General features: G+C 50.9%; 201 protein-coding genes, 9 tRNA genes, 6 rRNA genes and 5 pseudogenes (2 of these 221 running past the window's edge). 100 read left to right on the top strand and 121 right to left on the bottom strand.

All coding sequences use genetic code 11. The features are described from left to right. Together glpX and fpr are read left to right on the top strand one after the other, a co-directional pair. Positions 1-871 carry the 3' portion of a class II fructose-bisphosphatase gene (glpX, locus tag QUE74_RS24440; protein ID WP_001250644.1) on the top strand. The gene continues 140 nt to the left of window position 1, outside the view, so the window shows 871 of its 1,011 coding nt (coding positions 141-1,011); the start codon falls outside the window, past its left edge; it ends in the stop codon at positions 869-871. 96 nt (positions 872-967) lie between these two features. Continuing rightward, entirely contained in the window at positions 968-1,714 is a 747-nt protein-coding gene (gene fpr, locus QUE74_RS24435) for a ferredoxin--NADP(+) reductase (protein WP_000796321.1), read from the top strand. 4 nt (positions 1,715-1,718) lie between these two features. Here fpr and uspD read toward each other — a convergent pair whose 3' ends face one another. The 3 genes from uspD to QUE74_RS24420 form a co-directional block, all read right to left on the bottom strand. After that, the gene (uspD, locus tag QUE74_RS24430; RefSeq protein WP_000323553.1) at positions 1,719-2,147 is read right to left on the bottom strand and encodes a universal stress protein UspD; all 429 of its coding nucleotides are present in this window, start codon (positions 2,145-2,147) and stop codon (positions 1,719-1,721) included. Positions 2,148-2,173: 26 nt separating this feature from the next. Beyond that, entirely contained in the window at positions 2,174-2,473 is a 300-nt protein-coding gene (locus QUE74_RS24425; protein WP_000655991.1) for a DUF406 domain-containing protein, read from the bottom strand. A gap of 211 nt (positions 2,474-2,684) precedes the next feature. Continuing rightward, positions 2,685-3,125, bottom strand: coding sequence for a DUF805 domain-containing protein (locus tag QUE74_RS24420; protein ID WP_000155263.1), 441 nt, complete (start codon positions 3,123-3,125; stop codon positions 2,685-2,687). A gap of 100 nt (positions 3,126-3,225) precedes the next feature. On the opposite strand from QUE74_RS24420, the gene QUE74_RS24415 reads away from it, so the two are divergent. Next, a complete protein-coding gene (locus tag QUE74_RS24415) occupies positions 3,226-3,825 on the top strand; it encodes a YiiQ family protein (protein WP_000802215.1) in 600 nt (199 codons plus the stop codon). A 107-nt stretch (positions 3,826-3,932) separates the two neighbouring features. Further along, a complete protein-coding gene (gene tpiA, locus QUE74_RS24410) occupies positions 3,933-4,700 on the top strand; it encodes a triose-phosphate isomerase (protein WP_001216325.1) in 768 nt (255 codons plus the stop codon). Between the two features lie 54 nt (positions 4,701-4,754). Here the strand turns inward: tpiA and cdh are convergent, their stop codons facing one another. The 5 genes from cdh to cpxP all read right to left on the bottom strand — a co-directional run bounded on the left by cdh (position 4,755) and on the right by cpxP (position 9,620). After that, complete coding sequence (gene cdh, locus QUE74_RS24405) at positions 4,755-5,510, bottom strand: CDP-diacylglycerol diphosphatase (protein WP_001355351.1); 756 nt, start codon at positions 5,508-5,510, stop codon at positions 4,755-4,757. A gap of 106 nt (positions 5,511-5,616) precedes the next feature. Next, on the bottom strand, positions 5,617-6,606 hold the full coding sequence (gene sbp / locus QUE74_RS24400; RefSeq protein ID WP_001045686.1) for a sulfate/thiosulfate ABC transporter substrate-binding protein Sbp: 990 nt from the start codon (positions 6,604-6,606) through the stop codon (positions 5,617-5,619). Positions 6,607-6,925: 319 nt separating this feature from the next. Further along, a complete protein-coding gene (gene pfkA / locus QUE74_RS24395; RefSeq protein ID WP_001355350.1) occupies positions 6,926-7,888 on the bottom strand; it encodes a 6-phosphofructokinase in 963 nt (320 codons plus the stop codon). Positions 7,889-8,068: 180 nt separating this feature from the next. Next, the gene (gene fieF / locus QUE74_RS24390) at positions 8,069-8,971 is read right to left on the bottom strand and encodes a CDF family cation-efflux transporter FieF (RefSeq protein ID WP_001076733.1); all 903 of its coding nucleotides are present in this window, start codon (positions 8,969-8,971) and stop codon (positions 8,069-8,071) included. A 148-nt stretch (positions 8,972-9,119) separates the two neighbouring features. After that, positions 9,120-9,620 carry a cell-envelope stress modulator CpxP gene (cpxP, locus tag QUE74_RS24385; RefSeq protein WP_001223800.1) on the bottom strand — a complete coding sequence of 167 codons (501 nt, stop codon included), beginning with the start codon at positions 9,618-9,620 and terminating at the stop codon, positions 9,120-9,122. Positions 9,621-9,769: 149 nt separating this feature from the next. Here cpxP and cpxR point away from each other — a divergent pair, with 149 nt between their 5' ends. Then, a complete protein-coding gene (cpxR, locus tag QUE74_RS24380) occupies positions 9,770-10,468 on the top strand; it encodes an envelope stress response regulator transcription factor CpxR (RefSeq protein WP_001033722.1) in 699 nt (232 codons plus the stop codon). Next, positions 10,465-11,838, top strand: coding sequence for an envelope stress sensor histidine kinase CpxA (gene cpxA, locus QUE74_RS24375; RefSeq protein ID WP_000580426.1), 1,374 nt, complete (start codon positions 10,465-10,467; stop codon positions 11,836-11,838). Before cpxR ends, cpxA begins: the two co-directional genes overlap by 4 nt. Positions 11,839-11,942: 104 nt before the next feature. Here the strand turns inward: cpxA and yiiM are convergent, their stop codons facing one another. The 3 genes from yiiM to sodA form a co-directional block, all read right to left on the bottom strand. Beyond that, on the bottom strand, positions 11,943-12,617 hold the full coding sequence (gene yiiM / locus QUE74_RS24370) for a 6-hydroxyaminopurine reductase (protein ID WP_001270280.1): 675 nt from the start codon (positions 12,615-12,617) through the stop codon (positions 11,943-11,945). A 148-nt stretch (positions 12,618-12,765) separates the two neighbouring features. After that, positions 12,766-13,749, bottom strand: coding sequence for a 2-keto-3-deoxygluconate transporter (gene kdgT / locus QUE74_RS24365; RefSeq protein ID WP_001166064.1), 984 nt, complete (start codon positions 13,747-13,749; stop codon positions 12,766-12,768). A gap of 259 nt (positions 13,750-14,008) precedes the next feature. Next, a complete protein-coding gene (gene sodA / locus QUE74_RS24360; protein ID WP_001355349.1) occupies positions 14,009-14,629 on the bottom strand; it encodes a superoxide dismutase [Mn] in 621 nt (206 codons plus the stop codon). Between the two features lie 284 nt (positions 14,630-14,913). Between sodA and rhaT the strand changes: the two genes are divergently transcribed. Beyond that, positions 14,914-15,948, top strand: a complete 1,035-nt coding sequence (gene rhaT / locus QUE74_RS24355) for an L-rhamnose/proton symporter RhaT (protein ID WP_000063508.1) — start codon at positions 14,914-14,916, stop codon at positions 15,946-15,948. On the opposite strand, the gene rhaR is transcribed toward rhaT, so the two are convergent. Both rhaR and rhaS read right to left on the bottom strand, forming a co-directional pair. Next, on the bottom strand, positions 15,945-16,793 hold the full coding sequence (gene rhaR / locus QUE74_RS24350) for an HTH-type transcriptional activator RhaR (protein WP_001361122.1): 849 nt from the start codon (positions 16,791-16,793) through the stop codon (positions 15,945-15,947). The two genes, rhaT and rhaR, sit on opposite strands and share 4 nt — an antisense overlap. Positions 16,794-16,866: 73 nt before the next feature. Then, positions 16,867-17,703: an HTH-type transcriptional activator RhaS gene (rhaS, locus tag QUE74_RS24345; RefSeq protein ID WP_000217153.1), complete on the bottom strand. Its 837-nt coding sequence runs from the start codon at positions 17,701-17,703 to the stop codon at positions 16,867-16,869. A 287-nt stretch (positions 17,704-17,990) separates the two neighbouring features. Between rhaS and rhaB the strand changes: the two genes are divergently transcribed. The 4 genes from rhaB (at position 17,991) to rhaM (ending at position 21,947) form a co-directional block, all read left to right on the top strand. After that, complete coding sequence (gene rhaB, locus QUE74_RS24340; protein WP_000144034.1) at positions 17,991-19,460, top strand: rhamnulokinase; 1,470 nt, start codon at positions 17,991-17,993, stop codon at positions 19,458-19,460. After that, positions 19,457-20,716 carry an L-rhamnose isomerase gene (gene rhaA, locus QUE74_RS24335; RefSeq protein ID WP_286331875.1) on the top strand — a complete coding sequence of 420 codons (1,260 nt, stop codon included), beginning with the start codon at positions 19,457-19,459 and terminating at the stop codon, positions 20,714-20,716. Before rhaB ends, rhaA begins: the two co-directional genes overlap by 4 nt. A gap of 82 nt (positions 20,717-20,798) precedes the next feature. After that, positions 20,799-21,623, top strand: a complete 825-nt coding sequence (rhaD, locus tag QUE74_RS24330) for a rhamnulose-1-phosphate aldolase (protein WP_001179714.1) — start codon at positions 20,799-20,801, stop codon at positions 21,621-21,623. Between the two features lie 9 nt (positions 21,624-21,632). Then, on the top strand, positions 21,633-21,947 hold the full coding sequence (gene rhaM / locus QUE74_RS24325) for an L-rhamnose mutarotase (RefSeq protein ID WP_000619503.1): 315 nt from the start codon (positions 21,633-21,635) through the stop codon (positions 21,945-21,947). Positions 21,948-21,987: 40 nt separating this feature from the next. On the opposite strand, the gene QUE74_RS24320 is transcribed toward rhaM, so the two are convergent. Continuing rightward, positions 21,988-23,382, bottom strand: a complete 1,395-nt coding sequence (locus tag QUE74_RS24320; RefSeq protein ID WP_000749927.1) for a carbohydrate porin — start codon at positions 23,380-23,382, stop codon at positions 21,988-21,990. A 476-nt stretch (positions 23,383-23,858) separates the two neighbouring features. Here QUE74_RS24320 and QUE74_RS24315 point away from each other — a divergent pair, with 476 nt between their 5' ends. Genes QUE74_RS24315 through QUE74_RS24300 form a run of 4 tightly spaced genes read left to right on the top strand, consistent with a single transcriptional unit; the run spans position 23,859 to position 28,575 of the window. Further along, entirely contained in the window at positions 23,859-24,305 is a 447-nt protein-coding gene (locus QUE74_RS24315; RefSeq protein WP_000729615.1) for a PTS fructose transporter subunit IIA, read from the top strand. Between the two features lie 10 nt (positions 24,306-24,315). Next, positions 24,316-25,767 carry a PTS fructose-like transporter subunit IIBC gene (locus QUE74_RS24310; protein ID WP_000446002.1) on the top strand — a complete coding sequence of 484 codons (1,452 nt, stop codon included), beginning with the start codon at positions 24,316-24,318 and terminating at the stop codon, positions 25,765-25,767. Beyond that, the gene (locus QUE74_RS24305; RefSeq protein ID WP_001019505.1) at positions 25,757-26,827 is read left to right on the top strand and encodes an aminopeptidase; all 1,071 of its coding nucleotides are present in this window, start codon (positions 25,757-25,759) and stop codon (positions 26,825-26,827) included. Before QUE74_RS24310 ends, QUE74_RS24305 begins: the two co-directional genes overlap by 11 nt. Next, on the top strand, positions 26,827-28,575 hold the full coding sequence (locus QUE74_RS24300) for a putative frv operon regulatory protein (RefSeq protein ID WP_000931328.1): 1,749 nt from the start codon (positions 26,827-26,829) through the stop codon (positions 28,573-28,575). Before QUE74_RS24305 ends, QUE74_RS24300 begins: the two co-directional genes overlap by 1 nt. 55 nt (positions 28,576-28,630) lie before the next feature. On the opposite strand, the gene QUE74_RS24295 is transcribed toward QUE74_RS24300, so the two are convergent. Both QUE74_RS24295 and fdhD read right to left on the bottom strand, forming a co-directional pair. After that, complete coding sequence (locus QUE74_RS24295; RefSeq protein ID WP_001361119.1) at positions 28,631-29,686, bottom strand: YiiG family protein; 1,056 nt, start codon at positions 29,684-29,686, stop codon at positions 28,631-28,633. 152 nt (positions 29,687-29,838) lie between these two features. Continuing rightward, positions 29,839-30,672 (bottom strand): formate dehydrogenase accessory sulfurtransferase FdhD, encoded by an 834-nt coding sequence (gene fdhD / locus QUE74_RS24290; protein WP_000753612.1) that lies wholly within the window; start codon positions 30,670-30,672, stop codon positions 29,839-29,841. Between the two features lie 193 nt (positions 30,673-30,865). Between fdhD and fdnG the strand changes: the two genes are divergently transcribed. From fdnG to fdhE, 4 genes are read left to right on the top strand one after another with little or no spacing between them, the layout of a single operon-like run. Continuing rightward, a complete protein-coding gene (fdnG, locus tag QUE74_RS24285) occupies positions 30,866-33,916 on the top strand; it encodes a formate dehydrogenase-N subunit alpha (RefSeq protein ID WP_015953878.1) in 3,051 nt (1,016 codons plus the stop codon). Positions 33,917-33,928: 12 nt separating this feature from the next. Further along, positions 33,929-34,831, top strand: a complete 903-nt coding sequence (fdoH, locus tag QUE74_RS24280) for a formate dehydrogenase O subunit beta (protein WP_000331377.1) — start codon at positions 33,929-33,931, stop codon at positions 34,829-34,831. Continuing rightward, positions 34,828-35,463, top strand: a complete 636-nt coding sequence (gene fdoI / locus QUE74_RS24275) for a formate dehydrogenase cytochrome b556 subunit (RefSeq protein ID WP_000829013.1) — start codon at positions 34,828-34,830, stop codon at positions 35,461-35,463. Before fdoH ends, fdoI begins: the two co-directional genes overlap by 4 nt. Next, positions 35,460-36,389: a formate dehydrogenase accessory protein FdhE gene (gene fdhE / locus QUE74_RS24270; protein WP_000027715.1), complete on the top strand. Its 930-nt coding sequence runs from the start codon at positions 35,460-35,462 to the stop codon at positions 36,387-36,389. Before fdoI ends, fdhE begins: the two co-directional genes overlap by 4 nt. A 330-nt stretch (positions 36,390-36,719) precedes the next feature. On the opposite strand, the gene yiiF is transcribed toward fdhE, so the two are convergent. The 10 genes and pseudogenes from yiiF to yihV all read right to left on the bottom strand — a co-directional run bounded on the left by yiiF (position 36,720) and on the right by yihV (position 45,020). Then, positions 36,720-36,962 (bottom strand): protein YiiF, encoded by a 243-nt coding sequence (yiiF, locus tag QUE74_RS24265; RefSeq protein WP_001086392.1) that lies wholly within the window; start codon positions 36,960-36,962, stop codon positions 36,720-36,722. A 216-nt stretch (positions 36,963-37,178) separates the two neighbouring features. Beyond that, positions 37,179-37,397: a ribbon-helix-helix domain-containing protein gene (locus QUE74_RS24260; RefSeq protein ID WP_000178566.1), complete on the bottom strand. Its 219-nt coding sequence runs from the start codon at positions 37,395-37,397 to the stop codon at positions 37,179-37,181. Between the two features lie 694 nt (positions 37,398-38,091). After that, positions 38,092-39,006 carry a transposase gene (locus tag QUE74_RS24255; RefSeq protein ID WP_241957442.1) on the bottom strand — a complete coding sequence of 305 codons (915 nt, stop codon included), beginning with the start codon at positions 39,004-39,006 and terminating at the stop codon, positions 38,092-38,094. Positions 39,007-39,018: 12 nt separating this feature from the next. Beyond that, a pseudogene (locus QUE74_RS24250) lies at positions 39,019-39,906 on the bottom strand (hypothetical protein); the annotation flags it as partial. A gap of 414 nt (positions 39,907-40,320) precedes the next feature. Further along, a complete protein-coding gene (gene fabY, locus QUE74_RS24245) occupies positions 40,321-41,262 on the bottom strand; it encodes a fatty acid biosynthesis protein FabY (protein WP_001297068.1) in 942 nt (313 codons plus the stop codon). A gap of 44 nt (positions 41,263-41,306) precedes the next feature. Further along, positions 41,307-41,744, bottom strand: coding sequence for a D-aminoacyl-tRNA deacylase (gene dtd / locus QUE74_RS24240; protein ID WP_000560983.1), 438 nt, complete (start codon positions 41,742-41,744; stop codon positions 41,307-41,309). Then, positions 41,741-42,613, bottom strand: coding sequence for a virulence factor BrkB family protein (locus QUE74_RS24235; protein WP_000920762.1), 873 nt, complete (start codon positions 42,611-42,613; stop codon positions 41,741-41,743). Before QUE74_RS24235 ends, dtd begins: the two co-directional genes overlap by 4 nt. Continuing rightward, positions 42,607-43,206, bottom strand: coding sequence for a glucose-1-phosphatase (gene yihX, locus QUE74_RS24230; RefSeq protein ID WP_001355343.1), 600 nt, complete (start codon positions 43,204-43,206; stop codon positions 42,607-42,609). Before yihX ends, QUE74_RS24235 begins: the two co-directional genes overlap by 7 nt. Positions 43,207-43,304: 98 nt before the next feature. Then, the gene (locus tag QUE74_RS24225) at positions 43,305-44,090 is read right to left on the bottom strand and encodes a DeoR/GlpR family DNA-binding transcription regulator (RefSeq protein WP_000059678.1); all 786 of its coding nucleotides are present in this window, start codon (positions 44,088-44,090) and stop codon (positions 43,305-43,307) included. Between the two features lie 33 nt (positions 44,091-44,123). Beyond that, on the bottom strand, positions 44,124-45,020 hold the full coding sequence (gene yihV, locus QUE74_RS24220) for a sulfofructose kinase (protein ID WP_000621629.1): 897 nt from the start codon (positions 45,018-45,020) through the stop codon (positions 44,124-44,126). 167 nt (positions 45,021-45,187) lie between these two features. On the opposite strand from yihV, the gene yihU reads away from it, so the two are divergent. The 9 genes from yihU to ompL all read left to right on the top strand — a co-directional run bounded on the left by yihU (position 45,188) and on the right by ompL (position 55,979). Beyond that, entirely contained in the window at positions 45,188-46,084 is an 897-nt protein-coding gene (gene yihU / locus QUE74_RS24215) for a sulfolactaldehyde 3-reductase (protein ID WP_000718881.1), read from the top strand. Positions 46,085-46,107: 23 nt separating this feature from the next. Next, a complete protein-coding gene (yihT, locus tag QUE74_RS24210) occupies positions 46,108-46,986 on the top strand; it encodes a sulfofructosephosphate aldolase (RefSeq protein WP_001046470.1) in 879 nt (292 codons plus the stop codon). A gap of 15 nt (positions 46,987-47,001) precedes the next feature. Further along, positions 47,002-48,243 carry a sulfoquinovose isomerase gene (yihS, locus tag QUE74_RS24205; RefSeq protein ID WP_000870911.1) on the top strand — a complete coding sequence of 414 codons (1,242 nt, stop codon included), beginning with the start codon at positions 47,002-47,004 and terminating at the stop codon, positions 48,241-48,243. A 118-nt stretch (positions 48,244-48,361) separates the two neighbouring features. Beyond that, positions 48,362-49,264, top strand: coding sequence for an aldose-1-epimerase (locus tag QUE74_RS24200; protein WP_001167554.1), 903 nt, complete (start codon positions 48,362-48,364; stop codon positions 49,262-49,264). A gap of 60 nt (positions 49,265-49,324) precedes the next feature. Next, positions 49,325-50,200, top strand: a complete 876-nt coding sequence (locus tag QUE74_RS24195) for a sulfite exporter TauE/SafE family protein (protein WP_000345432.1) — start codon at positions 49,325-49,327, stop codon at positions 50,198-50,200. 107 nt (positions 50,201-50,307) lie between these two features. Beyond that, positions 50,308-52,344 (top strand): sulfoquinovosidase, encoded by a 2,037-nt coding sequence (yihQ, locus tag QUE74_RS24190; protein WP_000380851.1) that lies wholly within the window; start codon positions 50,308-50,310, stop codon positions 52,342-52,344. A gap of 45 nt (positions 52,345-52,389) precedes the next feature. Further along, a complete protein-coding gene (locus QUE74_RS24185) occupies positions 52,390-53,775 on the top strand; it encodes an MFS transporter (protein ID WP_000018359.1) in 1,386 nt (461 codons plus the stop codon). A gap of 40 nt (positions 53,776-53,815) precedes the next feature. Continuing rightward, on the top strand, positions 53,816-55,219 hold the full coding sequence (locus QUE74_RS24180) for an MFS transporter (RefSeq protein ID WP_001279685.1): 1,404 nt from the start codon (positions 53,816-53,818) through the stop codon (positions 55,217-55,219). A gap of 67 nt (positions 55,220-55,286) precedes the next feature. Beyond that, positions 55,287-55,979: a porin OmpL gene (gene ompL, locus QUE74_RS24175; protein ID WP_000723464.1), complete on the top strand. Its 693-nt coding sequence runs from the start codon at positions 55,287-55,289 to the stop codon at positions 55,977-55,979. Between the two features lie 90 nt (positions 55,980-56,069). On the opposite strand, the gene QUE74_RS24170 is transcribed toward ompL, so the two are convergent. The 4 genes from QUE74_RS24170 to typA all read right to left on the bottom strand — a co-directional run bounded on the left by QUE74_RS24170 (position 56,070) and on the right by typA (position 61,176). Then, entirely contained in the window at positions 56,070-57,335 is a 1,266-nt protein-coding gene (locus QUE74_RS24170; RefSeq protein WP_000956331.1) for an MFS transporter, read from the bottom strand. Between the two features lie 102 nt (positions 57,336-57,437). Continuing rightward, positions 57,438-58,418: a sugar phosphate isomerase/epimerase family protein gene (locus QUE74_RS24165; RefSeq protein WP_000256385.1), complete on the bottom strand. Its 981-nt coding sequence runs from the start codon at positions 58,416-58,418 to the stop codon at positions 57,438-57,440. A 7-nt stretch (positions 58,419-58,425) separates the two neighbouring features. After that, entirely contained in the window at positions 58,426-59,136 is a 711-nt protein-coding gene (locus QUE74_RS24160; RefSeq protein WP_000829805.1) for a GntR family transcriptional regulator, read from the bottom strand. Positions 59,137-59,352: 216 nt separating this feature from the next. Further along, positions 59,353-61,176 (bottom strand): ribosome-dependent GTPase TypA, encoded by a 1,824-nt coding sequence (gene typA, locus QUE74_RS24155; RefSeq protein ID WP_000570668.1) that lies wholly within the window; start codon positions 61,174-61,176, stop codon positions 59,353-59,355. 372 nt (positions 61,177-61,548) lie between these two features. Between typA and glnA the strand changes: the two genes are divergently transcribed. From glnA to QUE74_RS24135, 4 genes are all read left to right on the top strand, one after another. Then, the gene (gene glnA, locus QUE74_RS24150; RefSeq protein ID WP_001271704.1) at positions 61,549-62,958 is read left to right on the top strand and encodes a glutamate--ammonia ligase; all 1,410 of its coding nucleotides are present in this window, start codon (positions 61,549-61,551) and stop codon (positions 62,956-62,958) included. A 174-nt stretch (positions 62,959-63,132) separates the two neighbouring features. Beyond that, entirely contained in the window at positions 63,133-64,182 is a 1,050-nt protein-coding gene (glnL, locus tag QUE74_RS24145) for a nitrogen regulation protein NR(II) (RefSeq protein ID WP_000190577.1), read from the top strand. Positions 64,183-64,193: 11 nt separating this feature from the next. After that, a complete protein-coding gene (glnG, locus tag QUE74_RS24140) occupies positions 64,194-65,603 on the top strand; it encodes a nitrogen regulation protein NR(I) (protein WP_001315107.1) in 1,410 nt (469 codons plus the stop codon). A gap of 111 nt (positions 65,604-65,714) precedes the next feature. Beyond that, complete coding sequence (locus QUE74_RS24135) at positions 65,715-65,825, top strand: YshB family small membrane protein (protein WP_000893994.1); 111 nt, start codon at positions 65,715-65,717, stop codon at positions 65,823-65,825. Positions 65,826-66,060: 235 nt separating this feature from the next. Here the strand turns inward: QUE74_RS24135 and hemN are convergent, their stop codons facing one another. The 3 genes and pseudogenes from hemN to QUE74_RS24120 all read right to left on the bottom strand — a co-directional run bounded on the left by hemN (position 66,061) and on the right by QUE74_RS24120 (position 68,417). Continuing rightward, positions 66,061-67,434, bottom strand: a complete 1,374-nt coding sequence (hemN, locus tag QUE74_RS24130; RefSeq protein ID WP_000116093.1) for an oxygen-independent coproporphyrinogen III oxidase — start codon at positions 67,432-67,434, stop codon at positions 66,061-66,063. Positions 67,435-67,622: 188 nt separating this feature from the next. Next, the gene (yihI, locus tag QUE74_RS24125; protein WP_001295266.1) at positions 67,623-68,132 is read right to left on the bottom strand and encodes a Der GTPase-activating protein YihI; all 510 of its coding nucleotides are present in this window, start codon (positions 68,130-68,132) and stop codon (positions 67,623-67,625) included. A 118-nt stretch (positions 68,133-68,250) separates the two neighbouring features. Beyond that, a pseudogene (locus QUE74_RS24120) lies at positions 68,251-68,417 on the bottom strand (hypothetical protein). 296 nt (positions 68,418-68,713) lie between these two features. On the opposite strand from QUE74_RS24120, the gene yihA reads away from it, so the two are divergent. After that, a complete protein-coding gene (gene yihA, locus QUE74_RS24115; RefSeq protein WP_000183349.1) occupies positions 68,714-69,346 on the top strand; it encodes a ribosome biogenesis GTP-binding protein YihA/YsxC in 633 nt (210 codons plus the stop codon). A gap of 168 nt (positions 69,347-69,514) precedes the next feature. Here the strand turns inward: yihA and spfP are convergent, their stop codons facing one another. Together spfP and polA are read right to left on the bottom strand one after the other, a co-directional pair. Beyond that, complete coding sequence (gene spfP, locus QUE74_RS29645; protein WP_071892919.1) at positions 69,515-69,562, bottom strand: small protein SpfP; 48 nt, start codon at positions 69,560-69,562, stop codon at positions 69,515-69,517. Positions 69,563-69,727: 165 nt separating this feature from the next. After that, a complete protein-coding gene (polA, locus tag QUE74_RS24110; RefSeq protein WP_000250033.1) occupies positions 69,728-72,514 on the bottom strand; it encodes a DNA polymerase I in 2,787 nt (928 codons plus the stop codon). A gap of 363 nt (positions 72,515-72,877) precedes the next feature. Between polA and yihG the strand changes: the two genes are divergently transcribed. After that, a complete protein-coding gene (gene yihG / locus QUE74_RS24105) occupies positions 72,878-73,810 on the top strand; it encodes a 1-acylglycerol-3-phosphate O-acyltransferase YihG (protein WP_001353708.1) in 933 nt (310 codons plus the stop codon). Positions 73,811-73,850: 40 nt separating this feature from the next. Here the strand turns inward: yihG and QUE74_RS24100 are convergent, their stop codons facing one another. From QUE74_RS24100 to QUE74_RS24085, 4 genes are all read right to left on the bottom strand, one after another. Then, positions 73,851-75,281: a YdgA family protein gene (locus tag QUE74_RS24100; RefSeq protein WP_001355342.1), complete on the bottom strand. Its 1,431-nt coding sequence runs from the start codon at positions 75,279-75,281 to the stop codon at positions 73,851-73,853. Positions 75,282-75,435: 154 nt separating this feature from the next. Further along, the gene (gene dsbA, locus QUE74_RS24095) at positions 75,436-76,062 is read right to left on the bottom strand and encodes a thiol:disulfide interchange protein DsbA (protein WP_000725337.1); all 627 of its coding nucleotides are present in this window, start codon (positions 76,060-76,062) and stop codon (positions 75,436-75,438) included. A gap of 16 nt (positions 76,063-76,078) precedes the next feature. Further along, positions 76,079-77,065 (bottom strand): stress response kinase SrkA, encoded by a 987-nt coding sequence (srkA, locus tag QUE74_RS24090; protein ID WP_001065492.1) that lies wholly within the window; start codon positions 77,063-77,065, stop codon positions 76,079-76,081. Between the two features lie 76 nt (positions 77,066-77,141). Then, complete coding sequence (locus tag QUE74_RS24085; RefSeq protein WP_001355341.1) at positions 77,142-77,411, bottom strand: YihD family protein; 270 nt, start codon at positions 77,409-77,411, stop codon at positions 77,142-77,144. A 69-nt stretch (positions 77,412-77,480) separates the two neighbouring features. Here QUE74_RS24085 and mobA point away from each other — a divergent pair, with 69 nt between their 5' ends. Continuing rightward, the gene (gene mobA, locus QUE74_RS24080; protein ID WP_001052167.1) at positions 77,481-78,065 is read left to right on the top strand and encodes a molybdenum cofactor guanylyltransferase MobA; all 585 of its coding nucleotides are present in this window, start codon (positions 77,481-77,483) and stop codon (positions 78,063-78,065) included. Continuing rightward, positions 78,047-78,574 (top strand): molybdopterin-guanine dinucleotide biosynthesis protein MobB, encoded by a 528-nt coding sequence (gene mobB, locus QUE74_RS24075; protein WP_000907615.1) that lies wholly within the window; start codon positions 78,047-78,049, stop codon positions 78,572-78,574. The genes mobA and mobB overlap by 19 nt, the downstream gene beginning before the upstream one ends. A gap of 103 nt (positions 78,575-78,677) precedes the next feature. On the opposite strand, the gene rrf (QUE74_RS24070) is transcribed toward mobB, so the two are convergent. From rrf (QUE74_RS24070) to pepQ, 9 genes are all read right to left on the bottom strand, one after another. Then, positions 78,678-78,793 (bottom strand): 5S ribosomal RNA (rrf, locus tag QUE74_RS24070). A gap of 95 nt (positions 78,794-78,888) precedes the next feature. Next, positions 78,889-81,793 (bottom strand): 23S ribosomal RNA (locus QUE74_RS24065). A gap of 183 nt (positions 81,794-81,976) precedes the next feature. Further along, a tRNA-Ala gene (locus tag QUE74_RS24060) sits at positions 81,977-82,052 on the bottom strand. Positions 82,053-82,094: 42 nt separating this feature from the next. Next, positions 82,095-82,171, bottom strand: a tRNA-Ile gene (locus QUE74_RS24055). Between the two features lie 68 nt (positions 82,172-82,239). Further along, a 16S ribosomal RNA gene (locus QUE74_RS24050) occupies positions 82,240-83,781 on the bottom strand. The 16S, 23S and 5S rRNA genes sit together here with 2 tRNA genes alongside, the layout of an rRNA operon. A 376-nt stretch (positions 83,782-84,157) precedes the next feature. Beyond that, positions 84,158-84,703 (bottom strand): menaquinone-dependent protoporphyrinogen IX dehydrogenase, encoded by a 546-nt coding sequence (hemG, locus tag QUE74_RS24045; RefSeq protein ID WP_000853950.1) that lies wholly within the window; start codon positions 84,701-84,703, stop codon positions 84,158-84,160. Between the two features lie 11 nt (positions 84,704-84,714). Beyond that, positions 84,715-86,166, bottom strand: a complete 1,452-nt coding sequence (gene trkH / locus QUE74_RS24040) for a Trk system potassium transporter TrkH (RefSeq protein WP_000545677.1) — start codon at positions 86,164-86,166, stop codon at positions 84,715-84,717. 38 nt (positions 86,167-86,204) lie between these two features. Beyond that, positions 86,205-86,819, bottom strand: coding sequence for an IMPACT family protein (locus QUE74_RS24035; protein ID WP_001353706.1), 615 nt, complete (start codon positions 86,817-86,819; stop codon positions 86,205-86,207). Next, positions 86,819-88,150: a Xaa-Pro dipeptidase gene (pepQ, locus tag QUE74_RS24030; protein ID WP_000444561.1), complete on the bottom strand. Its 1,332-nt coding sequence runs from the start codon at positions 88,148-88,150 to the stop codon at positions 86,819-86,821. The genes QUE74_RS24035 and pepQ overlap by 1 nt, the downstream gene beginning before the upstream one ends. A gap of 188 nt (positions 88,151-88,338) precedes the next feature. Between pepQ and fadB the strand changes: the two genes are divergently transcribed. Further along, entirely contained in the window at positions 88,339-90,528 is a 2,190-nt protein-coding gene (fadB, locus tag QUE74_RS24025; RefSeq protein ID WP_001361105.1) for a fatty acid oxidation complex subunit alpha FadB, read from the top strand. A 9-nt stretch (positions 90,529-90,537) separates the two neighbouring features. Continuing rightward, positions 90,538-91,701 carry an acetyl-CoA C-acyltransferase FadA gene (gene fadA / locus QUE74_RS24020; protein ID WP_000438751.1) on the top strand — a complete coding sequence of 388 codons (1,164 nt, stop codon included), beginning with the start codon at positions 90,538-90,540 and terminating at the stop codon, positions 91,699-91,701. A gap of 164 nt (positions 91,702-91,865) precedes the next feature. Here the strand turns inward: fadA and QUE74_RS24015 are convergent, their stop codons facing one another. The 3 genes from QUE74_RS24015 to ubiD form a co-directional block, all read right to left on the bottom strand. Then, positions 91,866-92,846 (bottom strand): IS110-like element IS621 family transposase, encoded by a 981-nt coding sequence (locus QUE74_RS24015; RefSeq protein ID WP_000399629.1) that lies wholly within the window; start codon positions 92,844-92,846, stop codon positions 91,866-91,868. A gap of 417 nt (positions 92,847-93,263) precedes the next feature. Then, positions 93,264-93,965 (bottom strand): NAD(P)H-flavin reductase, encoded by a 702-nt coding sequence (fre, locus tag QUE74_RS24010; protein WP_001353704.1) that lies wholly within the window; start codon positions 93,963-93,965, stop codon positions 93,264-93,266. Between the two features lie 45 nt (positions 93,966-94,010). Next, positions 94,011-95,504, bottom strand: a complete 1,494-nt coding sequence (gene ubiD / locus QUE74_RS24005) for a 4-hydroxy-3-polyprenylbenzoate decarboxylase (protein ID WP_000339804.1) — start codon at positions 95,502-95,504, stop codon at positions 94,011-94,013. 166 nt (positions 95,505-95,670) lie between these two features. Between ubiD and rfaH the strand changes: the two genes are divergently transcribed. Then, complete coding sequence (gene rfaH / locus QUE74_RS24000; RefSeq protein WP_001192396.1) at positions 95,671-96,159, top strand: transcription/translation regulatory transformer protein RfaH; 489 nt, start codon at positions 95,671-95,673, stop codon at positions 96,157-96,159. Here the strand turns inward: rfaH and tatD are convergent. The 8 genes and pseudogenes from tatD to rmuC all read right to left on the bottom strand — a co-directional run bounded on the left by tatD (position 96,156) and on the right by rmuC (position 103,160). Beyond that, positions 96,156-96,938: a 3'-5' ssDNA/RNA exonuclease TatD gene (gene tatD / locus QUE74_RS23995; protein ID WP_001361104.1), complete on the bottom strand. Its 783-nt coding sequence runs from the start codon at positions 96,936-96,938 to the stop codon at positions 96,156-96,158. The genes rfaH and tatD overlap by 4 nt on opposite strands. A 41-nt stretch (positions 96,939-96,979) precedes the next feature. Continuing rightward, the gene (tatC, locus tag QUE74_RS23990; RefSeq protein WP_000109943.1) at positions 96,980-97,756 is read right to left on the bottom strand and encodes a Sec-independent protein translocase subunit TatC; all 777 of its coding nucleotides are present in this window, start codon (positions 97,754-97,756) and stop codon (positions 96,980-96,982) included. A 2-nt stretch (positions 97,757-97,758) separates the two neighbouring features. Next, positions 97,759-98,275: pseudogene (gene tatB, locus QUE74_RS23985) on the bottom strand (Sec-independent protein translocase protein TatB). Positions 98,276-98,278: 3 nt separating this feature from the next. Next, positions 98,279-98,548, bottom strand: coding sequence for a Sec-independent protein translocase subunit TatA (tatA, locus tag QUE74_RS23980; protein WP_001295260.1), 270 nt, complete (start codon positions 98,546-98,548; stop codon positions 98,279-98,281). 78 nt (positions 98,549-98,626) lie between these two features. Continuing rightward, complete coding sequence (ubiB, locus tag QUE74_RS23975) at positions 98,627-100,267, bottom strand: ubiquinone biosynthesis regulatory protein kinase UbiB (protein ID WP_000187543.1); 1,641 nt, start codon at positions 100,265-100,267, stop codon at positions 98,627-98,629. Beyond that, positions 100,264-100,869, bottom strand: a complete 606-nt coding sequence (gene ubiJ / locus QUE74_RS23970) for a ubiquinone biosynthesis protein UbiJ (protein WP_001355388.1) — start codon at positions 100,867-100,869, stop codon at positions 100,264-100,266. The genes ubiB and ubiJ overlap by 4 nt, the downstream gene beginning before the upstream one ends. 13 nt (positions 100,870-100,882) lie before the next feature. Further along, entirely contained in the window at positions 100,883-101,638 is a 756-nt protein-coding gene (gene ubiE / locus QUE74_RS23965; protein ID WP_000227960.1) for a bifunctional demethylmenaquinone methyltransferase/2-methoxy-6-polyprenyl-1,4-benzoquinol methylase UbiE, read from the bottom strand. A gap of 94 nt (positions 101,639-101,732) precedes the next feature. Beyond that, positions 101,733-103,160 carry a DNA recombination protein RmuC gene (gene rmuC / locus QUE74_RS23960; RefSeq protein ID WP_286331874.1) on the bottom strand — a complete coding sequence of 476 codons (1,428 nt, stop codon included), beginning with the start codon at positions 103,158-103,160 and terminating at the stop codon, positions 101,733-101,735. A 215-nt stretch (positions 103,161-103,375) separates the two neighbouring features. On the opposite strand from rmuC, the gene QUE74_RS23955 reads away from it, so the two are divergent. The 6 genes from QUE74_RS23955 to QUE74_RS23930 are packed head-to-tail and all read left to right on the top strand — an operon-like array spanning position 103,376 to position 108,815. Beyond that, complete coding sequence (locus QUE74_RS23955; protein ID WP_001361103.1) at positions 103,376-104,143, top strand: IclR family transcriptional regulator; 768 nt, start codon at positions 103,376-103,378, stop codon at positions 104,141-104,143. Between the two features lie 23 nt (positions 104,144-104,166). Then, positions 104,167-105,171, top strand: a complete 1,005-nt coding sequence (locus QUE74_RS23950) for a 2-dehydro-3-deoxygalactonokinase (protein WP_000016457.1) — start codon at positions 104,167-104,169, stop codon at positions 105,169-105,171. After that, positions 105,161-105,790 carry a 2-dehydro-3-deoxy-6-phosphogalactonate aldolase gene (locus QUE74_RS23945; RefSeq protein WP_001116478.1) on the top strand — a complete coding sequence of 210 codons (630 nt, stop codon included), beginning with the start codon at positions 105,161-105,163 and terminating at the stop codon, positions 105,788-105,790. Before QUE74_RS23950 ends, QUE74_RS23945 begins: the two co-directional genes overlap by 11 nt. 24 nt (positions 105,791-105,814) lie before the next feature. Then, positions 105,815-106,789 (top strand): Bug family tripartite tricarboxylate transporter substrate binding protein, encoded by a 975-nt coding sequence (locus tag QUE74_RS23940; RefSeq protein ID WP_000589815.1) that lies wholly within the window; start codon positions 105,815-105,817, stop codon positions 106,787-106,789. Between the two features lie 16 nt (positions 106,790-106,805). Next, the gene (locus QUE74_RS23935; protein ID WP_001093398.1) at positions 106,806-107,312 is read left to right on the top strand and encodes a tripartite tricarboxylate transporter TctB family protein; all 507 of its coding nucleotides are present in this window, start codon (positions 106,806-106,808) and stop codon (positions 107,310-107,312) included. A 12-nt stretch (positions 107,313-107,324) separates the two neighbouring features. Continuing rightward, on the top strand, positions 107,325-108,815 hold the full coding sequence (locus QUE74_RS23930) for a tripartite tricarboxylate transporter permease (protein WP_000463035.1): 1,491 nt from the start codon (positions 107,325-107,327) through the stop codon (positions 108,813-108,815). A gap of 211 nt (positions 108,816-109,026) precedes the next feature. Here the strand turns inward: QUE74_RS23930 and udp are convergent, their stop codons facing one another. Then, on the bottom strand, positions 109,027-109,791 hold the full coding sequence (gene udp / locus QUE74_RS23925; RefSeq protein WP_000045178.1) for a uridine phosphorylase: 765 nt from the start codon (positions 109,789-109,791) through the stop codon (positions 109,027-109,029). A 261-nt stretch (positions 109,792-110,052) separates the two neighbouring features. Between udp and QUE74_RS23920 the strand changes: the two genes are divergently transcribed. The 3 genes and pseudogenes from QUE74_RS23920 to QUE74_RS23910 all read left to right on the top strand — a co-directional run bounded on the left by QUE74_RS23920 (position 110,053) and on the right by QUE74_RS23910 (position 112,640). Beyond that, entirely contained in the window at positions 110,053-110,865 is an 813-nt protein-coding gene (locus QUE74_RS23920) for a dienelactone hydrolase family protein (protein ID WP_001353701.1), read from the top strand. A gap of 391 nt (positions 110,866-111,256) precedes the next feature. Then, a pseudogene (tssD, locus tag QUE74_RS23915) lies at positions 111,257-112,405 on the top strand (type VI secretion system tube protein TssD). After that, positions 112,395-112,640: a hypothetical protein gene (locus QUE74_RS23910; protein WP_000627422.1), complete on the top strand. Its 246-nt coding sequence runs from the start codon at positions 112,395-112,397 to the stop codon at positions 112,638-112,640. Before tssD ends, QUE74_RS23910 begins: the two are co-directional and overlap by 11 nt. A 286-nt stretch (positions 112,641-112,926) precedes the next feature. On the opposite strand, the gene metE is transcribed toward QUE74_RS23910, so the two are convergent. After that, complete coding sequence (metE, locus tag QUE74_RS23905) at positions 112,927-115,188, bottom strand: 5-methyltetrahydropteroyltriglutamate--homocysteine S-methyltransferase (RefSeq protein ID WP_000153918.1); 2,262 nt, start codon at positions 115,186-115,188, stop codon at positions 112,927-112,929. 235 nt (positions 115,189-115,423) lie between these two features. On the opposite strand from metE, the gene metR reads away from it, so the two are divergent. After that, positions 115,424-116,377, top strand: a complete 954-nt coding sequence (gene metR, locus QUE74_RS23900) for an HTH-type transcriptional regulator MetR (RefSeq protein ID WP_000573618.1) — start codon at positions 115,424-115,426, stop codon at positions 116,375-116,377. Here the strand turns inward: metR and bioP are convergent. From bioP to pldB, 3 genes are all read right to left on the bottom strand, one after another. After that, positions 116,265-117,164, bottom strand: a complete 900-nt coding sequence (gene bioP, locus QUE74_RS23895) for a biotin transporter (RefSeq protein ID WP_001196237.1) — start codon at positions 117,162-117,164, stop codon at positions 116,265-116,267. The two genes, metR and bioP, sit on opposite strands and share 113 nt — an antisense overlap. Positions 117,165-117,239: 75 nt before the next feature. Then, positions 117,240-118,040: a sugar/pyridoxal phosphate phosphatase YigL gene (gene yigL / locus QUE74_RS23890; RefSeq protein ID WP_000285347.1), complete on the bottom strand. Its 801-nt coding sequence runs from the start codon at positions 118,038-118,040 to the stop codon at positions 117,240-117,242. 7 nt (positions 118,041-118,047) lie between these two features. Then, entirely contained in the window at positions 118,048-119,070 is a 1,023-nt protein-coding gene (gene pldB / locus QUE74_RS23885; RefSeq protein ID WP_000487644.1) for a lysophospholipase L2, read from the bottom strand. Between the two features lie 110 nt (positions 119,071-119,180). On the opposite strand from pldB, the gene rhtB reads away from it, so the two are divergent. Next, complete coding sequence (gene rhtB, locus QUE74_RS23880; protein ID WP_000171697.1) at positions 119,181-119,801, top strand: homoserine/homoserine lactone efflux protein; 621 nt, start codon at positions 119,181-119,183, stop codon at positions 119,799-119,801. 61 nt (positions 119,802-119,862) lie between these two features. On the opposite strand, the gene rhtC is transcribed toward rhtB, so the two are convergent. The 3 genes from rhtC to pldA all read right to left on the bottom strand — a co-directional run bounded on the left by rhtC (position 119,863) and on the right by pldA (position 123,377). Next, positions 119,863-120,483, bottom strand: a complete 621-nt coding sequence (rhtC, locus tag QUE74_RS23875) for a threonine export protein RhtC (protein WP_000928845.1) — start codon at positions 120,481-120,483, stop codon at positions 119,863-119,865. Positions 120,484-120,546: 63 nt separating this feature from the next. Beyond that, the gene (gene recQ, locus QUE74_RS23870) at positions 120,547-122,376 is read right to left on the bottom strand and encodes an ATP-dependent DNA helicase RecQ (RefSeq protein WP_000035580.1); all 1,830 of its coding nucleotides are present in this window, start codon (positions 122,374-122,376) and stop codon (positions 120,547-120,549) included. A 131-nt stretch (positions 122,377-122,507) separates the two neighbouring features. Continuing rightward, the gene (gene pldA, locus QUE74_RS23865) at positions 122,508-123,377 is read right to left on the bottom strand and encodes a phospholipase A (RefSeq protein ID WP_001259710.1); all 870 of its coding nucleotides are present in this window, start codon (positions 123,375-123,377) and stop codon (positions 122,508-122,510) included. Between the two features lie 164 nt (positions 123,378-123,541). Here pldA and yigI point away from each other — a divergent pair, with 164 nt between their 5' ends. The 4 genes from yigI to QUE74_RS23845 all read left to right on the top strand — a co-directional run bounded on the left by yigI (position 123,542) and on the right by QUE74_RS23845 (position 126,604). After that, a complete protein-coding gene (gene yigI / locus QUE74_RS23860; protein ID WP_001277142.1) occupies positions 123,542-124,009 on the top strand; it encodes an acyl-CoA thioesterase YigI in 468 nt (155 codons plus the stop codon). Positions 124,010-124,060: 51 nt separating this feature from the next. Then, complete coding sequence (gene rarD / locus QUE74_RS23855) at positions 124,061-124,951, top strand: EamA family transporter RarD (RefSeq protein ID WP_000339104.1); 891 nt, start codon at positions 124,061-124,063, stop codon at positions 124,949-124,951. A 310-nt stretch (positions 124,952-125,261) separates the two neighbouring features. Beyond that, complete coding sequence (locus tag QUE74_RS23850; protein WP_001059676.1) at positions 125,262-126,110, top strand: YPO3983 family protein; 849 nt, start codon at positions 125,262-125,264, stop codon at positions 126,108-126,110. Beyond that, on the top strand, positions 126,107-126,604 hold the full coding sequence (locus QUE74_RS23845; protein WP_000837572.1) for a DUF943 family protein: 498 nt from the start codon (positions 126,107-126,109) through the stop codon (positions 126,602-126,604). The genes QUE74_RS23850 and QUE74_RS23845 overlap by 4 nt, the downstream gene beginning before the upstream one ends. Positions 126,605-126,639: 35 nt before the next feature. Here QUE74_RS23845 and corA read toward each other — a convergent pair whose 3' ends face one another. Next, positions 126,640-127,590 (bottom strand): magnesium/cobalt transporter CorA, encoded by a 951-nt coding sequence (gene corA, locus QUE74_RS23840; RefSeq protein ID WP_000947159.1) that lies wholly within the window; start codon positions 127,588-127,590, stop codon positions 126,640-126,642. A gap of 151 nt (positions 127,591-127,741) precedes the next feature. Then, positions 127,742-127,798: a YsgD/CorL family protein gene (ysgD, locus tag QUE74_RS23835; RefSeq protein ID WP_212723238.1), complete on the bottom strand. Its 57-nt coding sequence runs from the start codon at positions 127,796-127,798 to the stop codon at positions 127,742-127,744. 161 nt (positions 127,799-127,959) lie between these two features. On the opposite strand from ysgD, the gene QUE74_RS23830 reads away from it, so the two are divergent. Beyond that, on the top strand, positions 127,960-128,724 hold the full coding sequence (locus QUE74_RS23830) for a phosphodiester glycosidase family protein (protein ID WP_000951158.1): 765 nt from the start codon (positions 127,960-127,962) through the stop codon (positions 128,722-128,724). A gap of 142 nt (positions 128,725-128,866) precedes the next feature. On the opposite strand, the gene uvrD is transcribed toward QUE74_RS23830, so the two are convergent. The 6 genes from uvrD to lptM all read right to left on the bottom strand — a co-directional run bounded on the left by uvrD (position 128,867) and on the right by lptM (position 134,490). Next, a complete protein-coding gene (gene uvrD / locus QUE74_RS23825) occupies positions 128,867-131,029 on the bottom strand; it encodes a DNA helicase II (RefSeq protein WP_000383396.1) in 2,163 nt (720 codons plus the stop codon). An 83-nt stretch (positions 131,030-131,112) separates the two neighbouring features. Continuing rightward, positions 131,113-131,829, bottom strand: a complete 717-nt coding sequence (gene yigB, locus QUE74_RS23820) for a 5-amino-6-(5-phospho-D-ribitylamino)uracil phosphatase YigB (protein ID WP_001213567.1) — start codon at positions 131,827-131,829, stop codon at positions 131,113-131,115. Continuing rightward, a complete protein-coding gene (gene xerC / locus QUE74_RS23815) occupies positions 131,829-132,725 on the bottom strand; it encodes a tyrosine recombinase XerC (protein ID WP_000130685.1) in 897 nt (298 codons plus the stop codon). Before xerC ends, yigB begins: the two co-directional genes overlap by 1 nt. Beyond that, positions 132,722-133,429: a DUF484 domain-containing protein gene (locus QUE74_RS23810; RefSeq protein ID WP_000812786.1), complete on the bottom strand. Its 708-nt coding sequence runs from the start codon at positions 133,427-133,429 to the stop codon at positions 132,722-132,724. The genes xerC and QUE74_RS23810 overlap by 4 nt, the downstream gene beginning before the upstream one ends. Further along, positions 133,426-134,250: a diaminopimelate epimerase gene (dapF, locus tag QUE74_RS23805; protein ID WP_001160647.1), complete on the bottom strand. Its 825-nt coding sequence runs from the start codon at positions 134,248-134,250 to the stop codon at positions 133,426-133,428. The genes QUE74_RS23810 and dapF overlap by 4 nt, the downstream gene beginning before the upstream one ends. A 36-nt stretch (positions 134,251-134,286) precedes the next feature. After that, entirely contained in the window at positions 134,287-134,490 is a 204-nt protein-coding gene (lptM, locus tag QUE74_RS23800) for an LPS translocon maturation chaperone LptM (RefSeq protein ID WP_000799889.1), read from the bottom strand. 188 nt (positions 134,491-134,678) lie between these two features. On the opposite strand from lptM, the gene QUE74_RS23795 reads away from it, so the two are divergent. Together QUE74_RS23795 and cyaY are read left to right on the top strand one after the other, a co-directional pair. Then, complete coding sequence (locus QUE74_RS23795; protein ID WP_001361096.1) at positions 134,679-136,706, top strand: hypothetical protein; 2,028 nt, start codon at positions 134,679-134,681, stop codon at positions 136,704-136,706. 47 nt (positions 136,707-136,753) lie between these two features. Next, positions 136,754-137,074, top strand: a complete 321-nt coding sequence (cyaY, locus tag QUE74_RS23790) for an iron donor protein CyaY (protein WP_000999947.1) — start codon at positions 136,754-136,756, stop codon at positions 137,072-137,074. Between the two features lie 39 nt (positions 137,075-137,113). Here cyaY and cyaA read toward each other — a convergent pair whose 3' ends face one another. Next, a complete protein-coding gene (gene cyaA / locus QUE74_RS23785; RefSeq protein ID WP_000281696.1) occupies positions 137,114-139,660 on the bottom strand; it encodes a class I adenylate cyclase in 2,547 nt (848 codons plus the stop codon). Positions 139,661-140,046: 386 nt separating this feature from the next. Between cyaA and hemC the strand changes: the two genes are divergently transcribed. The 5 genes from hemC to aslA all read left to right on the top strand — a co-directional run bounded on the left by hemC (position 140,047) and on the right by aslA (position 146,488). Then, positions 140,047-140,988 (top strand): hydroxymethylbilane synthase, encoded by a 942-nt coding sequence (gene hemC, locus QUE74_RS23780; RefSeq protein ID WP_001355383.1) that lies wholly within the window; start codon positions 140,047-140,049, stop codon positions 140,986-140,988. Then, positions 140,985-141,725, top strand: a complete 741-nt coding sequence (hemD, locus tag QUE74_RS23775; protein ID WP_000026080.1) for a uroporphyrinogen-III synthase — start codon at positions 140,985-140,987, stop codon at positions 141,723-141,725. Before hemC ends, hemD begins: the two co-directional genes overlap by 4 nt. 21 nt (positions 141,726-141,746) lie before the next feature. Further along, entirely contained in the window at positions 141,747-142,955 is a 1,209-nt protein-coding gene (gene hemX, locus QUE74_RS23770; RefSeq protein WP_000139076.1) for a uroporphyrinogen-III C-methyltransferase, read from the top strand. Positions 142,956-142,957: 2 nt separating this feature from the next. After that, on the top strand, positions 142,958-144,154 hold the full coding sequence (gene hemY, locus QUE74_RS23765) for a protoheme IX biogenesis protein HemY (protein ID WP_000921811.1): 1,197 nt from the start codon (positions 142,958-142,960) through the stop codon (positions 144,152-144,154). A 678-nt stretch (positions 144,155-144,832) separates the two neighbouring features. Continuing rightward, positions 144,833-146,488 (top strand): arylsulfatase AslA, encoded by a 1,656-nt coding sequence (gene aslA, locus QUE74_RS23760; protein ID WP_000395858.1) that lies wholly within the window; start codon positions 144,833-144,835, stop codon positions 146,486-146,488. A gap of 174 nt (positions 146,489-146,662) precedes the next feature. On the opposite strand, the gene QUE74_RS23755 is transcribed toward aslA, so the two are convergent. From QUE74_RS23755 to trxA, 21 genes are all read right to left on the bottom strand, one after another. Next, positions 146,663-147,898, bottom strand: a complete 1,236-nt coding sequence (locus QUE74_RS23755; RefSeq protein ID WP_000941504.1) for an anaerobic sulfatase maturase — start codon at positions 147,896-147,898, stop codon at positions 146,663-146,665. 146 nt (positions 147,899-148,044) lie between these two features. Beyond that, positions 148,045-148,121 (bottom strand) — tRNA-Pro (locus tag QUE74_RS23750). Between the two features lie 42 nt (positions 148,122-148,163). Further along, positions 148,164-148,250, bottom strand: a tRNA-Leu gene (locus tag QUE74_RS23745). 20 nt (positions 148,251-148,270) lie between these two features. After that, positions 148,271-148,346, bottom strand: a tRNA-His gene (locus tag QUE74_RS23740). 58 nt (positions 148,347-148,404) lie between these two features. Beyond that, positions 148,405-148,481, bottom strand: a tRNA-Arg gene (locus QUE74_RS23735). Between the two features lie 102 nt (positions 148,482-148,583). Continuing rightward, positions 148,584-149,969: a bifunctional threonine/serine APC transporter ThrP gene (gene thrP, locus QUE74_RS23730; protein WP_000774737.1), complete on the bottom strand. Its 1,386-nt coding sequence runs from the start codon at positions 149,967-149,969 to the stop codon at positions 148,584-148,586. 190 nt (positions 149,970-150,159) lie between these two features. Next, the gene (gene wecG / locus QUE74_RS23725) at positions 150,160-150,900 is read right to left on the bottom strand and encodes a lipopolysaccharide N-acetylmannosaminouronosyltransferase (RefSeq protein ID WP_001064039.1); all 741 of its coding nucleotides are present in this window, start codon (positions 150,898-150,900) and stop codon (positions 150,160-150,162) included. 2 nt (positions 150,901-150,902) lie between these two features. Then, the gene (wzyE, locus tag QUE74_RS23720; RefSeq protein WP_000055132.1) at positions 150,903-152,255 is read right to left on the bottom strand and encodes an ECA oligosaccharide polymerase; all 1,353 of its coding nucleotides are present in this window, start codon (positions 152,253-152,255) and stop codon (positions 150,903-150,905) included. Next, on the bottom strand, positions 152,252-153,331 hold the full coding sequence (gene rffT, locus QUE74_RS23715) for a TDP-N-acetylfucosamine:lipid II N-acetylfucosaminyltransferase (RefSeq protein WP_000217209.1): 1,080 nt from the start codon (positions 153,329-153,331) through the stop codon (positions 152,252-152,254). The genes wzyE and rffT overlap by 4 nt, the downstream gene beginning before the upstream one ends. Then, on the bottom strand, positions 153,328-154,578 hold the full coding sequence (gene wzxE, locus QUE74_RS23710; RefSeq protein ID WP_000050271.1) for a lipid III flippase WzxE: 1,251 nt from the start codon (positions 154,576-154,578) through the stop codon (positions 153,328-153,330). The genes rffT and wzxE overlap by 4 nt, the downstream gene beginning before the upstream one ends. Position 154,579: 1 nt before the next feature. Next, on the bottom strand, positions 154,580-155,710 hold the full coding sequence (rffA, locus tag QUE74_RS23705; protein ID WP_000612044.1) for a dTDP-4-amino-4,6-dideoxygalactose transaminase: 1,131 nt from the start codon (positions 155,708-155,710) through the stop codon (positions 154,580-154,582). A gap of 4 nt (positions 155,711-155,714) precedes the next feature. Then, positions 155,715-156,389, bottom strand: a complete 675-nt coding sequence (gene rffC, locus QUE74_RS23700) for a dTDP-4-amino-4,6-dideoxy-D-galactose acyltransferase (RefSeq protein WP_001145144.1) — start codon at positions 156,387-156,389, stop codon at positions 155,715-155,717. Then, positions 156,367-157,248, bottom strand: a complete 882-nt coding sequence (rfbA, locus tag QUE74_RS23695) for a glucose-1-phosphate thymidylyltransferase RfbA (RefSeq protein WP_000676063.1) — start codon at positions 157,246-157,248, stop codon at positions 156,367-156,369. Before rfbA ends, rffC begins: the two co-directional genes overlap by 23 nt. An 18-nt stretch (positions 157,249-157,266) precedes the next feature. Further along, positions 157,267-158,334 (bottom strand): dTDP-glucose 4,6-dehydratase, encoded by a 1,068-nt coding sequence (gene rffG, locus QUE74_RS23690; RefSeq protein WP_001226579.1) that lies wholly within the window; start codon positions 158,332-158,334, stop codon positions 157,267-157,269. Further along, positions 158,334-159,596 (bottom strand): UDP-N-acetyl-D-mannosamine dehydrogenase, encoded by a 1,263-nt coding sequence (gene wecC / locus QUE74_RS23685; protein ID WP_000006603.1) that lies wholly within the window; start codon positions 159,594-159,596, stop codon positions 158,334-158,336. Before wecC ends, rffG begins: the two co-directional genes overlap by 1 nt. Next, positions 159,593-160,723, bottom strand: a complete 1,131-nt coding sequence (wecB, locus tag QUE74_RS23680) for a non-hydrolyzing UDP-N-acetylglucosamine 2-epimerase (RefSeq protein WP_001364316.1) — start codon at positions 160,721-160,723, stop codon at positions 159,593-159,595. Before wecB ends, wecC begins: the two co-directional genes overlap by 4 nt. Before the next feature lie 55 nt (positions 160,724-160,778). Beyond that, positions 160,779-161,825 carry an ECA polysaccharide chain length modulation protein gene (gene wzzE / locus QUE74_RS23675; protein ID WP_001355381.1) on the bottom strand — a complete coding sequence of 349 codons (1,047 nt, stop codon included), beginning with the start codon at positions 161,823-161,825 and terminating at the stop codon, positions 160,779-160,781. 11 nt (positions 161,826-161,836) lie between these two features. After that, positions 161,837-162,940 (bottom strand): UDP-N-acetylglucosamine--undecaprenyl-phosphate N-acetylglucosaminephosphotransferase, encoded by a 1,104-nt coding sequence (gene wecA, locus QUE74_RS23670; protein WP_001050960.1) that lies wholly within the window; start codon positions 162,938-162,940, stop codon positions 161,837-161,839. 239 nt (positions 162,941-163,179) lie between these two features. Next, entirely contained in the window at positions 163,180-164,439 is a 1,260-nt protein-coding gene (gene rho, locus QUE74_RS23665; RefSeq protein WP_001054527.1) for a transcription termination factor Rho, read from the bottom strand. A gap of 84 nt (positions 164,440-164,523) precedes the next feature. After that, on the bottom strand, positions 164,524-164,625 hold the full coding sequence (rhoL, locus tag QUE74_RS23660; RefSeq protein ID WP_001295255.1) for a rho operon leader peptide RhoL: 102 nt from the start codon (positions 164,623-164,625) through the stop codon (positions 164,524-164,526). A 140-nt stretch (positions 164,626-164,765) separates the two neighbouring features. Continuing rightward, entirely contained in the window at positions 164,766-165,095 is a 330-nt protein-coding gene (gene trxA, locus QUE74_RS23655) for a thioredoxin TrxA (RefSeq protein WP_001280776.1), read from the bottom strand. A gap of 130 nt (positions 165,096-165,225) precedes the next feature. On the opposite strand from trxA, the gene rhlB reads away from it, so the two are divergent. Together rhlB and gppA are read left to right on the top strand one after the other, a co-directional pair. Then, positions 165,226-166,491: an ATP-dependent RNA helicase RhlB gene (rhlB, locus tag QUE74_RS23650; protein WP_000047508.1), complete on the top strand. Its 1,266-nt coding sequence runs from the start codon at positions 165,226-165,228 to the stop codon at positions 166,489-166,491. Positions 166,492-166,626: 135 nt separating this feature from the next. Continuing rightward, a complete protein-coding gene (gene gppA / locus QUE74_RS23645; RefSeq protein ID WP_001355380.1) occupies positions 166,627-168,111 on the top strand; it encodes a guanosine-5'-triphosphate,3'-diphosphate diphosphatase in 1,485 nt (494 codons plus the stop codon). Positions 168,112-168,158: 47 nt separating this feature from the next. Here gppA and rep read toward each other — a convergent pair whose 3' ends face one another. Next, the gene (gene rep, locus QUE74_RS23640) at positions 168,159-170,180 is read right to left on the bottom strand and encodes a DNA helicase Rep (protein WP_001238881.1); all 2,022 of its coding nucleotides are present in this window, start codon (positions 170,178-170,180) and stop codon (positions 168,159-168,161) included. A 216-nt stretch (positions 170,181-170,396) separates the two neighbouring features. Here rep and QUE74_RS23635 point away from each other — a divergent pair, with 216 nt between their 5' ends. Next, the gene (locus QUE74_RS23635) at positions 170,397-170,846 is read left to right on the top strand and encodes a type II toxin-antitoxin system PemK/MazF family toxin (protein WP_000996698.1); all 450 of its coding nucleotides are present in this window, start codon (positions 170,397-170,399) and stop codon (positions 170,844-170,846) included. 151 nt (positions 170,847-170,997) lie between these two features. Beyond that, positions 170,998-171,279, top strand: coding sequence for a peptidylprolyl isomerase PpiC (gene ppiC / locus QUE74_RS23630; RefSeq protein WP_001140258.1), 282 nt, complete (start codon positions 170,998-171,000; stop codon positions 171,277-171,279). Positions 171,280-171,324: 45 nt separating this feature from the next. Here ppiC and ilvC read toward each other — a convergent pair whose 3' ends face one another. After that, complete coding sequence (gene ilvC / locus QUE74_RS23625) at positions 171,325-172,800, bottom strand: ketol-acid reductoisomerase (RefSeq protein WP_000024950.1); 1,476 nt, start codon at positions 172,798-172,800, stop codon at positions 171,325-171,327. A gap of 149 nt (positions 172,801-172,949) precedes the next feature. Between ilvC and ilvY the strand changes: the two genes are divergently transcribed. Further along, positions 172,950-173,840 (top strand): HTH-type transcriptional activator IlvY, encoded by an 891-nt coding sequence (ilvY, locus tag QUE74_RS23620; RefSeq protein WP_000365790.1) that lies wholly within the window; start codon positions 172,950-172,952, stop codon positions 173,838-173,840. Here ilvY and ilvA read toward each other — a convergent pair. The 7 genes from ilvA to ilvL form a co-directional block, all read right to left on the bottom strand. Continuing rightward, positions 173,837-175,381 (bottom strand): threonine ammonia-lyase, biosynthetic, encoded by a 1,545-nt coding sequence (gene ilvA / locus QUE74_RS23615; protein ID WP_024262287.1) that lies wholly within the window; start codon positions 175,379-175,381, stop codon positions 173,837-173,839. The two genes, ilvY and ilvA, sit on opposite strands and share 4 nt — an antisense overlap. Positions 175,382-175,383: 2 nt before the next feature. Next, a complete protein-coding gene (ilvD, locus tag QUE74_RS23610) occupies positions 175,384-177,234 on the bottom strand; it encodes a dihydroxy-acid dehydratase (protein ID WP_001127377.1) in 1,851 nt (616 codons plus the stop codon). Between the two features lie 64 nt (positions 177,235-177,298). Further along, a complete protein-coding gene (ilvE, locus tag QUE74_RS23605) occupies positions 177,299-178,228 on the bottom strand; it encodes a branched-chain-amino-acid transaminase (RefSeq protein ID WP_000208520.1) in 930 nt (309 codons plus the stop codon). A gap of 19 nt (positions 178,229-178,247) precedes the next feature. Beyond that, positions 178,248-178,511, bottom strand: coding sequence for an acetolactate synthase 2 small subunit (gene ilvM / locus QUE74_RS23600; RefSeq protein ID WP_000983255.1), 264 nt, complete (start codon positions 178,509-178,511; stop codon positions 178,248-178,250). Next, the gene (gene ilvG / locus QUE74_RS23595; protein ID WP_001012646.1) at positions 178,508-180,154 is read right to left on the bottom strand and encodes an acetolactate synthase 2 catalytic subunit; all 1,647 of its coding nucleotides are present in this window, start codon (positions 180,152-180,154) and stop codon (positions 178,508-178,510) included. The genes ilvM and ilvG overlap by 4 nt, the downstream gene beginning before the upstream one ends. A gap of 2 nt (positions 180,155-180,156) precedes the next feature. Further along, positions 180,157-180,207 (bottom strand): peptide IlvX, encoded by a 51-nt coding sequence (gene ilvX / locus QUE74_RS23590; protein ID WP_001387183.1) that lies wholly within the window; start codon positions 180,205-180,207, stop codon positions 180,157-180,159. Between the two features lie 86 nt (positions 180,208-180,293). After that, entirely contained in the window at positions 180,294-180,392 is a 99-nt protein-coding gene (gene ilvL / locus QUE74_RS23585) for an ilv operon leader peptide (protein WP_001311244.1), read from the bottom strand. A gap of 351 nt (positions 180,393-180,743) precedes the next feature. On the opposite strand from ilvL, the gene QUE74_RS23580 reads away from it, so the two are divergent. Continuing rightward, complete coding sequence (locus QUE74_RS23580) at positions 180,744-182,264, top strand: YifB family Mg chelatase-like AAA ATPase (RefSeq protein ID WP_000059006.1); 1,521 nt, start codon at positions 180,744-180,746, stop codon at positions 182,262-182,264. A gap of 24 nt (positions 182,265-182,288) precedes the next feature. Here QUE74_RS23580 and maoP read toward each other — a convergent pair whose 3' ends face one another. Further along, complete coding sequence (gene maoP, locus QUE74_RS23575; RefSeq protein WP_000841001.1) at positions 182,289-182,627, bottom strand: macrodomain Ori organization protein MaoP; 339 nt, start codon at positions 182,625-182,627, stop codon at positions 182,289-182,291. A gap of 118 nt (positions 182,628-182,745) precedes the next feature. On the opposite strand from maoP, the gene hdfR reads away from it, so the two are divergent. Next, the gene (gene hdfR / locus QUE74_RS23570; RefSeq protein ID WP_000379245.1) at positions 182,746-183,585 is read left to right on the top strand and encodes an HTH-type transcriptional regulator HdfR; all 840 of its coding nucleotides are present in this window, start codon (positions 182,746-182,748) and stop codon (positions 183,583-183,585) included. A 95-nt stretch (positions 183,586-183,680) separates the two neighbouring features. Here hdfR and QUE74_RS23565 read toward each other — a convergent pair. The 6 genes from QUE74_RS23565 to QUE74_RS23540 form a co-directional block, all read right to left on the bottom strand. Then, positions 183,681-183,756: transfer RNA gene (locus QUE74_RS23565), tRNA-Trp, on the bottom strand. A gap of 8 nt (positions 183,757-183,764) precedes the next feature. Continuing rightward, a tRNA-Asp gene (locus QUE74_RS23560) sits at positions 183,765-183,841 on the bottom strand. A 54-nt stretch (positions 183,842-183,895) separates the two neighbouring features. Continuing rightward, positions 183,896-184,011 (bottom strand): 5S ribosomal RNA (gene rrf / locus QUE74_RS23555). 95 nt (positions 184,012-184,106) lie between these two features. Further along, positions 184,107-187,011, bottom strand: a 23S ribosomal RNA gene (locus tag QUE74_RS23550). A 193-nt stretch (positions 187,012-187,204) separates the two neighbouring features. Then, a tRNA-Glu gene (locus tag QUE74_RS23545) sits at positions 187,205-187,280 on the bottom strand. An 85-nt stretch (positions 187,281-187,365) separates the two neighbouring features. Then, positions 187,366-188,907, bottom strand: a 16S ribosomal RNA gene (locus QUE74_RS23540). A gap of 479 nt (positions 188,908-189,386) precedes the next feature. Here QUE74_RS23540 and QUE74_RS23535 point away from each other — a divergent pair. Together QUE74_RS23535 and mdtD are read left to right on the top strand one after the other, a co-directional pair. Further along, positions 189,387-190,079: a FadR/GntR family transcriptional regulator gene (locus QUE74_RS23535; RefSeq protein ID WP_001131177.1), complete on the top strand. Its 693-nt coding sequence runs from the start codon at positions 189,387-189,389 to the stop codon at positions 190,077-190,079. Positions 190,080-190,101: 22 nt separating this feature from the next. Then, positions 190,102-191,529, top strand: coding sequence for a multidrug transporter subunit MdtD (mdtD, locus tag QUE74_RS23530; RefSeq protein ID WP_001280834.1), 1,428 nt, complete (start codon positions 190,102-190,104; stop codon positions 191,527-191,529). Here mdtD and rbsR read toward each other — a convergent pair. The 7 genes from rbsR to kup all read right to left on the bottom strand — a co-directional run bounded on the left by rbsR (position 191,495) and on the right by kup (position 199,398). After that, on the bottom strand, positions 191,495-192,487 hold the full coding sequence (gene rbsR, locus QUE74_RS23525; RefSeq protein WP_000224470.1) for a ribose operon transcriptional repressor RbsR: 993 nt from the start codon (positions 192,485-192,487) through the stop codon (positions 191,495-191,497). The two genes, mdtD and rbsR, sit on opposite strands and share 35 nt — an antisense overlap. Before the next feature lie 3 nt (positions 192,488-192,490). Further along, positions 192,491-193,420, bottom strand: a complete 930-nt coding sequence (rbsK, locus tag QUE74_RS23520) for a ribokinase (RefSeq protein WP_001361088.1) — start codon at positions 193,418-193,420, stop codon at positions 192,491-192,493. A 125-nt stretch (positions 193,421-193,545) separates the two neighbouring features. Next, a complete protein-coding gene (gene rbsB / locus QUE74_RS23515) occupies positions 193,546-194,436 on the bottom strand; it encodes a ribose ABC transporter substrate-binding protein RbsB (RefSeq protein WP_001056273.1) in 891 nt (296 codons plus the stop codon). Positions 194,437-194,460: 24 nt separating this feature from the next. Beyond that, positions 194,461-195,426 (bottom strand): ribose ABC transporter permease, encoded by a 966-nt coding sequence (gene rbsC, locus QUE74_RS23510; protein WP_000211858.1) that lies wholly within the window; start codon positions 195,424-195,426, stop codon positions 194,461-194,463. 4 nt (positions 195,427-195,430) lie between these two features. After that, positions 195,431-196,936 carry a ribose ABC transporter ATP-binding protein RbsA gene (gene rbsA / locus QUE74_RS23505; RefSeq protein ID WP_000387771.1) on the bottom strand — a complete coding sequence of 502 codons (1,506 nt, stop codon included), beginning with the start codon at positions 196,934-196,936 and terminating at the stop codon, positions 195,431-195,433. A gap of 7 nt (positions 196,937-196,943) precedes the next feature. Continuing rightward, entirely contained in the window at positions 196,944-197,363 is a 420-nt protein-coding gene (gene rbsD, locus QUE74_RS23500) for a D-ribose pyranase (protein ID WP_001355071.1), read from the bottom strand. A 166-nt stretch (positions 197,364-197,529) separates the two neighbouring features. Further along, positions 197,530-199,398, bottom strand: coding sequence for a low affinity potassium transporter Kup (kup, locus tag QUE74_RS23495; protein WP_000102319.1), 1,869 nt, complete (start codon positions 199,396-199,398; stop codon positions 197,530-197,532). A 222-nt stretch (positions 199,399-199,620) separates the two neighbouring features. On the opposite strand from kup, the gene ravA reads away from it, so the two are divergent. Both ravA and viaA read left to right on the top strand, forming a co-directional pair. After that, positions 199,621-201,117, top strand: coding sequence for an ATPase RavA (gene ravA, locus QUE74_RS23490; protein ID WP_001355070.1), 1,497 nt, complete (start codon positions 199,621-199,623; stop codon positions 201,115-201,117). Continuing rightward, entirely contained in the window at positions 201,111-202,562 is a 1,452-nt protein-coding gene (gene viaA, locus QUE74_RS23485; RefSeq protein ID WP_000956610.1) for an ATPase RavA stimulator ViaA, read from the top strand. The genes ravA and viaA overlap by 7 nt, the downstream gene beginning before the upstream one ends. Positions 202,563-202,566: 4 nt before the next feature. On the opposite strand, the gene asnA is transcribed toward viaA, so the two are convergent. Continuing rightward, entirely contained in the window at positions 202,567-203,559 is a 993-nt protein-coding gene (asnA, locus tag QUE74_RS23480; RefSeq protein ID WP_000845090.1) for an aspartate--ammonia ligase, read from the bottom strand. Positions 203,560-203,710: 151 nt separating this feature from the next. On the opposite strand from asnA, the gene asnC reads away from it, so the two are divergent. The 27 genes and pseudogenes from asnC to QUE74_RS23345 form a co-directional block, all read left to right on the top strand. Then, positions 203,711-204,169: a transcriptional regulator AsnC gene (asnC, locus tag QUE74_RS23475; protein WP_000432970.1), complete on the top strand. Its 459-nt coding sequence runs from the start codon at positions 203,711-203,713 to the stop codon at positions 204,167-204,169. Positions 204,170-204,258: 89 nt separating this feature from the next. Continuing rightward, complete coding sequence (mioC, locus tag QUE74_RS23470) at positions 204,259-204,702, top strand: FMN-binding protein MioC (protein WP_000763742.1); 444 nt, start codon at positions 204,259-204,261, stop codon at positions 204,700-204,702. A 378-nt stretch (positions 204,703-205,080) separates the two neighbouring features. Then, on the top strand, positions 205,081-206,970 hold the full coding sequence (mnmG, locus tag QUE74_RS23465; protein ID WP_000499783.1) for a tRNA uridine-5-carboxymethylaminomethyl(34) synthesis enzyme MnmG: 1,890 nt from the start codon (positions 205,081-205,083) through the stop codon (positions 206,968-206,970). Between the two features lie 63 nt (positions 206,971-207,033). After that, complete coding sequence (gene rsmG / locus QUE74_RS23460) at positions 207,034-207,657, top strand: 16S rRNA (guanine(527)-N(7))-methyltransferase RsmG (RefSeq protein ID WP_000932851.1); 624 nt, start codon at positions 207,034-207,036, stop codon at positions 207,655-207,657. Between the two features lie 616 nt (positions 207,658-208,273). Next, positions 208,274-208,654 carry a F0F1 ATP synthase subunit I gene (gene atpI, locus QUE74_RS23455; RefSeq protein ID WP_000116699.1) on the top strand — a complete coding sequence of 127 codons (381 nt, stop codon included), beginning with the start codon at positions 208,274-208,276 and terminating at the stop codon, positions 208,652-208,654. A gap of 8 nt (positions 208,655-208,662) precedes the next feature. After that, positions 208,663-209,478, top strand: a complete 816-nt coding sequence (gene atpB, locus QUE74_RS23450) for a F0F1 ATP synthase subunit A (protein ID WP_000135618.1) — start codon at positions 208,663-208,665, stop codon at positions 209,476-209,478. Positions 209,479-209,524: 46 nt separating this feature from the next. After that, on the top strand, positions 209,525-209,764 hold the full coding sequence (atpE, locus tag QUE74_RS23445) for a F0F1 ATP synthase subunit C (RefSeq protein WP_000429386.1): 240 nt from the start codon (positions 209,525-209,527) through the stop codon (positions 209,762-209,764). 61 nt (positions 209,765-209,825) lie between these two features. Continuing rightward, positions 209,826-210,296 carry a F0F1 ATP synthase subunit B gene (gene atpF, locus QUE74_RS23440; RefSeq protein WP_001052219.1) on the top strand — a complete coding sequence of 157 codons (471 nt, stop codon included), beginning with the start codon at positions 209,826-209,828 and terminating at the stop codon, positions 210,294-210,296. 14 nt (positions 210,297-210,310) lie between these two features. Then, positions 210,311-210,844 (top strand): F0F1 ATP synthase subunit delta, encoded by a 534-nt coding sequence (atpH, locus tag QUE74_RS23435; protein WP_001288587.1) that lies wholly within the window; start codon positions 210,311-210,313, stop codon positions 210,842-210,844. 12 nt (positions 210,845-210,856) lie between these two features. Further along, on the top strand, positions 210,857-212,398 hold the full coding sequence (gene atpA / locus QUE74_RS23430; RefSeq protein ID WP_001176745.1) for a F0F1 ATP synthase subunit alpha: 1,542 nt from the start codon (positions 210,857-210,859) through the stop codon (positions 212,396-212,398). Between the two features lie 50 nt (positions 212,399-212,448). Beyond that, the gene (atpG, locus tag QUE74_RS23425) at positions 212,449-213,312 is read left to right on the top strand and encodes a F0F1 ATP synthase subunit gamma (RefSeq protein ID WP_000896498.1); all 864 of its coding nucleotides are present in this window, start codon (positions 212,449-212,451) and stop codon (positions 213,310-213,312) included. Positions 213,313-213,338: 26 nt separating this feature from the next. Beyond that, complete coding sequence (gene atpD, locus QUE74_RS23420) at positions 213,339-214,721, top strand: F0F1 ATP synthase subunit beta (RefSeq protein WP_000190506.1); 1,383 nt, start codon at positions 213,339-213,341, stop codon at positions 214,719-214,721. Between the two features lie 20 nt (positions 214,722-214,741). Further along, positions 214,742-215,161: a F0F1 ATP synthase subunit epsilon gene (locus tag QUE74_RS23415; RefSeq protein ID WP_001251965.1), complete on the top strand. Its 420-nt coding sequence runs from the start codon at positions 214,742-214,744 to the stop codon at positions 215,159-215,161. A gap of 196 nt (positions 215,162-215,357) precedes the next feature. Beyond that, positions 215,358-216,056 carry a Bax inhibitor-1/YccA family protein gene (locus tag QUE74_RS23410; protein ID WP_000008757.1) on the top strand — a complete coding sequence of 233 codons (699 nt, stop codon included), beginning with the start codon at positions 215,358-215,360 and terminating at the stop codon, positions 216,054-216,056. Positions 216,057-216,331: 275 nt separating this feature from the next. Then, entirely contained in the window at positions 216,332-217,702 is a 1,371-nt protein-coding gene (glmU, locus tag QUE74_RS23405; RefSeq protein WP_000933712.1) for a bifunctional UDP-N-acetylglucosamine diphosphorylase/glucosamine-1-phosphate N-acetyltransferase GlmU, read from the top strand. A gap of 161 nt (positions 217,703-217,863) precedes the next feature. After that, on the top strand, positions 217,864-219,693 hold the full coding sequence (glmS, locus tag QUE74_RS23400; protein WP_000334093.1) for a glutamine--fructose-6-phosphate transaminase (isomerizing): 1,830 nt from the start codon (positions 217,864-217,866) through the stop codon (positions 219,691-219,693). A 305-nt stretch (positions 219,694-219,998) separates the two neighbouring features. Next, entirely contained in the window at positions 219,999-220,571 is a 573-nt protein-coding gene (lpfA-O113, locus tag QUE74_RS23395; protein WP_000827820.1) for a long polar fimbria major subunit LpfA-O113, read from the top strand. A gap of 47 nt (positions 220,572-220,618) precedes the next feature. Beyond that, positions 220,619-221,350 (top strand): long polar fimbrial chaperone LpfB-O113, encoded by a 732-nt coding sequence (lpfB-O113, locus tag QUE74_RS23390; RefSeq protein WP_024166226.1) that lies wholly within the window; start codon positions 220,619-220,621, stop codon positions 221,348-221,350. 24 nt (positions 221,351-221,374) lie between these two features. Beyond that, positions 221,375-223,897 carry a long polar fimbrial usher protein LpfC-O113 gene (lpfC-O113, locus tag QUE74_RS23385; protein ID WP_000258936.1) on the top strand — a complete coding sequence of 841 codons (2,523 nt, stop codon included), beginning with the start codon at positions 221,375-221,377 and terminating at the stop codon, positions 223,895-223,897. A 9-nt stretch (positions 223,898-223,906) separates the two neighbouring features. Beyond that, the gene (locus tag QUE74_RS23380) at positions 223,907-224,980 is read left to right on the top strand and encodes a fimbrial protein (protein WP_000794369.1); all 1,074 of its coding nucleotides are present in this window, start codon (positions 223,907-223,909) and stop codon (positions 224,978-224,980) included. A 246-nt stretch (positions 224,981-225,226) separates the two neighbouring features. Beyond that, positions 225,227-226,267: a phosphate ABC transporter substrate-binding protein PstS gene (gene pstS, locus QUE74_RS23375; protein ID WP_000867149.1), complete on the top strand. Its 1,041-nt coding sequence runs from the start codon at positions 225,227-225,229 to the stop codon at positions 226,265-226,267. Between the two features lie 85 nt (positions 226,268-226,352). Beyond that, positions 226,353-227,312 (top strand): phosphate ABC transporter permease PstC, encoded by a 960-nt coding sequence (pstC, locus tag QUE74_RS23370; protein ID WP_000741620.1) that lies wholly within the window; start codon positions 226,353-226,355, stop codon positions 227,310-227,312. After that, complete coding sequence (gene pstA, locus QUE74_RS23365) at positions 227,312-228,202, top strand: phosphate ABC transporter permease PstA (RefSeq protein WP_001251991.1); 891 nt, start codon at positions 227,312-227,314, stop codon at positions 228,200-228,202. Before pstC ends, pstA begins: the two co-directional genes overlap by 1 nt. A gap of 90 nt (positions 228,203-228,292) precedes the next feature. After that, positions 228,293-229,066, top strand: a complete 774-nt coding sequence (pstB, locus tag QUE74_RS23360) for a phosphate ABC transporter ATP-binding protein PstB (protein ID WP_000063126.1) — start codon at positions 228,293-228,295, stop codon at positions 229,064-229,066. A 14-nt stretch (positions 229,067-229,080) separates the two neighbouring features. Then, positions 229,081-229,806, top strand: coding sequence for a phosphate signaling complex protein PhoU (gene phoU, locus QUE74_RS23355; RefSeq protein ID WP_000377789.1), 726 nt, complete (start codon positions 229,081-229,083; stop codon positions 229,804-229,806). A 427-nt stretch (positions 229,807-230,233) separates the two neighbouring features. Further along, positions 230,234-230,381 (top strand): annotated as a pseudogene (locus tag QUE74_RS23350) (hypothetical protein). After that, positions 230,348-230,686: the 5' end (the start) of a type III effector protein gene (locus QUE74_RS23345; RefSeq protein WP_136801669.1), read on the top strand. Its footprint extends 2,046 nt past the window's final position; the window shows 339 of its 2,385 coding nt (coding positions 1-339); the start codon lies at positions 230,348-230,350; its stop codon lies off the right edge, out of view. The pseudogene QUE74_RS23350 and the gene QUE74_RS23345 overlap by 34 nt, the downstream one beginning before the upstream one ends.

Below are 230,686 nucleotides of genomic sequence, written 5' to 3'. Positions count from 1 at the left end.
CAACATTGACGGCACCATCGTCATTGGTGAAGGTGAAATCGACGAAGCACCGATGCTCTACATTGGTGAAAAAGTCGGTACCGGTCGCGGTGATGCGGTAGATATTGCTGTTGATCCGATTGAAGGCACGCGCATGACGGCGATGGGCCAGGCTAACGCGCTGGCGGTGCTGGCAGTAGGCGATAAAGGCTGCTTCCTCAACGCGCCAGATATGTATATGGAGAAGCTGATCGTCGGACCGGGAGCCAAAGGCACCATTGATCTGAACCTGCCGCTGGCGGATAACCTGCGCAATGTTGCGGCGGCGCTCGGCAAACCGTTGAGCGAACTGACGGTAACGATTCTGGCAAAACCGCGCCACGATGCCGTTATCGCAGAAATGCAGCAACTCGGCGTGCGCGTATTTGCTATTCCGGATGGCGATGTGGCAGCCTCAATTCTCACCTGTATGCCAGACAGCGAAGTTGACGTGCTGTACGGTATTGGTGGCGCGCCGGAAGGCGTGGTTTCTGCGGCGGTGATCCGCGCATTAGATGGCGACATGAATGGTCGTCTGCTGGCACGTCATGACGTCAAAGGCGACAACGAAGAAAATCGCCGCATTGGCGAGCAGGAGCTGGCGCGCTGCAAAGCGATGGGCATCGAAGCGGGTAAAGTGTTGCGTCTGGGCGATATGGCGCGCAGCGACAACGTCATCTTTTCTGCCACTGGCATCACCAAAGGTGATCTGCTGGAAGGTATTAGCCGCAAAGGCAATATCGCCACCACCGAAACACTGCTGATCCGCGGTAAATCACGCACCATTCGTCGCATTCAATCCATCCACTATCTGGATCGTAAAGACCCGGAAATGCAGGTGCACATTCTCTGAGTGATTTGATCGATTGAGCCTTCCAGTCCTTCGGGACTGGAATTTTTTTGTTCGGAGAACGAAGATAAGGCAAGTCAATCAAAACAGGAGAAAAACATGGCTGATTGGGTAACAGGCAAAGTCACTAAAGTGCAGAACTGGACCGACGCCCTGTTTAGTCTCACCGTTCACGCTCCCGTGCTTCCATTTACTGCCGGGCAATTCACCAAACTAGGCCTTGAAATTGACGGCGAACGCGTCCAGCGTGCCTATTCCTACGTTAACTCTCCTGATAATCCCGATCTGGAGTTTTACCTGGTGACCGTGCCCGATGGAAAATTAAGCCCACGATTAGCGGCACTGAAACCGGGCGATGAAGTACAGGTGGTTAGCGAAGCAGCTGGCTTCTTTGTGCTGGATGAGGTCCCTGACTGCGAAACACTGTGGATGCTGGCAACCGGTACAGCGATTGGCCCTTATTTATCAATTCTGCAACTGGGCAAAGATTTAGATCGCTTCAAAAATCTGGTTCTGGTTCACGCCGCACGTTATGCCGCCGACTTAAGTTATCTGCCACTGATGCAAGAACTGGAAAAACGCTACGAAGGGAAACTGCGCATTCAGACGGTGGTCAGTCGGGAAACGGCGGCGGGTTCGCTCACCGGGCGAATACCGGCGTTAATTGAAAGTGGTGAACTGGAAAGTGCGGTGGGCTTGCCGATGGATAAAGAAACCAGCCATGTGATGCTGTGCGGCAATCCACAGATGGTTCGCGATACGCAACAGTTGCTAAAAGAAACCCGGCAGATGACGAAACATTTACGTCGTCGACCGGGCCATATGACAGCGGAGCATTACTGGTAAGCGGTTACTTATCGATAAACGGCACGATGAGCAGATCCGCTTTCAACTTATTGATCATCCCGCGGTATGCCGGCATCAAACGGTTGATAAATGAGTGGTGATGACCACAGACAAGGAGGTCGCACTGCTCTTGTTGCATAATATCCAGCAGTGTTTCCGGCATTTCCCCACGTTCAATACGCAGTTTTGTCTTCGGCCATTGAATATTTTTCGTCAGTTTATACAGCTTGTTATCCGACTTATTCTTCAACAATTGAAGAATATCCTCTGTTGCAGGGAAGTAGATACCCGGATACAACTCGCTTAAGCCATCATCAATATGAATTAACGTCAGGTGAGCGTCATTATGTCTGGCGAGCTCCAGGGCTTTATTCACCAGTAAGGCATCTTCTTCATTCCCGGAAATTGCCACGCCAATGTGTTTATAAGCCATGTTTAACTCCTTCTAAAGCAACTCCATCAAGCTAACGAACGCAGTGATAACTCAAAAATAATCATCTCGGCCTGGCATGAGAAGGTGAAGGCCGCATCAAGTTCAACTTGCCCCTCCAGATCCTTAATCTTATAGGCCACGCTGGCCCCTTCATCCGCAGAGGATGCAGCGGTGGCAAGCTCTTTCAGTTTAGTCATAAAGGACTCTGCTTCTTCGCGGGTGGCAAAAAAGCGCGAAAACTTACTGGTACAGTTGTCGTTATCAATCACCGTACCGATATCAATCGCACATCCTTTAGTACTGCATTTATCTACGACATCTTTCATAGGGCACCTCTGTATATTCGCCTCTCTGTCGATTACGACTTAAGAATAATGCGCCGTTAAGGGAAGAACAAACAAGTAATGATCTTATGGATTACCATTTTTTTTGATATTGCTTAAGGTGAAGAGCTCAGAAGGATTTTCCGGGCATTGTCATTTGCATGGTGGAAATAACAATCCCGGAAAAAAATAGCAGTAAGAGATATATTAAAGGTTAATTACTTGATTTATTGTCGGCTTTATACTTCACATCCTGAGTGTCTTTACCATATTTATTTTCGCCTTGTGTGCCAACAAACGCACCAAGATCGATAAGCATCATCACCAGAATCAACGTCGGGACAAAACGCCCCACCGCCCATTGCCAGACACCAGGTAAAATCGCCCAGTTACCCGCCAGCAGCATCCACGCCACAATCATCAGAAATGACCAGGCGCCGGAACGCCCGCGATCATGCAAGCGCTTAACGGTTACTGCCGCTGTTGGCCAAAGCAAGCACACAAGGCAAAACGCCGCGGTCTGAATATCGAGTAAATTTTTACCCGCCAGTGAGAAAAGCACCAGCATGCCTGCGAACCACAGGCCTATCCAAATCCAGAAATCACGGCGTCCAATACGCCCTTTAAATGAAAATAACCATTGCTGTATGGTCATGTAAGTTCCTTGATGGTTGTCTTTTCCAGGATTCTACCCTTTTGACAAGGGCGACAGATATCGTTTTAATCGGAGCCAGTCATAACAAAAGGTACTGTCAATGAAGCCAGGGTGTACGCTGTTTTTTCTCTTATGTTCTGCATTAACCGTTACAACAGCGGCGCATGCACAAACACCAGATACGGCAACGACCGCGCCTTATCTGCTGGCTGGAGCCCCTACTTTCGATCTCTCCATCAGCCAGTTTCGAGAAGACTTTAACAGCCAGAACCCCAGCCTGCCACTGAACGAATTTCGTGCCATCGACAGCAGTCCCGACAAAGCCAATCTCACTCGTGCTGCAAGTAAAATTAATGAGAACTTGTATGCTTCTACAGCGCTGGAGCGCGGTACCTTAAAAATCAAAAGCATTCAAATGACCTGGCTACCCATCCAGGGGCCAGAGCAAAAAGCCGCGAAAACGAAAGCTCAGGAATACATGGCAGCGGTGATCCGCACACTCACCCCATTAATGACCAAAACACAAAGCCAGAAAAAACTGCAGTCGCTACTAACGGCGGGGAAAAACAAACGTTATTACACCGAGACTGAAGGTGCACTACGCTATGTTGTCGCGGACAACGGCGAAAAGGGGCTGACCTTCGCTGTTGAACCGATTAAGCTGGCGCTATCTGAATCGCTTGAAGGTTTGAATAAATGACAAAAAGCAAAGCCTTTGTGCCGATGAATCTCTATACTGTTTCACAGACCTGCTGCCCTGCGGGGCGGCCATCTTCCTTTATTCGCTTATAAGCGTGGAGAATTAAAATGCGACATCCTTTAGTGATGGGTAACTGGAAACTGAACGGCAGCCGCCACATGGTTCACGAGCTGGTTTCTAACCTGCGTAAAGAGCTGGCAGGTGTTGCTGGCTGTGCGGTTGCAATCGCACCACCGGAAATGTACATCGATATGGCGAAGCGCGAAGCTGAAGGCAGCCACATCATGCTGGGTGCGCAAAACGTGGACCTGAACCTGTCCGGCGCATTCACCGGTGAAACCTCTGCTGCTATGCTGAAAGACATCGGCGCACAGTACATCATCATCGGCCACTCTGAACGTCGTACTTACCACAAAGAGTCTGACGAACTGATCGCGAAAAAATTCGCGGTGCTGAAAGAGCAGGGTCTGACTCCGGTTCTGTGCATCGGTGAAACCGAAGCTGAAAACGAAGCGGGCAAAACTGAAGAAGTTTGTGCACGTCAGATCGACGCGGTACTGAAAACTCAGGGTGCTGCAGCATTCGAAGGTGCGGTAATCGCTTACGAACCAGTATGGGCAATCGGTACTGGCAAATCGGCAACTCCGGCGCAGGCACAGGCTGTTCACAAATTCATCCGTGACCACATCGCTAAAGTTGACGCTAACATCGCTGAACAAGTGATCATCCAGTACGGCGGCTCTGTAAACGCGTCTAACGCTGCAGAACTGTTTGCTCAGCCAGACATCGACGGCGCGCTGGTTGGCGGTGCTTCTCTGAAAGCTGACGCTTTCGCAGTGATCGTTAAAGCTGCAGAAGCGGCTAAACAGGCTTAAGTCTGACAGGTGCCGGATTTCATATCCGGCACTTACTTTCCTTAACTCCTCGCCTTAACGCAAAATCTCACACTGATGATCCTGGATTTCCTCGGCTGAAGCACGGTTCAGCGTCAGTAGATTTCGTTGTGTCGCCAGCAACACAAACGAATTATCACTCTGCCGCACCATCGCCAGCCCGTAGCTTCCCATATGTTCCCGCGCCTCAGGCACTTCTTCTGCAAGCATCATAAATGGGCTGCGTTGTACCAGTTCGCTTTCCGTTACCCGACGCGCCAGGTATTCATGCCCGTGCAAACCACCTGGCAGTGGCAACCAGCGGCTGCTGATGTTCGCCAGATTGTTATCCAGCTGTTCGCGCACATCAGGACGAATACAAGAGATATGAATATGAAAATGGTTTTGCGTACGCCCGGTGCGAGAGTTGATCGCCAAAGAAACCGCGCGATCGGGAACCGGCTGGCCGTATTTTTTGCTCATAAAATCACGCGCCTGCCAGGCCAACCAAAAGAAGTTCGGCGTTGAAGGATCGGTCAACAAAGGACTTTCAGTACCGTTAATACGATACGTTGGCATCAACAGATATTGCAGTGGGCCATTAAGATCTTTTAAAACCACGTATCCGGCATTGGGTTTGACTTCCGCACATGGCGAAGGATTTTGATTTTGCTGCTGATTGGGTAAACATTCCTCAAGGACAATCTTACGTAATGTATCCGACTCTTCGCCGGTTAATTTCCAGTAACCAATACCAGCAGCCACAACGGCGATAACTATCATCACCAAAAAAAGAAGACCCGCTTTTTTCATCTTTTTTTCCCTGTACCTCAAAGAGATGCAAGGGTAACGCAAAATCGTGACAAATAAAAAACCCGGTCGCGAGAAACCACCGGGTTTGATAATTATCCTGGAGAAACTAGCGTTTGCTGATCTGATCGAACGTACCACCGTTAGCAAAATGCTCTTTTTGTGCTTTCGTCCAGCCGCCAAACTCTTCATCAATGGTAAATAACTTCAGCTTTGGAAACGCATTTTCGTACTTTTTCGCCACCTCCGCATCGCGCGGACGGTAGTAGTTTTTCGCGGCAATTTCCTGGCCTTCTGGCGAGTAGAGATATTTCAGGTAGGCTTCCGCCACCTCTTTGGTATCTTTTTTCTCAACCACTTTATCGACCACCGACACGGTTGGCTCTGCGAGGATAGACTCACTCGGCGTGACGATTTCGAATTTATCTTTCCCCAGTTCATTCGCTGCCAGCAGAGCTTCGTTTTCCCAGGCAATCAGAACATCGCCAATTCCGCGCTCGACAAAAGTGTTAGTGGAGCCGCGCGCGCCAGAATCCAGAACTTCGACGTTTTTATACAGTGCCCGAACAAAATCCTGCGCTTTTGCCTGATCGTTGTTGTTGTGGTGCAGCGCGTAGCCCCAGGCTGCCAGGTAGTTCCAGCGCGCGCCACCGGAGCTTTTCGGATTAGGCGTGATCACCGAAACACCCGGTTTAATCAGATCATTCCAGTCATGGATCTGCTTCGGATTGCCCTTACGTACCAGGAAAACAATGGTGGAAGTGTACGGTGCGGAGTTATCCGGCAGACGTTTGATCCACTCTTTATCAATCCGCCCGCGTTCCGCAATTGCGTCCACGTCATAGGCCAGAGCCAGAGTGACAACATCAGCTTCAATACCATTGATTACCGACGTCGCTTGTTTGCCTGAACCACCGTGTGACTGACGAATCACCACGTTATCGCCAGTTTGCTGTTTCCAGTGGGCGCTGAATGCCTTGTTGTACTGTTCGTACAATTCGCGCGTTGGATCATATGAAACGTTAAGAAGCTGAATATCCTTTGCCATAACGCTGGTTGCCGCCAGCAAAAATGTTAACCCTACGCCCCACTTGTTCATCGCCCGACTCTCTTATGTTGTGTTGTGATGAGCAAAGCGTGCCAGAAGGTTAACCAAACATTAAAGAATAAAAAAAGATTGGCTATAACTTGTGGGTATATGTTGGGGGATTAAAAAGGCGGAAGAAATCCGCCTCATATTGCTGACAAAGTGCGCTTTGTCCATGCCATATGCGGCGCGAACGCCTTATACGGCCTACAAAAGTTTGCAAATTCAATAAATTGCAGAATTCATGTAGGCCTGATAAGCGAAGCGCATCAGGCATTTTTGCTTCTGTCATCGGTTTCAGGCTAAAGGAATCTGCCTTTTTCCGAAATCATTAATACAGTTTTTTCGCGCAGTCCAGCCAGTCGCCTTTGAACGGACGCTTCATGTTTTCGATAGCGTCGATGATGTCGTGGTGAACCAGCTGTTCGTTCTGGATACCTACACAACGACCGCCGTAACCTGCCAGCAGCAGTTCAATGGCGTAAGCACCCATACGGGAAGCCAGAATACGGTCGTAAGGCACCGGAGAACCACCGCGCTGAATGTGGCCCAACACAGTTGCACGGGTTTCACGACCAGTTTCTTTCTCGATGAAATGCGCCAGTTCGTCAACATCACACATGTGTTCGGTAATTGCCACAATGGCGTGTTTCTTACCTTTCGCGATACCCGCTTTGATTTCATTTACCAGGTCATCACGGCTGAATTCAACTTCCGGAACCACGACGAATTCACAACCACCGGCGATGGCCGCAGCCAGCGTCAGATCGCCACAGTAACGCCCCATCACTTCCACCACGGAAATACGCTGGTGAGAAGAAGAGGTGTCACGCAGGCGGTCGATCGCTTCTACAACGGTGCTCAGCGCAGTGAAGAAACCGATAGTGTAGTCAGTGCCTTTGATGTCGTTGTCGATAGTGCCCGGCAGGCCGATGCACGGGAAGCCCATTTCGGTCAGACGCATTGCACCCATGTAGGAACCGTCACCGCCGATAACCACCAGCGCGTCGATACCACGTTTTTTCAGGTTTTCGATAGCCACGGCGCGGATGTTCTCGTCGCGGAATTCCGGGAAACGCGCAGAACCGAGGAACGTACCGCCACGGTTGATCATGTCAGACACGCTGTAACGGTCTAGCTGTACCATACGGTCTTCATACAGACCCAGATAGCCGTCATAAATACCCATTACTTCCAGACCTTCTGTCAGCGCAGAACGAACAACCCCGCGAATTGCGGCGTTCATGCCTGGCGCATCACCGCCGCTTGTCAACACACCGATTTTCTTAATCATGACTACCTCTGAACTTTGGAATGCAAAATGAAATCTGTTGCCGGAAGTCTTCTTGCACATCGAAGTGATCCAACGAATGTGCAAATAGTATAACAATCACTTCCTGCTGAATTGATTCAGGTCAGGCCAAATGGCGGTATTTTATACACAAAATGCGGGTCTGGCTCTCTTTTATACTGATTATGAAAGCATAGACCGTTTACCCTCCCTGGGTACGACGGAACAAGGATCCTGATGGATAATCACATCCGATCCCGGAAAACGCCGTAAAATAGCCTGCTCTACCTGATCCGCCACCATATGTGCCTGAACCAAAGGCAGAGAGTCTTCCATTTCCAAATGAATCTGAATAAAGCGGGTCGGCCCTGACTGCCGCGTGCGAAGATCGTGAGCGCCGCTAACACCCGGCCAGGAAGTCACGATATCAATAATTTCTTGCCGTTCCTCATCAGGTAATGCGCGATCCAGTAATGACTGTACCGCCTCATATCCCATGCGTAACGCGCTATATAAAATATAGATGCCGATTCCCAATGCAAACAGAGCATCGGCGCGATGCCAGCCGTACCAGGACAACCCCAGCGCCAGCAGAATTGCGCCGTTCATCATAACATCAGACTGGTAATGTAGCATATCAGCCCGCACCGCCTGGCTTTGCGTCCGGCGCACCACCCACCGCTGAAACGAGACAAGGATAATCGTACAAATTAGCGCCACAATTGTCACGATAACCCCGACGCCTGGATCTGTCATCGGTGTTGGAGATACCAGATGTTGAATACCCATCAAAAACAGGAATAGTGCCGAACCGGAGATAAACATACTTTGCGCCAGCGCCGCGAGGGACTCAGCTTTACCGTGACCAAACGAGTGATTATCGTCGGCAGGTTGCAGGGAATATCGCACCACCAGTAAATTCGTCAACGACGCGCCGATATCCACCAGCGAATCCACCAGCGCGGCGAGAATACTCACCGACCCGGTATACCACCATGCAAAAATTTTAATCAGCAATAGCAGCGAAGCCATCGCCGTTGCAGCAATCGCCGCCCGACTGACCAGCCGTCCATAAGATTGATTCATAAATACTCCCGCTATCAACTGACGGTAGTATAACGGAAGCAAATCATCTGCAATGCATTAAGCAGTAGGCAAATTGAGGATAAAAAAAACCCCCACATCATGTGGGGGAAGACAGGGATGGTGTCTATGGCAAGGAAAACAGGGTTTACTACTGGGAACGTGAGTTGCTACTACTCAATAGCTTCAACGATGAACTTTTTTGCCATTGCGTCACGTCGCGCAACTGCTCCATTCGTTGTTGATGTTTCTCGTTTAAAACCGCTTGCTGCTCCGGCGTTAACAGGCGATACATTTGGTTGCGGACTTTTGCCATCTCAACCTGGCGAGCAATTTGCTCATTCGCCATTTTTTCTGCCTGTGCGCGCACAGCGTTTTCATCAAAATTTTCTGCGGTGACAAGGCGATGCATTGTCTCCAGTTCGCTAACATTAACAGGAGGCTGTTCGTGCCGGGCCTGTTGCATAAGATCTCGCATCTGCTGACGCTGATGTTCGGTTAAACTTATGCCGTCAAACATATGGCTCTGCGTACTGCGCTGCGTAAGTTCTTCACCCGGATGCCAGTTATCGCCTGAACCGACTTCAGCAGCGTGGCTTAATGAACTGACTGCCAGCGTTGAGGCCATGACGGCAGCGGTAACTATGCGCATCATTTGCTCCCAAAATCTTTCTGTCGCGATTCAACGATAGAGAGTTTACGATTCAGGCTGCAAACATGCGTCAGGGGGTGTAAAACAACGTAAAGTCATGGATTAGCGACGTCTGATGACGTAATTTCTGCCTCGGAGGTATTTAAACAATGAATAAAATCCTGTTAGTTGATGATGACCGAGAGCTGACTTCCCTGTTAAAGGAGCTGCTCGAGATGGAAGGCTTCAACGTGATTGTTGCCCACGATGGGGAGCAGGCGCTTGATCTTCTGGACGACAGCATTGATTTACTTTTGCTTGATGTCATGATGCCGAAGAAAAATGGTATCGACACATTAAAAGCACTTCGCCAGACACACCAGACGCCTGTCATTATGTTGACGGCGCGCGGCAGTGAACTTGATCGCGTTCTCGGCCTTGAGCTGGGCGCAGATGACTATCTCCCGAAACCGTTTAATGATCGTGAGCTGGTGGCACGTATTCGCGCGATCCTGCGCCGTTCGCACTGGAGCGAGCAACAGCAAAACAACGACAACGGTTCACCGACACTGGAAGTTGATGCCTTGGTGCTGAATCCAGGCCGTCAGGAAGCCAGCTTCGACGGGCAAACGCTGGAGTTAACCGGCACTGAGTTTACCCTGCTTTATTTGCTGGCACAGCATCTGGGTCAGGTGGTTTCCCGTGAGCATTTAAGCCAGGAAGTGCTGGGCAAACGCCTGACGCCTTTCGACCGCGCTATCGATATGCACATTTCCAACCTGCGTCGTAAACTGCCGGATCGTAAAGATGGTCACCCGTGGTTTAAAACCTTGCGTGGTCGCGGCTATCTGATGGTTTCTGCTTCATGATAGGCAGCTTAACCGCGCGCATCTTCGCCATCTTCTGGCTGACGCTGGCGCTGGTGTTGATGTTGGTTTTGATGTTACCCAAGCTCGATTCACGCCAGATGACCGAGCTTCTGGATAGCGAACAGCGTCAGGGGCTGATGATTGAGCAGCATGTCGAAGCGGAACTGGCGAACGATCCGCCCAACGATTTAATGTGGTGGCGGCGTCTGTTCCGGGCGATTGATAAGTGGGCACCGCCAGGACAGCGTTTGTTATTGGTGACCACCGAGGGCCGCGTGATCGGCGCTGAACGCAGCGAAATGCAGATCATTCGCAACTTTATTGGCCAGGCTGATAACGCCGATCACCCGCAAAAGAAAAAGTATGGCCGCGTGGAACTGGTCGGTCCGTTCTCCGTGCGTGATGGCGAAGATAATTACCAACTGTATCTGATTCGTCCGGCCAGCAGTTCTCAATCCGATTTCATTAACTTACTGTTTGACCGCCCGCTATTACTGCTGATTGTGACTATGTTGGTCAGTACACCGTTGCTGTTGTGGTTGGCCTGGAGTCTGGCAAAACCGGCGCGTAAGCTGAAAAACGCGGCCGATGAAGTTGCCCAGGGGAACTTACGCCAGCATCCGGAACTGGAAGCGGGGCCACAGGAATTTCTTGCCGCTGGTGCCAGTTTTAACCAGATGGTGACCGCGCTGGAGCGCATGATGACCTCCCAGCAGCGCCTCCTTTCTGATATCTCTCACGAACTGCGCACGCCACTGACGCGCCTGCAACTGGGTACGGCGTTATTGCGCCGTCGTAGTGGTGAAAGCAAGGAACTGGAGCGTATTGAAACCGAAGCCCAGCGTCTGGACAGCATGATCAACGACCTGTTGGTGATGTCACGTAATCAGCAGAAAAACGCGCTGGTGAGCGAGACATTGAAAGCTAACCAGTTGTGGGGTGAAGTGCTGGATAACGCGGCGTTCGAAGCGGAACAAATGGGCAAGTCGTTTACGGTTAACTTCCCGCCTGGGCCGTGGCCGCTGTATGGCAACCCGAACGCTCTGGAAAGTGCGCTGGAAAACATTGTTCGTAATGCTCTGCGTTATTCCCATACGAAGATTGAGGTGGGCTTTGCGGTAGATAAAGATGGTATCACCATTACGGTGGACGACGATGGTCCTGGCGTTAGCCCGGAAGATCGCGAGCAGATTTTCCGTCCGTTCTATCGCACCGATGAAGCGCGCGATCGTGAATCTGGCGGTACGGGCTTAGGGCTGGCGATTGTCGAAACAGCTATCCAGCAGCACCGTGGTTGGGTGAAGGCAGAAGACAGCCCGCTGGGCGGTTTGCGGCTGGTGATTTGGCTGCCGCTGTATAAGCGGAGTTAAACTCCGCATTTGTAGGCCAGATAAGGCGTTACGCCGCATCCGGCGTTTGAGCAGAATGCCTGATGCGACGCTGATAGCGTCTTATCAGGCCTACTCTCCGGGGGTTATTTTCCCCACAACCGCCGTGAAAAATCTTCAATCTTGCCGCTAAGTCGGCGCTTCTGCATCGTTCGCGTCCAGCTTTTCGATAGTCCGGCTGCGGAAAGCAAACGGTGATACTGATCGTCATCAAACGGCATATGCCATGCGATGGCGGCAGCCTCCTGCACGGTCACATCACTGACACGGGAAACCAACTCCAGCGGCGCATCAGCAGATACCAACCCTGGCGCAATCACGCTATACAACCACCCCACTTTACCCGTGTTTTGCATCAACTGCGCTATATCGCTGATATCAAAATGGTAATTGAGTTTATAGCAAGGGGAGCGTGGCTGGCTGACCTGAATTAATGCCTCTCCCCAGCGGAAAATATCGCCAATATAAACATTACTTTCCGTCAGACCGTCGGTTGAGAGATTTTCGCCAAACGCAGGCGCAACAAACAACTCCGCCTGTTCCGGAAATTCCCGCGCCCAGTAGAGATAGTGCTCACGAGGATAATGACACAGCGCCCTGTCTGGCCCACCGTGAACGACTTTCTCTGCCTGCTCGTCACCTTCCAGCCCCAGCTCTGTAAGCATCAATTCGCCATCAACCTGGATTTTGGCAATTGCGCTGGGTTTGCCTTCGGGATAAGCCTGAATCTTGCCCGTGTATACATCAACCGGATATCGCATCTGTTCCCTCTCCACGAGAAATTTCCCCATTAGACCATATTTATTTTATGTCAGGCGTGCTGTTTTCGCGGTATGTATCCAGGCAGGAGCTCAATCGCAAACCGGACGAACGTTAGTTCATCCGGCTGTGGGGATTAAGGAAGCAGGTTTATTTTACCGTGCCTAAAATTTCGATTTTCGCCACTCTGGCTTTGACTTTACGTGACCAGATAGAGGTAAGAATTGGCACCAGAATCGAAGTCACAATGACCGCCGTCGCGACCAGCGAAGTTGCTGCCGGAGCCATCGGTTTAAACGCAGGCACCATTTCTGCAATCAGCACAGGTGTCGCTACCGCGGCCCCTGCGGAACTGGAAGCGGCAATTCCGGCAGTGCCATCGCCACCGCCAATCAATTTATCGGCGATAATCAACGGAATACCGGTCACGATAATTACTGCCACACCCAACAGGATCCCCAGCAAACCTGTCTGGGCAATTACAGTCAAATCAATGGTATTGCCCAGCGCGAAGGCAAAGAATGGAATCAGCGTCTGCACCGCTTTGCTGAAAAATTCTCGTAATTCAGGGTCAAGGTTCCCAAGGGCAAAGCCCACCAGGAACGGTAATACTGCGCCGACGAAAACATGCGGTTCAAACGAGGCAATCCCGGCAGTGCCCAGAATAATCATCGTCATGAGCGGCCCGGACTCCAATGACATCAACACAAATGCCCCAGCTTCTTCTTTCGTACCGTACTGCTGCATGATGGAAGCGTAAAGTCCACCGTTGGTCATATCCATCGCCGCCACCAGCGCCAGCGTTGAAAGTCCGGCAAAGAATCCAACTTCAACACCATGTTCCGGAATAATGCGCGAGGCAATTGCCGCAACCACCCACGCGACGGCAATTTTTGTTACCACCAGCGTACCGGATTTACGCAATACCGTTCCCGTCGCGCTTAATTTTATTGACGCCCCCATGCAAAAAAACCACACCGCCAGAATGGGCACCGTACCGGTAATCATCCCGTTGGTGAATGATCCAAAATATTTCCCCGCCCCCGGCGAGAAGGTGTGGCACAGTGCGCCAAGGAATAGCGGGACGAGCATCATCCCCCCCGGGATTTTTTCAATCGAGCGTTTTATCTGCATTTCCATCACCTGTCGGCATATTTTTAAGGGCTGATGCGTAATTCCTCAACGGAGCATCAGTGTTGATGAAAACGAAGATAGACATTCATTTAATCAATAAAAGTGATCAAAACCACATCAATTGAAACACTGTTTTATTTTTATCGGATAATTGTTTTTATTTTGAAATTGATCACAAAAAAACCACCGCCGTTGGCGATGGTTCATTTTTTAAGCTGATATGCGGCGTAAACGCCTCATTGCAGCAGGCGGCAAATGATTATTTTTTCGCCGCGAAACGTGCCGCTGCTTCGTCCCAGTTCACCACATTCCAGAACTCTTTGATGTAGTCCGGGCGGCGGTTCTGGAATTTCAGGTAGTAAGCGTGTTCCCACACATCCAGGCCCAGGATCGGGAAGCCGGAAGCGCCAGAAATAGTTTCGCCCATCAGCGGGGAGTCCTGGTTAGCAGTAGAAACCACCGCCAGTTTATCGCCTTTCAGCACCAGCCATGCCCAGCCGGAACCAAAGCGGGAAGCTGCCGCTTTCTCAAATTCTGCTTTGAAGTTATCAACGGAGCCGAAGTCACGTTCGATAGCCGCTTTCAGGTCACCCTGTAAGGTGGTGCCTTTTTTCAGACCTTTCCAGAACAGGCTGTGGTTAGCGTGACCGCCAGCGTTGTTGCGCAGTACGGTTTTCTTGTCTGCTGGCAGCTGGTCCAGTTTGGTGATCAGCTCTTCAACCGGCAGGTTGGCAAATTCTGGCAGGCTTTCCAGCGCCGCGTTGGCGTTGTTGACGTAGGTCTGATGGTGTTTGGTGTGGTGGATTTCCATGGTCTGCTTATCGAAGTGCGGTTCCAGGGCATCGTAAGCATACGGCAGGGATGGCAGGGTATAGCTCATATTCATCTCCAGTATTGTCGGGCGGCCGATTGTTAATGCCGCGTAAGCAGTTGGTTCATTATAGTTAATTAAATGATATTGAAAATGATTATCAATGCCGTACTTTTCGTAAGGGTATGGTTTTGCAGGAAAATGCCCGAGATGTGAAGCAAATCACCCACTTAATGCCGTGATTGCCAGTAAATCGACAACGGCGGCAACAGGCGAAAGGTTAATCGACAGCACGATTTTTACACTCATCTCGTCGGAGATGTGACGCGACGAAAAATGATGAGGATAAGAAGATGAGTAACGCGATTACGATGGGGATATTTTGGCATTTGATCGGCGCGGCCAGTGCAGCCTGTTTTTACGCGCCGTTCAAAAAAGTAAAAAAATGGTCATGGGAAACCATGTGGTCAGTCGGTGGGATTGTTTCGTGGATTATTCTGCCGTGGGCCATCAGCGCCCTGTTACTACCGAATTTCTGGGCGTATTACAGCTCGTTTAGTCTCTCTACACTGCTGCCTGTTTTTCTGTTCGGTGCTATGTGGGGGATCGGTAATATCAACTACGGCCTGACCATGCGTTATCTCGGCATGTCGATGGGAATTGGCATCGCCATTGGCATTACGTTGATTGTCGGTACGCTGATGACGCCAATTATCAACGGCAATTTCGATGTTCTGATTAATACCGAAGGCGGACGCATGACGTTGCTCGGCGTTCTGGTGGCGCTGATTGGCGTAGGGATTGTAACTCGCGCCGGGCAGTTGAAAGAGCGCAAGATGGGCATAAAAGCCGAAGAGTTCAACCTGAAAAAAGGGCTGGTGCTGGCGGTGATGTGCGGCATTTTCTCTGCCGGGATGTCCTTTGCGATGAACGCCGCAAAACCGATGCATGAAGCCGCTGCCGCACTAGGCGTCGATCCACTGTATGTCGCTCTGCCAAGCTATGTTGTCATCATGGGCGGTGGCGCAATTATCAACCTCGGTTTCTGTTTTATTCGTCTGGCAAAAGTGAAAGATTTGTCGCTAAAAGCCGACTTTTCACTGGCAAAACCGCTGATCATTCACAACGTGTTACTCTCGGCACTGGGCGGTTTGATGTGGTATCTGCAATTCTTTTTCTATGCCTGGGGCCACGCCCGCATTCCGGCGCAGTATGACTACATCAGCTGGATGCTGCATATGAGCTTCTATGTATTGTGCGGCGGTATAGTTGGGCTGGTGCTGAAAGAGTGGAACAATGCAGGTCGCCGTCCGGTAACGGTGTTGAGCCTCGGTTGTGTGGTGATTATTGTCGCCGCCAACATCGTCGGCATGGGCATGGCGAATTAATCTTTCTGCGAATTGAGATGACGCCACTGGCTGGGCGTCATCCCGGTTTCCCGGGTAAACACCACCGAAAAATAGTTACTATCTTCAAAGCCACATTCGGTTGAAATATCACTGATTAACAGGCGGCTATGCTGGAGAAGATATTGCGCATGACACACTCTGACCTGCCGCAGATATTGATTGATGGTCATTCCAGTCTGCTGGCGAAATTGCTGACGCAAAACGCGCTCACTGCACGATGCCTCATCACAAAATTCATCCAGCGCAAAGGGACTTTTCAGGCTGGCCGCCAGCCGGGTAATCAGCTTATCCAGCAACGTTTCGCTGGATGTTGGCGGCAACGAATCACTGGTGTAACGATGGCGATTCAGCAACATCACCAACTGCCCGAACAGCAACTCTGCCATTTCGTTAGCAAACGGCACATGCTGACTACTTTCATGCTCAAGCTGACCGATAACCTGCCGCGCCTGTGCCATCCCCATGCTACCTAAGCGCCAGTGTGGTTGCCCTGCGCTGGCGCTAAATCCCGGAATCGCCCCCTGCCAGTCAAGATTCAGCTTCAGCCGCTCCGGGCAATAAATAATATTCTGCAAAACCAGATCGTTAACGGAAGCGTAGGAGTGTTTATCGTCAGCATGAATGTAAAAGAGATCGCCACGGGTAATGCGATAAGGGCGATCGTTGAGTACATGCAGACCATTACCGCGCCAGACAATTACCAGCTCACAAAAATCATGTGTATGTTCAGCAAAGACATCTTGCGGATAACGGTCAGCCACAGCGACTGCCTGCTGGTCGCTGGCAAAAAAATCATCTTTGAGAAGTTTTAACTGATGCGCCACCGTGGCTACCTCGGCCAGAGAACGAAGTTGATTATTCGCAATATGGCGAACAAATACGTTGAGAAGATTCGCGTTATTGCAGAAAGCCATCCCGTCCCTGGCGAATATCACGCGGTGACCAGTTAAACTCTCGGCGAAAAAGCGTCGAAAAGTGGTTACTGTCACTAAATCCGCAGCGATAGGCGATGTCTGTAACGCTGGCCTCGCTGTGGCGTAGCAGATGTCGGGCTTTCATCAGTCGCAGGCGGTTCAGGTAACGCTGAGGCGTCAGTCCCGTTTTCTGCTTAAGCTGCCGATGTAGCGTACGCAGCGAAAGAGAAAATTGATCCGCCACGGCATCCCAATTTACCTCATCGGCAAAATGGTCCTCCAGCCAGGCCAGAAGCAAGTTGAGACGTGATGCGCTGTTTTCCAGGTTCTCCTGCAAACTGCTTTTACGCAGCAAGAGCAGTAATTGCATAAACAAGATCTCGCGACTGGCGGTCGAGGGTAAATCATTTTCCCCTTCCTGCTGTTCCATCTGTGCAACCAGCTGTCGCACCTGCTGCAACACGCTGTGGTTAACGCGCCAGTGAGACGGATACTGCCCATCCTGCTCTTGTGGCAGCAACTGATTCAGCCCGGCGAGAAACTGAAATCGATCCGGCGAGCGATACAGTACATTGGTCAGACACAGATTATCGGTATGTTCATACAGATGCCGATCATGATCGCGTACGAAACAGACAGTCCCACCGGTGATGGTATAGGGCTGCCCATTAAACACATGAATACCCGTGCCATGTTCGACAATCACAATTTCATGAAAATCATGATGATGTTCAGGAAAATCCGCCTGCGGGAGCCGGGGTTCTATCGCCACGGACGCGTTACCAGACGGAAAAAAATCCACACTATGTAATACGGTCATACTGGCCTCCTGATGTCGTCAACACGGCGAAATAGTAATCACGAGGTCAGGTTCTTACCTTAAATTTTCGACGGAAAACCACGTAAAAAACGTCGATTTTTCAAGATACAGCGTGAATTTTCAGGAAATGCGGTAAGCATCACATCACCACAATTCAGCAAATTGTGAACATCATCACGTTCATCTTTCCCTGGTTGCCAATGGCCCATTTTCCTGTCAGTAACGAGAAGGTCGCGAATTCAGGCGCTTTTTAGACTGGTCGTAATGAAATTCAGCAGGATCACATTATGACCTTTCGCAATTGTGTCGCCGTCGATCTCGGCGCATCCAGTGGGCGCGTGATGCTGGCGCGTTACGAGTGTGAATGCCGCAGCCTGACGCTGCGCGAAATCCATCGTTTTAACAATGGCCTGCATAGCCAGAACGGTTATGTCACCTGGGATGTGGATAGCCTGGAAAGTGCCATTCGCCTTGGATTAAACAAGGTGTGCGAGCAAGGGATTCGTATCGATAGCATTGGGATTGATACCTGGGGCGTGGACTTTGTGCTGCTCGACCTACAGGGTAAGCGTGTGGGTCTGCCCGTTGCTTATCGCGATAGCCGCACCCATGGTCTGATGACGCAGGCACAACAGCAACTCGGCAAACGCGATATTTATCAGCGTAGCGGCATACAATTTCTACCCTTCAATACGCTTTATCAGTTGCGTGCGCTGACGGAGCAACAACCTGAGCTTATTCCACACATTGCTCACGCTCTGCTGATGCCGGATTACTTCAGTTATCGCCTGACCGGCAAGATGAACTGGGAATATACCAACGCCACCACCACGCAACTGGTCAATATCAATAGCGACGACTGGGACGAAACGCTACTGGCGTGGAGCGGGGCCAACAAAGCCTGGTTTGGTCGCCCGACACATCCGGGTAATGTCATTGGTCACTGGATTTGCCCGCAAGGTAATGCAATTCCTGTCGTCGCCGTTGCCAGCCATGATACCGCCAGCGCGGTTATCGCCTCGCCGTTAAACGGTTCCCGCGCTGCGTATCTCTCTTCTGGCACCTGGTCATTGATGGGCTTCGAAAGCCAGACACCATTCACCAATGACACAGCGCTGGCAGCCAACATCACCAATGAAGGCGGGGCGGAAGGTCGCTATCGGGTGCTGAAAAATATTATGGGCTTATGGCTGCTTCAGCGGGTGCTTCAGGAGCGGAAAATCAACGATCTTCCGGCGCTTATCGCCGCGACACAGGCACTGCCGGCTTGCCGCTTCACCATCAATCCCAATGACGATCGCTTTATTAATCCTGACGAGATGTGCAGCGAAATTCAGGCTGCGTGTCGGGAAACGGCGCAACCAATCCCGGAAAGTGATGCTGAACTGGCGCGCTGTATTTTCGACAGTCTGGCGCTGCTGTATGCCGATGTGTTGCATGAGCTGGCGCAACTGCGCGGTGAAGATTTCTCACAACTGCATATTGTCGGCGGTGGCTGCCAGAACGCGCTGCTCAACCAGTTATGTGCTGATGCCTGCGGTATTCGGGTGATCGCCGGGCCTGTTGAAGCCTCGACGCTCGGCAATATCGGCATCCAGTTAATGACGTTGGATGAACTCAACAATGTGGATGATTTCCGTCAGGTCGTCAGCACCACCGCGAATCTGACCACCTTTACCCCTAATCCTGACAGTGAAATTGCCCACTATGTGGCGCAGATTCACTCTACACGACAGACAAAGGAGCTTTGCGCATGACCACTCAACTGGAACAGGCCTGGGAGCTGGCGAAACAGCGTTTCGCGGCGGTGGGGATTGATGTCGAGGAGGCGCTGCGCCAACTTGATCGTTTACCCGTTTCAATGCACTGCTGGCAGGGCGATGATGTTTCCGGTTTTGAAAACCCGGAAGGTTCGCTGACCGGTGGGATTCAGGCTACTGGCAATTATCCGGGCAAAGCGCGTAATGCCAGCGAGCTACGTGCCGATCTGGAACAAGCTATGCGGCTGATTCCGGGGCCGAAACGGCTTAATTTACATGCCATCTATCTGGAATCAGACACGCCAGTCGCGCGCGACCAAATTAAACCAGAGCACTTCAAAAACTGGGTTGTATGGGCGAAAGCCAATCAGCTCGGTCTGGATTTTAACCCCTCCTGTTTTTCGCATCCGCTAAGCGCCGATGGCTTTACGCTTTCCCATGCCGACGACAGCATTCGCCAGTTCTGGATTGATCACTGCAAAGCCAGCCGCCGTGTTTCAGCCTATTTTGGCGAGCAACTCGGCACACCGTCGGTGATGAACATCTGGATCCCGGATGGCATGAAAGATATCACCGTTGACCGTCTCGCCCCGCGCCAGCGTTTACTGGCAGCACTGGATGAGGTGATCAGCGAGAAGCTGGATCCGGCGCACCATATCGACGCCGTTGAGAGCAAATTGTTTGGTATTGGCGCGGAGAGCTACACGGTTGGCTCCAATGAGTTTTACATGGGGTATGCCACCAGCCGCCAGACGGCGCTGTGCCTGGATGCCGGACATTTCCACCCAACTGAAGTGATTTCCGACAAGATTTCCGCCGCCATGCTGTATGTGCCGCAGTTGCTGCTGCACGTCAGCCGTCCGGTTCGCTGGGACAGCGATCACGTAGTGCTACTGGATGATGAAACTCAGGCGATTGCCAGTGAGATTGTTCGTCACGATCTGTTCGACCGGGTACATATCGGTCTCGATTTCTTTGATGCCTCTATCAACCGCATTGCCGCGTGGGTCATTGGTACACGCAATATGAAAAAAGCCCTGCTGCGTGCGTTGCTGGAACCTACCGCTGAGCTGCGCAAGCTGGAAGCAGCTGGCGATTACACTGCGCGTCTGGCGCTACTGGAAGAGCAGAAATCGTTGCCGTGGCAGGCGGTGTGGGAAATGTATTGTCAGCGTCACGATACCCCAGCAGGTAGAGAATGGCTGGAGAGCGTGCGGGCTTATGAAAAAGAAATTTTGAGCCAGCGTGGGTAAACACTGCCGGATGCGGCGCGAGCGCCTTATCCGGCCTACGGGTCGTGCATCCGACAACACCGAATTTACAGGAACACAGAACATGCAAAACATTACTCAGTCCTGGTTTGCCCAGGGAATGATCAAAGCCACCACCGACGCCTGGCTGAAAGGCTGGGACGAGCGCAATGGTGGTAACCTGACGCTGCGCCTGGATGACGCCGATATCGCGCCTTATCACGACAACTTTCATGCACAACCGCGCTATATCCCGCTCAGCCAGCCCATGCCTTTACTGGCAAATACACCGTTTATTGTCACCGGCTCCGGCAAATTCTTTCGTAACGTCCAGCTTGATCCTGCGGCTAACTTAGGCGTCGTAAAAGTCGACAGCGACGGCGCGGGCTACCACATTCTCTGGGGGCTAACTCACGAAGCCGTTCCAACCTCTGAACTTCCGGCTCACTTCCTTTCCCACTGCGAGCGCATTAAAGCCACCAACGGTAAAGATCGGGTGATCATGCACTGCCACGCCACCAACCTGATCGCCCTTACCTACGTACTGGAAAACGACACCGCGCTCTTCACTCGCCAGCTTTGGGAAGGCAGCACCGAGTGTCTGGTAGTGTTCCCGGATGGCGTCGGCATTTTGCCGTGGATGGTGCCCGGCACGGACGAAATCGGCCAGGCGACCGCACAGGAAATGCAAAAACATTCGCTGGTGTTGTGGCCCTTCCACGGCGTCTTCGGCAGCGGTCCGACACTGGATGAAACATTCGGTTTAATCGACACCGCAGAAAAATCAGCACAAGTATTAGTGAAGGTTTATTCGATGGGCGGCATGAAACAGACCATCAGTCGTGAAGAGCTGATAGCACTCGGCCAGCGTTTCGGCGTTACACCACTAGCCAGTGCGCTGGCGCTGTAAGGAGCAAACATGATCCGCAAAGCCTTTGTCATGCAGGTTAACCCCGACGCCCACGAAGAGTATCAGCGTCGGCATAATCCAATCTGGCCGGAACTGGAAGCAGTGTTGAAATCTCACGGTGCGCATAACTACGCCATTTACCTCGACAAAGCGCGTAATCTGCTGTTTGCCACGGTAGAGATTGAATCTGAAGAACGGTGGAATGCGGTAGCCAGTACTGATGTTTGCCAACGTTGGTGGAAGTATATGACCGACGTTATGCCAGCTAACCCGGATAACAGCCCAGTCAGTAGCGAGCTGCAAGAAGTGTTTTACCTGCCTTAATGAGTTGCGGTGCCGGAAAATATCCAGCACCGCGCCTTCATCAGAAGAAGTATTTAAAGCGAACGCGTGCGCCGTAACGGTCATCAGTATCATCACCGTGTTTTTTATCACCGTCGCTATCCAGAATGGAGTAATAAGTACCAAGGTAAATATTAAAGTTCTCCATATCCATCACATTAGCGAACTGATAAGACGCATGAATGGTGTGAATGGTGTACGTCCCTTCATCATCAATCCAGCAGTCGTTATCACAAACTACACCGCTGAATTCATCAATCTTATTGTGCGCGTAGATATAACCCAGCTCGAAACGTTTCCACAGCGCGTTAATCCCGGCAGTGAAATCTTTTTCATTATTAGCATCTAAATAGGCGGTATTAAGATTAACCACGACGCCATTTTCCGGATCCGTTTTCAGGCCATTCCAGGTCATGCTCATACCATAGCCGGTACGATCGGACTGATCGACAAAATTACCCTTGCTATCGGTATAACCATAAGCATTATTTACTACGTTCGCTTCCATCGCTGCGGAAACGGTGAATTCTTCCGTCGGCGACCAGGCAATTACCGGACGCAGATAAGCAACATTTTTCTGCTGCTCCATATCGCGTCCATGATAATTACCGTCATTATATAAAGATGTTCCGTCTTCAAGTAACGTGTTTAATTCAAAATACCAGTTATCGAGTTGTTTGCTGACGAGGAAATTACCGCCAGCGTTAGAGCGCCCGCGGCCCTCTTTCATCATATAGATATAACCGCTGCCATCGTCATAAAGATCGTTCGCAGTATTACCGGAATGTTCAACAAAGGTATCCTGATTCAGCGGGAACATATCGTAGGCTTCAAAACGGCCTACTTTGACCTTCCAGTCGTTTTCTTTGCCAAAGAAGAATACCGCATCATCGATATTTACTGAACCGTGCATATCCCCCAGCGGTTGTGCGGAGAACCCGGCGAAATAACCATTATCCAGTTTTCGCATACCATCAAAACCTAACAGAATACGACCATTGAGATTCCACTGTTCATTAGTGGGATCACTATTCACATCAGCGTTGGTCATTGCCAGCAGGCCATGATTACTTTCTGCATCCATATTAAATTCTACGTCGCCGTAGATTTTTAAATCGCCATAACCTGAGAGCAAAAGATTAGGTGAGGTGGAATTTTTCTTTGCAGATTCCGCCGTTGTCTGTCCATTTACCGGCGTATTGCCCTGGGCAGCCTTAATTTCGCGGATCTCAGCGGCTTGTTGTGTCTGCAGCTGTTTTACCTGCCCCTCTGCTTTTGCTGCCCGCATTTCTGCCGCTTCCAGGCGTTCTTCCAGCAATGCCATGCGTTGTTCCAGCGTTAAATGCTGTGTTTTTGCCATTCCGGTACTACATGCCAATAATAAACCGATGGCTAAAGATAATGTCGATTTTTTCATTATTTACGTTCCCTGAAATAAAAGAGACCCTACGCTTTCCAAAAGGAATACGTATATAGAGAAATATAAGGTGTGCACTTTCGATTTTTTAATCCAACTTCAGCAGGCCGATGGATAGTATCCCGCTGCATAATATGAGTAAATCCGCTGATTTCCTGGAACGTGAGGAATATAACAATAGTGCCGTTTTTAACTAAATATCGTAAAAAATATTAGATATAATTCACGCTGACTCATAAACCACAAATATAAATAACCTTGCTGCAAAATATGTGCGGCAGTTAAACATTCACAACATCATTAAATAATGATTTTTTATTCACTGCATTTATTTTTCCCATCAATATGTGCCTTACACCGCAAAATTTATCCTTCACTCTGCCTTATATTGTCACGACTTCACGACATATCCGCGCTCATCACAAAACCGCCCCGCCGTTACAATTAACTATAATATTTTTTCATGGAGTCCAATAATGGCAGCACTTACTGCAAGCTGTATTGACCTGAATATTCAGGGCAATGGCACTTATTCCGTTCTGAAGCAGTTAGCGACAATAGCGTTACAAAACGGTTTTATCACCGACTCACATCAATTCCTGCAAACCCTGCTGCTGCGCGAAAAAATGCACTCCACGGGATTTGGTTCCGGTGTCGCCGTGCCGCACGGTAAAAGCGCCTGTGTTAAACAACCGTTCGTATTATTCGCTCGCAAAGCGCAGGCCATTGACTGGAAAGCCAGCGATGGCGAAGACGTCAATTGCTGGATCTGCCTCGGCGTGCCGCAAAGTGGCGAAGAGGATCAGGTCAAAATCATCGGCACACTGTGTCGCAAAATTATCCACCAGGATTTTATCAACCAACTGCGACAAGGCGACGCCGTCCAGGTGCTTGCTTTGTTAAATCAAACCCTCAGCTCATAAGGAAGTGGCGATGGAGTCATCCTTACGTATTGTCGCGATCACCAACTGCCCCGCCGGGATCGCTCACACCTACATGGTGGCGGAAGCCCTGGAACAGAAAGCCCGTTCTCTCGGCCATACCATTAAAGTGGAAACTCAAGGGTCAAGCGGCGTTGAAAACCGCTTATCCTGCGAAGAGATTGCCGCTGCCGATTATGTCATTCTCGCTACCGGGCGTGGCCTGAGCGGTGACGATCGCGCGCGGTTTGCCGGGAAAAAGGTGTATGAGATTGCCATCTCTCAGGCACTGAAAAATATCGACCATATTTTCAGTGAATTGCCGACAAACTCACAACTTTTTGCCGCAGATAGCGGCGTGAAGCTCGGCAAACAGGAAGTGCAAAGTGGCAGCGTAATGAGCCATCTGATGGCGGGCGTCTCTGCGGCGCTGCCGTTTGTCATCGGTGGCGGTATCCTGGTGGCGCTTGCCAACATGCTGGTGCAGTTCGGTTTGCCGTATACCGATATGTCGAAAGGTGCGCCGTCGTTTACCTGGGTGGTTGAATCCATCGGTTATCTCGGTTTCACCTTTATGATCCCCATCATGGGCGCTTATATTGCCTCGTCGATAGCCGATAAACCCGCTTTCGCTCCGGCGTTTCTGGTTTGCTATCTGGCGAACGACAAAGCCCTGCTCGGCACCCAGTCTGGCGCGGGCTTCCTCGGTGCGGTGGTGCTGGGGCTGGCGATTGGCTATTTCGTCTTCTGGTTCCGTAAAGTCCGTCTCGGCAAAGCGTTACAACCGCTGCTCGGTTCCATGCTTATCCCGTTCGTTACTCTGCTGGTTTTTGGCGTACTGACTTACTACGTTATCGGACCGGTGATGTCCGATCTCATGGGCGGGCTGCTGCACTTCCTGAACACCATCCCTCCATCAATGAAGTTTGCGGCGGCGTTTCTGGTCGGTGCGATGCTGGCGTTCGATATGGGCGGCCCCATCAACAAAACCGCCTGGTTCTTCTGCTTCTCACTGCTGGAAAAACACATTTACGACTGGTACGCCATCGTCGGCGTTGTCGCGCTAATGCCGCCTGTCGCGGCGGGTCTTGCGACGTTCATTGCGCCCAAACTGTTTACTCAACAGGAAAAAGAAGCCGCCAGTAGTGCCATTGTGGTCGGTGCCACAGTCGCAACCGAACCGGCTATTCCTTACGCTCTGGCCGCTCCGTTACCGATGATTACCGCCAACACGCTGGCGGGCGGTATTACCGGCGTGCTGGTGATCACTTTCGGAATCAAACGGCTGGCACCGGGTTTGGGTATCTTTGACCCGCTGATCGGCCTGATGTCGCCGGTAGGTTCATTTTATCTGGTGCTGGCGATTGGCCTCGCGCTGAACATTTCATTCATTATCGTCCTGAAAGGATTATGGTTACGCCGCAAAGCCAAAGCTGCGCAACAGGAGCTTGTCCATGAACATTGAGTTACTGCAACAGTTGTGCGAAGCCAGCGCCGTCAGCGGCGATGAACAGGAAGTTCGCGACATTCTGATGAACACGCTGGAACCCTGCGTGAATGAGATCACCTTCGATGGTCTGGGCAGCTTTGTTGCCCGTAAGGGGAATAAAGGGCCGAAAGTTGCCGTTGTCGGGCATATGGATGAAGTCGGCTTTATGGTCACCCACATCGACGAGAGCGGTTTTCTGCGTTTTACCACCATTGGCGGCTGGTGGAATCAGTCGATGCTCAACCACCGGGTAACCATACGCACACACAAGGGAGTGAAAATCCCTGGTGTAATTGGCTCCGTCGCGCCACATGCGTTAACCGAAAAGCAAAAGCAACAACCGCTGTCATTTGATGAGATGTTCATTGATATTGGCGCAAACAGTCGCGAAGAAGCGGAAAAACGTGGCGTGGAAATTGGCGATTTTATTAGCCCGGAAGCCAATTTTGCCTGCTGGGGCGAAGATAAAGTGGTCGGCAAGGCGTTGGATAACCGCATCGGCTGCGCAATGATGGCTGAGCTATTGCAGACGGTGAATAACCCCGAAATTACGCTGTATGGCGTTGGCAGTGTGGAAGAAGAAGTTGGGCTACGCGGGGCGCAAACCTCGGCTGAACACATTAAACCGGATGTGGTGATCGTGCTGGATACCGCTGTCGCGGGCGATGTTCCAGGCATTGATAACATTAAATATCCGCTGAAACTGGGCAACGGGCCGGGGCTGATGCTGTTTGACAAGCGCTACTTCCCCAACCAGAAACTGGTAGCAGCGTTAAAAAGCTGTGCCACGCAGAATGATTTACCGCTGCAATTTTCCACTATGAAAACCGGTGCGACGGATGGCGGGCGCTACAACGTGATGGGCGGCGGGCGTCCGGTTGTCGCGCTGTGCCTGCCAACGCGTTATCTGCACGCCAATAGCGGTATGATTTCAAAAGCCGATTACGATGCTCTGCTCACGTTGATAAGGGATTTTCTGACCACTTTAACCGCGGAGAAAGTCAACGCGTTTAGCCAGTTCCGTCAGGTGGATTAATGCTAAACGAACGCCAGTTAAAGATTGTCGATCTGCTGGAGCAACAGCCACGCACGCCTGGCGAGCTGGCGCAACAGACTGGCGTTTCTGGCAGGACCATCCTGCGTGATATTGACTATCTCAACTTTACCCTTAACGGCAAAGCCCGCATTTCCGCCAGTGGCAACGCGGGCTATCAGCTGGAAATCTTCGAGCGCCGCAGCTTTTTTCAGTTGCTGCAAAAGCACGATAACGACGATCGGCTGCTGGCGCTGTTATTACTGAATACCTTTACTCCCCGTGCGCAACTCGCCTCGGCGCTTAATTTGCCAGAAACGTGGGTAGCAGAGCGCCTGCCCCGCCTGAAACAGCGCTATGAACGCGGTTTTTGTCTCGCTAGTCGCCCTGGTTTGGGCCATTTCATTGATGAGACAGAAGAGAAACGCATTATTTTGCTGGCGAATCTTTTACGCAAAGATCCGTTTTTAATTCCGCTGTCGGGAGTAACACGAGACAATTTTCAACAATTAACCACCGCCTGCGAAAAGCAACGTCGCTGGCCGCTGATGCAAGGCGACTATCTCTCAAGCCTGATTCTGGCTATTTACGCGTTGCGTAATCAGCTTACTGACACATGGCCTGAATATCCCGGTAGCGAGATAAAACAGATTGTTGAATATAGCGGCCTGTTTCTTGGTGATAACGCTGTAAGAACGTTGACGGGGTTGATAGAAAAACAGCATCAACAGGCGCAGGTTATTTGTGTCGATAATGTGCTGGCATTGCTGCAAAGGGTGCCGGGCATTGCGTCATTGAATATTATTGATACGCAACTGGTTGAGAATATTACCGGGCATTTATTACGTTGCCTTGCCGCGCCGGTGTGGATTGGAGAGCACCGCCAAAGCAGCATGAATAACCTGAAAGCCGCCTGGCCTGCGGCCTTTGATATGAGTCTGCACTTTATTACGCTACTGCGTGAACAACTCGATATTCCCCTTTTCGACAGCGATCTGATTGGTTTGTATTTTGCCTGTGCGCTGGAACGGCATCAAAACGAACGCCAGCCGATCATTTTGCTCTCTGATCAGAACGCGATTGCCACTATTAATCAGCTCGCCATTGAGCGCGATGTCCTGAATTGTCGGGTGATTATTGCCCGCAGCGTAAGCGAACTGGTTGCCATTCGCGAAGAGATTGAGCCGTTATTGATCATTAATAACAGCCATTATTTACTGGATGACGCGGTCAATAATTGCATCATCGTAAAAAATATCATTACGGCTGCCGGTATCGAACAAATAAAACATTTTCTGGCGACGGCATTTATTCGCCAGCAACCGGAGCGTTTTTTTTCTGCCCCCGGAAGTTTTCATTATTCGAATGTACGTGGTGAAAGCTGGCAACATATTACCCGGCAAATATGTGCGCAATTAGTGACGCAACACCACATTACCGCCGATGAAGCACAACGGATCATCGCCCGCGAAAGCGAAGGCGAAAACCTGATTGTTAATCGTCTCGCCATCCCACATTGCTGGAGCGAACAGGAACGACGTTTTCGTGGATTTTTTATTACCCTCGCCCAACCGGTTGAGGTGAATAACGAAGTCATTAACCATGTGCTGATCGCCTGTGCCGCCGCCGATGCGCGTCATGAGCTAAAAATATTTAGCTATCTTGCCAGCGTATTGTGCCAGCATCCGGCAGAGGTTATTGCCGGGTTAACAGGATATGAGGCATTTATGGAGTTACTTCACAAGGGGTGAACTGTGTCGGATGCGCCGCATCCGACACTGCATTTATCACCAAAATCAAAAACATTTAACGCAGGCGATTATAATCATCGACCATTTCGTTGTACTCGCGTAACGCTCGCGGAAATGAGTCGTCGACCATCCAGCTTGTGTTTGCATCCTGAAGTTGCTCTTTATCCCAGTCAGAATACGGAACTTTATCTCTGACGCGGCGAACATATTTTTTAGCCTCGAGTTGATACTGGTCTGCCGAATTAATGAACGAGAAATTCATACCGCCTTTATCCGCTTCTTTGGCCTGCGCCACCAGCGTTTCCAGTTCAGAGACTTTCTTCATTGCCGCATCAACATCAAACTTCTCTTGCGAAATCAGGTTATTAATTTGTTTCGCTGAAATCATGACTGCCAGGGAGTAGTAGTGGAATGTTTTTCCTTCTGTTTCTTCAATATTTTTCAGTTCCGCAAGCTGACGCTTATCGTTAATTTCCTGAATCGCCGCATGATAAGATTCTGCTACAGGTTCAAAGGCTTCAAGATTTTTTAAGAATGTCTGGTGCAGCGTTTTCCCTTTCGCAAACGCATCGTCTTTATAATTTTCCTGGGTGTAATATTTATCCATTTCGTTAATGGTATTACCCAACGCCACGGCAGCATCAATATAACTCACCGCCACGCCATCAATAGGTTGCAGCGCAGGCGTTAACGCCACAGCACTTTTTACGCCTTTTTCACACTCAGCGAGGTTGGATTCACTAATACCGTAGATACCATAAACAGTACGCTCTTCACCGGTAGGGCCCTGTTTAAAATCTTTCAGCCAGTCAGCATAACGCGCCAGACTGCTCTGTACAGGAATCTGTAAGTTGTTGTAGCACTTGATATAGATATCCATTTTTTCGTCGAAAACCGCTTGTTCATCCACCACCGGTTGCGCAGGTGTTTCAGGTTTAGCTTCTGCTTTTGCAACGGGAGCTTCAGTAGGTTTCGCTTCAGGAGCTAGTGCGGCAGGTTGACTATTGGCAGGCGGGGGCGTTTCTGTTTCGGTTTTTTTATCATCACAACCCGTGATACCGAGAGCCATGATGGCGGCTATAATAGCGGAAGATAATAAATTCCTTTTCATTTAATTGCCTTATAAATATATAGATAAGAGAGTAAACATAATAAAGGAAAAAAGAAAATGCCACTACACGCGTTTTGTTTATAAATAAAACGATAAAATTCACGAAATGAATAAGTCCTGCAATTTAATATATATCGCAGGACTTATTTTAATTAATTACTCAAACGCTGCGGATGGGTATAAACCGTTGCCCGACCCGGCTTACAAAAGCCCACCAGCGTCAAATTACAGCGCTCAGCCACTTCTACGGCAAGCGTGGTCGCGGCAGACACCGCAAACAAAATTTCTACGCCGCACATCGCTGACTTTTGCACCATTTCATAACTGGCACGACTGGAAACCAGCACCGCACCTTGCTGCCAGCTTTCCCCTTCTTGTGACCGGCGGCCTAACAGTTTATCCAGCGCCACATGGCGACCCACGTCTTCATGCCCGCCTACTAGTTCGCCAGATGGCAACATCCAGGCAGCGGCGTGAGTACAACCAGTCAGTTGCCCCACTGGCTGGAAATCATTGAGATGGCGTAATGCATCATCCAGTTTGTTGAGATCAAATGTCTGAGTGAACGGCAGCGGCTGCACCGGTTTACCGATGTCATTAAGTTGCTCCACGCCGCACACGCCACATCCCGTACGTCCCGCCAGTGCCCGACGACGCTCCTTCAACCCCATAAAGCGGCGGCTGGAAAGCTCAATTTGCACTTCCAGACCATTACAGGAAGGAACGACATCCATACCGAAGATATCGCGCGGACTTTCGATAATCCCCTCGGAAAGCGAAAAACCGAGCGCAAAGTATTCAAGGTCTTTGGGCGACGCCATCATCACCACATGCGAAATGCCGTTGTAGACCAGCGCAACGGGAACCTCTTCCGCCACCTCATCTAACCGTGGGTGTTGTAAATCGTCACGCCGCCATAACTCAATTTGACGAACACCTGTGACATTTGTCACATTTTTGATTTCTTTTTGCTGTGTTTTTTTCACTTTCTATTAACCGGATAAGAACACACACACCAACATTATGGTATTCTGTTACAAACCCTTCCTGGATGGAGGGAAATTGAGCCAATTCTGGACCTTTGCGGCCCCTTCCGCAAAGAAAAATAACTCCCACTCCCTGCACAAGCAGCAAGCGAATGTAAATGGGACGTGACAATGTCGAAACAAGGAGCAATCCATGCAGGTCAGCAGAAGGCAGTTCTTTAAGATCTGCGCTGGCGGTATGGCAGGCACCACGGCAGCGGCACTGGGTTTTGCACCCAGCGTAGCACTCGCGGAAACCCGGCAGTATAAACTGCTGCGCACCCGCGAAACCCGTAATACCTGCACCTATTGTTCCGTAGGCTGTGGGCTGTTGATGTACAGCCTCGGTGACGGAGCAAAAAACGCCAAAGCATCTATCTTCCATATCGAAGGTGACCCGGATCACCCGGTCAACCGCGGTGCACTTTGTCCGAAAGGCGCTGGCCTGGTGGATTTCATCCACTCCGAAAGCCGTCTGAAGTTTCCGGAATACCGTGCGCCAGGTTCTGATAAATGGCAGCAAATCAGTTGGGAAGAGGCGTTTGATCGCATTGCCAAACTGATGAAAGAAGACCGCGATGCTAACTACATTGCGCAAAACGCCGAAGGCGTGACTGTTAACCGCTGGCTCTCCACCGGGATGCTGTGTGCTTCCGCGTCGAGTAACGAAACCGGCTATTTAACGCAAAAATTCTCCCGCGCGCTGGGTATGCTCGCGGTCGACAACCAGGCGCGTGTCTGACACGGACCAACGGTAGCAAGTCTTGCTCCAACATTTGGTCGCGGTGCGATGACCAACCACTGGGTCGACATCAAGAACGCCAACCTCGTCGTGGTGATGGGCGGTAACGCCGCTGAAGCTCACCCGGTCGGGTTCCGCTGGGCGATGGAAGCCAAAATTCACAACGGCGCGAAGCTGATTGTGATCGATCCTCGCTTTACGCGTACGGCGGCGGTGGCTGACTACTATGCCCCTATTCGTTCCGGTACTGACATTGCTTTCCTGTCAGGCGTATTGCTGTACCTGCTGAACAATGAAAAATTCAACCGCGAATACACCGAAGCCTATACCAACGCCAGCCTGATCGTGCGTGAGGATTACGGCTTTGAAGATGGCCTGTTCACCGGCTACGACGCGGAAAAACGCAAGTACGATAAATCCTCCTGGACTTACGAACTGGACGAAAACGGCTTCGCCAAACGCGATACCACGCTGCAACATCCGCGCTGCGTGTGGAACTTGCTGAAACAGCACGTTTCCCGTTATACGCCAGATGTGGTTGAAAACATCTGTGGCACGCCGAAAGACGCGTTCCTGAAAGTCTGCGAATACATCGCCGAAACCAGTGCTCACGATAAAACTGCCTCGTTCCTTTACGCGCTCGGCTGGACGCAACACTCCGTTGGTGCGCAGAACATTCGTACGATGGCGATGATCCAGCTGCTGCTCGGCAATATGGGGATGGCAGGCGGCGGCGTTAACGCCCTGCGCGGTCACTCCAACATTCAGGGGCTGACGGACCTGGGGCTGCTGTCGCAGAGCCTGCCAGGTTACATGACGCTGCCAAGCGAGAAGCAGACCGATCTGCAAACCTACCTTGCCGCCAACACGCCGAAACCGCTGCTGGAAGGCCAGGTTAACTACTGGGGCAATTACCCGAAATTCTTCGTCTCCATGATGAAGGCCTTCTTTGGTGATAAAGCGACGGCAGAAAACAGCTGGGGCTTTGACTGGTTGCCGAAGTGGGATAAAGGCTACGACGTCCTGCAATACTTCGAGATGATGAAAGAGGGCAAGGTCAATGGCTATATCTGCCAGGGCTTTAACCCTGTTGCCTCATTCCCGAACAAAAACAAAGTGATCGGTTGTCTGTCGAAACTGAAGTTCCTCGTCACTATCGACCCGCTGAACACTGAAACCTCTAACTTCTGGCAGAACCACGGTGAGCTGAACGAAGTGGACTCGTCGAAGATCCAGACCGAAGTGTTCCGTCTGCCATCGACCTGCTTCGCGGAAGAGAACGGTTCAATCGTTAACTCCGGTCGCTGGTTGCAGTGGCACTGGAAAGGTGCGGACGCCCCGGGGATTGCGCTGACTGATGGCGAGATCCTCTCCGGTATCTTCCTGCGCTTGCGCAAGATGTACGCCGAACAGGGTGGCGCGAACCCGGACCAGGTGCTGAACATGACCTGGAACTACGCCATTCCGCATGAGCCGAAGTCGGAAGAAGTAGCGATGGAGAGCAACGGTAAGGCGCTGGCCGATATTACCGATCCGGCAACCGGTGCGGTTATCGTCAAGAAAGGCCAACAACTTAGCTCGTTCGCACAACTGCGCGATGACGGTACCACCTCCTGTGGCTGCTGGATTTTCGCCGGTAGCTGGACGCCAGAGGGCAACCAGATGGCACGCCGTGATAACGCCGATCCGTCTGGCCTCGGTAACACGCTGGGCTGGGCATGGGCATGGCCGCTTAACCGCCGCATTCTGTATAACCGCGCCTCCGCAGATCCGCAGGGTAACCCGTGGGATCCGAAGCGTCAGTTGCTGAAATGGGACGGCACTAAGTGGACCGGCTGGGATATTCCGGACTACAGCGCAGCACCTCCGGGCAGTGGCGTCGGGCCGTTTATCATGCAGCAGGAAGGCATGGGGCGTCTGTTTGCCCTCGATAAGATGGCGGAAGGTCCGTTCCCGGAACACTACGAGCCGTTTGAAACGCCGCTGGGAACTAACCCGCTGCATCCAAACGTTATCTCGAACCCGGCTGCACGTATCTTTAAAGACGACGCCGAAGCATTGGGTAAAGCCGATAAGTTCCCGTATGTCGGAACCACCTATCGTCTGACCGAGCACTTCCACTACTGGACCAAACACGCGCTGTTGAACGCGATTTTGCAACCAGAGCAGTTTGTGGAAATCGGTGAGTCGCTGGCGAATAAACTTGGCATTGCCCAGGGCGATACCGTGAAAGTCTCCTCCAACCGTGGCTATATCAAAGCCAAAGCGGTGGTGACCAAACGTATTCGCACGCTGAAAGCGAATGGCAAAGATATCGATACCATCGGTATTCCGATTCACTGGGGCTATGAAGGTGTTGCGAAAAAAGGCTTTATTGCCAATACGTTAACGCCATTCGTTGGTGATGCGAACACGCAGACGCCGGAGTTTAAATCCTTCCTTGTGAATGTGGAAAAGGTGTAACGGAGACGACATATGGCTTATCAATCTCAAGATATCATTCGTCGTTCCGCGACTAACGGTCTGACCCCCGCGCCTCAGGCGCGGGACTTCCAGGAAGAAGTGGCGAAACTCATCGACGTCACCACCTGTATCGGCTGTAAAGCCTGTCAGGTGGCGTGTTCAGAGTGGAACGACATTCGCGATACCGTCGGCAATAACATTGGGGTGTACGACAACCCCAATGATTTAAGCGCCAAATCGTGGACGGTAATGCGCTTCTCGGAAGTGGAGCAGAACGACAAACTGGAATGGCTGATCCGCAAAGACGGCTGTATGCACTGTTCCGATCCAGGCTGCCTGAAAGCGTGCCCGGCGGAAGGAGCAATTATTCAGTATGCCAACGGTATCGTCGACTTCCAGTCCGAGCAGTGCATCGGCTGCGGTTATTGCATTGCGGGCTGTCCGTTCGACATTCCGCGCCTCAACCCGGAAGACAACCGCGTCTACAAATGTACACTGTGCGTTGACCGCGTGGTGGTTGGGCAAGAACCGGCCTGCGTGAAGACCTGCCCAACGGGCGCGATTCACTTCGGTACGAAAGAGTCGATGAAAACGCTGGCGAGCGAGCGCGTGGCGGAGCTGAAAACCCGTGGTTACGACAATGCGGGTCTGTACGATCCGGCAGGCGTGGGTGGTACACACGTTATGTACGTGCTGCACCATGCTGACAAGCCGAATCTGTATCATGGCTTGCCGGAGAACCCGGAAATCAGCGAAACCGTGAAATTCTGGAAAGGCATCTGGAAACCGCTCGCAGCTGTTGGCTTTGCGGCTACCTTCGCAGCCAGTATCTTCCACTACGTGGGTGTCGGTCCGAACCGTGCGGATGAGGAAGAGAATAATCTGCACGAAGAGAAAGACGAGGAGCGCAAATGAAACGACGTGACACCATCGTGCGCTACACCGCGCCGGAACGTATCAACCACTGGATCACCGCCTTCTGCTTCATCCTGGCGGCGGTGAGCGGGCTGGGCTTTTTGTTCCCGTCCTTCAACTGGTTGATGCAAATCATGGGCACACCGCAGCTGGCGCGAATTCTGCACCCGTTTGTCGGCGTGGTTATGTTTGCCTCGTTCATCATCATGTTTTTCCGTTACTGGCATCACAACCTAATCAATCGGGATGATATCTTTTGGGCGAAGAATATTCGTAAGATCGTCGTCAACGAGGAAGTAGGTGACACCGGGCGTTATAACTTCGGTCAGAAATGCGTTTTCTGGGCGGCGATTATTTTCCTGGTCCTGCTGCTGGTGAGCGGTGTGATTATCTGGCGTCCTTATTTTGCGCCTGCTTTCTCAATCCCGGTGATCCGATTCGCGTTAATGCTGCATTCATTTGCCGCAGTGGCGTTAATTGTGGTTATCATGGTGCATATCTACGCCGCCCTTTGGGTGAAAGGCACGATTACCGCCATGGTGGAAGGATGGGTTACCAGCGCATGGGCGAAGAAACATCACCCACGCTGGTACCGTGAGGTCCGCAAGACAACGGAAAAGAAAGCTGAATGAGTATTCGCATAATCCCGCAAGATGAGCTGGGTTCGAGCGAGAAACGTACGGCGGATATGATTCCGCCGTTATTGTTCCCTCGGCTCAAAAATTTATACAACCGCCGCGCTGAACGTCTGCGCGAGCTGGCAGAAAATAATCCGCTGGGTGATTACCTGCGTTTTGCTGCGCTTATCGCCCACGCCCAGGAAGTGGTGCTGTACGACCATCCGCTGGAGATGGATCTGACCGCGCGCATTAAAGAAGCCAGCGCACAAGGCAAGCCACCGCTGGATATTCACGTTTTGCCGCGTGATAAGCACTGGCAAAAGCTGCTGATGGCAATGATTGCTGAGCTGAAACCTGAAATGAGCGGCCCGGCGCTGGCAGTGATTGAGAATCTGGAGAAGGCATCAAGCCAGGAGCTGGAAGATATGGCCAGCGCACTGTTTGCCTCTGATTTCTCGTCCGTCAGCAGCGATAAAGCGCCGTTTATCTGGGCTGCACTGTCGCTCTACTGGGCGCAGATGGCCAATCTGATCCCTGGCAAAGCCCGCGCTGAATACGGCGAACAACGTCAATATTGCCCGGTTTGTGGTTCTATGCCGGTGTCCAGCATGGTGCAAATTGGCACTACTCAGGGTCTGCGTTACCTGCACTGCAACCTGTGTGAAACTGAATGGCACGTAGTGCGCGTAAAATGCAGCAACTGTGAACAGAGCGGCAAACTGCATTACTGGTCGCTGGATGACGAACAGGCCGCGATTAAAGCCGAAAGCTGCGATGACTGTGGCACTTACCTTAAGATTCTTTATCAGGAAAAAGAACCGAAAGTTGAAGCCGTGGCAGATGACCTCGCCTCTCTGGTACTGGATGCGCGAATGGAGCAAGAAGGCTACGCCCGCAGTTCCATTAACCCGTTCCTGTTTCCGGGTGAAGGGGAGTAATCTCTGACGTTTTCCGGGTGGCGCTGGTCGCCCGGATTACAGTTCATAGGGTATGACGACACCATCTCTCGTATTCCGCGTTACCCATTCAAGACTATGCTGTTAGTGCCTGTTTGGCCTCATTCTTCCCGCCAACACATCGATAAGGTTATTGGTATGTCACTGATGACAAGCGTAAGATTGCCTGATGCGCTGCGCTTATCAGGCCTACCAATAAACTGCAATATGTTGAATTTGCACGACTTTGTAGGCAGGATAAGGCGTTCACGCCGCATCCGGCATGAACAACTCGCACGTTGTCAGCAATCTGATTGATATCATTTTTTCCCATTACCATTCCTCGCGCAGCTTACGCTGGTATTCGACACCATCTTCCTCACATCCTTGCCAGATGCCAAAAGCACTGGTTCTTGCTGTTTGCGATTGATTTACCTGGTATTGATCTACCGCTTCCCGTAATAGCTCCGCACGAGGAAGATTACACTGCACCTCAAGATCATCAAGTTGCTTAATCACCTCATTCGATAAATCGAGTAAAATTCTGCCCATATCCATACCTGCCAGAGAGTTCATAAATATCTCGCCAATATCATTTTGAATCTATGGAGAGAAAAGTACCTTTGTCGAATGCTTAAAGAAAGTGCATTTACGTATCACTTTTATTTTTGCGAGGCGTTTTCCAGATATGATGTAACAGTTGCAGTTATTATAAGTTCAAGTAAAACAACCTTGTATTAATACCAGAATAAGGGCATCTGGTTTTTATATTCAAGAATAAAAAATTTTTTGTCATTCCTTATGCTCCTTACACTGATCATCGACCCCCACTGTCTCCCCCTTTTGCCTGCCTCCCTTTGCTTTACGCACCGGGAATTGCTGACGTTCCAGATATTGCTCTACCGCTTCGCGTAAAATTGCAGATCGTGAAACCTTACGCCAGCCCCTAAGCTTGTTCAGCCGTTTAATTGCCTCTTCTGATAAATGAAGAAAAACCGTATTCATCGTCATTGCCACCACCTAACATATATTACTCATTAATGTATGTGCGAAAATTACGCCGAAAAATCATTTAAAAAAAGCGGATTTTTGCATGCTGTTTTGTTTTTGCGAGACGTTTTCCAGAAATAATAAGAACGTTGCAGTTGTTTCATTTGTTAATCAAAAATGGTTTGGTTATCGCCCAGGATGAGATATGGGTGCTATAAATATATTATATTCAGGGATATTTATTTTTTGATTGGGTCTTCATTTGCATAATCTGAATGGTGTACCCGAAAAACGTCAGCATCCTAACAGCACCAGGATTTAAGGTGAAATTTAACATCCATCACAGACCGGTCAATGCTGCCACCAACCGGTCTTTACTTGCTCGTCGTTATAATTTTGTGGGTAACAGTTCGGGAAACAAGGAATTCCTTCCGGAACACCCCGGTATCATCCGATAGCATTGACGTCAATCATCAGCGCGACGGTGAGTTTTTTTAATCGAATCATAGGATGGTAACGTTAAGCACGATTACGGGTCATAGTAAAACTCCTGAGCTGGCGGCACTATGCCGCTTTCACAGGAGTTCTGAATGCTGGTGCTTTCTGTATGGCATAACCATGCCCCTCGCGGCTAAGTGCCTGCACACTTCTCTCTTTGTATGTCATTTTTGCAATGCATTGGCCGAATTCTGGTAATTCAAATGAGTTTTACTCTTCAGACTCCCATCCCTACGGTATACGAGTTAGATTCATGAATGAAATCGACATTTTTAAAAAACGAATCTTGTAAAACATCCGTGTTGATATTACCTTGCAAACCAACATTGAATTTGTTAGAGACATGAAGAATTCGAATATCAAACAGGTCTTTTAACATCATTAATTCTTCAGCTGTTAATGACTCGCAACTAAAATATCCCTGTTGATCAAAAAGGTTTTCAATTTCTCCACCATAGGCGAGGCGTTTTTCAATGAGTGTTTGCAACATCGAGTTGCCAAGGACAATGGATATCGTGCGATCTTTCGCAGATTTACACCCCATCACAACGGCAACATTCGTATCCCTCTCAGGAATTTCATTTATCGCCGTCGCTAAAATGGTGGTCAAACACGCAAACGGAACTGTATTTCTTTCGTGATTTAATTTATCTACCAGTTCATTCCATTTATCAAAAATCGGGCGATATTTGTTGCGCGCAGAAATATCCAACTGGTTAAACAATTCAGCCATGCGTTTTTTTATCATCTCGATATCCGGCGAGTCAGAAATACTTTTCGCATAATACGGGCCTGATGATGTTGCATACATTAAAGCAGCGCCCACACCTGTCACCATGATAGGTGCAACCACGGTTTTGGCAAAGGCGACGCTGCGATGGCTATGCGCTTCACAGTCTAAAGGAATATATTCCACTGGCTGCGGTAAATCCTGGCATGCCTCCCTCATCATTGCGGTATGTTTTACAAACAACGGTTTTTCATTGCCAAAAAAAACTTTCTGCTTAATTGCACTAAGAAAACGCAAATCAAAAATGATTGTTTTTGGTTTATTATTTTTGGGCACATTTCCTATTATCCCGCTAAGAACCTTCCTTGCTGCATGGAGATTTTTTTGCACAGCACATAACACAATTGACGAAGCCTTCTCTACTTCGTTATTGATTTTAATTTTAAAATCTGCATGATATACGTTGACGGGCAATGTAAGTATATCTGGACTTACATCTTTGGCTGAGTATTTATTGGTGATCGACGGTCGTGAATCCACGAGAAAACTTAGCTGCAAATTATGCTCTATATTACCAGCTGTTTTTGTAGTGTGATTAAACATAGAGATGCCACCTCTCATTCTTTCACACATATCCTCAACTTTTTCACTTCGTTCTTGAGGCAATTTGGCTTTAACGTTAATTTGATGATTTTTACCCGTGCATTCCTTAACTACAAGGGGAACGTTATCTAAAGCGCCATATAGGTTAATAACGTCACCAGGCTTTTTATCATGTAAGTAAGTTTGATTAATACTCGAGGCATTCACAAAGAGGTCAATATTATAACTGTTTATAACTTCACCTACATCAAATGTGTAGTGCTTACTCTGGAGGCTGCCATCCTTATTTAATTGTATATCAATCAATATATCCCCTGACTTTGTCACCATATCTTTGCCATAAACCATTTGCATAGCCATTTCGAGGAGGTTTTTATCTAACTGATTGCGGGCGTTGAGTAAGCGACTACCAAATAATTTATATACTGTTCCCGTCATTGCCAGCGCTGCGCTTTCTGTTACTTTGCGTTTCCACAGTGAGGTTTCTCTATTTTTGAACAGGCCATATTCATTATTACTCGACAACCCGAGTTTCAGTTCGTTAACACAATCGCACAGTTGCTCCTCACCTTCCATTTTAAGGCAAAGTGAAAAATGATTTAATAGCGTTTGCTTCGGTGATTCATTACTCGTTAGTTGTTTTTCTAAATTAACAATAGAATAACCTTCTTGTTTAATGAGATTAATATTGGCAACCATTACAGCCTCCTTCCCACGGTTTAAGAGCAAACATGCAACATAATTATTTATAACATCCAGAGCAGTAAATGAATGATACTGACAATGATACCAGTCCATTATCTTTGCATAATGTTTGTTAGCTATAGATTTTAAAAATATTTATGAGAAAAGTATGGTACCAGAGGGGGTTTTGGCTATCAAAAATCGCTCAAACCTGAAGTAAGATGATGAATTAAGCATTATCGGCGATAATTGCCACTCACCTCTACAAATAATATTTAAATGCTCCTGAACAGTGATGTAGCAAGACACGTATGGTGCCTACGAAGAACAAAAATTTATAGCGTTCTTATTCAATATAACCGGAATAGTCAGGGGCTGATGTAAATGACCTGAATGAGTGAGAGAGGCTACACCGCCCCTCTCCATCAGCTACTCTTCTTCGTTCCCGCCCTCTTCATACGGGCCAAATGGCTTCGCGGGCAGAACGATATACGTGCCTTCAAACACCGCCCCCGGCGTCTCGTCGCCAAAGATTTCGACCTGCATCTGCACCCGTGCTTTACGTCCGCGCGCCAGACGGTCGAGATCGCCGCTTAAGGCACCGAGGTCGGCTACCGCGTGTGGTTTACCGCTGATTGGTTTGCTGTAACGGATATGCGCATCAGCGAGAATAATGGTTCCGCCGAGGTGGCGTTCGCGCAGCATTAGCCAGATAAGCCCCCAACCGGTGAGCGTAGCCAGCGAGAATAAACTCCCGGCAAACAACGTATGATGCGGATTCTGATTGCCGGTTTCCGGCATGGTGGTGATAAATTTTTGCCCGGTATATTGCTGAATGCGCACGCCCATTTTTTCGCTTAGCGGGATATGTTCGTACCACGCCTGTTGCAGCTGCGCGCACCAGTCGCCGCGATGCAGAATGTCATCCAGAGTGGCGACAGGTTTTATCATCAAAAAATGGCGAATCGGCGTGGTGGTTGGCGTGGTGATTTCTCCCTGATTAACAAACCCCAGCTTGGCGAAAAACTCCACCGCGTCTTCGCGGGCGCTACAGGTCACGCGCTTAACACCTTCCTGACGCGCCACCGACTCCAGGGTCATCGCCATCAGCGTTCCTAACCCTTTGTCCTGCACGTCGGGATGAACGGCCATAAAGCGAATGGACGCTTCATTGTCGGCATTAATATACAGTCGGCCTACCGCCACCAGATTACCCTGCTCGTCGACGACCATCTGGTGATGCGCCATCGCATCCCACGCGTCGCGTTCCGAACCTTTCGGTTGATGCAAGGGCTTACGCAACATTTCCCAGCGAAACTGATAGTAACGCTCTAATTCTTCTTCTGTTTGTGGAACCCGAAGGTGATACATAGCGATACTCTCTCTTGTTTCCCGTGACAACCCTGGAAGCTGGCTCATACCTGCAACCAGAATGTCACGGGGCCATCATTGACCAGCGATACCTGCATATCCGCAGCGAAGCGTCCTGTTTGCGTGTTCATCTCTTGCTGACGGCAGCGTTCGACGAAATAGTCATATAACGCCTCTGCGCGATCCGGTGATGCGCCTTTGGAGAAACTTGGGCGCATCCCCCGTTCGGTATCTGCGGCGAGGGTAAACTGGGAAACCACCAGCACACTGCCGCCCGCCTGTTGCACGTTGAGATTCATCTTGCCTTCGGCATCGCTGAAGATGCGATAGCCAAGCACGCGCTCGCACAGACGGTTTGCTTTCTGTTCGTCGTCATCCTTTTCGACACCCAATAACACCAAAAGTCCCGCGCCAATTTCGCCCGTCACTTCTCCCTCCACGGTGACGCTGGCACGGGTTACGCGTTGAATTAATGCAATCATGGTTCGTCGTCTTCTTCTTGTTCAGCTGCTTGTTTTAGTTTGCGGTATTCCCCGAGAGTGACAGTAATTTCCGCACCAAGCAAGACGATACACCATGTCCAGTAGACCCAAACAAAGAGAATGGGGATCACCGCCAGCACACCGTAAATGAGCTGATATGAGGGGAACATGGTGATATAAAGCGCGAAACCTTTCTTTCCTGCTTCGAACAGGAGTGCGGCGACAAACGCGCCGACAATCGCGTCGCGATTAGGTACGCGGATAGTAGGAACAATGCTGTACAGCAACCAGAAGGAGATCCACGACAACAGCAACGGAAAAATACGCAGCACGTTGTCGATGACAGTATTGAGATCGCTCGCCCAGCGCAGGGAGAGCAAATAGGAACTGATCGCCAGACTGGCCCCTGCCAACAGCGGCCCCAGCGTTAAAATCATCCAGTACACGGCAAACGAGTAAATTTTGGGTCGCGCTCGTTTACTGCGCCAGATGGTATTCAACGCGCTATCGATGGAGTACATCAACAATAACGCCGTGACGATCAGCCCGCACGCCCCGACGGCGGTCATTTTGTTGGAATTGGCGACAAACTGTTCGATATATCGCTGGATAACATCGCCAGTAGCAGGCAGAAAGTTGGCAAAAATAAAGTGACGCAACTGAATGCTGACGTCCGAAAACATGGGAAACGCGGCGAAAAGCGCAAAAACAACGGCAACCAGCGGCACTAATGAGAGCAACGACACATAGGCAAGATTACCTGCCAGGGTTGTCATATTGTCCTCATCAATGCGTTGCCAGAGTAGTTTTAGCCAGGCCCATAGTGGACGGGTACGGTGCCTGGCTTTGTCCTGAATGGTTTTTAGCATAACACCTTCACGAAATAGTCCGGGATGGTGGTTTTATCTTTCACCAGAATGCTGGTAATGCCTAGCTGATTAGCTCCTTCTATATTATCGGCGTTATCGTCGAAAAAGACCGTATCGCTGGGTGAAAAACCTTCCGCCTGCAAAACATGCTGGTAAATTCGTGCTTCAGGTTTGCGCATCCCCAGATCTTGCGACATATAGATATGGTCAGCAGCATCACGAATTTCCGGGTATTCCTCCGGCCAGAAGGTGGTATGTAGGCGGTTAGTATTGGAAAGCACCACCACACGATGACCCTGCTCACGCAGTTTATGCATGATGGCGATCACTTCCGGGCGCAGCGCGACAAACACCGCCTGCCAGCCGTGGGAAAACTGCTCATAGCTTAGCGGTAGAGCCATCTCATGACACAGCGCCTCTGCGAACGCTTCGTCGCTAATTTCCCCACGCTCATGCTGATGAAACGCCTCGCCCATGTGGAAACTCTTCTTAAGCGTAGCCAGGGGAACACGCGTTAAATCGCTCCAGGCTCCCAGCACACGGTTAAAGTCGATATCGACAATCACATTACCTAAATCAAAGATATAGAGCATTTTTGCCTCCTTTCGCGCCACAAGAAATTAACTGTAGCGGGAAAGGATGGGTTTGGCTATGTGGTCAGGTATGAAGCAAGGTCAACGGTCACAAAATTCTACGCGTCTTCCTGGGGAAGGATGATTTCAATTTGGCTGTCTTGTAAGCGTGATTTTAGCGCAGCGGGCGGCAGCTCGTCGGTAAAGAGCGCAGTGACCTGTGCCACGTTACCAATTTCAACCGCCGCCGAAGCATGATACTTAGTGTGATCGGCGACCAGCAGAATATTTCTCGCGTGCGCCATCATCGTTTTCACCACGTTAGCTTCGTTTACATCAAACTCCATCAACGCGCCATCGCTCTCAATCGCCCCAACGCTTGTTACCAGATAATCAGCCCGAAAATCGGCCACAAAGGAAGCCGCTGAAGGGCCAATGATCCCGCTATTATGAGAGCGCAACGTACCGCCGGGCACCATCACTTCAAAGCGCGGGTTGTGGTACAGAATATGCGCCACACGCAGGCTGTTCGTGATTATCCGCAAATGATTATGGTTAAGTAACGCCCGGGCGACATGTTCGACAGTCGTACCGATGGTGATAAATATTGTCGATCCATCAGGAATATAGTCTGCCACCGCTTCGGCAATCGCTTTTTTCTCTTCAGTTTGCGAAACCTCACGCTGTTCGAACGCCGTATTAACGACGCTGGAGGCCCGACCCGCGCCACCGTGATGGCGCGTGATCAGCCCTTGCTCGCTTAATTTACGAATATCCCGGCGGACCGTCTGCGTGGAAACATCCAGCAGATTTGCCAGCTCATCAATATTCATATACCCACGCTCGGCGATCAGCATGAGGAGTTGGTCGTGCCGCGGGTTACCGGTCAGTTCGGTAAGGCTCATGAAAATTCCTCGAAAAACCATCACCCTGGCATTTTATACAAAAAGTGACAAAAAAGATCGGGTTTGATCACAGTCAGGGATCCCGGCACGCCCACCGGGACGCGTGCATTTTAACGCCGCCACACCGCTGGCAAAGCGGACGGAATCCGCTAAATCTCCACCTGTTGCCAGCGCCACCGCCAATGCGCCGTGAAAAACATCGCCCGCACCGGTAGTATCTACCACATCAACTTTGAAAGCTGGCTGATGCTGTCGCCCGCCATTCTCCAGCCAGTCACAGCCTGCACTGCCCTGAGTAACATAGACATGTCCATTTGTGAGCATTTGTGCCTGTTTTAGGGCACTCGCCATCTCTTTCACGCCCGTTAGCCGCGCCAGACCCGGTTCTGAAAAAGCGGCATGATCGCTTAACGCCACCAGCTCACTGATATCCTGCGGCGTAATATCACCGTCCAGCACGGTCATCACGCCCACCTGCCGGGCCAGGGTGAAGGCTTTTTTCGCGCCGTCGTGCCAGCGTACATCTGCCAGCACCACGTCCCACTGAGAGAAATCAATTTCCTCCAACCACTCTGCGTCAGGCAGCAGGTCCGGGCTGGGATAGTTAATGATGATTCGCTCTCCTTTGGCATCCACCATGATGGCGGATTGCGAAGATTTCGCCTGGTTATACCGTTTGGTGTAACGGGTGTTAACGCCCCAGGATTCCAGCTCTGCCAGCAGGCTGTTGCCCGTGTCGTCGTCACCGACGCGACCAATAAAATCGACCTGCGCACCCAGTCTGGCCGCCGCAACTGCTGCTGTAGCCGCTGGCCCGCCGCCAACTTCCGTATAATTTTTCGCCACGTATTTACCGCTCTCCGTCGGCAACCCTTCCACGTAATAGATGCGATCCATCACGGTAATTCCTACACAAGCAACACGAATCATGGTCATTCCTTAAGCATTTTGGGATGCGTTCATTTTAATTTCACCAATTGTTTAAAAAGTGACGGCTGTCAATTTTTTGACGATAAATTACAAATACGATCAAAAACAGACAAGCAAGGCATGTCATAAATGACAAAAAGTGACATCACTGTATTCAGGAGAGGGTTATGGCAGCAATCGCGTTTATCGGTTTAGGACAAATGGGTTCGCCAATGGCGAGCAATTTATTGCAGCAAGGGCATCAACTTTGCGTCTTCGATGTGAATGCCGAAGCCGTACAGCATCTGGTAGACAAAGGGGCGACTCCCGCTGCTAACCCAGCGCAGGCCGCTAAAGGTGCCGAATTTATCATTACCATGTTGCCGAATGGCGATCTGGTGCGCAGCGTGTTGTTCGGTGAAAACGGCATTTGCGAAAGCTTATCTACCGATGCGCTGGTCATTGATATGTCGACCATCCATCCGCTGCAAACCGATAAATTGATTGCCGATATGCAAGCCAAAGGCTTCAGCATGATGGATGTTCCGGTTGGCCGTACTTCCGCAAATGCCATTACCGCTACTCTGCTCCTGTTGGCTGGCGGCACTGCTGAACAAGTTGAACGCGCCACGCCGATCCTGATGGCGATGGGCAGCGAGTTGATCAACGCGGGCGGTCCGGGCATGGGGATCCGCGTTAAGCTTATCAACAACTACATGAGCATCGCGCTCAATGCGTTGTCGGCAGAAGCCGCCGTTTTGTGCGAAGCCCTCAATCTTCCCTTCGATGTTGCCGTCAAGGTAATGAGCGGTACTGCCGCCGGTAAAGGCCACTTCACCACTTCCTGGCCGAACAAAGTCCTCAGTGGAGATCTTTCTCCCGCCTTCATGATCGATCTTGCCCATAAGGATCTTGGCATCGCCCTCGATGTTGCCAACCAGTTGCATGTGCCGATGCCGCTGGGCGCCGCCTCACGAGAGGTTTATAGCCAGGCGCGCGCAGCAGGTCGCGGTCGCCAGGACTGGTCCGCCATTCTGGAGCAGGTCCGTGTCAGTGCCGGGATGACTGCCAAAGTAAAAATGTAACGACTGGATAAAGGAATAAATGAATGAATAAGTACACCATCAACGACATTACGCGCGCATCGGGCGGTTTTGCCATGCTGGCAGTCGATCAGCGCGAAGCCATGCGCATGATGTTTGCCGCGGCTGGCGCACCCGCTCCAGTAGTCGATAGCGTTTTAACTGATTTCAAAGTTAACGCTGCAAAGACCCTCTCGCCTTATGCCTCGGCGATTCTGGTAGATCAACAATTCTGCTACCGCCAGGTGGTTGAGCAAAACGCGATTGCCAAAAGTTGCGCCATGATTGTCGCCGCCGATGAGTTCATCCCTGGCAACGGTATTCCGGTAGATAGCGTAGTCATTGACCGCAAAATCAACCCGCTACAAATCAAACAAGACGGCGGTAAAGCCTTAAAACTGCTGGTGCTGTGGCGTAGCGATGAAGATGCGCAGCAACGCCTGAATATGGTGAAAGAGTTCAACGAACTGTGCCATTCACACGGTCTGGTGAGCATCATTGAGCCGGTTGTTCGCCCGCCGCGTCGTGGCGATAAATTCGATCGCGAACAAGCGATCATCGATGCCGCCAAAGAACTGGGCGACAGTGGCGCTGACCTCTACAAAGTTGAAATGCCGCTTTATGGCAAAGGTCCGCAACAAGAGCTTCTCAGTGCTTCACAACGTCTGAATGACCATATCAATATGCCGTGGGTGATCCTCTCATCCGGCGTCGACGAAAAACTGTTCCCGCGTGCCGTACGCGTGGCAATGACAGCGGGTGCATCGGGCTTCCTGGCTGGTCGTGCCGTCTGGGCATCGGTTGTCGGTTTACCGGACAACGAGCTGATGCTGCGTGACGTTTGCGCACCGAAATTACAACAACTTGGCGATATCGTCGACGAAATGATGGCTAAACGCCGTTAAGATGAGGATACAAAAATGAAATGGTTTAACACCTTAAGTCACAACCGTTGGCTGGAACAGGAAACCGATCGCATCTTTGATTTTGGTAAAAATTCCGTAGTACCGACTGGCTTTGGCTGGTTAGGCAATAAAGGGCAAATCAAAGAAGAGATGGGCACCCATCTGTGGATCACCGCCCGTATGTTGCACGTGTATTCCGTTGCTGCGGCGATGGGTCGACCTGGCGCTTACTCGTTGGTTGATCATGGTATCAAAGCCATGAACGGCGCACTGCGCGATAAAAAATATGGCGGCTGGTATGCCTGTGTCAATGACGAGGGCGTGGTGGATGCCTCCAAACAGGGCTATCAACATTTCTTTGCCCTGCTGGGTGCCGCCAGCGCGGTCACAACGGGTCACCCGGAAGCGCGTAAGCTGCTCGATTACACCATTGAAATTATCGAGAAATACTTCTGGAGCGAAGAAGAGCAGATGTGCCTGGAATCCTGGGACGAAGCCTTCAGCAAAACCGAAGAGTACCGCGGCGGCAATGCCAATATGCACGCGGTGGAAGCTTTCTTGATTGTTTATGACGTAACGCATGACAAAAAATGGCTGGATCGCGCGATTCGCGTGGCTTCCGTCATTATCCACGATGTCGCCAGAAATAATCATTATCGCGTTAACGAGCACTTCGATACCCAGTGGAATCCGCTGCCGGATTACAACAAAGATAACCCAGCGCACCGCTTCCGCGCATTCGGAGGCACGCCGGGCCACTGGATCGAATGGGGCCGTTTAATGCTGCATATCCACGCTGCCCTGGAAGCCCGTTGCGAACAGCCTCCGGCCTGGTTGCTAGAAGATGCCAAAGGTCTGTTCAACGCCACCGTGCGCGATGCCTGGGCGCCCGATGGTGCCGACGGGATTGTTTATACCGTTGACTGGGAAGGCAAACCGGTGGTCCGCGAACGTGTGCGTTGGCCTATCGTCGAAGCGATGGGTACGGCTTACGCGCTCTACACCGTTACCGGCGATCGCCAGTACGAAACCTGGTATCAGACAAGGTGGGACTACTGCATTAAGTACCTGATGGACTACGAAAACGGTTCCTGGTGGCAGGAGCTGGATGCGGACAACAAGGTCACCACCAAAGTCTGGGACGGTAAACAGGATATTTACCACCTGCTGCATTGCCTGGTGATCCCGCGTATCCCGTTAGCACCAGGCCTGGCACCGGCTGTTGCGGCGGGTCTGCTGGACGTGAATGCCAAATAACTGACTGAAAACCCTAACCCTCTCCCCAAAGGGGAGAGGGGACCGCCCGGCGCAGTTTTTTGGTTTGACATCAGCCTCATGGGAGGCTGTATGCCGTTTTTTAATTAAGGTGCCTCGTATGCAAATCACCAACATGCATTGCAGTGGACAAACCGTTTCACTTGCCGCGGGGGATTATCACGCGACTATCGTGACGGTTGGTGCTGGTCTGGCTGAATTAACTTTTCAGGGTTGTCATTTAGTCATCCCGCACAAACCCGAAGAGATGCCGCTGGCGCATCTGGGTAAAGTGCTTATTCCGTGGCCGAACCGGATCGCCAACGGCTGTTACCGCTATCAGGGACAGGAATATCAGTTACCCATTAATGAACATAGTTCAAAAGCCGCTATTCACGGGCTGCTTGCCTGGCGAGACTGGCAAATTAGCGAATTAACCGCCACCAGCGTTACCCTGACAGCTTTTCTACCGCCCAGTTACGGCTATCCGTTTATGCTGGCTTCGCAGGTTGTTTATTCGCTCAATGCTCGCACGGGCCTTTCCGTTGAGATCGCAAGCCAGAATATTGGTACTGTGACCGCACCTTATGGTGTGGGTATTCATCCTTATTTAACCTGCAACTTAACATCTGTTGATGACTATCTTTTCCAGCTTCCGGCAGAACAGGTTTATGCCGTCGATGAGCACGCAAATCCAACAACGCTTCACCCCGTTGATGAGCTGGATTTAAATTTCACGCAGGCGAAAAAAATAGCCGCGACAAAAATCGACCACACCTTTAAAACCGCTAATGATCTGTGGGAAATGACCATTACCCATCCACAGCAGGCGCTGTTGGTGAGTCTTTGTTCCGATCAACCCTGGGTGCAGGTTTATAGCGGCGAAAAATTACAGCGTCAGGGACTGGCAGTTGAACCTATGAGTTGCCCGCCTAACGCCTTTAATTCCGGCACCGATTTATTATTACTGGAACCAGGAAAAACGCATCGCCTGTTTTTTAATATTCACGGGCAGCACAATTAATTTCATTAAGAAAAAAACGAGATCATTGTTTAGGGTTGTATTTACACAACAGGAAATATTATGGACTTTTTTACGTTATTTTCGCCAGATGGGGCCATGCTGGAAACAAACGTGGTATGTATCGTTATCGCGTTGATGTTTCTTTATACCTTTGTGGGGATATGCGCGGGATTTGGTGGCGGTTTAACCACCATGCCACTCGTCACGTTAATGCTCCCCGTAAAAATGGCAACACCACTTTCGGTAATTGTCGGCACCGCAACCGCCTTGTACGCCACCTGGCTGTCACGTAAAGAAACGGATTGGCGATCGGCAATGGTACTGATTATTTTCTCGTTTCTGGGAATACCCGTCGGTTTATATGCGCTGTCGTATTTACCCGACCATTTTATGAAAGTGGGCTTAGGCGGATTCCTTATCCTTTACTCGTTTTACAGCATGTTTATTCCTCGCCTGCCGATTTATGACCGTAACTGGATCGCCGCACCTATCGGCGCAGTAGCTGGTGCATTAGGTGCGGCGTTCTCAACCAACGGACCGCCGATGGTTATCTACGGTATGCTGCGTAACTTAGGCCCGGCGGCATTTCGCGGCACTCTGAACGCTTTCTTCACCGCAAACAACATCGCGGTAATCGGCGGGCTGGCGACCAGCGGAATTTTGACTGTTTCTATCTTTAAACTGGTGCTGTTTTGTATTCCCACCATGATCCTCGGTTCACTGGTTGGACAATATGTGCATAAACGCATTTCAGTCAAAGTGTTCCGTGTGATGGTCTTTTTGTTGCTGATTGCCTCCGGTTCCATGTTGATAAAAGGTGCGTTGGGAATTCCCGCCGCTGCCGCACTTCTGCCTCCGTTTACCTTGTTAGTTATACTGCAACTGGCATTTGGTAAAAAAGTGGCGGCAATCCGCCGAGCTGAAGAAAGTAAATAATCACTTGCGCGGGTTTTAATTTATACCCGCACACATTCTTTGATTAATGAAACCTGTAATAACAGGATGGCATGAAATATTAGTTTTATACTCTATGGAGATTATTTATGGATACGCCACGCCCACAGTTATTAGATTTTCAATTTCATCAGAATAACGACAGTTTTACTCTACGTTTTCAAGACCGTCTTATTTTAATCCATAGCAAAGATAATCCTTGCTTATCGATTGGCTCAGGTATAGCGGATATCGATATGTTCCGCGGTAATTTCAGCATTAAAGATAAATTGCAGGAGAAAATTGCGCTGACCGACGCCATCGTCAGCCAGTCACCGGATGGCTGGTTAATCCATTTCAGCCGTGGTTCTGACATTAGCGCCACGCTGCGTATCTCTGCCGACGATCAGGGCCGTTTATTGCTGGAACTACAAAACGACAACCATCACCATAACCGCATCTGGCTGCGTCTTGCCGCACAACCAGAGGACCATATCTACGGCTGCGGCGAACAGTTTTCCTATTTTGATCTGCGCGGCAAACCGTTCCCGCTATGGACCAGTGAACAAGGCGTTGGTCGCAACAAACAAACCTATGTCACCTGGCAGGCCGACTGCAAAGAGAACGCGGGCGGCGACTATTACTGGACTTTCTTCCCGCAGCCTACTTTTGTCAGCACGCAGAAGTATTACTGCCATGTCGATAACAGCTGCTATATGAACTTCGACTTCAGTGCTCCGGAATACCATGAACTGGCATTGTGGGAAGACAATGCCACCCTGCGTTTTGAATGTGCGGACACATACATCTCCCTGTTGGAAAAATTAACCGCCCTGCTGGGACGCCAGCCAGAACTGCCCGACTGGATTTATGACGGGGTAACGCTCGGTATTCAGGGCGGGACAGATGTATGCCAGAAGAAACTGGACACCATGCGTAACGCGGGCGTGAAGGTCAACGGCATCTGGGCGCAGGACTGGTCCGGGATCCGTATGACCTCTTTTGGCAAACGTGTGATGTGGAACTGGAAGTGGAACAGTGAAAACTACCCACAGTTAGATTCCCGCATCAAGCAATGGAAAGAAGAAGGCGTGCAGTTCCTCGCCTACATCAACCCGTATGTTGCCAGCGATAAAGATCTCTGCGAAGAAGCGGCGCAACATGGCTATCTGGCAAAAGATGCCTCTGGCGGTGACTATCTGGTGGAATTTGGGGAGTTTTACGGCGGCGTTGTCGATTTGACCAATCCTGAAGCATATTCCTGGTTCAAAGAAGTCATCAAGAAAAACATGATCGAATTGGGCTGCGGCGGCTGGATGGCAGATTTTGGCGAATATTTGCCGACCGATACGTATCTGCATAACGGCGTTAGCGCCGAAATTATGCATAACGCCTGGCCCGCACTGTGGGCGAAATGTAACTACGAAGCCCTTGAAGAAACGGGCAAGCTTGGCGAGATCCTTTTCTTTATGCGCGCCGGTTCTACCGGTAGCCAGAAATACTCCACCATGATGTGGGCGGGCGACCAGAACGTCGACTGGAGTCTGGACGATGGCCTGGCGTCGGTTGTTCCGGCGGCGCTCTCGCTGGCGATGACCGGGCATGGCCTGCATCACAGTGACATTGGCGGTTACACCACCCTGTTTGAGATGAAGCGCAGCAAAGAGCTGCTGCTGCGCTGGTGCGATTTCAGCGCCTTCACGCCGATGATGCGCACCCACGAAGGTAACCGTCCTGGCGACAACTGGCAGTTTGACGGCGACGCGGAAACCATCGCCCATTTTGCCCGTATGACCACCGTCTTCACCACCCTGAAACCTTACCTGAAAGAGGCCGTCGCGCTGAATGCGAAGTCCGGCCTGCCGGTTATGCGCCCGCTGTTCCTGCACTACGAAGACGACGCGCAGACCTACACCCTGAAATATCAGTACCTGTTAGGTCGCGACATTCTGGTCGCTCCGGTGCATGAACAAGGCCGCAGCGACTGGACGCTCTATCTGCCGGAGGATAACTGGGTCCACGCCTGGACAGGTGAAGCGTTCCGGGGCGGGGAAGTTACCGTTAATGCGCCCATCGGTAAACCGCCGGTCTTTTATCGCACCGACAGCGAATGGGCGGCACTGTTCGCGTCGTTAAAAAGCATCTAATCACGTCCGCCCGTGGGGAAACTCACGGGCAAAGGGAGAACAACGATGAGTCACATCACAACGGAAGATCCGGCTACTTTACGTCTGCCCTTTAAAGAGAAACTCTCTTACGGTATCGGCGATCTGGCCTCTAACATCCTGCTGGATATCGGCACGCTTTATCTTTTGAAGTTTTATACCGACGTTCTGGGGCTGCCCGGCACCTATGGCGGTATTATCTTTTTGATCTCGAAATTCTTTACCGCCTTTACCGACATGGGTACCGGCATCATGCTCGATTCCCGGCGTAAGATCGGTCCAAAAGGCAAATTCCGCCCTTTCATTTTTTACGCCTCATTCCCGGTCACTCTGCTGGCGATCGCCAACTTTGTCGGCACACCGTTTGATGTCACCGGTAAAACGGTGATGGCCACTATTCTGTTTATGCTTTACGGGCTGTTTTTCAGCATGATGAACTGCTCTTATGGCGCAATGGTCCCCGCTATTACCAAAAACCCCAACGAACGCGCATCACTGGCGGCATGGCGTCAGGGTGGCGCTACATTGGGCCTGCTGCTTTGTACGGTGGGATTCGTGCCGGTTATGAATCTTATCGAGGGTAATCAGCAACTTGGCTATATCTTCGCCGCCACGCTGTTTTCACTATTCGGCCTGCTGTTTATGTGGATCTGCTATTCGGGCGTGAAAGAGCGTTATGTCGAAACGCAACCTGCAAATCCGGCGCAAAAGCCAGGCTTGTTGCAATCTTTCCGTGCGATTGCCGGTAACCGCCCGCTGTTCATTTTGTGCATTGCTAACCTCTGTACCTTAGGGGCATTTAACGTCAAGCTCGCCATTCAGGTCTATTACACCCAGTACGTGCTTAACGATCCCATCCTGTTGTCATATATGGGATTTTTCAGCATGGGCTGTATTTTCATCGGCGTGTTCCTGATGCCTGGTGCAGTCAGACGTTTTGGTAAGAAGAAGGTCTATATCGGCGGCCTGCTGATTTGGGTGCTGGGCGATCTGCTCAACTATTTCTTCGGCGGCGGCTCGGTCAGTTTTGTGGCGTTCTCCTGCCTGGCATTCTTCGGCTCGGCGTTTGTTAACAGCCTGAACTGGGCGCTGGTTTCCGACACCGTCGAGTACGGCGAGTGGCGCACCGGCGTTCGTTCGGAAGGTACGGTCTACACCGGCTTCACCTTCTTTCGCAAAGTATCTCAGGCGCTGGCAGGTTTCTTCCCAGGCTGGATGCTGACGCAAATCGGCTATGTGCCAAACGTGGCGCAGGCTGACCATACCATCGAAGGTTTACGCCAGCTGATCTTCATCTACCCAAGCGCACTGGCGGTAGTCACCATTGTTGCGATGGGTTGCTTCTACAGTCTGAACGAGAAAATGTACGTCCGCATTGTTGAAGAAATAGAAGCCCGTAAACGCACGGCATAAATAATAAACAACGCCCTGCGGGGCGTTATAAGGAGTGATTATGTCTGACCATAATCCACTGACATTAAAACTGAATCTGCGGGAAAAAATCGCTTATGGCATGGGCGACGTCGGTTCGAATTTAATGCTTAGCATCGGCACTCTGTATCTCCTCAAATTTTATACCGATGAATTAGGGATGCCTGCTTACTATGGCGGGATTATCTTTCTGGTGGCAAAATTCTTTACCGCGTTTACCGATATGCTCACCGGATTTTTACTCGACTCGCGGAAAAATATTGGGCCTAAAGGCAAATTTCGTCCCTTTATTTTATATGCAGCGGTTCCGGCGGCGTTAATTGCAACGCTCCAGTTTATCGCCACCACTTTTAGTTTGCCGATTAAAACGACGATTGCCACCGCGCTGTTTATGATGTTTGGACTTTCATACAGTCTGATGAACTGCTCGTATGGCGCGATGATCCCAGCAATTACCAAAAACCCCAATGAGCGCGCGCAGCTTGCGGCTTACCGCCAGGGTGGTGCAACCATAGGGCTATTGATTTGTACCGTAGCATTTATTCCACTGCAGTCGCTTTTTTCTGACTCCACTGTCGGTTATGCCTGCGCGGCACTGATGTTCTCCATTGGTGGCTTTATTTTTATGATGCTGTGCTACAGAGGCGTCAAAGAGCATTATGTGGACACGACGCCAACCGGACATAAAGCCAGTATTCTCAAATCTTTTTGCGCGATATTTCGTAATCCGCCATTGCTGGTTTTATGCATTGCTAACCTGTGTACCCTGGCGGCATTTAATATCAAACTGGCAATTCAGGTCTATTACACCCAGTATGTGCTGAATGATATTAATTTATTGTCGTGGATGGGATTCTTCAGTATGGGATGCATCCTCATCGGCGTATTGCTGGTGCCATTAACTGTAAAATGTTTTGGTAAAAAACAGGTTTATTTAGCTGGCATGGTGCTGTGGGCGGTGGGGGATATCCTGAATTATTTCTGGGGCAGTAACTCTTTCACTTTCGTCATGTTCTCTTGTGTCGCCTTTTTTGGTACGGCCTTTGTAAACAGCCTGAACTGGGCGCTGGTACCGGATACCGTAGATTATGGTGAATGGAAAACCGGTATTCGTGCCGAAGGTTCTGTTTATACCGGTTATACCTTCTTTCGTAAAATTTCAGCCGCACTTGCTGGCTTCTTGCCAGGCATTATGCTGACGCAAATCGGTTATGTTCCCAACATCGCGCAAAGCGATGCAACATTACAGGGTTTGCGTCAGCTCATTTTTATTTGGCCTTGTGCGCTGGCGATAATTGCTGCATTGACGATGGGATTCTTTTACACGCTCAATGAAAAACGTTTTGCGTTAATTATTGAGGACATCAACCAACGTAAAAATAAAGAGATTGAGACAAAAGAAAAAACTGCTTCTGTAACGTTATAAATGTCAATAGCCGCTATTTCCATCCTGATGGGTGGCGGCCCCCCTACGTTAAAAAAATGGACTTATTATGAAAAAGATTAATGCAATAATTTTATTATCTTCTCTGACCTCTGCCTCGGTATTTGCTGGCGCATACGTCGAAAACAGGGAGGCATATAATCTCGCCTCCGATCAGGCAGAAATTATGCTACGTGTAGGTTATAACTTCGATATGGGCGCGGGTATCATGTTAACCAATACCTATAATTTTCAGAGAGAAGATGAGCTTAAACATGGCTACAATGAAATTGAAGGTTGGTATCCTTTATTCAAACCAACCGATAAATTAACCATCCAGCCCGGTGGATTAATTAATGATAAGAGCATCGGTTCGGGTGGCGCAGTGTATCTGGACGTCAACTATAAATTTGTACCATGGTTTAATCTGACAGTGCGAAATCGCTATAACCATAATAACTATAGTTCAACAGATTTGAACGGGGAACTGGATAATAATGACACCTATGAAATTGGTACCTACTGGAATTTTAAAATTACCGAGAAATTCTCCTATACATTTGAGCCACATTATTTCATACGCGTAAATGACTTTAATAGCAGCAATGGAAAAGATCATCATTGGGAAATCACTAATACCTTCCGTTACCGTATTAACGAAAACTGGCTCCCTTATTTCGAATTACGCTGGTTAGATCGTAATGTCGAACCGTACCACCGCGAACAAAACCAGATTCGTATCGGGACGAAGTATTTCTTCTGATGTGAAACTGCCGGATGCGGCGTAAACGCCTTATCCAGCCTACGGTTGATACGGTTTTCATTGGCCGGATTAAACACATCCGGCCATTAATCAAGCTTCAGCCGCCAACATCTCTTTCTTACGTTGGCTAATTCGCTTAACCAGCATTACGGAAACCACCGCACCACAGAATGCGAAGCAGGCCATAATGCCAAACACGATTTTGTAGCCAATAATCCCCGGGTTTAAATCCAGAATGTAGCCATACAGACTGAAGCAGAACATCGCCGGGGCGTAACCGATAAAGCTACCCAACGCCATCGCCGCGCCTGTTTTATTTTCAGCAATTTTTGCTTCGCCGATAGGTGCAAAAAATACGGCTCGCTGTGTAAAGACTATCGCGCCAAAGCCTAATGTACAGGCCATCCCTAAATAGACCGGCATACTTTCGTGCGGCAGCATAATCAACAGTACGAGTGCCGCAGTGCTGATGATAAAGGTGTAGCACAGGTATTTACTTGGTGATTTCAGGATCTTATCTGAAATCATGCCACCAATAGGTCCACCGATCATTTTGAGGCAGTATTGGTTAATGATGCCATAAGCCCCCACCAGCGCAACAGGCAGCAGATAGATGTTTTTCAGGAATGGAATGAAGAATGTCAGGCCACAGTACACCGCGTAAACGAAGAAAACATTGAAAGCGATAAGCCAGATGGTTTTGTCTTTCAGCACCGAGGTCATACTGGTGTTTTGCGGTGCATCTTCATCTTTTTTCACCTCCACGGACGGTGCCTCTTCTTTGTCATTGAGTACTAAGAAAATGATAACGCCCACGGCAATCACAATAAGGGAATAGAACCAGATACCCGCTTTAAAGCCCAACAAGCCACTGCCAAACCAGGTAAATACTGCCAACGCAGAAAATGCCACCACAGTATCGACAATTCCACGCCCTGTTTCGAAGAAGCCAAACAAACGACCTTGTTGTTCGCTATTGCCCAGTCGACTTACCGACTTGAGCAAGACAGGCCAGTTCATCATGTCGCAGGTAACGCCAAATAGCGCCCAGACAAAGAGGATGCCCCAATACCCCGGCATTGTCGTCAAATAAACACCCAGTAATCCTGTCGCAATGAGTGAGAATGACATGGTGTATCTGCGCGGTAGTTTATCGGCAAAATAAATAGACAGAAAAAAGCCCACTGTGGTGACAAATGAGTTTACCGACATAGCATTACCAATTTGACCATTGGTCAAATGGAAATATTCCTGCATCGGGATATAAAACGCATCTTTCAACGACGGTAATTTATAAATTGTACCGCCACACAATGTTAATAGACTAAATAACGCCCATTTCTTTTTCGTGAGCATAACATCCCCTAAGCGATTTTGAAAATCACTGTTCTAAAGGCAATAAGATACCGGCCATTCTTATGGAATGGTTTTTATTAACAGCGGATGAGTTAAAGCTTATTAGTGGTTCAGAAGATGGCTTGCCTCTTGTTTGATTTGTTGTAGTACGTTACGCACATGATTTATCTGATTAATTGCATCTTCTTTTTCTTTACGTAACCGCGCATCCAGTAAATGATTTTCTGGCAATGGTGTTTCACTCATCTGGCGATAAGGGATCCACGGATTATCATCTTCGTCTTCAAAGCGGAACGCCGGAGCATAATAATCAACCTCTTCTTCCAGGCCATACGCTGTCACCTGCGGTTCTTCATCGCCAAGGCAGATAAGGTGTGTTAATAACTCTTTGAATGGCATATCACCCTGACCTGAAATACAGGCTTTATGGCCCAGGCCACCTTGTTCTTTAACAATCAAGGCATCTTTGATATGCACCTGAGTAATATGTGGTGCCATCGTTTTTAAAGCGTCTATGGGATGCTCATTCGCATTGATCATATTCGCAAAATCAAACAGTAAGGAAAGTGATTTCATCTCACTGTCTTTGACCAGCGACACCAGTTCATGGCTTTTTAAATCTTCATGCTGTTCGATCGTAAAGGTCAGGCCGCTGTCCTGATACGTTTCCCGAACATAGGCAATATCGTTAGCAATGATCGATAATACGTCGCGTAAATTACCTTCATAACGCGGATAAAAACGCACGGACGATGCCCCGGTTTTCAACGCAATGGCGACGGCTTCGTCAATAGATGCCTTATCTGAGGCACTGGTTTCAATATGAATATCAAGGTTCAGACGACGAGCTTTATCACCAAAGGCAGAGAGTTCTTTATCTGCCATATTGCCCAGAGAAAAACGCTCGCCATCCAGAACATGAATTTTGACGCCTCGCAGATTATTTTCACTTGCAATATCAAGTAAATCAGCCGGCAATACTCTTTCCAGCCGCATATTTAAATGAAAAGCGTAGGCATGCAAATAAAGAGGAAGAGTATCGACACGTTGTAGAATCTTTCTTGCGTTATTTATTGTCACCATAAAACACCTACAGATTAATGATGAGATCCACGGCCTCAAATCGCCAATATTCAATATCTATCTGGACAATATTGCCTTGCTGGTCGGCGCGATGTTTTTCAATTAAGATCGCAGGCATGCCCGCTGAACCGCCAAGAAATTTACTGATATCACCCGGCATTCTTACGGGTTTGAAAACCAGTTTTTTTACTACCGTCTCTTTTTGGTAGCATTTTTCCCAGACTGAAGAAAATGAGTGGTTTTCAAGTTGCTCTATAAAACCTGGGGCAACTTCAGGATTAATATATGTTTCGTGATAGAAAACTTTATGTCCTTCCAGCGCCCCCCAGCCGGTAATGCGATAGAGTTCAGTTGATGGCGTCACTGCAACCAGTGGCGCGAGCGTCTCGGGAATGTCGCTGGTACGGCTTTTCTCAGTAAAGCCCCAGGAAGGTTCCCGCCCTTGCTCAATTGCGGCCCGCTGAAAGCTCGCCGACAGCTCCGGACTGTAATTAAATCGCGGCTGAGTCACGAACCACCCTTTACGATCCTTACGGAAAATTTTGGATTCTGCCTCAAGGTTCAGCAACGCCTGGCGTAACGTCATACGTTTAATGCCCAGCAACTCTCCCAGCTCTCTTTCTGAAGGGAGTTTTCCACCCGGCGTGGTGATGCCATCTTTCAACCACCGATCCAGTTTCTCTTTTGCATTTTCTACGGTGGATTGATTCTCCGCCATTGTTTAATCCTTTTGGTTTAAACCAGATGAGGCATCTTACGCTTACGCCAAAAAAGAAAGCAATTAACAGCGTATGACTTTGCAGATAATTGTGACAAAGCTCTCTATTGACGTAACCACAAACTTATAAGGGAGATACTCGCACTGGTGAGAACTTACGACAGGCAAAAAAAAACCTGCCATCGCTGGCAGGTTTTTTATGACTAAAAAACGAAATTAATCGTCTTTCGGTGCGCGGTTGGCGCGACGACGATCGTTTTCCGTCAGGTGACGTTTACGAATACGGATAGAGGTCGGAGTCACTTCTACCAGTTCGTCATCATCGATGAACTCCAGAGCTTGTTCCAGCGTCATGCGGATAGGCGGAACCAGAACAACGGCTTCGTCAGTACCGGAAGCACGCATGTTGGTCAGTTTCTTACCGGTCAGGCAGTTTACAGTCAGGTCGTTAGAACGGCTGTGAATACCGATAATCTGACCTTCGTAAACTTCTGCACCGTGACCGAGGAACAGCTTACCACGGTCCTGCAGACCGAACAGCGCGAACGCTACCGCTTTACCCTGACCGTTAGAGATCAGTACGCCGTTCTGACGCTGACCCACTTCACCCGGACGTACGTCGTCGTAGTGGCTGAAGGTGGAGTACAACAGACCCGTACCAGAGGTCATGGTCATGAACTCAGAACGGAAGCCAATCAGACCACGGCTTGGGATCACGTAGTCGAGACGTACGCGGCCTTTACCGTCTGGATTCATGTTTTTCAGGTCGCCTTTTCGTTCGCCAAGCGCCTGCATCACAGAACCCTGATGCTGTTCTTCAACGTCCAGAGTCACGTTTTCATACGGCTCTTGTTTACGACCGTCAATTTCACGGAAGATAACTTTCGGACGGGATACCGCCAGTTCGAAACCTTCACGACGCATGTTTTCGATCAGAACAGACAGGTGCAGTTCGCCACGACCAGAAACGCGGAACGCATCGGCGTCTTCAGTTTCTTCTACGCGCAGCGCAACGTTGTGTACCAGTTCTTTGTTCAGACGATCCAGGATCTGACGAGACGTTACGAACTTACCTTCTTTACCGCAGAACGGCGAGGTGTTAACGCAGAAGAACATAGAAACGGTCGGCTCATCAACGGAGAGTGCCGGCAGCGCTTCAACGTTTTGCGTGTCGCAAACGGTGTCAGAAATGTTCAGTTCGCCCAGGCCCGTGATCGCCACGATATCGCCAGCTTCCGCCAGATCGGTTTCGATACGTTCCAGACCGAGGTGGCCCAGCACTTTACCGACTTTCGCGTTGCGGGTTTTGCCTTCGCTATCGATGATAGTAACTTGCTGGTTCGGCTTCACTTTACCGCGCTTGATGCGGCCAATGCCGATAACGCCAACATAGCTGTTGTAATCGAGCTGAGAAATCTGCATCTGGAACGGACCGTCAAGGTCAACGTCCGGCGCAGGAACGTGGTCAACAATTGCCTGATACAGCGGGGTCATGTCTTCCGCCATATCTTCGTGGTCCAGACCCGCGATACCGTTCAGCGCAGAAGCGTAAACGATCGGGAAGTCCAGCTGCTCGTCAGTCGCGTCGAGGTTAACGAACAGGTCGAATACCTGATCCACAACCCAGTCAGGACGCGCGCCAGGGCGGTCAACTTTGTTGATAACAACAATTGGCTTCAGGCCGTAAGCAAACGCTTTTTTGGTTACGAAGCGCGTTTGCGGCATCGGGCCGTCAAATGCGTCAACCACCAGCAGCACTGAGTCTACCATGGACATTACACGTTCAACTTCACCACCGAAGTCGGCGTGCCCCGGGGTATCAACGATGTTGATACGGTAATCATTCCATTTGATAGCGGTGTTTTTCGCGAGGATGGTAATCCCACGCTCTTTCTCCAAATCGTTGGAGTCCATCACGCGCTCTTGGGTTTCGGCACGAGAGTCGAACGTACCGGATTGTTGGAGCAGCTTGTCTACCAGGGTGGTTTTACCATGGTCTACGTGCGCGATGATGGCGATATTACGCAATTTTTCGATCACAACTTTGCCTCAGGCATTAGAAATAGCGCGTTATTGTACACGGATTAATCGCACTACAAAACAGGATCACAAACATCCTCCGCAAACAAGTATTGCAGAGTCCCTTTGTGATCGCTTTCACGGAGCATAAAAAGGGTTATCCAAAGGTCATTGCACCAATATGGTGCTTAATGTTTCCATTGAAGCACTATATTGGTGCAACATTCACATCGTGGTGCAGCCCTTTTGCACGATGGTGCGCATGATAACGCCTTTTAGGGGCAATTTAAAAGTTGGCACAGTTTTCGCTTTATCTTTTTTACGGCGACACGGCCAAAATAATTGCAGATTTCGTTACCACGACGACCATGACCAATCCAGGAGAGTTAAAGTATGTCCGCTGAACACGTACTGACGATGCTGAACGAGCACGAAGTGAAGTTTGTTGATTTGCGCTTCACCGATACCAAAGGTAAAGAACAGCACGTCACTATCCCTGCTCATCAGGTGAATGCTGAATTCTTCGAAGAAGGCAAAATGTTTGACGGCTCCTCGATTGGCGGCTGGAAAGGCATTAACGAATCCGACATGGTGCTGATGCCAGACGCATCCACCGCAGTGATTGACCCGTTCTTCGCCGATTCTACCCTGATTATCCGTTGCGACATCCTTGAACCTGGCACCCTGCAAGGCTATGACCGTGACCCGCGTTCCATCGCGAAGCGCGCTGAAGATTACCTGCGTTCTACGGGCATTGCCGACACCGTACTGTTCGGGCCAGAACCTGAATTCTTCCTGTTCGATGACATCCGTTTCGGCGCGTCTATCTCCGGTTCTCATGTTGCCATCGACGATATCGAAGGTGCATGGAACTCCTCCACCAAATATGAAGGTGGTAACAAAGGTCACCGTCCGGCAGTGAAAGGCGGTTACTTCCCGGTTCCGCCGGTAGACTCTGCTCAGGATATCCGTTCTGAAATGTGTCTGGTGATGGAACAGATGGGTCTGGTTGTTGAAGCCCATCACCACGAAGTTGCAACCGCTGGTCAGAACGAAGTGGCAACCCGCTTCAATACCATGACCAAAAAAGCTGACGAAATTCAGATCTACAAATATGTTGTGCACAACGTGGCGCACCGCTTCGGTAAAACCGCGACCTTTATGCCAAAACCGATGTTCGGTGATAACGGCTCCGGTATGCACTGCCACATGTCACTGTCTAAAAACGGCGTCAACCTGTTCGCGGGCGACAAATATGCAGGTCTGTCTGAGCAGGCGTTGTACTACATTGGCGGCGTAATCAAACACGCTAAAGCAATTAACGCCCTGGCAAACCCGACCACCAACTCTTACAAGCGTCTGGTCCCGGGCTACGAAGCACCGGTAATGCTGGCTTACTCTGCGCGCAACCGTTCTGCGTCTATCCGTATTCCAGTGGTTTCTTCTCCGAAAGCACGTCGTATCGAAGTCCGTTTCCCGGACCCAGCGGCTAACCCGTACCTGTGCTTTGCTGCCCTGCTGATGGCCGGTCTTGATGGTATCAAGAACAAGATCCACCCAGGCGAAGCCATGGACAAAAACCTGTATGACCTGCCGCCAGAAGAAGCGAAAGAGATCCCACAGGTTGCAGGCTCTCTGGAAGAAGCACTGAACGAACTGGATCTGGACCGCGAGTTCCTGAAAGCCGGTGGCGTGTTCACTGACGAAGCCATTGATGCGTACATCGCCCTGCGTCGCGAAGAAAATGACCGCGTGCGTATGACTCCGCATCCGGTAGAGTTTGAGCTGTACTACAGCGTCTAATAGTTGAAGTTGTACTACCCGGTGCTAAGAAGGCCGGGATTTAGTTGCCGTGGAAACTTTCAGCCCATCTCTGCATGGGCTTTTTTCTCCGTCAATTCTCTGATGCTTCGCGCTTTTTATCCGTAAAAAGCTATAATGCACTAAAATGGTGCAACCTGTTCAGGAGACTGCTTTATGGCAACAGGCACGCAGCCCGATGCTGGGCAGATCCTCAACTCGCTGATTAACAGTATTTTGTTAATTGATGACAACCTGGCGATCCATTACGCCAACCCCGCCGCGCAACAACTACTCGCCCAAAGCTCCCGCAAATTGTTTGGTACGCCGTTACCGGAACTGTTGAGCTACTTCTCATTAAATATCGAGCTGATGCAAGAAAGTCTGGAGGCGGGGCAAGGTTTTACCGATAACGAAGTGACGCTGGTGATCGACGGGCGCTCGCATATCCTTTCTGTGACGGCCCAGCGTATGCCGGACGGCATGATCCTGCTGGAGATGGCACCGATGGATAACCAGCGCCGCTTAAGTCAGGAACAGCTACAGCACGCCCAGCAGGTTGCTGCCCGTGATTTAGTGCGCGGCCTGGCGCATGAGATTAAAAATCCGCTTGGCGGTTTACGTGGCGCGGCCCAGTTGCTCAGCAAAGCATTACCTGACCCGTCACTGCTGGAATATACCAAAGTGATTATTGAACAGGCGGATCGGTTGCGAAATCTGGTCGACCGTCTGTTGGGGCCTCAACTGCCCGGTACGCGCGTTACCGAAAGTATTCACAAAGTGGCTGAACGCGTGGTGACGCTGGTGTCGATGGAACTGCCGGACAACGTGCGGTTGATTCGTGATTACGACCCCAGCCTGCCGGAACTGGCGCACGACCCGGATCAAATTGAACAGGTATTGCTGAATATTGTGCGCAATGCGCTACAGGCACTGGGGCCGGAAGGTGGTGAAATCATTCTGCGTACCCGCACCGCGTTTCAACTGACCTTACACGGCGAGCGCTATCGGCTGGCAGCGCGGATTGATGTGGAAGATAACGGGCCAGGCATTCCGCCTCATTTGCAGGATACGCTGTTTTACCCGATGGTCAGCGGCCGCGAAGGTGGCACCGGGCTTGGCTTATCCATCGCCCGTAATTTGATTGATCAGCATTCAGGCAAAATTGAATTTACCAGTTGGCCAGGTCATACCGAGTTCTCGGTTTACCTGCCTATCAGGAAATAAAGGTGACGTTTATGCAACGAGGGATAGTCTGGGTAGTCGATGACGATAGTTCCATCCGTTGGGTGCTTGAACGTGCGCTCGCTGGAGCGGGTTTAACCTGTACGACATTTGAGAACGGCGCAGAAGTACTGGAGGCGCTGGCGAGCAAAACGCCGGATGTGCTGCTTTCAGATATCCGTATGCCGGGAATGGACGGGCTTGCGCTGCTCAAGCAGATTAAACAGCGCCATCCGATGCTTCCGGTCATCATTATGACCGCACATTCCGATCTGGATGCTGCCGTCAGCGCCTATCAACAAGGGGCGTTTGATTATCTGCCCAAACCGTTTGATATCGACGAAGCCGTGGCGCTGGTTGAGCGCGCCATCAGCCATTATCAGGAACAGCAGCAACCGCGTAATGTTCAGCTTAACGGCCCGACGACCGATATCATCGGCGAAGCGCCAGCCATGCAGGACGTGTTCCGGATTATCGGTCGGCTTTCACGTTCTTCTATTAGCGTGCTGATTAACGGCGAATCCGGCACCGGTAAAGAACTGGTCGCTCATGCCCTGCATCGCCACAGTCCTCGAGCCAAAGCGCCGTTTATCGCGCTGAATATGGCGGCTATCCCGAAGGATTTGATCGAATCAGAACTGTTCGGTCACGAGAAAGGCGCGTTTACCGGCGCGAATACTATTCGTCAGGGGCGTTTTGAACAGGCCGATGGCGGCACGTTATTCCTCGATGAAATTGGCGATATGCCGCTCGATGTACAGACGCGTTTGCTGCGCGTGCTGGCAGACGGTCAGTTTTATCGCGTTGGCGGCTATGCGCCGGTGAAAGTGGATGTGCGGATTATCGCTGCGACCCATCAGAATCTCGAACAGCGGGTACAGGAAGGCAAGTTCCGTGAGGATTTGTTCCACCGCCTGAACGTTATCCGCGTTCATCTGCCGCCGCTGCGTGAGCGTCGGGAAGATATTCCCCGTCTGGCACGCCATTTTTTACAGGTTGCCGCGCGAGAGCTGGGCGTAGAAGCGAAGTTGCTGCATCCGGAAACCGAAGCCGCGCTGACGCGTCTGGCGTGGCCAGGTAACGTGCGCCAGCTGGAAAACACCTGTCGCTGGCTAACGGTGATGGCTGCCGGACAGGAAGTGTTGATTCAGGATTTGCCTGGCGAACTGTTTGAATCAAACGTACCGGAAAGCACTTCACACATGCAACCGGACAGTTGGGCAACGCTGTTAGCGCAATGGGCAGACAGAGCGCTGCGTTCCGGTCATCAAAATTTGCTTTCCGAAGCGCAGCCTGAGCTTGAGCGGACGTTACTGACGACCGCGTTGCGACATACGCAGGGGCATAAACAGGAAGCTGCGCGGCTACTTGGCTGGGGGCGTAACACCCTGACGCGGAAGTTAAAAGAGCTGGGGATGGAGTGATTCACAGCTTGTGTGTAAAGATTGATTATTGAGCGCAAATTGCTGGTATTTTGCGCTTTACTGTTCCGATAAGTTCAGTATGATCTTGCCCGGAAAACGGGGAGAGTCATTATGCTGGAATCAATAATTAATCTGGTATCGAGTGGCGCAGTTGACAGCCACACACCGCAAACTGCCGTTGCTGCCGTGCTGTGTGCTGCGATGATTGGGCTGTTTAGCTGAAGCTCGTTGTTTATGCCGGATGCGGAGAAAGTCGTAGGCCTGATAAGACGCGACCAGCGTCGCATCAGGCATCATGCTCAGATGCCGGATGCCGGATGCGGCGTAAACGCCTTATCCGGCCTACAAAAGCAATAATTTCTACAGGTTTTGTTGCCCAGCGCATCAGGCAATCTTGTTCTCAGCACATTGATGGCGCTTTCGTTTTCTACTTTGTAAACGAAGCGCCATTCACTATTTAAATCACCCGTGAGAACTGCTGCATCCGCGCTTTCTGGCGCAGATAGGTATCAAAGCACATGCAAATGTTGCGGATCAGTAAGCGACCTTTCGCCGTTACCTGAATCCCCTTCTCATCCACATCCACCAGCCCATCTTTTGCTAACGGGGCAAGCAGCTTGAGATCTTCTGCAAAGTAGTCAGCGAAGTGCAAATCCCACTGTTGCTCAATGGGGGCATAATCCAGACGGAAGTTGCAGATGAGCGACTTAATCACATCGCGACGAATACAGTCATCACGCGTTAGCGCAATACCACGCCACAGCGCATTGCCTTGTTCATCCACTTGCTGATAGTACTGCTTCAACTCTTTCTGATTCTGCGCGTAGCAGTCGCCAATCATGCTGATGGCTGAAACGCCCATCCCCAGCAGGTCGGTATCGCCCTGAGTGGTGTAGCCCTGGAAGTTACGATGCAGCACGCCTTCACGCTGGGCCACCGCCAGCTCGTCATCCGGACGGGCAAAGTGATCCATACCGATAAACTGATAGCCCGATTGTGTCAGGAAGGCGATGGTTTCCTGCAGGATATCCAGTTTTTGCTGTGGACTCGGCAGGTCAGCATCTTTGATTTTTCGCTGAGCAGCAAAAATGGTCGGCAGATGCGCATAGTTAAAGACGCTCAGACGATCGGGGTTCAGCTCCGCCACGCGTTTCAGGGTAAAGGCGAAACTCTCCGGCGTCTGTTTCGGCAGGCCGTAAATCAGGTCGATGTTGGTGGAGGTAAAACCAATCTCACGCGCATGGTTAAGCAGTGCAAAGATGAACTCTTCATCCTGCTCGCGGTTAACCAGACGTTGCACTTCTTTGTTGAAGTCCTGCACGCCCATGCTCAGGCGATTAAAGCCCTCGGCGCGTAAATGATCGAGTACATCCAGTTCGATTTCGCGCGGATCGACTTCGATCGAAATCTCCGCATCGGCATTGAACTGGAAGTTTTCGCGCAGCAGCTTCATCAGCCGGCTGATTTGCGCTTTATTCAGATACGTCGGCGTTCCTCCGCCCCAGTGCAATTGGCTGACGTGACGCCCGGCGAACAGCGGTGCACGATGGACGATTTCTTGCTCCAGCGCGTCCAGATACTGATCGGCCTTGTGCTGCTGGCGAGTAACAATCTTATTGCAACCGCAGAAGTAACAAAGCTTATGGCAGAACGGAATATGTACGTAGAGAGATAATGGACGCTCAGGATAGCGCGCCACGGCTTGTAAAAACGCCTGTTCGCCGAAGTCTTCTGAAAACTCCAGCGCGGTCGGGTACGAGGTGTATCGTGGCCCGGAATAGTTATATTTCTGGATCAGGGCCAGATCCCAGTCGATTTGCTGTACAGACATGCTCACTCCTTCCGATGGCGTCTCTGGCGGCTACGGCGTACCGGCGGATGCCCGTTTCGGGTCATCAGCCGGTTGCGCAGCCACTTTTGTCGCCGCGACAACCGCTGTAGTTTAACGAATAACCACACCAGATAACATATAACCGGAAGGGTTATCAGCAGAACGGGAAGGCCCACGGCGGCAATCCGTTAGTTGCCCCGCAGCAGACGCATCATGTCTTCTTGCTTCTCGTCTTCTTCCTCTTCTTCGTCATCGTCATAAGAGAGGCCGAGTTTCTGCATCAACTCATCAATACGATCCAGTTTGGCATCCACCCAGGATTGCTCTTCGGCGCTCAGGGTTTCGCCTGCCTCCAGACGTTCCAGCAGCGCATCCAGACGCTCATCCGTTTCCAGTAACTCCAACTCCGCCTGCGGTGAAAGCATAGGTTTCTCACTCTTCGGTTTGTGCTGTTTGGTGACTTTTTCAGTCACGCCCAATGGAATAGGGGTTTTACTGCCAATACGTGGATCTTTCGGTGCGTTCTGGCCTTTGCTGCCTGACGTGGTGTTACCGCCCGCTGCGCGGCTGCCCGGCGCATGACCACGACGTTTTTTCTGACGCTTACGGTCACGAGCTTCCTGATCCAGCTCCTCGCGTGTTTTTCGACGCGCTTTTGCATGACCTTTGCTGCGTGAGTTTGAAGATGATGGTTTCATAATGGTTCGTCTTTTAGCCGTTTTATTCAGTATAGATTTGCGGCGGAATCTAACAGAAAGCAAGCAAAGAAAAAAGGCGACAGATTACTCTGTCGCCTTTTTTCCTGACTCATAACCCTTAACGGGTCTTACAATCCTTGCAGGCCGCCAACACACCCTGTTTTTCCATTAGCCGGAACAATCCGTGTTGATTCCATTTCCGTTTAATTACGTCTCCGGACGTTTGTCTTCCTGACAATCCTCTGTCTTCGCCTCCTGGCGCTCCTGACCCTCATCCTGAGTCATTGTTCCTGTTAGCGTCCTCGCTCTATGGGTGCTACTTTACGCCTTTGCTTTAAACAAACAATCAACCGCCATCAGTATTTGCACATTTTCAGAGTTTTATATAAAAGCAATTAACTGATTTATATAGTTTATTTGACATGCATCGCAGAATTTTCTCTGCTATTTCGCATAAAGACTATCGGCAATGTCTCACAAAGCGTATGGCTTTTACTTACAACGCTCACGCCGAAAAATCCGCCTTTTATTATGGTTCAGGTATAATCGCCGCAAAGCTTTGACTGACGGAGACGACCGCTTTGACTAATTTGAATTATCAACAGACGCATTTTGTGATGAGTGCGCCTGATATTCGCCACCTACCTTCCGATACCGGAATTGAAGTGGCTTTTGCAGGCCGTTCCAACGCAGGTAAATCCAGCGCGCTGAACACGCTGACTAACCAGAAAAGCCTGGCGCGGACCTCAAAAACCCCAGGGCGCACCCAGCTTATCAACCTGTTTGAAGTGGCTGACGGCAAGCGTCTGGTTGACCTGCCCGGCTATGGCTACGCGGAAGTCCCGGAAGAGATGAAGCGCAAATGGCAACGCGCGCTCGGCGAATACCTCGAAAAACGTCAGAGCCTGCAAGGCCTGGTGGTACTCATGGATATTCGCCATCCGTTGAAAGACCTCGATCAGCAGATGATTGAGTGGGCGGTAGACAGTAATATCGCCGTACTGGTGCTGCTGACCAAAGCGGACAAACTGGCAAGCGGCGCACGTAAAGCACAATTGAATATGGTGCGTGAAGCAGTGCTGGCGTTTAACGGTGATGTGCAGGTTGAAACGTTCTCTTCGCTGAAGAAGCAAGGCGTGGACAAGCTGCGGCAGAAACTGGATACCTGGTTTAGCGAGATGCAGCCTGTCGAAGAAACGCAGGACGGCGAATAATTTTCTTGCCTTAATGCTTGTGCCGGATGTGGCGTATCCGGCCGGTAAATTCAATAGATTACAATTCTACCGTTGGCCTGATAAACATGGCGCATCAGGCATTACAGATCTTTTCTTTCGCCCAATAAAAAACGCCCCAGTCATTACTGACTGGGGCGGCTAAAATATTCAGCCAAATCCGATTACGTGAAGTAAAAGGTCTGAAAGATAGAACATCTTACCTCTGTACCCTACGCGACTAACTTTACTCTTTTTTGTTCAGTTCAGAAAGCATTTTTTGTAATTTTTTTTCAGTTGTTGCATAGGAATTTCTAATAGCCATCACAAAACGTGACAGCTTATGTTGCTTACTTACGAAAAAAGGGCATGTTCAGGCGAATCTTAGTGCGCCTGATCCCAGTTTTCGCCACTCCCCACTTCCACCAGCAACGGCACATCCAGACGAGTACAATTCTCCATCAGTTGATGGATTTTCTTCGCTACCGCCTCAAGATCATCTTTATGAACTTCAAATACCAGTTCATCGTGTACCTGCATAATCATACGCACACGCGGTTGCTCAGCTTGTAACCACGCATCAACGGCAATCATCGCTCGTTTGATAATGTCGGCGGCGGTTCCCTGCATTGGCGCGTTAATGGCTGCACGTTCAGCCGCTGCACGACGAGCACCATTGCTGGATTTGATATCCGGCAGATACAGACGGCGTCCGTCCAGCGTTTCAACGTAGCCCTGCTCTTTCGCCTGAGCACGGGTGCGTTCCATATACTCCAGCACGCCAGGGTAGCGTTCGAAGTAAAGGTCCATGTACTTCTGCGCTTCTTTACGCGGAATGTTCAATTGTCGCGCCAGACCGAAAGCACTCATGCCATAAATCAGACCAAAGTTGATCGCTTTCGCGCTACGGCGTTGCTCGCTGGTGACGGTTTCCAGTGGCAAACCAAACACTTCTGCCGCCGTAGCCCGGTGGATATCTTTTCCTTCCGCGAATGCGGTCAGCAAGCCTTTGTCACGCGAGAGATGCGCCATAATGCGCAGTTCAATCTGCGAGTAGTCCGCCGAGACAATCACATAATCCTCTGGCGCAATAAACGCCTGGCGGATACGACGACCTTCTTCGTTACGCACCGGAATGTTTTGCAGGTTAGGATCGGTTGACGATAAACGTCCCGTTGCGGTTACTGCCTGGTGATAAGAGGTATGTACACGCCCGGTTTTCGGGTTGATCATCAGCGGCAGCTTGTCGGTGTAGGTCGATTTCAGCTTCGCCAGACCACGATACTCCAGAATCACTTTTGGCAACGGATAGTCCAGCGCCAGTTCTTCCAGTACCTCTTCCGACGTTGACGGCGCACCACCCGGCGTTTTCTTCAGCGGTTTAATGCCCTGTTTTTCAAACAGAATGGTTTGTAACTGCTTGGTGGAAGAAAGGTTAAATTCTTCACCTGCAATTTCATGCGCTTTCTTTTCCAGCTCAGCCAGACGTAGAGTGAGCTCTTCAGAATGATTATGAAGCACTTTCGGATCGATCTTCACACCGTTACGTTCAATGCGTGAAAGCACCGGCACCAAAGGCATTTCGATATTCTCGAAGACGTTCAACGGCCCTTTGTGTTTTTGCAGATCCGGCCACATTTTCAGATGCAACTGCAAGGTGACATCTGCATCTTCGGCGGCGTAACGTCCGGCCTCTTCGAGGGCAATCTGGTTAAAGGTCAGTTGATTTTTGCCTTTACCAGCAATCTCTTCAAAAGTGATGGTTTTGTGCTTCAACCAACGTTCCGCGAGGCTGTCCATATCGTGACGTCCGGCAACGCTATTGAGAATGTAGGACTCCAGCATGGTATCAAACGCAATCCCACGTAGTTCAATGCCGTAGTTCGCCAGAATACCGCGATCGTATTTCAGGTTTTGCCCGACCTTCAGCGCCTTTTCATCTTCCAGCAGCGGTTTTAGCAACTCGAGTGCACGCTCGCGAGAGATTTGATCGGGCGCATCAAGATAATCATGAGCAACCGGAATATATGCCGCTACGCCTGGCTCGATAGCAAAAGAAAGCCCGACCAGGTTAGCAGAGATGTTATCAAGGCTGTCGGTTTCGGTATCAAATGCAAATACCGGCGCTTTTTCCAGCTTCGCAATCCACTCTTTCAGTGTTTCTTCATCAAGGATGGTGACGTAGTTGTCATAAGAAATCACCGTTGCCGTCACTTCTGGCGCTTCGTCTACAACACTGGTTTGCTGCGGCTTCGCGGCTGGTTTTTCCCCTTTGGCCTGTAGCCATTTTCCCGCTTCGACATCAGCAGTCCAGCGTTTGAACTCATACTTTTTGAACAGCCCTAACAACTCTTCTGCCGCCGGTTGCTGCACTTCCAGTTGTTCACAGGTCAGCTCCAGTTCAACGTCGGTTTTAATCGTCGCCAGCTGGTATGAGAGATAAGCCACTTCTTTGTTTTGCTCGAGCTTCGCCGCCATTGTTTTCGCGCCACGGAAGCTTAGGCCAGCAATTTTTTCCGGCTCGGCATACAGCGTATCCAGCCCGCCAAGACCCTGCAGCAGTGCCTGCGCGGTTTTTTCACCAACGCCCGGTACGCCAGGAATGTTATCAGAGGAGTCCCCCATCAGCGCCAGGAAGTCGATGATCAGTTCTGGCGGTACGCCGTACTTATTCACCACCTCTTCCGGGCCGAGGATGGTATTCGTCATGGTATTGATAAGCGTAATATTTGGCGTCACCAGCTGCGCCATATCTTTATCGCCTGTGCTTATCAGCACCGGACGTCCGGCTTTTTCGGCTTCCCGCGCCAGAGTACCGATAACGTCGTCCGCTTCTACGCCAGAAACCGCCAGCAGCGGCAGTCCCATCGCTTTAACCATCGCGTGCAGGGGTTCGATTTGTGCTCGCAGATCGTCCGGCATTGGCGGGCGATGTGATTTGTAATGTTCAAACAGTTCATCACGAAAGGTTTTTCCCTTGGCGTCAAAGACCACCGCTGCATGCGTCGGTTTATATTGCATGATCAGACTGCGCAGCATGTTGAGGACACCATACATCGCACCGGTCGGCTCGCCTGCGCTGTTAGTCAGCGGGGGAAACGCGTGATATGCGCGATAAAGATAAGATGAACCATCTACAAGGATAAGTGGATTTTGGGGGATCTGAACCATAATGTCCGTGCCTGTTTATCAGATTATGGGTAAAGGATGCCACAGACAGGATGAAAACATGAGTTTTTCACCGCTTTTCGTGAAAATCTTTTGTAGATCTTCTGGATCGCTCGCAAATCGTCATGTGGATAACTTTGTGCATAAATTATTTACATCGCTTTTAATTTATTATCATGCTTTTTACAGCATGATGTTTGTCTTTGCTTTTCATACAGTTAAATATAAAGCCATCCCTAATAATTGTGATAATGGGATTTTTTCTAATGTGGATAGATATGAATTATTTTTCTCCTTAAGGATCATCCGTTATTTGGGGCGTTTTCTGCTAAAATCGGCGCCTTGCGCTTCTTTAGCGCACTGTCTATGGCTAACCTTTTGAATAAATTCATTATGACGAGAATACTCGCTGCGATAACCCTTTTGCTGAGTATCGTATTGACCATTTTGGTCACTATTTTTTGCTCCGTCCCGATCATCATTGCCGGGATTGTAAAACTATTGCTACCTGTGCCAGTCATTTGGCGAAAGGTTTCGCGTTTTTGTGATTTTATGATGTATTGCTGGTGTGAAAGTCTGGCGGTATTACTGCATCTGAACCCACACCTGCAATGGGAAGTTCACGGGCTGGAAGGGTTAAGTAAGAAGAACTGGTATCTGCTTATTTGTAACCACCGTAGTTGGGCAGATATTGTCGTACTGTGCGTGCTGTTTCGTAAGCACATTCCGATGAATAAATATTTCCTCAAGCAGCAGCTTGCCTGGGTACCATTTCTTGGCCTGGCATGCTGGGCGCTGGATATGCCGTTTATGAAGCGTTATTCCCGCGCTTATTTATTACGTCATCCGGAACGACGTGGTAAAGATGTTGAAACCACCCGGCGTTCTTGTGAAAAGTTTCGCCTGCACCCCACCACCATTGTCAATTTCGTTGAAGGCTCCCGTTTCACGCAAGAAAAACATCAGCAAACCCACTCCACTTTTCAAAACTTGTTGCCACCAAAGGCAGCAGGCATTGCGATGGCGCTAAATGTACTGGGTAAACAATTCGATAAACTGCTTAATGTTACGCTGTGTTATCCGGACAATAACCGTCAGCCGTTCTTCGATATGTTAAGCGGTAAACTGACGCGAATTGTCGTACATGTGGATTTACAGCCTATTGCCGATGATTTACATGGCGACTACATCAATGACAAAAGCTTTAAGCGCCATTTTCAGCAATGGCTGAACTCACTGTGGCAGGAAAAAGACCGACTTCTGACGTCGTTGATGTCATCACAGCGTCAGAATAAGTAAGTTTTACTCGCCTCTGAATGAGCAGAGGCGAGTGAGTATTTTAATGAACAAAACGTCCGGCACGAGACATAAATTCTTCTTCGCTCATTTCCTGTCCGTTAAAAACAACTTTACCCGGTGTATAACGCAGTTGCAGCGAGGCGGTATTGTTGTCAATCGTGATTAACTGAAACATCTGACCTAATGTCATCATCCCGCTGATTTGTTTATCAGCCCGCTTTTGCGCTTTTTCAGCATCCATGCCTTCAGATAAATTAAGCTGTTTTGCGGTTTCTGTGACAACATTAAGCGGTAACTTCACGTCAAAATTGAGCGATTTAATATCTTTGTTTGTGGATGATGAAGATTTGGCTGGGTCGGCAATACTGATATCCAGATTGGCATTTAGTTCGCCGAGTGCGTTCTTCCATCTTACCGGTTGTTTAATGGTCGGCTCACTTTTTTGTAATAATGGTAAATACTCTTTGAACAATGCAGCATTCACTTCTTGCAGAGCAACTTCATCGTTTGCTAACTCAGGGTGTGCAGCAAGCTGCTTCTGCATCGCAATGTTATACTGAATGATAAATTGGCGCACCGCTGAGGGATCAATAGATTCCGCAATCAAGGACCACTCACCACTACCGAGTTGCTGATTTCCTTTTGTTAACTTATCAAGTTCGTAGGTCAGATTGACATTGATATAATCTTTGTCTTTAACGCGATCCAGCCTGGTTTTTGCAACGAAAGCATCGATTTGGGCAACGTCTTCTCCCTGATTGATAATGTTAATCTGATTGAATTTCGACTCGCTTTCGCCAACCGGAAATTTCTTTTCTTCTAATCGCGTCAGAGAATCAATGGTAAAACTTTTCGCCGTTACTTTGTTCAATGGCGATAATTCCAGAACAATATCTTCGACTTTGCCTTCAATATCCAGGTTAGACAATGAGCTACCATCACCATTAAAAGTAAACTGGCCTTCACCAAAAGAAAACTTTCCATATTTTGCAGGGGCAACATCTAATGTCGTGGAGAATGAGCCACCAAACGCGAATCGCAATGTCGCTTCCACGGGCGATTTATTTTTTGCGGCGATAAATAGCGGTTGTGTCAGTTCATTATTCACTAAGTTCACTTTTGCCGCTGCCAGTGCGGGGATGACATTACCACGCATTAACATTGTGATGGGCAACGGACCGTGCTCAACATCCACATCAAATGCAACTTTCTGGCCTGGCTTGATATTGAGATCGGGTGCACCGTTATCAAATGTCATTTGCATTTGAAAATGAGAATTAAAAAAGCCTTTGTCAAAGTTTTTATAACTTAACGTCATATCGTAGGCATGTTCACCTTTCTTTTTAGCATCGTTAAAATCTTTAATGAACTTTTCGACACCAGGCTGAATTTGCGTACCTGTGTACCATGTGCCACCACCCCAGATTACGGCTAACGCAACAATAACACCTGTAGCTGACTTACGTATCATATAAATATTCCCTGATAAAACAGCAAAACTTTGAATATCCACTTATGCTGAAATAATGTCCAGCGGCAGGACGCATTATCAGAATGTATTTATATTTATTAAATAATAAAAAAAGCCCGTGAATATTCACGGGCTTTATGTAATTTACATTGAATTATTTTTTCTCGGACAGATATTTCACAGTATCAGCATACTGCTGAACAAAAACATCCATATTGCTGGTATCCATACCCTGCGGATTCAGCTGATATTTACCATTAACAAACATCGCCGGAACGCCACGCAATTGCACGTCAGCTGCAGCTTTTTCCTGCTGAGCGACCAGGGATTTCACCACGAAGCTGTTCCACGCCGCGTCGTACTCTTCACCTTTAATACCTGCGTTGATAAATACATCGCGGATATCAGATGCTGAACGAATGGTCTGGGTTTTCTGTACGCCTTCAAACAGCGGAACAGTGACTTTGTCTTCCACGCCCAGTGCCATCGCCACTGCCCATGCCTGAGTCAGATCTTTGCCCAGGTCACCCCCCATGAAGTTGACGTGGTATTTAGTCATCTTCACGCCTTCCGGCAGTTTTTTCTTCACGTTATCAGAAATATGCAGAACTTCTTCAAACTGATAGCAGTGCGGGCAGAAGAAAGAGAAAAACTCCAGCACTTGCGGCGCGCCAGCTACCGGTTTTTCCAGGGTAGTGTACTGTTTACCATCTTCATACTGCGCCGCCGATGCGCTAAACGCTAAAACTAAACCAGCCAGCGCCAGCCAAATCTTTTTCATGATCTACTCTCTCCGATTAATACATAGGTGTTAATTGCAAAGGGGGTTCTTGTAGAACTTTTGCCTGTTCTATAAAAGTCGCCGTCTGTCGCAGCCAGTAATCTTCCCCGGTTAACCACGGGAAATTTTTCGGGAACGCGGGATCAGCCCAACGCCGCATTAGCCAGGCAAGATAATAAACCAAACGCATGGCGCGTAAAGGTTCAATCAGTCCGATTTCAGCGGTGTCGAACTCGCTAAATTCTTCATAAGCTTCAATAATAGTTTCCAGTTGCATCCGCTGCTCGGCTTTATCGCCATTGAGCAACATCCACAAATCCTGAATAGCCGGACCATTACGTGCATCATCCAGATCAACAAACATTGGACCATCGCGCCAGAGGATATTCCCGGCGTGGCAGTCTCCATGTAGCCGCAGAACGGTGAAATCTTCCCGCCAGTGTGCTGTAACGGCGGCGATCAGCTCATCTGTCGCTTTCAGGAATGCCGCTTTCAACCCGGAAGGTATCAGTGTAGCGTCCTCAAACAGCTTGCGTGGCTCAATGAGATATTCATTCAGACCGATGGTCGGGCGATGGATAAAAAGCTGTTTGCGCCCCGTCTGGTGCATACACCCTAAATAACGCCCAACAGCTTCCATCTGATCGATATTATCAGCTTCGAACTGGCGACCACCGACGCTTGGAAAAACAGCGAAATAAAATCCCTGATGATTCAATAAAGTCTGACCGTTAAAGGCCACAGGCGCTGCGACCGGAACTTCATCGTTAACCAGCTGCAACGCAAATTGATGTTCTTCGAGGATTTGATCGGCTGTCCAACGTTCAGGGCGATAAAATTTGACGACAAAACGTCGACGATCTTCGTCCTGAAATTGATAGACACGGTTTTCATAGCTGTTAAGCGGGGTAAGACCGGAATCCACCCGGATCCCATGCTCAAACAGAGCGTCCATGATGGTATCCGGGTGTAGTGTCTGGAAAGTAAAAGCGCTGTTGTTCATCCCATCATCCGGAAAACATTACGAATGATGAAGGATATCATTTCACGATGATTTTGGTGGCACCGCTTACAAGCTTTTACTCTTTAATTACGCCGCGAGCGCGTAACAGCGCCGTTTTGAAATCTTCTTCATAATCTTTCTGCAAACCCGGGATCACCGCACCTTTCGCAGAATCACGCATTTTCAGGTGATAGATCAGAATGTCATCCGTCAAATCCGCCAGTTCGCCGTCAAAACCTGACTCTTTCGCCAGTTTCTGCAAAAATTGCAGCAGGTTAAGGTCTGGCTCTTTTTGCCAGGCTGGCTGGAGGAGTTCAATAACTTCATTCAGACGTTTACATTTCATAGTAATGCTCCTTACTCTTGAGACAGACACGTTAGCAGGGTCAATCCCACAATAAAAGAGGCGATATCGGTGAATCTGATGACGACGATAACAGGCGTTGTGCTGGCGGGCGGTAAAGCCAGACGAATGGGCGGCGTAGATAAAGGATTGCTTGAATTAAACGGCAAACCATTATGGCAACATGTCGCTGACGCGCTTATGACGCAGCACTCTCACGTCGTGGTTAATGCTAATCGTCATCAGGAAATCTATCAGGCAAGCGGTCTGAAAGTGATTGAAGATACACTGGCGGATTACCCAGGCCCTCTGGCAGGAATGCTTTCAGTAATGCAGCAGGAAGCGGGGGAGTGGTTTTTGTTTTGCCCATGCGATACGCCTTACATTCCCCCTGATTTAGCTGCCCGGCTTAATCATCAGCGCAAAGATGCGCCTGTCGTGTGGGTCCACGACGGTGAACGCGATCACCCGACTATTGCTCTGGTAAACCGCGCAATTGAGCCTTTATTACTGGAATATCTGCAAGCAGGAGAACGCCGGGTAATGGCATTTATGCGTCTGGCTGGCGGTCACGCGGTCGATTTCAGCGATCATAAAGATGCATTTGTAAACGTGAATACGCCAGAGGAGCTTGCCCGATGGCAGGAAAAACGATGATACCGTTACTCGCCTTTGCCGCGTGGAGCGGCACTGGAAAAACTACGCTGCTGAAAAAACTGATCCCGGCATTATGCGCCAGAGGGATCCGTCCAGGGCTGATTAAGCATACGCACCATGATATGGATGTTGATAAACCGGGCAAAGATAGCTATGAGCTGCGCAAGGCTGGCGCGGCACAAACCATCGTTGCCAGCCAGCAGCGATGGGCCTTGATGACGGAAACACCAGACGAAGAAGAGCTGGATCTACATTTTCTCGCAAGTCGAATGGATACCTCAAAGCTGGATTTGATTCTGGTCGAAGGGTTTAAGCATGAAGAGATCGCAAAGATTGTGCTGTTTCGCGATGGAGCCGGACATCGACCGGAAGAATTAGTGATAGACAGACATGTTATTGCTGTAGCCAGTGATGTGCCGCTTAATCTTGATGTCGCGTTACTGGATATTAATGATGTTGAGGGGCTGGCTGATTTTGTGGTGGAGTGGATGCAAAATCAGGACGGATAAGCAAGAGTAGTCTGGATCAGACGCGCCAGCGTCGTATCCGACCTTTTTCTGCACCAGCGCAAAAAGGCCCAGTCTTCCGACCGGGCCTTCTGCTTAATTTGATGCCTGGCAGTTCCCTACTCTCGCATGGGGAGACCCCACACTACCATCGGCGCTACGGCGTTTCACTTCTGAGTTCGGCATGGGGTCAGGTGGGACCACCGCGCTAAGGCCGCCAGGCAAATTCTGTTTCATCAGACCGCTTCTGCGTTCTGATTTAATCTGTATCAGGCTGAAAATCTTCTCTCAATCCGCCAAAACACCTTCGGCGTTGTAAGGTTAAGCCTCACGGTTCATTAGTACCGGTTAGCTCAACGCATCGCTGCGCTTACACACCCGGCCTATCAACGTCGTCGTCTTCAACGTTCCTTCAGGACCCTTAAAGGGTCAGGGAGAACTCATCTCGGGGCAAGTTTCGTGCTTAGATGCTTTCAGCACTTATCTCTTCCGCATTTAGCTACCGGGCAGTGCCATTGGCATGACAACCCGAACACCAGTGATGCGTCCACTCCGGTCCTCTCGTACTAGGAGCAGCCCCCCTCAGTTCTCCAGCGCCCACGGCAGATAGGGACCGAACTGTCTCACGACGTTCTAAACCCAGCTCGCGTACCACTTTAAATGGCGAACAGCCATACCCTTGGGACCTACTTCAGCCCCAGGATGTGATGAGCCGACATCGAGGTGCCAAACACCGCCGTCGATATGAACTCTTGGGCGGTATCAGCCTGTTATCCCCGGAGTACCTTTTATCCGTTGAGCGATGGCCCTTCCATTCAGAACCACCGGATCACTATGACCTGCTTTCGCACCTGCTCGCGCCGTCACGCTCGCAGTCAAGCTGGCTTATGCCATTGCACTAACCTCCTGATGTCCGACCAGGATTAGCCAACCTTCGTGCTCCTCCGTTACTCTTTAGGAGGAGACCGCCCCAGTCAAACTACCCACCAGACACTGTCCGCAACCCCGATAAGGGGCCTACGTTAGAACATCAAACATTAAAGGGTGGTATTTCAAGGTCGGCTCCATGCAGACTGGCGTCCACACTTCAAAGCCTCCCACCTATCCTACACATCAAGGCTCAATGTTCAGTGTCAAGCTATAGTAAAGGTTCACGGGGTCTTTCCGTCTTGCCGCGGGTACACTGCATCTTCACAGCGAGTTCAATTTCACTGAGTCTCGGGTGGAGACAGCCTGGCCATCATTACGCCATTCGTGCAGGTCGGAACTTACCCGACAAGGAATTTCGCTACCTTAGGACCGTTATAGTTACGGCCGCCGTTTACCGGGGCTTCGATCAAGAGCTTCGCGTTACCGCTAACCCCATCAATTAACCTTCCGGCACCGGGCAGGCGTCACACCGTATACGTCCACTTTCGTGTTTGCACAGTGCTGTGTTTTTAATAAACAGTTGCAGCCAGCTGGTATCTTCGACTGATTTCAGCTCCACGAGCAAGTCGCTTCACCTACATATCAGCGTGCCTTCTCCCGAAGTTACGGCACCATTTTGCCTAGTTCCTTCACCCGAGTTCTCTCAAGCGCCTTGGTATTCTCTACCTGACCACCTGTGTCGGTTTGGGGTACGATTTGATGTTACCTGATGCTTAGAGGCTTTTCCTGGAAGCAGGGCATTTGTTGCTTCAGCACCGTAGTGCCTCGTCATCACGCCTCAGCCTTGATTTTCCGGATTTGCCTGGAAAACCAGCCTACACGCTTAAACCGGGACAACCGTCGCCCGGCCAACATAGCCTTCTCCGTCCCCCCTTCGCAGTAACACCAAGTACAGGAATATTAACCTGTTTCCCATCGACTACGCCTTTCGGCCTCGCCTTAGGGGTCGACTCACCCTGCCCCGATTAACGTTGGACAGGAACCCTTGGTCTTCCGGCGAGCGGGCTTTTCACCCGCTTTATCGTTACTTATGTCAGCATTCGCACTTCTGATACCTCCAGCATACCTCACAGTACACCTTCGCAGGCTTACAGAACGCTCCCCTACCCAACAACGCATAAGCGTCGCTGCCGCAGCTTCGGTGCATGGTTTAGCCCCGTTACATCTTCCGCGCAGGCCGACTCGACCAGTGAGCTATTACGCTTTCTTTAAATGATGGCTGCTTCTAAGCCAACATCCTGGCTGTCTGGGCCTTCCCACATCGTTTCCCACTTAACCATGACTTTGGGACCTTAGCTGGCGGTCTGGGTTGTTTCCCTCTTCACGACGGACGTTAGCACCCGCCGTGTGTCTCCCGTGATAACATTCTCCGGTATTCGCAGTTTGCATCGGGTTGGTAAGTCGGGATGACCCCCTTGCCGAAACAGTGCTCTACCCCCGGAGATGAATTCACGAGGCGCTACCTAAATAGCTTTCGGGGAGAACCAGCTATCTCCCGGTTTGATTGGCCTTTCACCCCCAGCCACAAGTCATCCGCTAATTTTTCAACATTAGTCGGTTCGGTCCTCCAGTTAGTGTTACCCAACCTTCAACCTGCCCATGGCTAGATCACCGGGTTTCGGGTCTATACCCTGCAACTTAACGCCCAGTTAAGACTCGGTTTCCCTTCGGCTCCCCTATTCGGTTAACCTTGCTACAGAATATAAGTCGCTGACCCATTATACAAAAGGTACGCAGTCACCCCATAAAGAGGCTCCCACTGCTTGTACGTACACGGTTTCAGGTTCTTTTTCACTCCCCTCGCCGGGGTTCTTTTCGCCTTTCCCTCACGGTACTGGTTCACTATCGGTCAGTCAGGAGTATTTAGCCTTGGAGGATGGTCCCCCCATATTCAGACAGGATACCACGTGTCCCGCCCTACTCATCGAGCTCACAGCATGTGCATTTTTGTGTACGGGGCTGTCACCCTGTATCGCGCGCCTTTCCAGACGCTTCCACTAACACACACACTGATTCAGGCTCTGGGCTCCTCCCCGTTCGCTCGCCGCTACTGGGGGAATCTCGGTTGATTTCTTTTCCTCGGGGTACTTAGATGTTTCAGTTCCCCCGGTTCGCCTCATTAACCTATGGATTCAGTTAATGATAGTGTGACGAATCACACTGGGTTTCCCCATTCGGAAATCGCCGGTTATAACGGTTCATATCACCTTACCGACGCTTATCGCAGATTAGCACGTCCTTCATCGCCTCTGACTGCCAGGGCATCCACCGTGTACGCTTAGTCGCTTAACCTCACAACCCGAAGATGTTTCTTTCGATTCATCATCGTGTTGCGAAAATTTGAGAGACTCACGAACAACTTTCGTTGTTCAGTGTTTCAATTTTCAGCTTGATCCAGATTTTTAAAGAGCAAAACTTCGCAGTGAACCTTTGCAGGTACACTCTGAAGTATTTTTTATTTAATCACTACAGAGATGGTGGAGCTATGCGGGATCGAACCGCAGACCTCCTGCGTGCAAAGCAGGCGCTCTCCCAGCTGAGCTATAGCCCCATAACATGTAGTTAAAACCTCTTCAAATTTGCGGTGCAAATTTGGTAGGCCTGAGTGGACTTGAACCACCGACCTCACCCTTATCAGGGGTGCGCTCTAACCACCTGAGCTACAAGCCTGTAGAGGTTTTACTGCTCATTTTCATCAGACAATCTGTGTGAGCACTGCAAAGCACAGTTCTTTAAGGTAAGGAGGTGATCCAACCGCAGGTTCCCCTACGGTTACCTTGTTACGACTTCACCCCAGTCATGAATCACAAAGTGGTAAGCGCCCTCCCGAAGGTTAAGCTACCTACTTCTTTTGCAACCCACTCCCATGGTGTGACGGGCGGTGTGTACAAGGCCCGGGAACGTATTCACCGTGGCATTCTGATCCACGATTACTAGCGATTCCGACTTCATGGAGTCGAGTTGCAGACTCCAATCCGGACTACGACGCACTTTATGAGGTCCGCTTGCTCTCGCGAGGTCGCTTCTCTTTGTATGCGCCATTGTAGCACGTGTGTAGCCCTGGTCGTAAGGGCCATGATGACTTGACGTCATCCCCACCTTCCTCCAGTTTATCACTGGCAGTCTCCTTTGAGTTCCCGGCCGGACCGCTGGCAACAAAGGATAAGGGTTGCGCTCGTTGCGGGACTTAACCCAACATTTCACAACACGAGCTGACGACAGCCATGCAGCACCTGTCTCACGGTTCCCGAAGGCACATTCTCATCTCTGAAAACTTCCGTGGATGTCAAGACCAGGTAAGGTTCTTCGCGTTGCATCGAATTAAACCACATGCTCCACCGCTTGTGCGGGCCCCCGTCAATTCATTTGAGTTTTAACCTTGCGGCCGTACTCCCCAGGCGGTCGACTTAACGCGTTAGCTCCGGAAGCCACGCCTCAAGGGCACAACCTCCAAGTCGACATCGTTTACGGCGTGGACTACCAGGGTATCTAATCCTGTTTGCTCCCCACGCTTTCGCACCTGAGCGTCAGTCTTCGTCCAGGGGGCCGCCTTCGCCACCGGTATTCCTCCAGATCTCTACGCATTTCACCGCTACACCTGGAATTCTACCCCCCTCTACGAGACTCAAGCTTGCCAGTATCAGATGCAGTTCCCAGGTTGAGCCCGGGGATTTCACATCTGACTTAACAAACCGCCTGCGTGCGCTTTACGCCCAGTAATTCCGATTAACGCTTGCACCCTCCGTATTACCGCGGCTGCTGGCACGGAGTTAGCCGGTGCTTCTTCTGCGGGTAACGTCAATGAGCAAAGGTATTAACTTTACTCCCTTCCTCCCCGCTGAAAGTACTTTACAACCCGAAGGCCTTCTTCATACACGCGGCATGGCTGCATCAGGCTTGCGCCCATTGTGCAATATTCCCCACTGCTGCCTCCCGTAGGAGTCTGGACCGTGTCTCAGTTCCAGTGTGGCTGGTCATCCTCTCAGACCAGCTAGGGATCGTCGCCTAGGTGAGCCGTTACCCCACCTACTAGCTAATCCCATCTGGGCACATCCGATGGCAAGAGGCCCGAAGGTCCCCCTCTTTGGTCTTGCGACGTTATGCGGTATTAGCTACCGTTTCCAGTAGTTATCCCCCTCCATCAGGCAGTTTCCCAGACATTACTCACCCGTCCGCCACTCGTCAGCAAATCAGCAAGCTGATTCCTGTTACCGTTCGACTTGCATGTGTTAGGCCTGCCGCCAGCGTTCAATCTGAGCCATGATCAAACTCTTCAATTTAAAAGTTTGATGCTCAAAGAATTAAACTTCGTAATGAATTACGTGTTCACTCTTGAGACTTGGTATTCATTTTTCGTCTTGCGACGTTAAGAATCCGTATCTTCGAGTGCCCACACAGATTGTCTGATAAATTGTTAAAGAGCAGTGCCGCTTCGCTTTTTCTCAGCGGCGCGGGGTGTGCATAATACGCTTTCCCGCTCCAGAGTCAAGCATTTTTTTGCTTTTCTCTGTCGAGATTCTCAGGAGAATCTCGCTGACCCGGCGGCGTGTTTGCCGTTGTTCCGTGTCAGTGGTGGCGCATTATAGGGAGTTATTCCGGCCTGACAAGAGGAAATTTAAAATAATTTTCCGACCGCGCATTTTTTACTCTTTATGCTTATTTCAGCGTCGGTTTGTCGGTTAAATGGGCGATTTCTCGGGCGAAATTCTCCACCTGCTGCCAATCGGTATAGACAACTTCTTTGCGCGTATCCGTTTCACCGCCTGACATCTTCATAATCAGCTTGATCATAAAGCGGTCGTACCAGCGGTAACGTGGATAACGTAGCGCCCCGGCAATGACGGCACAGCGATCGGGACGCCATTGTGAACTCATCAGAAACTTCCGCGCGTAGCTGTTGGTCTGTGGAGTACGCTTCTCCGGTTTACGCGCCACCAGGTTTACGGAGTAAAAGGCGCTCGGCATCGAATTCAGCCGCGTCGCATGCTTTTTGACAAATTCCTGGAACGCAGAGTGGTAGTGACCATAGCGAATAGAAGCACCAATGACCACGCGATCGTAGTTTTCCCACTGGGGTTCTTCAATGCGATGCACATTAGCGACATCTGCCTGGATCCCCAGTTCTTTCAGTTCCGAAGCCAGGTAGGCGGCAATCTCGCGCGTTTGTCCGTCCCTTGTTGAGAAAAGAATTAATGTTTTCACGTATTACTCCATCATTCACGCCAGAAAGTCGGGGTAAAGAGCACCAGCAATGTAAAGACCTCGAGACGACCAAACAGCATGTTGGCAATCAGGATCCATTTAGCCACCGGGTTCATACTGGTAAAGTTATCAGCAACCACGCCAAGCCCTGGCCCCAGGTTATTCAATGTCGCAACAACCGAGGCAAAGGCAGAAAAGTCATCCACACCCGTGGCGATAATCGCCAGCATACTGACAATAAACACCAATGCATAGGCGGAGAAAAATCCCCAAACGGCTTCGAGGATACGTTCCGGCAGTGCGCGATTCCCCAGCTTAATGCTATACACGGCGTTCGGATGCACCAGTCGTTTCAGCTCACGGTTCCCCTGCTTAAACAGCAGCAGAATGCGGATCACTTTCAGGCCACCGCCCGTAGACCCGGCGCAACCGCCAATAAATGCTGAACATAAAAGCAGTACCGGCAAAAAGAGCGGCCAGCGGGCAATGCTGTCAGTCGTAAACCCGGCGGTTGTCGCCATCGACACCACCTGAAAAAACGCCTGGTTAATTGTCATCAGCGCCGAACTATAGACATTATGAAACCACAGCACGAGGGTACAAATAACCACCAGCGTAAACTGTACGCCGATAAACATGCGAAATTCCGGATCGCGCCAATAAACCTTCAGACTACGCCCACTTAACAGCGAAAAGTGCAGACCGTAGTTACAGCCGGAGATCAGCAGGAAGATAGCAATGATGGTGTTAATAGTCGGGCTGTCGAAATAACCGATACTGGCATCATGTGTCGAGAAGCCGCCAATAGCGATAGTCGCAAAGCTATGGCCGATGGCATCAAAGGCATCCATTCCGGCAAACCACAACGCCAGCGCACAGGCGACGGTCAGCAAGACATAAATCAACCACAGGGTTTTCGCCGTTTCCGCAATTCGCGGGCGCATTTTGTTATCTTTCAGCGGGCCGGGCATTTCTGCGCGATAGAGCTGCATCCCACCCACGCCGAGGATAGGCAGTATCGCAACCGCCAACACGATGATCCCCATCCCGCCAAACCATTGCAGCATCTGGCGATAAAAGAGGATGGCGTGAGGGAGCGAATCCAGCCCCACCAGCGTAGTGGCTCCCGTGGTGGTCAGGCCAGAGAAAGATTCAAAAAATGCATCGGTAATCGTGAGGTTTGGGCTTTCCGAGAAGATAAAAGGGAGCGCACCGACGCTACCCAGCACGGTCCAGAACAGCACCACTATCAGAAACCCTTCACGGGATTTCAGTTCGCCCTTCTCTTTGCGGTTCGGCCACCACAGCATAGAGCCAATGGCGAGGGCGACAAAAAAGGTCTGGGTAAAAGCGCGGCCCGCTCCATCCCGGTAGATGAGTGCTACCAGCCCAGGGATAATCATGGTCCCTGAAAATAAGATGACCAGTAGTCCAACGATTCGGGTAATGGCGCGAAAATGCATCTCTGCCGCTTCCTTAGTTCTGCAAAACGAAGTGGGGATTATTCTTCAATCGCTAACAATTGCAATGAACCACGGCTAAAATCCGCCAGCTTTGCGGAAAATTCAGCCACTTTCGCCGCCGGAAGCGCCACCCGCAGCAGAACGAATGCCTGATAATCACTGTTGATAATTTTGCCGCCACACTGCCCCAGCAACGCTTCAATGCCGGTTAACTGACTATATTCACATTGCAAAGTATATTCGGTTAATGGCGTCTTGCGTTGGGTCGTTAGCTGGCGCAGTGCCTGATTCACGCCGCCGCCATACGCTTTCACTAACCCACCGGTGCCCAGCAATATGCCGCCGTAGTAGCGCACCACCACGGCGGTAATTTCCCCGACGCCGCTGCCCATAAGTTGGGCGAGCATCGGTTTACCTGCCGTTCCCGCCGGTTCCCCGTCATCAGAGAAACCCAGTTGTTGAGAATCATCCGGTGCGCCAGCTACCCACGCCACACAATGGTGGCGAGCATCGGGATGCTCTGCCCGCACCGATTCAACAAACGCTTTTGCCGCCTCGACGCCATCGGTATGCGCCAACAGCGTAATGAAGCGGCTTTTTTTGATCTCTTCAACAACCGTGACCGGTGCCGCAGGAATTAACCAGCTTTCCATCACGCCAGTTTCAGATCCCGGGTCATGTTTTCCACGTTGTTTTCGTGGATCACCACGTTGTCTTCGATACGAATGCCGCCGAACGGTTTCAGTGCTTCAATTTTCTGCCAATTGAAGTGTTTGCTGAACTGCCCTTCACGCCACGGTGCCAGCAGCGATTCGATGAAGTAGATACCCGGTTCGATGGTTAAGACCATGCCCGGCTGGAGAATACGGGTGCAGCGCAGGTACGGATATTTTGCCGGTGCCGCGAGGTGCGTACCGCTATCATCCTGCATAAAACCGGCCACGTCATGCACCTGCAGGCCCAGCGGATGGCCGATACCGTGCGGCATAAACGGTCCGGTAAGATCATTTTCGACCATCGCCTCTTCACTCATATCGGTGATGATTTGATGTTTACGCAGCAGTTTGGCGATACGCTGATGGAACTGGATGTGGTAATCCACATAGCTGACGCCTGCTTTCATGGTAGCGATCAGCGCCAGTTGTTCATCATTTACGTCTTTCACCAGCTGTGCGTAGTCGTTGTCGCTTTTTGCCGACCAGGTACGGGTCAAGTCAGCCGCATAGCCGTTATATTCTGCCCCGGCATCCAGCAGGAAGCTGCGCATCTCTTCCGGAGCCTGATGGTCCAGTTTGGTGTAATGCAGTACCGCAGCATGTTCGTTGAGCGCCACAATGTTGCTGTAAGGCACGTCGGTATCACGATGACCGGTCGCGGTCAGATAGGCAATGTTGATATCGAACTCGCTCATGCCAGAACGGAACGCTTCTTCTGCCGCGCGATGACCGTTGACCGCCATTTTCTGCGCTTCACGCATACAGGCCAGTTCGTACTCGGTTTTGAAGGAGCGGTAGTAATGCAGGTAGTCGATCACCCCTTTCGGGTTGATATTGCTGGCCTCAATACCCAGTTGCAGCGCACGTTCCGGCACCGGGCCGATATACCCGATATTGCCGCGCGCAGCTGGCAACAGGCTACCAATGCCATCGGCTTTCGGCAGCGCAATTACTTCCACGTCCTCAGTCCAGAAGGAGGTCGGCAGTGGTTCGACGTTGTGCCAGTAATCAACCGGCAGATAAAACCACAGTTTCGGCTTGTTCACGCCATCTACCAGCAACCAGCAGTTTGGCACCTGGGTTACCGGCACCCACGCTTTGAATTGCGGGTTCACTTTAAAAGGATAGGGATGATCGTCGAGAAAAACGTTGAACAGTTCGCCGGAGTGAATAAGTAACGCATCCAGTTTGAAGCGCGCCAGCGCATCGCGAGTCCGTTCCTGTAAGGTAGCTATATGATTTTTATAGAGCGAGGCCAGTGATTCCATTTTTTACCCTTCTGTTTTTTGACCTTAAGTCTCCGCATCTTAGCACAACGTTAATACAGAGCGTGATTTCTGCCGAGCGTGATCAGATTGGCATTTCTTTAATCTTTTATTTGCATATTTTTAACACAAAATACACACTTCGTTTCATCTGGTACGACCAGATCACCTTGCGGATTCAGGAGACTGACATGCTTTACAAAGGCGACACCCTGTACCTTGACTGGCTGGAAGATGGCATTGCCGAACTGGTATTTGATGCCCCAGGTTCAGTTAATAAACTCGACACTGCGACCGTCGCCAGCCTCGGCGAGGCCATCGGCGTGCTGGAACAGCAATCAGATTTAAAAGGGCTGCTGCTGCGTTCGAATAAAGCAGCCTTTATCGTCGGTGCTGATATCACCGAATTCTTGTCCCTGTTCCTCGTTCCTGAAGAACAGTTAAGCCAGTGGCTGCATTTTGCCAATAGCGTGTTTAATCGCCTGGAAGATCTGCCGGTGCCGACCATTGCTGCCGTCAACGGCTATGCGCTGGGCGGTGGCTGCGAATGTGTGCTGGCGACCGATTATCGTCTGGCGACGCCAGATCTGCGCATCGGTCTGCCGGAAACCAAACTGGGCATCATGCCGGGCTTTGGCGGTTCTGTACGTATGCCACGTATGCTCGGTGCTGATAGTGCGCTGGAAATCATTGCCGCCGGTAAAGATGTCGGCGCGGATCAGGCGCTGAAAATCGGTCTGGTGGATGGCGTAGTCAAAGCAGAAAAACTGGTTGAAGGCGCGAAGGCAATTTTACGTCAGGCCATTAACGGCGACCTCGACTGGAAAGCGAAACGTCAGCCGAAGCTGGAACCGCTAAAACTGAGCAAGATTGAAGCCACCATGAGCTTCACCATCGCTAAAGGAATGGTCGCACAAACAGCAGGGAAACATTACCCCGCACCCATCACCGCAGTAAAAACCATTGAAGCTGCGGCCCGTTTTGGTCGTGAAGAAGCCTTAAACCTGGAAAACAAAAGTTTTGTCCCGCTGGCGCATACCAACGAAGCTCGCGCACTGGTCGGCATTTTCCTTAACGATCAATATGTAAAAGGTAAAGCGAAGAAACTCACCAAAGATGTTGAAACCCCGAAACAGGCCGCTGTGCTGGGCGCAGGCATTATGGGCGGCGGCATCGCTTACCAGTCTGCGTGGAAAGGCGTGCCGGTTGTCATGAAAGATATCAACGACAAGTCGTTAACCCTCGGCATGACCGAAGCCGCGAAACTGCTGAACAAGCAGCTTGAGCGCGGCAAGATCGACGGTCTGAAACTGGCTGGCGTGATCTCCACGATTCATCCAACGCTCGACTACGCCGGGTTTGATCGCGTGGACGTTGTGGTAGAAGCGGTTGTCGAAAACCCGAAAGTGAAAAAAGCCGTGCTGGCAGAAACCGAGCAGAAAGTACGCCCGGATACCGTGCTGGCTTCCAATACTTCAACCATTCCTATCAGCGAACTGGCCAACGCGCTGGAACGCCCGGAAAACTTCTGCGGGATGCATTTCTTTAACCCAGTGCACCGGATGCCGTTGGTGGAAATTATTCGCGGTGAGAAAAGCTCCGACGAAACCATCGCGAAAGTTGTCGCATGGGCGAGCAAGATGGGTAAAACGCCAATTGTGGTTAATGACTGCCCCGGCTTCTTTGTTAACCGCGTGCTGTTCCCCTATTTCGCCGGTTTCAGCCAGCTGCTGCGCGACGGCGCGGATTTTCGCAAGATCGACAAAGTGATGGAAAAACAGTTCGGCTGGCCGATGGGTCCGGCATACTTGCTGGATGTCGTGGGCATTGATACCGCGCATCACGCCCAGGCAGTGATGGCAGCAGGTTTCCCGCAGCGGATGCAGAAAGATTATCGCGATGCCATCGACGCACTGTTTGATGCCAAGCGTTTTGGTCAGAAGAACGGCCTCGGTTTCTGGCGTTATAAAGAAGACAGCAAAGGTAAGCCGAAGAAAGAAGAAGATGCCGCCGTTGACGACCTGCTGGCAGAAGTCAGCCAGCCGAAGCGCGATTTCAGCGAAGAAGAGATTATCGCCCGCATGATGATCCCGATGGTCAACGAAGTGGTGCGCTGTCTGGAAGAAGGCATTATCGCCACTCCGGCAGAAGCGGATATGGCGCTGGTCTACGGCCTGGGCTTCCCTCCGTTCCACGGCGGCGCGTTCCGCTGGCTGGACACCCTCGGTAGCGCAAAATACCTCGATATGGCACAACAATATCAGCACCTCGGCCCGCTGTATGAAGTGCCGGAAGGTCTGCGTAATAAAGCGCGTCATAACGAACCGTACTATCCCCCGGTTGAGCCAGCCCGTCCGGTTGGCGACCTGAAAACGGCTTAAGGAGTCACAATGGAACAGGTTGTCATTGTCGATGCAATTCGTACCCCGATGGGCCGTTCGAAGGGCGGTGCTTTTCGTAACGTGCGTGCGGAAGATCTCTCCGCTCATTTAATGCGTAGCCTGCTGGCGCGTAACCCGGCGCTGGAAGCTGCGGCCCTCGATGATATTTACTGGGGTTGTGTGCAGCAGACGCTGGAGCAGGGTTTTAATATCGCTCGTAACGCGGCGCTGTTGGCAGAAGTGCCGCATTCTGTCCCGGCGGTCACCGTCAATCGCTTGTGCGGTTCATCCATGCAGGCACTGCATGACGCAGCACGGATGATTATGACTGGCGATGCACAGGCATGTCTGGTCGGTGGCGTGGAGCATATGGGCCATGTGCCGATGAGTCACGGCGTCGATTTTCACCCCGGCCTGAGCCGCAATGTCGCCAAAGCGGCGGGCATGATGGGCTTAACGGCAGAAATGCTGGCGCGTATGCACGGTATCAGCCGTGAAATGCAGGATGCCTTTGCCGCGCGATCACACGCCCGCGCCTGGGCCGCCACGCAGTCGGGCGCATTTAAAAATGAAATCATCCCGACCGGTGGTCACGATGCCGACGGCGTCCTGAAGCAGTTTAATTACGACGAAGTGATTCGGCCGGAAACCACCGTGGAAGCCCTCGCCACGCTGCGTCCGGCGTTCGATCCAGTCAGCGGCACGGTAACGGCGGGTACGTCTTCCGCTCTCTCCGATGGCGCTGCAGCCATGCTGGTGATGAGTGAAAGCCGCGCTCGTGAATTAGGTCTTAAGCCACGCGCCCGCGTACGTTCGATGGCGGTCGTTGGTTGTGACCCGTCGATTATGGGTTACGGCCCGGTTCCAGCCTCGAAGCTGGCGCTGAAAAAAGCGGGGCTTTCTGCCAGCGATATCGGCGTGTTTGAAATGAACGAAGCTTTTGCCGCGCAGATCCTACCATGTATTAAAGATATGGGACTGATGGAGCAGATTGACGAGAAGATCAATCTCAACGGTGGCGCGATCGCACTGGGTCATCCGCTGGGCTGTTCCGGTGCGCGTATCAGTACCACGCTGCTGAATCTGATGGAACGCAAAGACATTCAGTTTGGTCTGGCGACGATGTGTATCGGTCTGGGTCAGGGTATTGCAACGGTGTTTGAGCGGGTTTAACCACTTGCCGGATGCGGCGTAAACGCCTTATCCGGTCTACCGACCCGGCACTAATGTAGATACTGTTATGGCCTGCAAGTTTTTTTCTACCCTGGTTTCCCAGATTGCAGGCATGCCAGACACAGCGCCGTCAGGCGCTGTTTTTTTCATCCCTTCCGCGATTTTTACGCAGCTACCGGATTATGCCGTGACGCATCGAACGGTACGCCTGACTTCAGCACTCCATACGCCACCTGTGCCAGCTTGCGCATCATCGCGCCGAGAATCACTTTTCCTTTCTTGCCATTAGCCGCCAGACGGTCGCGGAACGCCCGTCCCCACTCAGTCTTACTGGTGGCTACCATTGCAGGCATATACAACGCCCTGCGAAGCGACACATGTCCGGCTTTACTCAACCGGCTTGCCCCTCTCACACTACTGCCTGATTCATAACGCCGTGGTGTCAGACCCGCAAAAGCGGCGAACTGTCTGGCATGGGCGAAGCGGTCCTTCAGACCTATATAAGCCAGTAATACCGCAGATGTTTTCTCTCCGATACCCGGGATACTTTCCAGCAGTTTCCTGCGGTGTTTCATATCCGGATCATCGTCTGTCAGGTCTTTTATCTGCTTCTCAAGACGCTTCAGCTCTGCTTCAAGCCACAGAAGGTGAGCATCAATGCTCGGTCTCTGGACTTCCCGCGCCGTTTCAGTGCGGTTCAGTTCCTGCGTGTGCATATCTGTCAGCGCCTGGTGGCGTACGACCAGGGCACGCAACGCGCGTTCAAGCGGGTGAGGCGCTTCCCAGGCTGCAGGGCGCTTCTGACGACAGAACTCTGCCAGCATGCGCGCATCCACGGTATCAGTCTTGTTACGCAGTCCTTCACTCTGAGCGAAAGCTTTACCCAGTGCAGGATTAATGACTGACACTATGTAGCCAGCATCGTAAAGGCACTCTGCGACAGGTTCCATATAGGTGCCGGTCGCTTCGATGCAGATATGCGCATGGTCAATCTTGTGACCTTTCAGCCAGCTCACCAGCTCATCGTGCCCTTTAGTGGTGTTAGCGAATTTTTTGGTGCGATGACGACCATCAGGACGCAACACATCGACATCCAGTTTCTCTTTAGCGGTGTCGATACCGATATAATGAAGTTCATGTTCCATAGTGAAACCAACCTTGCAAATACGGATTACCGGGAAAACCGGTCCATGATACTGTCCGGTTTATCACTTTGGGAGAAAGGCAGTCCGCTGCATAAATCTACGCAACAGGTTGAAAACCTAAGGCCCGATACGGCATGCGGACTGCAGGCAGAGAAAACTGGCCGATTTTCTCTGCACAGGAGGGATAATACAAGGCCTGATAAGACGCGCCAGCGTCGCATCAGGCATCGATTGCCGGATACGGCGTAAACGCCTTATCCGGCCTACCGACCCGGCACCAATGTAGGCCTGATAAGACGCGCAAGCGTCGCATCAGGCATCGTGTGCCGAATGCCGGATGCGACATAGATCTAAATGCCACTGTATAAAGTTTTAGTTGCCGTTCTTCCCGCCTGTCAGGGGCGGGTTTTTTATATCTCAGATAAACGCAAACGCATCGCCAAACAGGCGGTCTTCCCGCGCATTACGCTCACTGCAAAACAGGTCACGGGCAATTTTCGCCATCTCAAAACGCCCGGCAATGTAGATATCATGCTCTGCCAGGGTACCGTGATCTTGCAATACCGCCGTTAACACGGTGCCAGTACGCCCACGCCAACCCGCTTCCGGTTGTTCAACCACCGGCACCACTTGCAGACCAGGATGCTTCAGCGAAAGCGCCTCAAGCTCGGAGAGATCATAAAGATGCTGCTCTTCACGCCCGCCCCAGTAAATGGTGATATCACGGTTTGGGTTACGCGCCAGCGCCGTCAGCAAAATCGAGCGCGCATAAGAGAAGCCTGTACCGCCCGCAATCAAAATCATCGGACGCTCTTCATCATCGCGCAGCCACGCTTCTCCGTGGGGAATATCGACCACGATTTGATGATCTTTGAGGATGCGGTCCATGACTGCTTTCGCGTAAAGGTTGATTTCAGAAGCGCCAATATGCAGCTCGATAAACTCTTTTTCATCCGGCGTCGAAGCCATTGAGAATGGACGTTTATCGCGCTCATCCATCACCACCATCAAATACTGACCAGCACGAAAAGAAAAGGCCGCGTCTGGCACGATGCGGACACGATATACGGTATCGGTGATAGCTTCTACCGAGGTCACTTTACAGCTTAAGGTTGTCATGCGCTTTCTCTGTCGGATCGATAAATAGGGCAAAACAAACGCGCATCAGGCGCTTTTACCGTTGTTAAAAATAGCCAGTTCATCCCAGATGGCGTCAATATGCGCGACAACATCCGGATCTTTTTTGATGGGACGTCCCCATTCACGCTGGGTTTCCCCTGGCCATTTATTCGTGGCATCCAGCCCCATTTTTGAACCCAGCCCGGAGACAGGCGAGGCAAAATCCAGATAATCAATAGGCGTATTTTCGACCAACACCGTGTCCCGCGCCGGGTCCATACGGGTGGTAATCGCCCAAATCACATCGTTCCAGTCGCGTGCGTTGACGTCATCATCGCAAACGATCACAAATTTAGTGTACATAAACTGGCGTAAGAACGACCAGACGCCCATCATGACGCGCTTCGCGTGTCCGGCGTACTGTTTTTTGATTGTCACTACCGCCAGACGATATGAACAGCCTTCCGGCGGCAGGTAAAAATCGACAATTTCCGGGAACTGTTTTTGCAGAATCGGCACGAACACTTCGTTCAACGCTACGCCCAGTACCGCGGGTTCATCTGGCGGACGCCCGGTATAGGTGGAATGGTAAATCGCATCTTCACGCTGGGTAATATGCGTCACGGTGAATACCGGGAAACTATCGACTTCGTTATAGTAACCGGTGTGGTCGCCATACGGCCCTTCCGGCGCCGTTTCACCTTGTTCGATATACCCTTCCAGCACAATCTCCGCACTGGCGGGCACTTCAAGGTCATTGGAGATACACTTCACCACTTCGGTCTTGGTGCCGCGCAGCAATCCGGCAAACGCATACTCTGAAAGCGTATCCGGAACGGGGGTGACTGCACCGAGAATCGTGGCGGGATCAGCACCCAGCGCCACAGAAACCGGGAAACGTTCGCCCGGATGCGCCGCACACCACTCCTGATAATCCAGCGCGCCGCCGCGATGCGACAGCCAGCGCATAATCAGTTTGTTTTTACCAATTAGCTGCTGGCGATAAATGCCCAGATTCTGCCGCTCTTTATGCGGGCCGCGCGTCACTGTCAGCCCCCAGGTAATCAGCGGCGCGGCATCTTCCGGCCAGCAGGTCATAATGGGAATGCGATTGAGATCGACGTCATCGCCAGAGACGATTTTTTGTTGGCAGGGCGCACCACGCAGTCGCTTTGTCGGCATGTTCAATACTTGTTTAAACTGCGGCAGTTTATCAAACAGGTCGCGGAAACCTTTTGGCGGCTCCGGCTCTTTCAGAAAAGCCAATAATTTACCCACTTCACGCAGCGCCGAAACATCTTCCTGCCCCATGCCCATCGCCACGCGCTTCGGCGTACCGAACAGGTTGCAAAGCACCGGCATTGAGTACCCTTTAGGGTTTTCGAATAACAGCGCAGGCCCACCGGCACGCAAAGTGCGGTCAGCAATTTCAGTGATTTCCAGATGCGGATCCACCGGGAGCGTGATACGTTTTAGCTCACCCTGCTGTTCAAGCAGCGTCAGGAAGTCGCGTAAATCGTTATATTTCATGGCATCCATTGTAGCCTCTTAGTCTGCGCCCATTATACGGCGTTCATCTTTGCGATGCTGTAAATTTGTTAAATTAGCGTGAACTCTGACGGTATAACGCAAACCGGGGAATATAATTAACTTAGCGTAAAGCTTTTGCTATCCTTGCGCCCCGATTAAACGGATAAGAGTCATTATGCAATCCTGGTATTTACTGTACTGCAAGCGCGGGCAACTTCAACGTGCCCAGGAACACCTCGAAAGACAGGCTGTGAATTGCCTGGCACCGATGATCACCCTGGAAAAAATCGTGCGTGGCAAACGTACTGCAGTCAGTGAACCATTGTTCCCCAACTACCTGTTTGTGGAATTTGATCCAGAAGTCATTCATACCACGACTATCAACGCGACCCGCGGTGTCAGCCACTTCGTGCGCTTTGGTGCGTCGCCAGCGATAGTCCCATCGGCGGTGATTCATCAGCTATCGGTATATAAACCGAAAGACATTGTCGATCCGGCAACCCCTTATCCGGGTGACAAGGTGATTATTACCGAAGGCGCGTTCGAAGGTTTTCAGGCCATTTTCACCGAACCCGACGGTGAGGCTCGCTCCATGCTATTGCTTAATCTTATTAATAAAGAGATTAAGCACAGTGTGAAGAACACCGAGTTCCGCAAACTCTAAAACGCAATCCCAAACAGTGTTTTAACATTGGCATCCGTGGTGGCAGCCAGCCATGCGGCATCTTCTCCACGCCAGTGCGCAATACGTTGCAAAATATGGGGCAGATGGGCTGGCTCGTTGCGCCGGGATGATGGCTTCGGCGTGAGATCGCGCGGGAGCAAATACGGCGCATCAGTTTCGATCAGCAATTTCTCCGCCGGAATCAACGGCAACAATTCCCGCAGCTCCAGCCCGCGTCGTTCATCGCAAACCCAACCGGTAATGCCGATATAAATTCCACGCGCCGCGCACGCCTGCATCTCTTCACGTGTACCGGTAAAGCAATGAAGAACTGCACCAGGCAGTTTATCCAGCCACGGCTCCAGCAACGTCATAAACCTCTCGTGGGCATCGCGACAGTGCATAAATACCGGCATGTTTAATTCTGCAGCAATGCGTAGCTGGGCAACAAAAGCACATTCCTGCTCTTCTGGTGTAGAAAAGTTGCGGTTAAAGTCGAGGCCACACTCACCAATCGCCACCACTTCTGGCTGCGAGGCCAGTTCAAAGATCGCTTCTTCGGTCGCTGCTTGCCACTGGCTGCTGTCGTGAGGATGTACGCCCGCCGTTGACCAACAGGATGAATACTGACGCGCCAGTTTTTGTGCCTGCTGGCTTTCGTGCAGGTTAGTGCCAGTGATGAGCAGCCCATCAACTCCTGCGTCAAAAGCGCGTGCTACAACATCATCACGGTCTTTCGCAAATTGCGAACTGGTCAAATTAACGCCGATATCAAACATCCTGTACTCCATATGACAACCGCCCTGACGGGCGGTTGAATTTATTCTTCAGTTTTTTCGCTTTCTGCTTCAGCGTCGTTTTCCTCTTCCCGGTTTCGACCCTTACCAACGTAAAAGCGTGAGAAGAAGACACCGATTTCAAACAGGCAGTACATCGGGATCGCCAGCAGCGTTTGCGAGAAGACATCCGGCGGCGTCAGCAGCATCCCGACAACAAATGCGCCAACCAGCACATACGGACGTTTTTTGCGTAAGTCTTCTGGCGAGGTAATTCCCATCCAGCACAGCAGCACAATTGCCACCGGCACTTCAAAGGAGACACCAAACGCCATAAACAGCGCCATAACGAAGCTTAAATAGCTGGCGATGTCGGTGGATACCTGTACCCCTTCCGGCGCGGTATTGGCAAGGAAGCCAAATGCCAGCGGAAAGACCACAAAGTAGGCGAACGCCATGCCGATATAAAACAACAGAGAGCTGGAAACCAGCAGCGGCACCACCAGGCGACGTTCATGCTTATACAGCGCTGGGGCGATAAACGCCCAGACCTGATAGAGAATCACCGGCGCTGACAGAATCAGCGACACCATAAAGGTCAGCTTGATCGGCGTAAAGAACGGCGAGGCCACGTCAGTGGCGATCATCGTTGAGCCTTGCGGCAACTGCTTGATCAATGGCGCGGATACCAGGTGATAGATGTCATTGGCGAAATAGACCAGACACAGGAATATCACGATCACCGCGATAATGCAGTTCAGCAGACGCTTACGCAGCTCAATCAGATGCGTGATAAGCGGTTGAGTATCTTCTACAGACATGTTTACGGTTTATCACTCGACGAAGGGGGAAGGTGCAGCGGTTTTCGGTTCAGCGTCCGCAGCAGGTTTTACCACCGGCTCTGGCGTGGTTTCTGGCTTCTGTTCCGGCGAACTGGCCTGCGTTTGTGCAGCGGCAGGCGTTACGCCTTCATGCGCAGCTTCATTATCTTTCACCACCGGGTTATGGATGGTGTGCGCTTCATCGCTCGCCTTTTCAGGATCGTTTGCAACGTAGGAACGCTTCATCGACTCCGCGGCCTGGCGTAGTTCATCCATCGACGCTTTCAGTTCGGGCGTCAGGTTAGTGAGGCTCGCCTTTTCAACCTTTTTCAGGCTGTCCTGAAACTCCTGGAGTTTTAACTCCTGGGTCAGTTCGTTCTGCACCGTTGTCGCCAGTGAACGCAACGCGCGAATCCAGCCAGCTACCGTTTTTACCGCCACAGGCAGTCGTTGCGGCCCCAGAACGACGAGGCCGATGATGAACACCAATAGCAGTTCGCTAAAACCGATATCAAACACGGATTACACCTGCTCTTTATCGTGGCGCTTCGCGTCTTCTGTTTTAGCCTGTTCCTGATTCGTATCCGCCTGCTTATCGGCGATAGTTTTCGCAGTAAAATCAGCATCCTGACTGGTTTTATCCTGCTTTGGTTCATCATCGCTCATTGCTTTTTTAAAGCCTTTGATCGACGCACCAAGATCGGAACCGATGGAGCCGAGCTTTTTGGTGCCAAAAAGCAGTACAACGATGACGGCAATAATCAATAACTGCCAAATACTGATACCACCCATACATGTTCCTCTGTGGTAGATGATGATTAAACAAGGCCGCATTATACGTTACACGGCCCGCCTTGAGCGATGAAAAAATCAGCGTGTTTTGCGCCAACCGACAAACCAGGCGATCAGACCACCTGCCATTAACCAGCCGGGCATCAACCCCCATTCAGGGCGGCTGACCAACAAGAATGTGCCGCTTAATACTAACGTAGCGCCAATTCCGAGAAAATAACGCGATTGTCCCTGACGTACATGATTTGACTGAAGCTCGCGGGCAATCTTATCAACACTGTGCTGTAAATACTTGCCCTGGCGCAAACTGTCGTAAACCAGTTCAGGCAGTTCTGGCATTTTTTCGACCCAGAACGGCGCTTTTTCTTTAAATGCTCTCACCAGCGCAGGAATACCGACCTGATCTTTAATCCACGACTCCAGGAAAGGCTTCGCCGTTTTCCATAAATCGAGCTGCGGATAAAGCTGGCGACCTACCCCTTCGACGTAGAGCAGGGTTTTCTGGAGTAACACCAGTTGCGGCTGCACTTCCATATTGAAGCGACGCGCCGTATTAAAAAGATTTAACAGTACATGTCCAAACGAAATTTCGGCCAGCGGTTTCTCAAAGATAGGTTCACAGACCGTACGAATGGCAAATTCGAACTCTTCAACGTTGGTATCTGGCGGCACCCAGCCTGAATCGACGTGTAGCTCTGCCACTTTGCGATAATCGCGATTAAAGAAGGCGATAAAGTTTTCCGCCAGATAGCGTTTATCTTCTTTGTTTAGCGAGCCAACAATCCCGCAATCAATGCCGATATATTTCGGGTTTTCTGGGTGTTCATAGCTTACAAAGATGTTGCCAGGGTGCATATCGGCATGGAAAAAGCTGTCGCGAAAGACCTGAGTGAAGAACACCTGCACGCCGCGTTCTGCCAGCAACTTCATGTTGGTGCCGTTTTTCTCCAGCGCCGCGACATCTGAAACCGGAATGCCGTAAATGCGCTCCATCACCATCATCCCTTCACTACAATAGTCAGGGTAAACTTCCGGGATGTAGAGCATCGGGCTGTCTTCAAAATTGCGCCGAAGCTGAATGGCGTTGGCAGATTCCCGCAGCAAATTCAGTTCATCAATCAATGTCTTTTCGTACTCGCGCACCACTTCGGTTGGGCGCAGACGGCGACCATCCGGCAGCAAACGCGGCACCCAGCGAGCCAGACGGTAGATAAGTTTCAGATCCGCTTTAATCACCGGCAAAATATCCGGGCGGATAACTTTAATCACCACCTCTTTGCCATTCGATTTCAATCGTGCGGTATGAACCTGAGCAATAGAAGCCGACGCCAGCGGCTTGATTTCAAAATCGTCAAACCACGCTTCTACCGGCAAACCGCCCATTGCAGCTTCAATCTGTTGCTTCGCAAGCTTGCCATCAAACGGAGCAACTTTGTCCTGCAATAACGCCAGCTGATCGGCAATATGCGGAGGAAAAAGGTCGCGGCGGGTAGACAGCATCTGCCCGAACTTGATCCACACTGGCCCCAGTTCTTGCAGAGCCAGTCGTAGTCGCTCACCTAAAGGTTTGTCTTTATGCCGATTTGGCATCCAGAATAATGAGTATCGCCATAGTCGTAACGGCAGGGTGATACGCATTTTAGGGATCAGTTCATCAAGTCCGTAGCTTAAAAAAGTGCGAATGATGAAATATAGGCGCCGTACTTCACCTGGCGTCATTTAGCCTCCAGTTTTTCCAGCCGTTTGGTCAGGGCATCAACAGCACGCTCGACGGCAGCCGTCTCTTCCGCAAACCAGGCCACTTCAAGTGGACCGGGTGCCATACGCCACTCTTCAGTAATGGCTTCCGCCACATAACGTTGCTGGCGTTTAATACCGTGATGCAGGAGCTTTGCGCCTCCACGCAGGGCTTTGCTGATACCTTCAGCGGCGATATCACCGGTATAAGGGGCCAGCAGTTCCGCAGGGTCGAACTCTGCCAGATCTGCCAGCGCAACGAAGTTTTGCACCACCTGAATATCGCCCTGTACTTCCAGCTCACCGCTACGAATTAACGCAGCAAGCTGCTGGCGATCGCGAAGTTTCGGCAACACGCTGGCGTAGGCGATAACGGTGCAGTCAGCATCTCCTGCCCATTCGCCCAGCACATCGACCTGGCGTTCGCTGAACACCAGAATCAATGACGTCGAAAAGCCTTTTACCTCCACGCGCAAAACTTTACCCAGCAGACGCGAGCGGGCCGTTTTCAGCGCGGGTGAACGATACAGGAAGGTGTTGAGCAGACTTTCAATTCCTGCCGTCACTAAAGGTTTAAAAGGCATTTCCGGTCTCCTGTCAGAACTTATAACCACGATGCAGCGCCACAACCCCTGCCGTCAGGTTGTAATAGTCGACACTTTCGAATCCAGCATCCTGCATCATAGCTTGCAGGGTGTCCTGATCGGGATGCATGCGGATAGATTCAGCAAGATAACGGTAGCTGTCAGCGTCGTTCGCGACCAGTGAGCCAATACGCGGCAGCACATGGAAGGAGTAAGCGTCATAGGCCTTACTTAACGGCTCGATAATCGGCTTCGAGAACTCAAGCACCAGCAGTCGGCCGCCAGGTTTCAGAACGCGATACATTGAACGCAGAGCTTTATCTTTGTCAGTGACGTTACGCAGACCAAACGAAATGGTGATGCAATCAAAGGTGTTATCCGGGAACGGCAGCGCCTCAGCGTTCGCCTGAACATACTCAACGTTGCCAATCACACCAATATTACGCAGCTTCTCGCGGCCCATTTTGAGCATGGATTCATTGATATCAGCAAGGACCACTTTGCCAGTTTCACCCACCAGGCGGGAGAATTTCGCTGTCAGGTCGCCAGTACCGCCTGCCAGATCCAGCACGGTCTGCCCGCGGCGTACGCCACTGCAATCAATCGTGAAGCGTTTCCACAAACGATGTATGCCAAAAGACATCAAATCATTCATGACATCGTATTTCGATGCCACGGAATGGAAAACGTGGGCGACCATATCCGCTTTTTGTTCCTTCGCGACGGTCTGAAAACCAAAGTGCGTCGTTTCTTGTGACTTATCCACCATCTCAATGCCTGCTCATCAAAAAATTGTTCCAGAAGTGTAACAGATTGGGCGTCGATGCCCTAGATTTCTACCCGGCTTAACTACCCCCAATGGGCTAGCGCGACTGCTGATTATATTCATCATCGTGTTGATAAGCTTCATCATTCGGCTGCTCCGGTACCGACCGCAGTCGATACTCTTCATCCTGGCTCACCGCTTGTTCAGCCAAATCCGGATTAATCTCGCGTTTAATTTCTACTCCTAAACCGCGAAACGCTTCTGCTTGCGCCAGCACATTTCCGCGACCTGAAGAGAGTTTTTTCATTGCCTGGCGATAGTTATCCTGCGCTTTGTCGAGACTTTGACCAATCGCGGACATATCATCGACAAACAAGCGCATTTTGTCGTACAACTTGCTGGCACGATCGGCTATTTTCTGAGCGTTGCGGCTTTGATGCTCATAGCGCCAGAGGTTGGCGATAGTGCGCAGCGCCACCAGCAGCGTGGTCGGGCTAACCAGCATGATATTGTTTTTCAACGCTTCGGTGATCAGCTCCGGCTGGCGGTCAAGCGCCAGTAAAAATGCGGGCTCAACAGGGATAAACATCAGCACGTAATCCAGGGTTCGTAGCCCCGGCAGCTGTTGATAATCTTTACGTCCCAGCAAGCGGATGTGGTTACGCACCGACGCGATATGTTCCTGTAGCGAGCTTTCGCGGGTGTAGTCGTCTTCTGCGTTGAAATAGCGTTCATAGGCGACCAGCGTCATTTTGGCGTCGATCACCACATCTTTTCCGTGCGGCAACCGCACGATGACATCCGGCTGCATCCGCGAGCGGGCGTCATTTTCGATGCTGACCTGGGTTTCATATTCATACCCTTCACGCAGACCGGAAGCCTCCAGCACACGCGTCAATACTACCTCGCCCCAGTTGCCCTGGGTTTTATTGTCGCCTTTCAGCGCACGCGTCAGGTTGATCGCTTCCTGGGCCATTTGCGCGTTGAGCTGCTGGAGATTGCGTATTTCGTGAGTCAGGGTATGGCGTTCTTGTGCTTCTTTACCGAAACTGTCCTGAACCTGACGACGAAAACCGTCCAGTTGTTCACGTAGTGGCGACAACAGGCTGTTCAGACTCTGACGGTTTTGCTCATCAACCCGGCGATTGCTGTGCTCGAAAATACGGTTGGCGAGGTTTTCAAACTGCTCACTGAGGCGCTGTTCGCTGTTGATCATTTGGCGAATTTTATCGTCAGCATGTTGCTGTACAGCCTCCATTCGCGTGGTGACTTCACGCAGATCCGCCTCCAGCGAGGTGTTAATGCTTTGCAGACTGCGCACTTCATTATTGAGTAACTCGCACTCAGCACGCCAATGTTCGCTTTGGGTAATTTGTTGTTTTGCCGCACTTAACTCCGCGACCATCTCTTCACGTTCAGCGAATTGCTCGGCTTTTTGCTGCGCATGCTGATAACTGGCAATCAGCCAGCCAATCGCCACGCTCACCAACGCAATAACTGCGTAAACCATGATTGAGATATCCACAACGCCTCCAGCCTCATTACTTACCCGCACAAAATAGAATTGTGCTGTACAAACGTCCAGTTTGAAAGAAGTTTCCTGCGAGGCGCTACGCAAAACGATCCTTAATTTTTATTATTTTATCCCACAATATGAGACGTAGTTTATATTGTGGGATATATCACCTTTTCCCCACGTCATTATGTGGAACACTTCAGCAATATCATCAGGAGAAACGTATGGCAGATACCTCTTCAACCACCGCTGGCGCACAAACGTTATTACGCGGGCTGGCGGTTCTTAATGCTGTTTATAACGGCTGCCATGACCTGAAAAGTATCGGCGAGTTCACCGGCACGACCCGGAGCACAACCCATCGTTTAGTCACCGTTCTGGTGGAACAACGCTACCTGCGCCACGTCCCAACGCAGGGCTACCAACTGGGCGCCAAACTGATCGAATTCGGTGCCAGAGCGCTGGAAAGCACCTCGCTGTACGAAGTTGCGCTGCCCGTTTTGCAACGCCTTGCCCGTTACACCCTGGACACCGTGCATCTGGGGATCGTTGAAGGCGACGAAGTGCTGTATCTGGAGAAGATCAACAGCCAGCGCGGGCTGGAAATGCGCTCACGCCCAGGCCATCGCATGCCACTGGCAATCACCGGCATCGGCAAGGCATTGATCCTCAACCGAACAGAAGAAGAGTGGCGCACGCTGTTTAAGACCTGTGGTGATGAAACAAAACTGGGCGCATTTATTCAGAACATGCGTCGTTATGCCGCCAGTGGTTTTGCTTTTGATCTGGAAGAGAACGAGCCGACTATCCGTTGCGTTGCAGCGCCGGTTTACAACGCCCGGGATGAAATTGTGGCGGCTATTTCTGTCGCCAGTACCACTACGTATATGTCACTGGCGCGTCTGGAAGAACTGGCACCTTACGTCAAATCCTGTGCAGAAGAGATATCCGCTGAACTGGGCTGGGGTAAGCACGTTCACAAAAATAAATAAACCATGACTAAAGGAAACGGCTAATGTCGGGAAACACCTCATTTATTGCCCTGGACTGGGGAACGTCATCGCTTCGGGCATGGCGTTTTGGCGACTCACCCAATCCACAAGAAAAACGTGAATTCCCGTGGGGGATCATGAAATTACCCTCCCAGGCAGCAACACGTGAGGACGCTTTCCACGATACGTTTTTACGTGTCTGCGGCGACTGGCTGGCACAATCCCCATGCCCGATTCTGGCTTGCGGCATGATCGGCAGTGCGCAAGGGTGGCAACCCGCAGCTTATTTACCTTGCCCGGTCACTCTCGAGGGTCTGGCAAAGCAGTTGACGCCTGTTATCTACCAGCAGCAGACAATGCTGCACATCATTCCCGGCGTGATTAAAGAAGGTGAAATGCCCGAAGTGATGCGTGGCGAAGAGACACAAATCTTCGGTGCTATCTCGATGGAACCGGCCCTGCAAAACGCGCTCCGCCAGGGTATGCCTGTGCTGATTGGCTTACCTGGCACACATGCGAAATGGGCGGTAGTTGAAAACAACACCATTACCGATTTTCGAACCTTTATGACAGGCGAGTTATTTGATGTTTTATCCCGCCATTCGATTCTCGGTGCCACCATGCGTTCGGGAGATGAACCGCACTGGGATGCCTTCGCCCACGGGCTGACAGCGGCACAAGAGCATCATCAGACCGGATTATTATCGACGCTGTTTTCGACCCGTTCGCGCCTGCTGACCAGTAATCTTACGCCGTCCTCACAGGGGGATTACCTTTCAGGATTACTGATAGGCCATGAATTATGCGGTCTGGCATCCAGTTTGCTACGTGATTTACCCGCCACAACACCGATCGCCTTAATCGGTAGCGCCACTCTGAACAGCCGCTATTCACAAGCATTCAGCCACGTTTTTCCCGACAGACAGCTACACGCCATTCCTAATGCCACTGAACAGGGGTTATGGCGAATCGCCCACGCTGCCGGGCTACTCTCCACCAACGCCAGGGAATGTACTCATGCCATTTAATACGCTTTTGCAAAAAACCGGGTTAGTCGCCATTTTACGCGGCGTGAAACCGGATGAGATTGTCGCCATCGGTGAAAAGCTGTATGCCTCTGGATTTCGCCTGATTGAGATTCCCATGAACTCGCCGGAGCCGTTGCAAAGTATCAGTTTACTGCGCGACGCCCTGCCTAAGGACTGCCTGGTCGGAGCCGGAACTGTGCTTTCGGTGGAGCACGTCGTCGCGGTTAAAGAGGCTGGAGGCCAGATTATCGTGATGCCGCATTGCGATACTGCGGTGATCCGTCGTGCCCGTGCGCTGGGTATGTATTGTGCGCCTGGCGTCGCTACGCCCACCGAAGCTTTTGCTGCCATTGAGCATGGTGCTAATGCCATCAAGCTGTTCCCGGCTGAACAAATTACGCCTGAAGTCACCAAAGCCTGGCGTGCGGTTATTCCACAATCCGTTCCGATGTTACCGGTTGGCGGTATCACTCCGGAAACCATGGCGCGTTATCTGAGCCACGGTGCAAACGGCTTTGGTCTCGGTTCTGCGCTTTATCGCCCTGGCATGACGCCAGAGCAGGTCTATAAAAATGCAGTACTGTTTATGAACGCATGGACCAATTTAAACAACAACTAACTGATAAATAAGGATATAAAAACAATGATAAAACATCTTACCTTACCGAAAAAAATGGCTGCAATGGTACTCCTTGCCGGCGCTTCCCTCAGCACTGCGCCTGTGCAGGCGGCCTCCTACCCAACCAAACAGATCGAGTTAGTCGTACCCTACGCGGCCGGAGGCGGTACGGATCTGGTTGCCCGTGCCTTTGCTGATGCCGCCAAAAACCATTTGCCCGTCAGCATCGGGGTTATCAATAAACCTGGCGGTGGCGGCGCTATCGGCCTGAGTGAAATCGCCGCTGCCCGCCCTAACGGTTACAAAATGGGTTTAGGCACGGTTGAACTGACCACCCTTCCCAGCCTCGGAATGGTGCGTTTTAAAACCAGCGACTTTAAACCCATTGCCCGTCTGAACGCGGATCCGGCTGCTATCACCGTCCGTTCTGATGCGCCGTGGAATAGCTATGAAGAATTTATGACTTACGCCAAAGCGAATCCCGGAAAAGTACGCATTGGTAACTCAGGCACCGGAGCAATCTGGCATCTGGCGGCAGCTGCACTGGAAGACAAAACGGGCGTGAAGTTTTCTCATGTCCCATATGACGGCGCAGCCCCTGCCATTACAGGCCTGTTAGGCGGGCATATTGAAGCGGTTTCCGTAAGCCCAGGTGAAGTTATCAATCATGTGAAAGGCGGCAAGCTGAAGACACTGGTAGTGATGGCGGATGAACATATGAAAACCATGCCTGACGTACCGACGTTAAAAGAGAAAGGCGTTGATCTCTCCATCGGCACCTGGCGCGGTCTGATCGTGTCGCAAAAAACGCCGCAGGATGTGGTTGATGTTCTGGCTAAGGCCGCAAAAGAGACGGCTGAAGAGCCTGCATTCCAGGATGCTCTGCAAAAGTTGAATCTCAACTATGCATGGCTTGATGGTGCCAGCTTCCAGACCCAAATCAACGAACAGGAAAAGTACTTTGACGAGTTACTAACTCGGCTGGGCTTGAAAAAATAATCCCGAGGTACGGTCGATGAACACAAAACAGTCTGTTGCTCAACTCGCCGTACCGCACCGCAAGCGCCTTTCATCCACTGTGGTGGTGGCGCTGTTACTTTGTGTGGTTGCTGGCGCGGTGATAATTAATGCCGCTGATTTTCCAGCAACTGCCATTGAAACGGATCCCGGTGCAAGTGCCTTCCCTACTTTCTATGCCTGCGCTCTGATTGTGCTCGCTGTCTTACTGGTGATACGCGATCTTTTGCTGGCAAAACCAGTCCCTTGCGCCAACGCACAGGAAAAACCGGCATTAAGGAAAACGGCAACAGGAATTGCGGCAACCGCGTTTTATATTGTGGCGATGAGCTACTGCGGTTATCTCATTACTACTCCTGTTTTCCTCATCGTCATTATGACGTTGATGGGCTACAGGCGATGGGTACTCACACCGGGTATTGCGCTGCTGTTAACGGCAATCCTCTGGTTGCTGTTTGTCGAAGCGTTACAGGTGCCATTGCCTGTCGGCACATTTTTCGAATAACAGGGGCCTGCAATGTTTGAAAGTGAACTTTTAACTCAGGGGTTTTCGACATTACTCAGTAATCCTCAGGCGCTGCTGTTTGCCACGTTTGGAGTGATGCTGGGTATTATGATTGGCGCTCTGCCTGGCCTGACAGCGACCATGGGTGTGGCGATTTTGCTGCCTTTCACCTACGGCATGGAGCCTGTTTCTGGCTTATTGATGATTTGCGGTGTCTTTTTTGGTGGTGTGTATGGTGGTTCTATCACCGCAATTTTGCTCAAAATTCCCGGTACACCTGCCGCCGCTGCCACCGCCATTGACGGATATGAGCTGACGAAGCAGGGAAAAGCCGGGCTGGCGTTAAGTGCCGCCACGTTCTCTTCTTTTAGCGGTGGAACGCTCAGCATTATCGTATTGATGTTTCTCTCTCCGGTACTTGCCAGTTGGGCGTTGAAATTTAGTGCCTCGGAGTCCTTCGCCCTGGCAACCTTCGGGCTAAGTATTATTGCCAGTATTTCCGGTGAGTCACTGATTAAAGGGCTGATTGCCGGGGTTGGCGGATTGCTGATCGCAACGATAGGCCTTGATCCAATGGGCGGTTTTCCACGCTTTACAGGTGGATTTGTGGAGCTGATGAATGTGCCATTTATCCCGGTGATGATTGGTCTGTTTGCTGCTTCAGAAGCATTCCGCTCTATGGAGCAAAACCAGCAAATTCGTCAGGGGGCGAAGGTGGCTATCGGCAGTCTGTTACTGCCCTGGCAAACACTACGCCGCATCGCATTAACCATTTTGCGCTCATCAGGATTAGGGGTTTTTATCGGCATGATCCCCGGTGCGGGGGCAGATATTGCAGCTTTTGTTGCCTATAACGAAACTCGTCGTTTCAGTAAGACGCCTGAAAACTTTGGTAAGGGTGAGATTAAGGCGGTGGCCTCCTGTGAGGCAGGCGCGAATGGCTGCACCGGTGGCGCATTGTTACCTATGCTGACGTTGGGGATCCCAGGCGATGCGGTAACTGCCATCATGCTGGGCGCGTTAACGTTACAAGGGATGCAGCCAGGCCCACTGATGTTTACCGACCACGGCGATATGGTTTATACGCTGTTTGTCGGCATGATCTTTTGTTACTTCATGCTGCTAGTTCTTGGACTGCTCTCTTTGAAAGTCATCGGTAACGTGGTGAAGATCCCCGGCAATATTCTCACGCCGATGATCCTCGCGCTTTGTGTTGTTGGGACTTATGCGCTGAACAACAGCCTGTTTGATGTTGGCATTATGCTGATTGCAGGCGTGGTGGGCTATTTCATGCAAAAAGGGGGGTATCCGGCGTCACCCGTAGTGCTGGCATTGATTATGGGGCCAATGGCGGAAAGTAATTTTCGCCGTGCGCTGTCGCTTTCAGGGGGGTCACTCGACTTCCTGTATACCCGACCGATAACCCTGGCATTGCTGACTCTGGCAGCCTTTACGCTACTGACGCCAATAATACGCAAAATTATGCGCTTACGGCGTCAGTAATTGATATCGCTCCCCGACGTTGGGGAGTATGAGACTGATGACAAACGCTAAATTGCCTGATGCGCTGCGCTTATCAGGCCTACCACAGAAATGCAATATATTGAATTTGCATGCTTTTGTAGGCCGGATAAGGCGATCACGCCGCATCCGGCATGAACAAAGCACACGTTAACAACAATCGGAATGCTCCCCGACGTTGGGGAGCGTTTTTTTATTTCAGCAGACGACGCGCCGCTTCCACCACGATTTTCACCGCATGGCTTTCGGTTTGTTTCATCGTCTCAGCATTCGGGATCTCTTGCTGGGTACGATTGACGATAACGCCCGCCACCATACCCGCACGCAGGCCCTGGCTTGCACACATGGTCAGCAGGGTTGCAGATTCCATTTCATAGTTCATTACGCCCATCGCCTGCCACTCTTCCATAGAACCTTTAAAGTGACGGACTACACGACCAGAGTAAGTATCGTAACGTTCCTGACCTGGGTAGAAGGTATCAGAAGAAGCCGTCACACCAACGTGAGTGGTGGCACCAATTGACTTCGCCGCTTCAACCAGCGCGGTCGTACATTCGAAATCTGCGACAGCCGGGAACTCCAGCGGAGCGAAGTGCAGGCTCGCGCCATCCAGACGAACAGACGCCGTGGTCACCAGCACATCACCCACATTAATATGCGGCTGGATAGCGCCCGTTGTACCGATACGCAGGAAGGTGCGAATGCCCAGCTGTGCCAGCTCTTCAACCGCAATAGAGGTAGACGGGCCGCCGATACCGGTAGAGCAGACGATAACAGGTTTACCATCCAGCTCTGCACGCCAGGTGGTGAATTCGCGGTGAGATGCCAGCTTAACCGGCTTATCCATCAGCGCGGCGATCTTTTCCACACGATCCGGGTCGCCAGGGACGATGGCAAGCGTAGCCCCTTGTAAATCGTTTTTAGTGAGGCCGAGATGAAAAACATCAGACTTGGACATATACAACTCCTCTGTGAATCGGTTTAGTCAGAAGAAGCAAAAAGACACTTTACCGAAGGGTTTGACATTTTTTCGTGACACTCATCACCTTGATGCAAATGCGTTGCATAAATTTACCCAGCAAAAGTGATGCGAATCACATAAATCACTCTTCATTCTGCATGACTGCATAAAAGATGAGCCGATTCAGGCAATGTGATTTGTTGCATGCTGACTATAGTTAACATTGCGCAACATTTTTATAAGGGTACGGAGAATACCATGGCAACAACACAACAATCTGGATTTGCACCTGCTGCATCACCTCTCGCTTCGACCATCGTTCAGACCCCGGATGACGCGATTGTAGCAGGCATCACCTCTATCCCTTCACAAGGGGATAACATGCCTGCTTACCATGCCAGACCAAAGCAGAGCGATGGCCTACTACCAGTGGTCATTGTAGTGCAGGAAATTTTTGGCGTGCATGAACATATCCGCGATATTTGTCGCCGTCTGGCACTGGAGGGGTATCTGGCTATCGCACCTGAACTTTACTTCCGCGAAGGCGATCCGAATGATTTTGCCGATATCCCTACGCTGCTTAGCGGTCTGGTAGCAAAAGTGCCTGACTCGCAAGTACTGGCCGATCTCGATCATGTCGCCAGTTGGGCGTCACGCAACGGCGGCGATGTTCATCGCTTAATGATCACCGGATTTTGCTGGGGTGGGCGCATCACCTGGCTGTATGCTGCGCATAACCCGCAACTGAAAGCGGCGGTGGCATGGTACGGCAAACTGACAGGCGATAAGTCGCTGAATTCACCGAAACAACCTGTTGATATCGCAACCGATCTTAACGCGCCGGTTCTCGGCTTGTATGGTGGTCAGGATAACAGCATTCCGCAGGAGAGCGTTGAAACCATGCGCCAGGCGCTGCGGGCTGCTAATGCGAAAGCAGAGATTATCGTCTACCCGGATGCCGGGCATGCATTCAACGCCGATTATCGCCCGAGCTATCATGCCGAATCTGCGAAAGATGGCTGGCAGCGAATGCTGGAGTGGTTTAAGCGGTATGGTGGGAAACGGAATTAGTTTCCTCTTAGTCTATATTTGAGATGGTGAGTGAACGAATGCGTTTTGCTGCCATCTCTGTCCCCCAAAAAATAATCAGTATGAATTGATTGGAGAGCACGACTCCGCTATTTGACCTTAAGAAAGTCGGCAAGTCATAGTCATAAATGAGTCTCTTCACTGGCAGACACCTTAAAGATTTACCATCAACTCCCATTCTCAAACAAACATTAATTATTATCAACACATTCACATTAATTATAAATTATCTCAGACCTTCCTGATAAAAAGATATTAAAGTGAAACATTTTGTTTTTCACATTTTAGTTCATCCCTATTAGGCGTAAATAAAGGTAAAAAATAACAATACTATTTTTCTTTCACAAAAGAATTAACAAAAGGTTTTTCAAGGATGAGTGATATTATTTACCTGACCATAACCGGAGAACAACACGGATGTATTTCCTCTCGTTGTGGAACGAGCACATCAATAGGTAATCGCTGGCAGATTGGTCATGAAGATGAAATCTTCGCGTTCTCGCTCTCTAATAGTATTACGAATACAGGAAAAGGGTCACATTTGCATGGCCTTAGTTTCTGTAAGTTGATTGACAAAAGCTCCCCGTTACTTATTAACGCTATTAACAATAACGAGCAGTTGTTCATGGAGTTTGACTTCTATCGGATCAATAGATTTGGTCGATGGGAGAAATATTACAACATTCAACTCCGCGGCGCGCTCTTATCAGCAATCAATCACCTGTTTACGGAGAACAATCTGGATACAGAAACCATCACTGTCAGTTATTAATATATACTCTCCAGGCATCTGATTGCTAATACTGAATTTAGTTATTTGGCATTTCCCGATAACTACAATCGTCTGTTTATACCACGGCCAAAAACTAAAGATGATAATGGCCTCAAAACACTCAATAGTAAAGCTGTTGGCAGACTGCTTGCTGCTGGCGGCATATACAATGGGAATATCGAAGGATTCAGGGAAACAGCAAACAAGTTGGGGGGAGATGCACCTGCTGGTTACGATCAAGTTATGGATAACAAAGGGTTACTCATCGCTGGTGCTTCAATAGTTGCTGGAGCAGTTCTGGGGAGAATGAGACTCCCTGATTTGGAATCACTTGAGCATTTCGGAGCCAGAGGAGCAGTATCAGGAAGACCATTTAATCCCGACCTTGCCGGTGGTCCAATAGAAAATCTGACGACAGATGGCGTAACAATCAACAGGGAAGGTATCGCTATTGTTGAAAAACACATAGCCAGATTTGGTCATGACCCTGTAAATGAAGTGATGATCAATAGACTGAAAGACATTGAGAAAGGAAAAATCCCCCCAGAACAAGTAGATCTTAACTTCTATACTCATGAATGTCGGGAATATCAGCGTTACTGTAATCTTGGTTGGGAAACAGGACAACCTGATGGTGACGCAGGCTATGCACTCTGGAATCATACGCATACTGCTACTCTAGAAGATTATAAACTTAAGGGAGAACTTAATGACTTATACCACCAGGATGCACTTGACTATGATAACTGAAACTGAAATTAACGTACTGAAAGTTATGGCTGAGAAAGATATAAACTGGAACTGGATGAATCTCGATCGCACACTATCTATAAGGCAAATTCCAGGATTCGGTAATGTTGTTAACATTGTTAACAAATTAGCTAACGAGGGTTTGGTTATTATTGAGGATAGCGGACATAAGTCTATGCCTCACTACCACGTTACTGAAAAGGGATACAATCTCGTGAAAAGTGAGAATAAATAACGTAGCGTTGATTACTGAACAAATCGCTCAGGATTATATTTTGCGAAAAAAATGATTCGGTTATTTCTGTGTCTGAACGGCCGCAGATAGCAAAATGGCTTCCGGTGATGGAAGCCATCAGATTATTGGCAAAGTGCGTGTTGTTCATGCCGGATGCGGCGTGAACGCCTTATCTGGCCAACTAAATCTTGAAAATTCAATAAATTGAATAAATTATGTAGGCCTGGTATCAGGCAGTTTCGCCTCTTTCATCGTACTGCAATTTACAGTGACTCGTTAATACTCATCATCCCCGACGCAAATTCTGCGCCGCCTGCACCATGTTCGCCAGTGCCGCGCGGGTTTCTGGCCAGCCGCGCGTTTTCAGGCCACAGTCCGGGTTGACCCACAGACGCTCTGCCGGAATGCGTTGTGCCGCTTTCTTCAGCAGGGACTCAATCCATTCCACGCTCGGTACGTTTGGCGAGTGAATGTCATAGACGCCAGGACCGATTTCATTCGGATAATCAAACTCTTCAAACGACTCCAGCAACTCCATGTCGGAACGCGAGGTTTCGATTGTGATGACGTCAGCATCCAGCGCCGCAATCGAATCCATGATGTCGTTGAACTCGCAGTAACACATGTGAGTGTGGATTTGCGTGTCATCTTTCGCTACGGCAGCGTTGATACGGAAAGCCTCCACGCCCCACTGGAGATAGGCATCCCAGTCGCTGCGACGCAGCGGTAAACCTTCGCGTAGCGCCGGTTCATCAATCTGGATGATGCCAATTCCAGCGGCTTCCAGATCGGCCACTTCATCACGAAGCGCCAGCGCAATTTGTTTGGCGATGGTTTCACGGCTGACATCTTCACGCGGGAACGACCAGCAGAGAATGGTCACCGGGCCAGTCAGCATCCCTTTCACCGGTTTATCAGTCAGAGATTGCGCATACTTCGCCCACTCCACGGTAATCGGTGCCGGGCGGCTAACGTCACCAATAACAATCGGTGGCTTCACGCAGCGGGAACCGTAGCTCTGTACCCAACCGTTTTGCGTAAAGACAAAGCCATCCAGGTGCTCGCCAAAGTATTCCACCATGTCATTACGCTCGGCCTCACCATGCACCAGCACATCCAGACCCAGACGTTCCTGCTCAACAATGGCCTGCTTGATATGTTCTGCAATGCCCGTGCGGTAGTTGTTGGCGTCGAGATTACCCTTTTTGAAATCCAGACGCAGGGTACGGATTTCTGTGGTTTGCGGGAAAGAGCCAATCGTGGTGGTCGGCCAGGCTGGCAGTTTAAAACGCGCACGCTGGGCTTCAGCACGCACTTCATAAACGTTCGCACGCTGGCTGTCCTGGGCTGTGATCGCTGCCAGACGTTTTTCTACCGCCGGATTATGGACGCGGGTTGAGTGACGACGCGCCTGAATCGGAGCGCTCCACTCTGCCAGAGCTGCCGTGTCACCACTGTTCAACGCATCGCGCAGCAGCGCCAGTTCATGGCATTTTTGCAGGGCGAAGGCAAACCAGCTTTTCACTTCCGCATCAAGACGCGTTTCCACACTCAGGTCGATAGGGCTGTGCAGCAATGAGCAGGAAGATGCCACCCACAAATCACGTTTGCCGACAATGTCCTTAATTTGCGCATATTTCTCGGTAAGATCGGCGCGCCAGACGTTACGACCATTGATAAGACCCGCAGACAGCAGCCAGTCAGAAGGCAGACGCTTGTGCAGTTCAGCAACGTCATCTTTACCATGTACGAGATCGACATGCAGCCCCTGAACAGGCAGCGCAGTAATGGTGTCGAGGTTTGGCGTTACGCCTTCAAAATAGGTGGTCAGCAGCAGTTTCACCTGGCCCTGGAGCGCGTCGTAAGCGGGTTTATAGGCGTCCAGCCACGCCTGCGGCAGTTCCAGTACCAGAGCCGGTTCGTCGATCTGTACCCACTCAATGCCGCGTTTTGCCAGTTCTGCCAACACTTGCTGATAAACCGGCAGAATGTCGTTTAGCAGGCTCAGGCGATCAAACTGTTCACCTTTCACTTTACCCAGCCACAGGTAGGTAACCGGCCCCAGCAGCACGGGCTTGACCTTGTGGCCCAGCGCCAGCGCCTCGTCCACTTCCTCCAGCAGTTGCGTCCAGGTCAGTTTGAACTGTTGGCCTTTAACGAACTCCGGCACCATGTAGTGATAGTTGGTGTTAAACCATTTGGTCATTTCCGCTGCCGCCGCAGGTTCACCAGTCGGTGCACGTCCACGACCAATACGGAACAGGGTGTCGATATCTACCGAACCATCTTTGTTCTGGTGACGCGCCGGAACGTTACCCAGCAGCAGGCTGGTGGTCAGGACATGATCGTACCAGGCAAAATCGCCCACCGGCAGCAGGTCGATACCTGCTTGCTTTTGTTGATCCCAGTGACGGGCACGTAATTCACGCCCAACCGCCAGCAGTTCTTCACGCGTGGAGTTCCCCGCCCAATAACTCTCTTGCGCTTTTTTCAGCTCGCGACGCAGGCCAACGCGAGGGAAACCGAGGGTGTGATTCAATATTGTCATTTTTCTTCCTCTAATTATATGTAAATCCTATGGATTTTGAATTTAGGGAAGGCGGCAAGTTTATTCATCCCCGGGAGCTTACTGAAGTAAGTGACCGGGGTGAAGAAACGCAGCCAACGCACCATAAATTTAAAAGACGAAGGATTTTAGCCGTCCAGATGTTTACACATCCATAATTGGCGGTTACTGTATATTCCTCAAGCGCAAATTATTCATGCCGAAGTGAAGGACTTTCATGATCGAAGTAAAACACCTGAAAACGCTACAAGCGTTGCGGAACTGCGGCTCACTCGCAGCCGCTGCGGCGACGTTGCATCAAACGCAATCCGCCCTGTCTCACCAGTTTAGCGATCTGGAACAACGCCTTGGCTTCCGGCTATTTGTGCGTAAAAGCCAGCCGCTTCGGTTTACACCGCAGGGAGAAATCCTGTTGCAACTGGCGAATCAGGTGCTGCCGCAAATCAGCCAGGCACTGCAAGCCTGCAATGAACCGCAGCAGACGCGCCTGCGCATTGCCATTGAGTGCCATAGCTGTATTCAGTGGCTGACGCCCGCGTTAGAAAATTTCCATAAGAACTGGCCGCAGGTGGAGATGGATTTTAAATCGGGCGTGACGTTTGACCCGCAGCCCGCGTTGCAGCAGGGTGAGCTGGATCTGGTGATGACCTCCGATATTCTGCCGCGCAGTGGCCTGCATTATTCGCCGATGTTCGATTATGAAGTGCGTCTGGTGTTAGCGCCTGACCATCCACTGGCGGCGAAAACGCGAATCACGCCGGAAGACCTCGCCAGCGAAACGCTGTTGATTTATCCGGTGCAGCGTAGCCGACTGGATGTCTGGCGGCATTTTCTTCAGCCCGCAGGCGTTAGCCCGTCACTGAAAAGCGTCGATAACACCTTGTTGTTGATTCAGATGGTTGCCGCACGGATGGGCATCGCTGCGCTACCGCACTGGGTGGTGGAGAGTTTTGAACGCCAGGGTCTGGTGGTCACCAAAACCTTGGGCGAAGGCTTGTGGAGCCGACTGTACGCCGCCGTGCGCGATGGCGAGCAGCGTCAGCCGATTACAGAAGCGTTTATTCGTTCAGCGCGCAATCACGCCTGCGATCATCTGCCGTTTGTGAAGAGCGCGGAGCGACCCACTTACGATGCACCCACAGTGAGGCCAGGATCACCAGCGCGCCTGTAATAAACGTTGGCCAGTGCGGCTGTTGGTGCCAGATAGCCAGGTTAACCAGCAGCCCTGCCGGAACGTGCATATTATTCATAATGCCCAGCGTTCCGGCGTCCACCTGCGTCGCGCCGTAGTTCCACATAAAGTAGCCAATTCCGGAGGCCACCACGCCAAGAAACACCAGAATGCCCCATTGCAGCGTGGTTTGCGGCATTTTCTGCGCATTTCCCAGCAAAAACCATGCAATCACTGCCACCAGAAACGCGCCAAGATAGAACCACGCAAAGGCGTTATGCTGTGGCATCGGACGAGTTTCCATCAGGCGTTTGTAACCCACCATGCCGATGGCAAAAGTGATATTGGAGAGTTGCACCAGCAGCAGGCCAGTCCAGAAGTGGTCGGTGACCTGATCATAGCGAATAATCCCGGCACCAATCACCGCCAACAAGGCGCTAAAAGCATAGCCCCAGCGCAGACGGCGCTTACTCATGATGTCATAAATCAGCGTGATGTAGAGCGGAGTCAGTACGGTGAACAGCAACAGCTCGGAGACCGTCAGGTAGAGATAGGCGCGAAAACTCAGCATATACATCACGCCAAGCTGCATCGCGCCCACCAGCATATACAGGCCAACCGTTTTCAGGCTATTGCCACGGGTACGCAGAAACGGCAGAAACACGAGTGCCGCCAGGCCAACGCGCACCAGCACTGCAAAATAGCTATCGACGTGCCCCGCAAGGTACTCGCCATAAAAGCTAAAGGAGAAGGCCCACAGAATCGTGGTGATGATAAGTAGCGCCACAATGGAAAACTCTTTGATTAACGAGTATCCATTGTAGCGAAGTATCAGGTTGACAACTGACCAAATAAAGAACGATTACGATAAATAGAGTTTACGCAGATAATGCGGCACTGCATCCTCGGCGTTAGTACCAATCACTTCCAGCTCCGGATGCAGATCTTTCAGACGCTGGTGCGCACTGCCCATAATGCAGCCTTTACCTGCCATCGACAGCATTTCGGCGTCGTTCATCCCGTCACCAAAGGCAATACAATCTTTCAGACTGTAGCCCAGTTTCTTCGCCACCGCTTCCAGGGCATGGCCTTTTGAAACGCCGCCCGCCATCACTTCCAGACAAGTTAGGGTAGAGAAACTGACGTTGACGCGATCGCCCCAACGAGCGTTGATTGCCTGCTCCAGCGGCAGCAGTTGTTCATGAGAATCACAGGTGAAGAACACTTTGCTGACGCCTTCCGGATCCAGTAATCCTGGCTCATACAGCGCATATTTGAACACCGCTTCTTTAAAAAAGCGCATCTCTTCCGGGCGGTGGCGATTCATAAACCATTCGTCGTCGCGATAAACGTTAGTAATGATGTCCGGGTTGTCGTTGACCACGCCAAACAGATCGCTGGCAATGTCGCGATCCAGGTTATGAGCAAAAATCAGATTGCCATCCAGATCGTGAACGCGCGCGCCATTGGAGGTAATCATGTAAGACTTAATCTCCAGATTATCGCGAATTTGCCCCACATCAACGTGGTGGCGACCGGTCGCAAACACAAAGTTAATGCCGCGCGCGGTGAGCAGCTTCAGAGTTTCTTTGGCGTAAGGGGATAACGTATGGTCGGGAGAAAGTAACGTGCCATCTAAATCAGACGCAACAACCTGGTACATAAGAAATTTAAACCTCTGTAGAGCGGTTTCCGCTGGGTGAGTTATGCCTGTTGAAAAAATCAACAATGGCGTGGAGCGCGACTGAGCGCATTGCGTCCTTTTCAAAAAGGATCTCATGGTACGCACCTTTAATTACCAGCGGTCGTCCTCCTTCGACAGGATGGCCCGCAGCGGTGCGGAGTTCACAAAAACGGTCGTGCATGCGGTTATCCACCACGCGTTCCTCTTCAGCCTGCAAGAGAAGCGTTGGCGTAGCGTCATCACCCGCTCCGGCTAACACCTGTTCGCCAGCCAGAATACTTTCGCGTACCCAATGGTAGGTCGGCCCACCGACGCGAATCGTTGGGTCATCAGCATAAAAGCGTAAGTTACGTCGATATCGCTGTCTGCTGTGGGTCAGTACGTTGATAGCAAACGGCAACGCGCGCCAGCGCCCGGTGCCTATTGCATAGCCATCACGGAAACGTGGATGTGCTTCGGCCCAGTTAAGGATCTGCCGCGCCATAAATGACGGCATACGAATCACGATCCCAAACATTGGTGCAGTTAGCGCAATGGCGTCACATACACCTGGATGGCGTTGCAGAAATAACGTGGAGATCGCACCGCCCATCGAATGTGCCAGTATATAGCGCTTACGCCACGGACCGGGCTGGACCTCCTGTTGCCAGAATGCCGCCAGATCATCAACATAATCATTAAAGCGATTAACATGCCCAAGATGCGGATCGGCTAACAGGCGACCGGAACGTCCCTGCCCGCGATGGTCGATGATTAAGACATCAAACCCCAAATGGAACAGGTCGTAGGCCAGTTCCGCATATTTTACGTAGCTCTCAATACGCCCCGGGCAGATGACTATCACCCGGTCATGGTGCTGCGCGCGAAAACGGACAAAGCGCACCGGAATGTCATCCACACCAGTAAATTCTGCTTCATCACGCTGACGCCAGAAATCAGTCAGCGGTCCCATGGTAAAAGCAGCAAACGCGTTTTCTCTTGTTTCCCAGTCTTTTTGCTGCTGAAACATCGGGTAATCTGCCTCTTAAACCACGTAAAATCGTTTTTTTAAGCGTGCCTGACACAACGCTTCGACAGTAGCGTATTGTGGCACAAAAATAGACACACCGGGAGTTCATCATGACCTTAGAATGGTGGTTTGCCTACCTGCTAACATCAATCATTTTAAGCCTGTCGCCAGGCTCTGGTGCAATCAACACCATGACCACCTCGCTCAACCACGGTTATCGTGGTGCGATGGCGTCTATTGCTGGGCTTCAGACCGGACTGGCGATTCATATTGTGCTGGTTGGTGTGGGGTTGGGTACGCTATTTTCCCGCTCAGTGATTGCGTTTGAAGTGTTGAAGTGGGCAGGAGCAGCTTATTTGATTTGGCTGGGTATCCAGCAGTGGCGTGCTGCTGGCGCAATTGATCTTAAATCGCTGGCCTCTACTCAATCGCGCCGACATTTGTTCCAACGCGCAGTGTTTGTGAATCTCACCAATCCCAAAAGTATTGTGTTTCTGGCAGCACTTTTTCCACAATTCATCATGCCGCAACAGCCGCAAGTTATGCAGTATGTAGTGCTCGGCGTCACCACCATTGTGGTCGATATTATTGTGATGATCGGTTACGCCACCCTCGCCCAACGGATCGCGTTATGGATAAAAGGGCCGAAACAGATGAAGGCATTGAATAAGATTTTCGGCTCGTTGTTTATGCTGGTGGGAGCGCTGTTAGCATCGGCGAGACATGCGTGAAAAATAATGTCGGATGCGGCGTAAACGCCTTATCCGACTTACTCTGATGACGCGTCTGGCATCAACGCGAAATAATCAAATGAATACCAAATCCGGCAAATAACGCCCCGGCAAAACCATCAATCCACTTCGCCAGACGTTGATAACCACGGCGCATTTGCGGCAGGGCAAACAGGCTGGCAACGACGGTAAACCACGCCAGTGTTTCGACAATAATCAACGCGAAAATGCCCCAGCGCTCAGTGGTGCCGACGTTATCGCCGACAAACAGCGAGAATACCGAACCAAAGTAGATAATCGCTTTCGGATTGGCGAGATTGGTCAGTAAGCCTTTCAGGAAACTGCGCCCGCTTTTTGCCAGTTCTACCTGTGGCGCAGGCGCAGAAACGACCTCTTTTTTCAGTGCGCTACGCAGCATCTGATAACCCATCCAGCAGAGATACAGGCCACCGCCCACCATAATCAGCGTATGCAGCCAGGCCATTTTTTCGATAATTAAATGCAGGCCAAGCAACGCGATCCCTGCCCAGACCATTACGCCGCAGGTAATGCCCAGCACGCCCATCATCGCTTCTTTGCGCGAACGGCTAACGGCAGTCTGGGAGACAAAAAAGAAATCGGGACCGGGGCTCATAAGCGCCACGATATGAACCATGGCGACGGTGAGGAATAACATCAACATACAATTGACTCGCGGGGAAATCGTTTACGGAGTCTTCATCCTGGCACTTTTTTATGCTGCTGACTACTCTTCGTCATCGCCATCGACATGCGCACGGATAAGTGCCATAAACGGTTTGCCAAAGCGTTCCAGCTTGCGCATCCCAACGCCGTTAACGCTGAGCATTTCGCTGGCGGTGATTGGCATCTGTTCCGCCATCTCAATCAAGGTCGCGTCGTTAAACACCACATACGGCGGGACATTACTTTCATCAGCAATGGATTTACGCAGTTTGCGTAATTTGGCGAACAGTTTGCGATCGTAATTGCCACCGAACGATTTCTGCATCGCTTTCGGTTTGAGCGCCACAATACGCGGCACGGCAAGTTGTAAAGAGGATTCGCCGCGCAACACAGGCCGTGCGGCTTCTGTCAGTTGTAATGCCGAATGCTGGGCGATATTTTGCGTCACAAGGCCGAGATGAATCAGCTGGCGGATCACGCTGACCCAATGTTCATGGCTTTTATCACGGCCCATGCCATAGACTTTCAGTTTGTCATGACCATAGTCGCGGATACGCTGATTATTAGCACCGCGAATCACTTCCACCACATAACCCATACCAAAACGCTGATTCACCCGACCAATGGTGGAAAGGGCAATCTGTGCATCGGTTGAACCATCGTACTGTTTCGGCGGATCGAGGCAGATATCGCAGTTCCCGCACGGCTCCTGCCGCCCTTCGCCAAAATAGTTCAGCAGCACCAGACGACGGCAAGTTTGTGCTTCGGCAAACGCGCCCATCGCATTGAGTTTATGACGTTCGATATCCTGCAACTGCCCTTGCGGCTTCTCTTCAAGGCAACGGCGCAACCACGCCATATCCGCTGGATCGTAAAACAGCATCGCTTCCGCGGGCAGGCCATCACGCCCGGCGCGTCCGGTTTCCTGATAATAGGATTCGATATTGCGCGGAATATCAAAGTGAACCACGAAGCGGACGTTAGGCTTGTTGATGCCCATGCCGAACGCTACCGTCGCCACCACAATTTGCAGGTCATCGCGCTGGAATTTTTCCTGCACGTCCGCACGGACATCGTTTTCAAGCCCGGCGTGATAAGCCGCTGCGCTGATACCCTTGCTTTGCAGACGCGCGGCGGTGTCTTCTACTTTCGCACGACTATTACAGTAAATAATCCCCGACTTACCGCGTTGTTCCTGCACGTAGCGCATCAACTGATCGAGCGGTTTGAATTTCTCCATCAGCATGTAGCGAATGTTCGGGCGATCAAAACTGCTGATTTGAATCAGCGGATCGTTCAGCCCCAGCAGGCGCACGATATCCTGCCGCGTGGTGTCGTCGGCGGTGGCGGTTAGCGCCATAAACGGCAGAGTAGGAAAACGCTGACGCAGCTGACCGAGGGCAGCGTATTCCGGGCGGAAATCGTGGCCCCATTGGGAGATACAGTGCGCTTCATCAACGGCTAATAACACTGGATTCCAGTGCGCCAGATGCTCAAGGAAGTTATCCAGCATCAGGCGTTCCGGCGCGATATACAGCAGGCGGATTTGCCCGGTACGGCAGCCTGTCATTACTTCAAGCTGCTGCTCGCGGGTTTGCGTCGAGTTAAGACACGCCGCCGCCACGCCGTTGGCTTGCAGTTGATCTACCTGATCTTTCATCAGTGAAATCAGTGGTGAAACAACCACGGTAAGGCCGTTTAGCAATAAGGCAGGAATTTGATAGCAAAGGGATTTTCCGCCACCAGTGGGCATGACGACCAGGCAATCGCGACCGGAAAGTACGGTGTCAATAATCTCTTCCTGCCCGGGGCGAAACTGTTGGTAGCCAAAGGTTTCTTGTAAAACCTGTTTAGCCCCGGACTCCAGATTCAACACTTCCGCCTGCGCCACATTAACCCCGATTGCCTGAAATAAAAACAGGCGCTATTTTCAGCGCCTGCGCGAGAAACTGCAATGCTTTTAGTCTCTGAGAGGGTAATCCTGGATGCTGGATTCCAGTTTTGCCTTTCAATCAACTCACATTAGAACAAGTCGTTCAGCATAACCCCCACACCCACACGGGTCTGGTTAAAGTTATAGTCTATGAGCGATTCGCCATAACCGCTGTAAATCTGGGTATAAAGGCGCACATGCCTGGTGATCGGGTAACTTAAGCCTAACTCCGCACCACCGTAACCGGTGTTCCAGTTGTACTGTCCTTTCGCACTCAGCACCGCATCACCCAGGTGATAGCCGATTTTAAGCTGGTAGTAACCCATATATTTGGTGATATCTGGGTTATCGTCAGTATTCCCCACCACATACCACGGCTTCACCTCTACCAGCCAGTTACCGTTTTCTGCCATCAGACGGGTATAAAGGCGGTTCCAGCTGCGGGAAGTCGGGTCTGAACGCCCGTTAGAGTCGTGGTTATAACCCATCTCCACATCGCGCAGCGTCCAGCCAGCAAAGCGGTAATCGGTGGCAAAGCCAAGGAACAATTGCGGTTCGTAGTTGGTTTCACGAAACGGTGAAGACTCTTCGCTGTTGGACAGTTGCCACCAGGATTTTTGCGTGTAAGAAGCCCCCAACACCGAGTTTGGCCCCAATATTCCGCGCCACAGCGGAAATGCCAGGCTCAACTGGAATTTCACTTCATCCTTACGCGCATTTTCCGCCCAGTCGTAACTGGCAATCGCTTCTTTATTCAGATCGCTGGTTTGGGTGTAGATGAGGTAGTTGGTGTCATAAGGATAGAGCGTGAAAGGATTGTCATGCTCCTGCAGCATATTCGCGATAATACTGCCACGCACCGCAGGCGTGTCATGCACCTCTTTCACCGTTGCCTCTTGCGCATACACTGCCATTGGCAACATAAACACCGGCAACAACCAGCCCTGCAGAGTCCGCATCGGTCGTGTTCTCCGTAACGAATTATTGATTAGATGAATATTTTTCTGCGGGCTATTTTACATACTTAACTCCTTTGCCGTTAGTTATCCCTTCCTAAAGTAGAAACCAACAAAAAAGAAGCATAAAATCAACATTTCATTAACCAATGAAGTGTAAGGATGATATGTCTGCCGTACTGACCGCTGAACAAGCCCTGAAATTAGTGGGTGAGATGTTTGTTTATCACATGCCATTTAACCGTGCGTTAGGGATGGAACTGGAGCGTTACGAAAAAGAGTTCGCACAGCTGGCCTTTAAAAATCAGCCAATGATGGTGGGTAACTGGGCGCAAAGCATTTTGCACGGCGGGGTCATTGCGTCGGCGCTGGATGTCGCCGCAGGTCTGGTGTGCGTGGGAAGTACCTTAACCCGCCACGAAACCATCAGTGAAGATGAACTACGCCAGCGGCTATCGCGGATGGGGACCATTGATCTTCGCGTCGATTATCTGCGCCCAGGCAGGGGTGAGCGTTTTACTGCTACCAGTAGTCTGTTGCGTGCGGGCAATAAAGTCGCCGTCGCCCGCGTTGAATTACACAATGAAGAACAGCTTTATATAGCCAGTGCCACCGCCACCTATATGGTAGGTTGATAACGTAAAAGCAGGTAAACTGCTGTTACCAATTAAAAATGAGTATTCCCGATGGATGCAAAACAAACGCGGCAGGGCGTATTACTCGCTCTTGCCGCTTATTTTATTTGGGGTATTGCGCCAGCGTACTTCAAGCTGATTTACTACGTGCCCGCCGATGAGATCCTGACGCATCGCGTGATCTGGTCGTTTTTCTTTATGGTGGTGCTGATGAGCATCTGCCGCCAGTGGTCTTATTTAAAAACGCTAATTCAGACGCCACAGAAAATTTTTATGCTGGCCGTCTCTGCCGTACTGATTGGCGGCAACTGGCTACTGTTTATCTGGGCGGTGAACAATCACCATATGCTGGAAGCGAGCCTCGGTTATTTTATTAACCCACTGGTGAACATTGTGCTGGGGATGATTTTCCTCGGCGAGCGATTCCGCCGGATGCAATGGCTGGCGGTGATTCTGGCGATATGTGGTGTATTGGTCCAGCTCTGGACTTTTGGTTCGCTGCCAATCATCGCGCTGGGGCTGGCGTTTAGTTTTGCCTTCTACGGCCTGGTACGCAAGAAAATTGCCGTTGAAGCGCAAACCGGCATGTTAATCGAAACCATGTGGCTGCTGCCCGTGGCGGCGATTTACCTGTTTGCTATTGCCGACAGCTCAACCAGCCATATGGGGCAAAACCCGATGTCGCTTAATTTACTGCTGATCGCCGCCGGTATTGTCACCACCGTTCCACTGTTGTGTTTTACTGCGGCTGCGACACGCCTGCGTCTCTCAACGTTAGGCTTTTTTCAGTACATTGGCCCGACGCTGATGTTCCTGCTGGCTGTGACGTTTTATGGTGAAAAACCGGGTGCCGATAAGATGGTGACCTTCGCCTTTATTTGGGTGGCGCTGGCAATTTTTGTGATGGATGCGATTTATACGCAGCGTAGAACGTCCAAATAAAAAATAAATATATTCTGAAAAAATATGCCGACTCTTGCATGAGAGTGGGCATATTGCCATGCTGACAGGAGACTCACATAAGGAAAGGCAGAATTTCCAGACGTCGTTGTATATTTTCATTTGCTTTAATAAATTTCATTTTTGGTAAATTCAGCATTATGTTATTAGCGATGAGCAAGACCAATCATTAACCAAGTTCTCTTCAGAATGTAATGAAAAATGTGAAGTGCATTTCTTTTTTAAAATTTTTTTACCCTATTATTTCTTATCAAATTAACATTGCCCTTAATTATAAGAAAGGAGAATATAAATGAACAACATATTAGGCTCATCAATTAATATGCCCTGTACACTTTTCGAAACTATTACTTTATTCGATGATTTTTCTGCTGATGATATGCAGTATGGGGATATGGAAGAACAAGATTTTCTCTCACTCGGCTTAAGCGACATCTCTGCAAAAGTTGATCCTTACCGCCTCATTAAATACCATTTTCCTGGGCCGAATTCTACTTATGGTGCTTTTAGTGTTCCAACTTCTGGAACAAAAATATCACAAAGTGAATGTATTGATATTTTATTTGCAGAAATGAAAGATCTGGCAAAAATGTTTTCCTTTTTTGGACAATACAAAACACTCATCCAGGATCTGATTGATCATTTTAGATATGGAAATGGCAACAGTTTCCATAGCCAGGAATTGAACTTATCTTTTCATGAACGAATAAACAAATATGATTATAATAGCCCAATACGTGTAATCAAAGAATGTATCGAAAATGATATTTCTTCAACACCTACGATAGGATACCGGCCTCTTCTCCTACAAAAGATTAAGACCGAATTACTTTCATCAAGACTAAATAAATTCAATGATTTTAAAGATAATTTTAATGGCCTGGGAATCAGCATTCATGATATCTCAGCTCAAAAAATATCTCTTTTAAATTTTCAAAAATATCCTATGGGCTGGAGCGCTACCATTCATTTCATAGCACAAGACCACTTTGGTTTGGATGTGACTGATATAAAAAACAAGATTTACAACAAGTATAGATTTTTTCGCATATGGTTCTTTTTACAACGGCATAAAGACTTTGCTTTCAAACCTTTTTTTACCAATTTTAACACTATCGAAAGAATCGAAAATTATCTATGAAAAGCAAACTCCAGAAAATTATATTATATTTATTTCTTATATGCTGCATCTATAATTTATGGACATTGCGTCCTGTACAGATTTTGTATACATACTCTGATGCTGGCAATTCAGTCTTTCTGGTCGTTGATCATCTGCCATGGACTGATAGCGATAAAATAAATTGGTATCTGAAGCATCAGGATGAAATTAAAAGTCAAAATCCCCTACCAGAAGGTAGTTGGCATACCTGGTATGTTATTGATATCGGTAATGGCTTCACTGACTATAAAAAATATATCGAAGGGCTGTATGAAGATCTCTACTGTTTCCCGACGATTAAGAGCAATGATAATTGCATCGTAAAAAACTATTTAATGGTTATTAATGAATATCCTTACCGTAATACTCATTTTTTTATTGCTGATAACAATGAGTATCAACTAACCCAGGAAAATAAGATAGAGCGAGTGTTCAACCCGCATGACTTTGAAAAAGACAATTTTCAGCAATAAGCCGGATAAAGAACAATCTTTACCCGGCATTTATATTACAACCAGTTCTTCCGCTTAAAGTAAAGATACGGTGCCAGGCCCGCGAGGATCATAAAGATAATCGCGCCTGGGTAGCCGAAGCTCCACTTCAGTTCCGGCATAAACTCAAAGTTCATCCCGTAGCTGGAAGCGACCAGCGTCGGTGGCAGGAACACCACGGATACCACCGAGAAGATTTTAATGATGCGGTTCTGCTCGATATTGATAAAGCCCATCGCCGCCTGCATCAGGAAGTTCACCTTCTGGAACAGGGATTCGTTATGCGGCAGCAGGGATTCGATATCTCGCAGGATTTCACGCGCCTGCTCCAGTTGCCCACCCGGTAAGCGTGCTTTACGTACCAGGAAGTTGAGCGCGCGCTGGGTATCCATCAGACACAGGCGAACTTTCCAGCCGATATCTTCCAGTTCCGCCAGCGTGGAGAGCGCCTCGTCGTACTCATCGCCCTGATGCCCTTCCATAATCACCCGGCTCAACTGCTCCAGGTCGCTGTAGATATTTTCAATTTCATCTGCCAGCTGTTCGATTTTGGTTTCGAACAGATCCAACAGCAGCTCGTAGGCGTTACCGTCCACCATTGACTGGCTACGGGCGCGCATACGATACAGACGGAATGCAGGCAGTTCACGCTCACGCAGAGTAAACAGACGACCATCACGGATGGTAAATGCCACAGTGGAGTTACCGGCGTGATCTTCCGCATCTTCAAAGAAGAAGAAGGAGTGAATATGCAGGCCGTCATCGTCTTCAAAGAAACGCGCTGATGCTTCGATGTCTTCCAGTTCCGGGCGTGTTGCCAGGCTCTGGCCAAGTTCAGATTGTACGCGCAGTCGCTCGTCGTCGTCCGGTTCGACAAGATCAATCCATACTGCATTTACAAGGGGTTGTGACTCTTCGACTTCCAGCCGGGTCAGTCGGTTATTTTCCAGTTGAAATGCGCTCAGCATGACCGGGACTCCCAATGCTTAAAATATCGGACAGTTCGGTGGGCACACAGAAACAAATTGGGTTTCAGACCATTAAACAGCCTGACTCAGCGCGACGGGAAAAATTGAGGTCGCTGACAACCGCTAAGGCTATCAGCAAAAAGGGATAGCCTTAGGAGTTGATCCTGGATGACAGGATAATGAGCCAGTATCTACTGGGTGTGTCCAAGGCGAATGTCCTCTTAGAGTGATCGTGCGCGCATGTTACGCCAGCAAAATTTTGCCGTCAACACGCAACAGAACACCACAGAACAATAGTTGAACTTCGCGCTTTTTGGTACTCGTCAAGGTCGCTAACAGGATAAAAAAATCCCACATCCAGGACCTATAATGGCGCATCGGCTACTCATTGGTAAAGGAATGATCACCTTGAATCTCAAACGGATTTTTCTCGCCCTCACCTTACTTCCCTTGTTTGCTGTTGCCGCTGATGATTGCGCACTATCAGATCCGACACTGACCATACAGGCGTATACCGTTAATCCTCAAACAGAGCGGGTGAAAATGTACTGGCAAAAAGCCAATGGCGAAGCGTGGGAAACGTTACATGCGCTGCTGACGGATATTAATAGTCAGGGTCAGGTGCAAATGGCGATGAACGGCAGCATCTATGATGAAAGCTATGCGCCGCTCGGTTTGTACATCGAAAACGGTCAGCAGAAGGTGGCGTTAAATCTCGCTTCAGGTGAAGGGAATTTCTTTATCCGTCCTGGCGGTGTGTTTTATGTCGCGGGAGATAAAGTCGGCATCGTTCGTCTGGATGCCTTTAAAACCAGTAAAGAGATTCAGTTCGCGGTGCAGTCAGGGCCAATGTTGATGGAAAACGGCGTCATTAATCCGCGTATTCATCCCAACGTCGCCTCACGCAAAATTCGTAACGGTGTTGGGATTAATAAACAAGGGAACGCCGTGTTTTTGTTGAGCCAGCAGGTGACAAATTTTTATGATTTTGCCTGTTATGCCAAAACGAAACTGAACGTTGAGCAACTGCTTTATCTTGATGGCACGATTTCACATATGTATGTGAAAGGCGGGGCAATCCCGTGGCAACGCTATCCTTTTGTTACCATGATTTCCGTCGAGCAGAAAAGTTAAAACAACCGTTTTGTGTCACTGAATATGGTGCAGATGCCGGATGCGGCGCAAACGCCTTACCCGGCCTACATGACATTGCAATTTATTGAATCTACATGATTTTGTAGGCCGGATAAGGTGCGCAGCACCGCATCCGGCAACGTTATACCGTCTCCAGCCGGGCGTAAGCCGCCACCAGCCATTTAATACCCTGGCCCTGGAATGCCACCTGCAAACGGCTATGCTCACCGCTGCCTTCCATATTGACGATGGTGCCTTCACCAAACTTGGCGTGGCGTACGCGCTGGCCGAGCTTGTAGCCGCTGTCGTTCTCGACCATCGGCGTACCCATCCGTTGATGGCTGACCGGGCGGCTTACCGTAGCGCGTAAACGCACCTCTTCCACACACTCTTCCGGCAGCTCACCAATAAAGCGCGACGGGCGATGGTAAACCTCTTTGCCATACAGACGGCGGGTTTCCGCGTAGGTCAGTGTCAGTTTCTGCATCGCGCGGGTTACGCCAACGTAGGCCAGACGGCGTTCTTCTTCCAGACGCCCGCCTTCATCCAGCGACATCTGGCTTGGGAACATGCCCTCTTCCATACCAACAATAAACACCTGCGGGAATTCCAGACCTTTCGCCGAGTGTAGCGTCATCAGCTGTACCGCATCCTGCCAGGTATCCGCCTGCCCTTCACCTGCTTCCAGTGCCGCATGGGAGAGGAACGCCTGCAGCGGCATTAAATCTTCGTCTTCTTCGTTGTAGCTGAACTGGCGCGTTGCCGTCACCAGTTCCTCTAAGTTTTCGATACGCGTCTGGCCTTTTTCGCCCTTCTCCTGCTCGTACATGGTGCGCAGGCCGGAGTCTTTAATTACCCGGTCAGTCTGTACATGCAGCGGCATATCGGCAGTTTCTTGCGCTAAGGCGTCGATCAGTTCCATAAACCGTTGCAAAGCGCTGGCAGCACGCCCGGCGAGCGCTTTTTCCTGCAATAATTCGCGGCACGCCTGCCAGAGTGTTAACTGGCGATCGCGCGATGTCTGACGTACCACGTCCAGCGTCCGGTCACCAATACCCCGCGTTGGCGTATTCACCACGCGCTCAAAGGCCGCGTCGTCGTTACGGTTGGCAATCAGGCGCAGATACGAGAGCGCATCTTTGATTTCCTGGCGTTCGAAGAAGCGCATCCCGCCATAAATACGGTACGGCATACTGGCTTGTAATAACGCCTCTTCCAGCACGCGCGACTGGGCGTTGCTGCGATAGAGAATGGCGCACTCGGCGAGCGCCCCGCCCTTGTCCTGCCAGGTCTTGATGCGGTTAACCACAAAACGCGCTTCGTCGAGTTCGTTAAAAGCGCAATAGAGGGAAATCGGCTCACCGTCCGCGCCATCGGTCCACAACTTTTTACCCAAACGCCCGTTGTTGTTTTCAATCAGGGCGTTCGCCGCGCTCAGGATATTGCTGGTAGAGCGGTAGTTTTGCTCCAGACGGATAGTTTCGGCACCGGGGAAATCATTGAGGAAACGCTGAATATTCTCTACCTGCGCCCCACGCCAGCCGTAGATTGACTGGTCGTCATCGCCAACAATCATCACTTTGCCAGTATCGCCCGCCAGCAGGCGGATCCACGCGTACTGAATGTTGTTGGTATCCTGGAATTCGTCCACCAGGATATTGGTAAAACGTTCGCGGTAGTGTTGCAGGATATGCGGCTTGTTAAGCCACAGTTCGTGGGCGCGTAGCAGTAGTTCAGCGAAGTCCACCAGGCCCGCGCGGTCACACGCTTCCTGATACGCCTGGTACACCTTCTGCCAGGTCTGCTCCACCGGATTACCGTAGCTTTGAATATGATGCGGACGCAGCCCTTCATCTTTCTGGCTGTTGATGTACCACATTGCCTGGCGCGGCGGCCACTGCTTCTCGTCGAGGTTCATGGCTTTGATCAGACGCTTAAGCAGGCGCAGCTGGTCTTCGCTGTCGAGGATCTGGAAATCCTGCGGCAGGTTGGCGTCCATATGGTGCGCACGCAGCAGACGGTGTGCCAGCCCGTGGAAAGTGCCGACCCACATACCGCCCTGGCTGGTACCCATCAGTTGCCCGATACGATGGCGCATTTCCGCCGCCGCTTTGTTGGTAAATGTCACCGCCATAATCGAGTACGGCGAGCAGTTTTCCACGCTCATCAGCCAGGCGATACGATGCACCAGTACGCGCGTCTTACCACTGCCCGCGCCCGCCAGCACCAAAAGGTTGCTGCGTGGCGCGGCCACCGCTTCGCGCTGTTTGTCATTAAGGCTGTCGAGCAGGTAAGAAACGTCCATTGGCACCGCCGCGTAAAAATAGGTTGGGCGGAGAAGCGCAACGCCCTCCGCCAAAAAGCTGGGTATATATACAGATTTGCTGATTATATCAGCGAGGTCAGAGATGCCAACCGGGAAATTTCCAGATGCGGGAGTAAACGGCTGTCCCAGGTTTGCATCAGATCGCCATTTTCCGGTCTGATCCAACAGGCCTGCATTCCGCTGCGAATTGCCCCACCCACGTCAGTGGTGAGATCGTCCCCGACATGTAAGATCTCGCCGATCGGCACGTTGAGTTTTTCCGCCGCCAGGAAGTACATATCGCTGAACGGTTTTGAGCGCCCGTGCGGGCCAGCACGCAGCACAAACTCAAAATAATCCCCCAAACCAAACAGCTCCGGCTGGGCGTTACCGTTGGTGATCGCCACCAGCGGCCATTTCTTCGCCAGCTGTTTTAAGGTGTCGTGGGTTTGCTGCGGAACGTCGATCCGGCTACGCCATTTGGCAAAGTTGATCATTGCCGCGTGTGCGCCTGCACTGGCTTCTTCTGCGCTCAGCCCGGCGTCAAGCATCGCTTGTTCTATTGAGCGAAAACGCCAGCGCGTCACATCATGATAAATCTCGGGTTCCGCTTCCCGTACCGCCTGACGCAGACGTTGCAGATCTTCATTCTGGAAGCTGCGCAGCGCCGGATGGTAATTTTGCACAAAGGTAAGCGCCTCCTGCTCAGTGCGCAAAATCACCGGACGGTTATCGTAAAGGGTATCATCCAGGTCAAAGGTGAGCGCCGAGATGCGCCCCAAAGGCCGGTAAAAACGCATTATTTCCCCCGTTTGGCGCGTGGATGCGCCGCATCGTACACCGAGGCAAGGTGTTGAAAATCAAGATGAGTATAGATTTGCGTGGTAGAAAGGTTCGCATGACCCAGCAGCTCCTGCACACCACGAAGATCACCGCTCGACTCCAGCATATGCGTAGCGAACGAGTGACGTAATTTATGCGGGTGAACGTGATTATTCAGCCCTTGTTTGATGCCCCATTCGGCAAAGCGTTTCTGCACATTACGCGCGGAGATACGCTTGCCCAGTTTCGACAGAAAAAGCGCGTCGTCTTCGCTACCAAACAGGTCGCGCAAATCAAGCCAGTGCTCAATCCACGCCACAGCGTTGCGACCAATCGGCAGGCGGCGCTCTTTGCTGCCTTTCCCCATCACCCACACTTCACCGGACTCCAGGTCGAGGTGTTTGATATCAAGCCCCACCAGTTCGGAAAGACGCAGACCCGCGCCGTACATCACTTCCAGCATTGCCCGATCGCGCACGGCGAGGGGATCGTTGATATCAATATCCAGCAGCCGATTTATATCATCGACGTCGATATTTTTCGGCAGATGACGCGGCGCTTTCGGTGCCGAAACACCTTTCGCCGGGTTGGCTTTAAGTTCGTTCTGGCTGACCAACCAGTCAAAAAAGCTACGTAGCGCAGAGAGGCGTAATGCGAGGCTTGCCGCGCCAAGCCCTTTACGGCGACTGCGTACAGCGAAATTGCGCACCATCGCCGCATCACATTGCTGCCAGCTTTGCAGGCCGTTTTCGCTGGCAAAATTGATGATCGCCTCAAGTTGGCGCTGGTAGTTAAGCAGGGTTATCGGGCTAAGCTGGCGCTCCACGCTCAGATAACGTAGGTAGCGTTCTACATCGGTGTGTAAATCGGTCATACGCGTTCAATCCAACGCTCCAGAAGCTCCGGCAACATCAGCGCAATTTCATGAAGTAACTGCGTTCCCTGCCCTTGTTGATAGTGACTGGCATCGCGGCTGGTGAACAGCACGACACCCAAATCAGCATCGCTTCCCAGCATCGACATCGCCACCGATCCCACCGCTTTCGCTTCCGGTAGCACCACCAGCAGCTCCGGTCCGTTAAGCGGCCCAAGATAGTGCTGTTCCTGCCCCAGACGCTGAATACGCAGCGGTTCGAAAGACTGACGGCTTAATGCGAGATGAGTGTAGTTTGACGGCGCACCTAAGCGCCAGCGATCCGGAAACAGGCGCAGACTCGCACCTGCCAGGCCGAGATCGCGCGCCCAGCGGTGAAAACGCATCAGCATATCGTCGAGACTGCTGGCGGCGGTGAGACTACGCTGCAGGTAAAGTAAGCGATAGAACAAGCCTTCGTTGGCGATAGCCTGTTCCATCAACAGCGCCATGTTCTCTTCCAGAACATGAATATGATGACGTGCGCGGGCCATGTGCCACTCGACCAACGAAACGGTGCCGCGTACCGGATGCGGCACACGTATCGCTTCTACTGCGCGCGCATTGCGGATAAAAAACTCAGGATTTTTAATCAGATAATCGACAACCGCCCGGTCATCTAGCTCCGTGAGTGTTTCCTGCAGTTCTTCCCCTGGTTGCTTCATAGATGAATAAATCCGTCGTAGACATGTACCGCCGGCCCCGTCATATATAAGGGGTGACCCGGACCTTTCCAGGCGATATCAAGACGACCGCCGGGGAGTTCCACGCGTACTTCTTCGGCCAGCAAACCTTGCTGAATCCCTACCGCCACCGCCGCACACGCGCCGCTGCCGCAGGCCTGGGTTTCTCCTGCCCCACGCTCATAAACGCGTAAACGAATATGTTCGCGTTTAACCACTTGCATAAAACCGATATTGGCGCGCTCCGGAAAACGTTCGTGGCTTTCCAGAACAGGACCAAGCGTTTCTACCGCCGCAGTATCGACATCATCAACCTGAATCACGCAGTGCGGATTTCCCATCGACACCACGCCGCATAAGATTGTCTGCTCGGCGGCGCGCATAATATAGGTCTTTTCCGCTTTGTTAGCGCGAAATGGCACGGCAGAAGGTTCGAAGTTGGGTTCGCCCATATTTACGCACACCAGATCGTCATCGGTGACGGTCAGAACCATCCGCCCGTTGGCAGTACTGACGCGGATATCGCGCTTATTGGTCAGCCCTTTCAGACGCACAAAACGGGCAAAGCAGCGCGCGCCGTTGCCGCACTGCGCTACTTCACTGCCATCAGCATTGAAAATGCGATAGTGAAAATCCAGTTCCGGATCATACGGTGGCTCAACCACCAGCAGTTGGTCAAACCCTATCCCCAGGTGCCGATCCGCCAGGCGACGAATCAGTTCTGGTGAAAAAAAGACATTCTGCGTTACCGCGTCGACGACCATAAAATCGTTGCCAAGGCCATGCATTTTCGAGAACTGCATCATTTACTCCAATCACGCGGGTACAGAAACTGACTTTTAGTAATTCACCTGGGATGGACCATCGCCAGTGGCGCGATCGTTTTTATCCGGCACCGTGGATTGCGTTTGCGTCTCTACCGGTTTGGTCGGTGGCGGTGCGTTTTTATCTGCAGGCGGGAAATAGAGCGGACCTTTCAGACCGCAGCCCGTCAGGCTGAAGAGAGTAAGTAATACAGTGAGTGCCTTAAACACGTTTTTCATTATGGATTGCCTGTAAAGTTCATCGCTTTCTGCTTTCTATCATCGCAGGAGAAGACGTAAAAGCAAGCGTTTAGCGACTCTTTATGAAGTCTGAAAAATGAGGAATTGCTGCGAGTATAACGCTTACACGTGGGGATTTATGTTTTGCTGGTAGTTTCGTGATCGGCACCTCGCGCCAGGATGGCTTTATGCACTATCGCAATGTGGTTTGTTTGTTGTCTTTTTTAGTTCCGTCAGCGTGGGGATGCTCGCTCGGTGAACCTGATCATAATATTTACCAGAAACAGGGAAAAGGCGTGGTATACCTGCGCCCTAATGAAGAGACAAATCTTTCGTTACCGGAAGTAAATTACCAGCGACTGCGTCGTTTACCTGATTTATTCATTGCTCCTGACACCCAGGACGATGGGGAAAAAGAACCGCCGTTAAACGACCTTACCACCGATTATATTGATCAGGGCGCATGGGCCTGGTATCCAAATTATGCTTACTTTAGCGATGGCCGTTTTGTCATTTATGCGGGCAAGATTGTACAAAATCCATCTGGTTATCCACCGGTCGATGTAGCCTCGTTCCATTCATGGGGCGATTTTGCCGTCGATAAAAACAGCATTTATTACAAAGGCCAACGGACAGATGAAAATGGCGGCAAGCAACGCGTCGATGAAAAAACGCTGCGCAAAGTAGGATTAGGTAGCCGTTGGATGCCTGATCGGCTGGGATTGGTGCTACGTGACGCGCATTTTCTTTATATCGATGGGCACCGTTTTGATAACCCAGAGAGTTTTTCCGTGATCGCGCAAAAATCCTGGGGTCAACAAGGGAAATTCGCTTCAACGTTTTTTCCCTGCATTGCCTACCCCTTTGGCCCGTGGGATATGCTTACCCGCACACGAACAAAGTTGCTGATCAATGGAGAGCAACTGGATGCCGATCCGGACAATTTTTCTGTCGTTCGCTGGATGCCCGGCACCCTGTTTAGCTGGCGTGATAAACACGGCGAGCATCGTAAAGTCATTGATCAGGTTCGTTTGGCAAGGAATGAAGATATATCCCGGCAATGTGACAACTTTACGCTGTTAGAAAAAAAGGTGTTCTGGCGCAAGGGGCCAGATTGTGAGCAGGAAGAATTACCCAGTCTCGACCCGGAGCAGTTTCACCCGATCAGTGACATCGTGGCGCAGTATCAGGACAAGTTGTATGCAATCAGTAAGACCCCCTTCGGTGAAAATCAGTTGGAGATCATCACCCTGGATAACCCGAATCTGATCATCAATAAACGTTTTAATGCAGGAAGGCATCATGGCTATTTACTCACCCGATCAACAAATTGGGACGGACATGAGAAAGACGGTTTACAGGTGTTTGAATCCGTTGGCCCACTGATACTGCTGGACTACCGTGTGCCGAATGAAGCAGATGCACACCGTGGCAATAACCCGCATTACAAAAAATGGTTTGCTCGCGACGATCGTTACGTTTATGCATTCGATGGTGCGCAGCTTTGGCGTTACCCTACGCAATATCCCAAAGCGGCACGTATCAAAGCCGCTAAAGACGACTGGCTGAACGTCAGCCTTAGCCAGTTGGACGGTGAGATAATGAAAGATGGCTCATTTACTCCCACTGGCATCAAGCACACATCCTCTTTAAAACCCGCCAAGGCATACGAAGATGGGGACAATGAATCTTCATTTATCGTAAATAAATCGGGAGTAGGCTGGCGAAAAGCGCTTTCACCCGACCTGCAATGGAGTGAGTGGCATTACCTGGAAGGCATTGATCCAAAAAAGTTTCATCTGATTACCGAACGTATTGCACAGTACAAAAACCAACTCTACGTCGTCAGGCGCTCGCATTTTGGAGAAGATCGGCTCGAAATCATAGAGTTGGAGTCATCTTTGCCCATCAAAAATAAACCGATAAATACGGGCAAGGAGCGTCATTACTTTCTGCAAAGTACCCGACAAAAACAGGATGTGCAGGTATTCACCAGCAGCGGTGCGCTGATAGCAACGGAGCGCTTTGCTTATGACGATAGCTATGTCTACACCTGGATTGACGATCAGCTTTATCGCACACCCTCCCCCTGCCCAGCGAAAACATACGTCAGAGAAAAGAATGTCCGTGAAATTCATAACAGCGACATTATTATTCCGGTGACGGAGGAATCGTGCCGGAACGCAGCAGCAGACGGGCAAACTTTGAAGCCCTGACACCATGCCGCTATACTGCCGCCATCACTTAAAAACAGGATACAACAATGAACGACAGTGAATTTCATCGCCTGGCTGATCAACTGTGGCTGACCATTGAAGAGCGTCTGGACGACTGGGATGGCGACAGCGATATCGACTGCGAAATCAACGGCGGTGTGCTGACCATTACCTTTGAAAATGGCAGCAAAATCATTATCAACCGTCAGGAACCGCTGCACCAGGTTTGGCTGGCAACCAAACAGGGCGGCTACCATTTTGATCTGAAAGGTGACGAATGGATTTGCGACCGTAGCGGTGAAACCTTCTGGGATTTGCTGGAACAGGCGGCAACGCAGCAGGCCGGTGAAACAGTCAGTTTCCGCTAAGATTGCATGCCGGATAAGCCTCGCTGTCCGGCACGCTCATCACGAAAAATACTGCTGTAATAGCGGCGTGTCGTGATCCTGATTGGCAGGCGGCATGTTACCGATAGATTTGGTGCGGAACGGAATCACCTGTTCACGACCATCAACCTTCACAATCTGATAGAACTGCGGCAGGTTGAAGTTGATGAAGCTTGAGCCGTAGGTAAAACGGTCGTGCGATGACGAGTAGAAGCGACTGACGTCACGCACCAGCTCCTCTTTGCTGCCTTCGCAGTGGTGATACACCTCAACCCGGTTGCTTTCGTCGAGAATGTAGATATTAAAGCCATTCTCGTCTTGCGTTTCTTCGAAGAAGAACTGGATGATCCCTTCGCTGGCAAAGCCGTCCACCACCGCCGGTAATTTGACGTGATTGGTTTCAACCTGCACTGACAGGCCGTGCAGTTTGTTATGCGAAATAGCGCCATAAAACTCGATGGCATTTTCCAGTTTCTGTACCGATACATTCAGCCGTTCGAAGAACAACCCCCAGGTTTGACCAGAAACGCGCAGCGCCTTGAAGCGCCCTGTTTCCTGACGGGTGCTGGACAGACGCAGTTCAATACACTCAGAAACCAGTTGCTGCACGCGAGTACGGATTAATCCGCGCAGATGCTGGCTGTAGCAGAAGACTTCCACGCTATCTGGCGGTGCGGCGTCCTGATGCATTTTGCCGAGAATAGTTTTCAGGGCTTCGATCATCGATTGCTCGCCGTTGAAGTGCAGCGTACGCACTTCGTTCCACGAGTTGCGGTACAGCAGGTCCACGCTACCTACCAGGCAATTTTGGTTTTCGCCAAAGCTGAAGACGTCCAGCTTACGGAAATCAAAATGCACCACCTGATTGCGGAACGCAGCTGTCGGGTCATATTCCAGGTTAACGATAATCGCCAGATGGCGAATTTCACACGGGCTGTAGAGCGCTTTTGGCGTCGGTGCAGGCAGGCGCAGCGGGAAATGGTGCGACACATCGGCGACCATCTCCTGCAACTTAGGCAAATCGACAATGCCGTTGCCTTTAATATACAAGCGGGTGCGCGAGGTCAGCAGGCCGTTAAACCATGCCCACGCCACCAGTTTATTAAGGTAACGGTTATATTCCAGCGGCTGATGGCTGATGATCGACTCAATATTTGGCGCGCGGTTATACAGATACCAACCTGAACGGTTAGCCCGGCCCGGCGGCACATAAATAAAGGTCAGATTCGGTTCCGAGAGATCGGGCGAAATCTGCGGGTTTACCAGCGTCACTTTACCTGGCAATGCTTCAAACGCGGCGTACAGTTTACGCGTCAGCACGCCGATATCCTGCGGACTGGCAGAGACGCTAAGGTTATTGCGACGCGCAAAGCGGATCAGATTGCGGTAGCTCTGCATCATTGCATCGAGCAGTTCGTTGTGCGCCTCGCGCACCTGATCAATCTTCCAGTTAGCGCGGTTATCGAGCATTGCCAGACGAGCATCGTCCCATTCCCACTCTTTCACTAACTGGGTTAGCACTTCACGACGCCAGCCTACACAGGCGCGTTCACGGCTGAGTTTTTCGCACACTTTTAAATAGAAGCAGCGACGCACTAAATCCAGACGGGTGAAATCTTCAATCGCCGTCAGGTACTCAGTAACACGCTCCAGCATCATGCAGTACGGATCGAGACCAAACGATACAATCTCGCCGTCGTGCAAACGCTGTTTGATATCTTTCGCCAGCAGACGTGGGTTCGGGTATTCCCAGGAATAGGCTTCCAGCAGTAGTGTTTTCAGCACCGCTTTGTATGGGGAATCGATACTCTTATAGAGCTGCCAAAGGCTGGCACCAAAGTACTCTTCGGCAGAAAGTGAGCTTAAGCCGCCGAGATCCAGCCATTCATTAGGAGTAAGCACGCCCTGCGCGTAAAGCGTCATCACATAGTCGTCGTAATGCTCTTCTTCGTCACACGGCACCATATTCCACAGAATACGTTTACCGGCGAGACGCACGGCGGTACGATAAAATTCGTCAAGCAGCAGTATATGCTGGGTGGAGCCACAATCTTCGCCCCCCAGGCTGCCGCTTTCATTATGACGGAAGCGATTTTCATCAATCAGGAAGAAGCTAACTTCCACGCCCAGCGAGGCGGCCCAGCTTTCCAGCAGGCTGCATTTACGTTGTAGTAACTGGCGCTCTTCGCTATCAAGCCAGGATTGATGACAGACCCAGATATCCAGGTCAGAGGAACAACTTTGCCCTACGGACGAGGTGCTGCCCATGGTGTATACACCAGTAATTGGAAGCTCACCTTTCGGCGGATCCTGTACTGACATTCCACGATACAGTTCAAGCTCGTTCAGGTAGTGGCGTTGAGTTTCATCAGGCGTGTAAAGGCAAATGCCTTTGGGAACGTTACCATCAAGGTAGCCCGGCATTAGCGGATGGTGATAGTGCAACAATGTCGGCAGTAGACTGTAGACCTGTTGGAATGCAGGCCCCATAGCAGCAAGCGCGCGATCCACACGCAATTGATTTATGGCATCCAGTCTCTGTTTCAGAGTCTCAATATAGAGGTACAAGACGTATCGCCTGATTTGCTACCCGTCATGACTGTGATTCCGCCAACATCAACGGTAACACGCGGCATTCGGGATATTTCGTATGTCAAAGGTAACCGTTACCACTTTTCGCGCCTGGTTTTTTTAGTTTCACGACGAAAAAATGGTCTAAAACGTGATCAATTTAACACCTTGCTGATTGACCGTAAAGAAAGATGCGCTACATACAAGTGTAGCACCGTTTATTCTCTGTAAATTCCTTATTACGACGGCGTGAAACGCCTGTCAGGATCCACTGCCAGACCTCATTTTTCGGTTTGCGCAGGCGTCTACGTTTCACCACAACACTGACATCGCTCTGGCAAGGATGTTAGGATGGACCACGGATGATAATGACGGTAACAAGCATGTTAGACAATGTTTTAAGAATTGCCACACGCCAAAGCCCACTTGCACTCTGGCAGGCACACTATGTCAAAGACAAGTTGATGGCGAGCCATCCGGGCCTGGTCGTTGAACTGGTACCGATGGTGACGCGCGGCGATGTGATTCTTGATACGCCGCTGGCGAAAGTAGGCGGAAAAGGCTTATTTGTAAAAGAGCTGGAAGTCGCGCTCCTGGAGAATCGCGCCGATATCGCCGTACATTCAATGAAAGATGTGCCGGTTGAATTCCCGCAAGGTCTGGGGCTGGTCACTATTTGCGAGCGTGAAGATCCTCGCGATGCATTTGTGTCCAATAACTATGACAGTCTGGATGCGTTACCGGCAGGCAGTATCGTCGGGACGTCCAGTTTACGTCGCCAGTGCCAACTGGCTGAACGCCGCCCGGATCTGATTATCCGCTCCCTGCGCGGCAACGTCGGCACTCGCCTGAGCAAACTGGATAACGGCGAATACGATGCCATCATTCTTGCCGTAGCCGGACTAAAACGTTTAGGTCTGGAGTCACGCATTCGCGCCGCGTTGCCACCCGAGATTTCTCTTCCGGCGGTAGGACAAGGTGCGGTCGGTATTGAATGCCGCCTTAATGATACTCGCACTCGCGAGCTGCTTGCCGCGCTGAATCACCACGAAACTGCACTGCGTGTTACCGCCGAACGCGCCATGAATACCCGTCTCGAAGGCGGATGTCAGGTGCCAATTGGTAGCTACGCCGAGCTTATTGATGGCGAAATCTGGCTGCGTGCGCTGGTCGGCGCGCCGGACGGTTCGCAGATTATTCGCGGTGAACGCCGCGGTGCGCCGCAAGATGCCGAACAAATGGGGATTTCGCTGGCAGAAGAGCTACTGAATAACGGCGCGCGCGAGATCCTTGCTGAAGTCTATAACGGAGACGCCCCGGCATGAGTATCCTGGTCACCCGCCCGTCTCCCGCAGGAGAAGAGTTAGTGAGCCGTCTGCGCACACTGGGGCAGGTGGCCTGGCATTTTCCGCTGATTGAGTTTTCTCCGGGTCGACAATTACCGCAACTTGCTGATCAACTGGCAGCGCTGGGAGAGAGCGATCTGTTGTTTACCCTCTCGCAACACGCGGTTGCTTTTGCCCAATCACAGCTGCATCAGCAAGATCGTAAATGGCCCCAACTACCTGATTATTTCGCCATTGGACGCACCACCGCGCTGGCACTACATACCGTAAGCGGACAGAAGATTCTCTACCCGCAGGATCGGGAAATCAGCGAAGTCTTGCTACAATTACCTGAATTACAAAATATTGCGGGCAAACGTGCGCTGATATTACGTGGCAATGGCGGTCGTGAGCTAATTGGGGATACCCTGACGGCGCGCGGCGCTGAAGTCACTTTTTGTGAATGTTATCAACGATGCGCAATCCATTACGATGGTGCAGAAGAAGCGATGCGCTGGCAATCCCGCGAGGTGACGACAGTCGTTGTTACCAGCGGTGAAATGTTACAGCAACTCTGGTCGCTGATCCCACAATGGTATCGTGAGCACTGGTTACTACGCTGTCGACTTTTAGTCGTCAGTGAGCGTCTGGCGAAACTCGCCCGGGAACTGGGCTGGCAAGACATTAAGGTCGCCGATAACGCTGACAACGATGCGCTTTTACGGGCATTACAATAACTCTCATAACAGGAAGCCATAATGACGGAACAAGAAAAAACCTCCGCCGTGGTTGAAGAGACCAGGGAGGCCGTGGACACCACGTCACAACCTGTCGCAACAGAAAAAAAGAGCAAGAACAACACCGCATTGATTCTCAGCGCGGTGGCTATCGCTATTGCTCTGGCGGCGGGCGTCGGTTTGTATGGCTGGGGTAAACAACAGGCCGTCAATCAGACTGCCACCAGCGATGCCCTGGCTAACCAACTTACGGCACTGCAAAAAGCCCAGGAGAGCCAAAAAGCCGAGCTGGAAGGCATTATCAAGCAACAAGCTACGCAGCTTGAACAGGCGAATCGTCAGCAAGAAACGCTGGCAAAACAGCTGGATGAAGTCCAACAAAAGGTCGCGACTATTTCCGGCAGCGATGCTAAAACCTGGCTGCTGGCTCAGGCTGATTTCCTGGTGAAACTCGCCGGACGGAAGCTGTGGAGCGATCAGGACGTCACGACCGCTGCAGCGTTGCTGAAAAGTGCAGATGCCAGCCTGGCGGATATGAATGACCCGAGTCTGATTACCGTTCGTCGGGCAATTACCGATGATATCGCCAGCCTTTCTGCGGTATCGCAGGTGGATTATGACGGCATCATCCTTAAGCTGAATCAGCTTTCTAATCAGGTAGATAACCTGCGTCTGGCCGATAATGACAGCGATGGTTCACCAATGGATTCCGACGGTGAAGAGCTTTCCAGTTCCCTCAGCGAATGGCGTATCAATCTACAAAAAAGCTGGCAGAACTTTATGGACAACTTCATTACGATTCGCCGTCGTGATGACACCGCCGTACCACTGTTAGCACCGAATCAGGATATCTATCTGCGCGAAAATATTCGCTCCCGCCTGCTGGTCGCGGCACAAGCCGTACCGCGTCATCAGGAAGAGACTTATCGCCAGGCGCTGGAGAATGTCTCCACCTGGGTACGTGCTTACTACGATACTGATGATGCCACCACCAAAGCGTTCCTCGACGAGGTGGACCAGTTAAGCCAGCAAAATATCTCGATGGATCTCCCGGAAACTCTGCAAAGCCAGGCGATGCTGGAAAAACTGATGCAGACGCGCGTGCGCAATCTGCTGGCGCAACCAGCAGCAGAGGCTAAACCTGCACCTGCACCTGCACCTGCACCTGCACCTGCACCTGCACCTGCACCGCAAGCTGATACTCCGGCAGCCGCGCCGCAAGGAGAATAACCATGCTAAAAGTGTTATTGCTCTTTGTGTTGCTGATTGCGGGGATCGTGGTCGGCCCGATGATTGCCGGTCATCAGGGTTACGTGCTGATCCAGACCGATACCTACAATATCGAAACCAGCGTCACGGGCCTGGCGATCATTTTGATTCTGGCGATGGTAGTGCTGTTTGCCATTGAGTGGCTACTGCGGCGGATCTTCCGCACAGGCGCACACACCCGTGGGTGGTTTATCGGACGTAAGCGTCGCCGTGCCCGTAAGCAGACCGAACAGGCGCTGCTGAAACTAGCGGAAGGCGATTATCAGCAAGTTGAAAAGCTGATGGCGAAAAATGCCGATCACGCTGAACAACCGGTGGTGAACTATCTGCTGGCTGCCGAAGCCGCGCAACAACGCGGTGATGAAGCACGCGCCAACCAACATCTGGAACGCGCAGCGGAGCTGGCCGGCAACGACACAATTCCGGTAGAAATCACCCGTGTACGTCTGCAACTGGCCCGTAATGAAAACCATGCAGCACGTCACGGCGTTGATAAGCTGCTGGAAGTTACGCCACGCCATCCGGAAGTATTACGTCTGGCGGAACAGGCGTATATCCGCACTGGTGCATGGAGTTCGCTGCTGGATATCATCCCATCAATGGCAAAAGCCCACGTTGGCGATGAAGAGCATCGTGCAATGCTGGAACAACAGGCATGGATTGGCCTGATGGATCAGGCGCGTGCCGATAACGGTAGCGAAGGTTTGCGTAACTGGTGGAAAAACCAAAGCCGGAAAACGCGTCATCAGGTGGCGTTACAGGTGGCAATGGCGGAACATCTTATTGAATGTGACGATCATGATACTGCCCAGCAAATTATCATCGACGGCCTGAAACGCCAGTATGACGATCGCCTGCTGCTGCCGATCCCGCGTCTGAAAACCAATAACCCGGAACAGCTGGAAAAAGTGCTGCGCCAACAGATCAAAAACGTGGGCGATCGCCCGTTGTTGTGGAGCACACTGGGTCAGTCGCTGATGAAGCACGGAGAATGGCAGGAAGCATCGCTCGCCTTCCGCGCAGCGCTGAAACAACGTCCGGACGCCTACGATTACGCATGGCTTGCCGACGCGCTGGACAGACTGCACAAGCCGGAAGAAGCCGCAGCGATGCGTCGCGATGGCTTGATGTTAACGTTGCAGAACAACCCGCCACAGTAGCTCTTTCTCACCCGGAGGCAAGCACCTCCGGGACCTTTCTGATATATAAAAAAACGCCTGCTCTTATTACGGAGCAGGCGTTAAAACAGGTCTGTATGACAACAAGTGGGTGCTTCACTCAACGTTGTGTCCATGGTGTCTGATGAGGCATAAGCGACATCTGTCAGTGGACGATAAGCACCGTAAACGGCTCTGCGTCATTCCGGAGTTTATGAGGCACTAAGGCGAACATAAGAGATGGAATGAGCATCTACTCGTTTATTATGCCACAGAGAACCGTGAAATAACATCCCTTAACACTTGTTATGAGATAATTCTGTAATCCTCTTTGCTTCCTGAGTAATAACTTCCTGAGTGAATATTTCTCCTGCGCACGATTCTACACATATATATAATGAATAATAAAAGTCATTCAATTAATAACATATATATTAATTGCCGTTAAAACTAAAAACAGCATCAATAATCAACGCGATATAACATCACCGCCTTACATATCACCTGCGCCAGAGGTAGGATTGAAAACGCTCTCCTGATTTTCCAATTCATTATCTGTATAAATAAATAATTTATTTTCATCACTATTATTTATGCAATCATCCTGTCAGGGAGAGGGATCTCAATTATCAATGCTTAATTACGTCAACATTTTGACGACATGAAACCGGAGCATTTTGCATGGAATTTTCGTTTTCACCCAAACTTCTTGTTGTGGCTGTCGCCGCCGCTCTTCCACTCATGGCCAGCGCAGCAGATACCCCGTCAACCGCCACCGCACGCAAAGGCTTTGCCGGATACGATCACCCAAACCAGTATCTGGTTAAACCGGCGACCACTATTGCCGACAACATGATGCCGGTGATGCAGCATCCTGCACAAGACAAAGAAACCCAGCAGAAGCTGGCAGAACTTGAGAAAAAAACCGGTAAGAAACCGAACGTGGTTGTTTTCTTGCTGGATGATGTGGGCTGGATGGATGTTGGCTTTAACGGCGGTGGCGTGGCGGTGGGTAACCCTACACCAGATATCGACGCCGTTGCCAGCCAGGGGCTGATTTTAACTTCGGCGTATTCTCAACCGAGTTCTTCCCCAACCCGCGCCACGATTCTCACCGGACAATACTCCATCCACCACGGCATTCTGATGCCGCCAATGTACGGGCAGCCGGGCGGTCTGCAAGGGTTAACCACGCTGCCACAGTTGCTGCACGATCAGGGCTACGTCACCCAGGCTATCGGGAAATGGCATATGGGGGAAAACAAAGAGTCGCAGCCGCAGAACGTTGGCTTTGATGATTTCCGCGGCTTTAACTCGGTATCTGATATGTATACCGAATGGCGTGATGTTCATGTCAACCCGGAAGTCGCCCTGAGCCCGGATCGTTCTGAATACATCCAAAAACTGCCGTTCAGCAAAGATGACGTTCATGCCGTGCGCGGCGGTGAACAGGAAGCCATTGCCGACATTACGCCGAAATATATGGAAGATCTGGATCAACGCTGGATGGAATATGGCGTTAAGTTCCTCGACAAGATGGCAAAGAGCGATAAGCCATTCTTCCTCTACTATGGCACTCGCGGCTGTCACTTCGATAACTACCCGAACGCCAAATATGCGGGTAGCTCTCCGGCGCGCACCTCTTACGGCGACTGCATGGTGGAGATGAACGATATCTTCGCCAATCTGTATAAAGCACTGGAGAAAAACGGTCAGCTTGATAACACGCTGATTGTGTTCACCTCTGATAACGGTCCGGAAGCTGAAGTTCCGCCGCACGGTCGCACGCCGTTCCGCGGTGCGAAAGGTTCTACATGGGAAGGCGGCGTTCGTGTGCCAACCTTCGTTTACTGGAAAGGGATGATCCAACCGCGTAAATCTGACGGTATTGTCGATCTGGCGGATCTCTTCCCTACGGCGCTGGATCTGGCAGGACATCCTGGAGCGAAAGTGGCGAATTTAGTGCCGAAAACCACCTTTATTGATGGTGTGGACCAGACATCTTTCTTCCTGGGAACAAATGGTCAGTCTAACCGTAAGGCCGAGCACTACTTCCTCAACGGCAAACTTTCTGCTGTGCGTATGGATGAGTTTAAATATCACGTACTCATCCAACAGCCATACGCTTATACCCAGAGCGGGTATCAGGGTGGATTCACCGGCACAGTAATGCAAACGGCGGGATCGTCGGTGTTTAACCTGTACACCGATCCGCAGGAAAGCGACTCTATCGGCGTGCGCCATATCCCAATGGGTGTACCGCTACAGACCGAAATGCACGCGTATATGGAGATCCTGAAAAAATATCCGCCGCGCGCGCAGATTAAATCTGATTAAGCCGGCGCTATCGCTACATCGGGCCACACTGACCTTGCCGGATGCGGCGTGAACGCCTTATCCGGCCTACAAGCCTTGCAAATTCAATAAATTGCAGCGTCCTGTAGGCCGGATAAGATGCGTCAGCATCGCATCCGGCAATCAACCGCAGGCGGCCACAAAATGGCTGCTTTTTTACTTATTCACCACCATCAAATGCGCCTGCATAATGTCGCTGGCCGGGCGACCGTGCGCCAGCAAATCAGCCATTGCTTTAAGATATGGCGGTAGATAGCGGAAATAACGCTGATACCCGGCACACAAATAATTCAGCCCCGGCTTACCGCTGGCATCGAGCATAAAGCGATGTTTCGGGCAGCCTCCCCAACATGCTTTTAACACGTTACAACTGCGACACTGCGCCGGTAACAGCTTAAATTTATCTTCTCCAAACACCTGCTGCTGCGGGGAATCTACCATTTCTGCAATTGTTTGCTGAAGCATATTCCCCAGTCGATATTGCGGATAAACATAGTGATCGCAGGCGTAAACGTCGCCGTTGTGTTCGACAATCACCGAGCGTCCACAAGTCGGCTGATGATGGCAAACCGCACCCGGCGCACCGACAAAATTGGCAAACGCCCATTCGATATTCATCACGAAAATCTTGCCGACGTCACGTTTGATCCAGTGGTCAAAAATTGCCACCAGAAACTCACCGAACTCATCGGGGCGCACCGACCATTCTGTCAGTTCCCCCTGAATATCACCAGGCGCATGTAATTTCAGTCCATTGCGGGCAGCTGTTTCATCAGCCAGGCGCTCCACCACCGGAATAAACTGGATAAACTCAACGCCTGCATTGCACAAAAAATCATAAACCTGTAACGGTTGCTGCGCGCTGGTGCGGTTGACACAGACCAGCACGTTATAGTCGACATGATGTTTTTGCAGGAGCGTCAGGGCACGCATCACCAGCTTATGCGTGGGTCTGCCACCTTTGGTCACGCGATAATGATTGTGGATCTCAGCCGGACCGTCCAGCGATAACCCAACCAGAAAATGATTTTCTGCCAGAAATGCACACCATTCATCATCGAGCAGCACACCGTTAGTCTGAAAGCTGTTACTTATCTTCCTGCCAGCACCATATTTCGCCTGTAGCGCCACGGCACGTCGGTAAAAATCCAGCCCGAGTAACGTTGGTTCGCCGCCCTGCCAGGTAAAAGCCACTTCGTTTTGGGGTTCGCTGGCGGCGATATAGTGACGGACATACGCTTCCAGCGTGTCATCGTCCATATGCGCAACTGGCTTTTCGCGGTAAAGGGATTGTTTTTCGAGATAAAAACAGTAGTCACAGTTCAGATTACAATCGGAACCGCTTGGTTTCGCCATCACATGAAAAGCACGCGTTGGAACCTGTTGCAGCATGGTCGCTCCTTGCCCGAAGTCATCCTTCAATACGTTAAGGGCGAAATCATACCGTGTAGCAATGAGTGATTACGGGCGTTTATTGCGAAGGGAGAGTGATGAAATGCACAGAAAACAAAAAACCCCGCCGAAGCGGGGTTCAAAATTGGTCGGCGAGAGAGGATTCGAACCTCCGACCCACTGGTCCCAAACCAGTTGCGCTACCAAGCTGCGCTACTCGCCGAAATACTGCTTTTTGAATTTTTAGTTCAATTCTTTAAAGTCGTGGTGCGAGGGGGGGGACTTGAACCCCCACGTCCGTAAGGACACTAACACCTGAAGCTAGCGCGTCTACCAATTCCGCCACCTTCGCATTGTCACAACTTCTAATAATGGGGTGGCTAATGGGATTCGAACCCACGACAACTGGAATCACAATCCAGGGCTCTACCAACTGAGCTATAGCCACCACTACAAATCTTGTTACGCGGTATTACTACCACCGCAGCTCAAGCGCCGGGACTAAATGGCGCGCCCGACAGGATTCGAACCTGAGACCTCTGCCTCCGGAGGGCAGCGCTCTATCCAGCTGAGCTACGGGCGCTTAGCGCCGTTGCGGGGGTGGATAATACGGACTTCCCACCCCTCTGTCTAGTCCCTTTTTAAATAAATTGCGCGTTTGGTTACGGTTTGTGCGTTTTGCTGCTTATTCCTCCAGTTTATGCGCTTTACCGTGGCGATTAAGCCCAAAAACTTTATAAATTGCCGTCACCGCCAGCATAAAGATGATGCCGACAAACAGCGACATACGCGTATCTTCATTAAAGTACATGCCGATCAAAACGCAAATCAGGAATGCCATTGTTACGTAGTTGGCCCACGGGAACAGGATTGAGCGGAACGGATGGCTGGCAATCGCCGCTTTATGCGCACGACGAAAACGCAGCTGGCTTATCAATATCACAAACCATGGCACCATCCCCGGAAGCACGCTGGCACTGTAGACATAGACAAACACACGCTGTGGATTGGGAATGATGTAGTTCAGGCATGAGCCAATTAACAGAATAGCAATTGATACCGCCACGCCTGCAACCGGAACACCTTGACGGGAAACTTTCGCCATTGCCGCCGGTAACTGACGGTTTTTCGCCAGTGCGTAGAGCATACGTCCACAACTGTACATGCCGCTGTTACAGCCAGAGAGCGCAGCCGTCAGTACCACAAAGTTGATAATACCCGCCGCTGCGGTAATGCCGATTTTGGCGAAAGTCAGTACGAACGGGCTGCCGTTACTGCCTATTTCATTCCACGGGAAGATGGTGACGATAACGAAAATCGCGCCTACGTAGAAAATCAGGATACGCCACAACACCTTGCCTACGGCACTGCGCAGCGTCACCTGCGGATTCTTCGCTTCACCGGCAGTAATGCCAATCAGCTCCACGCCCTGGTAGGACGCCACCACAATACACAATGCGGTCAGGAACCCTTTCCAGCCACCCGCAAAGAAACCGCCATGCTCTGTGAGATTGCTAAAACCAATCGACTGCCCGCCATTGCCAAAACCAAAGAAAATTACGCCCAGGCCAATGACAATCATCACGATAATCGTGGTGACTTTGATCATCGCGAACCAGAACTCGATTTCGCCGTACAACCGCACTGCCGCCAGATTCGCCAACGCCACCAGCGCCACCGCGATCAATGCGGGTATCCACTGCGCCATCTCCGGGAACCAGAACTGGACATAAACGCCAATGGCGGTGATTTCTGAGATCCCCACCGCCATCCACATAAACCAGTAAGACCAGGCGGTGAGATAGCCAAAAAACGGGCTCATATAACGATGCGCATAAACGGCGAACGAACCGGTAACCGGTTCGAGGAACAACATTTCGCCCATTGAACGCATGATGAAAAAGACGAACAGCCCGGCGATGATATAGGCCAACAATACGGATGGCCCGGCCCATTTCAGGGTACTGGCGGCCCCCATAAACAGGCCGACGCCAATGGTGCCCCCCAGGGCGATGAGTTCGATATGTCGAGCTTCCAGCCCACGCTGTAGCTCTGGTTTGTTATCTGCCATAAATCCTCGTGTTGTGTTTGCATGCTTTCCGGTGTTACCGGTTATCGTTATGGGTACATCGAGTGTTGCGAATGTTTTCGTAATTCAGGAGAAATGGCAAATAAAGCATTAAAAATTTGAATGCTTTGTGTAATAAAAAGACAGGCAGGCGACGAAGTGACCACTCCGTCGCTTTACAGAGAGAGGAAAATCAGAGGTTGCCGGTGTAATGCCAGCGTAAATAACGCAGCAAACGAAGCTGACGCTTAATGCGGCTCGGCTGCGAAAGCAGGCGGTAGAGCCACTCCAGCCCCAGCGTTTGCCAGATTTTCGGTGCGCGTTTCACGTGACCGGTGAAAACATCGTAAGTCCCGCCAACGCCCATATACAGCGCTTCTGGATGCACCAGACGGCAGTCGCGCATGAAGATCTCCTGCTTTGGCGATCCCATCGCGACGGTGACGATTTGCGCTCCGCTGGCATGAATGCGTTCAAACAGCGCCTGACGCTGCTCGGGTTTAAAATAACCATCCTGACTGCCAACGATATTCACATTCCACTGATTGCGCAGTTTAGCTTCAGTTTGCGCCAGCACTTCAGGTTTACCGCCCACAAGAAATACCGGCGTCCCTTCTTTGCCTGCGCGCGCCATCAGCTCTTCCCAGAGATCGGCCCCGGCAACGCGGGAAACCTGCGCCTGCGGGTACTTTTTACGTACTGAACGTACAACGCTGATGCCATCAGCATATTTAAATTCGGCAGCATTAATTAACTCCCTGACCTCGGCGTTATCTTCAATGGTCAGCATTTTTTCGGCATTAATGGCAACCAGCGTTCCCTGCTTAAGCTGCCCGTCAGCAAACAGATAATCGAGGGCGTGCTGCATATCACGCCAACCAATCAACTGTAAGCCACGCAGCGTATAGGTCGGTGCTGTGGTGTTGTTATTCATTGTTATCCTTCAACCTGCGTCCGGAGCGATGATTTTGTACGTTTATGAATGAGTCCGGCGCTTTCAAAAAGCCAGTACAACAGTTTTGCGATCATCAGACATGCGCCGAAGACCACGATAAAAAAGACCACGCGTGAGACAAACGAATCCAGCCCTTCACGCGCCAGCACGATCATATTGAAGATCGCCCCGAAGCAGAAACTGTGCAATATCGCAGCCTTATAGCGATTAGTTTCGCGATTGCCCAGTTCATACAGCCAGTCGAACCATTTGATGATCAGTCCAACCACAATCGCCCCGAGCGGGATGAACAACGCGCCGCCCATAACAACCAGTGAGCCTATAAGAGTAGGCGAGATCGCCAGCCCGGAGTGGTTATTCAGCACTTCCCAGGTAAAGTAGTTGGCGGAGTTCAGTACCATACTCGGGCGACCCGGCCACAGCCAGGAAGGGATAAAGACATAGAAATCGCGGACAATGGGAGCCAGGCCCTGGAAGTCGATGTTGTCGTAGTTCTGCAACAGCAATGCCAGATTCTCCCACGGCGAAAAGGTATCGCGGGTGAGATAGAGAAACGTATAGAACGCTTCATCGCCGCTCACATTCATTCCATAGCGTTTTAGCGCCAGCCAGAACATGCCCACAATCCCCAGCACGCCCGCCGCCGCCAGCATCCACAACGAAATCCAGCCGCGAATAATGCCAATAAACAGGAAGATAGCGAATGCGATGATGATATTGGCGCGAGTGCCGCCGACAATCATATAAGTCAGCAAGCCAAAGGCGACCGTGCTGACGAGGAAAAACAGCCACGCTTTGCTGTCCTGGCGCAGAAAATAAACCACCAGCATCGCCGGGATGAAAAAGTAAAAGAAACGTTTTAACGCCACGCCGGAGACTTCACTGGAGAAGATCTGACTGTAGGAGTTAAGACGGAACAGCAAAAAACCGTTGTGCATGAAGAAGATGCCGACGCTTACCAACGCAATGCCCATCAGGATCACCCACGTGAGATTGGTCTCCACGCGGTTCATGGTAAACAGCGGACGGCGCGGTACATCAGCAACGCGTTTGCGTAGGCGGGTTTTGTAGGTGACATAGTAAACCGCGTAGAAGCAGCCCGCAGAAAGCAACGCCTGCAACAAGATTTCTGGCGGCGCAACACCAACATCAAAGCGAAATACCAGCACGCTGGTCAGCGGAAAGCCGAAGAAAAAGGTGAGCAAAAACAGCAATGAAAAGAAGACATTGAAGTTAAAGCGCACACGGCGAAACTCAAACCAGGTCAGCGTGGCAATAAACAGCGTGCAGAGCAGCCAGACAACAAACAGGCCACTGAATTGCAGCAGACTCATGCGACCTCCCCGGCGGCAATCGCCAATGCCCGCTGCCAGCCTTGCAGATAGTTCGGGCTAAAGAAGGCAATGGTGTTTTTATCCACCGACGCCAACTGGCGCTGCGCTTCACGCACAATATCCTCGTTGAGATCGTCGGTAGTAAACAGCACCGGCAAATGCTGTTCCGTCATATCCTGCCAGAACGGATTTTCCCGGTTAAGCACACAAGGAATACCCGCCTGAATCAGTAAGCACAGCGTACCAATGCCCTGCTGGCGGGCAAAAATAAAGTAACCGAGATCGCACTGACGAAGTAGCGCCAGATAGGCATCAAATTCCAGTTTTTCGCTCAGAACTTGCAGATTTTCTTCGCTGAATAACGCCAGCCCCGCCTGGCGAACTTCATTGATATATGCATCGTTATTGGGTGGATATCCCATAGGCACCACGACTTTTACCGTATCGCCAAATTGCTGATGAACGGCGCGTAAGGCGGCGACATGCTCATTGCTGCGGTCACCGGAGTTCCCCACCAGAATGGTCATTTTCCCTTCACGTAGGCGATCGTTCGCCATCGTATTGAGAGAAGGGTCCATCCGCGTCGGGAAGTACAGCAGTTCGCCCCGCACCTTTGGATGCGTTTTGGCAAAAAAACTCAAATCACCGCGGGTGGCAAATACACAGCCGACTCGCTTTTGCGCCAGACGGCGCAGCGGATAAAAAAGCTTATATCTCAAGCCACTGGAAAGCTCATACAGGTCTGCCCCCCAGATATGCCAGAAAAACTGGCTGGGCTTAATGCCACCACTCAGCAGAGCCAGCCACAGTTTGGGATTGAACTGACCGTGGAAAAAAAATCGCTGCTGACGGTTAGCTTTTGCTTTCGCGATGACCGCTTCCGCCAGCGATTTTTTCCCAGGGAAAAATTGCACAGAAAGCGCCGGACAGCTATCACTTAAGCCGTCGTCCTTGCCAACAACCATAAACTCGCGCGCGTGCTCGCTCGTCGCGGCCAGCGCGTCGTTGAAAAACCGCAGAACGGTTTGGTTATGGTGAGGGATATCCGATCCCAGTACGTGAATCAGTACAGTCATGCCCGCCTACGCCAGAGTAAAAACACGCCACAACAAAGAGAAAAATAGACGATATAGGTTGCCATATAGGCCTGCGCCGCGCCCAGTGCACCATGCGCAGGGATTAGCCAGTGGGCAAATACCATCAATAAAGTGAACTGGCTGACTTCCGCCAGAATATAAAACCGCAGTGACGCTTTGGCGATCACCAGATAACCAAAGACATAAGCGCCCACTTTTAACACATCACCCACTAACTGCCAGGCAAAGAGATCGCGCATAGCGGTAAATTTATTCGACAACAGCAGCCAGATAGCAAAATCACGCAGCAACCAGACGGTAAAACTCGCCGCCGCCACTGCCGGTAAGACGAATTTCAGCGATTTAACCACTTCCCGGGTGATATCGCGCTTTTCCGTTAGCCGCGACAACGTGGGCAGCAAATATACGCTGAACGATGCCGTAATAAATTGCAGGTAGGCATCGGAAATACTGCTCACCCCTTGCCAGATCCCCACTTCATCCCAGCTATACTGCGCCGCCAGCAGTTTACGCATCATGATGTAAGCAACGGGCAAGGTCACCGACGTAATCAACGCCATGAGCGTAAATTTGCTCAACTGCCCTGCCAGGCCGTTATCCCAGCTGGGTTTCAGATAGCTTAACGGGATGGCACCACGTTTGATCAACATGATGACGGCAGGAATCACCACCAGCGCGGGAATCAACGCCAGCCCCAGCAACGCCCCTTCATAACCACCCAAACGGTAACTGACGTAGTACGCGAGAACGCCAATCAAGCTGCCGACAATCAGCGATAACGCATTACCTGCGGCATCGCGAAAGCCTTTCATCAACGCCAGTAACAGGTTGCCCCAGGCGATCCCCATTTGCACCAACGCCACTAAACGCACCAGCCCCTGATAGTCGGTATTACCAAACAATCCCTGGCTAATTGGCGCTGCCGCCAGCACAAAAACCAGCGCCATCAGCGTAGAGAAACCAAGCACCATCGCTGATGAAGTGCCGACCACGCGACGCAGCTGCTGCGGATTATCATGGTACTGAGCAACGTATTTGGTTACGCCATTAAAGATGCCCGCCCCGGCAAGCACGCCGAGCACGGTAATCAACTGGCGGAAATTTGCCGCCAGCCCAAGCCCCGCCGGACCAAATGACACCGCCAGCAACTTACCGACCAGTAACCCTGCACCAATCTTGACCAGTGTACTGGCCGCCGTCCATAAGGACGCTTTTGCCAACGACATATCAGGAGAAGTAATTCAACAAGGTCGCAATTACCGTACGCTGATTGACGGGCGACAGGTTGTAGAACAGCGGCAGGCGCAGCAGGCGCTCGCTCTCTTTGGTGGTGTAGCGATCTTCACCGTGGAACTCACCAAAGCGTTCCCCCGCAGGGCAACCGTGCAGCGGAATGTAATGGAACACCGCCATGATTTCCGCTTCTTTCAGAAAGTTAATCAACGCGCTCCGGTCATCAATATCCCGCAGTTTAATGTAGAACATATGCGCGTTCTGCACGCAGCCATCGGGAATCGACGGCAGCTCGATACGCCCGGCTTTCGCCAGAGGTGCTAACGCATCGTAGTAGTTTTGCCACAGCGCCAGACGTTGCTGATTGATACGATCCGCTGCTTCCAGTTGCGCCCACAGGTACGCGGCTTGCAGATCGGACATCAAATAGCTGGAGCCAATATCGCGCCAGGTATATTTATCAACCTGACCACGGAAGAACTGGCTGCGGTTAGTCCCTTTTTCACGGATGATCTCGGCTCGTTCGATTAACGCTTTATCGTTAATCAGCGTCGCGCCGCCTTCACCGCCCGCCGTGTAGTTTTTGGTTTCATGGAAGCTAAAGCAGCCAATATGACCAATGGTTCCCAGCGCACGCCCTTTATAAGTGGACATCACGCCCTGAGCGGCATCTTCCACCACAAACAGATTATGCTTTTTCGCCAACGCCATAATGGTGTCCATTTCGCAGGCCACACCCGCGTAATGCACCGGCACGATAACGCGCGTTTTGTCAGTGATCGCCGCTTCAATCAGCGTTTCGTCGATGTTCATGGTGTCCGGGCGAACATCCACAAAGACGATTTTCGCGCCACGCAGCACAAAGGCATTGGCGGTGGAGACAAAGGTGTAGCTCGGCATGATCACTTCATCGCCAGGCTGGATATCGAGCAGCAGCGCCGCCATCTCCAGCGAAGCGGTGCAGGATGGTGTCAGTAACACTTTGGCGCTGCCAAAACGTTGCTCCAGCCACTGCTGGCAGCGACGGGTAAAACCGCCATCCCCACACAGTTTGCCGCTACCCATTGCCGACTGCATATAGTCGAGTTCGGTTCCCACCACCGGCGGTGCGTTAAATGGAATCATGTGATCACCTATATAACCAGTACGCGGTGCTTTCTACATTCGCACCACTTTGTATGTATCGTTTAAGCGCGGCGGTGTTGCCCATCTGGGTCGCCACCCGCAAAGTTGTTTTACCGCGAGCATACGCCCAGTTTAGCGCTGTTTGCATCAGCTCAGCACCTGCACCGCGTCCAGCCAGCAGGCCAATTCGCGCATCTGTCGCATTGAGTTCCCGTAAAGAGACATAGCCGCGAATATCGCCGGACGCCGAACGTAAAATGAGGCATTGATGATCAAAGGTGCCGCGCACGGCATTTTCAACCCACTGCGCATAAAAGCGACCGCTGGCGTCAGGCGCATACCACGGCGCACGAAAACGGCTTTGCGCAAATGCGGCACTGGCTAACTCACGTAATACGGGAATATCTGTCTCTTGTGCCACTTCTGCGCCGCTATCACTGACATTGTTCACGGGTAGCGCCAAATCAACTTCACCTTCAACCAGGCAGAATCCCAGCTGTTGCAAGGCATCCAGCTCAACAGTATTTGATGCAGCAATTTTGGCCTGCACTCGTGACCACGGCGCTAACGCGTCTGGCGTCAGGAGTGGCGCATCAGGAGTGATGCGCACGATAGCGCTGTTAACGCCAAAGAAGGCATTTTCCCAGGCTAGTGGTTCAATACTGGCGCGGACGGGCACGGAGTAACTCCAGCAGATATTGGCCGTAGCCAGTTTTCGCTAATGAACTGGCAGCACGCTTCACACCTTCGTCATCGAGCCAGCCGTTACGCCAGGCAATCTCTTCCAGGCAGGCAATCTTAAAGCCCTGGCGTTTTTCCACCGTCTGTACAAAGGTACTGGCTTCAATCAGGCTGTCGTGTGTGCCGGTGTCCAGCCAGGCAAATCCGCGCCCGAGCAGTTCAACGGTCAGGTTGCCTGCCTCAAGGTACATCTGGTTGATGGAGGTAATCTCCAGTTCACCACGCTCCGACGGCTTCACCTGCTTTGCGTACTCCACAACTTTACTGTCGTAGAAATAAAGCCCGGTCACCGCCCAGTTTGATTTTGGCTGTTTTGGCTTTTCTTCCAGAGAGATAGCGCGGAAATTGTCGTCAAACTCCACGACGCCAAAGCGTTCTGGATCCATTACCTGATAGCCAAATACCGTCGCCCCTTGCGTGCGCGCCGCAACATGACGCAGCTTCGGACTGAAGCCCTGTCCGAAGAAGATGTTATCGCCCAGCACCAGACAAGAAGGTTCACCGTTGAGGAAGGTTTCACCGATGATAAAGGCCTGCGCAAGACCGTCCGGGCTGGGCTGTTCGGCATATTCCAGCTGGATACCGAACTCACTACCATCGCCCAGCAGGCGCTGGAAATAACCTTTATCTTCCGGCGTAGTGATGATGAGAATTTCGCGGATACCGGCCAGCATCAGCACCGACAGCGGATAGTAAATCATTGGCTTATCGTAAATCGGCAACAGTTGCTTCGATACGCCGCGCGTAATCGGATGCAATCGGGTGCCGGAACCGCCCGCCAGGATAATACCTTTCATGTTTGCCTCCGCTGAGAATTAGCCGTTCAGACCTAAACGCTCACCCTGATAGCTGCCGTCCTGCACCTGCTTCCACCAGCTTTCATTAGCCAGATACCACTGCACTGTTTTACGCATTCCACTTTCAAAGGTTTCCTGCGGCAGCCAGCCAAGTTCACGGGCAATTTTCGAAGCATCAATGGCATAGCGCAGGTCATGCCCCGGACGGTCAGCGACAAAAGTGATCAGATCACGATAGTGCGCCACACCGTGCGGTTTATTCGGGGCCAGTTCTTCCAGCAGCTCGCAAATGGTTTCCACAACCTCGAGATTCTTACGCTCGTTGTGACCACCAATATTATAGGTTTCACCGACTTTCCCGGTGGTCACCACGCAATACAGCGCGCGGGCATGATCTTCAACATATAACCAGTCACGGATTTGCTGCCCATTGCCATATACCGGCAGCGGTTTACCCGCCAGCGCGTTGAGGATCATCAGCGGGATCAGTTTTTCCGGAAAGTGGTAAGGACCGTAGTTATTAGAGCAGTTGGTGATTAACGTCGGCAGGCCGTAGGTCCGCAGCCAGGCGCGCACCAGATGGTCGCTGCTTGCTTTTGAAGCAGAATAAGGGCTGCTCGGCGAATACGGCGTGGTTTCGGTGAAGAAATCATCTGTGGAATGCAGGTCACCGTATACTTCGTCGGTGGAGATATGATGAAAACGGAACGCCGATTTTTTGTCTTCTGCCAGCGCATTCCAGTAAGCCCGCGCCGCTTCAAGCAGTGTATAAGTCCCGACAATGTTGGTTTCGATAAACGCTGCCGGGCCGTCAATAGAACGGTCAACATGGCTTTCAGCTGCCAGATGCATGACGCAGTCTGGCTGATGTTCTGTGAAAACACGCGCCAGTTCTGCCCGATCGCAGATATCAACTTTCTCAAAGGCAAAGCGATCGCTTTGCGCAACCGGTGCCAGCGACATCAGGTTTCCGGCGTAGGTCAGCTTATCGACCACCACCACCGCATCGTTCGTCTCGTTGATGATATAACGCACCAGCGCCGAGCCAATAAACCCGGCACCGCCTGTTATCAGAATCTTTCTCATTAGCGCCACACTCCTTTGGCATCGACGACATACTGCTGATGGACGTTGTCGCCATTGATAACTTTGAACTGACTATGATCGACCAACATCACCAGCACATCTGCCGTTGCCAGCGCCTCGTCAAGCTGCGCCAGAGTACAAAGCCCATTCAGTTTGTTCGGCAACTGGTGAATGTTAGGCTCAACAACCAGCGTTTCGCCGCTGTGCCACTGAGCGATCAATTCAGCGATTTCCATCGCCGGACTTTCGCGCAGGTCATCAATATTCGGTTTAAACGCCAGACCAAAACAGGCAATTTTCAGCTCACTGGCGCGTTTATCGGTAGCGGCCAGGCAGTCGGCAACCGCCGCTTTGACCTGATCAATCACCCAGAACGGTTTGTGATCGTTTACTTCACGCGCGGTACGGATAAGCCGCGCCTGCTGCGGATTCTGTGCCACGATAAACCACGGATCAACAGCGATGCAGTGACCACCCACGCCAGGGCCAGGTTGAAGAATATTGACGCGAGGGTGACGATTCGCCAGGCGAATCAGTTCCCAGACGTTAATCCCCTGATCGGCGCAAATCAGCGACAGTTCGTTAGCAAAAGCGATATTCACATCGCGGAAGCTGTTCTCGGTGAGTTTACACATTTCCGCCGTCCGTGAGTTAGTGACGACACACTCACCTTCGAGGAAAATTTTGTACAGTTCGCTGGCACGGGCCGAACAAACCGGCGTCATACCACCAATCACGCGATCGTTTTTAATCAGCTCGACCATAACCTGGCCCGGTAACACGCGTTCCGGGCAGTAAGCAATGTTGACGTCCGCCTGCTCGCCCACCTGCTGTGGGAAAGTCAGGTCCGGACGCATCTCTGCTAACCATTCTGCCATCTTCTCGGTTGAACCCACCGGCGAGGTGGACTCAAGGATCACCAGCGCGCCTTTTTTCAGCACTGGCGCAATGGAGCGAGCAGCCGATTCAACGTAAGCCATATCAGGCTCATGATCGCCTTTAAACGGCGTGGGTACAGCAATCAGCCAGGCATCCGCTTCAACCGGCGTCGTGCTCGCTCGTAAAAAACCGCCTTCTACGGCAGTTTTTACTACGCTCGCCAAATCAGGCTCGACGATATGGATTTCGCCACGATTGATGGTATCAACCGCGTGTTGGTTGATATCAACACCAATCACCTGTTTTTGCCGGGAGGCAAACGCTGCCGCCGTTGGCAGTCCAATGTAACCCAGTCCAATGACAGAAATGGTCGCAAAACTCATAGTGATATCCGATTATTTTTTAACGCTTCCAGAATGCGAGAGCATGCCTGACCATCACCATACGGGTTATGGGCGCGGCTCATGGTTTGATATTCGTTTTCGTCTTTTAAAAGACGCGTCACTTCCTCGACGATTCGCTGCTTATCCGTGCCGACTAGACGCACCGTACCCGCCTTCACTGCTTCCGGACGTTCAGTGGTTTCACGCATCACCAGCACTGGTTTCCCCAGCGAAGGCGCTTCCTCCTGAATGCCACCTGAATCGGTCAAAATCAGCCAGGCGTGGTTCATCAGCCAGACAAACGGTAAATACTCCTGAGGATCGATCAGAATGACATTTTTCACGTGCCCCAGAATGCGATTGACCGGCTCTCTGACGTTCGGGTTGAGATGCACCGGATAGACAATCTGGATGTCCTGGTGCGTGGTGGCGATGTCTGCCAGCGCATGGCAGATTTCTTCAAAGCCACGACCAAAACTCTCACGTCTGTGACCGGTCACCAGAATCATTTTTTTATCAGGGTCGATAAACGGATAATTTGCCGCCAGTTCTGAACGCAGCGTATCGCTGCTCATCACCTGGTCACGCACCCATAACAGTGCATCAATAACGGTATTACCGGTAATGAAGATTCGGCTGTCAGCAACGTTTTCACGCAGCAAGTTTTGCCGGGACGTTTCGGTTGGAGAGAAATGATACATCGCCAGATGCCCGGTCAATGTACGATTTGCCTCTTCCGGCCACGGCGAATAGAGATCGCCCGTGCGCAGACCAGCCTCAACGTGACCAACAGGAATACGCTGATAAAACGCCGCCAGACTGGTTGCCAGCGTCGTCGTCGTATCGCCGTGAACCAGCACGACGTCTGGTTTGAATTCGGCAAGAATAGGTTTTAGCCCTTCCAGAATCCGACAGGTTATCTCTGTCAGACCCTGTCCTGGCTGCATTATGTTGAGATCGTAGTCAGGTACAATGGAAAAGAGTTTCAGCACCTGATCGAGCATCTCCCGATGCTGCGCAGTGACGCAAACTTTAGCCTCAAAAAAAGGATCTTTTGCCAACGCATGCACCAACGGCGCCATCTTGATGGCTTCCGGGCGCGTACCAAATACAGTCAGTACTTTCACATCGATTCTCTTCGAATAAGCGGCGAGCGCCTTTGCGCTCACCGCAGCAGTGTTGCTATTTCGAGCAACGGCGGGTTAATGCGACACCAGCCCCGATCAGCCCCCCGACAATGCCCCACATAATCATCAGGAAGGCACGACGTGGGCTATCGCGTTTTACCGGTTCTTCCGGCGTACGCAAATAGCGATAGGTCTGAAAACGCGGATCCAGGGTTGGACCAACATTCAGGGTGTTTAACATGGCCCGATTCTGATCATAGTCGAGATCAAAGGCCGGACCGACGGCCTGTAAATTTTCCAGTCGCGCCTGGAGCATTGGACGCCCAAGCAGGAACATTTCTGAATCAGGTAGTTCCTCGGCAGGTACATCTGTCGCACTGCGCGAAATATTATGCTGCTCAGCAATTTTCAGCGCCTGTTCAATGCTGTTCATCCGGCGGTCGTAGATGGCTTTCGCCACTTCTTCCTGACGCTTCACCTGAGCTTTCATCTGGATGGTACGCGCCGCCCATGCGCCTTTCAGCTCATCATTCAGATGGCTGGCTGCTCGTTGGCTGGCAAACGCAACATACTGACGTAACAGGTTATTAGCGTCAGGCGCGGTTTCGGCAATCAGCTTAACGCTATCATTGACCGCACGCGTGAAGTCACCGGGAATAAACACGATGTTGTTAATCATTTCATCCAGCAACGCCGCATCGGCTTTGCTGTTCCCGACCATCCGCTGTTTGTAATAGTCTGTCTGCAACCAGAAATCGCGGCGGGTATCCCACGAGGCCAGTTGCATAACAAACTCTTTATAGGCTTCATCCATGACCGATGGTTGGTCGGCAGAAGCCATGTTCGAACGGACGTCCAGGTTACGCAAGAATTGCTGCTGCGAGTAGTATCCTCCCAGCATATTCACTGTTGGACGATCGGTAATCGCCGTCGAGCTCCACTCCTGACGAGCAAAAAAAGTATACGCCAGCGCGATTAACGCAAACGCCAGCCCCATGCCAATAATCCACAGCTTCCCAGCCCACAAGGTACGAAACAACCCACGAATATCCAGTTCATTTTCAGCGTCTTCGGCCGGTTTCCCAGGCATTGGTTGTGTCATCACATCCTCATTTATTTGGTTAAATTGGGGCTGCCACCACGATTTCTACGCAGTCTGCGTTTTACGCGCTTAATAAAGCGAGCAACTTTCCAGGCACGCTTAATGCAATATCCATAGAGGAAGAATGCTAGCAAAAAGAGCACCAGCATGACCCATTCCGGGACAAAATGAGAGTATTCTGCCAGCACGCCAATTGAAGCGAGCAGTGCTGCGGCAAGGGTAATCAGCACAAACGCCTGGCGGGAAGTAAACCCGGCACGCATGATCAAATGGTGAATATGCTGACGGTCAGGAGAGAATGGGCTCATGCCTTTACGCAGGCGACGGTACATAATCGCCACCATATCCATTAGCGGAATGGCGATAATCCATAATGCAGTAACCGGGCTTATTGGGTGCGTTTTTCCCTGAGTCGTTTCGAGCAGGATCCAGATAACGGTAAAACCAATCAGCGTACTGCCCGCATCACCCATAAAGACTTTGTAGCGGCGACCCAGGATACCAAGGTTGAGCATGATATAGGGCAGGATGGCGGCGATCATCGCAAAGCACCAGATAGCGAGGCTGGTTTGCCCGTCGAACCACAAAATCATACCGATTGCTGCAAACGAGACGCAGGACAACCCGCCCAGCAAGCCATCAATGCCATCAACCATGTTGAAAGCATTAATTGCCGCCCAGACGGCAAATAGCGTCAGGAAGTAGCCAAACGGTCCGAGCACCATCTCCCAGGAGCCAAAGATATAACCCAGGCTACTGAGATAAAGTTTGCCGAACACCATCATAACAATGCCAACAGCGGCCTGTATGGTGGCACGGATTTTTACGCTGATATCAAAACGGTCATCCAGCGCACCGATGAACACAAGCACACCGGCACAAGCGAGATAGAGAGATGCATGCGGAATATAATAATCGACAATTCCGAACGTGAAGCAAATCCCTGCGTAAACCGAAATACCCCCAACGAGAGGTATCAATCCCTGGTGACGTTTGCGGAAGTTAGGTTTATCCACTAAACCGACTTTTTTTGCTACCTTTCGGGCAAAAAACAGAAACAGTGTCGTGAATAAAAAAATACTGATGAGATCAGTACTCACTGTCAGTAAATTCACAATGCATGCTCTCAGAGAAAATTATTAGCAGAAGTATAACCACGAAGACCTTTATTCAGAAGGGAAAGTCCGTTCCGAACCCACCAGTCCTGTGCAAAAATTAATCATTCGATATGCAAATTGCATAACACACGAGCAAAACCCAGGAATTTTCCTAACATTGCCAGTGCGGCAATAAGATTACAGATATAAAAGCAAAACGCCACGTAAACACGTGGCGTTTTTGGCATAAGACAAATTTATGAGCGCTTCATCATTTCGAAGAAATCGTCATTGGTCTTGGTCATCGCCAGTTTATTAATGAGGAACTCCATGGCATCGATTTCGCCCATCGGGTGAATAATTTTGCGCAGGATCCACATTTTCTGCAGCTCTTCCTGAGTAGTGAGCAGCTCTTCTTTACGGGTACCGGAACGGTTGTAGTCGATTGCCGGGAAGACGCGTTTTTCAGCGATCTTACGAGAGAGGTGCAGTTCCATGTTGCCTGTACCTTTAAACTCTTCGTAGATAACTTCGTCCATCTTGGAACCGGTATCGATAAGCGCGGTAGCGATGATGGTCAGGCTGCCGCCCTCTTCCACGTTACGCGCCGCACCGAAGAAGCGTTTCGGGCGATGCAGGGCGTTGGCATCCACACCACCGGTCAGCACTTTACCTGACGCCGGAACAACGGTGTTGTAAGCACGCGCCAAACGAGTGATGGAGTCGAGCAGAATGATAACGTCTTTCTTGTGCTCAACCAGGCGTTTCGCCTTCTCGATCACCATTTCCGCAACCTGAACGTGGCGAGATGCGGGTTCGTCAAAGGTGGAAGCAACAACTTCACCTTTTACCAGACGCTGCATCTCGGTGACTTCTTCCGGACGTTCGTCAATCAGCAGAACCATCAGCACACAATCCGGGTGGTTGTAAGCAATGCTCTGGGCAATGTTCTGCAGCAGCATGGTTTTACCGGCTTTCGGCGGTGCCACAATCAGACCACGCTGACCACGACCGATAGGTGATGCCAGGTCCAGTACGCGAGCGGTTAAATCTTCAGTAGAACCGTTACCACGTTCCATGCGCAGACGAGAGTTTGCGTGCAGTGGGGTTAAGTTCTCAAAGAGGATTTTGTTGCGGGCGTTTTCAGGTTTGTCGAAGTTAACTTCGTTAACTTTCAGCAGCGCAAAATAGCGTTCACCTTCTTTCGGCGGGCGAATCTTACCAGAGATGGTATCACCAGTGCGGAGGTTGAAACGGCGGATTTGGCTAGGAGAAACGTAGATGTCATCAGGACCGGCGAGGTAGGAGCTGTCTGCGGAACGGAGGAAACCAAATCCATCCTGCAATATCTCCAGTACGCCATCACCAAAGATATCTTCGCCACTCTTTGCGTGCTGCTTCAGGATGGCAAAAATAATGTCCTGCTTACGCATACGAGCCAGGTTTTCCAGCCCCATATTTTCGCCGAGAGTGATCAGCTCAGAAACCGGCGTATTCTTTAATTCGGTAAGATTCATAGTGGTGTGAGTTCTTAAACTTGGGGTAAATCTCGAACTTAATGTTGTGAATGGTATGGCAGGATCATCCATGCCTGTTTACGGTCATCGACTCATGTCTTTTCGCTGCCTGGTCACAGGAGAGTACGCAGAGCTGAAACGACAAGACGGATTGAGTGACGAGCCAGAAATCTGTTCACTTCGCATTTAAGATAAAACGGGAAGCGTTGGAAATTACAAGATTCAAACTTAATAAGGTATGTTTAATACGAAGTCAACACTAAGTTAGCATGACTCACGCCGGGCGTCCAGTTTTTAGCGACAGGGCACCCGAACATGAAATTCCCTTACGCCAGGTTAGCGTCGAGGAACTCTTTCAACTGACCTTTAGACAGTGCGCCCACTTTGGTTGCCGCCACTTCACCGTTTTTGAACAGCAGCAGAGTCGGGATACCACGGATGCCATATTTCGGCGCAGTGCCAGGGTTTTGATCGATGTTCAGTTTTGCAACGGTCAGTTTGCCCTGATATTCGTCAGCGATTTCATCCAGAATCGGGGCGATCATTTTGCACGGACCGCACCACTCTGCCCAGAAATCAACGAGGATCGCCCCGTCCGCTTTGAGTACATCCGTGTCAAAACTGTCGTCAGTCAGGTGAATAATTTTATCGCTCATATATAACTCCACAGGAATAAGCCTGGCGTGTTGGTTTCGTTGTTGGTGTAACATTAACCAACTAAAGGTTGACTTTATTTCACCGGATACGCTTTCGTAAAGCAATAGTAAGCTGATATTCTACCACACTATGAGCAAAACACATTTAACAGAACAGAAGTTTTCCGACTTCGCCCTGCATCCGAAGGTTGTAGAAGCCCTTGAAAAAAAAGGGTTTCATAACTGTACGCCCATTCAGGCACTGGCCCTTCCGCTGACGCTGGCGGGTCGTGACGTAGCCGGGCAGGCGCAAACCGGTACCGGGAAAACGATGGCGTTTCTTACGTCAACGTTTCATTATCTTCTCTCTCATCCCGCGATTGCCGATCGCAAGGTGAATCAGCCGCGTGCCTTAATTATGGCACCGACGCGTGAACTTGCCGTGCAGATCCACGCCGATGCGGAGCCACTGGCGCAAGCTACCGGCCTGAAGCTGGGTCTGGCTTACGGTGGTGATGGCTACGACAAACAGCTGAAAGTGCTGGAAAGCGGCGTTGACATTCTGATTGGCACCACGGGTCGTTTAATTGACTACGCCAAGCAGAACCACATTAACCTCGGTGCCATTCAGGTGGTGGTACTGGACGAAGCCGATCGCATGTACGATCTGGGCTTTATTAAAGATATCCGCTGGCTGTTCCGCCGTATGCCGCCTGCAAACCAGCGCCTCAACATGCTGTTCTCCGCCACGCTTTCGTACCGGGTACGCGAACTGGCATTCGAGCAGATGAACAATGCCGAATATATTGAAGTGGAACCGGAACAGAAAACGGGCCACCGTATAAAAGAAGAGCTTTTCTACCCTTCTAACGAAGAAAAAATGCGTTTGCTGCAAACGCTGATTGAAGAAGAATGGCCAGACCGAGCGATTATTTTCGCCAACACCAAACATCGTTGTGAAGAGATCTGGGGCCACCTGGCGGCAGATGGTCATCGTGTCGGTTTGTTGACAGGCGATGTCGCGCAGAAAAAACGTCTGCGTATCCTTGATGAATTTACCCGTGGCGATCTGGATATTCTGGTTGCCACCGACGTTGCTGCGCGTGGTTTGCACATCCCTGCGGTGACGCACGTCTTTAACTACGATTTACCCGATGACTGTGAAGATTACGTTCACCGTATTGGTCGTACAGGTCGCGCAGGCGCAAGCGGTCACTCTATCAGCCTGGCCTGTGAAGAGTATGCATTGAATTTGCCTGCTATTGAGACCTATATTGGTCACTCAATTCCGGTAAGCAAATACAATCCGGACGCATTGATGACCGATCTGCCAAAACCGCTGCGCCTCACACGCCCGCGTACAGGTAATGGTCCGCGTCGTACTGGCGCTCCGCGTAATCGTCGTCGTTCAGGTTAAATAAAAAATGTCATACTCAAAATCATTCAAACTGTATCAAGATGGCAAGAGAGTTAATCCCAATGAGCTTACTGTAGTAAGTGATTCGGATGAAAGAACGCAGCCAACGCAGAGACAGATTGAAGGATGAAGAGTATGGGTTCCACCTCGTCATTATATGCAGCCATTGATCTCGGTTCGAATAGTTTTCATATGCTGGTTGTGCGCGAGGTGGCTGGAAGCATCCAGACGCTGACGCGAATTAAACGCAAAGTGCGTCTGGCTGCTGGCCTGAACAGCGAAAATGCCCTGTCTAATGAAGCAATGGAGCGCGGTTGGCAATGTTTGCGCCTGTTTGCTGAACGTCTGCAAGATATCCCTCCCTCGCAAATTCGCGTTGTCGCCACGGCGACATTACGCCTTGCCGTCAATGCCGGTGATTTTATTGCCAAAGCGCAGGAAATCCTCGGTTGTCCGGTACAAGTGATCAGCGGTGAAGAAGAAGCCCGCCTGATTTATCAGGGTGTTGCTCACACCACTGGCGGTGCCGATCAGCGCCTGGTGGTGGATATCGGCGGTGCCAGTACTGAACTGGTAACCGGTACTGGCGCACAAACCACCTCGTTGTTCAGCCTGTCGATGGGCTGCGTCACCTGGCTGGAACGCTATTTTGCCGATCGTAATCTGGGGCAGGAAAATTTTGATGCCGCAGAAAAAGCGGCACGCGAAGTGTTACGTCCGGTTGCCGATGAATTGCGGTATCACGGCTGGAAAGTGTGCGTTGGTGCTTCCGGCACCGTGCAGGCCTTACAAGAAATCATGATGGCACAGGGGATGGATGAACGGATTACCCTGGAAAAGTTGCAGCAACTGAAACAACGCGCCATTCATTGTGGTCGACTGGAGGAACTGGAGATCGACGGACTGACGCTGGAACGTGCGTTAGTGTTCCCGAGTGGTCTGGCGATCCTGATAGCCATTTTTACCGAACTGAATATTCAGTGTATGACCCTGGCTGGCGGTGCACTGCGTGAAGGCCTGGTCTACGGCATGTTGCATCTGGCCGTCGAGCAGGATATTCGCAGCCGTACGCTGCGTAATATTCAACGCCGCTTTATGATCGATATTGATCAGGCTCAGCGAGTAGCCAAAGTTGCGGCTAACTTCTTCGATCAGGTGGAAAACGAATGGCATCTTGAAGCGATTAGCCGTGATTTGCTCATCAGCGCCTGTCAGCTTCATGAAATCGGTCTGAGCGTTGATTTCAAACAAGCGCCGCAACATGCTGCTTATCTGGTACGTAATCTGGATCTTCCCGGTTTTACGCCTGCACAGAAAAAATTACTGGCGACGCTACTACTCAACCAGACGAACCCAATAGATCTCTCCTCGTTGCATCAGCAAAATGCCGTACCGCCGCGCGTCGCGGAACAACTCTGCCGTTTACTACGCCTGGCCATCATTTTTGCCAGCCGTCGCCGTGACGATCTCGTGCCAGAGATGACATTAAAGGCCAACCATGAACTGTTGACCTTGACGCTTCCGCAAGGTTGGCTAACCCAACATCCGCTGGGTAAAGAGATTATTGATCAGGAAAGCCAGTGGCAAAGCTATGTTCACTGGCCGTTGGAAGTGCATTAAAGAGTAATATGCTGGGTGCGATGCTCGCGCATCTTACCCGGCCTTGATTATTTCCCTCGTTTTGCTGCCATCATCGCCTTCAGATTTGCCAGATGGTTTTGGCCTTTCTGCATTCGTTCTTCGGCGCTGACAACTTTGCGCTCCTGTTCCCAAACCAAATCATCCTGCGGCAGCTCCAGCAGGAAGCGACTCGGCTCCGGGCGCACCAGTTCGCCGTACTGACGGCGTTCTTTACACAGCGTAAAGGTCAATTCCTTCTGGGCGCGGGTGATGCCAACATAGGCCAGCCGACGCTCCTCATCGATATTGTCTTCATCGATGCTGCTCTGGTGGGGCAAAAATCCTTCTTCCATACCGACCATGTAGACATAGGGAAACTCCAGCCCTTTTGACGCGTGCAGAGTCATCAGTTGTACCTGATCCAGCTCTTCCTCGCTCTCGCCGCGCTCCATCATGTCTCGCAGAGTAAAGCGCGTCACCACCTGAGTGAGCGTCATCGGCTCATCCAGTTCACTGCCTTCCAGCATCTCCGTCATCCAGCTAAACAGTTGGTTGACGTTCTTCATGCGCATTTCGGCAGCTTTCGGGCTGGGCGATGTTTCGTACAGCCAGGATTCATAATCCATGCCATGGATCAGATCGCGTACTGCGGCAATCGGTTCCCGCTCCGCCAGGCGCTGAATTTCCGCCAGCCAGTGAGTGAAGCGGGTCAATGCTTCATAACCACGTCCGCTAAGCGTCTGGCTCAGGCCCATATCAAAACTGGCGGTAAACATGCTTTTATTGCGCGTCATCGCCCACTCACCCAGCTTTTTCAGCGTAGCCGGGCCAATCTCTCGCTTCGGCGTGTTAACGATACGCAGAAATGCGCTGTCATCGTCCGGGTTAGTCAGCACGCGCAGATAAGCCAGCAAATCCTTGATTTCAGGACGAGAGAAAAACGACGTACCACCAGAAATTTTGTACGGGATGCGGTTTTGCATCAGGAATTTTTCAAACACCCGCGACTGATGGTTGCCGCGATAAAGAATGGCGTAATCTTTGTACTGCGTTTTATTGACGAAGTGATGGGCGATCAGCTCGCCAGTAACGCGCTCGGCTTCATGTTCCTCGTTATTCGCGCTTAAAACTTTTAGCTCTGTGCCGTAGCCCAGTTCGGAGAACAGACGCTTTTCAAAGACGTGCGGGTTATTGGCAATGAGGATGTTCGCCGCTTTCAGAATACGTCCGGAAGAGCGGTAGTTCTGCTCAAGCTTAATCACCTTCAGCGCCGGAAAATCCTGGCTCAACAGCACCAGGTTTTGCGGACGTGCGCCGCGCCAGGAGTAGATCGACTGGTCGTCATCGCCAACTACGGTAAAGCGCGCGCGGCTGCCCACCAGCAGTTTCACCAGTTCATACTGGCTGGTGTTGGTGTCCTGATACTCATCCACCAGCAGGTAGCGAATTTTGTTCTGCCAGCGCTCGCGGACTTCTTCATTGCGTTGCAGCAGTAACGTCGGCAATAAAATCAGATCATCGAAGTCGAGAACGTTACAGGCTTTCAGGTGTGAATCATACAGCCCATAACAATGGGCAAAAATGCGATCCCGCTCGCCCATTGCTTCTGCCGCCGCCTGCGCCGGTGTTTTGAGATCGTTCTTCCAGTTAGAGATGGTCGAAATCAGCTGTTGCAGAAGAACTTTGTCATCTTCAATCAGCCCCTCGGTCAGTTCTTTGAGCAACGCCAGTTGATCGGTATCGTCAAACAGTGAAAAGTTCGCTTTCATCCCAAGCGCCGCATACTCCCGTTTGATGATATCCAGCCCTAATGTATGGAAGGTGGAGATCATCAGCCCGCGCGCCTCTTTACGCCCCAGCGTCTGCCCGACACGCTCTTTCATCTCGCGCGCCGCCTTATTGGTAAAAGTCACCGCCGCGATATGTCGCGCCTGATAACCGCAACCGCGGATCAGATGGGCGATTTTATTGGTGATAACACGAGTTTTACCGGAACCCGCGCCCGCCAGCACCAGGCAGGGGCCGGTAACGAATTCGACAGCTTGTTGTTGGCCGGGGTTTAGACGCATAGGTGTATTGCTCAATCTTCGAACGGGGGGAGGATTGTAGCAGAATCGCATTTGAATGTGACCGAGTGAAAACCGCTAACCGGATGGCTGCGGATGTTTAAATCAGAGAGGGAAGGCCGAAACCGGAGTTCATCATGAATCCATTAGACTTAGAAAATATCGGGTCGTAACGTTGTGTTATTACTTTTTCAGAGTTTACTAAGGAGAGGTTTACTCGTGGCGATTAATTTCAGCCCCAAGGTTGGTGAAATACTGGAATGCAACTTTGGTAACTATCCTGTTAGCCAGAATGGACAGTTCAGCACGACGTATTACGATGGCCGCATTCCACCTGAGATGATAAAAAATAGGTTGGTTGTCGTGCTCAACGGAAAAATTAATGGCAACGCATGTATCGTCGTTCCATTATCAACCACTCGCGACCATGACAAGTTAAATCGTGGAATGCATGTTGAAATAGCCAGTAATGTTATCAATGACCTGCAATTCTTTGATCAGCAGATACGTTGGGCTAAAGCCGACCTGGTACAACAAGTCAGTCGAAACCGATTAAACAGAGCAAGGACTTATCGGGGGTATCTTAATCAATGTTTGCCACATGAGTTGGTTGCAGACATACAGAGGGCAGTCATCAAGTCAATCAATGCCATATCGCTCATAAATTGACAATAAAATCACCATCCCCGATAATGACTCTGTAGCCCATAGAGGCCCTAAGTTTTCTCCCCTTGAGGGACCTGCGAAGCCCGGATTTTCCGGGCTTTTGCCATATATGTCCCCCCTCCCTGACTGACAATTTTTAATTCAAGGCACGATCATGGCAAAAACAGCAGCAGCACTGCATATCCTTGTAAAAGAAGAGAAACTGGCTCTGGAACTTCTCGAGCAGATTAAGAATGGTGCCGATTTCGGCAAGCTGGCGAAGAAACACTCTATTTGCCCGTCAGGGAAACGCGGCGGTGATTTAGGTGAATTCCGCCAGGGCCAGATGGTTCCGGCGTTCGATAAAGTGGTTTTCTCTTGTCCGGTACTGGAGCCAACCGGTCCGCTGCATACCCAGTTCGGGTATCACATCATCAAGGTGCTGTACCGTAACTAACAGCAAGGCCTTCTCCGGGAGAAGGCCTTGAACTCTGAATCGCTATTAACCCGCAACAGCAATGCGTTTCATATCTGTCATATAGCCGCGCAGTTTCTTACCAACCTGCTCAATCGCATGGCTGCGAATCGCTTCGTTCACATCACGCAACTGCGCGTTATCTACCGCACCTTCCGGAATAGCTTTACCCAGGTCGCCCGGTTGCAGCTCTGCCATAAACGGTTTCAGCAACGGCACACAAGCGTAAGAGAACAGATAGTTACCGTACTCGGCGGTATCAGAGATAACCACGTTCATTTCGTACAGACGCTTACGGGCGATGGTATTGGCAATCAGCGGCAGTTCGTGCAGTGATTCATAGTAAGCAGACTCTTCGATGATGCCGGAATCAACCATGGTTTCGAATGCCAGTTCAACGCCCGCTTTCACCATCGCGATCATCAGTACGCCTTTATCGAAGTACTCTTGCTCGCCGATTTTGCCTTCAAACTGCGGCGCAGTTTCGAACGCGGTTTTGCCGGTTTCTTCACGCCAGGTCAGCAGTTTCTTATCATCGTTGGCCCAGTCCGCCATCATGCCGGAGGAGAATTCGCCGGAGATGATGTCGTCCATATGTTTCTGGAACAGCGGTGCCATGATCTCTTTCAGCTGTTCAGAGAGCGCGTAAGCACGCAGTTTCGCCGGGTTAGAGAGACGGTCCATCATCAGGGTGATGCCGCCCTGTTTCAGCGCTTCGGTGATGGTTTCCCAGCCGAACTGAATCAGTTTTTCTGCGTATGCCGGGTCGGTGCCTTCTTCCACCAGCTTGTCGAAGCACAGCAGCGAGCCAGCCTGCAACATACCGCACAGGATGGTTTGCTCGCCCATCAGGTCAGATTTCACTTCCGCAACAAAGGACGACTCCAGCACGCCCGCACGGTGACCACCGGTGGCTGCCGCCCATGCTTTAGCGATCGCCATGCCTTCGCCTTTCGGATCGTTTTCCGGGTGAACGGCAATCAGCGTCGGTACGCCAAACCCACGTTTGTACTCTTCACGCACTTCAGTGCCAGGGCATTTTGGCGCAACCATTACTACGGTGATGTCTTTACGGATCTGCTCGCCCACTTCGACGATGTTGAAACCATGTGAGTAACCCAGCGCCGCGCCGTCTTTCATCAGTGGCTGTACGGTGCGCACCACGTCGGAGTGCTGTTTGTCTGGCGTCAGGTTAACCACCAGATCTGCCTGCGGGATCAGCTCTTCGTAAGTACCCACTTTAAAACCGTTTTCGGTCGCTTTACGCCAGGATGCGCGCTTCTCAGCGATAGCTTCTTTACGCAGGGCATAAGAGATATCCAGACCAGAATCACGCATGTTCAGGCCCTGGTTCAGACCCTGCGCACCACAACCGACGATGACCACTTTTTTACCCTGAAGGTAGCTCGCGCCATCGGCGAATTCGTCGCGGCCCATAAAGCGACATTTGCCCAGCTGTGCCAGCTGCTGGCGCAGGTTCAGTGTATTAAAGTAGTTAGCCATGGTGATTCCTCGTGATGTTGTGCTTCTTATTGTTCGGTTCGCGTTTGCGAGATTGAATTCACTATATGACAGGAAATTTATTGCGGAAATTGATATATTCACAACGTCACATTGCAATTTTTGCAACGTCAACATTGAGGGCTGCGCCATTGGATTTACGCGATCTGAAAACCTTCCTGCATCTGGCGGAAAGCCGCCATTTTGGCCGCAGCGCGCGGGCGATGCACGTTAGTCCATCCACGCTTTCCCGACAGATTCAGCGCCTGGAAGAAGATCTCGGTCAACCATTGTTTGTACGCGATAACCGTACGGTGACGCTGACCGAAGCGGGCGAAGAACTGCGCGTTTTCGCCCAGCAAACACTGTTGCAGTATCAGCAATTGCGCCACACCATCGACCAGCAAGGACCGTCGCTCTCTGGCGAATTACATATCTTCTGCTCGGTGACCGCTGCCTACAGCCATCTGCCGCCGATTCTTGACAGATTCCGCGCGGAACACCCGTCAGTGGAGATCAAACTCACTACCGGTGATGCGGCGGATGCGATGGAAAAAGTGGTGACAGGGGAAGCGGATCTGGCGATTGCCGGGAAGCCGGAGACGCTGCCCGGTGCGGTGGCGTTTTCGATGCTGGAGAATCTGGCAGTGGTGCTGATCGCGCCTGCCCTACCGTGCCCGGTGCGTAATCAGGTTTCGGTAGAGAAGCCGGACTGGTCTACAGTGCCGTTTATCATGGCCGATCAGGGGCCGGTGCGCCGCCGCATTGAGTTGTGGTTCCGACGCAATAAAATCAGTAACCCGATGATTTACGCCACGGTTGGCGGGCATGAAGCGATGGTTTCGATGGTGGCGCTCGGCTGCGGCGTGGCATTGTTGCCGGAAGTGGTGCTGGAAAACAGCCCGGAACCGGTGCGTAACCGCGTGATGATTCTGGAGCGTAGCGATGAGAAAACGCCGTTTGAGCTGGGCGTTTGTGCACAAAAAAAGCGGCTGCATGAGCCGCTGATTGAGGCTTTCTGGAAGATTTTACCGAACCATTAACCTGCCAAAAAGAACCTGAACGCCGGGTTATGGGTTTCATCGTGGCAATCGTAGCCCAGCTCATTCAGCCGGGTTTCGAAATCCGGTTCGTGGTCGCCAAGCTCGAACGCCGCCAGTACGCGTCCGTAGTCGGTACCGTGGCTGCGATAATGGAAAAGCGAAATGTTCCAGTGGGTACCTAGCGTGTTGAGGAAGCGCAGCAGCGCGCCCGGCGATTCCGGGAACTCGAAGCTGTAGAGGCGTTCCTGCAACGGATGCGATGGACGCCCGCCAACCATATAGCGCACGTGTAGCTTCGCCATTTCGTCGTCGGAGAGATCAACCACGCTGTAGCCGCCATCGTTGAGCATCTGCAAAATTTCTTTGCGCTCTTCGAGGCCGCGGCTTAAGCGCACGCCGACAAAGATGCAGGCGTTTTTGGCATCGGCAAAACGGTAGTTGAACTCGGTGACCGAACGCCCGCCAAGCAACTGGCAGAATTTGAGGAAGCTGCCCTTCTCTTCCGGAATGGTCACCGCCAGCAACGCTTCACGCTGTTCGCCCAGTTCGCAGCGTTCCGAGACGTAGCGCAGGCCGTGAAAGTTCACGTTAGCACCGGAAAGAATATGCGCCAGCCGTTCGCCGCGAATATTGTGCTGGGTGATGTATTTTTTCATCCCTGCCAGCGCCAGCGCGCCAGAGGGTTCCGCCACCGCGCGCACATCTTCGAATAAATCCTTCATCGCCGCACAGATAGCATCACTATCGACGGTGATGATGTCGTCGAGATACTCCTGGCACAAACGGAAGGTTTCATCGCCGATGCGTTTTACCGCAACACCTTCGGCAAACAGCCCTACGCGCGGCAAATCAACCGGATGACCCGCATCCAGCGCCGCTTTCAGGCAGGCGGAGTCTTCCGCTTCCACGGCGATCACTTTGATTTGCGGCATCAGCTGTTTGATCAGCACCGCCACACCCGCCGCCAGGCCGCCGCCGCCGACCGGCACAAATACGCGATCGAGATGAGCGTCCTGCTGGAGCAGCTCCAGCGCCAGCGTGCCTTGCCCAGCGATCACCATCGGGTGGTCGAACGGTGGCACCCAGGTGAAGCCCTGCTGCTGTGACAGTTCGATCGCTTTCGCTTTTGCTTCGTCAAAGTTCGCGCCATGAAGCAACACTTCGCCGCCAAAGCCGCGTACCGCATCAACTTTGATATCGGCGGTGGCGGTTGGCATGACGATCAGCGCCTTCACGCCTAACCGTGCGGAAGAAAACGCCACGCCCTGCGCGTGATTACCCGCCGAGGCAGTGATCACGCCATGCGCTTTTTGTTCTTCCGTCAGGCCCGCCATCATGGCGTATGCACCGCGCAGCTTAAAGCTGTGTACCGGCTGGCGATCTTCGCGCTTCACCAGAATCACGTTATCAAGACGCGACGAGAGCTTTTCCATTTTTTGTAGCGGCGTGACCTGCGCCGCCTCGTAAACCGGTGCACGTAGCACCGCTCTTAAATATTCGGCGCCTTCCGGAGCACCAGACAGGGGTTGTGAGTCTGCCATCATTAACCCCCCAGTTTCGATTTATCGCGCACCGCGCCTTTGTCGGCGCTGGTTGCCAGGCTGGCGTAGGCGCGCAGGGCAAAGGAAACCTGACGTTCACGGTTTTTCGGCGTCCAGGCTTTGTCGCCACGGGCTTCCTGCGCTTCACGACGGGCCGCCAGTTCGGCATCGCTTACCTGTAACTGAATGCCACGGTTCGGAATGTCGATAGCGATCAGGTCACCATCTTCAATCAGGCCAATGCTGCCGCCGCTTGCCGCTTCCGGCGAGACGTGGCCGATGGAAAGACCAGAGGTGCCGCCGGAGAAGCGTCCATCGGTGATCAGCGCACAGGCTTTGCCGAGCCCCATTGATTTCAGGAAGCTGGTTGGGTAGAGCATTTCCTGCATGCCAGGGCCGCCTTTCGGGCCTTCATAGCGGATCACCACCACATCGCCCGCGACAACTTTGCCACCGAGGATCGCTTCTACCGCGTCGCCCTGGCTTTCGTACACTTTCGCCGGGCCGGTGAATTTTAGGATGCTGTCATCGACGCCTGCGGTTTTAACGATGCAGCCGTTTTCTGCGAAATTACCGTAGAGCACCGCCAGACCGCCGTCTTTGCTGTAGGCGTGTTCCAGCGAGCGGATACAGCCATTGGAGCGATCGTCGTCCAGCGTATCCCAGCGGCAATCCTGCGAGAATGCCTGTGTAGTACGAATGCCCGCAGGGCCAGCGCGGAACATATTTTTTACCGCATCATCCTGGGTCACGACGATGTCGTATTGTTCCAGTGTTTGCGGCAACGTCAGGCCAAGTACGTTTTTCACATCACGGTTCAGTAACCCCGCGCGATCCAGTTCGCCGAGAATACCGATAACACCACCAGCACGGTGAACATCTTCCATATGGTATTTCTGGGTGCTCGGCGCGACTTTACACAGCTGCGGTACTTTGCGGGAGAGCTTATCGATATCACTCATGGTGAAGTCGATTTCCGCTTCCTGTGCCGCCGCCAGCAGGTGAAGTACGGTGTTAGTCGATCCGCCCATCGCGATATCCAGCGTCATGGCATTTTCAAACGCCGCTTTGCTTGCGATGTTACGCGGCAGTGCGCTTTCATCATCCTGTTCGTAGTAACGTTTGGTCAATTCAACAATGCGTTTACCGGCATTGAGGAACAACTGCTTACGGTCAGCGTGGGTTGCCAGCAGCGAGCCGTTGCCCGGCTGCGACAGGCCCAGAGCTTCGGTCAGGCAGTTCATCGAGTTAGCGGTGAACATCCCGGAACACGATCCGCAGGTTGGACAGGCGGAACGTTCAACCTGATCGCTCTGGGAGTCAGAGACTTTCGGGTCTGCGCCCTGGATCATCGCATCAACCAGATCGAGCTTGATGATCTGATCGGACAGTTTGGTTTTCCCGGCCTCCATCGGGCCGCCGGAAACAAAGATCACCGGAATATTCAGGCGCAGGGAAGCCATCAGCATCCCCGGGGTGATTTTGTCGCAGTTAGAGATGCAGACCATGGCGTCGGCGCAGTGGGCATTGACCATATACTCAACGGAATCAGCGATCAGTTCGCGAGATGGCAGTGAATAAAGCATCCCCCCGTGGCCCATAGCGATCCCATCATCCACCGCAATGGTATTGAACTCTTTGGCAACGCCGCCAGCCGCTTCAATTTGTTCGGCGACCAGTTTACCGAGATCGCGCAGATGAACGTGACCCGGTACAAATTGGGTGAACGAGTTCACAACCGCGATAATCGGCTTACCGAAATCGGCGTCGGTCATTCCGGTGGCGCGCCACAGCGCACGAGCACCCGCCATATTACGACCATGAGTGGTGGTGGCGGAACGGTACTTAGGCATACTTTATTTACTCCCAGTGTCTGTCTCGTAAATGGGACGGTGCGTGCCGTCCCATTTTTTGTATTTATTGATTAACTTGATCTAACCAGCCCCATTTATCTTCGGTTTCACCAGTGAAGAGGCCGAAGAAGGCTTGCTGGATGCGTTTGGTAACCGGGCCACAACGGCCTTCGCCTACCTGGATACCATCTACACTGCGCACTGGCGTGATTTCAGCCGCTGTACCAGACATAAACACTTCATCCGCCAGGTACAGTGATTCGCGCGACAGCACCTGCTCACGCACTTCAATTCCCAGTTCTTTCGCCAGTTTGATGATGGCGTCACGGGTAATCCCCGGCAGCGCGGATGAGGTGAACGGTGGGGTAAACAGCACACCGTCTTTCACTTCAAACAGGTTTTCGCCCGCACCTTCAGAGATATAACCATTCACGTCCAGCGCGATACCTTCCTGATAACCGTGGCGGCGCGCTTCGCTACCCACCAGCAGAGAAGAGAGGTAGTTACCACCGGCTTTTGCCGCGGTTGGGATGGTGTTTGGCGCTGCGCGGTTCCAGGAGGAAACCATTGCATCGATCCCCTGCTCCAGCGCTTCTGCACCCAGATACGCTCCCCACGGGAAAGCGGCGATAATCACGTCGGTTGAGTATCCCGCTGGCGGGTTTACGCCCATGCCAACATCACCGACGAAGATCAGCGGACGGATATAGGCGCTGGTGAGATTGTTTTTGCGGATCACGTCACGACACGCTTCCATCAGCTCATCAATGCTCTGCGAAACCGGGAAGCGATAGATTTTGGCGGAGTCATGCAGACGCTGCATATGCTCACGATGGCGGAATACAACTGGTCCTTTGTGCGAATCATAGCAACGGATACCTTCAAAAACTGAGGTACCATAGTGCAGCGCGTGCGACATCACATGCACCTTCGCGTCTTCCCAGCGAACCATTTCCCCATTGAACCAAATGTAATCAGCTTTCTTCGTGGTCATTTTTATATTCCTTTTGCGCTCAGGCGCGGATTTGTTGTGATGTGGTTGTGCTCTGGCAGATGGCAACGTGTGCGACGTCCACCAGTTTATTTAACTGACTAAACAGTAAGTCGACCGACCGTGGGCTGGCAACGGTCAATTCGATATTTATATTTTGTGCATCGCTGGCGGCGGCCATATTCATTGAGCAGACGTGGAAACCACGATGACGCACCACGCGTAAAACACGTTCTAAGGTTTCCGGATTGAAGCGAGCCGATACATTGACCTGATGTTGCATCATGATAATTTCTCCAACATTTCTGAATTACTGGCGCCAGGCGGCACCAGCGGCCAGACGTTCTCAAGTTCGTCGATTGAGACATGAAGCAGGTATGGCCCATCACTGTTCAGCATGGTGTCGAGTGCCGCTTCAACCTGGTCTTTACGGGTGATGTGTTGGCCAGGGATGCCGAAGGCGCTGGCTAACATGAGGAAATCGGGATTATCGGTAAGGGTGGTTTCGCTATATCGTTCCTGGAAAAACAGTTGCTGCCATTGTCGAACCATCCCTAACCGTTGGTTATCGAGTAAGACGATTTTCAACGGTAACTGCTTGCGTTTTACGGTGCCCAGCTCTTGCACATTCATCATGAAAGAGCCGTCACCGGAGATACAGACGACGGTATCGTTCGGTCGCGCAACTTGCGCACCAACCGCTGCCGGTAAACCAAACCCCATGGTGCCTAATCCGCTTGAAGTGATGAAATTTTCCGGGCGAGTGTGGACGATGTGCTGCGCGGCCCACATCTGGTGCTGCCCTACATCTGTGGTTACTACACAATCTTCAGGTTTACGATCCGACAGTTGTTTTAACAACAACGGCGCGTAGATAGCATCACCGGGATGGTCATAACGCCAGGCGTGTTCACTACGCATTTGTGCGCAGTGTTGCTGCCAGTCATTGATATTTAACGGCTGCTGTAACGCAGGCAACAGCGTGTTTAAATCACCCTGTAATGCCACATGTGCCTGACGCAGCTTGTTCATTTCTGCCGGGTCAATATCCATATGGATAACACTGGCGTGTGGTGCGAAGGTGTTCAGTTTGCCAGTTACCCGGTCATCAAAACGTGCACCCACGGCGATCAACAAGTCACATTCCTGCACCGCAAAGTTCGCCGCTTTGGTGCCGTGCATCCCCAGCATGCCCAGATAGTACGGATAATCCGCATCAACTGCGCCAAGTCCTTTCAGCGTGCAGGTGGCAGGCATTTTTGTGGCAGAGAGAAATTCTCGTAATGCAGGAACTGCCTGCGCCATACCCACGCCACCGCCAACGTACAGCATCGGTTTTTGCGCTTTTGCCAACATCTGGCGCGCTTGCTCGACTTCGGCATGTGGGAAAGTCACTTCGTTTTCAACGGTGGTGAACCAGGGTTCCAGATCGCCGCTGGCTAACTGGATATCTTTTGGGATATCGACCAAAACCGGACCGGGACGACCTGAGCTGGCAACTTCGAATGCTTCAGCCATGATGCGCGGCAACTCTTCCATAGACTGTACGAGGAAGCTGTGTTTGGTACAGGCTAATGACAATCCCAGGACATCAACTTCCTGAAATGCGTCGGTGCCGATGAAGGGAGCGGACACCTGACCGGTGATGGCAACAACAGGGATGGAATCTAACAGTGCGTCCGCAAGCCCAGTTATCAGGTTGGTTGCGCCCGGACCAGATGTGGCGATACATACGCCAGTTTTGCCGGTAGCACGGGCATAACCGATAGCCGCCATTGCCGCGCCCTGCTCATGCCGGCACAGCAAGTGCTCCACGCCGCCGTCATACAATGCATCGTAAACCGGCATAATTGCGCCACCCGGATAACCGAAAACGGTATTCACACCTTGTGTCCGCAACGCATGTACCACCCACTGTGCGCCATTCATAGTTAGTTCCCCGTCCTGAATCTTGAGAAACAGAATTTTGTGCTGTTATTCATTGTCTGCTCCTCGGTTATGTTTTTAAGGTCAAAAAAAACCCCCGGACCTTTCGGTGCGGGGGTCTTAGTTCGTTAAGGCTTGATCTCTAAGCCTTTCCTCGTCCAAGTGCAGCCCCGCACGGTGGGATAATAATCACCACCACGCTAATCACGACCAGGCTAATCACTCGTAGAAGGGCTGTCATTTTGTCTTTTCTTGCATCTTGTTCGAAGGAATGCCTAAAGAGTTACCATAGATTTTGCGAATAGCACAAGATATTTTTTGGCCGATTTTTATGATGCCTTTAATAATTTCAATAGAAATTGTTGTTTTTTAAAAAGAAAACAGTGAGTGAAAAAAATTCAATTTCAGTATGAATGTTGTTCCCTTCTTCGTAGTTAATCCTTTGTCCACTGCATTTTGCGAGCATCGTTCCACCGCCAGAACAACTCAACTTCACTTGCACAAATAAACAGGAATCAGCCACTAAAATTCACGAATTAGCGGGCTACAGCAGCGATATCTTATGTACATAATGGCGACTCAAGGAGGGCTTATGTCACTGTCAATTGTTCATACCCGCGCAGCCCTGGGAGTAAATGCGCCCCCAATCACTGTTGAGGTACATATCAGTAAAGGTCTACCAGGCTTAACGATGGTGGGCTTACCAGAAACAACGGTAAAAGAAGCTCGCGATCGCGTGCGCAGCGCCATTATCAATAGCGGATATGAATATCCGGCGAAAAAAATCACCATCAACCTTGCTCCAGCCGATCTGCCAAAAGAAGGGGGACGATATGATTTGCCTATCGCTATTGCGTTACTGACGGCCTCAGAACAGCTTACAGCCAATAAGTTAGATGAATATGAATTAGTCGGAGAACTGGCGCTTACAGGCGCTCTGCGTGGCGTTCCCGGTGCAATCTCCAGTGCAACTGAAGCTATTAAGTCGGGCAGAAAAATTATCGTCGCGAAAGATAACGAAGATGAAGTGGGGCTAATTAACGGTGAAGGATGCCTGATAGCCGATCATCTGCAGGCTGTCTGCGCGTTTCTGGAAGGTAAGCACGCTCTCGAACGTCCGAAACCAACTAATGCAGTATCCCGGGCGCTACAACATGATCTCAGTGATGTTGTCGGTCAGGAGCAAGGAAAGCGAGGACTGGAAATTACCGCCGCTGGCGGGCACAACCTTTTACTGATTGGACCGCCGGGAACAGGTAAAACAATGCTCGCCAGCCGTATTAATGGCCTGTTGCCAGATTTAAGCAATGAAGAGGCACTGGAGAGCGCTGCGATATTAAGTCTGGTAAATGCTGAATCAGTACAAAAACAATGGCGGCAGCGCCCGTTCCGCTCACCTCATCACAGTGCGTCGTTAACTGCGATGGTGGGCGGTGGTGCAATTCCAGGGCCTGGTGAAATTTCGCTGGCGCATAACGGCGTGCTTTTTCTTGATGAGCTACCTGAATTTGAACGGCGTACACTGGATGCCTTGCGAGAGCCGATTGAATCCGGGCAGATCCATCTTTCACGCACGCGAGCAAAAATAACCTATCCAGCCCGTTTCCAGCTTGTCGCGGCGATGAATCCCAGCCCTACCGGACATTATCAGGGAAACCATAACCGCTGCACACCAGAGCAAACGCTGCGTTATCTCAACCGGCTCTCTGGTCCCTTTCTCGACCGCTTCGATCTCTCACTGGAGATCCCATTACCGCCACCCGGCATTTTGAGTAAAACGGTAGTGCCGGGAGAAAGCAGCGCCACCGTTAAACAACGCGTAATGGCCGCCAGAGAGCGCCAATTTAAGCGGCAGAATAAACTGAATGCCTGGCTGGATAGTCCGGAAATACGCCAATTCTGCAAGCTTGAGAGCGAAGATGCGCAGTGGCTGGAAGAAACGCTGCTTCATCTGGGGTTATCGATTCGTGCCTGGCAGCGGTTACTTAAAGTTGCACGAACCATTGCTGATATTGATCAGTCTGACATTATTACACGTCAGCATTTGCAGGAGGCTGTTAGCTATCGTGCTATCGACCGCTTGCTCATCCATTTGCAAAAACTGCTGACATAAAAAAAGGGCATTTCGCCCTTTTTATTAATCGTCGGAATCGGTGTAGTCTTCAGCACCTTCAACCTGCGGTTTACCGCCGGAAAGGGTGTGAAAACGTTTTGGACGCTTGATACGCGTCATATACTTGGACCACACGCGTTCTGCTTCTGTCACTGGCTCACGTTCGCCACGGCATACTGCTACGAAGAGTTTCTCTTCCTCGGTAACCGGCTCGCGTTTGCCGAGATCCAGCTCATTGAAGGCATAACCATGACGCTCAAGCAGTTGTGCCTCTTTGATGGTGAAATCACCATGACGAGAGAATCCACGTGGATAATGTTTATTGTCGAAATATCGATTAGTCGTCGTAAAGCTTTCCGCCATCCTGCACGCTCCTAATTCTTTGACCGAGCTAGTTATGGCGCGGAGTATTAGTTACGCTTGACAGAGTGTAAAACAAAACATTTAAATCATAACGACAAATAATTTTGCGGAGAGCACTGTGGATACGGAATTGTTAAAAACTTTCCTGGAAGTTAGCCGAACGCGTCACTTTGGTCGAGCTGCTGAATCGCTCTATCTGACCCAGTCAGCAGTGAGCTTTCGAATCAGACAACTGGAAAATCAACTGGGTGTGAACCTTTTCACCCGCCACAGAAACAATATCCGTTTAACCGCTGCCGGTGAAAAACTACTGCCTTACGCAGAAACGCTCATGAGTACCTGGCAGGCCGCCCGTAAGGAGGTGGCGCATACCTCACGACATAATGAGTTTTCTATCGGTGCCAGCGCCTCGTTGTGGGAATGTATGCTTAATCAGTGGTTGGGACGCTTGTATCAAAACCAGGATGCCCATACAGGTTTACAGTTCGAAGCGCGAATTGCCCAACGGCAGTCTCTGGTAAAACAGCTGCATGAACGCCAGCTTGATCTTCTTATTACTACTGAAGCACCCAAAATGGACGAATTTAGCAGTCAGTTGTTGGGGTATTTCACTTTAGCGCTTTATACCAGTGCCCCTTCTAAACTAAAGGGAGATCTAAACTATCTGCGATTAGAGTGGGGGCCAGATTTTCAACAGCATGAGGCAGGTTTGATCGGTGCTGACGAAGTTCCCATTCTGACAACGAGTTCAGCTGAACTGGCACAGCAACAGATTGCGATGCTTAATGGTTGCACCTGGCTACCAGTCAGCTGGGCGCGTAAAAAAGGCGGTCTGCATACCGTTGTCGATAGCACAACACTTTCACGGCCGCTTTATGCTATATGGCTGCAAAATAGCGATAAAAATGCGTTGATTCGTGATCTATTGAAAATTAACGTGCTGGATGAAGTGTATTAATCAGAATGACTGGCAAGGATGCCGGTGGAAAGATTTACTTCGGAGAGGGTTATTACAGACAAAAAAAATCCTTAGCTTTCGCTAAGGATGATTTCTGGCAGGGGCGGAGAGACTCGAACTCCCAACACCCGGTTTTGGAGACCGGTGCTCTACCAATTGAACTACGCCCCTAATTAGGGTGGCGGAACGGACGGGACTCGAACCCGCGACCCCCTGCGTGACAGGCAGGTATTCTAACCGACTGAACTACCGCTCCACCGAATTCTTTTACAACCACCGGTTTTATGACCGGCTTACTGCTTAATTTGATGCCTGGCAGTTCCCTACTCTCGCATGGGGAGACCCCACACTACCATCGGCGCTACGGCGTTTCACTTCTGAGTTCGGCATGGGGTCAGGTGGGACCACCGCGCTAAGGCCGCCAGGCAAATTCTGTTTCATCAGACCGCTTCTGCGTTCTGATTTAATCTGTATCAGGCTGAAAATCTTCTCTCAATCCGCCAAAACACCTTCGGCGTTGTAAGGTTAAGCCTCACGGTTCATTAGTACCGGTTAGCTCAACGCATCGCTGCGCTTACACACCCGGCCTATCAACGTCGTCGTCTTCAACGTTCCTTCAGGACCCTTAAAGGGTCAGGGAGAACTCATCTCGGGGCAAGTTTCGTGCTTAGATGCTTTCAGCACTTATCTCTTCCGCATTTAGCTACCGGGCAGTGCCATTGGCATGACAACCCGAACACCAGTGATGCGTCCACTCCGGTCCTCTCGTACTAGGAGCAGCCCCCCTCAGTTCTCCAGCGCCCACGGCAGATAGGGACCGAACTGTCTCACGACGTTCTAAACCCAGCTCGCGTACCACTTTAAATGGCGAACAGCCATACCCTTGGGACCTACTTCAGCCCCAGGATGTGATGAGCCGACATCGAGGTGCCAAACACCGCCGTCGATATGAACTCTTGGGCGGTATCAGCCTGTTATCCCCGGAGTACCTTTTATCCGTTGAGCGATGGCCCTTCCATTCAGAACCACCGGATCACTATGACCTGCTTTCGCACCTGCTCGCGCCGTCACGCTCGCAGTCAAGCTGGCTTATGCCATTGCACTAACCTCCTGATGTCCGACCAGGATTAGCCAACCTTCGTGCTCCTCCGTTACTCTTTAGGAGGAGACCGCCCCAGTCAAACTACCCACCAGACACTGTCCGCAACCCCGATAAGGGGCCTACGTTAGAACATCAAACATTAAAGGGTGGTATTTCAAGGTCGGCTCCATGCAGACTGGCGTCCACACTTCAAAGCCTCCCACCTATCCTACACATCAAGGCTCAATGTTCAGTGTCAAGCTATAGTAAAGGTTCACGGGGTCTTTCCGTCTTGCCGCGGGTACACTGCATCTTCACAGCGAGTTCAATTTCACTGAGTCTCGGGTGGAGACAGCCTGGCCATCATTACGCCATTCGTGCAGGTCGGAACTTACCCGACAAGGAATTTCGCTACCTTAGGACCGTTATAGTTACGGCCGCCGTTTACCGGGGCTTCGATCAAGAGCTTCGCGTTACCGCTAACCCCATCAATTAACCTTCCGGCACCGGGCAGGCGTCACACCGTATACGTCCACTTTCGTGTTTGCACAGTGCTGTGTTTTTAATAAACAGTTGCAGCCAGCTGGTATCTTCGACTGATTTCAGCTCCACGAGCAAGTCGCTTCACCTACATATCAGCGTGCCTTCTCCCGAAGTTACGGCACCATTTTGCCTAGTTCCTTCACCCGAGTTCTCTCAAGCGCCTTGGTATTCTCTACCTGACCACCTGTGTCGGTTTGGGGTACGATTTGATGTTACCTGATGCTTAGAGGCTTTTCCTGGAAGCAGGGCATTTGTTGCTTCAGCACCGTAGTGCCTCGTCATCACGCCTCAGCCTTGATTTTCCGGATTTGCCTGGAAAACCAGCCTACACGCTTAAACCGGGACAACCGTCGCCCGGCCAACATAGCCTTCTCCGTCCCCCCTTCGCAGTAACACCAAGTACAGGAATATTAACCTGTTTCCCATCGACTACGCCTTTCGGCCTCGCCTTAGGGGTCGACTCACCCTGCCCCGATTAACGTTGGACAGGAACCCTTGGTCTTCCGGCGAGCGGGCTTTTCACCCGCTTTATCGTTACTTATGTCAGCATTCGCACTTCTGATACCTCCAGCATACCTCACAGTACACCTTCGCAGGCTTACAGAACGCTCCCCTACCCAACAACGCATAAGCGTCGCTGCCGCAGCTTCGGTGCATGGTTTAGCCCCGTTACATCTTCCGCGCAGGCCGACTCGACCAGTGAGCTATTACGCTTTCTTTAAATGATGGCTGCTTCTAAGCCAACATCCTGGCTGTCTGGGCCTTCCCACATCGTTTCCCACTTAACCATGACTTTGGGACCTTAGCTGGCGGTCTGGGTTGTTTCCCTCTTCACGACGGACGTTAGCACCCGCCGTGTGTCTCCCGTGATAACATTCTCCGGTATTCGCAGTTTGCATCGGGTTGGTAAGTCGGGATGACCCCCTTGCCGAAACAGTGCTCTACCCCCGGAGATGAATTCACGAGGCGCTACCTAAATAGCTTTCGGGGAGAACCAGCTATCTCCCGGTTTGATTGGCCTTTCACCCCCAGCCACAAGTCATCCGCTAATTTTTCAACATTAGTCGGTTCGGTCCTCCAGTTAGTGTTACCCAACCTTCAACCTGCCCATGGCTAGATCACCGGGTTTCGGGTCTATACCCTGCAACTTAACGCCCAGTTAAGACTCGGTTTCCCTTCGGCTCCCCTATTCGGTTAACCTTGCTACAGAATATAAGTCGCTGACCCATTATACAAAAGGTACGCAGTCACCCCATAAAGAGGCTCCCACTGCTTGTACGTACACGGTTTCAGGTTCTTTTTCACTCCCCTCGCCGGGGTTCTTTTCGCCTTTCCCTCACGGTACTGGTTCACTATCGGTCAGTCAGGAGTATTTAGCCTTGGAGGATGGTCCCCCCATATTCAGACAGGATACCACGTGTCCCGCCCTACTCATCGAGCTCACAGCATGTGCATTTTTGTGTACGGGGCTGTCACCCTGTATCGCGCGCCTTTCCAGACGCTTCCACTAACACACACACTGATTCAGGCTCTGGGCTCCTCCCCGTTCGCTCGCCGCTACTGGGGGAATCTCGGTTGATTTCTTTTCCTCGGGGTACTTAGATGTTTCAGTTCCCCCGGTTCGCCTCATTAACCTATGGATTCAGTTAATGATAGTGTGACGAATCACACTGGGTTTCCCCATTCGGAAATCGCCGGTTATAACGGTTCATATCACCTTACCGACGCTTATCGCAGATTAGCACGTCCTTCATCGCCTCTGACTGCCAGGGCATCCACCGTGTACGCTTAGTCGCTTAACCTCACAACCCGAAGATGTTTCTTTCGATTCATCATCGTGTTGCGAAAATTTGAGAGACTCACGAACAACTTGCGTTGTTCAGTGTTTCAATTTTCAGCTTGATCCAGATTTTTAAAGAGCAAATATCTCAAACATCACCCGAAGATGAGTTTTGAGATATTAAGGCAGGTGACTTTCACTCACAAACCAGCAAGTGGCGTCCCCTAGGGGATTCGAACCCCTGTTACCGCCGTGAAAGGGCGGTGTCCTGGGCCTCTAGACGAAGGGGACGTATCAGTCTGCTTCGCAAGACGCCTTGCTTTTCACTTTCTATCAGACAATCTGTGTGAGCACTGCAAAGCACAGTTCTTTAAGGTAAGGAGGTGATCCAACCGCAGGTTCCCCTACGGTTACCTTGTTACGACTTCACCCCAGTCATGAATCACAAAGTGGTAAGCGCCCTCCCGAAGGTTAAGCTACCTACTTCTTTTGCAACCCACTCCCATGGTGTGACGGGCGGTGTGTACAAGGCCCGGGAACGTATTCACCGTGGCATTCTGATCCACGATTACTAGCGATTCCGACTTCATGGAGTCGAGTTGCAGACTCCAATCCGGACTACGACGCACTTTATGAGGTCCGCTTGCTCTCGCGAGGTCGCTTCTCTTTGTATGCGCCATTGTAGCACGTGTGTAGCCCTGGTCGTAAGGGCCATGATGACTTGACGTCATCCCCACCTTCCTCCAGTTTATCACTGGCAGTCTCCTTTGAGTTCCCGGCCGGACCGCTGGCAACAAAGGATAAGGGTTGCGCTCGTTGCGGGACTTAACCCAACATTTCACAACACGAGCTGACGACAGCCATGCAGCACCTGTCTCACGGTTCCCGAAGGCACATTCTCATCTCTGAAAACTTCCGTGGATGTCAAGACCAGGTAAGGTTCTTCGCGTTGCATCGAATTAAACCACATGCTCCACCGCTTGTGCGGGCCCCCGTCAATTCATTTGAGTTTTAACCTTGCGGCCGTACTCCCCAGGCGGTCGACTTAACGCGTTAGCTCCGGAAGCCACGCCTCAAGGGCACAACCTCCAAGTCGACATCGTTTACGGCGTGGACTACCAGGGTATCTAATCCTGTTTGCTCCCCACGCTTTCGCACCTGAGCGTCAGTCTTCGTCCAGGGGGCCGCCTTCGCCACCGGTATTCCTCCAGATCTCTACGCATTTCACCGCTACACCTGGAATTCTACCCCCCTCTACGAGACTCAAGCTTGCCAGTATCAGATGCAGTTCCCAGGTTGAGCCCGGGGATTTCACATCTGACTTAACAAACCGCCTGCGTGCGCTTTACGCCCAGTAATTCCGATTAACGCTTGCACCCTCCGTATTACCGCGGCTGCTGGCACGGAGTTAGCCGGTGCTTCTTCTGCGGGTAACGTCAATGAGCAAAGGTATTAACTTTACTCCCTTCCTCCCCGCTGAAAGTACTTTACAACCCGAAGGCCTTCTTCATACACGCGGCATGGCTGCATCAGGCTTGCGCCCATTGTGCAATATTCCCCACTGCTGCCTCCCGTAGGAGTCTGGACCGTGTCTCAGTTCCAGTGTGGCTGGTCATCCTCTCAGACCAGCTAGGGATCGTCGCCTAGGTGAGCCGTTACCCCACCTACTAGCTAATCCCATCTGGGCACATCCGATGGCAAGAGGCCCGAAGGTCCCCCTCTTTGGTCTTGCGACATTATGCGGTATTAGCTACCGTTTCCAGTAGTTATCCCCCTCCATCAGGCAGTTTCCCAGACATTACTCACCCGTCCGCCACTCGTCAGCGAATCAGCAAGCTGATTCCTGTTACCGTTCGACTTGCATGTGTTAGGCCTGCCGCCAGCGTTCAATCTGAGCCATGATCAAACTCTTCAATTTAAAAGTTTGATGCTCAAAGAATTAAACTTCGTAATGAATTACGTGTTCACTCTTGAGACTTGGTATTCATTTTTCGTCTTGCGACGTTAAGAATCCGTATCTTCGAGTGCCCACACAGATTGTCTGATAAATTGTTAAAGAGCAGTGCCGCTTCGCTTTTTCTCAGCGGCGCGGGGTGTGCATAATACGCTTTCCCGCTTCAGAGTCAAGCATTTTTTTGCTTTTCTCTGTCGAGATTCTCAGAAGAATCTCGCTGACCCGGCGGCGTGTTTGCCGTTGTTCCGTGTCAGTGGTGGCGCATTATAGGGAGTTATTCCGGCCTGACAAGAGGAAATTTAAAATAATTTCCCGACCGCGCATTTTTTCAGCAAAAACCCCGTTAATGTGCCATAAAACAAGCAATTTGCCGTTTTTGCAACCGTAATCACACTTCCTGGTGGCATACTAAAGAGGAATAAAAAGAAAAAGGAAAATTAGTAATGCCTTTAAGCGCACAACAGTTAGCTGCACAGAAAAACCTTTCGTATGTTCTGGCTGAGAAGCTGGCGCAACGGATCTTAAAAGGTGAATATGAACCCGGCACCATTTTGCCTGGTGAGATTGAGCTGGGCGAGCAATTTGGAGTGAGTCGTACAGCGGTACGCGAAGCGGTTAAAACGTTAACGGCAAAAGGGATGGTTTTACCGCGACCACGAATTGGTACCCGGGTCATGCCACAATCAAACTGGAATTTTCTTGATCAGGAATTGCTTACCTGGTGGATGACAGAAGAGAACTTTCATCAGGTCATCGATCACTTTCTGGTTATGCGTATCTGTCTGGAGCCGCAAGCTTGCCTACTGGCTGCAACGGTTGGCACCGCGGAACAGAAGGCGCATCTCAATACGTTAATGGCCGAAATGGTGGCATTAAAAGAGAACTTTCGCCGTGAACGCTGGATTGAGGTCGATATGGCCTGGCATGAGCATATCTATGAAATGAGCGCCAATCCGTTTTTGACCTCATTCGCCTCGCTCTTCCATTCGGTTTATCACACTTACTTCACGTCAATTACCAGCGACACAGTGATAAAGCTGGATCTGCACCAGGCGATTGTTGATGCGATTATCCAAAGCGATGGCGACGCGGCATTTAAAGCTTGTCAGGCGCTGCTACGCTCACCTGATAAGTGACACCCCGATAACAGGACATTGAATGAGCGATAAAAAGAAGCGCAGTATGGCGGGTTTGCCGTGGATCGCGGCGATGGCCTTCTTCATGCAGGCACTTGATGCCACTATTCTGAATACCGCCTTACCCGCAATCGCTCATAGCCTTAATCGTTCTCCTCTCGCGATGCAATCAGCCATCATCAGTTACACGCTGACGGTGGCGATGCTTATTCCGGTAAGCGGATGGCTAGCCGATCGCTTCGGTACGCGTCGCATATTTACCCTTGCCGTGAGTCTGTTCACATTGGGTTCTCTGGCCTGCGCACTTTCTAACTCGCTACCACAGCTGGTTGTCTTCCGGGTTATTCAGGGGATAGGTGGCGCAATGATGATGCCTGTTGCTCGGCTGGCCTTACTGCGTGCTTATCCTCGTAATGAGCTTCTTCCTGTATTGAATTTTGTCGCCATGCCGGGTCTGGTGGGGCCAATTTTAGGCCCCGTACTTGGCGGCGTGCTGGTCACCTGGGCAACCTGGCACTGGATATTTTTAATCAATATCCCCATAGGTATTGCCGGCCTTCTTTACGCGCGCAAACATATGCCCAATTTCACCACCGCACGACGCAGATTCGATATCACTGGCTTTTTGCTGTTTGGCCTCAGCCTTGTTCTCTTCTCAAGCGGAATAGAGCTATTCGGTGAAAAGATTGTCGCCAGTTGGATTGCCTTGACGGTAATTGTCACCAGCATCGGGTTACTGCTTCTCTATATTCTCCATGCACGACACACGCTAAACCCATTAATTTCATTAGATTTATTTAAAACCCGCACTTTCTCGATCGGTATAGTAGGCAATATTGCAACCCGTCTGGGGACCGGCTGTGTACCGTTCCTTATGCCATTGATGTTACAGGTAGGATTTGGTTATCAGGCGTTTATTGCCGGCTGTATGATGGCACCGACAGCATTAGGTTCCATTATTGCAAAATCGATGGTTACCCAAGTCTTACGTCGTCTGGGCTATCGCCATACGTTAGTGGGGATCACGGTAATTATTGGGCTAATGATCGCTCAGTTCTCTTTGCAATCACCAGCAATGGCGATATGGATGCTGATCTTGCCGTTATTTATATTAGGGATGGCTATGTCGACGCAATTTACCGCGATGAATACCATCACACTTGCCGATCTGACCGATGACAACGCCAGCAGCGGTAACAGTGTTCTGGCGGTCACGCAGCAACTGTCTATCAGTTTAGGCGTTGCTGTAAGTGCGGCCGTCCTTCGCGTTTATGAAGGGATGGAAGGCACAACGACTGTCGAACAATTCCACTATACGTTTATCACAATGGGCATTATTACTGTTGCTTCAGCAGCAATGTTCATGCTTCTGAAAACAACCGATGGTAATAATTTGATCAAAAGACAGCGTAAATCTAAGCCGAACCGCGTTCCATCAGAATCGGAGTAAGTTGTAATCGTTGTTGCTGAAGGGTCGGCTGGGTTATCCGATGGATGAGTACATCAATCGCCAGCTCCCCCAGTTCATCTTTCGGTTGATGGATAGTGGTTAATGGTGGCGTCATAAAGCTTGCCAGTTCGATATCGTCATAGCCAATCACCGCGATATCCTGCGGAACCTGTAACTCTGCCTGATATAGCGCCTGGTAAACGCCAACAGCCATAGCGTCATTTCCGGTAAAGACGGCCTGAGGACGCAGCGGATGTGATAACAGTTGGCGCATAGCGTCAAACCCACCGTTAAATTCAAAATCACCCGTAACTTCATAACCATCGGGAATGTTGAGACCAGCTCTCTTCATCGCCGCCCGATAACCTTCTAACCGCAGGCGCGCCGGTGTTTTATCCAGCGGGCCAGTAATACAAGCAATACGGGTATGACCTTTATCGATCAGATATTGCGTTGCTAAGTCTCCGCCCAGCAACGAGTTATCCTGAATAAGATCGCTGTCGCCGTCGAACGGTGCCCAGTCCATCATCACGGTAGGCACTGTCGGATAACGTTGCATGATTTCACGCGAAGGCTGATGCGTTTCGGTGCACAGTAACAGCAAGCCATCAACGCGTTTTTGCATCAGCGTTTCCAGATTGCGATTCATCCGCTGTTCATCGCCTTCGGTATTGCAAAGGACAAGACTATAACCGCGTTCGAAGCAGCTGCGTTCAACGCCACGCACCAGTTCAGAATAGAAAGGATTGGTACTGGCAGTGATCAACATGCCAATAGTATGTGTTTGATTGAGTTTGAGGCTACGCGCCAGAGCTGATGGCGCGTAATTGAGTTCTTTAATCGCCGCTTCAACTTTGGCGGTAATCGCTTCACTGACGAAGCGATCTTTATTGATAACGTGAGAAACTGTTGAGGTAGAAACGCCCGCCAGGCGGGCAACATCTTTCATTGTAGCCAAGCGTCACCTCTGCCTGTCTAAAAATGCGTCGATCTCTTCACGCCACGGTACGGAAGGTTGTGCGCCTTTACGTGTTACGGCAATCGCAGCGGCGGCATGGGCAAAACGAATCGCCTCTGGCAATGGTTTTTCTTCCAGCAACGCCGTGATTAACGCGCCGTTAAAAGTATCTCCGGCAGCAATGGTATCGACAGCCTGCACCCGGAATCCAGGAACGCGCTGACCTTCACCATTCACGCTAGCCCACACACCACGACTTCCTAAGGTGATCAGTACGGTACGGATACCTTTTTCATGCAGTACCTGCGCGGCCTTCGCTGCATCTTCATCATTTTCAACGCGAATACCGGTGAGCTTTTCTGCTTCCGTTTCATTTGGCGTAATAATGTCCACCAGAGCCAGCAGTTCGTCAGGAAGTTCACGAGCCGGAGCTGGGTTAAGCGCAACGATAGTCTTATTTTGATGGGCGATTTTCGCCGCTGCCATCACACTTTCGAGTGGTGATTCCAGCTGCATTAATAATGCCGATGCGTTAGCAATACGCTCACGTTGCGCCTCCACCAACGCAGGGGAAAGGGCTGCGTTAGCGCCGGCATGAATACCAATGACATTCTCACCTTCGCCATTAACAAAAATCAGCGCCACACCTGTTGATTCGCCTTTGATCACGCTCACCGGAGAAATATCGATGTTATCAGTGGCGAGCTGCTGGCGAACGCTCTCACCAATACTGTCATCACCCGTACAGGCAATAAACGCGATATTCGCACCGCTACGCCCAGCAGCCACAGCCTGATTAGCGCCTTTGCCGCCAAATGCAACCTGATAGTGATTACCGGTTACGGTTTCGCCTGGAGTAGGAAAAGATTGAAGATTAAGAATGTGGTCAGCATTAATGCTGCCAAGAACAACGAGGCTGCCTGCGTTTTGCATATTCGGGATGTCCATAAAATGCGCCACCGTGTTAGGGTGGCGCGTGCCCTGCTTTTCTTTATTTTACACGTTCATCTGTCGATGACGTATTTATGTCACCATCAGGTCATACAACCTGATTAAAACTACTGCTTAACAACCAGTTTCAGATCAACCGGATACTTAGCCTGAACTTTCTCGCCTTTCAGCACTTTATCGGCGGTTTCGACGCCTTTCGCGCCAATCTGATCGGGTAGCTGAGCGATAGTCGCTGCTAGTTTGCCATCATTCACCGCTTTTTCGCCATCCGGTGTACCGTCAAATCCGACGACCATCACATCCGATTTACCAGCAGTTTGCAGTGCGCGCAGCGCGCCCAGCGCCATTTCATCATTCTGCGCGAACACAGCCTGAACATCCGGATGAGCGGTCAACAGGTTCTGCATTACGTTCAAACCTTTGGTGCGGTCAAAGTCCGCTGGCTGGCTGGCAAGAACATTAAACTTGTGAGCAGCAACGGCCTGCTGGAAACCTTCGCCACGCTCACGAGCTGCGGAGGTACCGGCAATGCCTTGCAGCTCGATAACTTTGGCACCTTCACCCGCTTTCTTCGCGATATAATCACCCGCGATTTTGCCGCCCAGTACGTTATCAGAAGCAATGTGGCTCACCACTTCACCTTTCGTGGCCTGGCGGTCAAGAGTGATAACCGGAATGTTCGCCTGGTTAGCCATCTTCACAGCATTACCCACTGCGTCGGAGTCGGTCGGGTTAATCAGCAGAATTTTGGTGCCGCGAACAGTTAAGTCCTGCACGTTCGCCAGCTCTTTCGCCGGATTGTTCTGGGAGTCCAGCACCACCAGGTTATAGCCGAGTTTATCCGCCTCTTTCTGCGCACCATCTTTCAGCGATACAAAGAACGGGTTGTTAAGCGTGGAAACCACCAGCGCGATGGTGTCTTTTGCCATCGCATTCGCACTGACGGTGGCGCTTAGCGCAACAGCGGAAACCAGGGTAGCCAGTTTTTTCATGTTCATATTCAAGATGTCCTGTAGTCGTTATTACTGTTTTTTGTTGTCTACCAGCACCGCCAGCAAAATCACCACCGCTTTGACGATCATCTGGTAATAGGAGGAAACACCTAACAAATTCAATCCATTATTAAGGAAGCCAAGAATTAATGCGCCGATCAACGTCCCAACAATGCGACCTTTTCCGCCCGCCAGACTCGTACCGCCCAGAACCACCGCAGCAATTGCATCCAGCTCATAGCCAGTCCCCGCCGTGGGTTGTGCGGAGGAGAGACGCGCCACTTCAATGATCCCGGCCAGCGATGCCAGCAGACCACAAAGAGAATAGACGATGATTTTGATTTTATTGACGTTGATACCAGAAAGACGCGTAGCCGCTTCGTTGCCGCCCAGCGCGTAGATGTAACGCCCCAAACGTGTGTGATGCAGCATGTACCAGGCCGCGAGGAACACAATCCCCATGATCCAGACTGGCGTCGGTACGCCCAGCGGACGACCAATACCAAACCAGCCGAACAGATCGGCGTTCTCAGTAAAGCCGGTATTCACTGGGCTACCGTTGGTATAAACCATGGTCACGCCGCGCAGTAAAAGCATCATAACCAGCGTAGCGATAAACGCCTGGACGCGACCTTTCGCTACAATCACCCCGGTTACCGCACCAATAGCGGCACCTAACGCGAGAGCGGCAGCGACAGCCACCAGCGCATTGACTTCAATGCCGACGATAGATGCAGCTACTGCGCCAGTCAGCGCCAACAGAGAACCTACTGACAAGTCGATGCCCGACGTCAGGATCACCAGCGTCATCCCGACCGCCATAATGGCATTCACCGAGGTTTGCTGGAGAATATTGAATAAGTTATTGATGGTGAAAAAGTTCGGGCTTAACGTCGAGACAATCGCGATCAGCACCAGCAGAGCGATAAGCGATTTCTGCTCCATCAGCCACGCTTTCGTGAAATAACGGCGACCAGAGACAGTCTGGGTTGTCATTTTTTTACTCCTGATTCACGCGATTAAGCTTGCCCACAGCGGCAGCCATTAACACTTCCTGGGTGGCCTGCTCACGAGTAAATTCCCCGCTGAGATGCCCTTCATGCATGACGATGATGCGATCGCTCATGCCTAATACTTCTGGCATCTCCGATGACACCAGAATGATGCTCAAGCCATCGGCTTTGAACTGGTTAATCAGTTGATAGATCTCTTTTTTCGCACCAACATCTACGCCACGGGTAGGTTCATCAAGAATCAACACTTTGGGGCGTGTCATCAGTCCACGGGCAATCGCCACTTTTTGCTGATTGCCACCGGAGAGCAAACCAATTGCCTGTTCCATCGACGGCGTTTTCACATTAAACAGACGAATAAAATCACTCACTGCCTGCTGTTCATCGGCATGCTTCAAACTGCCGCCAGTACGGCTAAAGTAACGCAGCGCAGTCAGCGACATATTCTCTTTGACTGACATACCCAGCACTAAACCGTCACGTTTGCGGTCTTCGGAGATATACACAATGCCGTTTGCCAGGCCATCCTGCGGTGAACGGGTAACGACTTCATGCCCATCCAGAGTGACGTAACCGCTGGTGCGCGGCAGTGCGCCGTAGAGCACTTTCATCAGTTCAGTACGACCTGCGCCCATCAAACCAGAGACGCCAAGAATTTCACCTTTGCGTAAGGTAAATGAAACATCATTAACGCCAGGTCCGCAGAGATTATCGACTTTCAGGCGGATATCGCCCGGCGCTTTGTCCAGGTGTGGATATTGATCTTCCAGCTTGCGGCCCACCATCATCTCAATCAGCGAATCTTCGGTCAGTGATGCCACTTCGCGCTCAGCAATAAATTGCCCGTCACGAAAAACAGTAACGTCATCGCAAATTTCGAAGATTTCTTTCATGCGGTGGGAGATATAGACAATACCGCGGCCTTGCGATTTCAGCTCGCGGATGACGCGGAACAAGGATTCGGTTTCGGTATCGGTCAGTGCATCGGTCGGTTCATCCATAATGATGACTTTCGACTCAAAGCTCAGCACTTTGGCAATTTCAACCATTTGCTGGTCACCGATGGAAAGATCGCCCACCAGCTTGTCACTTTTAAAACGCAGGTTAAGTTTAGCCAGCAATTTATCCGCTTCGGCATACATGGTTTTCCAGTCAATTTTGCCAAAGCGATTAACAAACTCACGACCGAGGAAAATGTTTTCGGCAATGGTTAACTGCGGGATCAGGTTCAGTTCCTGATGGATGATTCCAATGCCGGCTTCCTGGGATGATTTCGGTCCGGTAAACGTCGTTTCTTTCCCCAGCCATAAAAGCGTACCGGCATCGCGAGTATAGATACCAGTAAGCACTTTCATCATGGTGGATTTACCCGCGCCGTTTTCGCCCACCAGCGCCATCACGCGGCCAGGATAGACATTTAACGCTGCGCCCGAGAGGGCTTTTACGCCCGGGAAGGCTTTATCGATGCCTTTAAGCTGAAGTAATGCTTCCATGACGGCCTCAGAACGTCACGCCAGCATAGAGAATGATATTCGCATACGGAGAACATTCTCCGCTGCGAATTACCGCCTGACTTTCTGCGGTTTGTTGTTTGAATTGTTCATGCGTGGTGTAACGAATTTCAATGGTATTTCCCTGGTGTTTTTGCAGCTGCTCAAGGTGAGTGAGCAACGTTTCGTGGAGTTGCGGATTATGTTGTTTGATCTCTTCCGCGATAATGGCAGCCTCGACCTGCATTTCATTTGTGACGACGCCCAGCACCTGCATAAAAGAAGGTACCCCCTGGGTTAATGCCATATCGATACGCGTTGTACTTTTGGGGATGGGTAAACCAGCATCACACACCACCAGCGTATCGGTATGTCCCAGACGGGAGATCACCGAAGAAATATCAGAATTAAGAACGGTGCCTTTTTTCATTTTTTTCTCCATCAGCGAAACGTTTCGCTGACCCGCAGTTTAATCCTGACTGAGTTGGGAAAACCATCGTGACGTTACGGAAATGTGATCAACATCGAAACGTTTTACATGGTGATTAACCATGAAAACAAAAACGCCCCCTTATGGAGAAAGGAGGCGTCTGGCGTTAAATTTCGACCTGAGTACCCAGTTCGATAACCCTGTTTGGCGGGATTTCAAATTGATCCGGTGCGCGCAGCGCATTACGTTGCAACAGCAAATACAGCTTGCCGCGCAAACGCAAATACCACGGACGTTTGCCGAGGATCAGTGATTCATGCGACATAAAGAAGGAGGTTTCCATCATCCGGCAACTTAATCCTTCCAGACCACAGCGGTGGAAAACTTCTTCCACGTTTGGCGTTTCCCGCCATCCATAACTTGCCACCACGCGCCAGAAAGTGGGCGACAGTTGTTCAATCTGTACCCGACGGACGTTATGGACATATGGCGCGTCTTCAGTGCGCAGAGTTAACAGAATCACCCGCTCATGCAACACCTTGTTATGTTTCAGGTTATGCATCAGTGCAAAGGGAATGACGTTGATTGCACGCGACATATACACCGCGGTCCCTGGCACGCGAACGGGCGGTGATTTCTCCAGCGAAGCAATCATCGCTTCCAGAGAGTTGCCATGTTCATGCATCCGCCGCAGCAAGCGGAAACGCTCGCTCTTCCAGGTCGTCATCACGATAAACATTACCGTACCGAGACTCAGTGGCAACCAGCCGCCTGATAGCAGTTTATCGAGGTTAGCGGTGAACAATGGAATATCAACACAAAGGAAAGCAATCAGGATCAGCGCAACAAAATACTTATTCCAGTGCCAGTTCTGACGTGCCACGGTAGTTGAGAGAATAGACGTCAGTACCATGGTTCCGGTCACCGCAATCCCGTACGCCGCCGCCAGGTTGCTGGAGTGCTCAAAGCTGACAATCACAATCACGACCGCGACATAGAGCATCCAGTTCACAAACGGAATATAGATTTGCCCAGACTCCATTTCGGAGGTGTGAATAATGCGCATCGGCGACAAATATCCCAGACGTACGGCCTGACGCGTCAATGAGAAGACGCCAGAGATAACTGCCTGCGAGGCAATTACCGTCGCCAGTGCGGCGATGATCAGCAGCGGGATCAGCGCCCAGTCCGGTGCCAACAGGAAGAACGGGTTCTTAATCGCTTCCGGGTTCTTTAACAACAGAGCGCCCTGGCCAAAGTAATTAAGAGTTAATGAAGGCAATACGACGGTGAACCACGCCAGGCGAATCGGGAACTTACCAAAGTGCCCCATATCAGCGTACAGCGCCTCGACACCGGTAATCGACAGCACCACTGCCCCTAACGCAATAAACGAAACCGTTTTATATTCAAGGAAGAAATGCACCGCCCACATCGGATTCAGCGCATGCAGCACTTCTGGGTTAGCAATAATGCTACGCAACCCCAGTCCCGCCAGAATCAAAAACCAGGTCAGCATGATAGGCGCAAACAGCTTACCGACCATAGCAGTGCCATGTTTTTGAATCATAAACAGTAAAGTCAGAACGATGATTGAGAGGGGAACTATCCAGGTATCCAGCTGCGGGGCGACGATTTCCAGACCTTCAATGGCAGACATCACCGAAATAGCGGGTGTAATGACGACTTCACCATAGAAAAAGCTGCCGCCGATTAATCCCATAATCACCAGCATTGATGTGGTTCGCGCCGACGTATTGCGTCCGGCAAGCGACATCAACGTCAGAATGCCCCCTTCCCCGGCGTTATCTGCCCGCATCACGAAGGTGAGATATTTAATGGAAACCACAAAGATTAGCAGCCAGAAGATCAGCGATAAAAAGCCAAACACGGCATCGCGTTCAACGCCAAAACCAAACTGGCCGGACAAACATTCACGAAGTGTATATAACGGGCTGGTACCAATATCGCCGTAGACAACTCCAATCGCCGCGAGGGTAATCGCGGGCAACGATTGCTTATTATCAGTGCTCATAGACTAGTCTTTCGTTGAAATATGAAATGTGTGCTTAGTCCCTTGGCCCACAAAAAAGCGCACAGTATGCACGATTAACGACAAAATCGTACTCCTAAATGCGGCCACATTAACCTGGCTCAAAGAAAAATAGACCTCTTTTGAGACTATTTTAGCCACCAGCAAGAAACGTCTATACTCGCAATTTACGCAGAACTTTTGACGAAAGGACGCCACTTCATTATGGCTCACCCTCATTTATTAGCGGAAAGAATTTCCCGCCTGAGCAGTTCGTTGGAAAAGGGGCTTTATGAACGTAGCCACGCCATCCGCTTGTGTTTATTAGCGGCATTAAGTGGTGAAAGTGTGTTCCTCCTTGGCCCGCCAGGCATTGCCAAAAGTTTGATCGCCCGGCGCTTAAAATTCGCCTTTCAGAATGCCCGTGCGTTTGAATATCTGATGACCCGCTTCTCCACGCCGGAAGAAGTTTTTGGTCCCCTTTCCATTCAGGCGCTAAAAGATGAAGGGCGCTATGAACGTTTAACCAGCGGTTACCTGCCAGAAGCAGAAATCGTCTTTCTGGATGAGATCTGGAAAGCGGGCCCGGCAATTCTTAATACCTTGCTCACCGCCATTAACGAGCGCCAGTTCCGCAACGGTGCACACGTAGAAAAAATCCCGATGCGTCTGCTGGTGGCGGCCTCCAACGAGCTGCCGGAAGCAGACAGCAGTCTGGAAGCGTTATATGACCGCATGCTGATTCGTCTGTGGTTAGATAAAGTGCAGGATAAAGCGAATTTCCGCTCCATGCTGACCAGTCAACAGGATGAAAATGACAATCCGGTTCCTGCCTCCTTGCAGGTCACTGATGAAGAATATGAACGCTGGCAGAAAGAGATTGGTGAAATTACGCTGCCCGATCATGTATTTGAGCTGATTTTTATGCTGCGCCAGCAACTGGATAAATTACCGGATGCGCCTTATGTCTCGGATCGTCGCTGGAAAAAAGCGATCCGCTTATTGCAGGCCAGCGCCTTTTTTAGCGGTCGCAGTGCTGTTGCCCCGGTAGATCTCATTTTGCTGAAAGATTGCCTGTGGTATGACGCGCAAAGCCTGAATTTGATACAACAACAAATTGATGTATTGATGACCGGTCATGCCTGGCAACAGCAAGGGATGTTGACCCGCCTGGGCGCGATTGTGCAACGTCACCTGCAACTACAGCAGCAACAAAGCGATAAAACAGCCTTAACGGTAATTCGTCTGGGCGGCATTTTCAGCCGTCGTCAGCAGTATCAACTCCCTGTTAACATTACTGCTTCCACTCTGACTCTGCTGCTGCAAAAACCGTTAAAACTGCATGATATGGAAGTGGTTCATATCTCCTTTGAGCGTAGCGCGCTGGAACAGTGGCTGAGCAGAGGTGGTGAAATTCGCGGCAAACTGAACGGTATCGGCTTTGCCCAGAAACTGAATCTGGAAGTTGATAGCGCCCAACATCTTGTCGTACGCGATGTAAGTTTACAAGGCAGTACGCTGGCACTTCCCGGTTCATCGGCTGAAGGTCTGCCAGGTGAAATAAAACAACAACTGGAAGAGCTTGAAAGCGACTGGCGCAAGCAACACGCTTTATTCAGCGAACAGCAAAAATGTCTGTTTATCCCTGGCGACTGGTTAGGTCGCATTGAAGCCAGCCTACAGGATGTCGGCACCCAGATTCGCCAGGCACAACAATGCTAACGCTGGATACGCTTAATGTGATGCTGGCCGTCAGCGAAGAGGGATTGATCGAAGAGATGATCATCGCGCTGCTGGCCTCACCGCAGCTGGCAGTCTTCTTTGAAAAATTCCCACGACTGAAGGCGGCAATCACTGATGATGTTCCCCGCTGGCGTGAGGCGCTGCGCAGTCGGCTGAAAGATGCCCGAGTCCCGCCGGAACTCACCGAAGAGGTGATGTGCTATCAGGAAAGCCAGCTCCTCTCCACGCCGCAGTTTATTGTGCAGCTACCACAGATCCTGGACTTACTGCATCGTCTGAATTCCCCATGGGCAGAACAAGCCCGACAGTTGGTTGATGCTAACAGCACGATCACTTCAGCGTTACACACACTTTTTCTCCAGCGTTGGCGTTTAAGTCTGATCGTGCAAGCAACGACGTTAAATCAACAGCTATTAGAAGAAGAACGCGAACAACTGTTGAGTGAAGTTCAGGAACGCATGACGCTGAGCGGGCAACTTGAACCGATTCTCGCAGATAATAATACCGCAGCTGGTCGTCTGTGGGATATGAGCGCCGGTCAGCTTAAACGTGGCGACTATCAGTTGATTGTGAAATACGGTGAATTTCTTAACGAACAGCCGGAACTGAAACGACTGGCAGACCAACTGGGGCGTTCCCGGGAAGCCAAATCGATACCCCGTAACGATGCGCAGATGGAAACCTTCCGTACCATGGTGCGCGAACCGGCGACCGTTCCTGAGCAGGTTGATGGACTGCAACAAAGCGACGATATTTTACGCCTTCTACCACCGGAATTGGCGACGCTGGGGATAACGGAACTGGAATATGAGTTTTATCGTCGGCTGGTGGAAAAACAATTGCTCACCTATCGCCTTCACGGTGAGTCGTGGCGTGAAAAAGTTATCGAACGCCCGGTAGTTCATAAAGATTACGACGAACAGCCGCGCGGACCGTTTATTGTCTGCGTGGATACTTCCGGCTCAATGGGCGGCTTTAATGAACAGTGTGCGAAAGCGTTCTGTCTGGCATTGATGCGCATAGCCCTCGCTGAAAATCGTCGCTGCTTTATTATGTTATTTTCCACCGAGATCGTCCGTTATGAGCTTTCAGGCCCACAAGGCATCGAACAAGCAATCCGTTTTTTAAGCCAGCAGTTTCGTGGCGGTACCGATCTTGCCAGTTGTTTCCGCGCCATTATGGAACGCTTGCAAAGTCGGGAGTGGTTTGACGCCGATGCGGTGGTGATTTCTGATTTTATCGCCCAGCGGTTGCCTGACGACGTGACGAGCAAAGTGAAAGAGTTGCAGCGGGTACATCAGCATCGCTTTCATGCCGTGGCGATGTCGGCACATGGCAAACCCGGCATCATGCGCATTTTCGATCATATCTGGCGCTTTGATACCGGGATGCGAAGCCGCCTGCTCAGACGCTGGCGGCGATAAACAATTACAGCAGAGAAGGGACGCTCTCGCGAACAGCTGCCGGCCATACACCACACTGAACCTGGCCGATATGTGGCAGTTGCAGCAGCAGCATGGTCAAACGAGACTGCCCGATACCGCCGCCGATGGTCTGCGGCATTTCACCGCGCAGCAGCGCCTGATGCCACTCCAGCTGCAGACGATCTTCATCACCGGTCAGCGCCAGCTGATGTTTCAACGTATCGGCATCCACGCGGATCCCCATGGAAGAAAGCTCAAACGCATCTTCCAGTACCGGGTTCCATACCAGAATATCGCCGTTCAGACCCGCATGGCCCAGCTCTGACGGGGTGCTCCAGTCATCATAATCCGGTGCGCGCACGTCGTGACGATGACCATCACTCAACTTGCCGCCAATCCCGACGAGGAATACAGCGCCAAGATCTTTCGCAATCGCCCGCTCACGTCCTTTGGCATCGAGATCCGGATAACGAGCCAGTAACTCCTGGCTGTGTACGAAGTGGATCTGATCCGGCAGGAACGGTGCCAGGCCAAACTCTTCGCTAACTGCAGCTTCGGTTGCTTTAATTCCCGCCCAGATCGCCTCTACCGTGCTTTTCAGAGTCGAGAATTGACGCTCGCCGTCGCCCATTACGCGCTCCCAGTCCCACTGGTCTACATAGATCGAGTGCAGCGGGGAAAGACGGTCTTCATCGGGGCGAAGGGCTTTCATGTGCGTGTATAGCCCTTCGCCCGCGCTGAAGTCATGTTGCCCTAAGGTCTGACGTTTCCACTTCGCCAGTGAATGAACCACTTCGAACTGGGCATCAGGCAGAGCTTTCACTTTTACCTGCACCGCTTTTTCACAGCCCGACAAGTTATCCTGCGTGCCATCCCCCACACGGCTAAGAATCGGCGCCTGGACTTCGATCAGCCCCAGACGTTCTTCCAGTTGACGAGAAAAGTGAGATTTCACGAAGCTAATTTGACGTTGTTTGGCAATGTAAGCGGTTTTCATTTTTTATACTCCTGCGTCCTGTTGCTTATGATTAAGCAACAAAAACCGACACACATGCAATAATCATTCAATAAAAAGCCTCACACACTTTTGATTCATTAAAAAAGAAGGCTAAAATAGAGTGATTCTTCAATCTGCATAAGAAAATCCTATGGAAAATTATCTGATCGACAATCTGGACCGCGGCATCCTGGAAGCATTAATGGGTAATGCGCGTACCGCTTACGCCGAACTGGCGAAACAATTTGGCGTCAGTCCGGGGACGATTCACGTTCGTGTAGAGAAAATGAAGCAGGCGGGGATCATTACCGGGGCACGTATTGATGTCAGCCCGAAGCAGCTCGGTTATGACGTAGGCTGCTTTATCGGCATTATATTAAAGAGCGCCAAAGACTATCCTTCCGCGCTGGCAAAGCTGGAAAGCCTCGATGAAGTCACTGAAGCCTATTACACAACTGGCCACTACAGCATCTTTATCAAAGTGATGTGCCGTTCGATCGATGCTCTCCAGCATGTACTTATCAACAAGATCCAAACAATTGATGAAATTCAGTCCACTGAGACACTGATCGTCCTGCAGAACCCGATCATGCGTACCATTAAGCCATGATCGGCTTTTTTAATCCCATACTTTTCCACAGGTAGATCCCAACGCGTTCACAGCGTACAATACGCCACTCTTAATAAAGGTGGCGGTTTATGGCAGATATCACTCTTATCAGCGGCAGCACCCTCGGCGGTGCCGAATATGTAGCAGAACACTTGGCTGAAAAGCTGGAAGAGGCGGGTTTTACCACCGAAACGCTGCACGGTCCGCTGTTGGAAGATTTATCTGCCTCGGGGATCTGGCTGGTTATCAGCTCAACCCACGGTGCCGGAGATATTCCGGACAACCTTTCTCCTTTCTATGAAGCATTGCAGGAACAGAAGCCCGATCTTTCTGCGGTCCGCTTTGGCGCTATCGGTATTGGCAGTCGTGAATATGACACCTTTTGTGGGGCTATCGATAAACTCGAGGCAGAACTCAAAAATTCCGGTGCAAAACAGACAGGCGAAACACTGAAGATCAACATCCTTGATCACGACATTCCGGAAGATCCGGCAGAAGAATGGCTGGGATCGTGGATTAATTTACTCAAATAAGTATACAGATCGTGCGATCTGTTGTGGATAACTCTGTCAGGAAGCTTGGATCAACCGGTAGTTATCCAAAGAACAACGGTTGTTCAGTTTTTGAGTTGTGTATAACCCCTCATTCTGATCCCAGCTTATACGGTCCAGGATCACCGATCATTCACAGTTAATGATCCTTTCCAGGTTGTTGATCTTAAACGCCGGATCTTTGTTATCCACAGGGAAGTGCGATCCTAATAAGAGATCACAATAGAACAAATCTCTAAATAAATAGATCTTCTTTTTAATACCCAGGATCCCAGGTCTTTCTCAAGCCGACAAAGTTGAGTAGAATCCACGGCCCGGGCTTCAATCCATTTTCATACCGCGTTATGCGAGGCAATCACCATGTTTTATCCGGATCCTTTTGACGTCATCATCATTGGCGGGGGTCATGCAGGCACCGAGGCCGCGATGGCCGCGGCGCGTATGGGTCAACAGACTCTGCTTTTGACACACAATATCGACACTCTGGGGCAGATGAGCTGCAACCCGGCGATCGGCGGTATTGGGAAGGGACATCTGGTAAAAGAAGTGGATGCACTCGGCGGCCTGATGGCTAAAGCGATCGATCAGGCGGGTATCCAGTTTAGGATACTAAACGCAAGCAAGGGACCGGCAGTTCGCGCTACCCGAGCTCAGGCGGATCGTGTGCTCTACCGTCAGGCGGTACGTACGGCGCTGGAGAACCAACCGAACCTGATGATCTTCCAGCAGGCGGTTGAAGATCTTATTGTCGAAAACGATCGCGTGGTCGGTGCTGTTACCCAAATGGGACTGAAGTTCCGTGCCAAAGCCGTCGTGCTCACCGTTGGGACGTTCCTCGACGGTAAAATTCATATCGGTCTGGATAACTACAGCGGTGGCCGTGCTGGTGATCCGCCGTCCATTCCGCTTTCTCGCCGTTTGCGTGAACTGCCGCTGCGCGTTGGTCGTCTGAAAACCGGGACACCGCCGCGTATTGATGCTCGAACCATCGACTTTAGCGTGCTGGCGCAACAGCATGGCGATAACCCAATGCCGGTATTCTCGTTTATGGGCAATGCGTCCCAGCATCCACAGCAGGTGCCGTGTTATATCACCCATACCAACGAGAAAACCCATGACGTGATCCGCAGTAACCTCGATCGTAGCCCAATGTACGCAGGGGTGATCGAAGGTGTCGGCCCACGCTACTGCCCGTCGATCGAAGACAAAGTCATGCGCTTCGCCGACAGAAATCAGCATCAGATCTTCCTTGAACCGGAAGGGCTGACCTCTAACGAAATTTATCCGAACGGTATCTCCACCAGCCTGCCGTTCGATGTGCAGATGCAAATCGTCCGCTCCATGCAGGGGATGGAAAACGCGAAGATCGTGCGTCCGGGTTATGCCATTGAGTATGACTTCTTCGATCCACGCGACCTGAAACCGACGCTGGAGAGCAAGTTTATCCAGGGGCTGTTCTTTGCTGGTCAGATTAACGGCACTACCGGTTACGAAGAAGCCGCTGCGCAAGGTTTGCTGGCCGGTCTTAACGCTGCCCGTCTGTCTGCTGACAAAGAAGGTTGGGCTCCGGCGCGTTCTCAGGCGTATCTCGGCGTACTGGTTGATGACCTGTGCACTTTAGGAACCAAAGAACCGTATCGTATGTTTACCTCGCGTGCAGAATATCGCCTGATGCTGCGCGAAGATAATGCAGATCTGCGTTTGACTGAAATCGGTCGTGAACTGGGCCTGGTGGATGACGAACGTTGGGCGCGCTTTAACGAGAAGCTTGAGAACATCGAGCGTGAGCGTCAGCGTCTGAAATCGACATGGGTAACCCCGTCGGCGGAAGCTGCAGCCGAAGTGAATGCTCACCTGACTGCGCCGCTTTCCCGTGAAGCCAGTGGTGAAGATCTGCTGCGTCGTCCGGAAATGACTTATGAAAAATTAACCATGCTGGCGCCTTTTGCCCCTGCGTTGACAGACGAACAGGCGGCGGAACAGGTTGAGATTCAGGTTAAATACGAAGGTTATATTGCGCGCCAACAAGATGAGATCGAAAAGCAGCAGCGTAACGAGAATACCTTGCTGCCAGCGACGCTGGATTACCGCCAGGTATCCGGTCTTTCTAACGAAGTGATCGCCAAACTTAACGATCACAAACCGGCTTCTATCGGTCAGGCTTCGCGTATTTCTGGCGTCACGCCTGCTGCCATCTCCATTCTACTGGTGTGGCTAAAAAAACAGGGTATGCTGCGTCGTAGCGCATAACGCATTAAAAATGCCTGGTAAGCACCCGCTTACCGGGCTACGCATCAAGAACAGGTAATCACCGTGCTCAACAAACTCTCCTCTCTGCTGAAAGACGCAGGAATTTCGCTTACCGATCACCAGAAAAACCAGCTAATTGCCTACGTGAATATGCTGCATAAATGGAATAAAGCGTACAACCTGACTTCGGTCCGCGATCCTAATGAGATGCTGGTACGCCATATTCTCGATAGCATTGTGGTGGCACCGTATCTGCAAGGTGATCGGTTTATCGATGTCGGCACCGGACCAGGACTGCCTGGCATTCCACTCTCTATCGTGCGTCCTGAAGCCCATTTCACGTTGTTGGATAGCCTTGGTAAACGCGTGCGTTTCCTTCGTCAGGTGCAACATGAGCTTAAACTGGAGAATATTGAGCCAGTACAGAGCAGGGTAGAAGAGTTTCCTTCTGAGCCGCCATTTGATGGCGTAATTAGCCGCGCCTTTGCCTCTTTGAACGATATGGTGAGCTGGTGCCACCATCTTCCTGGTGAGCAAGGTCGTTTCTACGCGCTGAAAGGCCAAATACCGGAAGATGAAATCGCTTTGTTGCCCGAAGAATATCAGGTCGAATCAGTGGTTAAACTTCACGTTCCGGCCCTGGATGGCGAACGTCATCTGGTGGTGATTAAAGCAAATAAAATTTAATTTTTATCAAAAAAAACATAAAAAAATGACCGGTTAGACTGTTAACAACAACCAGGTTTTCTACTGATATAACTGGTTACATTTAACGCCACGTTCACTCTTTTGCATCAACGAGCTAACGTGGCTTTTTTGGGTAAGCAGAAAATAAGTCAGCAGTGAAAATATCAGGCTGCTAAAAATCGGCGCTAAGAACCATAATCATCTGTTAAAACATTATTAAAAATGTCAATGGGTGGTTTTTGTTGTGTAAATGTCACTTATTAAAAGAGTGTCTGTTTTTGGACTTAAATATCATAAACTTGCAATGGCATCATTTGCCAAGTAAATAAATATGCTGTGCGCGAACATGCTCAATATGTGATCTGAAGCACGCTTTATCGCCAGTGTTTACGCGTTATTTACAGTTTTTCATGATCGAACAGCGTTAGCAGAAAAGTCGCAATTGTATGCACTGGAAAAATATTTAAACATTTATTCACCTTTTGGCTACTTATTGTTTGAAATCACGGGGGCGCACCGTATAATTTGACCGCTTTTTGATGCTTGACTCTAAGCCTTAAAGAAAGTTTTATACGACACGCGGCATACCTCGAAGGGAGCAGGAGTGAAAAACGTGATGTCTGTGTCGCTCGTGAGTCGAAACGTTGCTCGGAAGCTTCTGCTCGTTCAGTTACTGGTGGTGATAGCAAGTGGATTGCTGTTCAGCCTCAAAGACCCCTTCTGGGGCGTCTCTGCATTAAGTGGAGGCCTGGCAGTCTTTCTGCCTAACGTTTTGTTTATGATATTTGCCTGGCGTCACCAGGCACATACACCAGCGAAAGGCCGGGTGGCCTGGACATTCGCATTTGGCGAAGCTTTCAAAGTTCTGGCGATGTTGGTGTTACTGGTGGTGGCGTTGGCGGTTTTAAAGGCGGTATTCTTGCCGCTGATCGTTACGTGGGTTTTGGTGCTGGTGGTTCAGATACTGGCACCGGCTGTAATTAACAACAAAGGGTAAAAGGCATCATGGCTTCAGAAAATATGACGCCGCAGGATTACATAGGACACCACCTGAATAACCTTCAGCTGGACCTGCGTACATTCTCGCTGGTGGATCCGCATAACCCCCCAGCCACCTTCTGGACAATCAATATTGACTCCATGTTCTTCTCGGTGGTGCTGGGTCTGTTGTTCCTGGTTTTATTCCGTAGTGTAGCCAAAAAGGCGACCAGCGGCGTGCCAGGTAAGTTTCAGACCGCGATTGAGCTGGTGATCGGCTTTGTTAATGGTAGCGTGAAAGACATGTACCATGGCAAAAGCAAGCTGATTGCTCCGCTGGCCCTGACGATTTTCGTCTGGGTATTCCTGATGAACTTGATGGACTTACTGCCTATCGATCTGCTGCCGTACATCGCTGAACATGTACTGGGTCTGCCGGCACTGCGTGTGGTTCCGTCTGCGGACGTGAACGTAACGCTGTCTATGGCACTGGGCGTATTTATCCTGATTCTGTTCTACAGCATCAAAATGAAAGGCATCGGCGGCTTCACGAAAGAGTTGACGCTGCAGCCGTTCAATCACTGGGCGTTCATTCCTGTCAACTTAATCCTTGAAGGGGTAAGCCTGCTGTCCAAACCAGTTTCACTCGGTTTGCGACTGTTCGGTAACATGTATGCCGGTGAGCTGATTTTCATTCTGATTGCTGGTCTGTTGCCGTGGTGGTCACAGTGGATCCTGAATGTGCCGTGGGCCATTTTCCACATCCTGATCATTACGCTGCAAGCCTTCATCTTCATGGTTCTGACGATCGTCTATCTGTCGATGGCGTCTGAAGAACATTAATTTACCAACACTACTACGTTTTAACTGAAACAAACTGGAGACTGTCATGGAAAACCTGAATATGGATCTGCTGTACATGGCTGCCGCTGTGATGATGGGTCTGGCGGCAATCGGTGCTGCGATCGGTATCGGCATCCTCGGGGGTAAATTCCTGGAAGGCGCAGCGCGTCAACCTGATCTGATTCCTCTGCTGCGTACTCAGTTCTTTATCGTTATGGGTCTGGTGGATGCTATCCCGATGATCGCTGTAGGTCTGGGTCTGTACGTGATGTTCGCTGTCGCGTAGTAAGCGTTGCTTTTATTTAAAGAGCAATATCAGAACGTTAACTAAATAGAGGCATTGTGCTGTGAATCTTAACGCAACAATCCTCGGCCAGGCCATCGCGTTTGTCCTGTTCGTTCTGTTCTGCATGAAGTACGTATGGCCGCCATTAATGGCAGCCATCGAAAAACGTCAAAAAGAAATTGCTGACGGCCTTGCTTCCGCAGAACGAGCACATAAGGACCTTGACCTTGCAAAGGCCAGCGCGACCGACCAGCTGAAAAAAGCGAAAGCGGAAGCCCAGGTAATCATCGAGCAGGCGAACAAACGCCGCTCGCAGATTCTGGACGAAGCTAAAGCTGAAGCAGAGCAGGAACGTACTAAAATCGTGGCCCAGGCGCAGGCGGAAATTGAAGCCGAGCGTAAACGTGCCCGTGAAGAGCTGCGTAAGCAAGTTGCTATCCTGGCTGTTGCTGGCGCCGAGAAGATCATCGAACGTTCCGTGGATGAAGCTGCTAACAGCGACATCGTGGATAAACTTGTCGCTGAACTGTAAGGAGGGAGGGGCTGATGTCTGAATTTATTACGGTAGCTCGCCCCTACGCCAAAGCAGCTTTTGACTTTGCCGTCGAACACCAAAGTGTAGAACGCTGGCAGGACATGCTGGCGTTTGCCGCCGAGGTAACCAAAAACGAACAAATGGCAGAGCTTCTCTCTGGCGCGCTTGCGCCAGAAACGCTCGCCGAGTCGTTTATCGCAGTTTGTGGTGAGCAACTGGACGAAAACGGTCAGAACCTGATTCGGGTTATGGCTGAAAATGGTCGTCTTAATGCGCTCCCGGATGTTCTGGAGCAGTTTATTCACCTGCGTGCTGTGAGTGAGGCTACCGCTGAGGTAGACGTCATTTCCGCTGCCGCGTTGAGTGAACAACAGCTCGCGAAAATTTCTGCTGCGATGGAAAAACGTCTGTCACGCAAAGTTAAGCTGAATTGCAAAATCGATAAGTCTGTAATGGCAGGCGTTATCATCCGAGCGGGTGATATGGTCATTGATGGCAGCGTACGCGGTCGTCTTGAGCGCCTTGCAGACGTCTTGCAGTCTTAAGGGGACTGGAGCATGCAACTGAATTCCACCGAAATCAGCGAACTGATCAAGCAGCGCATTGCTCAGTTCAATGTTGTGAGTGAAGCTCACAACGAAGGTACTATTGTTTCTGTAAGTGACGGTGTTATCCGCATCCACGGCCTGGCCGATTGTATGCAGGGTGAAATGATCTCCCTGCCGGGTAACCGTTACGCTATCGCACTGAACCTCGAGCGTGACTCTGTAGGTGCGGTTGTTATGGGTCCGTACGCTGACCTTGCCGAAGGCATGAAAGTTAAGTGTACTGGCCGTATCCTGGAAGTTCCGGTTGGCCGTGGCCTGCTGGGCCGTGTGGTTAACACTCTGGGTGCACCAATCGACGGTAAAGGTCCGCTGGATCACGACGGCTTCTCTGCTGTAGAAGCTATCGCCCCGGGCGTTATCGAACGTCAGTCCGTAGATCAGCCGGTACAGACCGGTTATAAAGCCGTTGACTCCATGATCCCAATCGGTCGTGGTCAGCGTGAATTGATCATCGGTGACCGTCAGACCGGTAAAACCGCACTGGCAATCGATGCCATCATTAACCAGCGCGATTCCGGTATCAAATGTATCTATGTCGCTATCGGCCAGAAAGCGTCCACTATTTCTAACGTGGTACGTAAACTGGAAGAGCACGGCGCACTGGCTAACACCATCGTTGTGGTAGCAACCGCGTCTGAATCCGCTGCACTGCAATACCTGGCGCCGTATGCCGGTTGCGCAATGGGTGAATACTTCCGTGACCGCGGTGAAGATGCGCTGATCATTTACGATGACCTGTCTAAACAGGCTGTTGCTTACCGTCAGATCTCCCTGCTGCTCCGTCGTCCGCCAGGACGTGAAGCATTCCCGGGCGACGTATTCTACCTCCACTCTCGTCTGCTGGAGCGTGCTGCGCGTGTTAACGCCGAATACGTTGAAGCCTTCACCAAAGGTGAAGTGAAAGGGAAAACCGGTTCTCTGACCGCGCTGCCGATTATCGAAACTCAGGCGGGTGACGTTTCTGCGTTCGTTCCGACTAACGTAATCTCCATTACCGATGGTCAGATCTTCCTGGAAACCAACCTGTTCAACGCCGGTATTCGTCCTGCGGTTAACCCGGGTATTTCCGTATCCCGTGTTGGTGGTGCAGCACAGACCAAGATCATGAAAAAACTGTCCGGTGGTATCCGTACCGCTCTGGCACAGTATCGTGAACTGGCAGCGTTCTCTCAGTTTGCATCCGACCTTGACGATGCAACACGTAAGCAGCTTGACCACGGTCAGAAAGTGACCGAACTGCTGAAACAGAAACAGTATGCGCCGATGTCCGTAGCGCAACAGTCTCTGGTTCTGTTCGCAGCAGAACGTGGTTACCTGGCGGATGTTGAACTGTCGAAAATCGGCAGCTTCGAAGCCGCTCTGCTGGCTTACGTCGACCGTGATCACGCTCCGTTGATGCAAGAGATCAACCAGACCGGTGGCTACAACGACGAAATCGAAGGCAAGCTGAAAGGCATCCTCGATTCCTTCAAAGCAACCCAATCCTGGTAACGTCTGGCGGCTTGCCTTAGGGCAGGCCGCAAGGCATTGAGGAGAAGCTCATGGCCGGCGCAAAAGAGATACGTAGTAAGATCGCAAGCGTCCAGAACACGCAAAAGATCACTAAAGCGATGGAGATGGTCGCCGCTTCCAAAATGCGTAAATCGCAGGATCGCATGGCGGCCAGCCGTCCTTATGCAGAAACCATGCGCAAAGTGATTGGTCACCTTGCACACGGTAATCTGGAATATAAGCACCCATACCTGGAAGACCGCGACGTTAAACGCGTGGGCTACCTGGTGGTGTCGACCGACCGTGGTTTGTGCGGTGGTTTGAACATTAACCTGTTCAAAAAACTGCTGGCGGAAATGAAGACCTGGACCGACAAAGGCGTTCAATGCGACCTCGCAATGATCGGCTCAAAAGGCGTGTCGTTCTTCAACTCCGTGGGCGGCAATGTTGTTGCCCAGGTCACCGGCATGGGGGATAACCCTTCCCTGTCCGAACTGATCGGTCCGGTAAAAGTGATGTTGCAGGCCTACGACGAAGGCCGTCTGGACAAGCTTTACATTGTCAGCAACAAATTTATTAACACCATGTCTCAGGTTCCGACCATCAGCCAGCTGCTGCCGTTACCGGCATCAGATGATGATGATCTGAAACATAAATCCTGGGATTACCTGTACGAACCCGATCCGAAGGCGTTGCTGGATACCCTGCTGCGTCGTTATGTCGAATCTCAGGTTTATCAGGGCGTGGTTGAAAACCTGGCCAGCGAGCAGGCCGCCCGTATGGTGGCGATGAAAGCCGCGACCGACAATGGCGGCAGCCTGATTAAAGAGCTGCAGTTGGTATACAACAAAGCTCGTCAGGCCAGCATTACTCAGGAACTCACCGAGATCGTCTCGGGGGCCGCCGCGGTTTAAACAGGTTATTTCGTAGAGGATTTAAGATGGCTACTGGAAAGATTGTCCAGGTAATCGGCGCCGTAGTTGACGTCGAATTCCCTCAGGATGCCGTACCGCGCGTGTACGATGCTCTTGAGGTGCAAAATGGTAATGAGCGTCTGGTGCTGGAAGTTCAGCAGCAGCTCGGGGGCGGTATCGTGCGTACCATCGCAATGGGTTCCTCCGACGGTCTGCGTCGCGGTCTGGATGTAAAAGACCTCGAACACCCGATCGAAGTCCCGGTCGGTAAAGCGACTCTGGGCCGTATCATGAACGTACTGGGTGAACCGGTCGACATGAAAGGCGAGATCGGTGAAGAAGAGCGTTGGGCGATTCACCGCGCAGCACCTTCCTACGAAGAGCTGTCAAACTCTCAGGAACTGCTGGAAACCGGTATCAAAGTTATCGACCTGATGTGTCCGTTCGCTAAGGGCGGTAAAGTCGGTCTGTTCGGTGGTGCGGGTGTAGGTAAAACTGTAAACATGATGGAGCTGATCCGTAACATCGCGATCGAGCACTCCGGTTACTCTGTGTTTGCGGGCGTAGGTGAACGTACTCGTGAGGGTAACGACTTCTACCACGAAATGACCGACTCCAACGTTATCGACAAAGTATCCCTGGTATATGGCCAGATGAACGAGCCGCCGGGAAACCGTCTGCGCGTTGCACTGACCGGCCTGACCATGGCTGAGAAATTCCGTGACGAAGGTCGTGACGTTCTGCTGTTCGTTGACAACATCTATCGTTACACCCTGGCCGGTACGGAAGTATCCGCACTGCTGGGCCGTATGCCTTCAGCGGTAGGTTATCAGCCGACCCTGGCGGAAGAGATGGGCGTTCTTCAGGAACGTATCACCTCCACCAAAACTGGTTCTATCACCTCCGTACAGGCGGTATACGTACCTGCGGATGACTTGACTGACCCGTCTCCGGCAACCACCTTTGCGCACCTTGACGCAACCGTGGTACTGAGCCGTCAGATCGCGTCTCTGGGTATCTACCCGGCCGTTGACCCGCTGGACTCTACCAGCCGTCAGCTGGACCCGCTGGTGGTTGGTCAGGAACACTACGACACCGCGCGTGGCGTTCAGTCCATCCTGCAACGTTATCAGGAACTGAAAGACATCATCGCCATCCTGGGTATGGATGAACTGTCTGAAGAAGACAAACTGGTGGTAGCGCGTGCTCGTAAGATCCAGCGCTTCCTGTCCCAGCCGTTCTTCGTGGCAGAAGTATTCACCGGTTCTCCGGGTAAATACGTCTCCCTGAAAGACACCATCCGTGGCTTTAAAGGCATCATGGAAGGCGAATACGATCACCTGCCGGAGCAGGCGTTCTACATGGTCGGTTCCATCGAAGAAGCAGTGGAAAAAGCCAAAAAACTTTAACGCCTTAATCGGAGGGTGATATGGCAATGACTTACCACCTGGACGTCGTCAGCGCAGAGCAACAAATGTTCTCTGGTCTGGTCGAGAAAATCCAGGTAACGGGTAGCGAAGGTGAACTGGGCATTTACCCGGGCCACGCACCGCTGCTCACCGCCATTAAGCCTGGTATGATTCGCATCGTGAAACAGCACGGTCACGAAGAGTTTATCTATCTGTCTGGCGGCATTCTTGAAGTGCAGCCTGGCAACGTGACCGTTCTGGCCGACACCGCAATTCGCGGCCAGGATCTCGACGAAGCGCGAGCCATGGAAGCGAAACGTAAGGCTGAAGAGCACATTAGCAGCTCTCACGGCGACGTAGATTACGCTCAGGCGTCTGCGGAACTGGCCAAAGCGATCGCGCAGTTGCGCGTTATCGAGTTGACCAAAAAAGCGATGTAACACCGGCTTGAAAAGCTCAAAAGCCAGTCTGGAAACAGACTGGCTTTTTTATATGTATTTTGCTGATTGATACAAAAATTATATTATTCATCAAAAAGTTAGCGTCTTGTTAAGTCGTTAATTGTCACCTTTTCTCCATAGTGATATCGTCCCTGTTGTTATTATTATTTCTATAATTATATGAGGGATCATATCTATGTCTTTTAAAACGTCTTTTGAAGGTGTCCAACCGGTTGTGATGACCGATCGCGCCACCTTTATCCGCCGTGCTTATATGCATCTGGCTGGGGCAGTTGTCGGGTTCATCATTCTCAGCGCGCTGTTTATCTTTAGTGGGCTTGGCAAAATGATGCTTAGGGTGCTGATGAACAGTGGTCAGTTTGGTTGGCTGGTGGTGCTGGGTGCTTTTATTCTGGTCAGCATGCTGGCGACTCGTCTGGCAGATAATGTGGAGTCTAATCAGACCCAACTGATTGGACTGGGGATATACGTACTGGCAGAAGCGTTAATTTTTGCACCTTTACTGACACTGGCAGCGTATATTAATCCAGCAATTATTGGCGCGGCGGGCATCACCACAGCACTGCTTGTGGGGGGTCTGACATTCACTGCCTTCACGACCAAAAAAGATTTCTCTTTCATGCGTTCGTTTTTAACCATGGCGGGCTTTATCGCTTTCGGTGCCATTATCGCGAGCATTTTTATGGGATTCTCACTGGGCGTCTGGTTCTCGGCGGCAATGGTGCTGTTGTGTGCTGGCTTCGTGCTGTACGACACGTCTAATATTATTCATCATTATCCTACCGATCGTCCGGCAGGCGCGGCGCTACATCTCTTCGCCTCTATCGCTACCATGTTCTGGTATGTTCTGCGCATTTTCATGTCCCGCGATTAACCCTGCTTGTATAAACCAGCGAAATTATTCGCTGGTTTTCCCGTTTATTTATTGATCGAAATAAGAGCAAAAACATCCACCTGACGCTTAAATGAAGGTACTGCCTTAATTTTCTGCAGACAAAAGGCGTGACGATGGTCGAAAATGGCACTTTCGTCAGCGGGGATAATCCGTTATTGAACAATTTATCCTCTGTCCATTTCACGATGAAAAAAATGTAGTTTTTTCAAGGTGAAGCGGTTTAAATTCGTTCTCAAATTACAGTCAGGACGCGTATGTTGAATAATGCTATGAGCGTAGTGATCCTTGCCGCAGGTAAAGGCACGCGCATGTATTCCGATCTTCCGAAAGTGCTGCATACCCTTGCCGGGAAAGCGATGGTTCAGCATGTCATTGATGCTGCGAATGAATTAGGCGCAGCGGACGTTCACCTGGTGTACGGTCACGGCGGCGATCTGCTTAAACAGGCGCTGAAAGACGATAACCTGAACTGGGTGCTTCAGGCAGAACAGCTGGGTACGGGCCATGCAATGCAGCAAGCCGCACCTTTTTTTGCCGATGACGAAGACATTTTAATGCTCTACGGCGACGTGCCGCTGATCTCTGTTGAAACACTCCAGCGCCTGCGTGATGCGAAACCGCAGGGTGGCATTGGTCTGCTGACGGTTAAACTGGATGATCCGACCGGTTATGGACGTATCACCCGTGAAAACGGCAAAGTTACCGGCATTGTTGAGCACAAAGATGCCACCGACGAGCAGCGTCAGATTCAGGAGATCAACACCGGCATTCTGATCGCCAACGGCGCAGATATGAAACGCTGGCTGGCTAAACTGACCAACAATAACGCGCAGGGCGAATACTACATCACCGATATTATTGCGCTGGCGTATCAGGAAGGACGTGAAATTGTTGCCGTTCATCCGCAACGTTTAAGCGAAGTAGAAGGCGTGAATAACCGCCTGCAACTCTCGCGTCTGGAGCGTGTTTATCAATCCGAACAAGCTGAAAAACTGCTGTTAGCAGGCGTTATGCTGCGCGATCCGGCGCGTTTTGATCTGCGCGGTACGCTTACTCACGGGCGCGATGTTGAAATTGATACTAACGTTATCATCGAGGGCAACGTGACTCTCGGTAATCGCGTGAAAATCGGCACCGGTTGCGTGATTAAAAACAGCGTGATTGGCGATGATTGCGAAATTAGCCCGTATACCGTTGTGGAAGATGCGAATCTGGCAGCGGCCTGTACCATTGGCCCGTTTGCCCGTCTGCGTCCTGGTGCTGAGTTGCTGGAAGGCGCACACGTCGGTAACTTCGTTGAGATGAAAAAAGCGCGTCTGGGTAAAGGCTCGAAAGCCGGTCATCTGACTTACCTGGGGGATGCGGAAATTGGCGATAACGTCAACATCGGCGCAGGAACCATTACCTGCAACTACGATGGTGCGAATAAATTTAAAACCATTATTGGCGACGATGTGTTTGTTGGATCCGATACTCAGCTGGTGGCCCCGGTAACGGTAGGCAAAGGCGCAACCATTGCTGCGGGTACAACTGTGACGCGTAATGTTGGCGAAAATGCTCTGGCAATCAGCCGTGTGCCGCAGTCGCAAAAAGAAGGCTGGCGTCGTCCGGTAAAGAAAAAGTAATTCTGGCTGGGTAATCCGGCCATATGGGGTGAGGAGATAACATAATCTCCCGCCCACAAGCAGTAACTATAAAAATAACCCCACTCTCTACAAAGGCTCGGGGCGCCCGAAAAACGGGCATACAGGTTGACCGACAACGATATAAATCGGAATCAAAAACTATGTGTGGAATTGTTGGCGCGATCGCGCAACGTGATGTAGCAGAAATCCTTCTTGAAGGTTTACGTCGTCTGGAATACCGCGGATATGACTCTGCCGGTCTGGCGGTTGTAGATGCAGAAGGTCATATGACCCGCCTGCGTCGCCTCGGTAAAGTCCAGATGCTGGCCCAGGCAGCGGAAGAACATCCTCTGCATGGCGGCACCGGGATTGCTCACACTCGCTGGGCGACGCACGGCGAACCTTCAGAAGTGAATGCGCATCCGCATGTTTCTGAACACATTGTGGTGGTGCATAACGGCATCATCGAAAACCATGAACCGCTGCGTGAAGCGTTAAAAGCACGTGGCTATACCTTTGTTTCTGAAACCGACACCGAAGTGATTGCACACCTGGTGAACTGGGAACTGAAACAAGGCGGTACTCTGCGTGAGGCTGTTCTGCGTGCTATTCCGCAACTGCGCGGCGCGTACGGTACGGTAATTATGGACTCCCGTCACCCGGATACCCTGCTGGCGGCTCGTTCTGGTAGCCCGCTGGTGATTGGCCTGGGCATGGGCGAAAACTTTATTGCTTCTGACCAGTTGGCGCTGTTGCCAGTGACCCGTCGCTTTATCTTCCTTGAAGAAGGCGATATTGCGGAAATCACTCGCCGTTCGGTAAACATCTTCGATAAAACTGGCGCGGAAGTGAAACGTCAGGATATCGAATCCAATCTGCAATATGACGCGGGCGATAAAGGTATTTACCGCCACTACATGCAGAAAGAGATCTACGAACAGCCGAACGCGATCAAAAATACCCTTACCGGGCGCATCAGCCACGGTCAGGTTGATTTGAGCGAGCTGGGACCGAACGCCGACGAACTGCTGTCGAAGGTTGAGCATATTCAGATCCTCGCCTGTGGTACTTCTTACAACTCCGGTATGGTTTCCCGCTACTGGTTTGAAGCGCTGGCAGGTATTCCGTGCGATGTTGAAATCGCCTCTGAATTCCGCTATCGCAAATCAGCCGTGCGTCGTAACAGCCTGATGATCACTCTGTCGCAGTCCGGTGAAACCGCGGATACCCTGGCGGGTCTGCGTCTGTCAAAAGAATTGGGTTACCTTGGATCGCTGGCAATCTGTAACGTTCCTGGCTCTTCGCTGGTACGTGAATCCGATTTGGCGCTGATGACCAATGCGGGTACGGAAATTGGCGTGGCGTCCACCAAAGCATTCACCACTCAGTTAACCGTGTTGTTGATGCTGGTGGCGAAGCTGTCTCGCCTGAAAGGTCTCGATGCCTCCATTGAGCATGATATCGTGCATGGTCTGCAGGCGTTACCGAGCCGTATTGAGCAGATGCTGTCTCAGGACAAACGCATTGAAGCTCTGGCAGAAGATTTCTCTGACAAACACCACGCGCTGTTCCTGGGCCGTGGCGATCAGTACCCAATCGCGCTGGAAGGCGCATTGAAGCTGAAAGAGATCTCTTATATTCATGCGGAAGCCTACGCAGCAGGCGAACTGAAACACGGTCCGCTGGCGCTGATTGACGCGGATATGCCGGTTATCGTCGTCGCACCGAACAACGAATTGCTGGAAAAACTGAAATCCAACATTGAAGAAGTTCGCGCGCGTGGCGGTCAGTTGTATGTCTTTGCCGATCAGGATGCTGGTTTTGTGAGCAGTGATAACATGCACATCATCGAGATGCCACATGTAGAAGAGGTGATTGCACCGATCTTCTACACCGTTCCTCTGCAGTTGCTGGCCTATCACGTTGCTCTGATTAAGGGCACTGACGTTGACCAGCCACGTAATCTGGCAAAATCGGTAACGGTTGAGTAATTTTCATCATTGATATAAAAGGGCTGCCGACGGGCGGCCTTTTTTATAAAGTGTATCAACGATTTATTATTGATGTACAAATTAATATAAATATATTCTGAATTATTGGTGATGTCCTATTACGCACTTGATTTTTTACTGTTTTAATAATATTTATATAATAAATTTATATTTAATTTCGCATAATTAATATTATTTTTAGATAAAAATACCCCTTTGGTGTACTATGCCTTTGAATCATAAAATCACTTATTAATTTAAGTTATGATTTAGACTGAAGGATATATTATATCAATGGAGTTTGTATGAAACGTAATATTATTGGCGGTGCAATTACGCTGGCATCTTTAATGTTAGCCGGAAATGCACTTGCAGAAGATGGCGTTGTTCACTTTGTCGGTGAAATTGTCGATAGCACATGCGAAGTGACTTCCGATACCGCCGATCAAACAGTACCTCTTGGTAAGGTCAGTAAAAGTGCGTTTTCAGGAGTAGGCAGCCTGGCGTCACCACAGCAATTTAGTATTAAACTGGAAAATTGCCCAGCAACCTATACTCAGGCAGCCGTCCGTTTCGATGGTACTGAAGCACCTGGCGGAGACGGTGACCTGAAAGTGGGTACACCGCTGACATCGGGTACACCTGGCGATTTTACCGGTACAGGGCAAGCGATTGCGGCAACCGGCGTCGGTATTCGTATTTTTAACCGGGCGGATAATTCTCAGGTTAAACTTTATAACGACTCTGCTTATAGCACAATCGACGCTGACGGTAAGGCTGAAATGAAGTTTATTGCACGCTATGTTGCTACCAATACGACCGTAACGGCGGGTACAGCAAACGCGGATTCACAATTCACCGTCGAATATAAGAAATAATTAATACAGGGCCTTTTTATTCAGTTGGCTTTGGCCAGGGAGTCGTTATGTCCAGAAAAAGTTGTTTAATCAGGCTCTTTAAAACAACAATTTCGTGTAATTTATTGAGGATTATTATTCTAAGCATCTTTTTCCTCCAGCCGACATTGACCTGTGCAGGTGTTGTCATTGGCGGTACACGGGTTGTTTATTTGAGTAATAATGCTGATAAATCTATTTCTGTATTTAGTAAGGAAGAAAAAATTCCTTATCTCATCCAGGCATGGGTGGATCCGTTTAATAAAGATGATAAAACTAAAGCGCCATTTATTGTTATTCCTCCGGTATCACGGTTAGAACCCGCGCAAGAAAAAATATTACGTATTGTCCATACTAAAGGTTTGTCATTACCAGAGGATCGAGAGTCTGTCTTCTGGCTAAATATCAAAAATATTCCACCCTCTGCGAGCAGCAAAGAAGCGAACTCGCTGGAAATCGCCGTTAAAACGCGAATTAAGCTGTTCTGGAGACCGGCATCTATCCGCATGATTCCCGAAGATGCCGCACCAAAGGTGAAGTGGCATCGGGAAGGCCGAAATCTTATTGCTGAGAACCCTAACCCGATTCATATCAGCGTGATGGATGTCATTGTTGATGGCCATGATGTACCTCTTAACATGATCCGCCCTTTCGAGACGCTCACGTTACCGTTGCCTGCTAATTCTTCGGGTAGCCAAATGACCTGGCGATTTATTAATGATTACGGCGCGATAAGCGAACCATTAAAGCAAGCGTTGTAAGCATTGCATAAGGATAGGCGAATTATGGTTACGACCAGAATAGCGGTTGGTCTGACGGCAGGGACATGTCTCGTTTTCTCGCAAAGCCTGATGGCCGAGGTCAGCGTATTTAATCCGGCGCTGCTGGAAATAGACCATCAATCCGGAGTCGATATTCGCCAGTTTAACAAAGCGAATCACATACCTCCCGGCGCCTACAGTGTTGATATTTTTATCAATGGCAAAATGTTCGAGCGTCAGGATGTCACTTTTGTTCAGGATAACCCTGATGCCGATCTGCACGCCTGCTTTGTCGCGATTAAAAAAAAGCTGACTTCCTTTGGTGTAAAAGTTGACGCGCTGAAATCGCTCAATAAGGTGGATGACAATGCCTGTATTGACCCTGCACCACGCATTGAAGGCTCAACCTGGCAACTGGACGGCGATAAGCTGCAACTGAATATCACCATTCCCCAGATCTATATGGATGCGATGGCTTACGATTACATAAGCCCCACGCGTTGGGATGAGGGAATTAACGCACTGACTATCAACTACGATTTTTCCGGTTCACATACTCTGCGCTCGGATTACAACTCACAGGAGACCGATACCAGTTATCTCAACCTGCGTAACGGACTCAATATTGGGCCGTGGCGACTCCGCAATTACAGCACCTTGAACACCACCGATGGTCGTGCGGAATACAACTCTATCAGTACCTGGATACAACGTGATATTGCTGCGTTAAGAAGCCAGATTATGATTGGCGATACGTGGACGGCGAGCGATATTTTCGACAGCACGCAAATCCGTGGTGCACGACTTTATACTGATAAAGATATGTTACCCGCCAGCCAGAATGGCTTTGCGCCTGTGGTTCGTGGGATTGCAAAATCCAACGCCACCGTCATCATTCGACAGAACGGCTACGTAATTTATCAGTCAGCCGTGCCACAAGGTGCCTTTGAAATCACCGACCTCAATACTGCCAGCTCAGGCGGCGACCTGGACGTGACTATCAAGGAAGAAGATGGTAGTGAACAACGATTCACCCAGCCTTATGCGTCGCTGGCAATCCTCAAACGTGAAGGTCAGACCGATGTAGATGTTAGCGTGGGGGAGCTGCGCGATGAAGATGGTTTTACTCCTGACGTGCTTCAGGCACAGATCCTTCATGGCTTGCCCCACGGTTTTACCTTGTATGGTGGCGTACAGGCTGCTGAAAAGTATGGTTCTGTTGCTTTGGGGGTAGGTAAAGATCTCGGTTCTCTGGGAGCCATCTCTTTAGATGCGACACATGCCAGAGCGAAATTTGCAGATGATGATACGGAAACGGGTCAGTCATATCGTTTTCTGTATTCAAAACGTTTTGACGATACAGACACCAGCTTACGCCTGGTTGGCTATCGTTACTCCACCGAAGGCTACTATACCCTCAATGAATGGGCATCCCGGCAAAATAGTCCAGAAGATTTCTGGCAAACCGGAAACCGTCGCAGCCGTGTGGAAGGAACGTTAACGCAATCGCTGGGCAGAGATTATGGCAACTTATACCTGACATTAAGCCGCCAGCAATATTGGCACACAGATGATGTCGAACGATTAATCCAATTTGGTTACAGCAGTAGCTGGAAGCGACTCTCGTGGAACGTCTCGTGGAGTTATTCCAATACGGCCCGGCAAGGGACGAGTAATAGTTATGCCAGTGATAACACCAGCGAACAAATCTACATGCTCTCTTTATCAGTTCCATTATCGGGCTGGTGGGGAAATAGTTATGCCACCTATTCGGTTTCGCAAAATGATGATTCTGGTAGCTCGCATCAACTTGGCCTAAGCGGTACGGCGCTGGAGAAAAATAATCTCTCCTGGAATCTCATGCAGTCCTATAACAGCCGCGATGATCAAGTAGGCGGTAATATGTCGCTGACCTATGACGGTACCTACGGCACGTTAAACGGCAGTTATAACTACAGCCAAAATTCTCAGCGACTCAATTATGGTATCCGGGGGGGTATTTTGGCGCACAGTGAAGGGATAACGTTTAGCCAGGAACTGGGTGAAACCATTGCCCTTATTAAAGCACCGGGAGCCGCAGGTCTGGAAATTGATAATATGCGCGGGGCGGCAACAGACTGGCGTGGTTACACGGTTAAGACACAGCTAAATCCTTATGATGAAAACCGGGTAGCGATCAGCGACAACTATTTCTCTAAGTCGAATGTTGAACTCGATAATACCGTCGTTACGATGGTTCCTACCCGCGGCGCGGTGGTTAAAGCGGAGTTTGTGACGCATGTGGGTTACCGCGTTCTCTTCAGAGTGGTAAATGCAAATGGTAAACCGGCACCTTTTGGCGCCATTGCCTCAGTTCAAAACGCAAGTACCGCCGATTCAGGAATAGTTGGTGATTCTGGTGAGCTTTATCTCTCGGGTCTGTCAGATAAAGGGCAGGTCACTTTATCCTGGGGAGGAGACGCAGTCACGAAATGTACCTTTGGCTACTCACTTTCCGTACCAGAAAATGAGAATGGTTTAATTGAACAGAGTGTCACCTGTAAATAAAGGTTTTTTATGAAAAATAATATTCTGGTGTGGTGTTTTTCTATTGTTGCCATTTTTTACACGAGTACGACTCTTGCGGCTCCTAAAGGTATCTGTACTCCGGATAATGGCGTTTTTCATAGCGTGCTTGATTTTCCTGGATATGTTATTACGGCAGCTCAAAATAAAGCGGGGGGCACATTTAATACGACAGTAACTAATGGTGGGTCTTATCCGGCACACTGTCATTGTGATACTGGAACAGCCGGTGAATTTCCCTATATTTACTACACAGCAAGAATAAATGAATCTTTAAGTTATGCAGGCGTTCATTCTAATTTAAATTACTATAATCTTAATTCTCATCTTGATGTAGGTATGGCAATCGATCTTTTGGGAGTCGGATTTGTTAATGCACCATTCGAGTATCATGCTAACAATCCCTCTGGAACAACAGTATATAAGTGTAGTAGAGTCGACCCATTAAGTATTTCCAGTGGCGCTAAGGCTCAGGTTTATTTTTATATCAAAAAGCCATTTGCAGGAAAGTTAATTATTCCCGAGACGCTTATCGCAAAGTTGTATGGAACTATCAGTCGTGATACACCGGTTGATTATTCTAAACCGATGGCTGATGTTTATATTCGTGGAGACATTACTGCACCACAAAGTTGTGAAATTAATAGTTTGCAGCCTATTAATTTTGATTTTAGTACTATTCCAGCCTCAGATTTTTCATCTGTTGTCGGGAGTGCTGTGTCAGCGCATAAAATCACCAAAACTGTCACCATTAAGTGTGAGTATTTAGGAATACTGAATACGGATGATATCACTACCTCTTTTTACGCTACTGAATCCAGTAGCGATAATTCAATGGTTGTAACATCAAACCCAAATGTAGGGGTAAAAATCTACGATAAAAATAACAGGGAAATCAAGGTCAACGGTGGAGAACTGTCAACTGATATGGGAGCAACAAGCGTTTATGGCGAGAAAGCTGGCAGCGTGACGTTTTCTGCTGCGCCTGCGAGCCTCACGGGTGCTCGACCCGCGCCAGGAACATTTACCGCTACGGCAACTATCACCATCGAAATTGTTCGTTAATCAAAGGACAACGGTGCTCCTCGCACCGTTGTCATCAGACACCTATTTCTAACCTATTTGCACATGACATGACAAAAAGATGACATGGTTTTTCTTTTTGCCTGGTTATAAAAATCAATAAATTACGCATAAATCTCGTTGTGTCATAAAACTGTCATATTCCATACATATAACTGTCACCTGTTTGTCCTATTTTGCTTCTCGTAGCCAACAAACAATGCTTTATGAATCCTCCCAGGAGACATTATGAAAGTTATGCGTACCACCGTCGCAACTGTTGTCGCCGCGACCTTATCGATGAGCGCTTTCTCTGTGTTTGCAGAAGCAAGCCTGACAGGTGCAGGTGCAACCTTCCCTGCGCCGGTGTATGCCAAATGGGCTGACACTTACCAGAAAGAAACCGGTAATAAAGTTAACTACCAGGGTATCGGTTCTTCCGGCGGCGTAAAACAGATTATCGCCAACACCGTTGATTTCGGTGCTTCTGACGCGCCGCTGTCTGACGAAAAACTGGCTCAGGAAGGTCTGTTCCAGTTCCCGACCGTAATTGGCGGCGTGGTGCTGGCGGTTAACATTCCGGGGCTAAAATCTGGCGAACTGGTGCTGGATGGTAAAACCCTTGGCGACATCTACCTGGGCAAAATCAAAAAGTGGGATGATGAAGCCATCGCCAAACTGAATCCGGGTCTGAAACTGCCTTCACAGAACATTGCTGTAGTGCGCCGTGCAGATGGCTCCGGGACATCCTTTGTCTTCACCAGCTACCTGGCGAAAGTGAACGAAGAGTGGAAAAACAACGTCGGTACTGGCTCTACCGTAAAATGGCCGATTGGTCTGGGTGGTAAAGGAAACGACGGTATCGCCGCGTTCGTTCAGCGTCTACCGGGGGCAATTGGTTACGTTGAATATGCTTACGCTAAGCAGAACAACCTGGCGTACACCAAACTGATCTCCGCTGATGGTAAACCAGTTAGTCCGACCGAAGAAAACTTCGCTAATGCAGCAAAAGGCGCAGACTGGAGCAAAACATTCGCTCAGGATCTGACCAACCAGAAAGGCGAAGATGCATGGCCTATCACTTCTACCACCTTCATTCTGATCCACAAAGATCAGAAGAAACCTGAGCAGGGTGTAGAAGTGCTGAAGTTCTTCGACTGGGCGTACAAAACTGGGGCTAAACAGGCTAACGACCTGGATTACGCCAGCCTGCCGGATAGCGTAGTTGAACAAGTTCGCGCTGCGTGGAAGACCAATATTAAAGACAGTAGCGGCAAGCCACTGTACTAATAAAACACCATGCCGGATAAGGCATTAACAGCTTATCCGGCATTACAAAATGACTTTGTAAACGCGTTTAACTGAAGAGTAACTTATGGCTGCAACCAAGCCTGCTTTTAACCCACCGGGTAAAAAGGGCGACATAATTTTCAGCGTGCTGGTAAAACTGGCGGCGCTGATTGTGCTATTGATGTTGGGTGGCATTATTGTCTCTCTGATCATCTCCTCCTGGCCGAGCATTCAGAAATTTGGTCTGGCTTTCCTGTGGACCAAAGAGTGGGATGCGCCGAACGATATCTACGGGGCGCTGGTGCCGATCTACGGTACTCTGGTGACCTCGTTTATCGCGTTGCTGATCGCCGTCCCGGTGAGTTTCGGTATCGCCCTGTTTCTGACCGAGCTTGCGCCTGGCTGGCTGAAGCGCCCGCTGGGTATCGCCATTGAGCTGCTGGCAGCCATTCCAAGTATCGTGTACGGCATGTGGGGCCTGTTTATCTTTGCGCCGCTGTTCGCCGTTTACTTCCAGGAGCCGGTCGGCAATATCATGTCGAATATCCCGATTGTTGGCGCGCTGTTCTCCGGCCCGGCCTTTGGTATCGGTATCCTTGCGGCAGGCGTGATCCTCGCCATCATGATTATTCCGTACATTGCAGCGGTAATGCGCGATGTATTCGAACAAACCCCGGTGATGATGAAAGAGTCAGCCTACGGTATCGGCTGCACCACCTGGGAAGTTATCTGGCGTATCGTTCTTCCGTTCACCAAAAATGGGGTAATCGGCGGCATTATGCTGGGTCTGGGGCGCGCGCTCGGTGAAACCATGGCAGTGACCTTTATCATCGGTAACACCTACCAGCTCGACAGCGCCTCGCTGTACATGCCGGGCAACAGCATCACCTCTGCGCTAGCCAACGAATTTGCGGAAGCGGAATCCGGCCTGCACGTGGCTGCACTGATGGAACTGGGCCTGATCCTGTTTGTGATTACCTTCATCGTCCTCGCTGCATCGAAATTTATGATTATGCGCCTGGCTAAGAATGAGGGGGCACGCTAATGGCTATGGTTGAAATGCAAACCACTGCGGCGCTGGCAGAATCCCGCCGCAAAATGCAGGCGCGTCGCCGCCTCAAGAACCGTATTGCACTGACGCTCTCAATGGCGACGATGGCCTTCGGCCTGTTCTGGCTGATCTGGATTTTAATGTCCACCATCACCCGCGGTATCGACGGTATGTCGTTGGCGCTGTTCACTGAAATGACGCCGCCGCCAAATACGGAAGGCGGTGGTCTGGCGAACGCCCTGGCAGGTAGCGGCTTGTTAATTTTGTGGGCTACGGTATTCGGTACGCCACTGGGCATTATGGCGGGGATTTACCTGGCGGAATATGGACGTAAATCCTGGCTGGCAGAAGTTATTCGCTTCATTAACGACATTCTGCTCTCCGCGCCGTCGATTGTGGTTGGTCTGTTTGTTTACACCATCGTGGTGGCACAGATGGAGCACTTCTCTGGCTGGGCTGGCGTGATTGCCCTGGCGCTGTTGCAGGTGCCGATTGTTATCCGCACCACCGAGAACATGCTGAAACTGGTGCCGGACAGCCTGCGTGAAGCGGCTTATGCGCTGGGTACGCCGAAGTGGAAGATGATCTCCGCGATTACGCTGAAAGCGTCGGTGTCCGGGATTATGACCGGTATCCTGCTGGCGATTGCCCGTATTGCCGGTGAAACCGCGCCGCTGCTGTTTACCGCGCTCTCCAACCAGTTCTGGAGCACGGACATGATGCAGCCGATCGCCAACCTGCCGGTAACGATCTTTAAGTTTGCGATGAGCCCATTTGCAGAATGGCAGCAACTGGCCTGGGCCGGGGTGTTGATTATAACCCTGTGCGTCCTGCTGCTGAACATTCTGGCGCGCGTTGTTTTTGCGAAGAATAAACACGGTTAACACTTTGCCGGATGCAGTGTGAACGCCTTATCCGGCCTACGGTAAGCCTGATTAGCGAAGTGCATCAGGCACGATGAGGAAAAGATTGCAATGAGTATGGTTGAAACTGCCCCGAGTAAAATTCAGGTTCGTAATTTGAACTTCTACTACGGCAAATTCCATGCCCTGAAAAACATCAACCTGGATATCGCCAAAAACCAGGTTACGGCGTTTATCGGGCCGTCTGGCTGCGGTAAATCGACGCTGCTGCGTACTTTCAACAAAATGTTTGAACTGTATCCGGAGCAGCGTGCGGAAGGTGAGATTCTGCTCGATGGCGACAACATCCTGACTAACACTCAGGATATCGCCCTGCTGCGTGCGAAAGTGGGCATGGTGTTCCAGAAACCGACGCCGTTCCCTATGTCCATCTACGACAACATCGCCTTTGGTGTTCGTCTGTTTGAGAAGCTCTCCCGTGCGGATATGGACGAGCGCGTGCAGTGGGCATTGACCAAAGCCGCATTGTGGAACGAAACCAAAGATAAATTGCACCAGAGCGGTTACTCTCTCTCTGGTGGTCAGCAACAGCGTCTGTGCATTGCGCGTGGTATCGCCATTCGCCCGGAAGTGCTGCTGCTCGACGAACCGTGTTCGGCGCTCGACCCTATCTCTACCGGGCGTATTGAAGAGCTGATCACCGAACTGAAGCAGGATTACACCGTAGTGATCGTCACCCACAACATGCAGCAGGCTGCGCGTTGTTCCGACCACACGGCGTTTATGTACCTGGGCGAATTGATTGAGTTCAGCAACACGGACGATCTGTTCACCAAACCAGCGAAGAAACAAACAGAAGACTACATCACCGGTCGTTACGGTTGATTCAGGAGTGCGTTATGGACAGTCTCAATCTTAATAAACATATTTCCGGCCAGTTCAACGCCGAACTGGAAAGCATCCGCACGCAGGTGATGACCATGGGCGGCATGGTGGAGCAGCAGCTTTCTGATGCAATCACCGCGATGCATAACCAGGACAGCGATCTGGCGAAGCGGGTGATCGAAGGCGACAAGAACGTCAACATGATGGAAGTGGCGATCGATGAAGCCTGCGTGCGCATTATCGCCAAACGTCAGCCGACGGCGAGCGACCTGCGTCTGGTGATGGTGATCAGCAAAACCATTGCCGAGCTGGAGCGTATTGGTGACGTGGCGGATAAAATCTGCCGTACTGCGCTGGAGAAATTCTCCCAGCAGCATCAGCCGTTGCTGGTAAGCCTGGAATCACTGGGGCGTCACACTATCCAGATGCTGCATGACGTGCTGGACGCGTTCGCGCGGATGGATATTGACGAAGCGGTGCGAATTTATCGGGAAGATAAAAAAGTCGATCAGGAGTACGAAGGTATTGTTCGTCAACTGATGACCTACATGATGGAAGATTCGCGCACCATTCCGAGCGTCCTTACCGCGCTGTTCTGTGCACGTTCTATCGAACGTATCGGCGACCGCTGCCAGAATATTTGTGAATACATCTTCTACTACGTGAAAGGTCAGGATTTCCGTCACGTAGGCGGTGATGAGCTGGATAAACTGCTGGCCGGAAAAGACCCGAAAGAGTAACGCTAACTGTAGGTCAGATAAGGCTTTTACGCCGCATCTGGCAATCAGCCCGGTCATACATAGTTACCGGGCTGATAAACTTTCTCCTTGAAATATTGCCACACAAACTCACCTCGAAACTCTCCCCAGTGCAATGCAAATATATTATTTCATTTGAATTATTTTACTTATAATGTAGTGCCCCGTTATAAAATTTTTTTTGTTATTCCTTTCATTTATATCGTTACCCGCACAGAAAATGGAAAAGAAAACAAAAAAACCAGGGTAAAAGCCCTATATCGGAACATAAAAAATGAGCGATTTTTTACAGTATTCATAGGTGGTTTAGTCATAATCGTATCAAAACAACACCAAAGTGTTCTTTTTTATACAAAACGGTTATGTATTGTGAGCGGGCGAATAAATATTGTGTTCAGGAGAAATGATTATGGCTATATCATCATATAGTACAGTTACAGATAAATTTGCTACTCTGACTAAAATGCCAGATGAAAATCTGAATGAAAAAAATAGAACGCAAAAATATTCAGGAAAAATTGGTTTGTCTCTTGATGATGTGGGTAAGTATTCAGTAACTCATAAAGATATAACAAATATTTTAGCTGGTGATAGTCAATCTTTTCTTAAACGAAGTCTTTGGGAGTTTATACTCGATCTTTTTCCCATGTCTCATATTAAGGAGGCTAAACAAGCCATTGTAGATTTTGTGACGAAAACTGATGATAAAGTTGAGATGTTTAATAGAGTTAAATCTCTCGCCGATCAAGATCAACAATGGCGCTTTAATACGACTACAGAATTTACTGTAGATGAAAATAAAGACATTATTGTTAGTAGAGTATTTAATATAAATATTAATGCGCAAGATTATCATAATGAT

The organism is Escherichia sp. 10290, assembly GCF_030295155.1.
Lineage (GTDB): Bacteria > Pseudomonadota > Gammaproteobacteria > Enterobacterales > Enterobacteriaceae > Escherichia > Escherichia coli_F.
This window is presented reverse-complemented; position numbering and strand designations above follow the sequence as displayed.

What these genes read in the sequence shown, in the direction of transcription:
- fpr (WP_000796321.1), top strand. Translation starts at nt 968, where the DNA reads ATGGCTGATTGGGTAACAGGCAAAGTCACTAAAGTGCAGAACTGGACC.
- uspD (WP_000323553.1), bottom strand. Translation starts at nt 2,147, where the DNA reads ATGGCTTATAAACACATTGGCGTGGCAATTTCCGGGAATGAAGAAGAT.
- QUE74_RS24425 (WP_000655991.1), bottom strand. Translation starts at nt 2,473, where the DNA reads ATGAAAGATGTCGTAGATAAATGCAGTACTAAAGGATGTGCGATTGAT.
- QUE74_RS24420 (WP_000155263.1), bottom strand. Translation starts at nt 3,125, where the DNA reads ATGACCATACAGCAATGGTTATTTTCATTTAAAGGGCGTATTGGACGC.
- QUE74_RS24415 (WP_000802215.1), top strand. Translation starts at nt 3,226, where the DNA reads ATGAAGCCAGGGTGTACGCTGTTTTTTCTCTTATGTTCTGCATTAACC.
- tpiA (WP_001216325.1), top strand. Translation starts at nt 3,933, where the DNA reads ATGCGACATCCTTTAGTGATGGGTAACTGGAAACTGAACGGCAGCCGC.
- cdh (WP_001355351.1), bottom strand. Translation starts at nt 5,510, where the DNA reads ATGAAAAAAGCGGGTCTTCTTTTTTTGGTGATGATAGTTATCGCCGTT.
- sbp (WP_001045686.1), bottom strand. Translation starts at nt 6,606, where the DNA reads ATGAACAAGTGGGGCGTAGGGTTAACATTTTTGCTGGCGGCAACCAGC.
- pfkA (WP_001355350.1), bottom strand. Translation starts at nt 7,888, where the DNA reads ATGATTAAGAAAATCGGTGTGTTGACAAGCGGCGGTGATGCGCCAGGC.
- fieF (WP_001076733.1), bottom strand. Translation starts at nt 8,971, where the DNA reads ATGAATCAATCTTATGGACGGCTGGTCAGTCGGGCGGCGATTGCTGCA.
- cpxP (WP_001223800.1), bottom strand. Translation starts at nt 9,620, where the DNA reads ATGCGCATAGTTACCGCTGCCGTCATGGCCTCAACGCTGGCAGTCAGT.
- cpxR (WP_001033722.1), top strand. Translation starts at nt 9,770, where the DNA reads ATGAATAAAATCCTGTTAGTTGATGATGACCGAGAGCTGACTTCCCTG.
- cpxA (WP_000580426.1), top strand. Translation starts at nt 10,465, where the DNA reads ATGATAGGCAGCTTAACCGCGCGCATCTTCGCCATCTTCTGGCTGACG.
- yiiM (WP_001270280.1), bottom strand. Translation starts at nt 12,617, where the DNA reads ATGCGATATCCGGTTGATGTATACACGGGCAAGATTCAGGCTTATCCC.
- kdgT (WP_001166064.1), bottom strand. Translation starts at nt 13,749, where the DNA reads ATGCAGATAAAACGCTCGATTGAAAAAATCCCGGGGGGGATGATGCTC.
- sodA (WP_001355349.1), bottom strand. Translation starts at nt 14,629, where the DNA reads ATGAGCTATACCCTGCCATCCCTGCCGTATGCTTACGATGCCCTGGAA.
- rhaT (WP_000063508.1), top strand. Translation starts at nt 14,914, where the DNA reads ATGAGTAACGCGATTACGATGGGGATATTTTGGCATTTGATCGGCGCG.
- rhaS (WP_000217153.1), bottom strand. Translation starts at nt 17,703, where the DNA reads ATGACCGTATTACATAGTGTGGATTTTTTTCCGTCTGGTAACGCGTCC.
- rhaB (WP_000144034.1), top strand. Translation starts at nt 17,991, where the DNA reads ATGACCTTTCGCAATTGTGTCGCCGTCGATCTCGGCGCATCCAGTGGG.
- rhaA (WP_286331875.1), top strand. Translation starts at nt 19,457, where the DNA reads ATGACCACTCAACTGGAACAGGCCTGGGAGCTGGCGAAACAGCGTTTC.
- rhaD (WP_001179714.1), top strand. Translation starts at nt 20,799, where the DNA reads ATGCAAAACATTACTCAGTCCTGGTTTGCCCAGGGAATGATCAAAGCC.
- rhaM (WP_000619503.1), top strand. Translation starts at nt 21,633, where the DNA reads ATGATCCGCAAAGCCTTTGTCATGCAGGTTAACCCCGACGCCCACGAA.
- QUE74_RS24320 (WP_000749927.1), bottom strand. Translation starts at nt 23,382, where the DNA reads ATGAAAAAATCGACATTATCTTTAGCCATCGGTTTATTATTGGCATGT.
- QUE74_RS24315 (WP_000729615.1), top strand. Translation starts at nt 23,859, where the DNA reads ATGGCAGCACTTACTGCAAGCTGTATTGACCTGAATATTCAGGGCAAT.
- QUE74_RS24310 (WP_000446002.1), top strand. Translation starts at nt 24,316, where the DNA reads ATGGAGTCATCCTTACGTATTGTCGCGATCACCAACTGCCCCGCCGGG.
- QUE74_RS24305 (WP_001019505.1), top strand. Translation starts at nt 25,757, where the DNA reads ATGAACATTGAGTTACTGCAACAGTTGTGCGAAGCCAGCGCCGTCAGC.
- QUE74_RS24300 (WP_000931328.1), top strand. Translation starts at nt 26,827, where the DNA reads ATGCTAAACGAACGCCAGTTAAAGATTGTCGATCTGCTGGAGCAACAG.
- QUE74_RS24295 (WP_001361119.1), bottom strand. Translation starts at nt 29,686, where the DNA reads ATGAAAAGGAATTTATTATCTTCCGCTATTATAGCCGCCATCATGGCT.
- fdoH (WP_000331377.1), top strand. Translation starts at nt 33,929, where the DNA reads ATGGCTTATCAATCTCAAGATATCATTCGTCGTTCCGCGACTAACGGT.
- fdoI (WP_000829013.1), top strand. Translation starts at nt 34,828, where the DNA reads ATGAAACGACGTGACACCATCGTGCGCTACACCGCGCCGGAACGTATC.
- fdhE (WP_000027715.1), top strand. Translation starts at nt 35,460, where the DNA reads ATGAGTATTCGCATAATCCCGCAAGATGAGCTGGGTTCGAGCGAGAAA.
- yiiF (WP_001086392.1), bottom strand. Translation starts at nt 36,962, where the DNA reads ATGAACTCTCTGGCAGGTATGGATATGGGCAGAATTTTACTCGATTTA.
- QUE74_RS24260 (WP_000178566.1), bottom strand. Translation starts at nt 37,397, where the DNA reads ATGACGATGAATACGGTTTTTCTTCATTTATCAGAAGAGGCAATTAAA.
- fabY (WP_001297068.1), bottom strand. Translation starts at nt 41,262, where the DNA reads ATGTATCACCTTCGGGTTCCACAAACAGAAGAAGAATTAGAGCGTTAC.
- dtd (WP_000560983.1), bottom strand. Translation starts at nt 41,744, where the DNA reads ATGATTGCATTAATTCAACGCGTAACCCGTGCCAGCGTCACCGTGGAG.
- QUE74_RS24235 (WP_000920762.1), bottom strand. Translation starts at nt 42,613, where the DNA reads ATGCTAAAAACCATTCAGGACAAAGCCAGGCACCGTACCCGTCCACTA.
- yihX (WP_001355343.1), bottom strand. Translation starts at nt 43,206, where the DNA reads ATGCTCTATATCTTTGATTTAGGTAATGTGATTGTCGATATCGACTTT.
- QUE74_RS24225 (WP_000059678.1), bottom strand. Translation starts at nt 44,090, where the DNA reads ATGAGCCTTACCGAACTGACCGGTAACCCGCGGCACGACCAACTCCTC.
- yihV (WP_000621629.1), bottom strand. Translation starts at nt 45,020, where the DNA reads ATGATTCGTGTTGCTTGTGTAGGAATTACCGTGATGGATCGCATCTAT.
- yihU (WP_000718881.1), top strand. Translation starts at nt 45,188, where the DNA reads ATGGCAGCAATCGCGTTTATCGGTTTAGGACAAATGGGTTCGCCAATG.
- yihT (WP_001046470.1), top strand. Translation starts at nt 46,108, where the DNA reads ATGAATAAGTACACCATCAACGACATTACGCGCGCATCGGGCGGTTTT.
- yihS (WP_000870911.1), top strand. Translation starts at nt 47,002, where the DNA reads ATGAAATGGTTTAACACCTTAAGTCACAACCGTTGGCTGGAACAGGAA.
- QUE74_RS24200 (WP_001167554.1), top strand. Translation starts at nt 48,362, where the DNA reads ATGCAAATCACCAACATGCATTGCAGTGGACAAACCGTTTCACTTGCC.
- QUE74_RS24195 (WP_000345432.1), top strand. Translation starts at nt 49,325, where the DNA reads ATGGACTTTTTTACGTTATTTTCGCCAGATGGGGCCATGCTGGAAACA.
- yihQ (WP_000380851.1), top strand. Translation starts at nt 50,308, where the DNA reads ATGGATACGCCACGCCCACAGTTATTAGATTTTCAATTTCATCAGAAT.
- QUE74_RS24185 (WP_000018359.1), top strand. Translation starts at nt 52,390, where the DNA reads ATGAGTCACATCACAACGGAAGATCCGGCTACTTTACGTCTGCCCTTT.
- QUE74_RS24180 (WP_001279685.1), top strand. Translation starts at nt 53,816, where the DNA reads ATGTCTGACCATAATCCACTGACATTAAAACTGAATCTGCGGGAAAAA.
- ompL (WP_000723464.1), top strand. Translation starts at nt 55,287, where the DNA reads ATGAAAAAGATTAATGCAATAATTTTATTATCTTCTCTGACCTCTGCC.
- QUE74_RS24170 (WP_000956331.1), bottom strand. Translation starts at nt 57,335, where the DNA reads ATGCTCACGAAAAAGAAATGGGCGTTATTTAGTCTATTAACATTGTGT.
- QUE74_RS24165 (WP_000256385.1), bottom strand. Translation starts at nt 58,418, where the DNA reads ATGGTGACAATAAATAACGCAAGAAAGATTCTACAACGTGTCGATACT.
- QUE74_RS24160 (WP_000829805.1), bottom strand. Translation starts at nt 59,136, where the DNA reads ATGGCGGAGAATCAATCCACCGTAGAAAATGCAAAAGAGAAACTGGAT.
- glnA (WP_001271704.1), top strand. Translation starts at nt 61,549, where the DNA reads ATGTCCGCTGAACACGTACTGACGATGCTGAACGAGCACGAAGTGAAG.
- glnL (WP_000190577.1), top strand. Translation starts at nt 63,133, where the DNA reads ATGGCAACAGGCACGCAGCCCGATGCTGGGCAGATCCTCAACTCGCTG.
- glnG (WP_001315107.1), top strand. Translation starts at nt 64,194, where the DNA reads ATGCAACGAGGGATAGTCTGGGTAGTCGATGACGATAGTTCCATCCGT.
- QUE74_RS24135 (WP_000893994.1), top strand. Translation starts at nt 65,715, where the DNA reads ATGCTGGAATCAATAATTAATCTGGTATCGAGTGGCGCAGTTGACAGC.
- hemN (WP_000116093.1), bottom strand. Translation starts at nt 67,434, where the DNA reads ATGTCTGTACAGCAAATCGACTGGGATCTGGCCCTGATCCAGAAATAT.
- yihI (WP_001295266.1), bottom strand. Translation starts at nt 68,132, where the DNA reads ATGAAACCATCATCTTCAAACTCACGCAGCAAAGGTCATGCAAAAGCG.
- polA (WP_000250033.1), bottom strand. Translation starts at nt 72,514, where the DNA reads ATGGTTCAGATCCCCCAAAATCCACTTATCCTTGTAGATGGTTCATCT.
- yihG (WP_001353708.1), top strand. Translation starts at nt 72,878, where the DNA reads ATGGCTAACCTTTTGAATAAATTCATTATGACGAGAATACTCGCTGCG.
- QUE74_RS24100 (WP_001355342.1), bottom strand. Translation starts at nt 75,281, where the DNA reads ATGATACGTAAGTCAGCTACAGGTGTTATTGTTGCGTTAGCCGTAATC.
- dsbA (WP_000725337.1), bottom strand. Translation starts at nt 76,062, where the DNA reads ATGAAAAAGATTTGGCTGGCGCTGGCTGGTTTAGTTTTAGCGTTTAGC.
- srkA (WP_001065492.1), bottom strand. Translation starts at nt 77,065, where the DNA reads ATGAACAACAGCGCTTTTACTTTCCAGACACTACACCCGGATACCATC.
- QUE74_RS24085 (WP_001355341.1), bottom strand. Translation starts at nt 77,411, where the DNA reads ATGAAATGTAAACGTCTGAATGAAGTTATTGAACTCCTCCAGCCAGCC.
- mobB (WP_000907615.1), top strand. Translation starts at nt 78,047, where the DNA reads ATGGCAGGAAAAACGATGATACCGTTACTCGCCTTTGCCGCGTGGAGC.
- trkH (WP_000545677.1), bottom strand. Translation starts at nt 86,166, where the DNA reads ATGCATTTTCGCGCCATTACCCGAATCGTTGGACTACTGGTCATCTTA.
- QUE74_RS24035 (WP_001353706.1), bottom strand. Translation starts at nt 86,819, where the DNA reads ATGGAAAGCTGGTTAATTCCTGCGGCACCGGTCACGGTTGTTGAAGAG.
- pepQ (WP_000444561.1), bottom strand. Translation starts at nt 88,150, where the DNA reads ATGGAATCACTGGCCTCGCTCTATAAAAATCATATAGCTACCTTACAG.
- fadB (WP_001361105.1), top strand. Translation starts at nt 88,339, where the DNA reads ATGCTTTACAAAGGCGACACCCTGTACCTTGACTGGCTGGAAGATGGC.
- fadA (WP_000438751.1), top strand. Translation starts at nt 90,538, where the DNA reads ATGGAACAGGTTGTCATTGTCGATGCAATTCGTACCCCGATGGGCCGT.
- QUE74_RS24015 (WP_000399629.1), bottom strand. Translation starts at nt 92,846, where the DNA reads ATGGAACATGAACTTCATTATATCGGTATCGACACCGCTAAAGAGAAA.
- fre (WP_001353704.1), bottom strand. Translation starts at nt 93,965, where the DNA reads ATGACAACCTTAAGCTGTAAAGTGACCTCGGTAGAAGCTATCACCGAT.
- ubiD (WP_000339804.1), bottom strand. Translation starts at nt 95,504, where the DNA reads ATGGATGCCATGAAATATAACGATTTACGCGACTTCCTGACGCTGCTT.
- rfaH (WP_001192396.1), top strand. Translation starts at nt 95,671, where the DNA reads ATGCAATCCTGGTATTTACTGTACTGCAAGCGCGGGCAACTTCAACGT.
- tatD (WP_001361104.1), bottom strand. Translation starts at nt 96,938, where the DNA reads ATGTTTGATATCGGCGTTAATTTGACCAGTTCGCAATTTGCGAAAGAC.
- tatC (WP_000109943.1), bottom strand. Translation starts at nt 97,756, where the DNA reads ATGTCTGTAGAAGATACTCAACCGCTTATCACGCATCTGATTGAGCTG.
- tatA (WP_001295260.1), bottom strand. Translation starts at nt 98,548, where the DNA reads ATGGGTGGTATCAGTATTTGGCAGTTATTGATTATTGCCGTCATCGTT.
- ubiB (WP_000187543.1), bottom strand. Translation starts at nt 100,267, where the DNA reads ATGACGCCAGGTGAAGTACGGCGCCTATATTTCATCATTCGCACTTTT.
- ubiJ (WP_001355388.1), bottom strand. Translation starts at nt 100,869, where the DNA reads ATGCCTTTTAAACCTTTAGTGACGGCAGGAATTGAAAGTCTGCTCAAC.
- ubiE (WP_000227960.1), bottom strand. Translation starts at nt 101,638, where the DNA reads ATGGTGGATAAGTCACAAGAAACGACGCACTTTGGTTTTCAGACCGTC.
- QUE74_RS23955 (WP_001361103.1), top strand. Translation starts at nt 103,376, where the DNA reads ATGGCAGATACCTCTTCAACCACCGCTGGCGCACAAACGTTATTACGC.
- QUE74_RS23950 (WP_000016457.1), top strand. Translation starts at nt 104,167, where the DNA reads ATGTCGGGAAACACCTCATTTATTGCCCTGGACTGGGGAACGTCATCG.
- QUE74_RS23945 (WP_001116478.1), top strand. Translation starts at nt 105,161, where the DNA reads ATGCCATTTAATACGCTTTTGCAAAAAACCGGGTTAGTCGCCATTTTA.
- QUE74_RS23940 (WP_000589815.1), top strand. Translation starts at nt 105,815, where the DNA reads ATGATAAAACATCTTACCTTACCGAAAAAAATGGCTGCAATGGTACTC.
- QUE74_RS23935 (WP_001093398.1), top strand. Translation starts at nt 106,806, where the DNA reads ATGAACACAAAACAGTCTGTTGCTCAACTCGCCGTACCGCACCGCAAG.
- QUE74_RS23930 (WP_000463035.1), top strand. Translation starts at nt 107,325, where the DNA reads ATGTTTGAAAGTGAACTTTTAACTCAGGGGTTTTCGACATTACTCAGT.
- udp (WP_000045178.1), bottom strand. Translation starts at nt 109,791, where the DNA reads ATGTCCAAGTCTGATGTTTTTCATCTCGGCCTCACTAAAAACGATTTA.
- QUE74_RS23920 (WP_001353701.1), top strand. Translation starts at nt 110,053, where the DNA reads ATGGCAACAACACAACAATCTGGATTTGCACCTGCTGCATCACCTCTC.
- QUE74_RS23910 (WP_000627422.1), top strand. Translation starts at nt 112,395, where the DNA reads ATGATAACTGAAACTGAAATTAACGTACTGAAAGTTATGGCTGAGAAA.
- metE (WP_000153918.1), bottom strand. Translation starts at nt 115,188, where the DNA reads ATGACAATATTGAATCACACCCTCGGTTTCCCTCGCGTTGGCCTGCGT.
- metR (WP_000573618.1), top strand. Translation starts at nt 115,424, where the DNA reads ATGATCGAAGTAAAACACCTGAAAACGCTACAAGCGTTGCGGAACTGC.
- yigL (WP_000285347.1), bottom strand. Translation starts at nt 118,040, where the DNA reads ATGTACCAGGTTGTTGCGTCTGATTTAGATGGCACGTTACTTTCTCCC.
- pldB (WP_000487644.1), bottom strand. Translation starts at nt 119,070, where the DNA reads ATGTTTCAGCAGCAAAAAGACTGGGAAACAAGAGAAAACGCGTTTGCT.
- rhtB (WP_000171697.1), top strand. Translation starts at nt 119,181, where the DNA reads ATGACCTTAGAATGGTGGTTTGCCTACCTGCTAACATCAATCATTTTA.
- rhtC (WP_000928845.1), bottom strand. Translation starts at nt 120,483, where the DNA reads ATGTTGATGTTATTCCTCACCGTCGCCATGGTTCATATCGTGGCGCTT.
- pldA (WP_001259710.1), bottom strand. Translation starts at nt 123,377, where the DNA reads ATGCGGACTCTGCAGGGCTGGTTGTTGCCGGTGTTTATGTTGCCAATG.
- yigI (WP_001277142.1), top strand. Translation starts at nt 123,542, where the DNA reads ATGTCTGCCGTACTGACCGCTGAACAAGCCCTGAAATTAGTGGGTGAG.
- rarD (WP_000339104.1), top strand. Translation starts at nt 124,061, where the DNA reads ATGGATGCAAAACAAACGCGGCAGGGCGTATTACTCGCTCTTGCCGCT.
- QUE74_RS23850 (WP_001059676.1), top strand. Translation starts at nt 125,262, where the DNA reads ATGAACAACATATTAGGCTCATCAATTAATATGCCCTGTACACTTTTC.
- QUE74_RS23845 (WP_000837572.1), top strand. Translation starts at nt 126,107, where the DNA reads ATGAAAAGCAAACTCCAGAAAATTATATTATATTTATTTCTTATATGC.
- corA (WP_000947159.1), bottom strand. Translation starts at nt 127,590, where the DNA reads ATGCTGAGCGCATTTCAACTGGAAAATAACCGACTGACCCGGCTGGAA.
- QUE74_RS23830 (WP_000951158.1), top strand. Translation starts at nt 127,960, where the DNA reads ATGGCGCATCGGCTACTCATTGGTAAAGGAATGATCACCTTGAATCTC.
- uvrD (WP_000383396.1), bottom strand. Translation starts at nt 131,029, where the DNA reads ATGGACGTTTCTTACCTGCTCGACAGCCTTAATGACAAACAGCGCGAA.
- yigB (WP_001213567.1), bottom strand. Translation starts at nt 131,829, where the DNA reads ATGCGTTTTTACCGGCCTTTGGGGCGCATCTCGGCGCTCACCTTTGAC.
- xerC (WP_000130685.1), bottom strand. Translation starts at nt 132,725, where the DNA reads ATGACCGATTTACACACCGATGTAGAACGCTACCTACGTTATCTGAGC.
- QUE74_RS23810 (WP_000812786.1), bottom strand. Translation starts at nt 133,429, where the DNA reads ATGAAGCAACCAGGGGAAGAACTGCAGGAAACACTCACGGAGCTAGAT.
- dapF (WP_001160647.1), bottom strand. Translation starts at nt 134,250, where the DNA reads ATGCAGTTCTCGAAAATGCATGGCCTTGGCAACGATTTTATGGTCGTC.
- lptM (WP_000799889.1), bottom strand. Translation starts at nt 134,490, where the DNA reads ATGAAAAACGTGTTTAAGGCACTCACTGTATTACTTACTCTCTTCAGC.
- QUE74_RS23795 (WP_001361096.1), top strand. Translation starts at nt 134,679, where the DNA reads ATGCACTATCGCAATGTGGTTTGTTTGTTGTCTTTTTTAGTTCCGTCA.
- cyaY (WP_000999947.1), top strand. Translation starts at nt 136,754, where the DNA reads ATGAACGACAGTGAATTTCATCGCCTGGCTGATCAACTGTGGCTGACC.
- hemC (WP_001355383.1), top strand. Translation starts at nt 140,047, where the DNA reads ATGTTAGACAATGTTTTAAGAATTGCCACACGCCAAAGCCCACTTGCA.
- hemD (WP_000026080.1), top strand. Translation starts at nt 140,985, where the DNA reads ATGAGTATCCTGGTCACCCGCCCGTCTCCCGCAGGAGAAGAGTTAGTG.
- hemX (WP_000139076.1), top strand. Translation starts at nt 141,747, where the DNA reads ATGACGGAACAAGAAAAAACCTCCGCCGTGGTTGAAGAGACCAGGGAG.
- hemY (WP_000921811.1), top strand. Translation starts at nt 142,958, where the DNA reads ATGCTAAAAGTGTTATTGCTCTTTGTGTTGCTGATTGCGGGGATCGTG.
- aslA (WP_000395858.1), top strand. Translation starts at nt 144,833, where the DNA reads ATGGAATTTTCGTTTTCACCCAAACTTCTTGTTGTGGCTGTCGCCGCC.
- QUE74_RS23755 (WP_000941504.1), bottom strand. Translation starts at nt 147,898, where the DNA reads ATGCTGCAACAGGTTCCAACGCGTGCTTTTCATGTGATGGCGAAACCA.
- thrP (WP_000774737.1), bottom strand. Translation starts at nt 149,969, where the DNA reads ATGGCAGATAACAAACCAGAGCTACAGCGTGGGCTGGAAGCTCGACAT.
- wecG (WP_001064039.1), bottom strand. Translation starts at nt 150,900, where the DNA reads ATGAATAACAACACCACAGCACCGACCTATACGCTGCGTGGCTTACAG.
- wzyE (WP_000055132.1), bottom strand. Translation starts at nt 152,255, where the DNA reads ATGAGTCTGCTGCAATTCAGTGGCCTGTTTGTTGTCTGGCTGCTCTGC.
- rffT (WP_000217209.1), bottom strand. Translation starts at nt 153,331, where the DNA reads ATGACTGTACTGATTCACGTACTGGGATCGGATATCCCTCACCATAAC.
- wzxE (WP_000050271.1), bottom strand. Translation starts at nt 154,578, where the DNA reads ATGTCGTTGGCAAAAGCGTCCTTATGGACGGCGGCCAGTACACTGGTC.
- rffA (WP_000612044.1), bottom strand. Translation starts at nt 155,710, where the DNA reads ATGATTCCATTTAACGCACCGCCGGTGGTGGGAACCGAACTCGACTAT.
- rfbA (WP_000676063.1), bottom strand. Translation starts at nt 157,248, where the DNA reads ATGAAAGGTATTATCCTGGCGGGCGGTTCCGGCACCCGATTGCATCCG.
- rffG (WP_001226579.1), bottom strand. Translation starts at nt 158,334, where the DNA reads ATGAGAAAGATTCTGATAACAGGCGGTGCCGGGTTTATTGGCTCGGCG.
- wecC (WP_000006603.1), bottom strand. Translation starts at nt 159,596, where the DNA reads ATGAGTTTTGCGACCATTTCTGTCATTGGACTGGGTTACATTGGACTG.
- wzzE (WP_001355381.1), bottom strand. Translation starts at nt 161,825, where the DNA reads ATGACACAACCAATGCCTGGGAAACCGGCCGAAGACGCTGAAAATGAA.
- rho (WP_001054527.1), bottom strand. Translation starts at nt 164,439, where the DNA reads ATGAATCTTACCGAATTAAAGAATACGCCGGTTTCTGAGCTGATCACT.
- rhoL (WP_001295255.1), bottom strand. Translation starts at nt 164,625, where the DNA reads ATGCGAAGTGAACAGATTTCTGGCTCGTCACTCAATCCGTCTTGTCGT.
- trxA (WP_001280776.1), bottom strand. Translation starts at nt 165,095, where the DNA reads ATGAGCGATAAAATTATTCACCTGACTGACGACAGTTTTGACACGGAT.
- rhlB (WP_000047508.1), top strand. Translation starts at nt 165,226, where the DNA reads ATGAGCAAAACACATTTAACAGAACAGAAGTTTTCCGACTTCGCCCTG.
- gppA (WP_001355380.1), top strand. Translation starts at nt 166,627, where the DNA reads ATGGGTTCCACCTCGTCATTATATGCAGCCATTGATCTCGGTTCGAAT.
- rep (WP_001238881.1), bottom strand. Translation starts at nt 170,180, where the DNA reads ATGCGTCTAAACCCCGGCCAACAACAAGCTGTCGAATTCGTTACCGGC.
- ppiC (WP_001140258.1), top strand. Translation starts at nt 170,998, where the DNA reads ATGGCAAAAACAGCAGCAGCACTGCATATCCTTGTAAAAGAAGAGAAA.
- ilvC (WP_000024950.1), bottom strand. Translation starts at nt 172,800, where the DNA reads ATGGCTAACTACTTTAATACACTGAACCTGCGCCAGCAGCTGGCACAG.
- ilvA (WP_024262287.1), bottom strand. Translation starts at nt 175,381, where the DNA reads ATGGCAGACTCACAACCCCTGTCTGGTGCTCCGGAAGGCGCCGAATAT.
- ilvD (WP_001127377.1), bottom strand. Translation starts at nt 177,234, where the DNA reads ATGCCTAAGTACCGTTCCGCCACCACCACTCATGGTCGTAATATGGCG.
- ilvE (WP_000208520.1), bottom strand. Translation starts at nt 178,228, where the DNA reads ATGACCACGAAGAAAGCTGATTACATTTGGTTCAATGGGGAAATGGTT.
- ilvM (WP_000983255.1), bottom strand. Translation starts at nt 178,511, where the DNA reads ATGATGCAACATCAGGTCAATGTATCGGCTCGCTTCAATCCGGAAACC.
- ilvG (WP_001012646.1), bottom strand. Translation starts at nt 180,154, where the DNA reads ATGAATGGCGCACAGTGGGTGGTACATGCGTTGCGGACACAAGGTGTG.
- ilvL (WP_001311244.1), bottom strand. Translation starts at nt 180,392, where the DNA reads ATGACAGCCCTTCTACGAGTGATTAGCCTGGTCGTGATTAGCGTGGTG.
- QUE74_RS23580 (WP_000059006.1), top strand. Translation starts at nt 180,744, where the DNA reads ATGTCACTGTCAATTGTTCATACCCGCGCAGCCCTGGGAGTAAATGCG.
- maoP (WP_000841001.1), bottom strand. Translation starts at nt 182,627, where the DNA reads ATGGCGGAAAGCTTTACGACGACTAATCGATATTTCGACAATAAACAT.
- QUE74_RS23535 (WP_001131177.1), top strand. Translation starts at nt 189,387, where the DNA reads ATGCCTTTAAGCGCACAACAGTTAGCTGCACAGAAAAACCTTTCGTAT.
- mdtD (WP_001280834.1), top strand. Translation starts at nt 190,102, where the DNA reads ATGAGCGATAAAAAGAAGCGCAGTATGGCGGGTTTGCCGTGGATCGCG.
- rbsK (WP_001361088.1), bottom strand. Translation starts at nt 193,420, where the DNA reads ATGCAAAACGCAGGCAGCCTCGTTGTTCTTGGCAGCATTAATGCTGAC.
- rbsB (WP_001056273.1), bottom strand. Translation starts at nt 194,436, where the DNA reads ATGAACATGAAAAAACTGGCTACCCTGGTTTCCGCTGTTGCGCTAAGC.
- rbsC (WP_000211858.1), bottom strand. Translation starts at nt 195,426, where the DNA reads ATGACAACCCAGACTGTCTCTGGTCGCCGTTATTTCACGAAAGCGTGG.
- rbsA (WP_000387771.1), bottom strand. Translation starts at nt 196,936, where the DNA reads ATGGAAGCATTACTTCAGCTTAAAGGCATCGATAAAGCCTTCCCGGGC.
- rbsD (WP_001355071.1), bottom strand. Translation starts at nt 197,363, where the DNA reads ATGAAAAAAGGCACCGTTCTTAATTCTGATATTTCTTCGGTGATCTCC.
- kup (WP_000102319.1), bottom strand. Translation starts at nt 199,398, where the DNA reads ATGAGCACTGATAATAAGCAATCGTTGCCCGCGATTACCCTCGCGGCG.
- ravA (WP_001355070.1), top strand. Translation starts at nt 199,621, where the DNA reads ATGGCTCACCCTCATTTATTAGCGGAAAGAATTTCCCGCCTGAGCAGT.
- viaA (WP_000956610.1), top strand. Translation starts at nt 201,111, where the DNA reads ATGCTAACGCTGGATACGCTTAATGTGATGCTGGCCGTCAGCGAAGAG.
- asnA (WP_000845090.1), bottom strand. Translation starts at nt 203,559, where the DNA reads ATGAAAACCGCTTACATTGCCAAACAACGTCAAATTAGCTTCGTGAAA.
- asnC (WP_000432970.1), top strand. Translation starts at nt 203,711, where the DNA reads ATGGAAAATTATCTGATCGACAATCTGGACCGCGGCATCCTGGAAGCA.
- mioC (WP_000763742.1), top strand. Translation starts at nt 204,259, where the DNA reads ATGGCAGATATCACTCTTATCAGCGGCAGCACCCTCGGCGGTGCCGAA.
- mnmG (WP_000499783.1), top strand. Translation starts at nt 205,081, where the DNA reads ATGTTTTATCCGGATCCTTTTGACGTCATCATCATTGGCGGGGGTCAT.
- atpI (WP_000116699.1), top strand. Translation starts at nt 208,274, where the DNA reads ATGTCTGTGTCGCTCGTGAGTCGAAACGTTGCTCGGAAGCTTCTGCTC.
- atpB (WP_000135618.1), top strand. Translation starts at nt 208,663, where the DNA reads ATGGCTTCAGAAAATATGACGCCGCAGGATTACATAGGACACCACCTG.
- atpE (WP_000429386.1), top strand. Translation starts at nt 209,525, where the DNA reads ATGGAAAACCTGAATATGGATCTGCTGTACATGGCTGCCGCTGTGATG.
- atpH (WP_001288587.1), top strand. Translation starts at nt 210,311, where the DNA reads ATGTCTGAATTTATTACGGTAGCTCGCCCCTACGCCAAAGCAGCTTTT.
- atpA (WP_001176745.1), top strand. Translation starts at nt 210,857, where the DNA reads ATGCAACTGAATTCCACCGAAATCAGCGAACTGATCAAGCAGCGCATT.
- atpG (WP_000896498.1), top strand. Translation starts at nt 212,449, where the DNA reads ATGGCCGGCGCAAAAGAGATACGTAGTAAGATCGCAAGCGTCCAGAAC.
- atpD (WP_000190506.1), top strand. Translation starts at nt 213,339, where the DNA reads ATGGCTACTGGAAAGATTGTCCAGGTAATCGGCGCCGTAGTTGACGTC.
- QUE74_RS23415 (WP_001251965.1), top strand. Translation starts at nt 214,742, where the DNA reads ATGGCAATGACTTACCACCTGGACGTCGTCAGCGCAGAGCAACAAATG.
- QUE74_RS23410 (WP_000008757.1), top strand. Translation starts at nt 215,358, where the DNA reads ATGTCTTTTAAAACGTCTTTTGAAGGTGTCCAACCGGTTGTGATGACC.
- glmU (WP_000933712.1), top strand. Translation starts at nt 216,332, where the DNA reads ATGTTGAATAATGCTATGAGCGTAGTGATCCTTGCCGCAGGTAAAGGC.
- glmS (WP_000334093.1), top strand. Translation starts at nt 217,864, where the DNA reads ATGTGTGGAATTGTTGGCGCGATCGCGCAACGTGATGTAGCAGAAATC.
- lpfA-O113 (WP_000827820.1), top strand. Translation starts at nt 219,999, where the DNA reads ATGAAACGTAATATTATTGGCGGTGCAATTACGCTGGCATCTTTAATG.
- lpfB-O113 (WP_024166226.1), top strand. Translation starts at nt 220,619, where the DNA reads ATGTCCAGAAAAAGTTGTTTAATCAGGCTCTTTAAAACAACAATTTCG.
- lpfC-O113 (WP_000258936.1), top strand. Translation starts at nt 221,375, where the DNA reads ATGGTTACGACCAGAATAGCGGTTGGTCTGACGGCAGGGACATGTCTC.
- QUE74_RS23380 (WP_000794369.1), top strand. Translation starts at nt 223,907, where the DNA reads ATGAAAAATAATATTCTGGTGTGGTGTTTTTCTATTGTTGCCATTTTT.
- pstS (WP_000867149.1), top strand. Translation starts at nt 225,227, where the DNA reads ATGAAAGTTATGCGTACCACCGTCGCAACTGTTGTCGCCGCGACCTTA.
- pstC (WP_000741620.1), top strand. Translation starts at nt 226,353, where the DNA reads ATGGCTGCAACCAAGCCTGCTTTTAACCCACCGGGTAAAAAGGGCGAC.
- pstA (WP_001251991.1), top strand. Translation starts at nt 227,312, where the DNA reads ATGGCTATGGTTGAAATGCAAACCACTGCGGCGCTGGCAGAATCCCGC.
- pstB (WP_000063126.1), top strand. Translation starts at nt 228,293, where the DNA reads ATGAGTATGGTTGAAACTGCCCCGAGTAAAATTCAGGTTCGTAATTTG.
- phoU (WP_000377789.1), top strand. Translation starts at nt 229,081, where the DNA reads ATGGACAGTCTCAATCTTAATAAACATATTTCCGGCCAGTTCAACGCC.